198 protein-coding genes, 4 tRNA genes, 4 pseudogenes and 2 riboswitches are annotated in these 216,370 nt (G+C 65.6%); of the genes and pseudogenes, 110 read left to right on the top strand and 96 right to left on the bottom strand.

What is annotated here, in order from left to right:
• The 7 genes and pseudogenes from IE00_RS19500 to IE00_RS10530 form a co-directional block, all read right to left on the bottom strand.
• Window positions 1-645, bottom strand: a pseudogene (locus IE00_RS19500) (transposase); the annotation flags it as partial.
• A gap of 466 nt (window positions 646-1,111) precedes the next feature.
• Complete coding sequence (locus IE00_RS20870; protein ID WP_170864125.1) at window positions 1,112-1,408, bottom strand: hypothetical protein; 297 nt, start codon at window positions 1,406-1,408, stop codon at window positions 1,112-1,114.
• A gap of 207 nt (window positions 1,409-1,615) precedes the next feature.
• Window positions 1,616-1,882, bottom strand: a complete 267-nt coding sequence (locus IE00_RS20865; protein WP_170864124.1) for a hypothetical protein — start codon at window positions 1,880-1,882, stop codon at window positions 1,616-1,618.
• 153 nt (window positions 1,883-2,035) lie between these two features.
• Window positions 2,036-2,112 (bottom strand) — tRNA-Arg (locus IE00_RS10545).
• 51 nt (window positions 2,113-2,163) lie between these two features.
• A complete protein-coding gene (gene tpiA / locus IE00_RS10540) occupies window positions 2,164-2,904 on the bottom strand; it encodes a triose-phosphate isomerase (RefSeq protein ID WP_072297070.1) in 741 nt (246 codons plus the stop codon).
• Between the two features lie 67 nt (window positions 2,905-2,971).
• The gene (locus tag IE00_RS10535; RefSeq protein ID WP_072297069.1) at window positions 2,972-3,343 is read right to left on the bottom strand and encodes an iron-sulfur cluster assembly accessory protein; all 372 of its coding nucleotides are present in this window, start codon (window positions 3,341-3,343) and stop codon (window positions 2,972-2,974) included.
• Between the two features lie 73 nt (window positions 3,344-3,416).
• A complete protein-coding gene (locus IE00_RS10530) occupies window positions 3,417-3,773 on the bottom strand; it encodes an SUF system Fe-S cluster assembly protein (protein WP_072297068.1) in 357 nt (118 codons plus the stop codon).
• 140 nt (window positions 3,774-3,913) lie between these two features.
• Between IE00_RS10530 and tgt the strand changes: the two genes are divergently transcribed.
• Window positions 3,914-5,044: a tRNA guanosine(34) transglycosylase Tgt gene (tgt, locus tag IE00_RS10525; RefSeq protein WP_072297067.1), complete on the top strand. Its 1,131-nt coding sequence runs from the start codon at window positions 3,914-3,916 to the stop codon at window positions 5,042-5,044.
• 53 nt (window positions 5,045-5,097) lie between these two features.
• Window positions 5,098-5,227: riboswitch (FMN riboswitch) on the top strand.
• Between the two features lie 74 nt (window positions 5,228-5,301).
• Entirely contained in the window at window positions 5,302-5,775 is a 474-nt protein-coding gene (locus tag IE00_RS10520; RefSeq protein ID WP_072297066.1) for a 6,7-dimethyl-8-ribityllumazine synthase, read from the top strand.
• Here the strand turns inward: IE00_RS10520 and IE00_RS10515 are convergent.
• From IE00_RS10515 to IE00_RS10490, 6 genes are all read right to left on the bottom strand, one after another.
• On the bottom strand, window positions 5,757-7,415 hold the full coding sequence (locus IE00_RS10515) for a glycerol-3-phosphate dehydrogenase/oxidase (protein ID WP_072297065.1): 1,659 nt from the start codon (window positions 7,413-7,415) through the stop codon (window positions 5,757-5,759). The genes IE00_RS10520 and IE00_RS10515 overlap by 19 nt on opposite strands.
• On the bottom strand, window positions 7,412-8,923 hold the full coding sequence (locus IE00_RS10510) for an FGGY-family carbohydrate kinase (protein ID WP_072297064.1): 1,512 nt from the start codon (window positions 8,921-8,923) through the stop codon (window positions 7,412-7,414). The genes IE00_RS10515 and IE00_RS10510 overlap by 4 nt, the downstream gene beginning before the upstream one ends.
• A gap of 57 nt (window positions 8,924-8,980) precedes the next feature.
• A complete protein-coding gene (locus IE00_RS10505; RefSeq protein ID WP_139291395.1) occupies window positions 8,981-9,928 on the bottom strand; it encodes a D-ribose ABC transporter substrate-binding protein in 948 nt (315 codons plus the stop codon).
• A gap of 94 nt (window positions 9,929-10,022) precedes the next feature.
• Complete coding sequence (locus IE00_RS10500) at window positions 10,023-11,060, bottom strand: ABC transporter permease (RefSeq protein WP_072297062.1); 1,038 nt, start codon at window positions 11,058-11,060, stop codon at window positions 10,023-10,025.
• Between the two features lie 17 nt (window positions 11,061-11,077).
• Window positions 11,078-12,583: a sugar ABC transporter ATP-binding protein gene (locus IE00_RS10495; RefSeq protein WP_072297061.1), complete on the bottom strand. Its 1,506-nt coding sequence runs from the start codon at window positions 12,581-12,583 to the stop codon at window positions 11,078-11,080.
• Complete coding sequence (locus tag IE00_RS10490) at window positions 12,580-13,233, bottom strand: DUF2291 domain-containing protein (protein ID WP_072297060.1); 654 nt, start codon at window positions 13,231-13,233, stop codon at window positions 12,580-12,582. The genes IE00_RS10495 and IE00_RS10490 overlap by 4 nt, the downstream gene beginning before the upstream one ends.
• A 340-nt stretch (window positions 13,234-13,573) precedes the next feature.
• Here IE00_RS10490 and IE00_RS10485 point away from each other — a divergent pair, with 340 nt between their 5' ends.
• From IE00_RS10485 to IE00_RS10465, 5 genes are read left to right on the top strand one after another with little or no spacing between them, the layout of a single operon-like run.
• Window positions 13,574-15,157: an FGGY-family carbohydrate kinase gene (locus IE00_RS10485; protein WP_072297059.1), complete on the top strand. Its 1,584-nt coding sequence runs from the start codon at window positions 13,574-13,576 to the stop codon at window positions 15,155-15,157.
• Entirely contained in the window at window positions 15,141-16,661 is a 1,521-nt protein-coding gene (locus tag IE00_RS10480) for a glycerol-3-phosphate dehydrogenase (RefSeq protein ID WP_072297058.1), read from the top strand. Before IE00_RS10485 ends, IE00_RS10480 begins: the two co-directional genes overlap by 17 nt.
• A 4-nt stretch (window positions 16,662-16,665) precedes the next feature.
• Window positions 16,666-17,598 carry a TIM barrel protein gene (locus tag IE00_RS10475; protein ID WP_072297057.1) on the top strand — a complete coding sequence of 311 codons (933 nt, stop codon included), beginning with the start codon at window positions 16,666-16,668 and terminating at the stop codon, window positions 17,596-17,598.
• Window positions 17,599-17,624: 26 nt separating this feature from the next.
• Window positions 17,625-18,773, top strand: coding sequence for an iron-containing alcohol dehydrogenase (locus tag IE00_RS10470; RefSeq protein WP_072297056.1), 1,149 nt, complete (start codon window positions 17,625-17,627; stop codon window positions 18,771-18,773).
• Complete coding sequence (locus IE00_RS10465) at window positions 18,773-19,723, top strand: sugar-binding transcriptional regulator (RefSeq protein ID WP_072297055.1); 951 nt, start codon at window positions 18,773-18,775, stop codon at window positions 19,721-19,723. Before IE00_RS10470 ends, IE00_RS10465 begins: the two co-directional genes overlap by 1 nt.
• 33 nt (window positions 19,724-19,756) lie before the next feature.
• On the opposite strand, the gene IE00_RS10460 is transcribed toward IE00_RS10465, so the two are convergent.
• The gene (locus tag IE00_RS10460; protein ID WP_072297054.1) at window positions 19,757-20,872 is read right to left on the bottom strand and encodes an alkene reductase; all 1,116 of its coding nucleotides are present in this window, start codon (window positions 20,870-20,872) and stop codon (window positions 19,757-19,759) included.
• On the opposite strand from IE00_RS10460, the gene IE00_RS19765 reads away from it, so the two are divergent.
• From IE00_RS19765 to thiC, 15 genes are all read left to right on the top strand, one after another.
• On the top strand, window positions 20,861-21,073 hold the full coding sequence (locus tag IE00_RS19765) for a hypothetical protein (protein WP_139291394.1): 213 nt from the start codon (window positions 20,861-20,863) through the stop codon (window positions 21,071-21,073). The genes IE00_RS10460 and IE00_RS19765 overlap by 12 nt on opposite strands.
• The gene (locus tag IE00_RS10455; RefSeq protein ID WP_072297053.1) at window positions 21,070-21,834 is read left to right on the top strand and encodes a DeoR/GlpR family DNA-binding transcription regulator; all 765 of its coding nucleotides are present in this window, start codon (window positions 21,070-21,072) and stop codon (window positions 21,832-21,834) included. Before IE00_RS19765 ends, IE00_RS10455 begins: the two co-directional genes overlap by 4 nt.
• Window positions 21,835-21,838: 4 nt before the next feature.
• Entirely contained in the window at window positions 21,839-22,600 is a 762-nt protein-coding gene (locus IE00_RS10450) for a triose-phosphate isomerase (protein ID WP_072297052.1), read from the top strand.
• A 16-nt stretch (window positions 22,601-22,616) separates the two neighbouring features.
• Window positions 22,617-23,078, top strand: a complete 462-nt coding sequence (locus IE00_RS10445) for an RpiB/LacA/LacB family sugar-phosphate isomerase (protein ID WP_072297051.1) — start codon at window positions 22,617-22,619, stop codon at window positions 23,076-23,078.
• Window positions 23,079-23,080: 2 nt separating this feature from the next.
• A complete protein-coding gene (locus IE00_RS10440; protein ID WP_072297050.1) occupies window positions 23,081-24,058 on the top strand; it encodes a class 1 fructose-bisphosphatase in 978 nt (325 codons plus the stop codon).
• A 6-nt stretch (window positions 24,059-24,064) separates the two neighbouring features.
• On the top strand, window positions 24,065-25,099 hold the full coding sequence (gene fba / locus IE00_RS10435) for a class II fructose-bisphosphate aldolase (RefSeq protein ID WP_072297049.1): 1,035 nt from the start codon (window positions 24,065-24,067) through the stop codon (window positions 25,097-25,099).
• A 118-nt stretch (window positions 25,100-25,217) separates the two neighbouring features.
• The gene (locus IE00_RS10430; RefSeq protein ID WP_072297048.1) at window positions 25,218-26,225 is read left to right on the top strand and encodes an ArsJ-associated glyceraldehyde-3-phosphate dehydrogenase; all 1,008 of its coding nucleotides are present in this window, start codon (window positions 25,218-25,220) and stop codon (window positions 26,223-26,225) included.
• Entirely contained in the window at window positions 26,222-27,460 is a 1,239-nt protein-coding gene (gene arsJ, locus IE00_RS10425; protein ID WP_139291393.1) for an organoarsenical effux MFS transporter ArsJ, read from the top strand. The genes IE00_RS10430 and arsJ overlap by 4 nt, the downstream gene beginning before the upstream one ends.
• Before the next feature lie 115 nt (window positions 27,461-27,575).
• Window positions 27,576-28,154: a TetR/AcrR family transcriptional regulator gene (locus tag IE00_RS10420; RefSeq protein WP_072297046.1), complete on the top strand. Its 579-nt coding sequence runs from the start codon at window positions 27,576-27,578 to the stop codon at window positions 28,152-28,154.
• A gap of 44 nt (window positions 28,155-28,198) precedes the next feature.
• On the top strand, window positions 28,199-29,230 hold the full coding sequence (locus IE00_RS10415; RefSeq protein ID WP_072297045.1) for an NADP-dependent oxidoreductase: 1,032 nt from the start codon (window positions 28,199-28,201) through the stop codon (window positions 29,228-29,230).
• 28 nt (window positions 29,231-29,258) lie between these two features.
• Entirely contained in the window at window positions 29,259-29,933 is a 675-nt protein-coding gene (locus tag IE00_RS10410) for a type 1 glutamine amidotransferase domain-containing protein (RefSeq protein ID WP_072297044.1), read from the top strand.
• Window positions 29,934-30,048: 115 nt separating this feature from the next.
• A complete protein-coding gene (locus IE00_RS10405; RefSeq protein WP_072297043.1) occupies window positions 30,049-31,350 on the top strand; it encodes a cytochrome c in 1,302 nt (433 codons plus the stop codon).
• A gap of 20 nt (window positions 31,351-31,370) precedes the next feature.
• Window positions 31,371-31,844 carry a (2Fe-2S)-binding protein gene (locus tag IE00_RS10400; protein WP_072297042.1) on the top strand — a complete coding sequence of 158 codons (474 nt, stop codon included), beginning with the start codon at window positions 31,371-31,373 and terminating at the stop codon, window positions 31,842-31,844.
• Complete coding sequence (locus IE00_RS10395; protein WP_072297041.1) at window positions 31,837-34,161, top strand: xanthine dehydrogenase family protein molybdopterin-binding subunit; 2,325 nt, start codon at window positions 31,837-31,839, stop codon at window positions 34,159-34,161. The genes IE00_RS10400 and IE00_RS10395 overlap by 8 nt, the downstream gene beginning before the upstream one ends.
• A gap of 75 nt (window positions 34,162-34,236) precedes the next feature.
• A riboswitch (TPP riboswitch) is annotated at window positions 34,237-34,358 on the top strand.
• Window positions 34,359-34,462: 104 nt separating this feature from the next.
• Entirely contained in the window at window positions 34,463-36,235 is a 1,773-nt protein-coding gene (gene thiC, locus IE00_RS10390) for a phosphomethylpyrimidine synthase ThiC (RefSeq protein WP_072297091.1), read from the top strand.
• Between the two features lie 30 nt (window positions 36,236-36,265).
• Here the strand turns inward: thiC and IE00_RS10385 are convergent, their stop codons facing one another.
• Window positions 36,266-36,988 (bottom strand): GntR family transcriptional regulator, encoded by a 723-nt coding sequence (locus tag IE00_RS10385; protein WP_240493851.1) that lies wholly within the window; start codon window positions 36,986-36,988, stop codon window positions 36,266-36,268.
• An 85-nt stretch (window positions 36,989-37,073) separates the two neighbouring features.
• Here IE00_RS10385 and IE00_RS10380 point away from each other — a divergent pair, with 85 nt between their 5' ends.
• Window positions 37,074-37,772, top strand: coding sequence for an aspartate/glutamate racemase family protein (locus IE00_RS10380; RefSeq protein ID WP_072297040.1), 699 nt, complete (start codon window positions 37,074-37,076; stop codon window positions 37,770-37,772).
• A gap of 32 nt (window positions 37,773-37,804) precedes the next feature.
• Window positions 37,805-39,175, top strand: coding sequence for an NCS1 family transporter (locus IE00_RS10375; protein WP_240493850.1), 1,371 nt, complete (start codon window positions 37,805-37,807; stop codon window positions 39,173-39,175).
• 39 nt (window positions 39,176-39,214) lie between these two features.
• Here IE00_RS10375 and IE00_RS10370 read toward each other — a convergent pair whose 3' ends face one another.
• Window positions 39,215-40,693: an aldehyde dehydrogenase family protein gene (locus IE00_RS10370; protein WP_240493853.1), complete on the bottom strand. Its 1,479-nt coding sequence runs from the start codon at window positions 40,691-40,693 to the stop codon at window positions 39,215-39,217.
• A gap of 485 nt (window positions 40,694-41,178) precedes the next feature.
• On the opposite strand from IE00_RS10370, the gene IE00_RS10365 reads away from it, so the two are divergent.
• Window positions 41,179-41,508, top strand: coding sequence for a hypothetical protein (locus IE00_RS10365; protein ID WP_072297038.1), 330 nt, complete (start codon window positions 41,179-41,181; stop codon window positions 41,506-41,508).
• Between the two features lie 305 nt (window positions 41,509-41,813).
• On the opposite strand, the gene IE00_RS10360 is transcribed toward IE00_RS10365, so the two are convergent.
• Together IE00_RS10360 and IE00_RS10355 are read right to left on the bottom strand one after the other, a co-directional pair.
• Window positions 41,814-41,888 (bottom strand) — tRNA-Asn (locus IE00_RS10360).
• A gap of 59 nt (window positions 41,889-41,947) precedes the next feature.
• Entirely contained in the window at window positions 41,948-42,811 is an 864-nt protein-coding gene (locus IE00_RS10355) for an MBL fold metallo-hydrolase (RefSeq protein WP_072297037.1), read from the bottom strand.
• A gap of 35 nt (window positions 42,812-42,846) precedes the next feature.
• On the opposite strand from IE00_RS10355, the gene IE00_RS10350 reads away from it, so the two are divergent.
• From IE00_RS10350 to dusA, 5 genes are all read left to right on the top strand, one after another.
• Window positions 42,847-44,202, top strand: coding sequence for an ATP-binding protein (locus IE00_RS10350; protein ID WP_072297036.1), 1,356 nt, complete (start codon window positions 42,847-42,849; stop codon window positions 44,200-44,202).
• 146 nt (window positions 44,203-44,348) lie between these two features.
• Window positions 44,349-46,766 carry an endopeptidase La gene (lon, locus tag IE00_RS10345; protein ID WP_072297035.1) on the top strand — a complete coding sequence of 806 codons (2,418 nt, stop codon included), beginning with the start codon at window positions 44,349-44,351 and terminating at the stop codon, window positions 46,764-46,766.
• 126 nt (window positions 46,767-46,892) lie between these two features.
• Entirely contained in the window at window positions 46,893-47,198 is a 306-nt protein-coding gene (locus IE00_RS10340) for a hypothetical protein (RefSeq protein ID WP_072297034.1), read from the top strand.
• A 71-nt stretch (window positions 47,199-47,269) separates the two neighbouring features.
• Window positions 47,270-47,344, top strand: a tRNA-Val gene (locus tag IE00_RS10335).
• Between the two features lie 93 nt (window positions 47,345-47,437).
• Complete coding sequence (gene dusA, locus IE00_RS10330; RefSeq protein WP_072297033.1) at window positions 47,438-48,439, top strand: tRNA dihydrouridine(20/20a) synthase DusA; 1,002 nt, start codon at window positions 47,438-47,440, stop codon at window positions 48,437-48,439.
• 37 nt (window positions 48,440-48,476) lie between these two features.
• Here dusA and mazG read toward each other — a convergent pair whose 3' ends face one another.
• Entirely contained in the window at window positions 48,477-49,322 is an 846-nt protein-coding gene (gene mazG, locus IE00_RS10325; RefSeq protein WP_072297032.1) for a nucleoside triphosphate pyrophosphohydrolase, read from the bottom strand.
• A 64-nt stretch (window positions 49,323-49,386) separates the two neighbouring features.
• Between mazG and IE00_RS10320 the strand changes: the two genes are divergently transcribed.
• The 11 genes from IE00_RS10320 to ggt all read left to right on the top strand — a co-directional run bounded on the left by IE00_RS10320 (window position 49,387) and on the right by ggt (window position 58,665).
• Entirely contained in the window at window positions 49,387-50,553 is a 1,167-nt protein-coding gene (locus IE00_RS10320) for a M20 aminoacylase family protein (protein ID WP_072297031.1), read from the top strand.
• A 145-nt stretch (window positions 50,554-50,698) separates the two neighbouring features.
• The gene (yajC, locus tag IE00_RS10315) at window positions 50,699-51,031 is read left to right on the top strand and encodes a preprotein translocase subunit YajC (protein WP_072297030.1); all 333 of its coding nucleotides are present in this window, start codon (window positions 50,699-50,701) and stop codon (window positions 51,029-51,031) included.
• 15 nt (window positions 51,032-51,046) lie between these two features.
• Entirely contained in the window at window positions 51,047-52,711 is a 1,665-nt protein-coding gene (gene secD / locus IE00_RS10310; protein WP_072297029.1) for a protein translocase subunit SecD, read from the top strand.
• Between the two features lies 1 nt (window position 52,712).
• Entirely contained in the window at window positions 52,713-53,714 is a 1,002-nt protein-coding gene (gene secF, locus IE00_RS10305; protein WP_072297028.1) for a protein translocase subunit SecF, read from the top strand.
• The gene (locus IE00_RS10300; RefSeq protein ID WP_072297027.1) at window positions 53,714-54,067 is read left to right on the top strand and encodes an Mth938-like domain-containing protein; all 354 of its coding nucleotides are present in this window, start codon (window positions 53,714-53,716) and stop codon (window positions 54,065-54,067) included. The genes secF and IE00_RS10300 overlap by 1 nt, the downstream gene beginning before the upstream one ends.
• Window positions 54,064-54,693: a heme ABC exporter ATP-binding protein CcmA gene (gene ccmA, locus IE00_RS10295; protein WP_072297026.1), complete on the top strand. Its 630-nt coding sequence runs from the start codon at window positions 54,064-54,066 to the stop codon at window positions 54,691-54,693. The genes IE00_RS10300 and ccmA overlap by 4 nt, the downstream gene beginning before the upstream one ends.
• Window positions 54,690-55,346, top strand: a complete 657-nt coding sequence (gene ccmB / locus IE00_RS10290; RefSeq protein WP_072297025.1) for a heme exporter protein CcmB — start codon at window positions 54,690-54,692, stop codon at window positions 55,344-55,346. The genes ccmA and ccmB overlap by 4 nt, the downstream gene beginning before the upstream one ends.
• Window positions 55,347-55,398: 52 nt before the next feature.
• Window positions 55,399-56,124, top strand: a complete 726-nt coding sequence (locus IE00_RS10285) for a heme ABC transporter permease (protein WP_072297024.1) — start codon at window positions 55,399-55,401, stop codon at window positions 56,122-56,124.
• Window positions 56,121-56,264 (top strand): heme exporter protein CcmD, encoded by a 144-nt coding sequence (ccmD, locus tag IE00_RS10280; protein ID WP_072297023.1) that lies wholly within the window; start codon window positions 56,121-56,123, stop codon window positions 56,262-56,264. Before IE00_RS10285 ends, ccmD begins: the two co-directional genes overlap by 4 nt.
• Complete coding sequence (locus IE00_RS10275) at window positions 56,257-56,799, top strand: DsbE family thiol:disulfide interchange protein (RefSeq protein WP_240493849.1); 543 nt, start codon at window positions 56,257-56,259, stop codon at window positions 56,797-56,799. Before ccmD ends, IE00_RS10275 begins: the two co-directional genes overlap by 8 nt.
• A gap of 63 nt (window positions 56,800-56,862) precedes the next feature.
• Entirely contained in the window at window positions 56,863-58,665 is a 1,803-nt protein-coding gene (ggt, locus tag IE00_RS10270) for a gamma-glutamyltransferase (RefSeq protein WP_072297021.1), read from the top strand.
• Between the two features lie 138 nt (window positions 58,666-58,803).
• Here ggt and acnA read toward each other — a convergent pair whose 3' ends face one another.
• Window positions 58,804-61,578 carry an aconitate hydratase AcnA gene (gene acnA / locus IE00_RS10265; RefSeq protein WP_072297020.1) on the bottom strand — a complete coding sequence of 925 codons (2,775 nt, stop codon included), beginning with the start codon at window positions 61,576-61,578 and terminating at the stop codon, window positions 58,804-58,806.
• 239 nt (window positions 61,579-61,817) lie between these two features.
• Here acnA and IE00_RS10260 point away from each other — a divergent pair, with 239 nt between their 5' ends.
• Complete coding sequence (locus tag IE00_RS10260; protein ID WP_139291392.1) at window positions 61,818-62,720, top strand: thioredoxin family protein; 903 nt, start codon at window positions 61,818-61,820, stop codon at window positions 62,718-62,720.
• A gap of 116 nt (window positions 62,721-62,836) precedes the next feature.
• Window positions 62,837-63,433: an inner membrane-spanning protein YciB gene (locus IE00_RS10255; RefSeq protein WP_072297018.1), complete on the top strand. Its 597-nt coding sequence runs from the start codon at window positions 62,837-62,839 to the stop codon at window positions 63,431-63,433.
• On the opposite strand, the gene IE00_RS10250 is transcribed toward IE00_RS10255, so the two are convergent.
• Both IE00_RS10250 and IE00_RS10245 read right to left on the bottom strand, forming a co-directional pair.
• Window positions 63,430-64,314: a DUF726 domain-containing protein gene (locus tag IE00_RS10250; protein ID WP_072297017.1), complete on the bottom strand. Its 885-nt coding sequence runs from the start codon at window positions 64,312-64,314 to the stop codon at window positions 63,430-63,432. The genes IE00_RS10255 and IE00_RS10250 overlap by 4 nt on opposite strands.
• 96 nt (window positions 64,315-64,410) lie before the next feature.
• A complete protein-coding gene (locus IE00_RS10245) occupies window positions 64,411-65,118 on the bottom strand; it encodes an SOS response-associated peptidase (RefSeq protein ID WP_072297016.1) in 708 nt (235 codons plus the stop codon).
• A gap of 468 nt (window positions 65,119-65,586) precedes the next feature.
• Here IE00_RS10245 and IE00_RS10240 point away from each other — a divergent pair, with 468 nt between their 5' ends.
• The 16 genes from IE00_RS10240 (at window position 65,587) to recN (ending at window position 84,205) form a co-directional block, all read left to right on the top strand.
• Window positions 65,587-67,956: a ribonuclease E/G gene (locus tag IE00_RS10240; RefSeq protein WP_072297015.1), complete on the top strand. Its 2,370-nt coding sequence runs from the start codon at window positions 65,587-65,589 to the stop codon at window positions 67,954-67,956.
• A gap of 135 nt (window positions 67,957-68,091) precedes the next feature.
• Window positions 68,092-68,835, top strand: coding sequence for a cytochrome c biogenesis CcdA family protein (locus IE00_RS10235; protein ID WP_072297014.1), 744 nt, complete (start codon window positions 68,092-68,094; stop codon window positions 68,833-68,835).
• An 18-nt stretch (window positions 68,836-68,853) separates the two neighbouring features.
• Window positions 68,854-69,717 (top strand): DUF1989 domain-containing protein, encoded by an 864-nt coding sequence (locus IE00_RS10230; RefSeq protein WP_072297013.1) that lies wholly within the window; start codon window positions 68,854-68,856, stop codon window positions 69,715-69,717.
• A gap of 115 nt (window positions 69,718-69,832) precedes the next feature.
• On the top strand, window positions 69,833-70,996 hold the full coding sequence (gene ftsW, locus IE00_RS10225) for a putative lipid II flippase FtsW (protein WP_072297012.1): 1,164 nt from the start codon (window positions 69,833-69,835) through the stop codon (window positions 70,994-70,996).
• A complete protein-coding gene (locus tag IE00_RS10220; protein ID WP_072297011.1) occupies window positions 70,996-72,081 on the top strand; it encodes a glycosyltransferase in 1,086 nt (361 codons plus the stop codon). Before ftsW ends, IE00_RS10220 begins: the two co-directional genes overlap by 1 nt.
• Window positions 72,078-73,505, top strand: coding sequence for a UDP-N-acetylmuramate--L-alanine ligase (gene murC, locus IE00_RS10215; RefSeq protein ID WP_072297010.1), 1,428 nt, complete (start codon window positions 72,078-72,080; stop codon window positions 73,503-73,505). The genes IE00_RS10220 and murC overlap by 4 nt, the downstream gene beginning before the upstream one ends.
• The gene (locus tag IE00_RS10210) at window positions 73,502-73,789 is read left to right on the top strand and encodes a DUF2484 family protein (RefSeq protein WP_072297009.1); all 288 of its coding nucleotides are present in this window, start codon (window positions 73,502-73,504) and stop codon (window positions 73,787-73,789) included. The genes murC and IE00_RS10210 overlap by 4 nt, the downstream gene beginning before the upstream one ends.
• Complete coding sequence (locus IE00_RS10205) at window positions 73,786-74,133, top strand: hypothetical protein (protein ID WP_072297008.1); 348 nt, start codon at window positions 73,786-73,788, stop codon at window positions 74,131-74,133. Before IE00_RS10210 ends, IE00_RS10205 begins: the two co-directional genes overlap by 4 nt.
• A gap of 49 nt (window positions 74,134-74,182) precedes the next feature.
• Window positions 74,183-75,118 (top strand): UDP-N-acetylmuramate dehydrogenase, encoded by a 936-nt coding sequence (gene murB, locus IE00_RS10200; RefSeq protein WP_072297007.1) that lies wholly within the window; start codon window positions 74,183-74,185, stop codon window positions 75,116-75,118.
• A 195-nt stretch (window positions 75,119-75,313) separates the two neighbouring features.
• Window positions 75,314-76,204, top strand: a complete 891-nt coding sequence (locus IE00_RS10195; protein ID WP_240493852.1) for a D-alanine--D-alanine ligase — start codon at window positions 75,314-75,316, stop codon at window positions 76,202-76,204.
• The gene (locus tag IE00_RS10190; protein ID WP_240493848.1) at window positions 76,192-77,139 is read left to right on the top strand and encodes a cell division protein FtsQ/DivIB; all 948 of its coding nucleotides are present in this window, start codon (window positions 76,192-76,194) and stop codon (window positions 77,137-77,139) included. The genes IE00_RS10195 and IE00_RS10190 overlap by 13 nt, the downstream gene beginning before the upstream one ends.
• A gap of 28 nt (window positions 77,140-77,167) precedes the next feature.
• Window positions 77,168-78,502, top strand: coding sequence for a cell division protein FtsA (gene ftsA / locus IE00_RS10185; RefSeq protein ID WP_072297005.1), 1,335 nt, complete (start codon window positions 77,168-77,170; stop codon window positions 78,500-78,502).
• Between the two features lie 226 nt (window positions 78,503-78,728).
• Entirely contained in the window at window positions 78,729-80,330 is a 1,602-nt protein-coding gene (gene ftsZ, locus IE00_RS10180; protein WP_072297004.1) for a cell division protein FtsZ, read from the top strand.
• A 227-nt stretch (window positions 80,331-80,557) separates the two neighbouring features.
• A complete protein-coding gene (gene lpxC, locus IE00_RS10175; RefSeq protein WP_072297003.1) occupies window positions 80,558-81,502 on the top strand; it encodes a UDP-3-O-acyl-N-acetylglucosamine deacetylase in 945 nt (314 codons plus the stop codon).
• 168 nt (window positions 81,503-81,670) lie between these two features.
• Window positions 81,671-82,519, top strand: a complete 849-nt coding sequence (locus tag IE00_RS10170) for an outer membrane protein assembly factor BamD (protein ID WP_072297002.1) — start codon at window positions 81,671-81,673, stop codon at window positions 82,517-82,519.
• 39 nt (window positions 82,520-82,558) lie between these two features.
• Window positions 82,559-84,205, top strand: coding sequence for a DNA repair protein RecN (gene recN, locus IE00_RS10165; protein ID WP_072297001.1), 1,647 nt, complete (start codon window positions 82,559-82,561; stop codon window positions 84,203-84,205).
• On the opposite strand, the gene IE00_RS10160 is transcribed toward recN, so the two are convergent.
• The 6 genes from IE00_RS10160 to IE00_RS10135 all read right to left on the bottom strand — a co-directional run bounded on the left by IE00_RS10160 (window position 84,202) and on the right by IE00_RS10135 (window position 90,425).
• Complete coding sequence (locus IE00_RS10160) at window positions 84,202-84,510, bottom strand: hypothetical protein (protein ID WP_139291391.1); 309 nt, start codon at window positions 84,508-84,510, stop codon at window positions 84,202-84,204. The genes recN and IE00_RS10160 overlap by 4 nt on opposite strands.
• 86 nt (window positions 84,511-84,596) lie before the next feature.
• Complete coding sequence (gene mmsB, locus IE00_RS10155) at window positions 84,597-85,466, bottom strand: 3-hydroxyisobutyrate dehydrogenase (RefSeq protein WP_072296999.1); 870 nt, start codon at window positions 85,464-85,466, stop codon at window positions 84,597-84,599.
• Window positions 85,463-86,470: an enoyl-CoA hydratase/isomerase family protein gene (locus IE00_RS10150; protein ID WP_072296998.1), complete on the bottom strand. Its 1,008-nt coding sequence runs from the start codon at window positions 86,468-86,470 to the stop codon at window positions 85,463-85,465. Before IE00_RS10150 ends, mmsB begins: the two co-directional genes overlap by 4 nt.
• A gap of 4 nt (window positions 86,471-86,474) precedes the next feature.
• Window positions 86,475-87,620 carry an acyl-CoA dehydrogenase family protein gene (locus tag IE00_RS10145; protein ID WP_072296997.1) on the bottom strand — a complete coding sequence of 382 codons (1,146 nt, stop codon included), beginning with the start codon at window positions 87,618-87,620 and terminating at the stop codon, window positions 86,475-86,477.
• Between the two features lie 80 nt (window positions 87,621-87,700).
• The gene (locus tag IE00_RS10140) at window positions 87,701-88,831 is read right to left on the bottom strand and encodes a carboxylate-amine ligase (RefSeq protein WP_072296996.1); all 1,131 of its coding nucleotides are present in this window, start codon (window positions 88,829-88,831) and stop codon (window positions 87,701-87,703) included.
• Window positions 88,832-88,925: 94 nt separating this feature from the next.
• The gene (locus IE00_RS10135; protein ID WP_072296995.1) at window positions 88,926-90,425 is read right to left on the bottom strand and encodes a CoA-acylating methylmalonate-semialdehyde dehydrogenase; all 1,500 of its coding nucleotides are present in this window, start codon (window positions 90,423-90,425) and stop codon (window positions 88,926-88,928) included.
• Between the two features lie 102 nt (window positions 90,426-90,527).
• Between IE00_RS10135 and IE00_RS10130 the strand changes: the two genes are divergently transcribed.
• The 3 genes from IE00_RS10130 to coaD all read left to right on the top strand — a co-directional run bounded on the left by IE00_RS10130 (window position 90,528) and on the right by coaD (window position 92,543).
• Entirely contained in the window at window positions 90,528-91,439 is a 912-nt protein-coding gene (locus tag IE00_RS10130; protein ID WP_072296994.1) for a LysR family transcriptional regulator, read from the top strand.
• A 56-nt stretch (window positions 91,440-91,495) separates the two neighbouring features.
• On the top strand, window positions 91,496-91,957 hold the full coding sequence (locus IE00_RS10125) for a CBS domain-containing protein (protein WP_072296993.1): 462 nt from the start codon (window positions 91,496-91,498) through the stop codon (window positions 91,955-91,957).
• An 88-nt stretch (window positions 91,958-92,045) separates the two neighbouring features.
• Entirely contained in the window at window positions 92,046-92,543 is a 498-nt protein-coding gene (gene coaD / locus IE00_RS10120; protein ID WP_072296992.1) for a pantetheine-phosphate adenylyltransferase, read from the top strand.
• Here the strand turns inward: coaD and IE00_RS10115 are convergent.
• The 9 genes from IE00_RS10115 to pyrC all read right to left on the bottom strand — a co-directional run bounded on the left by IE00_RS10115 (window position 92,540) and on the right by pyrC (window position 102,241).
• Window positions 92,540-93,382, bottom strand: coding sequence for a fumarylacetoacetate hydrolase family protein (locus IE00_RS10115; RefSeq protein ID WP_072296991.1), 843 nt, complete (start codon window positions 93,380-93,382; stop codon window positions 92,540-92,542). The two genes, coaD and IE00_RS10115, sit on opposite strands and share 4 nt — an antisense overlap.
• A 116-nt stretch (window positions 93,383-93,498) precedes the next feature.
• Window positions 93,499-93,999, bottom strand: a complete 501-nt coding sequence (locus IE00_RS10110; RefSeq protein WP_072296990.1) for a polymer-forming cytoskeletal protein — start codon at window positions 93,997-93,999, stop codon at window positions 93,499-93,501.
• Window positions 93,989-95,284 (bottom strand): M23 family metallopeptidase, encoded by a 1,296-nt coding sequence (locus IE00_RS10105; protein ID WP_072296989.1) that lies wholly within the window; start codon window positions 95,282-95,284, stop codon window positions 93,989-93,991. The genes IE00_RS10110 and IE00_RS10105 overlap by 11 nt, the downstream gene beginning before the upstream one ends.
• 187 nt (window positions 95,285-95,471) lie before the next feature.
• The gene (locus tag IE00_RS10100) at window positions 95,472-96,869 is read right to left on the bottom strand and encodes a short-chain fatty acyl-CoA regulator family protein (RefSeq protein ID WP_072296988.1); all 1,398 of its coding nucleotides are present in this window, start codon (window positions 96,867-96,869) and stop codon (window positions 95,472-95,474) included.
• Between the two features lie 70 nt (window positions 96,870-96,939).
• Window positions 96,940-98,136, bottom strand: coding sequence for a multidrug effflux MFS transporter (locus tag IE00_RS10095; protein WP_072296987.1), 1,197 nt, complete (start codon window positions 98,134-98,136; stop codon window positions 96,940-96,942).
• A 64-nt stretch (window positions 98,137-98,200) separates the two neighbouring features.
• Window positions 98,201-98,848: a peptide-methionine (S)-S-oxide reductase MsrA gene (msrA, locus tag IE00_RS10090; protein WP_072296986.1), complete on the bottom strand. Its 648-nt coding sequence runs from the start codon at window positions 98,846-98,848 to the stop codon at window positions 98,201-98,203.
• A 72-nt stretch (window positions 98,849-98,920) separates the two neighbouring features.
• A complete protein-coding gene (locus IE00_RS10085) occupies window positions 98,921-100,408 on the bottom strand; it encodes a replicative DNA helicase (RefSeq protein WP_072297087.1) in 1,488 nt (495 codons plus the stop codon).
• 121 nt (window positions 100,409-100,529) lie between these two features.
• The gene (locus IE00_RS10080) at window positions 100,530-101,201 is read right to left on the bottom strand and encodes an orotate phosphoribosyltransferase (RefSeq protein WP_072296985.1); all 672 of its coding nucleotides are present in this window, start codon (window positions 101,199-101,201) and stop codon (window positions 100,530-100,532) included.
• Window positions 101,198-102,241, bottom strand: a complete 1,044-nt coding sequence (gene pyrC / locus IE00_RS10075) for a dihydroorotase (protein WP_072296984.1) — start codon at window positions 102,239-102,241, stop codon at window positions 101,198-101,200. The genes IE00_RS10080 and pyrC overlap by 4 nt, the downstream gene beginning before the upstream one ends.
• Before the next feature lie 157 nt (window positions 102,242-102,398).
• On the opposite strand from pyrC, the gene IE00_RS10070 reads away from it, so the two are divergent.
• Entirely contained in the window at window positions 102,399-102,713 is a 315-nt protein-coding gene (locus IE00_RS10070; RefSeq protein WP_240493847.1) for an antibiotic ABC transporter, read from the top strand.
• A 60-nt stretch (window positions 102,714-102,773) separates the two neighbouring features.
• Window positions 102,774-103,526, top strand: a complete 753-nt coding sequence (locus tag IE00_RS10065; protein ID WP_072296983.1) for an SDR family oxidoreductase — start codon at window positions 102,774-102,776, stop codon at window positions 103,524-103,526.
• Window positions 103,527-103,577: 51 nt separating this feature from the next.
• On the opposite strand, the gene gap is transcribed toward IE00_RS10065, so the two are convergent.
• The 4 genes from gap to purB all read right to left on the bottom strand — a co-directional run bounded on the left by gap (window position 103,578) and on the right by purB (window position 107,280).
• The gene (gene gap, locus IE00_RS10060; RefSeq protein ID WP_072296982.1) at window positions 103,578-104,579 is read right to left on the bottom strand and encodes a type I glyceraldehyde-3-phosphate dehydrogenase; all 1,002 of its coding nucleotides are present in this window, start codon (window positions 104,577-104,579) and stop codon (window positions 103,578-103,580) included.
• Window positions 104,580-104,667: 88 nt separating this feature from the next.
• The gene (locus IE00_RS20110; RefSeq protein ID WP_170864123.1) at window positions 104,668-104,811 is read right to left on the bottom strand and encodes a hypothetical protein; all 144 of its coding nucleotides are present in this window, start codon (window positions 104,809-104,811) and stop codon (window positions 104,668-104,670) included.
• Between the two features lie 65 nt (window positions 104,812-104,876).
• Window positions 104,877-105,887, bottom strand: a complete 1,011-nt coding sequence (locus IE00_RS10050; RefSeq protein WP_170864122.1) for a FliG C-terminal domain-containing protein — start codon at window positions 105,885-105,887, stop codon at window positions 104,877-104,879.
• 79 nt (window positions 105,888-105,966) lie between these two features.
• Window positions 105,967-107,280, bottom strand: coding sequence for an adenylosuccinate lyase (purB, locus tag IE00_RS10045; protein ID WP_072296980.1), 1,314 nt, complete (start codon window positions 107,278-107,280; stop codon window positions 105,967-105,969).
• Window positions 107,281-107,424: 144 nt separating this feature from the next.
• Between purB and IE00_RS10040 the strand changes: the two genes are divergently transcribed.
• From IE00_RS10040 to IE00_RS10030, 3 genes are read left to right on the top strand one after another with little or no spacing between them, the layout of a single operon-like run.
• Window positions 107,425-108,180, top strand: a complete 756-nt coding sequence (locus IE00_RS10040; RefSeq protein WP_072296979.1) for a hypothetical protein — start codon at window positions 107,425-107,427, stop codon at window positions 108,178-108,180.
• Between the two features lie 14 nt (window positions 108,181-108,194).
• Entirely contained in the window at window positions 108,195-109,235 is a 1,041-nt protein-coding gene (locus tag IE00_RS10035; RefSeq protein ID WP_072296978.1) for a YihY/virulence factor BrkB family protein, read from the top strand.
• Window positions 109,235-109,570 (top strand): SMR family transporter, encoded by a 336-nt coding sequence (locus IE00_RS10030; protein WP_072296977.1) that lies wholly within the window; start codon window positions 109,235-109,237, stop codon window positions 109,568-109,570. The genes IE00_RS10035 and IE00_RS10030 overlap by 1 nt, the downstream gene beginning before the upstream one ends.
• Here the strand turns inward: IE00_RS10030 and IE00_RS10025 are convergent.
• From IE00_RS10025 to IE00_RS10015, 3 genes are all read right to left on the bottom strand, one after another.
• Complete coding sequence (locus IE00_RS10025; RefSeq protein WP_072296976.1) at window positions 109,567-111,234, bottom strand: peptidoglycan -binding protein; 1,668 nt, start codon at window positions 111,232-111,234, stop codon at window positions 109,567-109,569. The genes IE00_RS10030 and IE00_RS10025 overlap by 4 nt on opposite strands.
• 3 nt (window positions 111,235-111,237) lie before the next feature.
• Window positions 111,238-112,449 carry a hypothetical protein gene (locus IE00_RS10020; protein ID WP_072297084.1) on the bottom strand — a complete coding sequence of 404 codons (1,212 nt, stop codon included), beginning with the start codon at window positions 112,447-112,449 and terminating at the stop codon, window positions 111,238-111,240.
• Between the two features lie 173 nt (window positions 112,450-112,622).
• Entirely contained in the window at window positions 112,623-113,189 is a 567-nt protein-coding gene (locus tag IE00_RS10015) for a gamma-glutamylcyclotransferase (RefSeq protein ID WP_072296975.1), read from the bottom strand.
• Window positions 113,190-113,238: 49 nt separating this feature from the next.
• Here IE00_RS10015 and IE00_RS10010 point away from each other — a divergent pair, with 49 nt between their 5' ends.
• Window positions 113,239-114,255: a DUF2125 domain-containing protein gene (locus IE00_RS10010; RefSeq protein WP_072296974.1), complete on the top strand. Its 1,017-nt coding sequence runs from the start codon at window positions 113,239-113,241 to the stop codon at window positions 114,253-114,255.
• 3 nt (window positions 114,256-114,258) lie between these two features.
• Here the strand turns inward: IE00_RS10010 and IE00_RS10005 are convergent, their stop codons facing one another.
• From IE00_RS10005 to IE00_RS09990, 4 genes are all read right to left on the bottom strand, one after another.
• Complete coding sequence (locus IE00_RS10005; RefSeq protein ID WP_072296973.1) at window positions 114,259-115,188, bottom strand: prephenate/arogenate dehydrogenase family protein; 930 nt, start codon at window positions 115,186-115,188, stop codon at window positions 114,259-114,261.
• Window positions 115,185-116,276 (bottom strand): histidinol-phosphate transaminase, encoded by a 1,092-nt coding sequence (hisC, locus tag IE00_RS10000; protein ID WP_072296972.1) that lies wholly within the window; start codon window positions 116,274-116,276, stop codon window positions 115,185-115,187. Before hisC ends, IE00_RS10005 begins: the two co-directional genes overlap by 4 nt.
• Before the next feature lie 128 nt (window positions 116,277-116,404).
• Window positions 116,405-117,025, bottom strand: coding sequence for a 30S ribosomal protein S4 (gene rpsD, locus IE00_RS09995; RefSeq protein WP_072296971.1), 621 nt, complete (start codon window positions 117,023-117,025; stop codon window positions 116,405-116,407).
• A gap of 143 nt (window positions 117,026-117,168) precedes the next feature.
• Entirely contained in the window at window positions 117,169-118,281 is a 1,113-nt protein-coding gene (locus tag IE00_RS09990) for an ROK family transcriptional regulator (RefSeq protein ID WP_072296970.1), read from the bottom strand.
• Between the two features lie 125 nt (window positions 118,282-118,406).
• Here IE00_RS09990 and IE00_RS09985 point away from each other — a divergent pair, with 125 nt between their 5' ends.
• The 3 genes from IE00_RS09985 (at window position 118,407) to IE00_RS09975 (ending at window position 121,352) form a co-directional block, all read left to right on the top strand.
• Window positions 118,407-119,429, top strand: coding sequence for a sugar ABC transporter substrate-binding protein (locus IE00_RS09985; protein ID WP_170864126.1), 1,023 nt, complete (start codon window positions 118,407-118,409; stop codon window positions 119,427-119,429).
• A 97-nt stretch (window positions 119,430-119,526) separates the two neighbouring features.
• Complete coding sequence (locus IE00_RS09980) at window positions 119,527-120,582, top strand: ABC transporter permease (protein ID WP_072296968.1); 1,056 nt, start codon at window positions 119,527-119,529, stop codon at window positions 120,580-120,582.
• Window positions 120,579-121,352 carry an ATP-binding cassette domain-containing protein gene (locus IE00_RS09975; protein ID WP_072296967.1) on the top strand — a complete coding sequence of 258 codons (774 nt, stop codon included), beginning with the start codon at window positions 120,579-120,581 and terminating at the stop codon, window positions 121,350-121,352. The genes IE00_RS09980 and IE00_RS09975 overlap by 4 nt, the downstream gene beginning before the upstream one ends.
• Before the next feature lie 59 nt (window positions 121,353-121,411).
• Here IE00_RS09975 and IE00_RS09970 read toward each other — a convergent pair whose 3' ends face one another.
• The 5 genes from IE00_RS09970 to thrS form a co-directional block, all read right to left on the bottom strand.
• The gene (locus tag IE00_RS09970) at window positions 121,412-122,632 is read right to left on the bottom strand and encodes a multidrug effflux MFS transporter (protein ID WP_072296966.1); all 1,221 of its coding nucleotides are present in this window, start codon (window positions 122,630-122,632) and stop codon (window positions 121,412-121,414) included.
• 58 nt (window positions 122,633-122,690) lie between these two features.
• Window positions 122,691-123,317 (bottom strand): DsbA family oxidoreductase, encoded by a 627-nt coding sequence (locus IE00_RS09965; protein WP_072296965.1) that lies wholly within the window; start codon window positions 123,315-123,317, stop codon window positions 122,691-122,693.
• Window positions 123,314-124,765 (bottom strand): class I adenylate-forming enzyme family protein, encoded by a 1,452-nt coding sequence (locus tag IE00_RS09960; RefSeq protein ID WP_072296964.1) that lies wholly within the window; start codon window positions 124,763-124,765, stop codon window positions 123,314-123,316. Before IE00_RS09960 ends, IE00_RS09965 begins: the two co-directional genes overlap by 4 nt.
• A 90-nt stretch (window positions 124,766-124,855) precedes the next feature.
• Window positions 124,856-125,062: a cold-shock protein gene (locus IE00_RS09955; RefSeq protein WP_072296963.1), complete on the bottom strand. Its 207-nt coding sequence runs from the start codon at window positions 125,060-125,062 to the stop codon at window positions 124,856-124,858.
• 205 nt (window positions 125,063-125,267) lie between these two features.
• Entirely contained in the window at window positions 125,268-127,214 is a 1,947-nt protein-coding gene (gene thrS, locus IE00_RS09950; protein WP_072296962.1) for a threonine--tRNA ligase, read from the bottom strand.
• Between the two features lie 121 nt (window positions 127,215-127,335).
• Here thrS and IE00_RS09945 point away from each other — a divergent pair, with 121 nt between their 5' ends.
• On the top strand, window positions 127,336-128,616 hold the full coding sequence (locus IE00_RS09945) for an MFS transporter (RefSeq protein WP_072296961.1): 1,281 nt from the start codon (window positions 127,336-127,338) through the stop codon (window positions 128,614-128,616).
• On the top strand, window positions 128,616-129,356 hold the full coding sequence (locus tag IE00_RS09940; protein WP_072297083.1) for a carboxylesterase: 741 nt from the start codon (window positions 128,616-128,618) through the stop codon (window positions 129,354-129,356). Before IE00_RS09945 ends, IE00_RS09940 begins: the two co-directional genes overlap by 1 nt.
• A 6-nt stretch (window positions 129,357-129,362) precedes the next feature.
• Here the strand turns inward: IE00_RS09940 and IE00_RS09935 are convergent, their stop codons facing one another.
• The gene (locus tag IE00_RS09935; protein WP_072296960.1) at window positions 129,363-129,845 is read right to left on the bottom strand and encodes a pyridoxamine 5'-phosphate oxidase family protein; all 483 of its coding nucleotides are present in this window, start codon (window positions 129,843-129,845) and stop codon (window positions 129,363-129,365) included.
• A gap of 75 nt (window positions 129,846-129,920) precedes the next feature.
• Window positions 129,921-131,267, bottom strand: coding sequence for a polyhydroxyalkanoate depolymerase (gene phaZ, locus IE00_RS09930; RefSeq protein WP_072297082.1), 1,347 nt, complete (start codon window positions 131,265-131,267; stop codon window positions 129,921-129,923).
• 449 nt (window positions 131,268-131,716) lie between these two features.
• Between phaZ and phaC the strand changes: the two genes are divergently transcribed.
• From phaC to IE00_RS09890, 7 genes are all read left to right on the top strand, one after another.
• A complete protein-coding gene (phaC, locus tag IE00_RS09920) occupies window positions 131,717-133,501 on the top strand; it encodes a class I poly(R)-hydroxyalkanoic acid synthase (protein ID WP_072296958.1) in 1,785 nt (594 codons plus the stop codon).
• Window positions 133,502-133,687: 186 nt separating this feature from the next.
• Window positions 133,688-134,146, top strand: coding sequence for a Phasin (locus tag IE00_RS09915; RefSeq protein ID WP_072296957.1), 459 nt, complete (start codon window positions 133,688-133,690; stop codon window positions 134,144-134,146).
• Window positions 134,147-134,281: 135 nt separating this feature from the next.
• A complete protein-coding gene (gene phaR / locus IE00_RS09910; protein WP_072297081.1) occupies window positions 134,282-134,854 on the top strand; it encodes a polyhydroxyalkanoate synthesis repressor PhaR in 573 nt (190 codons plus the stop codon).
• Between the two features lie 46 nt (window positions 134,855-134,900).
• Window positions 134,901-134,990 (top strand) — tRNA-Ser (locus IE00_RS09905).
• 217 nt (window positions 134,991-135,207) lie between these two features.
• Window positions 135,208-135,453, top strand: a complete 246-nt coding sequence (locus IE00_RS09900) for an AlpA family transcriptional regulator (protein WP_072296956.1) — start codon at window positions 135,208-135,210, stop codon at window positions 135,451-135,453.
• A gap of 469 nt (window positions 135,454-135,922) precedes the next feature.
• The gene (locus IE00_RS09895; protein ID WP_072296955.1) at window positions 135,923-136,354 is read left to right on the top strand and encodes a DUF2231 domain-containing protein; all 432 of its coding nucleotides are present in this window, start codon (window positions 135,923-135,925) and stop codon (window positions 136,352-136,354) included.
• A 25-nt stretch (window positions 136,355-136,379) separates the two neighbouring features.
• Window positions 136,380-137,927, top strand: a complete 1,548-nt coding sequence (locus tag IE00_RS09890; RefSeq protein WP_083554264.1) for a sorbosone dehydrogenase family protein — start codon at window positions 136,380-136,382, stop codon at window positions 137,925-137,927.
• 184 nt (window positions 137,928-138,111) lie between these two features.
• Here the strand turns inward: IE00_RS09890 and IE00_RS09885 are convergent, their stop codons facing one another.
• The 6 genes and pseudogenes from IE00_RS09885 to IE00_RS09860 form a co-directional block, all read right to left on the bottom strand.
• Complete coding sequence (locus IE00_RS09885; RefSeq protein WP_083554262.1) at window positions 138,112-138,675, bottom strand: hypothetical protein; 564 nt, start codon at window positions 138,673-138,675, stop codon at window positions 138,112-138,114.
• A gap of 366 nt (window positions 138,676-139,041) precedes the next feature.
• Window positions 139,042-139,250 (bottom strand): annotated as a pseudogene (locus tag IE00_RS20540) (integrase core domain-containing protein); the annotation flags it as partial.
• A 985-nt stretch (window positions 139,251-140,235) separates the two neighbouring features.
• Complete coding sequence (locus IE00_RS09870; protein WP_256374814.1) at window positions 140,236-140,787, bottom strand: DUF1349 domain-containing protein; 552 nt, start codon at window positions 140,785-140,787, stop codon at window positions 140,236-140,238.
• Between the two features lie 97 nt (window positions 140,788-140,884).
• Window positions 140,885-141,286, bottom strand: coding sequence for a sugar O-acetyltransferase (locus IE00_RS09865; protein ID WP_240493845.1), 402 nt, complete (start codon window positions 141,284-141,286; stop codon window positions 140,885-140,887).
• A 62-nt stretch (window positions 141,287-141,348) separates the two neighbouring features.
• Window positions 141,349-141,465, bottom strand: a complete 117-nt coding sequence (locus tag IE00_RS20535) for a maltose acetyltransferase domain-containing protein (RefSeq protein WP_240493844.1) — start codon at window positions 141,463-141,465, stop codon at window positions 141,349-141,351.
• Between the two features lie 217 nt (window positions 141,466-141,682).
• Window positions 141,683-142,717, bottom strand: a complete 1,035-nt coding sequence (locus tag IE00_RS09860) for a fatty acid desaturase (RefSeq protein WP_072297080.1) — start codon at window positions 142,715-142,717, stop codon at window positions 141,683-141,685.
• Window positions 142,718-143,200: 483 nt separating this feature from the next.
• Between IE00_RS09860 and rsgA the strand changes: the two genes are divergently transcribed.
• The 4 genes from rsgA (at window position 143,201) to IE00_RS09840 (ending at window position 146,692) form a co-directional block, all read left to right on the top strand.
• Window positions 143,201-143,458, top strand: coding sequence for a GTPase RsgA (gene rsgA, locus IE00_RS19760; RefSeq protein ID WP_139291388.1), 258 nt, complete (start codon window positions 143,201-143,203; stop codon window positions 143,456-143,458).
• Window positions 143,459-143,829: 371 nt separating this feature from the next.
• On the top strand, window positions 143,830-144,816 hold the full coding sequence (locus tag IE00_RS20860; RefSeq protein WP_371328436.1) for a hypothetical protein: 987 nt from the start codon (window positions 143,830-143,832) through the stop codon (window positions 144,814-144,816).
• 214 nt (window positions 144,817-145,030) lie between these two features.
• Window positions 145,031-146,161, top strand: a complete 1,131-nt coding sequence (locus IE00_RS20520) for a Hint domain-containing protein (protein ID WP_240493843.1) — start codon at window positions 145,031-145,033, stop codon at window positions 146,159-146,161.
• Between the two features lie 153 nt (window positions 146,162-146,314).
• Complete coding sequence (locus tag IE00_RS09840; RefSeq protein ID WP_083554261.1) at window positions 146,315-146,692, top strand: DUF1622 domain-containing protein; 378 nt, start codon at window positions 146,315-146,317, stop codon at window positions 146,690-146,692.
• A gap of 429 nt (window positions 146,693-147,121) precedes the next feature.
• Here the strand turns inward: IE00_RS09840 and IE00_RS09835 are convergent.
• Window positions 147,122-147,406, bottom strand: a pseudogene (locus tag IE00_RS09835) (transposase); the annotation flags it as partial.
• Between IE00_RS09835 and IE00_RS19480 the strand changes: the two are divergent.
• Window positions 147,406-147,991: pseudogene (locus IE00_RS19480) on the top strand (transposase); the annotation flags it as partial. The pseudogenes IE00_RS09835 and IE00_RS19480 overlap by 1 nt on opposite strands.
• On the opposite strand, the gene IE00_RS20105 reads toward IE00_RS19480, so the two are convergent.
• The 4 genes from IE00_RS20105 to IE00_RS09815 form a co-directional block, all read right to left on the bottom strand.
• Window positions 147,909-148,268, bottom strand: coding sequence for a hypothetical protein (locus IE00_RS20105; protein ID WP_170864119.1), 360 nt, complete (start codon window positions 148,266-148,268; stop codon window positions 147,909-147,911). The pseudogene IE00_RS19480 and the gene IE00_RS20105 sit on opposite strands and share 83 nt — an antisense overlap.
• Window positions 148,269-148,907: 639 nt before the next feature.
• Window positions 148,908-149,777, bottom strand: a complete 870-nt coding sequence (locus IE00_RS09825; RefSeq protein WP_072296950.1) for an NAD(P)-dependent oxidoreductase — start codon at window positions 149,775-149,777, stop codon at window positions 148,908-148,910.
• On the bottom strand, window positions 149,774-150,601 hold the full coding sequence (locus tag IE00_RS09820) for a glycosyltransferase (RefSeq protein WP_072296949.1): 828 nt from the start codon (window positions 150,599-150,601) through the stop codon (window positions 149,774-149,776). Before IE00_RS09820 ends, IE00_RS09825 begins: the two co-directional genes overlap by 4 nt.
• Entirely contained in the window at window positions 150,598-151,818 is a 1,221-nt protein-coding gene (locus tag IE00_RS09815) for an NAD-dependent epimerase/dehydratase family protein (protein WP_072296948.1), read from the bottom strand. Before IE00_RS09815 ends, IE00_RS09820 begins: the two co-directional genes overlap by 4 nt.
• Window positions 151,819-152,222: 404 nt before the next feature.
• On the opposite strand from IE00_RS09815, the gene IE00_RS09810 reads away from it, so the two are divergent.
• Window positions 152,223-152,528, top strand: a complete 306-nt coding sequence (locus IE00_RS09810; RefSeq protein WP_240493842.1) for a DUF4112 domain-containing protein — start codon at window positions 152,223-152,225, stop codon at window positions 152,526-152,528.
• Window positions 152,529-152,592: 64 nt separating this feature from the next.
• On the opposite strand, the gene IE00_RS09805 is transcribed toward IE00_RS09810, so the two are convergent.
• The 7 genes from IE00_RS09805 to IE00_RS09775 all read right to left on the bottom strand — a co-directional run bounded on the left by IE00_RS09805 (window position 152,593) and on the right by IE00_RS09775 (window position 159,600).
• The gene (locus IE00_RS09805; protein ID WP_170864120.1) at window positions 152,593-153,870 is read right to left on the bottom strand and encodes an amidase family protein; all 1,278 of its coding nucleotides are present in this window, start codon (window positions 153,868-153,870) and stop codon (window positions 152,593-152,595) included.
• Window positions 153,871-153,872: 2 nt separating this feature from the next.
• Window positions 153,873-154,541, bottom strand: a complete 669-nt coding sequence (locus IE00_RS09800; protein WP_072296945.1) for a DUF2848 domain-containing protein — start codon at window positions 154,539-154,541, stop codon at window positions 153,873-153,875.
• 12 nt (window positions 154,542-154,553) lie between these two features.
• A complete protein-coding gene (locus IE00_RS09795) occupies window positions 154,554-155,834 on the bottom strand; it encodes a TRAP transporter large permease (protein WP_072296944.1) in 1,281 nt (426 codons plus the stop codon).
• Window positions 155,831-156,376 carry a TRAP transporter small permease subunit gene (locus IE00_RS09790; protein WP_072296943.1) on the bottom strand — a complete coding sequence of 182 codons (546 nt, stop codon included), beginning with the start codon at window positions 156,374-156,376 and terminating at the stop codon, window positions 155,831-155,833. Before IE00_RS09790 ends, IE00_RS09795 begins: the two co-directional genes overlap by 4 nt.
• Before the next feature lie 12 nt (window positions 156,377-156,388).
• Window positions 156,389-157,423 (bottom strand): TRAP transporter substrate-binding protein, encoded by a 1,035-nt coding sequence (locus IE00_RS09785; RefSeq protein WP_072296942.1) that lies wholly within the window; start codon window positions 157,421-157,423, stop codon window positions 156,389-156,391.
• A 343-nt stretch (window positions 157,424-157,766) separates the two neighbouring features.
• Window positions 157,767-158,648: a LysR family transcriptional regulator gene (locus tag IE00_RS09780; protein ID WP_072296941.1), complete on the bottom strand. Its 882-nt coding sequence runs from the start codon at window positions 158,646-158,648 to the stop codon at window positions 157,767-157,769.
• Window positions 158,649-158,931: 283 nt separating this feature from the next.
• On the bottom strand, window positions 158,932-159,600 hold the full coding sequence (locus tag IE00_RS09775) for a GntR family transcriptional regulator (RefSeq protein WP_072297077.1): 669 nt from the start codon (window positions 159,598-159,600) through the stop codon (window positions 158,932-158,934).
• Between the two features lie 155 nt (window positions 159,601-159,755).
• On the opposite strand from IE00_RS09775, the gene IE00_RS09770 reads away from it, so the two are divergent.
• From IE00_RS09770 to IE00_RS09735, 8 genes are all read left to right on the top strand, one after another.
• Window positions 159,756-160,682 carry a sugar phosphate isomerase/epimerase gene (locus IE00_RS09770; RefSeq protein ID WP_139291387.1) on the top strand — a complete coding sequence of 309 codons (927 nt, stop codon included), beginning with the start codon at window positions 159,756-159,758 and terminating at the stop codon, window positions 160,680-160,682.
• Window positions 160,679-162,385, top strand: a complete 1,707-nt coding sequence (locus tag IE00_RS09765) for a dihydroxyacetone kinase family protein (protein ID WP_072296940.1) — start codon at window positions 160,679-160,681, stop codon at window positions 162,383-162,385. Before IE00_RS09770 ends, IE00_RS09765 begins: the two co-directional genes overlap by 4 nt.
• Window positions 162,386-162,442: 57 nt before the next feature.
• Entirely contained in the window at window positions 162,443-163,501 is a 1,059-nt protein-coding gene (locus IE00_RS09760; RefSeq protein WP_072296939.1) for a 4-hydroxythreonine-4-phosphate dehydrogenase PdxA, read from the top strand.
• Between the two features lie 58 nt (window positions 163,502-163,559).
• Window positions 163,560-164,561 carry a tripartite tricarboxylate transporter substrate binding protein gene (locus IE00_RS09755; RefSeq protein WP_072296938.1) on the top strand — a complete coding sequence of 334 codons (1,002 nt, stop codon included), beginning with the start codon at window positions 163,560-163,562 and terminating at the stop codon, window positions 164,559-164,561.
• A 61-nt stretch (window positions 164,562-164,622) separates the two neighbouring features.
• Entirely contained in the window at window positions 164,623-165,138 is a 516-nt protein-coding gene (locus IE00_RS09750; RefSeq protein ID WP_072296937.1) for a tripartite tricarboxylate transporter TctB family protein, read from the top strand.
• Window positions 165,139-165,150: 12 nt separating this feature from the next.
• Entirely contained in the window at window positions 165,151-166,659 is a 1,509-nt protein-coding gene (locus tag IE00_RS09745; RefSeq protein WP_072296936.1) for a tripartite tricarboxylate transporter permease, read from the top strand.
• Window positions 166,656-168,056, top strand: coding sequence for an NAD(P)H-dependent oxidoreductase (locus tag IE00_RS09740; protein ID WP_072296935.1), 1,401 nt, complete (start codon window positions 166,656-166,658; stop codon window positions 168,054-168,056). Before IE00_RS09745 ends, IE00_RS09740 begins: the two co-directional genes overlap by 4 nt.
• A 303-nt stretch (window positions 168,057-168,359) precedes the next feature.
• Entirely contained in the window at window positions 168,360-168,992 is a 633-nt protein-coding gene (locus IE00_RS09735) for a hemolysin III family protein (RefSeq protein ID WP_240493841.1), read from the top strand.
• Between the two features lie 21 nt (window positions 168,993-169,013).
• On the opposite strand, the gene IE00_RS09730 is transcribed toward IE00_RS09735, so the two are convergent.
• Window positions 169,014-169,466 carry a DUF1810 domain-containing protein gene (locus tag IE00_RS09730; protein WP_072296933.1) on the bottom strand — a complete coding sequence of 151 codons (453 nt, stop codon included), beginning with the start codon at window positions 169,464-169,466 and terminating at the stop codon, window positions 169,014-169,016.
• Between the two features lie 184 nt (window positions 169,467-169,650).
• Between IE00_RS09730 and IE00_RS09725 the strand changes: the two genes are divergently transcribed.
• Window positions 169,651-170,403 (top strand): SDR family oxidoreductase, encoded by a 753-nt coding sequence (locus IE00_RS09725; RefSeq protein WP_240493840.1) that lies wholly within the window; start codon window positions 169,651-169,653, stop codon window positions 170,401-170,403.
• A gap of 204 nt (window positions 170,404-170,607) precedes the next feature.
• Here IE00_RS09725 and IE00_RS09720 read toward each other — a convergent pair whose 3' ends face one another.
• The 9 genes from IE00_RS09720 to IE00_RS09680 form a co-directional block, all read right to left on the bottom strand.
• Window positions 170,608-171,099 carry a RidA family protein gene (locus IE00_RS09720; protein WP_072296931.1) on the bottom strand — a complete coding sequence of 164 codons (492 nt, stop codon included), beginning with the start codon at window positions 171,097-171,099 and terminating at the stop codon, window positions 170,608-170,610.
• Window positions 171,096-171,545 (bottom strand): cytochrome c, encoded by a 450-nt coding sequence (locus IE00_RS09715; protein ID WP_072296930.1) that lies wholly within the window; start codon window positions 171,543-171,545, stop codon window positions 171,096-171,098. Before IE00_RS09715 ends, IE00_RS09720 begins: the two co-directional genes overlap by 4 nt.
• Window positions 171,546-171,549: 4 nt before the next feature.
• Window positions 171,550-173,127: a flavin monoamine oxidase family protein gene (locus IE00_RS09710; protein WP_072296929.1), complete on the bottom strand. Its 1,578-nt coding sequence runs from the start codon at window positions 173,125-173,127 to the stop codon at window positions 171,550-171,552.
• Between the two features lie 269 nt (window positions 173,128-173,396).
• Complete coding sequence (locus IE00_RS09705; RefSeq protein WP_240493839.1) at window positions 173,397-174,311, bottom strand: DMT family transporter; 915 nt, start codon at window positions 174,309-174,311, stop codon at window positions 173,397-173,399.
• 3 nt (window positions 174,312-174,314) lie between these two features.
• A complete protein-coding gene (locus tag IE00_RS09700) occupies window positions 174,315-175,079 on the bottom strand; it encodes an ABC transporter ATP-binding protein (protein ID WP_072296928.1) in 765 nt (254 codons plus the stop codon).
• Window positions 175,076-176,110 carry an iron ABC transporter permease gene (locus tag IE00_RS09695; RefSeq protein ID WP_072296927.1) on the bottom strand — a complete coding sequence of 345 codons (1,035 nt, stop codon included), beginning with the start codon at window positions 176,108-176,110 and terminating at the stop codon, window positions 175,076-175,078. Before IE00_RS09695 ends, IE00_RS09700 begins: the two co-directional genes overlap by 4 nt.
• Window positions 176,107-177,144: an ABC transporter substrate-binding protein gene (locus tag IE00_RS09690; protein ID WP_072296926.1), complete on the bottom strand. Its 1,038-nt coding sequence runs from the start codon at window positions 177,142-177,144 to the stop codon at window positions 176,107-176,109. Before IE00_RS09690 ends, IE00_RS09695 begins: the two co-directional genes overlap by 4 nt.
• Window positions 177,145-177,334: 190 nt before the next feature.
• On the bottom strand, window positions 177,335-179,374 hold the full coding sequence (locus IE00_RS09685; RefSeq protein WP_072296925.1) for an OmpA family protein: 2,040 nt from the start codon (window positions 179,372-179,374) through the stop codon (window positions 177,335-177,337).
• A 203-nt stretch (window positions 179,375-179,577) separates the two neighbouring features.
• On the bottom strand, window positions 179,578-180,900 hold the full coding sequence (locus IE00_RS09680; protein ID WP_083554255.1) for an MFS transporter: 1,323 nt from the start codon (window positions 180,898-180,900) through the stop codon (window positions 179,578-179,580).
• A 469-nt stretch (window positions 180,901-181,369) separates the two neighbouring features.
• Between IE00_RS09680 and IE00_RS09675 the strand changes: the two genes are divergently transcribed.
• Window positions 181,370-182,539, top strand: coding sequence for a GTP-binding protein (locus IE00_RS09675; protein WP_072296924.1), 1,170 nt, complete (start codon window positions 181,370-181,372; stop codon window positions 182,537-182,539).
• 73 nt (window positions 182,540-182,612) lie between these two features.
• On the top strand, window positions 182,613-186,833 hold the full coding sequence (locus IE00_RS09670; RefSeq protein WP_072296923.1) for a DUF4082 domain-containing protein: 4,221 nt from the start codon (window positions 182,613-182,615) through the stop codon (window positions 186,831-186,833).
• A 10-nt stretch (window positions 186,834-186,843) separates the two neighbouring features.
• Here the strand turns inward: IE00_RS09670 and IE00_RS09665 are convergent, their stop codons facing one another.
• Window positions 186,844-188,169, bottom strand: a complete 1,326-nt coding sequence (locus tag IE00_RS09665; RefSeq protein ID WP_072297073.1) for a mechanosensitive ion channel family protein — start codon at window positions 188,167-188,169, stop codon at window positions 186,844-186,846.
• 269 nt (window positions 188,170-188,438) lie between these two features.
• Here IE00_RS09665 and IE00_RS09660 point away from each other — a divergent pair, with 269 nt between their 5' ends.
• Window positions 188,439-189,974 (top strand): alkaline phosphatase, encoded by a 1,536-nt coding sequence (locus IE00_RS09660; RefSeq protein ID WP_072296922.1) that lies wholly within the window; start codon window positions 188,439-188,441, stop codon window positions 189,972-189,974.
• Between the two features lie 47 nt (window positions 189,975-190,021).
• Here the strand turns inward: IE00_RS09660 and ccoS are convergent, their stop codons facing one another.
• The 9 genes from ccoS to fnrL form a co-directional block, all read right to left on the bottom strand.
• Window positions 190,022-190,165, bottom strand: coding sequence for a cbb3-type cytochrome oxidase assembly protein CcoS (gene ccoS / locus IE00_RS09655; protein WP_072296921.1), 144 nt, complete (start codon window positions 190,163-190,165; stop codon window positions 190,022-190,024).
• The gene (locus tag IE00_RS09650) at window positions 190,162-192,306 is read right to left on the bottom strand and encodes a heavy metal translocating P-type ATPase (RefSeq protein ID WP_072296920.1); all 2,145 of its coding nucleotides are present in this window, start codon (window positions 192,304-192,306) and stop codon (window positions 190,162-190,164) included. Before IE00_RS09650 ends, ccoS begins: the two co-directional genes overlap by 4 nt.
• Entirely contained in the window at window positions 192,300-192,749 is a 450-nt protein-coding gene (locus IE00_RS09645; RefSeq protein WP_072296919.1) for a FixH family protein, read from the bottom strand. Before IE00_RS09645 ends, IE00_RS09650 begins: the two co-directional genes overlap by 7 nt.
• Window positions 192,746-194,257: a cytochrome c oxidase accessory protein CcoG gene (locus IE00_RS09640; RefSeq protein ID WP_072297072.1), complete on the bottom strand. Its 1,512-nt coding sequence runs from the start codon at window positions 194,255-194,257 to the stop codon at window positions 192,746-192,748. The genes IE00_RS09645 and IE00_RS09640 overlap by 4 nt, the downstream gene beginning before the upstream one ends.
• A gap of 109 nt (window positions 194,258-194,366) precedes the next feature.
• Window positions 194,367-195,245 carry a cytochrome-c oxidase, cbb3-type subunit III gene (gene ccoP, locus IE00_RS09635; protein ID WP_072296918.1) on the bottom strand — a complete coding sequence of 293 codons (879 nt, stop codon included), beginning with the start codon at window positions 195,243-195,245 and terminating at the stop codon, window positions 194,367-194,369.
• Window positions 195,242-195,463, bottom strand: coding sequence for a CcoQ/FixQ family Cbb3-type cytochrome c oxidase assembly chaperone (locus IE00_RS09630; RefSeq protein ID WP_072296917.1), 222 nt, complete (start codon window positions 195,461-195,463; stop codon window positions 195,242-195,244). Before IE00_RS09630 ends, ccoP begins: the two co-directional genes overlap by 4 nt.
• 15 nt (window positions 195,464-195,478) lie before the next feature.
• Window positions 195,479-196,258 carry a cytochrome-c oxidase, cbb3-type subunit II gene (ccoO, locus tag IE00_RS09625; RefSeq protein ID WP_072296916.1) on the bottom strand — a complete coding sequence of 260 codons (780 nt, stop codon included), beginning with the start codon at window positions 196,256-196,258 and terminating at the stop codon, window positions 195,479-195,481.
• 4 nt (window positions 196,259-196,262) lie between these two features.
• Window positions 196,263-197,858 (bottom strand): cytochrome-c oxidase, cbb3-type subunit I, encoded by a 1,596-nt coding sequence (ccoN, locus tag IE00_RS09620; RefSeq protein ID WP_072296915.1) that lies wholly within the window; start codon window positions 197,856-197,858, stop codon window positions 196,263-196,265.
• A gap of 130 nt (window positions 197,859-197,988) precedes the next feature.
• Window positions 197,989-198,729 carry a transcriptional regulator FnrL gene (gene fnrL, locus IE00_RS09615; protein WP_072296914.1) on the bottom strand — a complete coding sequence of 247 codons (741 nt, stop codon included), beginning with the start codon at window positions 198,727-198,729 and terminating at the stop codon, window positions 197,989-197,991.
• A gap of 71 nt (window positions 198,730-198,800) precedes the next feature.
• Here fnrL and hemN point away from each other — a divergent pair, with 71 nt between their 5' ends.
• Both hemN and IE00_RS09605 read left to right on the top strand, forming a co-directional pair.
• Window positions 198,801-200,141, top strand: coding sequence for an oxygen-independent coproporphyrinogen III oxidase (gene hemN / locus IE00_RS09610; protein WP_072296913.1), 1,341 nt, complete (start codon window positions 198,801-198,803; stop codon window positions 200,139-200,141).
• A 118-nt stretch (window positions 200,142-200,259) separates the two neighbouring features.
• Window positions 200,260-201,384: a DNA repair exonuclease gene (locus IE00_RS09605; protein ID WP_072297071.1), complete on the top strand. Its 1,125-nt coding sequence runs from the start codon at window positions 200,260-200,262 to the stop codon at window positions 201,382-201,384.
• 2,740 nt (window positions 201,385-204,124) lie between these two features.
• On the opposite strand, the gene IE00_RS09595 is transcribed toward IE00_RS09605, so the two are convergent.
• Window positions 204,125-205,516 (bottom strand): M20 family metallopeptidase, encoded by a 1,392-nt coding sequence (locus IE00_RS09595; RefSeq protein ID WP_072296911.1) that lies wholly within the window; start codon window positions 205,514-205,516, stop codon window positions 204,125-204,127.
• 40 nt (window positions 205,517-205,556) lie between these two features.
• A complete protein-coding gene (locus IE00_RS09590) occupies window positions 205,557-206,423 on the bottom strand; it encodes a sulfotransferase (protein ID WP_240493838.1) in 867 nt (288 codons plus the stop codon).
• 156 nt (window positions 206,424-206,579) lie between these two features.
• On the opposite strand from IE00_RS09590, the gene IE00_RS09585 reads away from it, so the two are divergent.
• Genes IE00_RS09585 through IE00_RS09570 form a run of 4 tightly spaced genes read left to right on the top strand, consistent with a single transcriptional unit; the run spans window position 206,580 to window position 211,923 of the window.
• Window positions 206,580-208,622 carry an HAD family hydrolase gene (locus IE00_RS09585; protein WP_072296909.1) on the top strand — a complete coding sequence of 681 codons (2,043 nt, stop codon included), beginning with the start codon at window positions 206,580-206,582 and terminating at the stop codon, window positions 208,620-208,622.
• Window positions 208,615-209,754, top strand: coding sequence for a glycosyltransferase (locus IE00_RS09580; RefSeq protein ID WP_072296908.1), 1,140 nt, complete (start codon window positions 208,615-208,617; stop codon window positions 209,752-209,754). Before IE00_RS09585 ends, IE00_RS09580 begins: the two co-directional genes overlap by 8 nt.
• Before the next feature lie 4 nt (window positions 209,755-209,758).
• Window positions 209,759-210,727: a glycosyltransferase family 2 protein gene (locus tag IE00_RS09575; protein WP_072296907.1), complete on the top strand. Its 969-nt coding sequence runs from the start codon at window positions 209,759-209,761 to the stop codon at window positions 210,725-210,727.
• Complete coding sequence (locus IE00_RS09570; protein WP_205949666.1) at window positions 210,724-211,923, top strand: glycosyltransferase; 1,200 nt, start codon at window positions 210,724-210,726, stop codon at window positions 211,921-211,923. The genes IE00_RS09575 and IE00_RS09570 overlap by 4 nt, the downstream gene beginning before the upstream one ends.
• Here IE00_RS09570 and IE00_RS09565 read toward each other — a convergent pair.
• Window positions 211,864-212,778: a LysR substrate-binding domain-containing protein gene (locus IE00_RS09565; RefSeq protein WP_083554249.1), complete on the bottom strand. Its 915-nt coding sequence runs from the start codon at window positions 212,776-212,778 to the stop codon at window positions 211,864-211,866. The two genes, IE00_RS09570 and IE00_RS09565, sit on opposite strands and share 60 nt — an antisense overlap.
• A 77-nt stretch (window positions 212,779-212,855) precedes the next feature.
• Here IE00_RS09565 and pcaD point away from each other — a divergent pair, with 77 nt between their 5' ends.
• The 6 genes from pcaD to IE00_RS09535 form a co-directional block, all read left to right on the top strand.
• Window positions 212,856-213,638: a 3-oxoadipate enol-lactonase gene (gene pcaD / locus IE00_RS09560; RefSeq protein WP_072296904.1), complete on the top strand. Its 783-nt coding sequence runs from the start codon at window positions 212,856-212,858 to the stop codon at window positions 213,636-213,638.
• The gene (pcaC, locus tag IE00_RS09555; protein ID WP_072296903.1) at window positions 213,635-214,027 is read left to right on the top strand and encodes a 4-carboxymuconolactone decarboxylase; all 393 of its coding nucleotides are present in this window, start codon (window positions 213,635-213,637) and stop codon (window positions 214,025-214,027) included. The genes pcaD and pcaC overlap by 4 nt, the downstream gene beginning before the upstream one ends.
• Window positions 214,024-214,743 (top strand): protocatechuate 3,4-dioxygenase subunit beta, encoded by a 720-nt coding sequence (pcaH, locus tag IE00_RS09550; RefSeq protein WP_072296902.1) that lies wholly within the window; start codon window positions 214,024-214,026, stop codon window positions 214,741-214,743. Before pcaC ends, pcaH begins: the two co-directional genes overlap by 4 nt.
• A 1-nt stretch (window position 214,744) precedes the next feature.
• Window positions 214,745-215,356 (top strand): protocatechuate 3,4-dioxygenase subunit alpha, encoded by a 612-nt coding sequence (gene pcaG / locus IE00_RS09545; RefSeq protein ID WP_072296901.1) that lies wholly within the window; start codon window positions 214,745-214,747, stop codon window positions 215,354-215,356.
• Window positions 215,349-216,194, top strand: a complete 846-nt coding sequence (locus IE00_RS09540) for a 3-keto-5-aminohexanoate cleavage protein (protein WP_072296900.1) — start codon at window positions 215,349-215,351, stop codon at window positions 216,192-216,194. The genes pcaG and IE00_RS09540 overlap by 8 nt, the downstream gene beginning before the upstream one ends.
• The coding region (locus tag IE00_RS09535) for a CoA-transferase (protein WP_305790321.1) at window positions 216,191-216,370 on the top strand (180 nt) is incomplete at its 3' end. The genes IE00_RS09540 and IE00_RS09535, both read left to right, overlap by 4 nt.

The raw sequence follows: 216,370 nt of genomic DNA, 5'->3' as shown, positions 1-216,370 counted from the left end.
TGGGACTGCATGATCCTGTAGATCCTTTTGTGATTGACCGGTGCCAGGCCCTCTGACCGCAGCTGGCGGTTCAGGATCGCGGTGATGCGCCGGCAGCCATAGGTGGGCCGGGCCGTCACCAGCGTAACGATCCGCGGCATCAGCTCCGCGTCTTGCGCCTTATGGTAGCGCCGGCGCGGCTTCGTCCTACCCTTCAGTCGATCGATCAGGTTCGGGCGGGCCACACCAAGGATATCTGCCACGACCGTCACCGGAAACCGCCTGTCAGCGGCGACCGCGCATCCAAGGTCGGTTTTTCTGAGCGTGACTTGTCCAAGGCCTCGCGCAGGATCCCGGCCTCAAGCGTCTTGCGGCCGAGATGCCGTTCAAGTTCGCGGATGCGATCCTCGAGCTGCCGCACGACCTTGTTGCTGGTGACATCATCATCCTCGGTCACGGCGACACTCCCCCCTTCGAGCATGAGCCTTCGCCAACGATACGAGCCAGGTTGGGTGCGACGCCATTGCGCCGCGCAACGATGGAAATGCCGGCGTGATCCTCCAGCGTCTCCTCCACGATCCGCAGCTTCTCGGCAGCCGTCCAGCGGCGCCGACGACCGCCATCGGTGATGATCTCAATCTCAGACACAAGCACGTCCTCAGGCATATGCCTGAGCCTCCATGGCTATGCACAAGTGTCCGGCCGAAACGGGGGCCAGTTCAGGTTGATAAAGCCCGTCCGGCCATCCTCGCCCTTCCCAAGCAAGGGCATGTAGCTATGACACCCTCATTTGATGAGGAGCGCGCGGTGTACTACACAAACGTTCTAGCCGATCTGGCCGCTCTCTGTGTGCATCACGGCGTGTGCGTGGAGTGGATCGGATCTTGTAATGAAGATGGATGGGCACCAGGAAATGACATTCTGCGTCGAATAAACCCGACGCAGGAAATTTGGATGCAGGATGGTGCCACTGGGGCCGTCGTGATGTTCAACGACGGCGAAATTCGCTTTGAGCCTGAGTTGCGGGACCCCGAGGATGTCTTGGCGCAGGCACCATTACCCACCACCGCGCATGCCCGCCTAGCCGCTGCGAAAAGGGTAGCGTCCCTCAGAGGAAAGTAAGACTGCCTCCCTAGATCCTCCGAAGACCGCTGAAACGTGGCTTCAGTTGCTCGATCAGGTCCTTTCGACCTTCGGCGTTGTTCAGGTAAGAAACATGGCGATGATGACGAAGATCGAAGGGAATGTCGGCCGGCGACTGCGTTATTGGGACGACGCTCTTGCCCAAGGTGTGGGCAATCCCGGCCTCGTAGAAGATGTTCGGATTCTCATCGGTGAAATCGCAAACGACAATGTGGGCTTTGAAAATCAAGCTGAACACATCTTGGATGACCGTGGAATGCTCCCGAATGTCTTTCGCCCGCAGCACCCGATATCCGGAAGCTTGCGCCGCCTCTTGGATGGCGCTGAAAACAGGCTCGAAGCCTCATGCGAACGGGGTCATCACTCCAATGAGGCCTTTCTCGACGCAGCCTTCGGGGATTTCAAAGACGCTCGGGGTGAAGGTAATAGCCCGGCCTTTTCCGACACGGGTCGACAGGCTCCCACCCTCTTCACCGTAATTCTCGGCGATGTATTAAGCAATGATGTCGAGGTTTGTGCGGTCGATCTCAACCAATCGGAACAGAACAGCATTAGCATTGCCGGCGTAGTCTGGAACGTTGAAGCTGAGGCTGCGCAAGAGACGGTCATGCCGGGTGATAACATCCAGCTGACCTGCATGTACTCCAAGCGCCTGCCAGTCTTCCGAATTGAAACATTCGACAGCAACTTTCGCCAAGGCGACGACGCGCTTGCGAACCTCGCCATCTAGACCCGCTTTGTTCAGGATAAGCGTCCTCACCTTATGAGCAAGCAATCTAGCTAGATGCGCGAACAGTGGAACCCCCGCTGCGCACCTATCTTTGAGAGAATCGTCGTATAGGGGTTTCTGTGCGCGTTTCTGGGCCAGCGGAGATATGGAGCCAACCCGGTATCACGCAAATGCGGTGTGTATTGGTGCACCCGAAGGGATTCGAACCCCTGGCCTCTGCCTTCGGAGGGCAGCGCTCTATCCAGCTGAGCTACGGGTGCCTTGCCGCCTGATTACCGATCCCGGTCAGGCGACGCAATGGTGAAAATGCCTCAGGCGGCAGCCAGCGCCGCGACGATGGGGGCGAAATCCTCGGCCTTCAGGCTGGCTCCGCCCACAAGCGCGCCGTTCACGTCGGCGATGGCAAAGATCTGCGCCGCATTGCCGGCCTTGACGCTGCCGCCATACAGCAGGGCCATGTCGGCCCCGTCGGAAAAGCGTTCGGACAGGTCGGCGCGGATGCGGGCGTGGACTTCGGCGATCTGGTCGTCGGTGGGGGTGCGGCCGGTGCCGATGGCCCAGACGGGTTCATAGGCGATCACGGTGTTGTCCGCCGTCGCGCAGTCGGGCACCGATCCGGCCAGCTGCCGCGAGATGACTTGCAGGGTATCTCCGCCGTCGCGCTGGCCTTCGGTTTCACCCACGCAGATGATGGTGATCAGTCCTGCCTGATGGGCAGCCACCGCCTTGGCGCTGACAACCGCATCGGTTTCGCCGTGATCGGCGCGGCGTTCGGAATGGCCCAGGATCACATGGGTCGCGCCCGCGTCGCGCAGCTGTGCAGCCGCCAGATCGCCGGTATGGGCGCCGCTGGCCTTGGCATGGCAATCCTGCCCGCCGACCTGGATGCCGGGCGCGGATTTCGACGACATCGGATGGATCAGCAGGGCAGGGGGGCAGATGACGACCTGGCAATTGCCGTCGACCGAATCTGCCAGGGCGTCCAGCTGCGCCAAGGCTGCCAGATCGCCATTCATCTTCCAATTGCCTGCAGCGATTTTGCGCGGTGGCATGTATGTCTCCTTCTCCTGCCGGGGAAGCTAGTCACGGGGCGGCACCGGCGCAATATGCAAAGGGGCGTCAGCTTTGGGCGCGGCTGCCTCCCAGCGGCTCGAACCGGACGGATTCGCCACAACCGCAGGCATCGGTCACGTTCGGGTTGCGGAAGCGGAAACCCGATTCAAGCAGGCCCGTCTCGTAATCGATCTCGGTCCCGAACAGGAACATCTGCGCCATCGGCGCGATGATGACGCGGGCGCCGTCCTTTTCGACGACCTCCTCGTTGGCATCGGGGGTCTGGGCCAGTTCCATGGTGTATTCCATGCCCGCGCAGCCGCCCTTCTTCAGGCCGATCCGCAGGCCAAAGGCGTCCTTGCCGGCCATCAGGCGCGCGATCTGCGCGGCGGCCTGGGCGGTGATGGTGACGGGGGCGGTGCCGGGTATGGCGAACATGGCGGGATCCTTATGCTGACCCTCAAGATAGTGATCCGGCCCGCGACGCTTCAACCCCGCAGGCCGTGAAAGCTTACATGAAGCCCAGTTCCAGCCGGGCCTCGTCGGACATCATGTCCATGCCCCATTGTGGCTGGAAGGTCATTTCGACATCGACCTGCTTGACGCCGGGCAGGGGTTCGATCGCATCCGCGACCCAGCCGGGCATCTCGCCGGCGACGGGACAGCCGGGGGCCGTCAGGGTCATGGTCACGCGCACCTCGTTCTGCTCGTTCGCCTCGATCGTGTAGATCAGGCCCAGATCATAGATGTTGACCGGAATTTCCGGGTCATACACCGTCTTGCACGCCTCGACGATCGCCTCGTAGAGCGGATGGTCCGTGGTCGAGGGCGCGATCAGCGGCGCGCCTTCCATCAGGGGTTCGGTCATCACATCATCCTTCAATTCCGACCAATTATATAGGGCACCCCATGCCCGCGGTCCAGTGCTGCCCCGGCATTGCGCATAAACGACGCTGCGGTTAGATACGCCCGGTTCCAGCGACCCGGGTTCCAGCGACAGGCGGCATGATGACCAAACGCATCTCCTTCACACTCGACGCCACCGACGGCGCAGCCCGCACGGGCGTCATCGACACGCCGCGCGGCGAAATCCGCACCCCGGCCTTCATGCCGGTGGGGACGGCCGCGACCGTCAAGGCGATGCTGCCTGGATCGGTGCGCGAAACGGGGGCCGACATCCTGCTGGGCAACACCTATCACCTGATGCTGCGCCCCGGCGCCGAACGCGTCGCGCGTCTTGGCGGTTTGCACAGGTTCATGAACTGGGACCGGCCCATCCTGACGGATTCGGGCGGCTTTCAGGTCATGTCGCTGGCCGGCCTGCGCAAGCTGACCGAAGAGGGCGTGACATTCTCCAGCCATGTCGACGGGTCCAAGCATCACCTGACCCCCGAACGCAGCATGGAGATCCAGCGCCTGCTGGGGTCCGACATCGTCATGGCCTTCGACGAATGCCCGGCGCTGCCCGCGACCGAGGACGAGGTCGCCAAATCCATGCGCCTGTCGATGCGGTGGGCACAGCGGTCGCGCGATGCCTTCGGCGACCGTCCGGGCTATGCGCTGTTTGGCATCATGCAGGGCGGCGTGACCCGCGACCTGCGCGAGGAATCGGCGAAAGCCCTGACCGATATCGGCTTTGACGGATATGCCGTCGGCGGCCTGGCCGTGGGCGAGGGGCAGGAGGCGATGTTCGGCGTGCTGGATTACGCCCCCGGTTTCCTGCCCGAAGACAAGCCACGCTATCTGATGGGGGTGGGCAAACCCGACGACATCGTGGGCGCGGTGCAGCGCGGCATCGACATGATGGATTGCGTGCTGCCCTCCCGGTCGGGCCGCACGGGGCAGGCCTGGACGCATCGCGGACAGGTCAACATCAAGAACGCGCGCCACCAGGACGATCCGCGCCCGCTGGACGAAACCTGCAGCTGTCCGGCCTGCACCGGCTACAGCCGCGCCTATCTGCACCATGTCTTCCGGTCGGGCGAAATGATCAGCGGCATGCTGCTGACATGGCACAACCTGCATTATTATCAACAGCTGATGGCCGGTCTGCGTGACGCCATTGCGGCCGGCCGGCTGGATGCCTTCGTGGCCCGCTTCCACGCCGATCGCGCGCAGGGTGATATCGAACCGCTTTGATGCGTTTTTGCGCCGCGTCACCCTTGCGCGGCGCAAACGGGACGTTATGTTCGGATTGTTCTCAGGGCGGGGCGAAATTCCCCACCGGCGGTGACAGCCCGCGAGCGCCTCTTTTCGGAGGGGGTCAGCAGATCCGGTGAAATTCCGGGGCCGACGGTATAGTCCGGATGGAAGAGAACCGTGTCAGACCCTGTCCCGGGGTCCGTCATGGCTCGTGCTCTGGGACCTGACGCAAGCAACGTAAGGTTCCTGATAAGATGACCAACCAATCCCCCCGTATCGCCTTCATCAAGGCACGCTGGCACGCCGATGTCGTGGACCGCGCCCATGACGGTTTCGTCGATGCCGCCGAAGGCCTGATCCCCAACGCCCGCATCGACGCCTATGACGTTCCCGGCGCGTTCGAGATGCCGCTCTTGGCCAAGAAGCTGGCTCAGACCGGCAAATACGACGCCGTCGTCGCCGCGGCGCTGGTCGTCGATGGCGGCATCTATCGCCACGATTTCGTCGCGCAGGCCGTGGTGTCGGGCCTGATGCAGGCCGGCATGGAAACGGGCGTGCCCTGTTTCTCGGTCTCTCTGACGCCGCATAACTATCAGGAAACCGAACTGCACACGGCCTTCTTCACCGACCATTTCGTCAAGAAGGGCGCCGAGGCCGCCGAAGCCGTCCGCCAGGTCCTGGCGCTGGACGGTCAGCTGGCCGCCTTGGATCAGGCCTCGGCCGCCTGATCCAGCCTCAGGCGATGCCGGGACACCAGCATCGCCCGGGTCTGTTCCAATTCCGATGCGGTTCGGTCGGGGGACCATCCCAAGGCCGCGCCGCAAATCCCTGCAATGCAATCCAGATCGCGCGCCGACAGCTGGCCCGTGACGGCCAGCGCGGTCCGCCGCATCACCAGATCGGGCAGGTGGACCACCTGTTCATGGGTGATCAGCCAGATCAGTTCGGCATGGCTGTAATCGGCATCCCGCAGCATCTGAGGGTCGGACCCTTCGATCTGCAAGATCCCGGCCGCCGTCGTGCCGTATCGCGCCAGCAAGGTCGCGGCCCGCGCAGGGGATGTGCCACTGGCCCCCGCCGCATCGCGCGCCCACGCCGCCGCGTCGGCGGGATAATCCCGACCGCCCCCGATCGGCGCGTCTTGGGTGTCGCGCAGGCGTGTCCGTTCCAGACGCGACAGCACCGTGTCGGCAACCTCGGCGGCAAAGCCGCGAAAGGTCGTCCATTTGCCGCCCACCAGACAGATCACCGGCCAGCGGCGGTCGCCCGCGGGCTCCAGCACCGGGGCGGAATGATCGCGGCTGATCAGCCCCGGATTGTCGGCATCCGACGCGGGCAGCGGCCTGATGCCGGAATAGGCATAGACGATCTGCTCGCGATCAAAATCCAGCCCCGGCAGCAGTCCGCGCAGGGCCGACAGGAAATAGTCGATCTCGGGGTCTTCGCAGGCGACGGTGTCGGGGTCGTCGGCGCGGATGTCGGTCGACCCGACCAGCGCCCGCCCCAGATAGTCGAAGACCAGGCAGATGCGCCCGTCATCGGCTTCGAAATAGATCATGCGCCCGTTTAGCGCCCGCAGCAGCGCGGGATGATCCAGCAGGATATGCGACCCCTTGGTGCCGCCGATCATCGCGGTCGTCATCCCCAGCTGTTCGTTGACCCTGTCGATCCAGGGCCCCGCGGCGTTGACGACGATGCGCGGGCGCAGCGTCAGCGGCCCATCCGCAGTAGTCAGCGTGACCCCATCGCCGTCGCTGTCCGTCAGGGCGGCATGGTTCAGCGCGCGGGACAGCGGCTGCGCCTGTATTCCGTCGGCCAGCAATTCCCAGACCAGCCGTTCGGGCATGCTGACCGTGGCATCATAGTAATGACCGGCGGCCACGATGCGCGGCGTCAGCGGCGGGATTTCCCGCAGCGCGCGCGCCTTGGACCACATCTGGTGGCGCGGCATCACCCGGTGGCGGCGGCCATAGAAATCATACATCGCCAGCCCGACCTTCATCAGGGCGGCACCGCGATTGCGCGGCGCGGTGGTCGATCCCATCAGCGTGCGCAGGGCCGCGCCCACACCCTTGAACCAGGAAAAGATCGGGATGACGGTCGCAAGCGGCTTGACCAGATGCGGCGCGTTCTTCAGCAGCAGGTTGCGTTCCAGCGTCGATTGCGCGACCAAGCCCAGCTCGGCCGTTTCCAGGTACTTGATGCCGCCATGGATCAGCCGCGATGGCGCGGCCGATGTGCCGCCCCCGAAATCGCCCTTGTCGGCGATGACGCAGGTCAGGCCCTGTTCGCACAGGTCGCGGAACAGGCCCGCCCCGTTGATCCCGGCGCCCAGGATCAGCACGTCGATGTCTTGCGGTCGGGTCATCTTGGGCCTTGCAGCGCCTCGAGGCGCGGCCAGATCGGCCGCAGGGCGTCGTTCAATTCGGTGAAGACCGCATAGCGTTCAGCCATCTGCGCGCTGCGGTCGGGGTCGGGCGAAAAGCGGGTCGTGACCGCGTCCAGATCGCGCGGATCATGGCGGGGGGATGCAAACAGCCCCACGCCCGACCCGGCACAGAGGGCGGCACCCCAGGCGGCGGCCTCGTCGGTGGCGGTGACGGTGACGGGCATGGCCAGCACATCCGCAAACAGCTGGGCAAAGACCGGGCTGCGCGAAATGCCCCCGGTCAGCCGCGCCGCCTGCGGCTGGAAACCCTCGCGCAAGGCATCGACATGGTGGCGGTGATTGAAGGCGATGCCCTCGATCACGGCGCGCAGCATGTGGCCGCGATCCTGCCAGCCGCGCAAGCCGAAGAACGCGCCGCTGGCGGTCGGACCATGCGGCGATCCGAACAGGTAGGGGTGGAAGATGGCGGATGACGGCTGGGCCAGGGCGGCCTCGATCTCGGGGATGATATCGGCATGCAGCGCGCCGCCCCGGTCCTGCGCCTGCCGTCCTTCGACCGCGCAGAGCGTGTCGAGGAACCAGTCGTAATTCGCCGCCGATGCGGGCGAAATCGACATGGCGTTCCATTCCCCCATGCTGATGCCATTGCGGCAGAACCAGCGCGGATCGGACAGCGGCTGGGCCGTCACCGTTTCATTGATGGAATAGGTGCCCGCCACGATCGCGACGGTGCCCGCACCATAGCCGCCGGACCCAAGCGCCGAGGCCGTCACATCATGCAACCCGGCCACGACCGGCGTGCCCGCCGCCAGCCCCGTCAGCTGGGCGGCGGCCTTGGTCACATGCCCCACCACCTGATCGGGCAGGGCAATCTCGGGCAGGGGGATGGTCAGGCCGAAGATGGCGGGGATGTCGGGCGCAAAGCCTTGGGTCCGGACGTCGGTGCACGAGGTGCTGGCCTCGGTCAGGTCGGTGCCGATGCGGCCCGACAGGCAGAATGTCAGCCAGTCCTTGCAGGCCAGCACATGGCCGATGCGGGCAAAGCGTTCGGGTTCATGGTCGCGGATCCAGGCCAGGATGGCCGATGGCGCGGATGCATGCGGCATCTGCCCCGTGCGATCCAGCGCCCGCTGCGCGGTGCCGTCATCCTGCCAGCCCTGGGCGATGTCGCCCGCGCGGCTGTCCAGCGACAGGATGCCCGGCCCCAGCGGACGCGCATCGCCGTCCAGCAGATAGAGACCGTCGCCATGGGCCGTCGCGGCCACGGCGGCGATGTCGCCTGCGGGCCTGCCGCATCCGGCGACGGCTTCGGCAATGGCGGCGGCGGTCTGCGTCCACAGGTCGTCCATGTCGCGTTCGACATGGCGGGGCCGGGGCATGGATTGCGCCACCCGCCGGCGCGCCGTCGACAGGACGCGGCCCCCTTCGTCAAAGACCACCGCCTTGGTGACGGTCAGGCCGTTATCGATGCCAAGGATCAGCGCCATGGAAGGGAACTTTCGGAGTGGAAAGGGGCGCGCGGTCAGGCGCGCCCCGATGCGGTGTCACTGGTCCAGAACGAAGGGCGCGCTGTAGCTGTCGACATTGTCGGCGGTGATCAGCAGGCAATCGAACAGCTGCTTTTCGACATCGACGCCGGTTTCGCCGGTCTTGATGAAGTTGTCGGCCTGGCGCACGGCCTCTTCGGCGAAGATGGCGACGGGCTGCAGGACGGTATAGGCCATTTCACCCGCCTTGACGGCGTCGACCGCATCGGGCGATCCGTCGAAACCGCCCACGATGACGCCGTCCAGCTTGCCGGCCTCTTTCAGGGCGGCGATGGCGCCCAAGGCCATTTCGTCATTCCCCGAGATCACGCCGTTCATGTCCGGGTTCGCCTGCAGCAGCGACTGCATGCGCTGATAACCTTGGGTGCGGTCCCAGTTGGCGACTTCCTGGCCGACCTTCTCGAATTCGGGATACTGGCTCAGCACGGTCTCGAAGCCGTTGGACCGGGTCTGGGCGTTGTTGTCCGAAGGCGCGCCGAACAGTTCGACATAGGTGCCGCCATCCTCGCCCATCGCCTCGACCCAGGCCTGCGCGCCAAGGGCCGCGCCTTGGGCGTTGTTCGACACCAGCTGCGCCTTGGCCAGACCTTCCTGGTTGATTTCGGCATTGACCAGGAAGACGGGGATGCCCGCGTCGACGGCCTTCTGGACGGCACCGACCGAACCGTCGGCATTGGCCGGGTCCAGCACGATCGCCACCGACTTGTTGGTGATGGCGGTGTCGATCAGCGTGCTTTCGGTGTTGGTGTCGCCGCGATGGGCGGCCACGTTGGCGGTATAGCCCAGCTCCTCGGCGGTGGCCTTGGCGACCTCGCCCTCGGTGAACCAATAGGGGTTGGCCGGATCGTTCACGATCACGGTGATCAGCCCTTCGGCCCAGGCCGATCCGGCCATCAGCGGCACCGTGGCCACGGCGGCCATCAGCATGCGGCGTGTCATCTTCATCATCTCTACTCTCCCTGTAAAAAACACTGTTTGCCGTGAGTGGCGATCTTTCCGCCCGCATGTCTCCTCTGCGGGCGGGGAAGGGGGACGGGGGTCAGCCCTTGCGGGCGCCGCTGCCGTATTGAAGCGAGTTCATCAGGACGGCCAGCACGATGACCGCGCCGGTAAAGACCGTCTGCCAATAGGAACTGACGCCGATGATCACCAGGCCTGCCGACAGGAAGCCGATGACGAAGGCGCCCAGCATCGTGCCGCGCACATTGCCGCGCCCGCCGGTCAGGGCCGCGCCGCCGATGACGACCGCGGCGATGGCGGTCAGCTCATAGGTCGTGCCCGCCGTGGGACCGGCCGATGTCAGCTGCGATGCCAGGACCAGCCCCGCGACGGCCGCCAGCATGCCCGACACCATATAGACGGTGATCTTGACCCGCTTGACGGGGACGCCCGACAGTTCTGCGGCGCGTTCGTTGCCGCCCGATGCGTAAAGCCAGCGCCCGAAGGCCGACCGGCCCAGCATCAGCCCCGCCAGGATGGCGATGGTGCCCAGCACGATGACCGAGATGGGGATGCCCGCCAGCCGGTTGAAGCCCAGCCAGTTGAAGCCCGTGTTTCCCAGGGCTTCGGACCCGCGAAGGTTGTTGTAGGTCAGGCCGTTCGTCATCAAGAGCGCGACGCCGCGGGCGACATACATGACGCCAAGCGTGGCGACGAAGGGCGGGACCTTGAAGACGGCGATCAGCACGCCGTTGACCGCGCCCACGGCGGCGCCCACGCACAAGGTCAGCACCACCACCGCCCAGACCGGCGGATAGAGGATGACCCCCAGGCTGTCCAGTTCGACGCCTTGCATCATGGCGCCCGCCACGACCCCCGACAGCGCCAGGATCGACCCCACCGACAGGTCGATTCCGCCGTTCAGGATCACCAGCAGCATGCCGATGGACAGGATGCCATAGATGGCCACCTGGCTGGACATGATCAGGAAGTTTCCGACCGAGAAATAGTTGGGCGACATCAGCGAAAAGACCACGATGATGGCGATCAGCGCGAAGAAGGCGCGGCCCTCCAGCAGCAGGCGGCCGATATTCATCTGGCGGCCTTTCGCGGGGGTGGCGGTGGTGGTTGCGGACATGGTTTCCTCCCTCGCGCTCAGGCAGCCACGGACTCGCCCGAGGCGGCCATGATCTTTTCCTTCGAGACGCTGCTGTCGAATTCGGCCGTGATGCGGCCCTTGTGCATGACGATGATCCGATGCGCGATGGACAGGCATTCGCTGACCTCGGATGTCGAATAGATCACGGCCAGGCCGCTTTTCGCGCCCTCGGCCAGCAGGCGAAAGACCTCGGCCTTGGCGCCGATGTCGATGCCGCGCGAGGGTTCGTCCAGCATGATGACGCGCGGCCGGGTGGCCAGCATCTTGCCGATGACGACCTTCTGCTGGTTGCCGCCCGACAGCGACCCGATGCCGGCATTGCCGCCCGATGTCTTGACCGTCACCTGACGGATGCTGTCATCGACCAGCTTGCGTTCGTCGCGGCTGCTGGTGAACAGCCCGCGCGTGAACCGCGCGATGGATGCCAGGGACAGGTTCTGGCCCACGGTCATGGTCTGGACCAAGCCGTCGCGCTGGCGGTCCTCGGGGACCAGGGCCAGGCCGCGGGCGATGCGTTCCGCGATGGACAGATGAGAGATTTCCTGACCTTCCAGCACCACCTGGCCACCGGACGCCTTCAGCCGACCCGCCACCGTTTCCAGCAGCTCGGTCCGGCCCGCGCCCATCAGGCCATAGATGCAGACGATCTCTCCGGCGCGGATATCCAGTGACAGCTGGTCCACCAGGTCAAAGCCCGCGGGGTCGGGGACCGACAGGTCGCGGATCGACAGGGCGACCTCGCCCTTGTCGCTGTCGGGCGGGCTGCCCAGGTCGTAATTCTCGCCGACCATGTTGCGCACGATCCATTCCAGGTCGATTTCGGCGCGGGGGGCATAGGCGGTCATGGTGCCGTCGCGCAGCACGACCGCATGATCGGTGATGGTCAGCGCCTCTTCCAGGTGGTGCGAGATATAGACGATGCTGACGCCCTTGGCGGTCAGGTCGCGGATGACCTTGAACAGCACCTCGACCTCGGTGGCCGACAGCGCGCTGGTCGGTTCGTCCATGATCAGGATGCGGCTGTCCACCGACAGGGCGCGGGCGATTTCCACGATCTGCTGCTGGCCAAGGCGCAGTTCCTCGACCGGCGTGGAGGGGTCGATCTCCTCCTCCAGCTCGGCCATCAGGGCGCGGACCTGGCGATCTTCTTCGGCGAAATTGACGCCGGTCGGGCCCTTGATCTCGCGGCCCATGAAGATGTTGTCGCGCACCGACAGGTTGGGGGCCAGCGACAATTCCTGGTGGATGATGGAAATGCCGCGGTCGCGCGCATCGTTGGCATTGGCAAAGCTGACCGGCTGGCCGTCCAGCACGATCTCCCCGGATGTGGGCTGGATGACGCCCGACAGGATCTTCATCAGCGTCGATTTCCCGGCGCCGTTTTCCCCGAACAGCGTCGTCACCTGACCCCGGCTGATGTCGAAGTTCACGCCCTTCAGGGCATGGACCTGGCCATAGGACTTGGCGACGTTGCGGGCGGCCAGAACCGTTTCCTCGGTCATTGGACCTCCAGCGCGACGGGGGTGATCAGCCAGTTGGCGGGGTTGATCAGGCGGAAGGCACCGGTGACGGTGACGGTCTTGCCGGTCAGGTTCGCGGTGTCGACGGGTTCCAGCACCTGGGCTGCCATGGCACGGTTGATGCCCGCGCCCGCGTCCTGATATTCGATCTGGTTCTTGAAGCCGCCGAAGGCGATGTCGCCCGGTGCGTCGCGCAGATCGGTGCCGTTGATGGCTGGGCCGGTCTGGACGCGGACCTTCTGGTCTTCGGATAGGCCTTCGACGCTTAGGGGATAGACGCCTGCGCGCGGTTCGCCCGCCACGCCGGTGACGGTGACCATCATGATCGCGCCGGTGGATGCGGGGGTGCCGTATTCGGCGATGGCCGCATCCTTGTCGGCGGCGATGGCCTGGGCCAGCGTCACCGCATCGACCGCGCGTTGCTGGACGACGGACTGGATGCGCGGGAATTCTGTGGTGCCATAGGTATCGGCGGAAAAGGCCTGCTGGCGGGCGTCGGCCTCGAACCCGACCTGCACGACGGTCGTGTCCAGCGCGATGGCCGCCAGAACGGCGACGCCAAGCGCCAGCGACAGGTAAAGGCCGCGGCGCGGGGCGGCGGGCGCCTTGGGTGCGGTGGATGTGCTGGTCATGTCATGGCCCCGGTCTGATCAAGAAAGCGGCCGCGGAACGCTGTGCGGCCCTGGCGGGGGCGTGGACGGATCTGTGGCGATGAATGCATGCGACCGGCCTCCCCTCCGGTGGTTTGCTGTTGCGGGGTCAGGGTGACCCGGCGATTCCATCCTGTCACCGTGGCTTTTGGCACAGGATGACTGGGACCTTATATGAAAAAAATTACGCTGTCCGTAAAAAAATACGTTTCGTGAAAGATGGCATTCCTATAAGACTGGGGCAAGCCGCGCCGACAGGTCCGAACCCGTCCCCGCGGAGGGAGAGTGATTATGACCACCATCAGCAGCATCGCCGGGTCCCATGTCCGGGCCTGACATCCTTGTCGGAATCGACGCGGGAACCTCGGTCATCAAGGCCGTGGCCTTCGACTTGGCGGGGCGCCAGCTTGGCGCGTCGTCGGTTCCCAACACCTATCTGACGGGGCAGGGCGGGTCCGCGACGCAGGCGATGGGGCGCACATGGGATGATTGCGCGACCGCCCTGCGCGGCCTGGGCGACCGCATTCCCGACCTGGCGCGCCGCACGGCCGCGCTGTCGGTGACGGCGCAGGGGGATGGCACCTGGCTGGTCGGGCAGGACGGCCCGGTGGGGGATGCGTGGCTGTGGCTGGATGCCCGCGCCGCGCCCACCGTCGACCGCCTTGCCGCCGGCCCGATGAACCGCCGACGGTTCAAGGCGACGGGCACCGGCCTGAACACCTGCCAGCAGGGCGCACAGATGGCGCATATGGATGCCCACGCACCCGACCTGCTGGACCGCGCCCAGGTCGCGCTGCATTGCAAGGACTGGCTTTACCTGAACCTGACCGGCATCCGCGCCACCGACCCGTCCGAGGCCAGCTTCACCTTCGGCAATTTCCGTACCCGCGCCTATGACGATGACGTCATCGCGGCGCTGGGGCTGGAACGCCGCCGCCATTTGCTGCCGCCGATCATCGACGGCACGCAGGTCACCCACCCGCTGACGGCCGAGGCCGCGCGCCGCACCGGCCTGCTGGCAGGGACGCCGGTGTCGCTGGGCTATGTGGACATGGTGATGACGGCGCTGGGCGCCGGCGTGCGGGGCGGGGCGGGCGATGTGGCCTGTTCGACGGTCGGCTCGACCGGGGTGCATCTGCGCGCGGTCGATGCGGGGCAGGTGGTCCTGAACGATCAGGGCACCGGCTATGTCATCTGCCTGCCGATCCCGGGTGTCGTCACGCAGGTCCAGACCAACATGGCCGCGACGCTGAACCTGGACTGGGTGCTGTCCGTCGCGGCGGGGATCATGTCGGACCTGGGGCAATCGGTCAGCCACCGCGACCTGGTCGCCCATCTGGAGGGCTGGCTGGCGCGGTCGCAGCCGGGACAGATCCTGTACCACCCCTATATTTCCGATGCCGGGGAACGCGGGCCCTTCGTCAGCGCCGATGCGCGGGCGGGCTTCGTCGGGCTGTCGGCAGGGCATCGGTATCCGGACCTGGTGCGGGCCGTGGCCGAAGGGCTGGGGATGGCCATGCGCGACTGCTATGCGGCGATGGGGCCGTTGCCGTCCGAACTGCGGCTGACGGGCGGAGCCTCGCGCTCGGCCAGCCTGCGCGCGATCCTCTCGGCCTCTCTGAACGCCCCGGTGCGCGTGTCCCAACGCGACGAGGCGGGCGCCGCCGGGGCCGCGATGATGGCCGCCGTCGCCATCGGCGCCTATCCCGACATGGATGCCTGCATCGCCGAATGGGTCACGCCGCTGCTCGATGCGCCCGAGGCCCCCGATCCGGCCCTGGCGCAAACCTATGACCGGCTGTTCCCGGCCTTTGCCGCCGCCCGTGCGGCGCTGCCGCCGACATGGACCGCCCTTGCCGCCAACCGCGCGGCCCAGACAGGAGTTTCCGATGACCAGCACCAGTGACATGATCGATCTTTTTGTGATCGGCGGCGGCATCAACGGGGCCGGCGTCGCGCGCGATGCCGCGGGCCGCGGCCTGTCTGTGGTCCTGTGCGAAAAGGACGACCTGGCGCAGGGAACGTCGTCACGGTCGGGCAAGCTGGTCCATGGCGGGCTGCGCTATCTGGAATATTACGAATTCCGCCTGGTCCGCGAGGCCCTGATCGAGCGCGAGGTCCTGCTGGCCGCCGCCCCGCACATCATCTGGCCGATGCGCTTCGTGCTGCCCCACAGCCCCGATGACCGCCCCGCCTGGCTGGTCCGGCTGGGGCTGTTCCTGTACGACAATCTGGGCGGGCGCAGGAAATTGCCCGGCACCCGCACGCTGGATCTGCGCCGCGCACCCGAAGGCGCACCCTTGCTGGACAGTTATCACAAGGGTTTCGAATACAGCGACTGCTGGGTCGATGACGCGCGTCTGGTGGTGCTGAACGCGGTGGGTGCCGCCGAAAAGGGCGCGACTGTGCTGACCCGCACCGCCGTCACCCAGGTCCGCCGCGAGGATGGCGCATGGACCGTCACCACCACCGATGCCGCCAGCGGCGAAACCCGCAGCTTCCGCGCCCGCTGCCTGGTCAATTGCGCGGGCCCCTGGGTCAGCGATTTCATCACCCGTGTCGCGGGGTCGAATTCGGCCCGCAACGTGCGGCTGGTCAAGGGCAGCCATATCATCGTGCCGAAATGGTGGGCGGGCAGCCATGCCTATCTGGTCCAGAACCACGACAAGCGGGTGATCTTCATCAACCCATACGAAGGCGACAAGGCGCTGATCGGCACGACCGACATCGCCTATGACGGTCGCGCCGAGGACGTGACCGCCGACGCGTCCGAGATCGACTATCTGCTGGCCGCCGTGAACCGGTACTTCAAGGAAAAGCTGCGCCCCGATGACGTGCTGCACAGCTTTTCGGGCGTGCGGCCGCTGTTCGACGATGGGCAGGGCAACCCGTCCGCCGTCACCCGCGATTACGTGTTCGACCTGGACCAGACGGGCGGCGCGCCGATCCTGAACGTGTTCGGCGGCAAGATCACCACCTTCCGCGAACTGGCCGAACGCGGCATGCACAAGCTGCGCGACATCTTTCCCGACATGGGCGGCGACTGGACCGAAACCGCGCCCCTGCCCGGCGGGGACATGGCCAATGCCGATTACGAAAGCTATGCCAACCTGCTGCGCGAACTGAACCCGTGGATGCCGCGCGTCCTGGTCCACCACTATGGCCGCCTTTACGGCACGCGCACCCGCGATGTCGTGGCGGGGGCGACCAGCCTGGCCGATCTGGGCACCCATTTCGGCGGGAATCTGTACGAAGCCGAGGCGCGATACCTGGTCGCCCATGAATGGGCGCAAACGCCCGAAGACATCCTGACCCGCCGCACCAAGCATTACCTGCACCTGACGCCCGACCAGCAGGCGGCGTTCAAGGACTGGTTCGCGGCATCCGATCTGGCCCGGAAGGGGGACTGACGCCATGGCGCTGACGCTGTCGCTGAACACCAATCCGCTGGTCAACCGCTTTGCCGAAGCCGATGACCTGATCGACACCGTGGCGCGCGACCTGCGCATCCGCGATCTGCAACTAACGCATGAATTCATCAACCCATCCTGGCCCGCGCCGCTGATCCGCCGCCTGACCCGGCAGATGCGGGCCGCGCTGGACCGGACCGGGGTGCGGGTGACCAGCGGCATGACCGGCCCTTACGGGCGGCTGAACCATTTCGGCCATCCCGATGCCGATGTGCGGCGATATTACGTCGATTGGTTCAAGACCTTTGCCGACATCACCGCCGATCTGGGCGGCACCAGCATGGGCACGCAATTCGCCATCATGACCTATCGCGATTTCGACGATGCCGCGCGGCGCGAGGATCTGATCCGCATCGCGCTGGATTGCTGGGCCGAGGTTGCCGAACATGCCAGGGCGGCAGGCCTGGACTATCTGTTCTGGGAACCCATGAGCGTGGGCCGCGAATTCGGCGACACCATCGCCAGCGCCATGGCCCTGCAGGACCGCATCACCGATCGCGGCATGGCGATCCCGATGTGGATGATGGCCGATATCGATCATGGCGATGTCACCAGCGACAATCCCGACGATTTCGACCCCTATGCCTGGGCGCGCGCCGTGCCGCGGGTCAGCCCCATCATCCATATCAAGCAGTCGCTGATGGACAAGGGCGGCCACCGGCCCTTCACCGCCGAATTCAACGCCCGGGGCCGCATCCAGCCTGCGGCCCTGCTGCGCGCCTTCGACCAGGGCGGCGCGGTCGACAACGAGATCTGCCTGGAGCTGAGCTTCAAGGAACGCGACCCCAATGACCGGCAGGTGATCGCCCAGATCGCCGAAAGCGTCGCATTCTGGGCGCCGCATATCGACACCGGCGCCGATAAGCTGAATATCTGAGAGCCTTTTCACCACAGGACCCGTCGATGCCCCAGCCCTTCGCCTTTGCCACCGCCACGGAAATCCTGTTCGGACGGGGGCAGGCGGCCCATGCGGCAGGTCGCGCGGCGGCACTGGGTCGGGATGTCCTGCTGGTCCATGGACGCGATGCGGCGCGCAGCGCCTGGCTGGCCGATGCCCTTTGCGCGAAGGGATGCCGCGTCACGGGTTTCGCCGTGGGCCGCGAACCCGACATGGCGCTGGTCCAGGCCGGGGTCGATGCGGCCCGGACCGCGCAGGTGATGATCGCCATCGGCGGCGGCGCGGTCATCGATGCGGGCAAGGCCATCGCGGCGCTGGTGCCTGCCACCCGTCCCATGCTGGATCACCTGGAGGTCGTGGGCCGGGGCCTACCTCTGGACCGCCCGCCCTTGCCCTTCATCGCCATGCCCACCACCGCCGGCACCGGGGCCGAGGTGACGCGCAACGCCGTCATCGGTGTGCCCGAACACGCCCGCAAGGTCAGCCTGCGCGACCCCATGATGCTGCCCCGCCTGGCCATCGTCGATCCGGCGCTGACGGATGGATGCCCGCGCGCGGTGACGCTGGCATCCGGGCTGGACGCCATCACGCAGGTGATCGAGCCCTTTGTCTGCACCCGCGCCAATCCGCTGACCGATGCGCTCTGCCGCGACGCCATCCCGCGCGGTCTGGCGGCCCTGATGCGTTTGATGCAGGCCGAAGACCCCGCCGCCCGCGATGACATGGCATGGGTCAGCCTGTCGGGCGGGCTGGCGCTGGCGAATGCGGGCCTGGGCGCGGTTCACGGGCTGGCGGGACCGCTTGGCGGGCTGACGGGCGCGACGCATGGCGCGATCTGCGGGGCGCTGCTGCCGCATGTGCTGCGGGCCAATCGCCGTGCGGTCCGGGACGATGGACTGGCCGCCCGTCTGGATCAGGTGGGGGCGTGGATCGGCGCGGCCTTTGGCGAAGCGGATGCCGATGTCGATCGCGCCGCAGACCTGCTGGCGGATTGGGCGCGCGATGCCGGGCTGCCCGGTTTGACGGCGCAGGGCGTGGGTGCCGATGCCATGGCGCAGGCGGCGACGGCGGCCGCCAGTTCGTCGTCGATGAAGGCGAACCCGGCGATGCTGGATGCGGACGCCTTGGGCGCGATCATGCGGGCGGCGGGCTGATGGCGCGGCGCGACCCCTCGGACCCCGATCAGAGCCTGGCGATCCGCGCGGCCTGGCTGCATTACGCGGGCGGGCTGACGCAGGCGGCGGTGGCCAAGCGGCTTGGCGTGCCGGGCGTCAAGGCGCATCGCCTGATCGCGCGCGCGGTGGCCGACGGCGTGGTCAAGGTCAGCATCGATGGCGAGATCGTCGAATGCGTCCAGCTGGAGGACCAGCTTTGCTCCCGCTTTGGCCTGGCCCATTGCGAGGTGGCCCCCGATCTGGGCGAGGAGGGGATCCCCTTTCGCGCCCTGGGTCTTGCCGGTGCCGCGTTCCTGCGGCGCGAGATCGAACGCGGCGACCATCCCGTCATCGGGCTGGGCCATGGCCGGACCCTCTCGGCGGCCGTCGCCCAACTGCCGCGGTTCGAGGCGAAGGGCGTCGATTTCGTGTCATTGCTGGGTGGCTTGACCCGCAACTATGCCGCCAACCCGCATGACGTGATGCACAGCCTGGCCGAAAAGACCGGCTCCAGCGCCTATGTGCTGCCGGTGCCGTTCTTTGCCAATTCCGAAAGCGACCGCGCGATCCTGCTGGCCCAGCCCGGCGTGCGCGAGATCTTCGACCTGTCCAGCCGCGCGACGCTGAAGCTGGTGGGGATGGGCACGGTTACCGCGGGCGCGCAGCTTGTCGCATCGGGCATGATCGAGCCGCATGAGATCGCCGAGATCCATGCGGGCGGCGCCATCGGCGAGATGATGGGACATTTCTTCGACGAAAGCGGCAGCGTGCTGGAAACGACGCTGAGCGCGCGCACCCTGTCGGTCGATCTGTCGGGCACCGGCAATGACGGCATCGTCGTCATCGCGGGGGGGGCGGAAAAGGTGCGGGCCATCCGCGCCGTCCTGAACAGCGGCCGCCTGACCGGGCTGATCACGGACGAGGCGACGGCCCGCCATCTGGTGGAGTGAAGCGCGCCCGGCCGGGACCGGACGCGCCGAAAATCAGGACTGATCCAGCGTCGGATAGTCGGTGTAACCCTTGGCGCTGCCACCATAGAAGGTGTCGGGATCGGGTTCGTTATAGGGACCGTCCTGCGCGATGCGGGCGGGCAGGTCCGGGTTGGCGATGAAGTCGCGGCCAAAGGTGATGGCGTCGGCCTTGCCGTTCTTGACCCATTCCTCGGCCTCGGCGGCGCTGAATTCGCCATTGGCGATGAAGACCCCGCCAAAGGCCGCCTTCATCTTGGTCATCAGGTCGGCGGCCTGATCCTTGCCCTTGCCGTCGCCGGTATGGTTGTTCGGGCGGATGACGTGCAGATAGGCCAGACCCTTGCCCGACAGCGCCTCGGCGGCGGCGGTGTAGAGCGTTTCGGGATCGTCGTCATGGCTGCCGCCGGGGCCGCCCTGGGGCGACAGGCGGACGCCGACCTGGCCCGGACCCCAGGCTTCGGCGGCGGCATCGACGGCCTCGACCAGCAGGCGGATGCGGTTTTCGACCGAGCCGCCATAGGCGTCGGTGCGCTTGTTCACCGACGACCGCAGGAACTGGTCGATCAGGTATCCGTTCGCGCCATGGACCTCGACCCCGTCAAAGCCCGCGCGACGGGCGCATTCCGAGGCGTGGCGGTAATCGTTCAGCAGGCGCGGGATCTCATCCGTTTCCAGCGCGCGGGCCTGGGGGTGGGGCACGGTCGGGCCGTCGGGCAGCAGGTCGCCCACGAAAGCCTCGCCCTTGGGGGTCCATTCGCTGGCCGAGACGGGCGCCGCGCCGTCATGGAAGACGTTGTGGCTGATGGCACCCACATGCCACAGCTGGCAGACGATCTTGCCGCCCTTGGCATGGACCGCGTCGGTGACCTTCTTCCAGCTTTCGACCTGCGCCTCGGAATAGATGCCGGGGGTCCAGGCATAGCCCTGGCCTTCGGTGCTGATCTGCGTGGCTTCGCTGACGATCAGCCCGGCACCGGCGCGCTGGCTGTAATAGGTGGCGTGCAGGTCGGTCTGTGCCAATTCGTCCGGCGTCGACCGCGACCGGGTCAGCGGGGCCATCAGAATGCGGTTCGCGGCGTTGATGTCGCCGATGGCCAGCGGTTCGAAAAGAGGGTCGTGAGCGGGCATGTGTCATCCTTCGATATCGATTGGATTGTCGGCTTCGTAACGACAGCCGTGGTCGAAGGTTCCAGCCCGAAGAACGGGCAGATGCCCGCCCATGCGGCTTTTGTAACATTTTTAAATCACAAAATAACATTTTGGGTCATTGATAGTCCCAATCTTGATGTTATGAAGCATCCGACGGCTTCCGGAGGATTCGGCTTTTGAAACGCGACGAACGCAGACAGGCGATCATGGATCTGCTGGTGGAAACGCGCGCCGTGGACCTGGATGACCTGGCCGAACGCTTTGCCGTGTCCAAGATGACGATCCATCGCGACCTGGATGATCTGGATCAGGCGGGGCTGCTGCGGAAGGTGCGCGGCGGGGCGACCATCGACGCGGGCACCCAGTTCGAAAGCGATTTCCGCATCCGCGAGACCCAGGACGCCGAGGCCAAGGCCCGCATGTCCCGTGCCGCGCTGGAGCTGGTGGAACCGGGCATGACCGTGATGGTCAATGACGGTTCGATGGCGGCGCTGCTGGGTGGCAGCCTGGTGGAGAAGGGGCCGCTGACGGTCATCACCAACAATGCCGCCGTGATCGACCGCCTGAAGGGGGCGCCGCGGATCACGCTGATCGCGCTTGGCGGCGTCTTCAGCCCCAAGTTCAACGGCTTCTTCGGCATGGTGACCGAGGATTCGCTGTCGCGGCTGCGCGCCGATATCGCCTTCATCTCGGCCCCCGCGGTGCTGGGACTGCAGGCGTTCCACATGGACGACAACGCCGTGCGGACCAAGCGGGCGATGATGGCGGTTGCGGACCGCCGGGTCCTGCTGGTCAACCATCAGCGGTTTGGCCGGTCTGCGCTGCAATCGCTGGCCCGCCTGACCGATTTCGACACGATCATCACCGATGCCATGCCCGCATCCGATGCCCTGGTGCATCTGGACCGCGCGGGCATCGGCCTGACCATTGCCAAGGACTGAGGACATGACGGATTTCTGGATCGGCACCAGCTGGAAGATGAACAAGACCCTGGCCGAGGCGCGCGAATTCGCCACCGCCCTTGCCGCGGCGGACGCGGACCGCGACCCGCGCATCCAGCGCTTTGTGATCCCGCCCTTCACCGCCTGCCGCGAGGTCGCGCAGATCCTGTCGGAAACCAGCGTCAAGGTTGGCGCCCAGAACATGCACTGGGCCGACCAGGGCGCCTGGACCGGAGAGATCAGCGCCCCCATGCTGACCGATTGCGGGCTGGACATCGTCGAGCTGGGCCACAGCGAACGGCGCGAACATTTCGGCGAAACGGACCGGACCGTCGGCCTGAAGGTCGAGGCGGCCGTCCGTCACGGGCTGATCCCGCTGATCTGCATCGGCGAGACGCTCGAGGAACGCCAGGCGGGCCGCGCGACCGAGGTGCTGTCGGCGCAGGTGCGCGGCGCCCTGGGGCGGCTGTCGGACGACCAGAAGTCCGCGACGATCCTGCTGGCCTATGAGCCGGTCTGGGCGATCGGGGAAAACGGGATTCCCGCCACCTCGGATTACGCCGATGCCCGCCAGGCCGAAATCATCGCCACCGCGCAGGATGTGCTGGGGCGACGGGTGCCTTGTCTCTATGGCGGCTCGGTCAATCCCGACAATTGCCAGGAACTGATCGCCTGCCCGCATATCGACGGGCTGTTCATCGGCCGGTCGGCCTGGGCGGTCGAAGGTTACCTGGATATTCTGGCGCGCTGCGCCGCAACCGTTTGAGAAAAGGGGAAACAGGATGAAACTGGCAATTGCAGGCGACAGCGCGGGCGAGGGACTGGCCCTGATCCTGGCCGAACATCTGAAGGACAAGCACGAGGTGTCCCAGGTCAGCCGCACCGATGCGGGGGCGGACGCCTTTTATGCGGACCTGTCGGACCGCGTGGCGTCGGGCGTGCTGGACGGCACCTATGACCGCGCCATTCTGGTCTGCGGCACGGGGATCGGGGTCTGCATCTCGGCCAACAAGGTGCCGGGCATTCGCGCGGCCCTGACCCATGACACCTATTCCGCCGAACGCGCTGCTCTGTCCAACAACGCGCAGATCATCACCATGGGCGCCCGCGTCATCGGGCCCGAACTGGCCAAGGCCATCGCCGATGCCTGGCTGGCCGAAACCATGAATTTCGACGCCGAGGGGCGTTCGGCCGGCAATGTGAACGCCATCGACGCGGTCGATGCCAAGTACAACAAGGGCTGATCATGCTGCATCTTCCCAATGACAGCGCGCCGACCGGCCCCCTGTTGTCCGACATGCTGTCGGGCACGGGGGCCGAAGGCGTGGTGCTGGCCATCGCCCAGGCCCTGCCGCCCCTGGCGCAGCGGCTGGCGGCGGGGCGTCTGCATGGCGACCCCGATGCGATCGTCGGCACGAATGACAGCGGCGACAAGCAGAAGGCGCTGGACGTCGCGGCCCATGACCACATGATCGCGGCCCTGCGCGCCGCAGGCATCCGTCAGGTCCTGTCCGAGGAAGCCGAGCAGATCGTCGCCCTGAACCCCGACGGCGCCTTCGACGTCGCCATCGACCCCATCGACGGGTCGGGCAGCATCGGCATCGGCGCGCCCCTTGGCCTGCTGTTCACCGTGTTGCCTGCAGCCCCCGAGGGCTTTTTGCGCCGCGGCCGCGACATCGTGGCGGCGGGCTATGCGTCCTTCGGGCATTCGGTCGATTTCGGCTGGTCGGTGGGGCAGGGCGTCCATGTCGCCACCTTCGATGCCGAAGTGGACGCCTTCCGCATCGCGCGCCAGAACCTGCGCCTGCCCGCCAAGGCCAAGACCTTTGCCTGGAATGCCTCGAACGAACGCCACTGGTCGGCGCCGCTGCAGAAATGGATCGCCGACCTGCGTTTGGGCCGCGACGGCCCGCAGGGGCGCGACGTCAACATGCGTTGGCTGGCGGCGGCGGTGGGCGACATGCACCGCATCCTGATGCAGGGCGGCGTCTTCCTGTATCCCGCCGATGCACGCCCCGGATATGAAAACGGCCGCCTGCGGCTGATCTATGAATGCGTGCCCATGGCCTATCTGGCCGAACAGGCGGGCGGGCGCGCCACCAATGGCGAAACCGACATCCTGGACCTGGTGCCCGACGAATTGCACCAGATGTCCGCCATCTTCTTCGGGACCGGTTCCGAGATCGACCTGATCCATTCCTATCTGTCAGCCAACAAGGACTAAGCCCACATGGCGATGATCACCCTGCGTCAGCTTCTGGACCACGCAGCCGAGAATGGCTATGCCGTGCCGGCCTTCAACATCAACAACATGGAACAGGGCCTGTCGGTCATGCAGGCGGCGCAGGCGACCCGGTCGCCCGTGATCCTGCAGGCCAGCCGCGGCGCGCGCGCCTATGCCAACGACCTGGTGCTGGCCGGCCTGATCGGCGGCCTGTCGCGCGCCTTCCCCGACATTCCGATCTGCATGCATCTGGACCACGGCAACGGGCTGGAAACCTGCGCGACCGCGATCCAGAACGGTTTCACCAGCGTCATGATGGACGGGTCGCTGAAGGCGGATGGCACGACGCCCGCCGATTACGCCTATAACGCCGACATCACCCGCCGCGTGACCCAGATGGCCCATGCCTGCGGCGTGTCCGTCGAGGGCGAACTGGGCGTCCTGGGCAGCCTGGAGACCGGCATGGGCGACCAGGAGGACGGCCACGGCGCCACCGAAAAGCTGTCCCACGACCAGCTGCTGACCGACCCCGACGAGGCCGTGCGCTTTGTCCAGGATACCGGCGTCGACGCGCTGGCCATCGCCATGGGCACCAGCCACGGCGCCTACAAGTTCACGAGAAAGCCCGATGGCGACATCCTGGCCATGAACGTGATCGAGGAGATCCACCGCCGCCTGCCCAACACCCATCTGGTGATGCACGGGTCGTCCTCGGTCCCCGAGGACCTGCAGGAGATCATCAACAGCTATGGCGGCGATATCCGCCCGACCTGGGGCGTGCCCGTCGAGGAGATCCAGCGCGGCATCAAGCATGGCGTGCGCAAGGTCAACATCGACACCGACAACCGCCTGGCGATGACCGCCGCGATCCGCAAGACCTTTGCCGAAGACCCGGCCGAGTTCGATCCGCGCAAATACCTCAAGCCCGCGATGGCGATGATGGCGCAGGTCTGCAAGGACCGCTTCGAGGCCTTCGGCACCGCCGGCAATGCCGACAAGCTGCAGCCGCTGCCGCTGGCGGCGATGGCCGCGCGTTACTGATCTGTGACGCCTTGATGACGGGTGCGGGGAATTGGTCCCCGCACCCGTTTCCATGTCTTGCCCCGGCCTATCAATTCCAATATGCATGAAATATGGATTTGACAGGAAAGGTTCCGACATGACCCGCATCGCCCTGAACGGACTTGGCCGCATCGGCAAGCTGGTGCTGCGCGACCTGATGGCATCGGGGGCTGGGGGCGACCTGGTCCTGCTGAACGATGCGCAGGGCACGCCCGAACAGCATGCGACATGGCTGGAATTCGACAGCGTCCATGGCCGCTGGCGGGCCGACATCACCCATGCCGCCGACAGCCTGACCATCGATCGCCGGCAGATGGCCCTGACCCGCGCAGCCCGGATCGAGGATCTGCCGCTGGCGGCGATGGGCATCGATGTGGTCATCGACTGCACGGGGGTCTTCAAGACCGCCGCCGCGCTGCAGCCCTATTTCGATGCGGGGGTCAGGCGGGTGGTCGTATCCGCACCCGTCAAGGATGGCGGCGCGCTGAACCTGGTCTATGGCATCAATCACGGCGATTACGATCCCGCGCAGCACCGGCTGGTGACGGCGGCCAGCTGCACGACCAACTGCCTGGCCCCGGTGGTCAAGGTCATCCACGAAGCCCTGGGCGTCCGTCACGGGGCCATCACCACCATCCATGACGTGACGAACACCCAGACCATCGTCGATCGCCCCGCCAAGGATGCCCGCCGCGCCCGGTCGGCGCTGGCGAACCTGATCCCCACCACGACCGGTTCGGCCACGGCCATCACGCTGATCTATCCCGAACTGGCCGGTCGCCTGAACGGCCACGCCGTGCGGGTGCCGCTGCTGAACGCCTCGCTGACCGATTGCGTCTTCGAGGTCGAGCGCCCCACCACCGCCGCCGAGGTCAACGCCCTCTTCGCCGCCGCCGCCCGCGGCCCCCTCAAGGGCATCCTGGGATACGAGGAACGGCCGCTGGTGTCGTCGGACTACCTGAACGATCCGCGTTCGGCGATCATAGACGCGGGCTCGACGATGGTCGTCGACGGGACGCAGGTCAAGATCTATGCCTGGTACGACAACGAATGGGGCTATGCCTGCCGCCTGGCCGATATCGTGCGCATGGTGTCGGTGTCATGAACGCGATGCGCGCCTATATGGCGGTGACGGCGGCCTATTGGGCCTTCATGCTGTCGGATGGGGCCTTGCGGATGCTGGTCCTGTTGCATTTCAACGGGCTTGGCTTTTCACCGGTGCAGCTGGCCTATCTGTTCCTCCTCTATGAGGTGGCGGGCATCGTGACCAATATGGCGGCGGGCTGGATCGCGGCCCGGTTCGGGCTGGCCAGCACGCTCTATGCGGGGCTGGGGGTGCAGATCGCGGCCCTTGCGGCGCTGGCGCAGCTGGACCCGGCCTGGAGCGTGGGATCTTCGGTCGTCTTCGTCATGGCGGTGCAGGGGGCCAGCGGCGTCGCCAAGGATCTGGCCAAGATGTCGTCGAAATCGGCGGTGAAGGTGCTGGCGCCCGAAGGCGACGGGACGCTGTTCCGGTGGGTCGCCGCGCTGACCGGCTCCAAGAACGCGGTCAAGGGGCTGGGCTTCTTTCTGGGGGCGGCGATGCTGGGGCTGGCGGGGTTCCAGGCCGCCGTCTGGCTGATGGCGGCGGTGCTGGCGGCGATCCTGCTGGCCATCATCCTGTTCCTGCCCGCGGGTCTGCCCAAGGGGCGCAAGGACAGCAAGCTGGCCGCCATCTGGTCGCGCGATCCCCAGATCAACCGGCTGTCGCTGGCGCGGATGTTCCTGTTCGGGGCACGCGATGTCTGGTTCGTGGTGGGCATCCCCATCTACTTCCAGTCGGTGCTGTCGGATGGCACGCCGGACGGCCGCCGTGCGGCATTCTTCCTGATCGGCGCCTTCATGGCGGCCTGGATCATCGGCTATGGCGCGGTCCAGGCGGCGGCTCCGCGCCTGCTGGCTGCGCGGGGCAGGCCGCTGGAGGCGATCACCGACAAGGCCATCACCTGGGCCGGCCGGCTTGTGCCGATCCCCTTTCTGCTGGCCGGGCTGGTGCTGTTGTCGGATGGGCCCGCGGCCTGGCTGACGGCATCGCTTGTCGCGGGGCTGCTGCTGTTCGGGGTGGTCTTCGCGCTGAATTCGGCCGTGCATTCCTATCTGATTCTGGCCTTTTCCAAGGCCGAGCGTGTGACCATGGATGTCGGTTTCTATTACATGGCGAATGCGGCGGGGCGGTTGCTGGGAACGTTGCTGTCGGGACTCAGTTATCAGATCGGGGGGCTGGCCCTGTGCCTGGCGACGGCGGGGCTGATGGCGCTGGCATCCTGGCTGTGCGCGGGGCGCCTGCGCCGACCCCTGTGACGCAGTCGAGGGTCCGGCGGTTGCGCCGACCTGTCCGGGGTGCGGTGCCGGATCGGAAATAATTATTTGCGACAGGGGGGTAGACAATCGGTCTAGCGACATTACCTGTCCTGCCATGACAGACGCACGCACCCATATCTTGGACACCGGACGCCGCCTTGTGGCGCAGCGGGGCTATACCGCCGTCGGTCTTGGCCAGCTGCTGGCCGAGGCGCAGGTGCCCAAGGGATCGTTCTATCACTACTTCACCTCGAAGGAGGGATATGGCTGCGCGCTGCTGGACCGATATGTCCGGACCTATGAATGCGACCTTGCGGCGACGTTGGACAACGACGCCTTGGCCGGACGCGACAAGGTGCTGGCCTATTTCGCGGATTGGCAGGCCCGCCAAGGCGGCAGCGACGCCGAGAGCAAATGCCTCATCGTCAAGCTGGCCGCCGAAATCAGCGACCTGTCACCCGACATGCGCACCATCCTGCAGGACGGCGTCACCGCCATCATCGGCAAGCTGTCGCGGGCGCTGGACGTCGCGGGCAGGGACGGTTCGATGCGGGCGCTGGACGATCCGGATGCCATGGCCACGTCACTGTACCAGCTGTGGCTGGGGGCCAGCCTGATGGCGCATCTGTCCCATGACGGGGCGCCTTTGGGCGACGCCATGACCCGGACCCGTGCCCTGCTGCCGCAATCCTGAAAAAACATTCCAATATTCGATCAACCGATCGGGAAAGGGACATCATGACCCAATCACAGACCCAGAACCGCCGCCACATCCTGGCCGAACGCCCTAAGGGCGAGCCGACCGAAAACACGCTGCGCCTGGAAACCGCCGAGGTGCCGACCTCCGGCAAGGGGAAGATGCTGCTACGCAACGAATATTTGTCGCTGGACCCCTATATGCGCGGCCGGATGAGCGATGCGCCCTCCTATGCCGCGCCGGTCGAGGTCGGCCAGGTGATGGTCGGGGGGACCGTGTCGCAGGTCGTGTCGTCGGATGTCGCCGGCTTTGCCGAAGGGGATTGGGTCGTGGCCTTTGGCGGCTGGCAGGATTACGCCCTGTCGGACGGCACGGGCGTCATCAACATGGGCAAGAACCCCGAAAACCCGTCCTGGGCGCTTGGCGTTCTTGGCATGCCCGGCCTGACCGCATGGGCGGGCCTGACCCAGATCGGCCAGCCCAAGGCGGGCGAAACGCTGGTCGTCGCCGGTGCCAGCGGCCCGGTGGGCGCGACGGTGGGCCAGATCGGCAAGATCCTGGGCCTGCGCGTGATCGGCATCGCCGGTGGTGCCGACAAGTGCAGCCATGTGGTCGACACCTTGGGCTTTGACGCCTGCGTCGATTACAAGGCCGACAGCTTTGCCGATGATCTGAAGGCCGCGGCCACGGACGGCATCGATATCTATTTCGAAAACGTGGGCGGCGCGGTCTTCGACGCGGTGCTGCCACTGCTGAACCCTTCGGCCCGGATTCCGGTCTGCGGGCTGATTTCCCAGTATAACGCGACCGCGCTGCCCGACGGCCCGGACCGCATGAATTACCTGATGGGCCAGATCCTGCGCAAGCGGATGACCATGCGCGGCTTCATCGTCTTCGACGATTTCGGCCATCTTTATTCCGAGTTTGCCCAGCAGGTCGGCGGCTGGGTCAAGGACGGCAAGATCAAGTACCGCGAGGAAATGATCGAAGGGCTGGAACAAGCCCCCCGCGCGTTCATTGGACTGCTGCGCGGCGAAGCCTTCGGCAAGCGCGTCATCCACCTGTCCGCCTGATCCCACATCACCCCAAGGAGATATCGACATGAAAATCCTCATGGTTCTGACTTCGCACGACAAGCTGGGCGATACCGGCAACAAGACCGGCTTCTGGCTGGAGGAGTTCGCCGCCCCCTATTACGTCTTCAAGGATGCGGGGGCCGAGGTCGTCCTGGCCTCGCCCAAGGGTGGCCAGCCGCCGCTGGACCCCAGCAGCGATGCCCCCGACGCCCAGACCGAGGCGACCGAGCGTTTCAAGGGTGACGATGACGCGCAGGCCGCCCTGGCCGATACCAGGGTGCTGGCAGACATCCAGACCGACGGTTTCGACGCCATCTTCTATCCCGGCGGCCACGGCCCCCTGTGGGATCTGGCCGAAGATGCCGACAGCCGCCGCCTGATCGAGGGCTTTGCCGCCAAGGATCTGCCGGTCGGGGCCGTCTGCCACGCGCCGGGCGTTTTCCGCCACACCAAGGGTGCCGATGGCAAGCCCCTGGTCGAGGGCAAGCGCGTCACCGGCTTTACCAACACCGAGGAAGAGGCCGTCGGCCTGACCAAGGTCGTTCCCTTCCTGGTCGAGGACATGCTGAAGGCCAATGGCGGCCAGTATGACAAGGGCGAGGATTGGGGCGTCTTCGTCCTGGTCGATGGCAAGCTGGTGACGGGTCAGAACCCCGCCTCCTCGGAAGAGGCCGCCCGGAAATTGCTGTCCCTGATCTGAGGGGACGGCCACGCGGAATGATTGGGAACCCGGCCGGCAGCGGCCGGGTTAACATTTGTGAATCATCGGCGGGACTTCGCCGATCTTGCCATAAGATACCCAGGGAAACGGATCGATGTTCAAGAAGATCTGCCTAGGCATTCTGGCCATCGCAGCGATCGGCGCTGTGGGCTTTGGTGTCTATGCGTATAAACCCGCGATGCAGCCGATCACGGCGGCAGATCACGCGACCTTCCCGCCTGAACAGGTGGAAAAGGGCAGGGTGCTGGCCGGTGCCGGTTATTGCGCCACCTGCCATACCGCCAAGGACGGAGAGCCCTATGCCGGCAATTACGCGATGGAGACGGGCTTTGGCACCATCTATGCCACAAACCTGACCCCGGACGTCGAAACCGGCATCGGCGCCTATTCGCAGGACGCCTTCCGCCGGGCCATGCATGAGGGCGTGGGGCGCGACGGGCGCCACCTGTTCCCGGCCTTCCCTTATGACCATTTCACCAAGATGAGCGACGAGGACGTGGACGCGATCTATGCCTTCATCATGTCCGAGGTGGCGCCGGTCCGCAGCGTCCAGAAGGAAAACGAGCTGCCCTTCCCGTTGAACCTGCGCTTCCTTCAGGCAGGTTGGAAGATGCTGTTCGTCGATTTCGGCCAGTATGAAACCGTTGCCGACAAGTCGCCCGAATGGAACCGCGGCGCCTATCTGGCCGAGGGCGTGACCCATTGCGGCGCCTGCCACACCCCGCGCAACATCCTGGGCGCCGAAAAGTCCGGCGAGCAATATGCGGGCGCCGAGATCGACCGCTGGCAGGCCCCGGCGCTGACCGCGGCCAATGCTTCGGCCGTGCCGTGGAACGCGGCCGAGTTCCGCGAATACCTGATCGAAGGGTCCTCGACATATCATGGCATCGCGGCCGGTCCGATGGGGCCCGTCGTGCATGAAGGCGTGCGCGAACTGCCCGACAGCGACCTGACCGCCATCAGCGTCTATCTGGCCGACAAGGTCGGTGGCGACGGCCTGGACCCGGCCGACAGCGATATCGTCCGGGCCAGCCTTGAGCGCAACGCGCCCGACCGCCGCTATCGCCAGGCCGAGGGCGAGCGGCTTTACACCACCGCCTGCGCGGCCTGCCATTACAACGCCAAAGCGATCCGGGCAAGTCGCCCCGACCTGGGGATCAACTCCTCGGTCAACCAGGATGATCCCAGCAACCTGATCCAGGTGATCCTCTATGGCGTCACCAGCCATCAGGGCACCAAGGGCGTGGTCATGCCCGGCTTTCGCCAAGCGCTGAGCGACGATCAGGTGGCCCAGATCGCCGCCTATCTGCGCGCCGATCGCGCCCAGAAGCCCGCGTGGGAAAACCTGCGCGACGAGGTCACCCAGCTGCGCGCCCGCGGCCCCGGATCCCACTGAATTCACGAAGGAAACACCTGATGGTAAATCTCAAGATCAACGGGCGCGAGGTCAGCGTCGACGCCGATCCCGACACGCCCCTTCTGTGGGCCATCCGCGACGAGATCGGCCTGACCGGCACCAAGTTCGGTTGCGGCATCGGCATGTGCGGGGCCTGCACCGTCCATGTCGGCGGACAGGCCACGCGGTCCTGCATCACCCTGTTGGGCGATGTCGAAGGTGCCGATGTCACCACGATCGAGGGGCTGGATGCCAATGACAACCACCCCGTCCAGGAGGCATGGCGCAACCTGCGCGTCCCGCAATGCGGCTATTGCCAGTCCGGCCAGATCATGCAGGCAGCCGCCCTGCTGACCGACATCCCGGACCCGAGCGACGAAGACATCGACGCGGTCATGACCGGCAATCTGTGCCGCTGCATGACCTATCCGCGCATCCGCCAGGCGGTCCGCGACGCCGCGTTGGCAAACAGGGGGCAGACCCGGAATGGCTAAGAACAAGATCCTATCCCGCCTTGGTGTGGGCAGCCCGGCAACGGCGCTCAGCCGTCGCGGATTCCTGATCTCGATGACGGCGGCGGGGGTGGCCTTCGGCTTTCCACGCGATGCCATGGCCGCGATGGACCCGCAGGCCGCGGACGGCATGCCGATCGAGACCATGGGCGAGCGGTTCGAACCGACCATGTGGTACTGGATCGACACCGAGGGCCGCGTCAACGTCAACATCATCCGCGCCGAGATGGGCCAGCATGTCGGCACCGCCATCGCCCGCATCCTGGCCGACGAACTGGACGTGTCATGGGACGATGTGCGCATCACCCATGTCGACACGGCCGAGAAATGGGGCACCATGGTCACCGGCGGCAGCTGGTCGGTCTGGCAAAGCTGGCCCGTCTATCGCCAGGCGGGCGCCGCAGGCCGCACCGCGCTGATCGAGGCCGCCGCTGCGCAATGGGGCGTCGATCCCGCCACCTGCACCGCACGCGACGGCACCGTCACCGGAGATGGCAAGTCGATCACCTATGCCGAACTGGTCAAGGCGGGCATCGACCGCAGCTTTACCGAGGAAGAGCTGGCCGCCCTGCCGCTGAAGGCGCATTCCGACCTGCGCCTGGTCGGCAAGGACGTCACCGCGCTGGATATCGGCAACAAGACCAACGGCAAGACCATCTATGGACTGGATGCCAAGATCGACGGCATGGTCTATGGCATCCCGATGCTGCCGCCGACGCGGCTGGGGTCCTCGGTCGCATCGGTCGATGACAGTGCCGCCAAGGACATCAAGGGCTATCTGCAGACGCTGACGCTGGACGATCCTTCCGGCACGGTGCCGGGCTGGGTCGTGGTCCTGGGAGAGACGCTGTTTGCGGCGAAATCGGCAGCCGACCTGATCACCGTCGAATGGAACGCCGGCGAAACCGCAGGCGTTTCCGAGGCCAACATCCAGGCGCGGTCGCGCGAACTGATCGCGGATGCGGCCAGCGGCGCGATCCTGCCCACGGAAACGCCCGACACCACCCAGGCCTTCCAGGATGCGGCCGACACGCTGGAGGCGGAATACACCACCGCGACCGTGCTGCATTTCCAGATGGAGCCGCTGAACGCCACCGTCTTCCGCAATGCGGACGGTGTCTGGGAAACCCATGCGGGCAACCAGTGGCAATCGCTGATCCTGCCGACCCTGTCGGCAGCGCTGGAGGTCGAGCCCGACAAGATCGTCATGCGCAGCTATATGCTGGGCGGTGGTTTCGGGCGTCGCCTGAACGGCGATTACATCGTGCCCGCCGCGCTGGCGTCGAAACAGCTGGACGGCAAGCCGGTCAAGCTGGTCTTCATGCGCGAACATGACGTCCAGTTCGACAGCGTCCGGTCGCCCAGTGTGCAGCGCCTGCGCATGGCCTTCGATGCCGAGAACCAGGTGATCGGGATGGATCATGATGCCGCCGCCGGCTGGCCCACGGGCGTCATGGCGCCGTCCTTCATGCCCAAGGGCGTGAACGGTCAGCCCTTCGACGTCTTTGCCATCGACGGGGCCGATCACTGGTATTCGGTCGGCGCGCACAAGGTCCGCGCGATCGAGAACGAGCTGGCCAACCAGACCTTCCGCCCCGGCTGGTTGCGGTCCGTCGGTCCGGGCTGGACCAATTTCGCGGTCGAAAGCTTCATGGACGAAGCCGCGGCCAAGATCGGGGTCGATCCGCTGGAATTCCGGCTGAAGCACCTGATCGCCGAAGGCTATAACGCCGGCACCGCACCGGATTCGATCGGCGGCGCGTCGCGTCAGGCGGCGGTTCTGGAACGCGTGGCGCAGATGTCGGGCTATGGCACGGCTGATTTGCCCGCCGATACGGCCATCGGCATCGCCACCACCTTTGGTCAAAGCCGCCAGATGCCCACCTGGACCGCAGGGGCCGTCCAGGTTCATGTGGACCGCGAAACCGGCACGGTCGAGGTTCAGAAGATGTGGCTGGCCTTCGATTGCGGCACCGTCGTCGATCCCGACAGTGCCCGCGCGCAATGCGAAGGCGCAGCACTTTGGGGTCTGTCCATGGCGCTTTACGAAGGCACCGAGTTCGAGAACGGCAATGTCCGCGACCTGAACCTGGGCGGCTATACCCCCCTGCGGATGATCGACACGCCGCCGATGGAGATCGAATTCATCGACAGCACCGAGGTTCCGGTGGGCTTGGGCGAACCCGGCACCACGGTCGTGGCCCCGGCCATCGCCAATGCCATCCAGGCGGCGGTCGGCGTGCGTCTGCGCCACCTGCCGATGCGCCCCGACGACGTCCTGGCCGCGCTGAAGGCCTGAAACCCCGCGGGCGCCCCGACATCCGGGGCGCCCGCATCACGGCTGTTGACACCGTCCCCCGAAATCGCGAACCTGCCCGCACGTCAGGGGAGTCCCGCCACAGGGGACTGAGAGGCTGAGTGGGGGCGACCCCGGTGAAGCGACCCTTTGAACCTGACCCAGTTGACACTGGCGTAGGAAGACCAAAGGCAGCTTCCCCATCGACGGGGCGGTCCTTTGGACCGCAAGGTCCGTCACCGGGCCGCGTGGCCCCTTCATCGCTTGTCTCATCCGGGTCGCCCATTTCGCACGGGAGACACTGATGAAACCGAACCCCCAGATCACCACCGGCCCCATGCCTGCATCCAGCAAGCTGTATGTGCCAGGTGCGCTGCACGACATTCGCGTGCCGATGCGCCGGATCGCCCTGACGGGCGAAGACCCTTTGACGGTCTATGACAGTTCCGGCCCCTATACCGACCCTGCCGCACGGATCGACATCCGGGGCGGGTTGCCCGCGGTGCGCGGGGCGTGGCTGACGGGCAGGGGCGATGCCGAACCCTATGCCGGGCGTCCGCTGACCGCCGCCGATAACGGCTTTGTCGATGGCAAGCGCCTGACCCCCGCCTTTCCGCATCAGCGCGATCCGCTGCGCGCCACGAAAGGGGCCGTGACCCAGTTGGCCTATGCCCGCGCCGGGATCATCACGCCCGAAATGGAATATGTCGCGATCCGGGAAAATGAAGGCCGCATTGCCGCCTATACCCGCGACGGAGAGGATTTCGGGGCCGCGATCCCCGATCTGGTGACGCCGGAATTCGTGCGGTCGGAAATTGCGCGGGGCCGGGCGGTGATCCCCGCCAACATCAACCACCCCGAACTGGAACCGATGATCATCGGCCGCAATTTCCTGGTCAAGATCAACGCCAATATCGGCAATTCCGCCGTGACCTCCTCGATGGAGGAGGAGGTCGACAAGATGGTCTGGGCAATCCGCTGGGGGGCCGACACCGTCATGGACCTGTCGACGGGTCGCAACATCCACAATATCCGCGACTGGATCATCCGCAATGCGCCCGTGCCCATCGGAACGGTGCCACTGTATCAGGCGCTGGAAAAGGTCGGCGGCATCGCCGAGGACCTGACATGGGAGATCTATCGCGACACGCTGATCGAACAGGCCGAGCAGGGCGTCGATTACTTCACCATCCACGCGGGCGTGCGGTTGCACATGATCCCGATGACGGCCAGGCGGGTGACGGGCATCGTCAGCCGCGGTGGGTCGATCATGGCGAAATGGTGCCTGCACCACCACCGAGAGAGTTTCCTATACGACCGCTTCGACGAGATCTGCGAGATCATGCGCGCCTATGACGTGACCTTCAGCCTGGGCGACGGCTTGCGGCCCGGGTCCATCGCCGATGCCAATGATCAGGCGCAATTCGCGGAACTGGAGACCCTGGGGGAACTGACCAGGCGTGCCTGGGCGCGCGACTGCCAGGTCTTCATCGAAGGGCCGGGCCATGTGCCGATGCACAAGCTGAAGGCCAACATGGACAAGCAGCTGGAGCATTGCCACGAGGCGCCCTTCTATACCCTGGGGCCGCTGACCACCGATATCGCGCCGGGTTACGACCACATCACCAGCGCCATCGGAGCGGCGATGATCGGTTGGTTCGGAACGGCGATGCTGTGCTATGTCACGCCAAAGGAACATCTGGGCCTGCCCGACCGGGACGACGTGAAAACCGGCGTCATCACCTACAAGCTGGCCGCCCATGCGGCCGACCTGGCCAAGGGGCATCCGGGTGCGCAGATGCGCGATGACGCCCTGTCGCGGGCGCGCTTCGATTTCCGCTGGCAGGACCAGTTCAACCTGGGTCTGGACCCCGACACCGCGCGCGAGATGCACGACGAAACCATGCCCGCCGATGCCCACAAGGTCGCGCATTTCTGTTCGATGTGCGGTCCGAAATTCTGCTCTATGAAGATCTCGCACGATATTCGCGCGACGGCTGAAAAGCAGCAGGGGATGGAGCGGATGGCCGATCTGTTCCGCGAAAAGGGGCAGCTTTACGTCCCTGCCGACGGCTGATCGGGCCGGATCACGCAGCGGCGCCCGCGTTCAGCGGGCGTCGCGGCGCAAGGCCATCGACAGGGCGCCCGTGACGGGGGCGTCATCGCCAAAGCGGATGCCCGCTTCGATATGGCGCAGGTGCTGGTCCAGCAGGTCCTGGGCCGCATCCATGTCCCGCGCCTCGATAGCGTCGGTGATGCGGGTGTGTTCGTCATCGGCGCAAAGCGTGCCGTGGCCGGTCGCGTAAAGCCCGATGATCAGCGAACTGCGCATGGTCAGTTCCTCCAGATAGCGCAGCAGGACGGGATTGCGCCCGACCCGCCCCAGCAGCAGATGGAACCCCCGTGACAGGCGCACGGCGGCCGACCGGTCGCCGCTGCCGCGTGCCAGGGCCTCCTGCGCCAGATGGACGCGCAGGGCGGCGATGTCTTCGGATGTGGCCTGTCGCACGGCATTGCGGCAGATCACCGTCTCGATGGCGCGACGCGCCTGAAAGACGTCACGGGCATCCTGGGGCGTCGGCGTGGCGACATAGGCGCCGCGGTTCGGCAGGTGATCGACCACATGATAGGCGGTCAACGTCCCAAGCGCGCGCCGGACATGGGCGCGATTGCAGCCGAACAGGTCCGACAGCGCCTGTTCGCCCAGCTTGGTGCCCGCATGCAGGCGCTGATCGGCGATCGCATCAAGGATGCTGTCCACGATGATGGTTTCAAGCGGCTTTTCCATCGTCGACAGATTGCACAGCCAACGGTCACGCGCAAGAAACATGCGCCCGAATTGCAGGCAGATAAAATATTATCTGATTGTTAACAATTCGTGTTATCAATCTTGCGACTCGGAAGAAGGAAGATCCATGAAACTGGTTGTCATCAACCCCAACTCGACCAGCTCGATGACGGACAAGATCATCGCATCGGCCCGCGCGGTGGCGGGACCGCAGGTCGATGTGATCGGGCGCACCGCCCATGGCGCCCCCGCCAGCATCGAGGGCCATCACGACGAGGTCATGGCCGCCCCCCATCTGTTGCGCGAGGTCGCGCAGGCCGAGGCCGAGGGCGCGGATGCCATCGTCATCGCCTGTTTCGACGACCCCGCGATCGGCGCCTGCCGCGAGATCGCGACCGGCCCCGTCATCGCCATCTGCGAGGCGGGAATGATGGCGGCCAGCATGGTCGCGACCTCGTTTTCCATCGTCACGACGCTGCCCCGCTCGGTCCCGGTGATCGAGGAGTTGGTCCGCAAATACGGCCAGGACCACAAATGCCGCCGCGTCCGTTCCGCCGCGATCCCGGTCCTGGCGCTGGAAGAACCGGGATCGGACGCCCGCGACCGCGTCCGCGCCGAGATCATGCGCGCCATCGAAGAGGACGGCTGCGAGGCCGTGCTGCTGGGCTGCGCGGGCATGTCCGACCTGACCGCGTGGCTGACCACGGAAACCGGCATCCCGGTCATCGACGGCGTGACCGTGGCCACGAAACTGGCCGAGGCGCTTGTGGGCGCCGGGCTGAAGACCAGCAAGATCGGCGCCTATGCGGTGCCCAACAAGAAATAAGACGACCTCAACCTCCGACAGGGAAACATCACATGACTCAGATCGACATGGCGGGCGTCGCACCGCCCGACGCACATGACGGCACACGCGCGACCGACAAGGGCGTGGGCCAGGAAAGCCTGGCCCCGCAGCAGACGCGCATCATGGGGTCCTGGTCCTATCTGTTCGCCTGGCTGGGCGGCTGCGTGTCCATCGGCACCTTCACCATCGGGTCGGGGCTGGTGGGCACGCTGAACCTGCTGCAGACGGTCGTGGCCATCGCGATCGGCTGCACCGTCATCGGCATCGCGCTGATGATCAACGGGCAGGCGGGGCACAGATACGGCATCCCCTTCATGGTGCAGGCGCGCCCGGCCTTCGGGTTTGCGGGAACGCGGCTGCCGGCGCTGGTGCGGTCGGTGCCCGCCCTGGTCTGGTTCGGCTTTCAAAGCTGGATCGGCGCCGGCGCGCTGAACCTGGTGTCCGAAACGATGTTCGGCTTTTCCAACATCTGGGTCTTCTTCATCGGCTTTCAGGCCCTGCAGATCGGCCTGTCGGTCCTGGGCTTTCACGGCATCAAATGGCTGGAAAACATCGGATCGGTCTTCATCATCGGGGCGCTGATCTATATGTTCTTCAGCGTCATCGACAAATACGGCAGCCAGATCAGTGCCAACCTTGTCAATGTCGAAGGCACCTGGGGGGCACCGTTCTGGGGCGCCACGATGCTGTTTCTGGGCATCTATTCGACGATGATGCTGAACGTGTCCGACTACAGCCGAGAGCTGGACGGACAGGTGGGACGCGGGCGGCAGGTGGCGATCTATGCCAATTCGATCCTGCCCGCGACCCTGTTCATGGGGCTGATCGGGCTGATGGTGTCGGGCGCCACCGGCGAGGTCGATCCGATCAAGGTCTTTGCCAGCGCCGTGGACAACAAGCTGCTGTTGGTGACGACGCTGCTGTTCATCGCCTTTGCGCAGGTGACGACGAACATCCTCAACAATGTCGTGCCGCCCGCCTATGCGCTGATGGATGTCTTCAAGCTGCGCTTCAAGACGGCGGCGGTGCTGGTCGGTCTTCTGGCCTTCGCGACCTTCCCCTGGCTGCTGGTCAAGGATGAAAGCGCTGCCGGGCTGAACCTGTTCATCCAGACCTACAGCGCCTTCCTGGGCCCGATCTTCGCCATCCTGGTGGTCGATTACTATGTGATCCGCAAGCAGCGGCTGAACATGGATTATCTTTACGATCCCGCGGGGCCTTATCGCGGCATGAACCCTGCCGCGCTGGCCGCGACGGTCATCGGGGCGGTCTTTGCGCTGATCTTTTCGGGCGTCAGCTGGTATGCCAGCCTGCTGCCGGCGGGGGTCAGCTATTACCTGCTGATGAAGACGCTGCCCGCCGCCCGCCGCTTTGCCCAATAAAGGACGCCCACGCGCGGGCAGGGTGCCTTGCCCGCGCGTTCAGATGTCGAAGACCACCCCCTGTGCCAGGGGCAGGTCGCGCGAATAGTTGATGGTGTTGGTGGCGCGGCGCATATAGGCCTTCCACGCGTCCGACCCGCTTTCGCGACCCCCGCCGGTTTCCTTTTCGCCCCCGAAGGCCCCGCCGATCTCGGCACCCGAAGTGCCGATATTGACGTTGGCGATGCCGCAATCGGAACCGCGCGACGACAGGAAGATCTCCATCTCGCGCAGGTCGGTGGTGAAGATGGCCGATGACAGGCCCGCGCCGACGGCATTGTGGTCCTCCAGCATGGCATCGAAATCGTCATAGGTCATGACATAGAGGATGGGCGCGAAGGTCTCGGTCATGACCGGGCCGGTCTGGGACGGCATCAGGACCAGCGCGGGACGGACATAAAAGGCATCCGCGTCGCCCGTATCCTGGCGGGCGCCGCCATGCACGATGCCGCCCGCATCGCGCGCAGCGGCCAGCGCCTGCTGCATCGTGTCATAGGCGGCCTTGTCGATCAGCGGCCCGACCAGCGCGTCGGTGGTCAGCGGGTTGCCGATGGTGACGGTTTCAAAGGCCTTGATCAGGCGCGGCATCAGGTCGTCATGAACGTCCCTGTGCACGAACAGCCGCCGCATCGTCGTGCAGCGCTGGCCCGCCGTGCCCATCGCGCCGAAGGCCACCGCCCGCAGCGCCATGTCCAGATCGGCCGACGGGCAGACGATGCCCGCATTGTTGCCGCCCAGTTCCAGGATGGAACGCCCGAACCGTTCCGCCACCTTGGGGCCGACCATGCGGCCCATCCGGGTCGATCCGGTGGCTGAAACCAGCGCCACCTTGGGGTTTTCGACCAGCGCCGCGCCCACCTCCGCACCGCCGATCAGCACCTGCGACAGGTCCGCGGGCGCGTCTCCGAAGCGGGCGATGGCGCGGTTCAGGATGGCCTGGCAGGCAAGGGCCGTCAGCGGCGTCTTTTCCGACGGCTTCCAGACGACGCTGTCACCGCAGACCAGTGCCAGCGCGGTGTTCCAGGACCAGACGGCGACGGGAAAGTTGAAGGCGCTGATCACGCCCACGACGCCAAGCGGGTGCCATGTTTCCATCATGCGGTGGCCGGGGCGTTCGGTGGCGATGGTCAGGCCGTAAAGCTGGCGCGACAGGCCGACGGCGAAATCGCAGATGTCGATCATCTCCTGCACCTCGCCCAGGCCCTCGGACGTGACCTTGCCCGCCTCGATCGAGACCAGCCTGCCAAGCGCGTCCTTGTGGCTGCGCAGTTCCTCGCCCAGCAGGCGGACCAGCTCGCCGCGCCGGGGGGCGGGCACCATGCGCCACGCGCGGAAGGCGGCCTCTGCGCGGTCGATGGCTGCGGCGGTCGTGGCGGCATCATGGGACGCAAGGGACGCGATCTGCTGGCCGTCCAGCGGACTGCGGCAGGGCAGGTCGCCCGCGTCCAGCAGGGCGGCATCGACGCCCAGATCGGTCATCAGGGATTGCACATCGGCTTTCAGGTCCATCGGGGTTCGGCCTTTCGTTCATCTGTTTTGGAACTGCTGAGGGCAGGCGCGGGATTTGTCGGCCATGTCGCCTGAGCCCGCGGAGGGCATGCCAGCGACCGGCCCATCGGCGCATCATCGCCCTCGCCGCCCTGATGGGGCTTCCGTCTGGAAGGGGCCCTTTGCCATGCTATGTCGGGAAGAGGCGTATCGGTGGCAACCCGGGCACGGGAAGGCACGGAGGGCGACCGTCTGCCGATGTCGTCAGGATGCGCGAAATCTGAACTGGCGGTCGACATCGCGCCTCTTTTTGTTGATCCGGACCGGAATGGTCGCACCATCAGGAAAAGAGTTTTGGGCTTTGGCCGCAACCCCTGTATATGTTTTTCAGGGTTCAGCGCCATTCCGCGGAATGGTCGCGTACATCAACAGCCGCGCCCGGAACAGGGCCGGGCCGATCAGGGGTTCGTCGTCCTATGCGTCATGTCTTTCTGCTGATTGGCACCTGCCTGTGGGTGACGGTGGCGGCCGGTGCGGCGGGGGCGCAGGTTCTTTGCCGGCAGTCGGCAGGCGTCGATCCCGCCCATGCCGAGGCGCTGTGCAAGGCCCTGCGGGGGACCGACGCGCCGGATGGGCTGCAGCTGCGGGTGCTGGCGACGACGCCTGTGTCGGTGACCGCAATGGTGGTCCGGCCCGACGGACGCGCGCGTCGCCCCATGCGGCTGAATGTCAGCGACCGCGACCTGACCGATGCCGATTTCGCGGGCTTCGCGCGTGATCTGCTGCGATCCGGCCTTGCCGACTGACAGGCGCCGCTGTCCCGCCATGCGTCGTTGCGACGGGCCGTCCCCATTCCTGATTCAGAAAGCGGCAAATGCGGTTTTCCCCCGGGCGAACCATGCGCTGCGCGGGTTCGCAGGCGCGTTCAGCCGGATCATGGCCTGTGAAGCGTGGGCCATTGGCGAAAGCGAACAGTGCTGATGCAAGAATTGGGAAAACTCACTGGCGTCCTGTGCCGAACATTGCTGTCGCAAATGTCATGCGGATGCCCTAAACGACAAAATCCGCCAGAGGCGGATTGTCGTAGCTTTGTAATCTCAATTGAGATTTATGGCTCCGGCGGTAGGGATCGAACCTACGACCAATTGATTAACAGTCAACTGCTCTACCGCTGAGCTACGCCGGAACACGAGGCGGATATAGCAACGTGTTCCGGGGGCGTCCAGAGCCTTTTTCCACTTTTCGTCATGAAATCGAAAAAAAGCTGTTGGCGGTCAAATCTCCTTGGAAATCAATGGCGCCAAGCTGAGAGAGCGCGATCAGGTGGGACAGGACGTTGCGTTGGGCGGCGGGGAAAAGCGGTTCGGGAATGTCATAGAGGCGCCGTGCCAGGCCCGCCGCATTGTCTGGCGAGTGGCGCAGCGCGGCCATGATCTGGGCCGTCCGGTCGCGCCTGTGACGCGCCAGTTCGGCGAGACGGGGCAGGGGGTCTGCGATGGCGTCGCCATGCGCGGGCAGCAGGCGCACGGGGGCCAGATGCGTCAGCCGGTCCAGCGACCGGAAGTAATCGGCCAGATCCCCATCGGGGGGCGAGATCAGCGTCGAGGACCAGCCCATCACCAGATCGCCGCAAAAGATCGTGTCGCCCCATTCAAGGCACAGATGCCCCGCCGCGTGACCGGGGGTGTGCAGGGCGCGAAGGCTCCAATCCGGGGTCGTGACCTGCTGGCCGTCATGCAGGCGGATATCGGGGGTGAAATCCATGTCCAGCCCCTCGCCGCCATGGATCAGACCAGAGGCGGAGAGGCGACTGTTGATGGCCGACCGGCCTTCGGTCGCGGTGCCGAAGGCCAGGACCGGGGCGCCCGTCAGGCGCGACAGGCGGGGCGCGCCCTGGCTGTGGTCCAGATGCGCGTGGGTGACGAAGATATGGCTGATCCGGCCGCGTCCCACGTCGATGATGGCGCCAAGATGGGCATCGTCATCGGGGCCGGGGTCGATGACGGCGACATGATCCTGCCCGATCAGGAAGGTCGTCGTGCCCGGGCCCGTCAGGGGCGAGGGATTGGGCGCCAGGATGCGCAGCGGCTCTTTCGCGGGGGCATGCATGGGGATAGCCTTGCAGGGAAGAGGAAGGGGTGTCCATGTCAAACCATAACCAGGGGCCCATCGCCAGAACGCTGGTCCCGCGCGGGCTTTACGCACGGGCGGCGCTGATCCTGTTCCTGCCGATCGTGACGGTCACGCTGGTCGTGGGGGTCATGTTCCTGCAACGCCATTTCGAGGGCGTGACGCGGCAGATGACGTCCAGCATGGCGCATGAGCTGGATTTCGTCGCCCGCCGGATCGAGCTGGCCCGCGATGCCGAGGATGCCCGCGCCCAGGCCGAGGCCATTGCCGGACCGCTTGAACTGGATTTCCGCATGCCGGTCACGCCCGCGCCCCAGGATCGGCGGGTCTGGTACGATTTTTCCGGACGGGTCGTCACCGAGGTGCTGCGTGATACCGTTCCGCGCGTGGTGTCGATCGACCTGGCCAGCGACGAAAAACGCGTGGACGTGGCGCTGATGGGGCCGTTCGGGCCCTATGGCCTGGGCTTTGACCGGCGGCGGGTCAGTGCCTCGAACCCGCATCAGTTGTTGGTGCTGATGGTCTTCACCTCGCTGTTGATGAGCGGGATCGCCACGGTCTTTCTGCGCAACCAGCTGCGGCCCATTCGTCGCCTGGCCTTTGCCGCCGAGGAATACGGCAAGGGCCGCATGGTGCCCTATCGTCCCTCGGGCGCGGTCGAGGTGCGCAGCGCCGGCACGGCATTCCTGGACATGCGCAACCGGCTGGAACGCCAGAACGAACAGCGCAAGCTGATGATGTCGGGCATCAGCCACGACCTGCGCACGCCGTTGACCCGCCTGCGCCTTGGCCTGTCGATGATCGGGCCCGACATGCCCCCCGATACCGAGGATGTCACCGCCATGGAGGCCGACATCGCCGAGATGAACCGCATGGTCGACGGCTTTCTGGACTATGCGCGTGACGAGGCGCAGGACCGCCCCCCGGAAACCCTGGCCGCCAGTTCCTTTCTGGAAACCGTCGTGGCGGATGCACAGCGCGCCGGGCAGGCGGTGCAGCTGACGGGGTTCGGGGGCGATCCGGAGGGTCTGGCGACCTTCCGCCCCGACATGCTGCGCCGCGCGTTGGAGAACCTGATCGGCAATGCGGTGCGCTATGGCTCGCGCGCCGAAATGGACGCGGCGCTTGGGCCCCGCAGCCTGCGCATCGGCATCGAGGATGACGGGCCCGGCATCCCCGAAGACAGCCTGGAGGCCGCGATGCGCCCCTTCACCCGCCTTGATCCCGCCCGCAGGCGCAACAGCGCGCAGGGGGCCGGGTTGGGTCTGGCGATCGTCAACGACGTGGTGCGCGCGCATGGCGGGCAGCTGCGCCTGGGACGGGGGGACAGGCTGGGCGGATTGCGTGCCGAAATCGTGATCCCGCGCTGAGCCGGTTTGCCGCCAGGATAAGGCCAAAAATAGGTCGTATTCTTCGGGTCATATTGAACGGCGGGTGTGCTGGCCCTAGATTGACGCGATGCAGGGGCCGTGCGTCGCCATGACGGGGCCACGGCTTCGGGCAGAAAGGACAAGACATGACGGAATTCGCCAAAACTACCTACCCGGTGCTGCCCTTGCGGGATATCGTCGTATTCCCGCACATGATCGTGCCGCTGTTCGTCGGCCGGGAAAAATCGGTGCGCGCACTGGAAGCGGTGATGGAATCGGACAGCCCGATCCTGCTGGCCGCGCAGATCGACGCCTCGGTCGATGAACCGACCGAAGAGGGGATCTATCGCACCGGCGTGCTGGCCAACGTCCTGCAGCTGCTGAAATTGCCGGACGGGACCGTCAAGGTCCTGGTCGAAGGCCGCGAGCGCGTGCGCATCACCGATTTCGTCCCCAATGACGACCATTTCCAGGCCTCGGCCAGCCAGCTGGAGGAGACGCCCGGCGATGCCGACACCGTCACCGCGCTGGTCCGCACCGTGACCGAGGAGTTCGAGCGTTACGTCAAGGTGCGCAAGAACATCCCCGAAGAGGTCGTGACCGCGGTGTCCGAGGCCGAAGAGCCCGGCAAGCTGGCCGATCTGGTCGCGGGTCACATGGGAATCGAACTGGACCGCAAGCAGGACCTGCTAGACACGCTGGAAGTGTCCGAGCGGCTTGAGAAGGTCTATGGCCACATGCAGGGCGAGATGTCTGTCCTGCAGGTCGAGAAGAAGATCAAGTCGCGCGTCAAGACCCAGATGGAGAAGACGCAGCGAGAATACTATCTGAATGAGCAGATGAAGGCCATTCAGAAGGAGCTTGGCGACGGAGAGGACGGCCAGAACGAGCTGGACGAACTGGAAGCCAAGATCGCCAAGACCAAGTTCAGCAAGGAGGCCCGCGAAAAGGCCGATTCCGAGCTGAAGAAGCTGAAATCCATGTCGCCCATGTCGGCAGAGGCGACGGTCAGCCGCAACTATCTGGACTGGCTTCTGGCACTGCCATGGGGCGTGAAGTCGCGCACCAAGAAGGACCTGGGCAAGGCCGAGGCGGTTCTGGACGCGGACCACTATGGTCTGGACAAGGTCAAGGAACGCATCGTCGAATATCTGGCCGTGCAGGCCCGCAGCCAGAAGCTGAAGGGTCCGATCCTGACGCTGGTCGGTCCTCCGGGCGTGGGCAAGACCTCGCTGGGGCGCTCGATCGCCAAGGCGACGGGGCGTGAATTCATCCGCATTAGCCTGGGCGGCGTGCGCGACGAGTCCGAGATCCGCGGTCACCGCCGGACCTATATCGGGTCGATGCCGGGCAAGATCATCCAGGCGCTGAAGAAGGCCAAGACGACGAACCCGCTGATCCTGCTGGATGAGATCGACAAGATGGGCCAGGATTTCCGGGGCGACCCGGCATCCGCCATGCTGGAGGTGCTGGACCCGGAACAGAACTCGACTTTCGTGGACCACTATCTTGAGGTGGAATACGATCTGTCGAACGTGATGTTCGTGACCACGGCCAACAGCTATAACATGCCGGGTCCGCTTCTGGACCGGATGGAGATCATCAGCCTGTCGGGCTATACCGAGGATGAAAAGCTCGAGATCGCCAAGGGCCATCTGCTGTCCAAGCAGATCGCAGCCAACGGTCTGCGCAAGGGTGAGTTCAGCGTCACGGACGCGGCGCTGACCCACATGATCCGGTATTACACCCGCGAAGCCGGTGTCCGTTCGCTGGAGCGCGAGATCGCCAAGCTGGCCCGCAAGGCCGTGACCGAGATCATGAAGACCAAGGTCAAGTCGATCGAGGTCACGCCCGAAAAGGTCGAGGAATATCTGGGCGTCCGGCGCCACCGTTATGGTCTGGCCGAGAAAGAGGATCAGGTCGGTGTCGTCACCGGTCTTGCCTGGACTTCGGTCGGGGGCGACCTGTTGCAGATCGAGGCGCTTCGCCTGCCCGGCAAGGGTCGGATGAAGACCACGGGCAAGCTGGGCGACGTGATGAAGGAATCGATCGACGCGGCATCCAGCTTCGTACGCTCGGTTTCGCCCGAGATCGGGGTCAAGCCGCCGGAATTCGACAAGCGTGACATCCACGTCCACGTTCCCGAAGGCGCGACGCCCAAGGACGGGCCGTCGGCTGGCATCGCGATGGTGACGTCGGTCGTGTCGGTGATGACGGGCATTCCCGTCCGCAAGGATGTCGCCATGACCGGTGAGGTGACCCTGCGCGGCAACGTGCTGGCCATCGGCGGGCTGAAGGAGAAGCTGCTGGCAGCCCTTCGCGGCGGCATCACCACGGTGATGATCCCGCAGGACAATGAAAAGGATCTGATCGAGATCCCGGACAACGTCAAAGAGGGGCTGACCATCATCCCGGTCAGCAATGTCCGCGAGGTCCTGCGCCACGCCCTGGTGCGTCAGCCGGTCCCCGTCGAATGGGACGAGGCCGCGGAAGAAGCGGCCGAGGCTGCCCGCCTTGACGCCCGCCGGGGCGATGACGGCAAGGGCAGCGCTGTCGCCCACTAAGGGCCGGTGGTCGATCTTTGGCCGGGGGCGTTTCGCGTCCCCGGCCTTTTCATGTCTTGAAAAGATTGACGCAACGTCACAACGCGTTAGGCTGAACCTCGACTTTCATCGGTTGGGGGGCCAGACATGCCAGAGACCTCTGTCGAGCAGGCGGGTGAACCCCCTGCCATCATCCTGCAGGATCCACGCAATGCCGCCGTGGTGCAAAAGCGCGACTTCATAGACCGCGTCATTGCCGCCACCGGTGCCCGCAAGGCCGATGCCCGGCCCGTGATCGAGGCGACCCTGGCCGAACTGGGCCGCGTGCTTGCCGCCGGGCAGACCCTTGCCGTGCCACCCCTTGGGCGGGCCAGGATCAGTTGCGAAAAGGATGCGCGTGGCGGCGATGTCATCACCCTGCGCCTGCGCCGGCGTCCTGCCAAACCGAACTGATCGGGCCAGGCGCAGAAATGCGCCAAGACCTCTTGCATGCGGGAACGACTGGCGCTAGAAGCCAGCGCGACGGGTGATTAGCTCAGTGGTAGAGCGCTTCGTTCACATCGAAGATGTCAGGGGTTCAAATCCCTTATCACCCACCATTTCCCTTCTTGCGGATCTGAACGCGGCGCCTGCGCCACGATGTCCGCATCGCCTGCCACGCATGACCGGCGCCAGCAGAACAAGAGGTCCCGATGGAAACCCCGAACGACGCAGGCCAGACCCGGACACGCCGCGCCGCCCGCCTTTCGGTCGCCCCGATGATGGATTGGACGGACCGCAACTGTCGCCGTTTCCACCGGATGATGTCGCGCAATGCGTTGCTGTACACCGAAATGGTGACGGCCCCCGCCGTCATCCACGGCGATCGCGCGCGGTTGCTGGATTACGATGCCGCCGAACACCCCGTGGCGTTGCAGCTGGGCGGATCGGACCCGCAGGAGCTGCGTCAGGCCGCCCGCATCGCCGAGGATTGGGGCTATGACGAGATCAACCTGAATGTGGGCTGCCCCAGTGACCGCGTGCAGTCGGGTGCCTTTGGCGCGGTGCTGATGAAATCACCGGACCTTGTGGCCGAATGCGTGCAGGCCATGCAGGCCGAAACCGCGACCGAGGTGACGGTGAAATGCCGCATCGGCGTCGATGATCAGGTCGCCGCCGACATCCTGCCCGATTTCCTGAACCGCATGCGGCAGGCGGGCGTCCGACGCATCACGATCCACGCGCGCAAGGCCTGGCTGCAGGGCCTCAGCCCGCGCGAGAACCGCGAGATCCCGCCGCTGGACTATCCCCTGGTCCACGCGATGAAGGCGCAGTTCCCCGACCTGCATTTGTCGATCAACGGGGGCATCGCGGATGCGGATGCCATTCGCGAACAGTTGACGGTCATGGATGGGGTGATGGTGGGGCGCGCGGCCTATCACGAACCGTGGAAGGTCCTGGGGCAGGCGGATCGGCTGTGGGGCGGGGAACCGCCATTTGCCTCGCCGCTGGATGTCGCTGCCGAAATGCGCCCGATCATCGTCGATCACATCGCGCAGGGGGGTCGGCTGCATCAGTTCACGCGCCACATGCTGGGGCTGTTTCACGGCATGCCCGGCGCGCGCGCCTGGAAGCGGACCTTGTCCGAGGGCGCATCCAAGGGCGGGATCGAAGTCTATGACGCCGCCCTGATGCAGGTGGCCGAACCGGCCTGAACCCCAGGCTCAGGCCAAAAAGCGCCGCCTACAAGGGTCAGACGCCTTGTGCCGATGCCTTTTCCGCGGCCTTGGCCTTGTCCCACAGGCGGTCCATTTCAGTCAGGTCGCTGTCTTCGGGGCGACGGCCATCGGCGGCAAGGTCGGTTTCGATGCTGGCAAAACGGCGGGTGAACTTGGCGTTCGCGCGACGCAGCGCCAGTTCCGGGTCGATCTTCAGATGTCGCGCCAGATTGGCCATCACGAACATCAGGTCGCCGAATTCTTCCTCCAGCGCGTCCTGGCCAAGCGTGTCGCGGGCCTCGACCAGTTCGGCGGTTTCCTCGGTGATCTTGTCCAGAACGCCCCCTACGCCGGGCCAGTCGAAACCCACGCGGGCAGCGCGGTTCTGCAACTTGACCGCCCGCGTCAGGGCGGGAAGGCCAAGCGCCACGCCGTCCAGCGTGCCGCGTTCCGCCTTGCCCGCCCGTTCGACGGCCTTGATCGCCTCCCAGTCCTTGACCTGCTGTTCGGCAGATTTGTCGCGGCTTTCATCGCCGAAGACATGGGGGTGGCGGAAGATCAGCTTGTCGCTGATGGCGGCGGCGCAATCGGCGAAATCGAACATGCGGGCCTCGGAGGCCATCTGCGCGTGGAAGACCACCTGCAACAGCAGATCGCCCAGTTCCCCCGGCAATTCATCCCAGGCCTGACGCTGAATGGCGTCCTCGACCTCGTGGGCTTCCTCGATGGTATAGGGCGCGATCGAGGCGAAATTCTGTTCGATGTCCCAGGGACAGCCGGTCCTGGGGTCGCGCAGCGCCGCCATGATGCCCAGAAGGCGCTGGATTTCCGCCGCCGGATCGCGCGGTGCGGCATCGTCGGTCGGGTTCTGGTCGGCCATTGCAATTCCCCTTGGGACACGGAAGATGCCCCCTCGACTGCCACAGCCAAAGGCCCAAGTCCACATGCCCGTCCTGAACCGCATCGCCGATTTCGCCGACCAGATGACCGCATGGCGCCGCCACCTGCACCAGCATCCCGAACTGGGCTTCGACTGCCACCAGACGGCGGCCTTCGTCGCCGACCGCCTGCGCGATTTCGGGATCGACCAGATCCATGAATGCATCGGGCGGACGGGCATCGTCGCCATCATCGACGGTCAGGGCGATGGCCCCACCATCGGGCTGCGCGCCGACATGGACGCGCTGCCGCTGGACGAGGTGACAGGGGCGGAATGGGCCTCGACGGTGCCGGGGCGGATGCATGCCTGCGGACATGACGGCCATACCACCATGCTGCTGGGTGCGGCGAAATACCTGGCCGAGACGCGCAATTTCGCCGGCCGCGTCGCGCTGATCTTTCAGCCTGCCGAGGAAAACGGCGGCGGCGCGGATGTCATGGTGCGCGAAGACATCATGGGTCGGTTCGACATCGCGCGGGTCTTTGCCATGCACAACAATCCCGGCCAGCCGGTCGGCAGCCTGTGGACCACGCCCGGCCCCATCATGGCCGCCGTCGACACCTTCGAGATCCACGTCCAGGGTCGCGGCGGTCATGGTGCCATGCCGCATCTGACGACCGATCCCATCGTCGCGGCGGTGGGCATCGTCGGCGCCATCCAGACGATCAGCAGCCGCAACCATGACACGGCCGAGGATCTGGCGATTTCCGTCACCCAGATCCATTCCGGCAGCGCCGACAACATCGTGCCCGACACGGCCTATATCTGCGGCACGGTCCGGACCTTTGCCCCCCATGTGCGTCAGATGGTCCGCGACCGGATGACGCGGATCTGCGAGGGGCAGGGGGCCAGCTATGAGGTCAAGGTCGCGTTGGATTACCAGGAGGGCTATCCGGCGACCGTCAACGATCCCGACCAGACCGCCTTCGCCGCCGCCACCGCGCGCGAGATCGTGGGCGCCGCCAATGTCGCCGATGACAAGGGCCGCGAGATGGGAGCCGAGGATTTCAGCTATATGCTGAACGAACGCCCCGGCTGCTATCTGTTCCTGGGGCAGGGCGAAGGGCCGGGGCTGCACAATCCCGGTTATGATTTCAACGACGAGATCGCCCCCATCGGCGCCAGCTTCCTTGCGCGGCTGGTCGAGCGCGCCCAACCCCGCGGGGCCTGAGACGCGTTCACGCAGCCGTTTGCCGCCCGGCCCCGCGCAGGGCGGGCGCTTTCTTGCCAAGCGTCGGTCGCGCCGCTAGGTTGCGCGCCAATCAAGCCACGGTTTGCGGGCTTTTCCGCGGCCCCGTTTCTCGAAAGGACCATGAATGTTCGTGACCCCAGCTTATGCCCAGGCCGCCGGTGGCGCAGGCGGCGGTGCAGCCTTTGCACAGTTCATCCCGCTGATCCTGATCTTCCTGATCATGTATTTCCTGATGATCCGCCCCCAGCAGAAGCGTGCCAAGCAGCACCGCGAGATGGTCTCGAACGTCAAGAAGGGCGATACCGTCATCACCCAGGGCGGCATCCTGGCCAAGGTCGCCTCGGTCCGCGACGACGAGCTGGAAGTCGAGATTGCCCAGGGCGTGCGCATCCGCGTCGTGCGCAGCACCATCGCGCAGGTCGTCAACAAGACCGAACCTGTCGCCGCCAACAACTGAAAGGCGTAAGCCAAAATGCTGCAGATTGACCGCTGGAAGCGCGTCCTGATCATCGGGATCTGCCTTCTCGGGCTGCTCTTCGCGTTGCCCAATGCCTTCTACAAGCGGGTCGAGGCGCATAACGACGCCGTGGCCCAGATCGAGGCCACCGGCGTCGAGACGCCCGAACTGATCGCGGCCCGCGACGCCTGGCCGTCCTGGCTGCCAAGCAACCTGGTCAATCTGGGCCTGGACCTGCGCGGAGGCGCCCATCTGCTGGGCGAAGTGCAGGTCGAGCAGGTTTACAAAAGCCGTATGGACGCCATCTGGCCGGAACTGCGCCGGGCCATGGCCGCCGAACGCGACACCATCGGCGCCATCCGCCGCGTGCAGTCCCCCGACGGTCAGCTGGCCGTCGAGATCGGCAATGCCGACCAGATGGCCCGCGCCGTGGAAATCGCCCGCGGGTTTTCCGACCCGGTCACGACCCTGACCGGCGCGGGCCAGCAATCGCTGGCCATCAGCGCCCAGGGGTCCCGGCTGACCATCCAGCTGTCGGATGCCGAAAAATCCGTCACCGATGACCGCACCATCCAGCAATCGCTGGAGATCGTGCGCCGCCGCGTGGACGAGGTCGGCACCCGTGAACCCACCATCATGCGCCAGGGCGAGGATCGCATCCTGATCCAGGTTCCCGGCATCGGCTCGGCCGCCGAGCTGAAGGAGCTGATCGGCACGACCGCCCAGCTGACCTTCAACCCGGTCGTCGGCACCACCGGCGACGGCGAATCCGATCCCGGCAGCGGCCAGTTCACCGCGCCTTCGGTCGATCAGGAAGGGGTCTTCTATATCCTCGAGGACACGCCCGTCGTCACCGGCGAGGATCTGGTCGACGCCATGACCGCCAGCGATGAAAACGGCCTGCCTTCGGTCAATTTCCGCTTCAACCCGTCGGGTGCGCGCGCCTTCGGGGCCTATACCTCGGCCAATATCGGCCAGCCCTTCGCGATCGTCCTGGACAATGAGGTCATCTCGGCCCCGGTCATCCGTTCGGCCATCACCACCGGTTCGGGCCAGATCTCGGGCTCGATGGGCTTCGAGGAGGCGAACCGCCTGGCCGTCCTGCTGCGCGCCGGTGCGCTGCCTGCGGAGATGACCTTCCTGGAGGAACGCACCGTCGGTCCCGAACTGGGACAGGACAGCATCGATGCGGGCAAGATCGCGGCAGGCGTGGGCTTTACGGCCGTCGTCGCGCTGATGATCCTGTCCTATGGCCGCTTCGGCGTCTTCGCCACCGTGGCCCTGGGCTTCAACATGCTGCTGCTGTTCGCGGTGCTGTCGGTGATCGGCGCGACGCTGACCTTGCCGGGCATCGCCGGGATCGTGCTGACCATCGGCATGGCGGTCGATGCCAACGTGCTGGTCTTTGAACGCATCCGCGAGGAACTGAAGACCGCGCGCGGCCCCGCCCGCGCCATCGAGACGGGCTATGAAAAGGCGATGTCGGCCATCGTGGACGCCAACATCACCACCCTGATCGTGGCCGCCATCCTGTTCGTGCTGGGCTCGGGCCCGGTCAAGGGGTTCGCGGTGACGCTGACCATCGGGATCGTGACTTCGGTCTTTACCGCGCTGTTCGTGACACGCCTGATTACCGTCATGTGGTTCGAGCGTGCGCGCCCCAAGCAGATCGAGGTGTGATATGGCCTTTCGTTTGAAACTTGTCCCCGACGACACCAAGATCGACTTCTTCCGCCTGCAGAAGGCGACCTTCGGGCTGTCGGCGCTGCTGATGGTGCTGTCGGTCGTGGTCCTTCTGGTGAATGGCCTGAACTTCGGCATCGATTTCCGGGGCGGGACGACCATCCGCACGGAATCCTCGCAGCCGGTCGATATCGGCGCCTATCGCGATGCGCTGCAGCCCCTGGATCTGGGGGATGTGGCCATCACGCAGGTCTTCGACCCCAGTTTCCGCGACGATCAGCATGTCGCGCAGGTGCGCATCAGCGCGCAGGACGGCGTCGAGGCCGTCACCCCCGAGTTGATCACCGCCGTCGAGGGGGCGCTGCAGACGGTCGATCCCTCGATCAGCTTCCCGTCGGTGGAATCGGTCGGACCCAAGGTCTCGGGCGAATTGATCCAGACCGCCATCTATTCGGTTCTGGCGGCCTTGGCGGCGATTTCGGTCTATATCTGGCTGCGGTTCGAATGGCAGTTCGCCGTGGGCGCGATCGTGTCGCTGTTCCATGACGTGCTTCTGACCATGGGGCTGTTCGCGGCCTTCCAGATCCGCTTCGACCTGACCACCATCGCGGCGCTGCTGACCATCGTCGGCTATTCGATCAACGACACGGTCGTGGTCTTTGACCGGCTTCGCGAGAACCTGATGAAGTTCAAGCAGAAGCCCCTGCGCGACCTGATGAACCTGTCGGTGAACGAGACGCTGTCGCGGACCATCATGACCTCGGGGACGACGCTGGTGGCGCTGATCGCGCTGCTGGTGCTGGGTGGCGACGTGATCCGGGGCTTTGTCTTCGCGATCACCTTCGGTATCTTCGTGGGGACCTATTCGTCGATCTATGTGGCGAAGAACTTCGTTCTGTGGCTGGGCGTCCGGCGGGACTGGGGCAAGCCCGATCCCAAGGACCCGAACGCCAAGCCGCGCAAACCCGTGTCGCCCTTCGAGGGCGCCGAGGAGGGCTGATGATCCTGAACCCCACCGATTTCGAAGGCGCGAATGCCGTGGACAGCTATGGCCCCGGCTTCTTCCGGGTGGCGGGCAAGGTGCACCAGGGGGCCATCGTCGTGGAAAGCGACCGCGTGGCATCCTGGGGCGGCCTGTCGGATCTGGCCGCGCTGACGGAATTGGCGGGGCGGATCGACGTCCTGTTCCTGGGCATGGGCGACCAGATCGCCTATGCCCCCCGCGACATCGTCGCCGCGATGGAGGCCGCCGGCATCCGCGTCGAGGCGATGAATTCGCCCACTGCGGCGCGCACCTATAACGTGACCCTGTCGGAAGGTCGCCGCGTCGCCTGCGCCCTTCTGCCCCTGTGAGCCTGCTGACGGTCCATGACCTGACCGTCGCGCGCGGCGGGCTGCGGGCCGTCGAGGGCGTCGGCTTTTTCCTGAACCCCGGACAGGCGCTGATCCTGAAAGGCCCGAACGGCATCGGCAAGACCACCTTGCTGCGCACCGTTGCGGGCCTGCAGCGCCCCGTGACGGGACAGGTCAGCATCGCCGACGATGCCGTCGCCTATGCCGCCCATTCCGACGGGTTGAAGCCGTCGCTGACCGCCCGCGAAAATCTTGGCTTCTGGGCGCGTGTCTTTGGTGGTGGCGGCATCGACGCCGCGCTGGCCGCCATGGATCTGATGGCCTTGGCGGACCGGCCCGCAGGCGCGCTGTCGGCGGGGCAAAAGCGGCGTCTGGGGCTGGCGCGCCTGATCGTCAGCGGTCGGCCGCTTTGGGTGCTGGACGAACCGACGGTGTCGCTGGATGCGGCATCGGTCGCGCGTTTCGCGCAGGTGGTCGGCACGCATCTGACGGCGGGCGGGGCGGCGCTGATGGCCACCCATATCGACCTTGGCCTGCCCGACGCGCAGATGCTGGACCTGACGCCCTTTCGTGCCCGTCCCGGCCCCGTCGCCCGCCCGTCCGGCTTCAACGAGGCTTTCGCATGATCGCGCTCTTGCAGCGCGATCTGCGCCTTGCCACGCGGGCAGGGGGCGGCTTCGGCCTGGGCGTCGCGTTCTTCCTGATCCTCTCGGCGCTGGTGCCCTTTGGGATCGGTCCCGACCGGGCGGCGCTGGCGCCGGTCGCGCCGGGCATCCTGTGGGTGGGGGCGCTTCTGGCCTGCCTGCTGTCGCTGGACCGCATCTTTGCGCTGGACCACGAAGACGGCAGCCTGGATCTGCTGGCCACCGCCCCGATGCCGCTGGAAGGCGCCGTCGCGGTCAAGGCGCTGGCCCATTGGATCACCACCGGCCTGCCGCTGATCCTGGCGGCCCCGGTCTTTGCCATCCTGCTGCAATTGCCCGTCCGGGCCATGCCGATGCTGATCCTGTCGCTGCTGATCGGCACGCCCGCGCTGTCGATGCTGGGCGCGTTCGGCGCGGCGGTCACCGTCGGGCTGCGGCGCGGCGGCTTGCTGCTGTCGCTTCTGGTGCTGCCGCTTTATATCCCCACCCTGATCTTCGGGGCCGAGATCACCCGCAGGGGGGCGGAAAACCTGGCCGTCACCACGCCCCTTGTGTTCCTGGGCGCTGTGACGCTGATGGTGCTGGCGCTGATCCCCTTCGCCGCGGCGGCGGCCTTGCGGGTCAATCTGCGGTGAACCCGTCCCAAAGGGCTTGAGCGGCCCGCCACAGGACAGATAAGGAAGAGCCATGTCGATCTGGGAATATGCAAATCCGGCCAAGTTCATGCGCACCACCGACAGGGTCCTGCCCTGGCTGGTGGTCGGTGCCGCGATCTGCGTGACAGGCGGCCTTGTCTGGGGCTTTCTGACGCCCGACGATTACCGCCAGGGATCGACGGTCAAGATCGTCTTCCTGCATGTGCCCGCCGCGCTGATGGCCATCAACATCTGGGTGATGATGCTGGTCGCCTCGCTGATCTGGATCATCCGCCGCCACCATGTCAGCGCGCTGGCCGCCAAGGCCGCGGCGCCCATCGGCGCGGTGATGACCCTGATCGCGCTGATCACCGGCGCGATCTGGGGCCAGCCGATGTGGGGGACGTGGTGGGAATGGGACCCGCGGCTGACATCCTTCCTGATCCTGTTCCTGTTCTATGTCGGCTATATCGCGCTCTGGTCCGCGATCGAGGATCCTGACAGCGCCGCCGACCTGACCGGCGTCGTCTGCTTGGTGGGGTCGGTCTTTGCCCTTCTGTCACGCTATGCGGTGCTGTTCTGGAACCAGGGCCTGCACCAGGGCGCGTCCCTGTCGGTTCAGTCCGGCGAAAGGATGAGCGCGGTCTATCGCCACCCCCTCTATCTGTCGATGATCGGCTTCGCGCTTTTGTTCCTGGCGCTGGTCGTGATCCGCACCCGTACCGAAATCCGCAAGCGGCGTCTGGCCGCATTGCAAGCCCAAGAGGCCCGTGCATGATCGATCTTGGACGATACGCAGGCACCGTCCTGGCCGCCTATGGCGTGTCGTTGCTGCTGTTGGCCGGTCTGGTCTGGCACAGCGTCGCCGCCAATGCCCGCGCCCGCCGCAACCTGGAAAAGCACAAGACCGATGCCTAGGATTTCCCCCCTGATGCTGCTGCCCCCGGCGATCTTCGTGGCTTTGGCCGCGACCTTCCTGTGGGGGATGAACCGCGAAGATCCCGGCAACCTGCCCTCGACCATGATCGGCCGGCAGGCCCCCGCCATTCCCCAGACGACCCTGCCGGGCAAACAGCAGCTGACCGATGCCATGCTGCGCGAACCGGGCGTCAAGCTGGTCAATTTCTGGGCCAGCTGGTGCCCACCCTGCCGCGCCGAACACCCGACCCTGACCGAATTGTCGGCCCGCCTGCCGGTCTATGGCGTCGACCTGAAGGACCCCGAGGGCGCGGCGCTGTCTTTCCTGAACGACGACGGCGATCCCTTTGCGGCCATCGCGACCGATCCCCGCGGGCGCACAGCCATCGACTGGGGCGTCACCGCCCCGCCCGAGACCTTCATCATCGATGGCGAGGGTAACATCCTCTATCGCCACGCCGGCCCCCTGATCCGCGAGGATTACACCAACCGGTTTCTGCCCCAGCTTGAAAAGGCCCTAGCCGCACAAGACTAGGTTGCGCCCCTGCGTCAACTTGACCACACTGACCTGATCAAGCCGATATCAGGGAGAAGTGCGATGACGCGAACAGGTCTGGCCCTTGCATTGCTGCTGGGCAGTGCATCCTTGGCGGGGGCCCAGCAGGCCACCGATGCGATTTCCCCCGAAGCCGCATCCGCCACCGACATCACGACCGAAGGGTTCGGCGATCTGGATCAGCCTGCCCGCGACGGCCTGGCCGCCAAATCCGAAGGACGCCCGGTCACATCGCAGAACTGGATGGTCACCGCCGCCCACCCGCTGGCCGTCCAGGCCGGCGCCCGCGTGCTGCAGGCCGGGGGCAGCGCCGCCGATGCCATGGTCGCCGTGCAATCCGTCCTGGGGCTGGTCGAACCGCAAAGCTCGGGCCTTGGGGGCGGTGCCTTCCTAGTCTGGTATGACGCCGAAAGCGGTGAACTGACCACGCTGGACGGCCGCGAAACCGCACCCATGGATGTGACGCCGACCCTGTTCCAGGATGAGAACGGCGAACCTGTGGAATTCATGGATGCCGTCATCGGCGGGCGTTCCGTCGGCACGCCCGGCACGCCGCGTCTTCTGGAAACCGCCCATCGCAAATGGGGCAAGTCGAACTGGTCCACCCTGTTCCAAGACGCGATCACTCTGGCGGATCAAGGCTTTACCGTGTCGCCCCGTCTGGCCGAACTGGTCGCGGGCGAAGGCGATGACTTGGCCCGCTATCCCGCGACCAAGGATTATTTCTTTCCCGACGGCCAACCCATCGCCCAGGGCAGCACGCTGAAGAACCCGGCCTATGCCGACACCCTGCGCGCCATCGCCAAGGACGGCGCCGATGCCTTCTATCAGGGGCCGATCGCCGAACAGATCACCGCGGCCGTGCGGGGGGCGACCGACAACCCGGGCCATCTGACGGCATCCGACCTGGAACATTACCAGGTCATCGAACGCCCCGCCGTCTGCGCCGAATATCGCGACCATGACGTCTGCGGCATGGGGCCGCCATCGTCAGGGGGGCTGACCCTGGGGCAGATCCTGGGCATGCTGGACAATCACGACCTCTCCGCGGGACCCGAGGATGCCGACAACTGGCGCATGATCGGCGATGCGTCGCGGCTGGCCTTCGCGGATCGCGGCCGCTACATGGCCGACAGCGATTTCGTGCCCATGCCCACCGAAGGGCTGATCGACCCGGAATACCTGGCCAAGCGGGCCGAATTGCTGGCCGGCGATGACAGCCTGCCCGAGGTTTCACCCGGCAGCCCCGGTTGGTCGCATGCGATGCTGTGGGGACAGGACAGCGCGCTGGAACTGCCCTCGACCTCGCATATCTCGATCGTCGATGCGGATGGCAATGCCCTGTCGATGACCACCACGATCGAGAACGGCTTCGGGTCACGCCTGATGGCGGGCGGCTTCCTTCTGAACAACGAGTTGACGGATTTCAGCTTCGAAACCCATGACGAGGCCGGCTATCCCATCGCCAATGCCATCGCACCGGGCAAAAGGCCGCGTTCGTCCATGGCACCGACCATCGTGATGAAGGATGACGCACCCGTCATGGTCATCGGATCGCCGGGCGGCAGCCGCATCATCGGCTATGTCGCCAAGGCGATCATCGCGCATCTGGATTGGGGCATGGACATCCAACAGGCCGTGGCGACGCCCAACATCCTGAACCGCTTCGGCACGATGGACGTGGAGGCCGGCCTGCCTGCCGCCCTGACCGAAGGCCTGACCGCGATGGGGTTCGAATTGTCCGAAACGGACCTGACTTCGGGCCTGCAGGGCATCGTCCTGTCGCCTGACGGGCTGGAGGGTGGCGTCGATCCTCGGCGCGAAGGGGTTGCGATCGGCGGCTGACAGGGGGCAACGCCCGCTCCGACAGGCCCGCTACGAAGCTGTCCGGCTTCTTCTTTGTCCAAATACCCATTGGACGACCGCGCAGCAAAAAGCCCCCGACCGATGGCCGGGGGCTTTCGCATTCTTCACGTGGCGCGATCAGGACGCGGCAAGGTCGCGCAGCACATAATGCAGCACGCCGCCGTTCTTCAGATAGTCGATCTCGACCTCCGTATCGACGCGGGCCTTCAACTGGATCGTCTTCTGGGTGCCGTCCTTGTAGGTGATGGTGCAGGGCACCAGCGACAGCGGCTTGAAGTCGCCCGACAACCCGTCGATCGTGATGGTCTCGTCACCGGTCAGCTTCAGCGAATGGCGGGTGTCGCCTTCGGTGAACTCGAACGGGATGACGCCCATGCCGACCAGGTTCGAACGGTGGATACGTTCGAAGCTTTCGGCGATGACCGCCTTGACGCCCAAGAGGTTGGTGCCCTTGGCCGCCCAGTCACGCGACGAACCCGCACCGTATTCGATGCCGCCGATCACGACCAGGGGCGTGCCCTGTTCGACATAGGACATGGCGGCGTCATAGATCGCGGCCTCGTTGCCATTGGCATCCTTCGAGAAACCACCCTCGACGCCGTCCAGCATCTCGTTCTTGATACGGATGTTGGCAAAGGTGCCGCGCATCATGATCTCGTGGTTGCCGCGACGCGAGCCATAGCTGTTGAAGTCGCGGACCGGAACCTGACGCTCGGTCAGGTACTGGCCGGCGGGCGTCGTCGGCTTGAAGGAACCGGCCGGGCTGATGTGGTCGGTCGTGATCATGTCGCCCAGCAGCGCCAGGATGCGGGCACCCTTTACGTCGCTGATCGTGCCCGGTTCCTGGGACATGCCCTGGAAATAGGGCGGGTTCTGAATGTAGGTCGAGTTCGCCGGCCAGTCATAGGTCTCGCTGTCGGTGACCTCGACGCCCTGCCAGCGTTCGTCGCCCTTGAAGACGTCGGCGTATTTCGCCTGGAACATCTCGCGGGTGACGACGCTGTCGACCAGGTCCGACACTTCCTTCGAGGTCGGCCAGACGTCCTTCAGATACACGTCCTGCCCATCCTTGCCCTTGCCCAGAGGTTGGGTGGTCAGGTCGATGTTCATGTCGCCGGCCAGCGCATAGGCCACGACCAGCGGGGGCGATGCCAGATAGTTGGCACGGACATCGGGGCTGATGCGGCCCTCGAAGTTGCGGTTGCCCGACAGGACCGAGACGGCGACCAGGTCGTTGTCGTTGACCGATTTCGAGATCTCGGGCTGCAGCGGCCCCGAGTTGCCGATGCAGGTGGTGCAGCCGTAGCCGACCAGGTCGAAACCGATGGCGTCCAGGTCTTCCTGCAGACCGGCCGATTCCAGATATTCCGACACGACCTGCGAACCGGGTGCCAGCGAGGTCTTGACCCAGGGCTTGCGGGTCAGGCCCAGTTCGCGCGCCTTGCGGGCGACCAGACCGGCGGCCATCATCACATAGGGGTTCGAGGTGTTCGTGCACGACGTGATCGAGGCGATCACGATCGAGCCGTCGCGCAGGGTGTAATCCTCGCCCTCGACGCTGCCGGATTTCAGGTGGCCGTGGCTGTCGCCCGGGATATCGTTCGGCGCGGGTTGGCCGCCTTCTTCCGCCCAGTCACCCTTTTCTTCGGCGGGAACCGAAGGAGCGTTGCGCAGGCCCTTGATATAATCGCTGAAGGCGGTCGCGGATTCGGTCAGGGCGACGTGGTCCTGCGGACGCTTCGGCCCCGAAATGGCCGGAACGACGGTCGACTGGTCCAGCTTCAGCGTCGAGGAATAGACCGGCGCGTAATCGGCGGTGCGCCAGAAGCCGTTCTCCTTGGCATAGGCTTCGACCAGGGCGATGCGGTCCTCGTCGCGGCCGGTCTGACGCAGATAGCGCAGGGTCTCGTCGTCGATGGGGAAGAAGCCGCAGGTGGCGCCGTATTCGGGGGCCATGTTGGCAATCGTCGCGCGATCGGCCAGCGGCATGTTGTCCAGGCCTTCGCCATAGAATTCGACGAACTTGCCGACGACGCCATGCTTGCGCAGCATCTGGACGACGCGCAGCACCAGGTCGGTGGCGGTCACGCCCTCGGCCAGGGCACCGGTGACCTCGAAGCCCACGACCTCGGGGATCAGCATCGAGATCGGCTGGCCCAGCATCGCGGCCTCGGCTTCGATGCCGCCCACGCCCCAGCCCAGCACGGCCAGGCCGTTGACCATGGTGGTATGGCTGTCGGTGCCGACCAGCGTGTCGGGATAGGCAACCTGCTTGCCGTCCTGATCCGTATCGGTCCAGACGGTCTGCGCCAGGTATTCCAGGTTCACCTGGTGGCAAATGCCGGTTCCGGGGGGAACCACGCGGAAGTTGTTGAAGGCTTTCTGGCCCCATTTCAGGAACGTATAACGCTCCATGTTGCGCTCGTATTCCAGCTCGACATTGCGCTGGAAGGCGCGGGGGGTGCCGAATTCGTCGATCATGACCGAATGGTCGATGACTAGGTCGACCGGGTTCAGCGGGTTGATCTTCTGGGCGTCGCCGCCCAGGGCCTTGATGCCGTCGCGCATGGCGGCCAGATCGACCACGGCGGGAACGCCGGTGAAGTCCTGCATCAGCACGCGGGCAGGGCGATAGGCGATCTCGCGCGGGTTCTTGCCGCCAAGGGTCGCCCATTCGGCAAAGGCCTTGATGTCGTCGACCGACACGGTGTGGCCGCCATCCTCGAAGCGGAGCATGTTTTCCAGCACGACCTTCAGCGCGGCCGGCAGTTTCGAGAAATCGCCAAGGCCGGCCTCGGTGGCGGCGGCGATCGAGTAATAGTCGACCTTGCTGTCGCCGACCGCAAGCGTGCGGCGGGTCTTGGCGGTATCGGTTCCGGTGGTGATCGGCATCAGGGCCTCCCTGTCTGGAAGTATGGATGGGTCTGGCATGCGTATCCCTGCTTTGCCCCATCGGGGATCGTATCGCAAGGGCGCTGTCGCAAGATTGTATGCAATCGCATACCATACCCGGCGCTGTTGCTCAAGGGGCACGCCGTGGAAAGCTGCGCCCCGCTGACGAAGCCTTGATTTGGCCTTTGCGGGTCGGGGTCGCTATCACTGTTGCCAAGATGAAGATCAAGGAACTGCAGATGTTGTCTGTGTCGGGCTGGTGCCGGACCGAAAACCGCCACTGGCTGGCGGGTGTCTTCGTGGCTGCTGTCCTGTCGGGGGGCGGGCCTGCCGTCGCGCAGCCGATCATCCTGGCGCCCGACGATCCCGGCCGCATCGTCCCGTCGCTGTCCGAGGCGTTGGAAAGCGGGGGGTTCAGCAATTTCTCGGCGTCGGACGTCGCGCCTCCGACCGCGGACCTGCCGGATGCCACGCAGCCGGTGGTGGTCGAGCTGTTCACCTCTCAGGGCTGTTCGTCCTGTCCGCCGGCCGATGCGATGCTGTCGCGGCTGGCGCGGCAGAACGACGTCCTGCCGCTGTCCTATCATGTCGATTACTGGGATTATCTTGGCTGGGCCGACAGCTTTGCCCGGCCCGAATTCACCGAACGGCAGGAAGCCTATGCCAGGGCCGCGGGTGAAAGGTCGGTCTATACGCCGCAGATGATCGTGGGCGGCAGCGAAACCGCCGTGGCACCGGGTCCCACACAGCTGATGGGCCTGATCGACGGTCGCCGCTTTGCCGCCACCACCGTCAGCGTCATGCGCGAACCGACCGACACCGGCGAGACGATCGAGCTGTCCCCCCTGTCCGACCTGGGCGACCAGATCGACATCGTCCTGGTCCGCTATGCCCCCCAACGCCAGGTCGACCTGACCGAGGGAGAGAACCGCGGGCGCAGCATCACCTATACCAACGTGGTGCTGGGGATGCAGCAGCTGACGACCTGGGACGGCACGACGACGCTGCGGCTGAACGTGCATCCCGAACAGTTCAGCGACGAACGCTTCGGCCCCGATACCCGCCATGTGGTGCTGGTCCAGCAGATGATCGGCAAGCATCGCCTGCCGGGAAGCATCCTGACCGCGATCCGCCTGGACTGAGTGTGCGTGCGGATCGGGGCGGCAAGGCCCTTGCGGCGGATTGCGGCGCGGGCGACAAGATCGCCAAATGGAACGGGTCATGCGCAGGATGACCAAGGAAACAAGCGGATAGCCCGATGACGAACAACAAAGCCTGGATCAAGCCCGTGCTGGAATTTGGTCCCCTGATCCTGTTTTTCGGGGTCTTCATGCTGTACCGGGGCCGCGAGGTGACGCTGTGGGGTGAAACCTACAGCGGTTTCATCGTGGCCACGCTGGCCTTCATCCCCGCGATGATCCTGTCGACGCTGATCCAGTGGCGCATCACCGGCAAGCTGGCACCGATGCAGGTGGCGACGCTGGTCCTTGTCATCGTTTTCGGGGGCATGTCGGTCTGGCTGAACGATCCGGCCTTCTTCAAGTTCAAGCCGACGCTGATCTATCTGCTGTTCGCGGCGATCCTTGGGACGGGGCTGGTGCTGCGGCGCAACTGGCTGGGTGCCGTCATGTCCGAGGCCCTGCCCATGGACGAGGCCGGATGGCGCAAGCTGACCTTCCGCATGGCGCTGTTCTTCCTGGCGCTGGCCCTGGCCAATGAGCTGATCTGGCGCAACATGTCGGAAACCACCTGGGTCTATTTCAAGACCTTCGGCCTGCCGGTGCTGATCTTCGTCTTCCTGCTGGGCAATGCGCGGCTTTATCGCGATCACGCCTTGCCTGAAAAGGACGTCTAGGCCCGCATCGCACCCAAGGCCGCCGGTGCCGCCAGCAGGCGCGACCAGCGCGGATGCGGGCGCACCGGCAGGTGGTGGCGCAGCAGCCCAAGCGGCAGCGCCCAGGGGTGGCACAGCGCCGCACGATAGAAATCGAACAGCCCGCCCCGCAGATAGGGCGTCCAATGCGACAGGCGGCGGGCGCCCCGTTCGGTGGGAAAGCCCAGATCGGCCAGCGCGTCCAGCGTCGCGCCATCGTCGATCTGCAGGTCGACCCAGTTGGTCCTGCTCCGCTCCAGCCCGAAGCCCAGGGCACGGCGCCGGCCACGCGCCAGCAATTGTTCCAGGACGAAATCGAACGGATCATTTTCGCGGGCGGTGACATTGATGATTTCGGCCTGTCGCCCCGCCGGATGCGACAGGGCGGCGTCGGCGGTGTCGCGGAATTCGGCCGCGTTCAGCAGGATGACGCGGCCCACGCTGCCTGCATCCGACCCCTGCAGGCTTTGCAGCGCCACCCGCCCGCCAAGCGAATGTCCGATCAGCCCCACCGACCGCCCCGACAGCTGCGCAAGCTGGGACAGGATGTCGGCCAGAGCCTGGCCTGCCGCCCCGGCGCGGTCATAGGCGGCGCGCAGGGTGCCGCGCGCCTCCCACCCGAAACCGATGGCCAACCCGTGATCGGGGCTGCCATTCAGTCCCAGGGCACAGGGCCAGGACGTCGTGTGGCGCAGGGGCACGGGGGACAGGATATGGCGATGCGGATCGTGGGCGGGATGGGCGGGGGAATAGCGATAGCCGTGCAGCATGACCAGGATCGGTGCGCCATCGGGCAGGGCGCGTGCCGCCCGTTGCAGGTCCGGTGTCATTCCCTGTTCGGCATTCAGCTGGATCACCGCCATCCCGACCTCCGATGCTGCCCTGACAGGGACAGTTTCTGGGCCAAGGGTGCGACAAAGGCGTGAACAAGGCGTTAAACCTGCGTGACGCCCGTTGCGTCAGAACAACGGCATCTGCGGGTCCGCAGGAGAGGGCTGATCGCCGTCATGGTTCAGGCCGACGCCCTGCTGGTGGATGGTCATCTCGTCGGCGGGATAGGGTTCCAGCAGCTGAAAGGCCTCGTCCTCGGACCCCAGCAGCCATTGGTCATAGGCGCCGGGATGCAGTATGACGGGCATGCGGTCGGGGTGGATCGGTGCCACCAGCGCATTCGGCCGGGTGGTGATCATCGAACTGGTCAGCAGCGCCCGCCGTTCATCGCCGTAGCGGCCGTCATAATCCTGCCAGATCCCCGCCAGCGCAAAGGGTGTGCGGTCCTGGGGGCCGGTCACGCCGAACCACACATGGGTGGCAGGGTTGCGTCCTGTCATCTCGCAGAAGCTGCTGGCGGGGATCAGGCAACGCCTGTGACGGAATGCACCGCGCCAGAAGGGCGACACGCGCAGCTTGTCGTCGCGGGCATTGTTGACGGCCTTGGGCTGGATCGGCCTGCCGGTGCGGGTCGAGGTTTGCGGCAGCACAAAGCCCCAATGGCTGTAATCCAGCCGCCGCGCGCCTTGCGCGTCCAGCCGGACGATGGCCGCATCGCCCTTGGGAAAGATTGCCGCTTGCGGGGCCGCATTGCCCAGATGGTCGTTTTCCGGCGCGACCGAAAAGACCCGGCGCATCGCCTCGACCGCCGTCGTGTTCGAGAAAAGGTTGCACATCGCGCCAGCCTAGCACCGCCGCCGCGGGCCGGAAATCGCCTTAGGGCGGGGTATCGCGTTTTCTGCATTGAATTTTCCCTGCCTCAGCCTCTATGGTGGGGCCATGTGCAATGCGGCCTCAACCAGGGGTTGCCAGGCACCGACAGTTTCGCAGCGGGGCACCTCTGGATCCGATCAAGACGACGGAACAGCCATGTACCCCGCGGAAAACCCGCCCTCCGGTCGCGCCAACCGCGCACGGGGGTGATGAACACAGTGGCCCGGTCGGCCTGACAAGCACCGGGTCTTTCGAAGGAACAGACGCGATGACGCGCGCTTTGGACGGCAGATTTCAGGATGGGCGGGCCGCTGGCCGCGCCGGTCCGAACGCCGTCGCCGAAGACGCCCCCGTGTCCTCATCACACCGCAGCCGCATTCCGGGGATGCCACTGGCACCGCCCGTCAGGCGCCTGCGCGAAAGACATATCAATGGCAAACAAGATGCTGATAGACGCGACCCACGCCGAGGAAACTCGGGTGGTCGTGGTGGATGGAACCAAGGTTGAGGAATTCGATTTCGAGACCGTCAACAAGCGTCAGCTGTCGGGTAACATCTACCTGGCAAAGGTGACGCGGGTCGAGCCTTCGCTGCAGGCGGCCTTCGTGGATTACGGCGGAAACCGCCACGGCTTCCTGGCCTTCGCGGAAATTCATCCCGATTATTACCAGATCCCGGCGGCCGATCGCGACGCCCTCCTGGCCGAAGAAAACGACCAGGCCGACGACGAGCCCGAGGAGGCCCCCCGCAAGACGCGGTCGGCATCCCAGGATGACGACGCGACCTCGGAGGAGGATGGCGACGACGGCATCGAATCCGTCGCCGAGGAGGACGTGACCGAGGAGGTCCGCGCCCCCCGCAAGCCCCGCGCCCGCCGCTACAAGATCCAGGAAGTGGTCAAGGTCCGCCAGATCATGCTGGTGCAGGTGGTCAAGGAGGAACGCGGCAACAAGGGCGCCGCGCTGACCACCTATCTGTCGCTGCCGGGGCGTTATTGCGTCCTGATGCCGAACACGGCGCGTGGTGGCGGCATCAGCCGCAAGATCACCAATGCCGCCGACCGCAAGAAGCTGAAGGACATCGCGGCCGATCTGGACGTGCCGCAGGGCGCGGGCCTGATCATCCGCACCGCCGGCAGCCAACGCACCCGGACCGAGATCCACCGCGATTACGAATACCTGCTGCGTCTGTGGGAACAGATCCGCGACCTGACCTTCAAATCGGCGGCCCCCGCCGCGATCTATGAGGAAGGCGACATCATCAAGCGCAACATCCGCGACCTCTACAGCGCGGATATCGACGAGGTGCTGGTCGAGGGCGAGCGCGGTTACCGCCTGGCCAAGGATTTCATGAACATGATCATGCCGTCGCATGCCGACAGCGTGAAGCATTATACCGATCAGATGCCGCTGTTCGCGCGCTATCAGGTCGAAAGCTATCTGGCGGGGATGTTCAACCCGGTCGTGCAGCTGAAATCGGGCGGTTACATCGTCATCGGCGTCACCGAGGCGCTGGTTGCCATCGACGTCAACTCGGGTCGGGCCACCAAGGAAGGCTCGATCGAGGATACGGCCGTCAAGACCAACCTGGAGGCCGCCGACGAGGTCGCCCGCCAGCTGCGCCTGCGCGACCTGGCCGGTCTGATCGTCATCGACTTCATCGACATGGACGAGCGCAAGAACAACGCCGCCGTCGAGAAGCGGATGAAGGACAAGCTGAAATCCGATCGCGCCCGCATCCAGGTGGGCCGCATCTCGGGCTTTGGCCTGATGGAGATGTCGCGACAGCGTCTGCGTCCGGGCATGCTGGAAAGCACGACCCAGCCTTGCGCCCATTGCCACGGCACCGGTCTGATCCGCAGCGATGACAGCCTGGCGCTGACCATTCTGCGCGCCATCGAGGAAGAAGGTACCCGCAAGCGGTCGCGCGAGGTTCTGGTCAAGGCACCTATCGCGGTCGCCAACTTCCTGATGAACCAGAAGCGCGAACATATCGCGGGCATCGAGGCGCGTTACGGCATGTCCGTGCGGGTCGAGGCAGATCCGGCGATCACCTCGCCCGATTTCGCCATCGAGAAGTTCAAGACCGCCACCCGCGTGGTTCCCGAACCCTCGCAGGTGCCACTGGGCGTGAATGCCGACCTGATGGCCAGCATCGACCACGAGGAGATCGAGGCCCCCGAGCGCGAGCCCGAGCCCGAGATCGTCCCGGTCGTGGAAATCGCGCAGGTTCCCGTCGCCGCCGAGGCTGAAAAGCCCGAAGAGGCATCCGCCGAGGATGAGGGCGAGGGCGGGCGCTCCCGTCGTCGCCGCCGTCGCCGTCGTCGCAAGACGGGCGACCGCCCCGAAGGTGAGAACGACGACAGCGCCGAAGCCGCGAATGACGCCGAACCCGAGGTCGAGGCTCCTGCCATGACGGCCGAAACCGAAGAAGCGGACGCGCCCGAAGCGGAGGCCGAAACCGAGGCAGCCTCGTCGGGTCGTCGCCGGTCGCGCTCGCGGTCGCGCACCCGCAAGTCCGTCGAGAGCGACGCCCTGCCCGAGGTGGTGGACCTGTCGGGCGAGGCCGATGACGGTCGCGCCGCAGCCTTCCCGACCGCGGTCGAAGCCCCCGCGGAAGCGGCTCAGGCCCAGCCCCCCGCACCCGAGGCGATCCCCGCCGAGGCCGTGGCCGAAGCACTGGTCGAAACCGCATCCGAACCTGCCGCCGCACCGGCCCAGGCCCCGGTGGCGGCCAACCAGCCCGAACCCGCGTCCGACGATGCACCCCGCAAGCGTCGCGGTTGGTGGTCGGGCCGCTAAGCGCGGCAACAGCCGACAGGACAGGGGCGCGGCAGCCATGTCGCGCCCCTTTTCCGTGCCGGTCACGGGTCTTCCCACGAAGCCGTGACGCAATGCCCTCTGTCCTTCTGCGCAATGACCGCTAAGGTGCCGGACATGTTGGGAATCGAACTCGCCTCTGCCGCCTTCCTGCCTGCCGCCTTCGTGGCGCTGCTGGCGGGTATCCTCTCCTTCCTGTCGCCCTGCGTGCTGCCCATCGTGCCGCCATACCTGGCCTATATGACCGGGGTCGGGGTGAACGGGCTCAGGACGCGCGAACGTAGTGCCGTGGTCCCGGCGCTGTTCTTCGTGATGGGACTGTCGACGGTCTTTCTGATCATGGGTTTCGCGGCTTCGGCCTTTGGCCGGGCTTTCCTGCAATATCAGGATCTTCTGGCACGAATTGCAGGTGTCATGGTGATCATCATGGGCCTGCATTTCCTGCATGTCTTCCGCATCCCCCTGCTGGATCAGGAAGCGCGGATGAATGCCGGCAAGCAGGATGGTGGGGCCTTGGGGGCCTATGCCCTGGGCCTTGCCTTCGCTTTTGGCTGGACGCCCTGCATCGGTCCGCAGCTGGGCATGATCCTGTCTCTGGCCGCCACGGGGGGGGAACTGTCGCGCGGCACGGCGCTGCTGGCGGTCTACGCCTTGGGGTTGGGCATTCCCTTCCTGCTGGCGGCGATCTTCATCAACCGCGCCATCGGCCTGATGAACCGGATCAAGCCCTATCTGAAGACGATCGAGCGGATCATGGGCGCGCTGCTGGTCGTGGTCGGGGTGATGTTGCTGACCGGGGCCTTCTCGGCCTTCAGCTTCTGGCTGCTGGAGGCATTCCCCGCGCTGGCGATGCTTGGCTGACACGAAAAGGGGATCGCCTTGAAACATGACCATCCCGAACATGCCGCGCCGGCCGATGCCGACGCCCGCCGCGCAGTGGAACCTGTGATCTGCTATCCGGTCGATGCCCTGCCGCGGCCTGATCTGTCAGCCTATCGCGCCGCCCGGACCGGCTGGCGGCAGACGGCCCAGATCGTGGTGCCGCCGCGCGATGCTGCCTGTTTCGAGGTGCCGGCCGGGCATTTCTTCCGCATCCTCAGCGTCGAGGGACCGCAGGTCGGCGATCTGAACCTGTGGACGGCAGACCTGTCGGCGCGCTTCTATTCGGGCAAGACGCGGGCGCTGCATGGGACGCATCTGTCCACGGGCGACCGGCTGTGGTCGAACCTGCCCGACCTGCGCCCCCTGGCCACCATCACAGATGACACGCTGGACTGGTACGGCTTCGACCGCTTCGGCGGCAGCGTCCATGACGTGATCGGGACGCGTTGCGATCCCTATACCCACAACCTGCTGTCGGGCGGGGGGCAGTATCACCATTGCTGCCATTCCAACCTGACGCGGGCCCTGGCGGATGCGCGCGGCATGACGCTGGACCAGGCCGAAGCGCATGTCCATGACGTGTTGAACGTATTCATGTGCACGGGCATTACCCGCGACACCGGCCAGTATTTCATGAAGGCCAGCCCCGTCCGTCCCGGCGACTATCTGGAATTCATGGCCGAGACCGATCTGCTGGGCGCGCTGTCGGCCTGTCCGGGCGGCGATTGCGGCGGAGAGCATTCGTCCGATACCGCGCAGTGCCATCCGCTGGTCGTGCAGGTCTTTGCCCCCGTGCGGCCCCCCGAAGGCTGGGCGCCGTCGCAATCGGGCGGTTATGATCGCAGCCACGGTCGGCGATAAGATCACGATCCCGCGCCCCCACAATCTATAGTAGCGCGGCCCCCGCAATCGCGCTATCCTTCTGCGCAGATCCGGGAAAACCGGACAGGACAGAGGCAGTGACGGCGGTATTCCCATGACCGATATGGTTTTTGGCACGACGCCCGCACGGGCGGGTGATCCCATTCTTCCGCGTTGGTGGCGGACTGTGGACAGGTGGGCGTTGTTCTGCGTGCTGTCCCTGTTCGCGATCGGGCTTTTGCTGGGGCTTGCGGCCTCGGTTCCGCTGGCGGAAAAGAACAACCTGCCACGGTTCTATTACGTCCAGCGGCAGGCGGTCTTCGGCGGCCTGGCCCTGGGGGTGATGCTGGTGATCTCGATGATGTCGCCACGTCAGATCCGCCGGATCGGGGTGCTGGGCTTTGCGGTGGCCTTCGCGGCCATCCTGATGCTGCCCTTCATCGGCACCGATTTCGGCAAGGGGGCGACGCGCTGGCTCAGCCTCGGCTTCGTGTCGATCCAGCCCTCGGAATTCCTCAAGCCCGGCTTCGTGGCGCTCTGCGCCTGGTTCATGGCCGCCTCGATGGAGATCGGCGGCCCGCCGGGCAAACTCTATTCCTTCATCGCGGCGGCGACGGTGGTCGTTCTGCTGGCCCTGCAGCCCGATTTCGGGCAGGCATCGCTGGTGCTGTTTTCCTGGCTGGTGATGTATTTCGTCGCCGGCGCGCCCATGGTCCTGCTGCTGGCCGTGGCGGGCATGGCGCTGATGGGCGGGGTCTTCGCCTATGGCGCATCCGAACACTTCGCCCGGCGCATCAACGGCTTTCTGTCGCCGGACATCGATCCGCGCACCCAGATCGGCTATGCCACCAATGCCATCCAGGAGGGCGGCTTCTTCGGCGTCGGCGTGGGCGAGGGGACGGTGAAATGGTCGCTGCCCGATGCCCATACCGATTTCATCATCGCCGTCGCCGCCGAGGAATACGGCCTGATCATGGTTCTGACGGTGATCACGCTTTACATGACCATCGTCGTTCGGTCGCTGCTGCGCCTTTTGAAGGAACGCGATCCCTTTGCCCGGATCGCCGGCACGGGGCTGGCCTGCGCCTTTGGCGTTCAGGCACTGATCAACATGGGGGTTGCCGTCCGGCTGCTGCCCGCCAAGGGCATGACCTTGCCCTTCGTCAGCTATGGCGGTTCCTCGGTGATCGCCTCGGGGATCGCGGCGGGGATGCTGCTGGCGCTGACCCGCACCCGCCCCCAGGGCGAGATCGCCGAAATCCTGCGCCGAGGCCGCTGATGTCCGAACCCCTTGCCCTGATCGCTGCCGGTGGGACCGGCGGCCATATGTTCCCCGCCCAATCCCTGGCCGAGATGCTGCTGGCCAATGGCTGGCGGGTCCGCCTGTCCACCGACGAACGCGGCGCGCGCTATGCGGGTGGCTTTCCCGACGCGGTCGAACGCCAGATCGTCCGGTCTGCCACCACCGCGCGCGGCGGTGCCGCGGGCAAGCTGGCGGCGCCCTTCAAGATCGCGTCCGGCATATGGGCCGCGCGCCGTGCATTCCGTCGCGACCGTCCCGACGTGGTGGTCGGGTTCGGCGGCTATCCGACCATCCCCGCGCTGTCGGCGGCCTGGTCCTTGGGCCTGCCGCGGATGATCCATGAACAGAACGGCGTCATGGGGCGGGTGAACCGGCTGTTCGCGGCGCGCGTCCACCGGGTCGCCTGCGGCATCTGGCCGACCGATCTGCCACCGGGCATCAGCGGGCTGCATGTGGGCAACCCGGTCCGCGCCGCGGTGCTGGAGCGTTCCGCCGCGCCTTATGTCGCGCCGGGGCAGGGGGATCTGCACCTGCTGGTGATCGGCGGCAGCCAGGGCGCGCGCGTGCTGTCGGACCTGGTGCCTGCGGCGCTGGCTGCCCTGCCCCCGGACATGCGCGCCCGCCTGATCGTCAGCCACCAGGCCCGCGCCGAAGATGCCGACCGCGTGACCGCCACCTATGCCGATGCGGGCATCCGGGCCGAGGTTCAGGCCTTCTTTGCTGACGTTCCGGAACGTCTGGCGCAGGCGCAGCTGGTGATCAGCCGTTCGGGCGCATCGTCGCTGGCCGACATCACGGTCATCGGGCGGCCTTCGATCCTGATCCCCTTCGCGGCGGCGACGGGTGATCATCAGACCGCCAATGCGCAGGCTTTGGCCGAAAGCGGTGCCGCGCTGGTCCATCCGGAATCGGTGCTTGACGTCGAAAGCCTCACGCGCGACATCCGCGCGATCCTGAATGATCCCGCGCAGGCCACGGCCATGGCCCAGGCTGCGCTGTCCCTTGCCCGTCCCGATGCGGCGCGGCGCCTTTACGACCTCGTCACGGAGATTGTGCGATGAATGCGGCGACGAAACTGCCCGGCGAACTTGGGCCCATCCATTTTGTGGGAATCGGCGGTATCGGCATGTCCGGCATTGCCGAGGTGCTGCTGACCCTTGGCTATCGCGTGCAGGGCAGCGATCTGAAGACGTCCAAGATCACCGACCGGCTGGTCAGCCTGGGTGCGCAGGTCTTCGAAGGCCAGCGTGCCGAGAACGTGGAAGGGGTGGGCGTCATCGTCGTCTCGACCGCGATCAAGAAGGGCAACCCCGAGCTGGAGGAAGCCCGCCGCCGCGGTCTGCCCATCGTGCGCCGCGCCGAGATGCTAGCCGAGCTGATGCGGATGAAGTCGAACATCGCCATCGCCGGCACCCACGGCAAGACCACGACCACGACGATGGTCGCCACGCTGCTGGATGCGGGCGGCGTCGATCCGACCGTCATCAATGGCGGCGTGATCCATGCCTATGGGTCGAACGCCCGCGCCGGGGCCGGCGAATGGATGGTCGTCGAGGCCGACGAATCCGACGGCAGCTTCAACCGCCTGCCGGCCGATATCGCCATCATCACCAATATCGACCCCGAGCATATGGAACATTGGGGCAGCTTCGACGCGCTGCGCCAGGGCTTCTACAATTTCGCGTCCGGCATTCCCTTTTATGGTCTGGCCGTCTGCTGCACCGACCACCCCGAGGTTCAGTCCCTGGTCGGCAAGCTGACCGACCGCCGTGTCGTCACCTTTGGCTTCAACGCGCAGGCGGATGTCCGGGCCGTGAACCTGCGCTATGACAAGGGGATCGCGCATTTCGACATCGCCTTGCAGGGCGAAACCCCCGACGATGCGCTGACCCCCGTCATGATCGAAGGCTGCACCCTGCCAATGCCGGGCGATCACAACGTCTCGAACTGCCTGGCGGCGGTGGCCGTCGCCCGTCACCTTGGCATCAAGAAGTCCGAAATCCGCGAGGCCCTGGCCAAGTTCGGTGGCGTCGGTCGGCGTTTCACCCGAGTTGGAGAGATCGGCGGCGTGACCATCATCGACGATTACGGCCACCACCCGGTCGAAATCGCCGCCGTCCTGAAGGCCGCGCGCCAGGCGACCACGGGCCGGGTCATCGCCGTCCATCAGCCGCACCGTTATTCCCGCCTGTCGACGCTGTTCGACGATTTCTGCACCTGCTTCAACGAAGCCGATGTCGTGGCCATCGCCGATGTCTATGCCGCCGGAGAGGACCCGATCCCCGGTGCCGGGCGCGACGACCTGGTCGCGGGCCTGATCGCCCATGGCCACCGCCACGCCCGCGCCATCCTGTCCGAAGATGACCTGGAACGGCTGGTCCGCGAACAGGCACGACCGGGCGACATGGTCGTTTGCCTTGGGGCGGGGACGATCTCGGCCTGGGCCAACAACCTGCCGGCACGGCTGCAGGGACAGGCTGCATGACGGGCATCGCGCTGCCGCCATTCCCGGTGATCGCCCTTGCGCTGACCGGGATATGGCTGCTGGCCGCCTGTCTGGTGCCCCTTTTGCCAACCCGGCTGCGGCCGGCTGCGATCGTGACCCTGATCGTGCTGGGCGTTCCCAGCCTGGGTTGGCTGACGCTGCTTTGGGGGCCGGGGATCGGCGTGGCCAGCCTGGCGCTTGGGCTGCTGGCGCTGATCGTGCGTCCCCTGGGGCGCCGCCGCGTCGCGATACCGCCCGCGATCGATGGCGGGCAGCATCCGTGAACCCCTGGATCATCGCCGCGCTTTGCCTGGCCGGATCTGGCTTCATCGCCTGGGGCAGCGCAAGACTGAGGCTGCGCTGGCCGCTGGCGGTGCTGGCCTTGCTGCTGATGGCCATCGCCTTTCAGCTGCTTCATGCCGCGCGGGGGCGCGACGGGTTCCGCGATCTGGCGGCCATCGTGGCGCAGGCCTTCACCGTTCTGCCCGCCCTGCTGGGGATGGCGGTCGGTCTGGCCATCGCCCATATCCGGCACCACAAGGTCAGATGGCGCCGGGGCGCGGGTCTGGTCACGGCGGGCGCATCCTTGACGGCGCTAGGCGCCGCGGTGGCGACTTTCCTGATCTGACCTTCGGGCGCTGTTGACGCGCCGCGCGCCGCTGGCTACCACCTGACGCATGAGCTTTGACCTTCCCACGCCGCGCGGCACCCTGATCCCCGACCGTCCCCTGAACAGCCTGACATGGCTTCGCGTCGGAGGACCGGCCGATTGGCTGTTCCAGCCCGCCGATGCCGATGATCTGGCCGAATTCCTGGCGGCGCTGGACCCCGCGATCCCGGTTTTCCCGATGGGCGTGGGCAGCAACCTGATCGTGCGGGACGGTGGCATCCGTGGTGTGGTCGTGCGTCTTGGCCGGGCCTTCAACGCGGTCTCGGTCGAGGATGGCGTGATCACCGCAGGGGCCGCCGCACTGGATGCGCAGGTCGCGCGTCGCGCCGCCGAAGCGGGGCTGGACCTGACCTTCCTGCGCACCATTCCCGGCAGCATCGGCGGCGCGGTGCGGATGAATGCCGGTTGTTATGGCAGCTATGTTTCGGATCATCTGATCGAAATTCAGGTCGTGACGCGGCAGGGTGAACAGATCACCATGCCTGCCGCCGAACTGGGTTTTAGTTACCGCCATTCCGACATTCCCGCCGACTGGATCATCACGCAGGCGGTCTTTTCGGCCACGCCGGGCGATCCCGACGCGCTGCATGTCAAGATGGCCGACCAGCTGGCCCGTCGCGACGAAAGCCAGCCCACCGGCGAACGCAGCGCCGGATCGACCTTCCGCAACCCGGCGGGGTTCAGCTCGACCGGGCAGGCCGATGACACGCATGACCTGAAGGCATGGTCGCTGATCGACCGGGCGGGCTTGCGCGGTCACAGCTGGGGTGGGGCGCAGATGTCGGAAAAGCATCCCAATTTCCTGCTGAATACCGGTGCCGCCACCGCGGCAGAGCTGGAAGCCCTGGGCGAGTTGGTGCGTCGCCGCGTCATGGAAGACAGCGGGCATGACCTGCAATGGGAAGTCATCCGCATCGGCGACCCCCTGCCCGACGGCGAATAGGCGCGCAGCGTCGCCCAAGGCGCGTTAACGGAAAATTCAGTCTTTTGCGATACCCGCTTTGCATGTAACCTTGGGGGGCACGCGACACCCGGAACGGGTGCGACGTGGTGAATCTCAAGCCCGGATCAACCGGGCGCGAAAGGCGATAACGTGACGGGCAGGTCGAGCAGGACAGCCCACTCGGTCGCGATCCTGATGGGTGGCCCCTCGGCCGAGCGAGAGGTGTCGCTGTCATCGGGTCGCGAATGCGCGGCTGCGCTGCGGGTGGCAGGATATCAGGTAACCGAAATCGTGCTGGACGATGCCTTGGGCGACCAGGTCGTCCGGGCGCTGACCGAATGCCGGCCCGATGTCGTCTTCAACGCCCTGCACGGCAAATGGGGCGAAGATGGCTGCGTGCAGGGCCTTCTGGAATGGCTGGGGCTGCCCTATACCCATTCGGGCGTGCTGGCCTCGGCCTTGGCGATGGACAAGACGCGCGCCAAGGACGCCTTTCGCGCCGCAAACCTGCCCATCGTCGAAAGCGTGATCGCCGACGCCGATGAGGTCCGGCGCCGCCATGTGATTCCCGCCCCCTATGTGGTCAAGCCCAATGACGAAGGCTCCTCGGTGGGGGTCTATATCGTTCATGACGGCGCCAACCAGCCGCCGCAGCTGTCCGAAGACATGCCCGCGCGGGTGATGGTGGAAACCTATGCACCCGGTCGCGAACTGACGACCACGGTGATGGGCGATCGCGCGCTGGAGGTGACCGAGATCATCACCGACGGCTGGTACGACTATGCCGCGAAATACACCGTCGGCGGATCGCGCCACGTGATCCCCGCCCAGATCCCCGACGACATCCGCGATGCCTGCCTGTCGCTGGCGCGCCGGGCCCATGACGCCCTTGGTTGCACCGGCCTGACGCGGACCGATTTCCGGTGGGACGACACGCGCGGCGTCGACGGTCTGATCATCCTGGAAGTGAACACCCAGCCCGGAATGACGCCGACCTCGCTGGCGCCCGAACAGGCGGCCCATATCGGCATGGATTTCCCCGCCCTGATGCGGTGGATGGTGGAGGATGCGATGTGCCGGTCGTGATCGATCACCGCCCCGGAAAGCAGATCACCCCCGAACCCCCGCGCCAGCGGCGCGATCCTGCGCCATCGCGCCTGAAATATCGCCTTGAACGGATGTGGCTGACGCCGCTTTACCGTCGGATGGTCCGGGTGGGCGTGCCCGCCTTCCTGATCGCCATGATCGCGGGGCTATGGCTGGCCGACGAGGATCGGCGCGCGCTGCTGAAGGGCGGCATCGCCTCGGTTGTCGACACGATTCAGAGCCGCGAGGAATTCCAGGTCCGCACCATGACGATCGAGGGTGCGTCCCCGGTCGTCGAACGCGCCTTGCGGGCAATGCTGCCGGTCGACCTGCCGGCCTCCAGCTTCGATATCGACCTGCCTGCGCTGCGCATCCAGGTGATGCAGCTGGACGCGGTCGAAAGCATCGACCTGCGCGTCAAGCCGGGCGGCATCCTGTCGGCGGTGGTCAAGGAACGCGAACCCGCCATCCTGTGGCGGCGCGCCCGCGGGATCGAGATCCTGGATCGTGGCGGCCACCGCGTCGCCAGCGTCACCTCGCGCGAGGTGCGCCCCGAACTGCCGCTGATCTCGGGCGAGGGGGCGGATGTGGTGACCGCCGAGGCGCTGAACCTGTTCGACGCGGCCGGACCGATCCTGCCGCGGGTGCGCGGATTGGTGCGCCGGGGCGAACGTCGGTGGGACCTGGTGCTGGATCACGGCCAGCGGATCATGCTGCCCGCGCATGGCGCGGTCGTCGCGCTCGAGGCCGCCATCGCCCTTGACCGGGCCGAGGATCTGCTGGCGCGCGATGTCACGATCGTGGATCTGCGCGACCCGCAGCGTCCGGTCCTGCGTCTTGGTCTTGATGCCCGCAACACCATCCGCGGCGCGCGCGGCCTGACCCTGCTGGGGCCGGACGGGGCGCCGCTGCAAGAAGACGAACAGAAGAGCTGAAAATCGGCACGAAGGGGGGACGAAGCGAATGGCGGAATTGTACCAGACACAGCGCGCGATGCGGAACATGCGCCGGGCAGCCCTTCAAAGGGGCGTGATCGGCATCCTGGATATCGGCACATCGAAGATCGCCTGCCTGGTGCTGCGTTTCGACGGCACCGGCACCTTCCGCGAAACCGACGGCGTCGGGCCGATGGCGGGGCAGGTGAATTTTCGCGTCATCGGTGCGGCTTCGACCCGGTCGCGCGGCATGCGTCGCGGCCAGATCGAGACCATGGCCGAAACCGAGCGTGCCATCCGCACCGTCGTCGCCGCCGCGCAGAAGCTGGCCGGCGTGCGCATCGACCATGTGATCGCCTGCCTGTCGGGCGGCTCGCCTGCTTCATACGGATTGGCGGGAGAGATCACCCTGGCGGCGGGCAAGGTTGCCGAACATGACGTCGCCTCGGTCATGGCCGCCTGCGAGGTGCCCGATTTCGGTCGCGGCCGCGAGGTTCTGCACGCGCAACCGGTGAATTTCGCCGTCGATAACCGCTCCAGCCTGGCCGACCCGCGCGATCATGTCGGCAACAAGCTGTTCTGCGATATGCATGTGCTGACGCTGGACGGCGACGTGATGGGCAATCTGGTGCAGTGCATTCGCCGCTGCGACCTGGAACTGGCGGGCATCGCTTCGGCGCCCTATGCCTCGGCCCGGGCCAGCCTGGTCGAGGATGAACAGGAACTGGGCGCCGCCTGCATCGATTTCGGGGGCGGCGGAACGGGCGTTTCGATCTTCATCAAGAAGCACATGATCTTTTCCGATCACGTGCCGATCGGGGGCAACCTGATCACCCAGGACATCGCGCAGGGTCTGCGCGTGCCGCTGCCCGTGGCCGAACGTCTGAAGACGCTGGATGGCGGGGTCGAGGCGACCGGTCAGGACGACCGCGAGATGATCGATGTCGGCGGCAATACCGGCGATTGGGAAACCGACCGCCGCACCGTCAGCCGGGCCGATGTGATCGGCGTCATGCGCCCGCGTGTCGAGGAAATTCTGGAAAACGTGCGCGGCGTCCTGGATGCGGCAGGGTTCGACTACATGCCCAGCCAGCAGATCGTCCTGACGGGCGGCGGCAGCCAGATTCCGGGGTTGGACGGGCTGGCGGCCCGCATCCTGGGGCCGAACATCCGCTGCGGACGACCGCTGCGGATCGACGGTCTTGCGCATGAATTGACCGATCCCAGCTTTTCCAGCGCGGTGGGACTGGCCCTGTTTGCGGCCCATCCGCAGGATGAATGGTGGGACTTTGAAATGCCCGCCGACAATTACCCCGGACGCAGTTTCCGGCGCGCCTATCGCTGGTTCAAGAACAACTGGTAAGGCCTGCGAGACACAGAAAATATGGAGGTCGCATGATGTGGCCACCATATTCAGGCATTGTGGCAAGATACCGCCGAAACCATCCCTGAACATGGCCATATTTTGAATGGCGACTGTGTTTTTTGGGTGACGCTTGGCGAGGGAATGTTTACGATAGTCAGTAAATACGGGGATTCGAGCGGGCAGCCCGCGCCCGATAACGAAGCAGCGATTACAGGCGGACAGCATGAACCTCAATCTGATGATGAATGACGAAGAAGAGCTGAAGCCTCGCATCACCGTGTTCGGTGTGGGCGGGGCAGGCGGCAACGCGGTCAACAACATGATCCAGAAGCAGCTTGATGGTGTCGAGTTCGTGGTCGCGAATACCGATGCGCAGGCGCTGCAGCAGTCGCTGGCCACCAGCCGCGTGCAGATGGGTCCGAAGGTGACCGAAGGTCTGGGCGCTGGCGCCAAGCCGTCGATCGGCGCCAAGGCCGCCGAAGAGACGATCGAGGATATCGTCGATCACCTGATGGGCGCGCATATGTGCTTCATCACCGCCGGCATGGGCGGCGGCACCGGCACCGGTGCGGCCCCGATCATCGCCCAGGCCGCGCGCGAGATGGGCATCCTTACCGTTGGCGTCGTGACCAAGCCCTTCCAGTTCGAAGGCACCAAGCGGATGCGCCAGGCCGAGGAGGGCGTCGAGGCCCTGCAGAAGGTCGTGGACACGCTGATCATCATTCCGAACCAGAACCTGTTCCGCCTGGCCAACGAAAAAACCACCTTCACCGAGGCCTTCGCGATGGCCGACGACGTGCTGTACCAGGGCGTCAAGGGCGTGACCGACCTGATGGTCCGTCCCGGCTTGATCAACCTGGACTTTGCCGACGTTCGCGCCGTGATGGACGAGATGGGCAAGGCCATGATGGGCACCGGCGAAGCGACGGGCGAAAACCGTGCGCAGGAAGCCGCCGAACGTGCCATCGCCAACCCGCTGCTGGACGAGATCAGCCTGAACGGCGCCCGCGGCGTGCTGATCAACATCACCGGCGGCTATGACATGACCCTGTTCGAGCTGGACGAGGCCGCCAATGTCATCCGCGACAAGGTCGACAGCGACGCCAACATCATCGTCGGTTCGACCCTGGACCCGGACATGGACGGCAACATTCGCGTGTCGGTCGTGGCGACCGGTATCGATGCCGCTGCTGTCGTGGCCGAAGTTCCCTCGCCCCGCCGCAGCATGGCTGCTCCGCTGACGCAGAACCCTGTCGTGGGTTCGCAGGCGGAAGCCGAGCCCCAGATGCCGCAGCGCCGCGTGACACCCCCCGTCGCTCAGCAGCCCGAGCAGGCAGCCCCGCAGGCCCCCGCTGCCCGGACCGAGGAAGATATGCCGCAGCCGGCCTATCAGCCCAAGGATAACGCGCGTCAGGCCCCGGCGGCCCGCATCGACGACGATGCCTCGGCCTTCGTGGCACCCCGTGCGCCCCAGCCCGCGCGCGCCGGTCAACCCGCCCCCGAGGTGATGGACCGCCTGCGTCGCGCCGTCGACAACCACAACCAGACGGGCAGCGCCTCCGGCGCCCCCAAGCAGCAGCCCGCGCAGGGCACCGCCGCCCAAAGCCGGATGAGCGGCCTTGGCCGGATGCTGGAGCGGATGGCCGGTCATGGCGACCAGCCGATTGCGCAAAAGCCGTCCTCGTCTTCCATCGCCGAGCGTGTGAATGAACGCGTGGCGACCCGTGCCCGTCAGCAGGAGGCCGATTTCGACGATCTGGCCAGCCCCGACAGCGGGCAGGACAATGTCGAAATCCCGGCTTTCCTGCGTCGTCAGGCCAACTGAGCCCGATCACGAAACTGACATATGTTGAATGGACAGGGCCGCATCATGCGGCCCTTTTCCATTGCATATCCAGGCATTTGACACGATAGCTCCCCCAGACGCCGCAGGGCGGGGCGCAAGTGTTTCACTCCGTTACAATTCGTTAATTGAATGCTTTGACGTCTGATCCTAGCTGAACTGACACGGGCCGCGATGGCCGTGACCACAAGAACGAAGGCAGGCATGTCATGCAGGCGACATTGAAAGACAAGGTGGCATTTTCGGGCGTCGGGCTTCACTCGGGCGCCTCGGCGCAGCTGGTGATCCATCCGGCACCGGTCGGTCACGGCATCGTCTTTCGCCGGATCGACCTGACGCCTGCCGTCGATATTCCCGCCATCTGGAGCCAGGTGACCCCGTCGCCGTTGTGCACGCTGATGGATAATGGCGCGGGTGTCACCCTGTCGACCGTCGAACACGTGATGGCCGCCCTTGCCGGGACCGGCATTCATAACGCCTTGGTCACGGTGGACGGACCCGAGGTTCCGATTTTGGATGGATCTTCCGCCTTGTTCGTCGATGCGATTCTGGAAACCGGCATCGAACGCCAGAACGCCCCCTTGCGGGCGATCCGCGTCCTGCGTACCGTCGAGGTTCGTCGCGGCGACGCCTTTGCCCGTCTGAGCCCGGCCGATCATCTGGAGATCGATTTTCAGATCGATTTCGATGATGCCGCCATTGGGCATCAGGAAAAGCGGCTGGACATGGCCAATGGGGCCTTTCTGCGCGAGTTGGCCGACAGCCGGACCTTTTGTCGCGCCTCCGATGTCGAGACGATGCGTCAAAACGGTCTGGCCCTTGGCGGCACCTATCTGAACGCCGTCGTCGTCGATGGTGCGCAGGTTCTGTCGCCCGGCGGTCTGCGTCATCAGGACGAAGCCGTGCGCCACAAGATGTTGGATGCGACCGGCGATCTGGCATTGGCCGGTGCACCGTTGCTGGCACGCTATACCGGTCATCGTGCCGGTCATGCGATGACGAACCACCTGCTGCGCGCGCTGTTCGCCGATCCGACGGCTTGGACCTGGGAAACCTGTTCGGCCGATCTGGAAGATCGTCTTCCGGGTGCCCGGATCACGGAACATGCCGCGCTTCAGGCAGACATGGCCGCCTTTTCTTTTGCGGCCGAATGAAAGCGCCCGCGTGGCGGGGTCCGGGGCTGTCGTCATCGACGCCGCGCGAAAGCCACGCGGAATTCAACGGATTGCCATTTTGCGCCCCCTGATGTTCTGTGCTAGGAGGTGCCGGCAGCGCAGCCTTTCAAGGGCGGCCGCACGGCAGAATCGTAGGGCAGGGTGAAGATGGCGGGCTCGAAAATTTCGGCTTCGGTGATGGCTGTATTGCTGTCGGGCTTGGTTCTTGCGGGTTGCGCCGACAGTCGCGACACGGCGCGCAAGGAAAATCTTGACCGATTCACCGCGGAAGAAATCTATAAGCGGGGTGAGTTCGAGCTGGAGAACAGCGGCGAACCCGAAGAGGCCGTCTTCTATTTCAGCGAGATCGAACGTCTTTACCCCTATTCCGAATGGGCCAAGCGCGCCCTGATCATGCAGGCCTATGGCAACCACAAGGCCAAGAATTACGAAGAGGCGCGCGGCGCGGCACAGCGTTTCCTGGACACCTATCCTGGCGATGAGGATGCGGCCTATGCGCAGTATCTGCTGGCCTTGTCCTATTATGACCAGATCGACGACGTGGGCCGCGACCAGGGGCTGACCTTCCAGGCGCTGCAGGGGCTGCGCACCGTGATCGAGCAATATCCCGACAGCGAATATGCCCGCAGCGCCATCCTGAAATTCGACCTGGCCTTCGATCACCTTGCCGCCAAGGAAATGGAGATCGGTCGTTATTATCTGAAGCGCGGGCACTACGCGGCTGCGGTCAACCGTTTCCGCGTCGTGGTCGAGGAATTCCAGACGACGACCCAGACCCCCGAAGCGCTGCTGCGCTTGGTCGAGGCCTATATCGCCCTTGGCCTGCTGGACGAGGCGCAGACCGCCGGCGCCATCCTGGGCCACAACTTCCAGTCCTCGCCCTTCTACGAAGACGCCTTCCGCCAGCTGCGCGGTCGCGGCCTGTCGGCCGAGGCGAAGGGGGACAGCTGGCTGACCAACGTTTATCGCCAAACCATTGAAGGAAGATGGCTGTAGCCTTCCGCCCCACAGGCCGAGGTCGCGGTCCGACATCGCATGCTCCGATCGCTTGATATCCGCGACATGCTGCTGATCGAGCGGCTGGATCTGGGGTTCGGCCCCGGATTGAACGTCCTGACGGGTGAAACCGGCGCGGGCAAGTCGATCCTGCTGGATTGTCTGGGCTTTGTGCTAGGCTGGCGCAGCCGTGCCGACCTGGTCCGTCAGGGGGCGCAACAGGGCGAGGTCCAAGCCGTCTTCGATCTTCCCCCCGACCACCCCGCCCGCGCGGTCCTGTCCGATGCGGGCATCAGCGTCGAGGAAGACGAGCTGATCCTGCGCCGGGTCAACGGCCTTGATGGCCGCAAGACGGGCTGGGTCAACGACCGCCGCGTCTCGGGCGAAGTGTTGCGCAAGCTGTCGGAAACCCTGGTCGAACTGCATGGCCAGCATGATGACCGGGGGCTGTTGAACCCGCGCGGTCACCGCGCCTTGCTGGATGCTTTCGGTCTCATCGACACCAGGACCGTCCGGACCGCCTGGAATGCCCGCCGCGAGGCTGCACAACTACTGGCGCAGGCCGAAGCCGGGCTGGAAGCAGCCCGCCAGGAAGAGGAATTCCTGCGCCACGCCGTCGAAGAGATCGACAAACTGGCCCCCGAGCCCGGCGAGGAGCAAAGCCTGGACATTGCCCGGCGGCAGATGCAGGGGGCTGAACGCATCCGCGACGACGTCGCCCGAGCTTTGCAGTTGCTGGGGGGCGACGGGGCGGAAAAGGCGATGGTCGATGCCGGGCGCTGGCTTGAAGGCGTTTCGGATCAGGCCGAAGGTCGGCTCGATCCGCCCCTGGCTGCCTTGTCGCGCGCCTTGATCGAATTGGGCGAAGCGACCCGCGGTGTCGAGGACACGCTGAGTGCTCTTGATTTCGATCCCTATGCTCTTGAATCGACGGAAGAACGGCTGTTCGCCCTGCGCGCCTTGGCGCGCAAGCATGGCGTGATGGCCGATGACCTGGCGGCTTTGGGTCATGAATTGCGCGAAAGGCTGGGCCGTATCGACGCCGGAGAGGCGCAGATCGGCACCTTGCGCGCCGAAGCTGTGGCCGCCCAGCAAGCCTATGACGATGCCGCCGCGACTTTGACAGCCGAACGCACGCGCCATGCTCAGCAGCTGGACCGCGCCGTCACTGCCGAACTGGTCCCTTTGAAGATGGATCGTGCCGTCTTCGAAACGCGCATCAGCGAAGGTGAACCGGGACCCGAAGGGCGCGACATCGTGGCCTTCACGGTGGCCACCAACCCCGGCGCGCCCTCGGGGCCGTTGGACAAGATCGCGTCGGGCGGGGAATTGTCACGGTTCCTGCTGGCGTTGAAGGTCTGTCTGGCGCGGGGCAATGACGCCTTGGTGATGATCTTCGACGAGATTGACCGAGGTGTCGGCGGGGCAACCGCCGATGCGGTTGGCCGCAGGCTGCAGGCGCTGGCGCAGGGGTCGCAGGTCTTGGTGATCACGCATTCGCCGCAGGTCGCGGCTTTGGGCGCGGTGCATTTCCGGGTGGCCAAATCGGTGACGGATGGAATGACGACATCGAACGTGGTGGCCCTGGATCAACAGGAACGCACCGCGGAGATTGCGCGCATGCTGTCGGGGGATCGGATTACCGATGCAGCGACGGACGCCGCCAAGGCTCTGCTGGCAGGTTAGTCGCGCGATTTCGGCAGCGGCCGCAGGATCGAGATGATGCGCCCCGACCGGGCATCAAGCCGAACCAGATGCCCGGAGACGATCGCATATTTGCTGCCGGCGATATCGTTGCCCAAGCCGTAATTGCCGGGATTGCGGATGCGCTGGACCTGCCCCTTGTCGGGAACGGTGCCCATGGTCGGGCGTTCGGCCGGCTGCTTGGCTGCCACACTGGCCACGCGCAGGGAATCGGGCGCATAAGGCGTCAAAGAGCCGAGGCCTAGCCCCGTCATCAAAGTTGCCACTATGATCGTCTGCGCGTTCATCGATTGCGGTTCCTGCGTCCAAGTCTGATATCCCAACCAGCCTTTTGACGCAGAGTTCCGCCCTGTCCATCACGCAAATGCCGGATTCAGCGCCCTCGGGACGTGAATCTGGGCAACATGGCAGAAAAGTCACGGCCGCGGCCGTCCTCATCCTCGACAAACCGCTGATAGAGCTGTTGGGCCAGCTGGCCCATCGGAGTGTCGGCATCGGCGGATGTGGCAGCCTGCTGGGACAGGTTCAGATCCTTCAGCATCAGTTCGGCGGCAAAGCCGGGCTTGTAATCGTTGTCGGCAGGCGAGTTCGGCCCGATCCCCGGCGCGGGGCAATAGCTGTTCATCGACCAGCTGCTGCCCGAGCTGGTCGAGACGACGTCGAACATCTTGCCGCGATCAAGGCCCAGCTTGTCGGCAAGGGCAAAGGCCTCGCAGGTGGCGATCATCGTGACGCCCAGGATCATGTTGTTGCAGATCTTGGCGGATTGGCCCGCGCCGCTGTCGCCGCAGTGGACGGTTTTCTGGCCCATGATCGCCAGCAGCGGTTCGACCGTGTCGAAGGCGGTCTGTTCGCCGCCCACCATGAAGGTCAGCGTGCCGTTCTGCGCACCGCCGATGCCGCCCGAGACCGGCGCATCCAATGCGGCCAGTCCGGCTGCGCGCGCCTGTTCGGCCACCGCCCTGGCGCTGTCCACGTCGACGGTGGAACAATCGCAAAGCACCGCACCGGCCTGCATGACGGGGATGACGCTGTCGGCCACGGCCCGCAGGATCTGTCCGTTGGGCAGCATGGTGATGACGACTTCGGCGCCTTGGGCTGCGGCTTGGGCGCTGTCTGCGGCCGTGACGCCTGACGGCATGGGGGCTGCGGTGTCAAAGCCCGTCACCTGATGGCCGGCCTTGGCCAGGTTTGCGGCCATGGGCGCGCCCATGTTGCCCAATCCGATGAAACCGATCTTCATTCAGCATTCTCCCATGTCATGTCGTTGCCGCCCAAGGGGGCAAGCAGGGCCTGCACGGCCCCCGGCGATGCGTCTGCGGCCCATTTCGGGCTGCGGTCCTTGTCGATGATCTGGGCACGTATGCCCTCCAGAAAATCGGTGCTTTCGGTCGCGCGGGCGGTGAAGCGGTATTCCCGGCCAAGCGATTCCTGGATGCGCCGATCACCCCGTGCCGCCCGCACCATGGCAAGCCCCGCAGCCATCGACAGGGGCGAGTTGCGCCGCATCGCCTTCAGGCTCTCATCGTCGCCCGCCGCCGTGACGGCATTCAGGATATCGGCGACATGACGCCCGCCAAAGGCGGACAGATCGCGATCGGCCAACGGGGCCGCAGGGGGCTTTGCGCCCTTGATCCGATGAATGTCGCCGGTGTCCTCCAGCGCTGCGATCAGGTCGGGCCATTCGGCTTCGGGCAGATAGGTGTCGGCAAAGCCCGCGTGGATGGCATCGCCCGGACCCATCCGCGCCCCCGTCAGCGCCAGATATTCGCCGATCCGCCCCGGCGCGCGACCCAAGAGCCAGGTGCCGCCGACATCCGGGATCAGCCCGATGCCGCTTTCGGGCATGGCGATGCGGGTCGTGTCCCCGACGATGCGGTGGCTGGCATGCCCGCCCAAGCCCACGCCGCCGCCCATGACGAAGCCCTGCATGAAGGCCACCACCGGCTTGGGAAAATCCGCGATGGCCGCGTTCATCAGGTATTCGTCGCGAAAGAAATTGCGCCCGACCTGATGATCTCCCGCCCGTCCGGCGTGATAGACTGCGGCGATGTCGCCCCCCGCGCAAAAGGCCCGGTCGCCGGCAGCGTCCATGATGACCAGATCGACCGACGGATCGTCGCGCCAGTCGCTCAGCGCGGCAAGCACCGCCAGCGCCATGTCATGGTTCAGCGCGTTCAGCGCCCTTTCCCGCGTCAGGGTGATGCGCCCCGCGCGCCCTTGGATGCGAATGTTCAGGTCTTCCAAAGCCTTACCCCCGTTCGGCCAGCAGCGCCCGAGAGATGATCAGGCGCATGATCTCGTTCGTGCCCTCCAGGATCTGATGCACGCGCAGGTCGCGAACGATCTTCTCGATCCCGTAGTCGGCCAGATAACCATAGCCACCATGCAGTTGCAGGCACTGGTTGGCCACCTCGAATGCGCGGTCGGTCACGTGCAGCTTGGCCATGGCGCAGAATTTGCTGGCGTCAGGCGTGCCGTGATCCAGCTTCCATGCGGCCTGGCGCAGGAAGATGCGGCTGGATTGCAGGGCGGTCTCCATTTCCGCCAGCCGGAATTGCAGGGCCTGGAACTGGTCCAGCGATTTGCCGAAGGCGTGGCGTTCGCCCATATAGGCTAGCGTCGCGTCCAGCGCCGATTGAGCACCGCCCAGGGCCGCCGCCGCGATGTTCAGGCGCCCCCCGTCCAGACCCGCCATGGCATAGCTGAAGCCGCGCCCTTCCTGACCCAGCAGGTTGTCGGCCGGGATGGCACAATCGTCGAACTGGACCTGCGCGGTGGGCTGGGACCGCCAGCCCATCTTGTCTTCCAATGCCCCGAAGGAAAGGCCGGGCGTGCCGTTTTCAACCAGGACCGTGCTGATCCCCTTGGGTCCGCTGTCGCCGGTGCGGACCATGGCGATATAGACGTCGGAATAGCCGCCGCCAGAGATGAAGGCCTTGGTGCCGTTCAGCACCCAGCCATCATCGGCTGCCTTGGCCGTCGTGCGCAGGGCTGCCGCATCTGATCCGCTGCCCGGTTCGGTCAGGCAATAGCTGAAGATCCGCTTCATCGCACAAAGGTCCGGCAGCCAGCGGCTCTTGGCCTCATCGCTGCCAAACTTGTCGATCATGCCGCCGCACATGTTGTGGATCGACAGGAACGAGGCAACCGAAGGGCAGGCCATAGACAGCGCCTCGAAGACCAGTGTCCCGTCCAGGCGCGACAGGCCCGTCCCGCCATGATCGTCCGACACATAGAGCCCCCCCAGGCCCAGTTCGGCGACATCGGCCCACAGGTCGCGGGGAATGGTCCCTTGGGCCTCCCATTCGCGGGCAAAGGGGGCGATCCGGGATTGGCCGAAATCCCGTGCCATGTCGAAGATGGCCTGCTGTTCCTCGGTCAAAGCGAAATCCATGCGGCATCCCTCCCCAGATGTGCTGAATTGAACGAATGTTTAATTGCCAGATGTTGCCAGAATATTGCAAGGCCCGGCGGTCACAGGTCGCATGTGAACTGATCCATCAGGTGGCGGGTGACGGCTCGCATCGTTTCGGACGGGGTGGCACCGGCGTTGCGGGCGCGGGCGGCGACATCGCGCTGTGCCTGTGCCGCCGTGCCCTTGGCCACCATGTCGCGCAGCCGGGCCACCTGGGGCTGGCTGTCCAGCGCGTCGGCATCCTGCGCGATCAGGGCCAGCCAATCCTCGGCGATCGTTTCGAAGGGGACGATCTGACGGGCGCCGAAATCGATCAGCCCCTCGGACGTGCCATAGCGCATGGCCCGCCAGCGGTTTTCGCCCAGCAGGAAATTGTCGTATTCCCGCCAGCGGATGTTGCTGCGCGACAGCCGCCACAGCATTCGCAGCGTCGCCTGGATCAGGGCTGCCAGCGTCACGGCATCATCGATCCGGGGGCATGCGTCGCAGATGCGGGTTTCCAGCGTCGGGAACTTGTTGCTGGGGCGCAGGTCCCACCAGATCTTGCTGCTGTCCTCGATCACGCCAAGGTCGGTCAGTGCCGCGATCGAGCGTTCATATTCGTCCCAGCTGCGCATCAGCGGCGGCAGGCCGGTGCGCGGCATCCCCCCGAAAACCGTCGTGCGATAGGATGCCAGCCCCGTATCCTGCCCCTGCCAGAACGGGCTGGAGGCCGACAGCGCCAGCAGATGCGGCAGGAAATAGGACAGCTGGTTCATCAGGTCGATGCGCTGCGCCTTGTCGGGAATGCCCACATGGACATGCATCCCGCAGATCACCATCCGCTGCGCCACGCCGCCCAGGTCGCGCGACAGCTGGTTGTAGCGGTCCTTGTCGGTGTGGTCCTGATCGCGCCAATCGGCAAGCGGATGGCAGGAGGCCGAGATCGGTGCCAGCCCGTGATCGGCGGCGTGACGGGCCACGCTGGCGCGCAGGCGGCGCAGGTGGTCGCGCGCATCAGACACGGTGGCGCAGACGGGCGTCCCGATCTCGATCTGGCAGCGCAGGAACTCCGGGCTGACCTGATCGCCCAGATCGGCGGTGCAGGCGTCCATCAGGGCCTGCGGGGCAGGGGCCAGGTCGCCGCTATCGGCATCGACCAGAAGATATTCTTCCTCGATGCCCAGGGTAAAGTCGGGTTCGGTGGTCATGGGGCGGTTTTCCGTTCGTAGAAAAGCCCGTGGTCGCAACGGACCGGGGGTGCGTGCCCCCGGTCCATCCGGATCGTTCGGATCGGGCCGCGGATCAGTCCATGGCCTTGAAGTTGAACTCTCCGCCTTCCTTGATGCCCGAGGGCCAGCGTGCGGTCACGGTCTTGGTGCGCGTGTAAAAGCGGAACGCGTCCGGGCCGTGCTGGTTCAGGTCGCCAAAGCCGGATTTCTTCCAGCCGCCGAAGGTGTGATAGGCCAGCGGAACCGGGATCGGGACGTTGATGCCGACCATGCCGATATTGATGCGGCTGGCGAAATCGCGGGCCGTGTCGCCGTCGCGGGTATAGATGGCCGTGCCATTGCCGTATTCGTGGTCCATGGCCAGCTTGATCGCCTCTTCATAGCTGCCGGCGCGGACGGTCGACAGGACGGGGCCGAAGATCTCCTGGGTGTAGATGTCCATGTCGGGGGTGACGCGGTCGAACAGGTGCGGGCCGACGAAGAAGCCGTCCTCGTATCCCTGCAGGCTGAAATCGCGGCCATCGACGACCAGCTCGGCACCCTGATCGACGCCGGATTGGACCAGCCGCAGGATGTTTTCCTTGGCGGCCTTGGTGACGACCGGGCCGTAATCGACATCGTCGCCCGCGGTCCAGGGACCGACCTTCAGCTTCTCGATGCGCGGGACCAGCTTTTCGATCAGCGCATCGGCGGTCTTTTCACCCACCGGCACCGCGACCGAGATTGCCATGCAGCGTTCGCCCGCCGCGCCGTAACCGGCCCCGATCAGCGCGTCGGCGGCCTGATCCAGATCGGCGTCGGGCATGATGATCATGTGGTTCTTGGCGCCGCCAAAGCACTGCGCGCGCTTGCCGTTGGCCGAGGCGCGTTCATAGATGTATTGCGCGATCGGGGTCGATCCGACAAAGCCCACGGCCTGGATGGTCTCGTTGTCCAGGATCGCGTCGACGGTTTCCTTGTCGCCGTTGACGACCTGCAGGACGCCGTCGGGCAGGCCCGCCTCCTGCAGCAGCTTGGCCAGCATCAGCGGCACCGACGGGTCGCGTTCGGACGGCTTCAGGATCATCGCGTTGCCGCAGACCAGCGCCGGACCCATCTTCCACAGCGGGATCATGGCGGGAAAGTTGAAGGGCGTGATGCCCGCCACGACGCCAAGCGGCTGACGCATGGAATACATGTCGATGCCGGGGCCGGCGCTGTCGGTGAAATCGCCCTTCAGCAGATGCGGCGCGCCGATGCAGAATTCGATCACTTCCAGGCCGCGCTGGACGTCGCCCTTGGCGTCGGGGAAGGTCTTGCCGTGTTCGGCCGACAAGGCCTCGGCCAGCTTGTCCATGTCGCGGTTGATCAGGTCGACGAATTTCATCATCACGCGGGCGCGGCGCTGCGGGTTGGTGGCACCCCATGCGACCTGCGCCTTGGCGGCGCTTGCGACGGCGTCGTCCAGCTCGGCCTTGGTGGCCAGCGACAGGCGGGCCTGAACCTCGCCGGTGGCGGGGTTGAAGACGTCGGAAAAGCGGCCCGAGCCGCCCTTGGTTTCCTTGCCGTCGATCCAGTGATGAATCTCTTTCATGCTGTCCTCCTGTCTGATGTTGCGGGGACGATAGCCTTGCGGAAATGCCGGATAAAGGGGAATGGTGGCAAAAGGGTTTTGCGTTTTTGCAAAGGTATCGGCATGGATTGGGATGATCTGCGGATATTTCTGGCCGTGGCGCGGACGGAAAGCCTATCCTCGGCGGGGCGGCGGCTGGCCATGGATGCATCGACCGTCGGGCGCCGCATCGCGCGGCTGGAGGCGGCGGTGGGCGCGGCGCTGTTCCTGAAGACGCCCCAAGGTTACGCCCTGACCGCCGAAGGCGCGCGCCTGATCGCCCCCGCCGAGGCCGCCGAACAGGCCGCCGCCGCCGCGGTCGAGGGCGTGCGCCGCGACGCGGGTCTGACCGGGCAGCTGCGCATCGGTGCGCCCGACGGTTGTGCAAATTACCTGCTGCCGCAGGTGGCGCGCGATCTCTGCGACGCCCATCCGGGGCTGGAGATCCAGATCGTGGCCCTGCCGCGCGTGGTGAACCTGACAAAGCGAGAGGCCGACATGGCCATCGCCGTGTCACCCCCCGATACCGGCCGTCTGGTCGTGCAGCGGCTGACCGATTACCATCTGCACCTGGCCGCCCATCGCGATTATCTGGACCGCCACGCCCCGGTGCGCACGCTTCAGGATCTGCGCGGCCACCGGATCATCAGCTATATCCCCGACATGATCTTCGATCGCGAACTGGACTACCTCTCCGCGACGGGGCTTGAGACGGCGCAGATCAGCTCGAACTCGGTCGCGGTGCAGATGCAGGCGGTCAGGGCGGGGGCGGGGCTGGGGATCGTGCATGATTTCGCCATCCCCTTCGCGCCGGGCGTGACGCGGGTGCTGACGGGACACATCAGCCTGCGCCGCAGCTTCTGGCTGATCCGCCACGCCGATGACCGCGCCTCGCGTCGCCTGACCCTTCTGGCCGAGGCGTTGGCAGCGGGCCTGCGGGCCGAGGTTGCGCGCCTGGAAGGGCAGTTGACCGCCGGCGGCGATGGTCCCACTTGACGCGGGGCGATTGTGCGATTTTGATAAGGATAACCAAGCCGAAAAGGGGGCGTCTGATGCTGGTCAAGCAACTGCTGTCGATGAAATCGGATACGGACAAGCCGTGGATCGAAGCCGGGTTGATCGTGACGATCAAGCCCGATGCCACCCTGGCCGAGGCTGCCACCCTGCTGGCCGAACAGCGGATCGGGGCCGTCGTCGTGTCATCGAACGGGCGAACGCCCGAAGGCATCCTGTCGGAACGCGACATCGTGCGGCAATTGGGCAAGCACGGCCCCTCGGTGCTGTCCACCCCCATCAGCGGGGTGATGACCAAGGCCGTCCAGACCTGCAAGCCGGGCGACGAAGGCATGGCCGTCCTGCAAAGGATGAGCGAGGGCCGCTTCCGTCACATGCCGGTGGTCGATGCCGATGGCGACATGCTGGGCGTGGTGTCCATCGGGGATGCGGTCAGCGGCCGCCTGAAGGAACTGGCGGCCGAAAAGGACGCGCTGACCGGGATGATCATGGGCAGCTGACGCAACGCCCCCGGCATCACGAACTTGCAATCCGGGGGCAAATGCGGTTTGCCTGAAGGCCGATACCTTGAAACAGGACGTCAGCCTCATGCGCATCGGCCTCTATCCCGGCACTTTCGATCCGATCACATTGGGTCATATCGACATCATGCAACGTGCCATGGTGATGGTCGACCGCCTTGTGATCGGCGTCGCCATCAACCGTGACAAGGGGCCGCTGTTCAACCTGGAGGAACGGGTCGCGATGGTGCAGGCGGAATGCGATGCCATCGCCGCCAAGACGGGCGGCGAAATCATCGTGCATCCGTTCGAGAACCTGCTGATCGATTGCGCCCGCGATGTCGGCGCGACCATGATCGTGCGCGGGCTGCGCGCGGTGGCCGATTTCGAATATGAATTCCAGATGGTCGGCATGAACCGTGCCCTGGACCATGAAATCGAGACCGTCTTCCTGATGGCCGATGCCCGCAGGCAGGCGATCGCCTCGAAACTGGTCAAGGAGATTGCCCGGCTTGGCGGCGACGTGTCGAAATTCGTCACGCCGCCGGTCTGTCAGGCGCTGATGGCGCGGTTTGACCAGGGTTAGCCGCGAACCCGCTGGCGCTGTTCACCCAAGCCTTCGATCCCCAGACGCATGACCTGCCCGTCGCGCAGATAGACGGGCGGCTTCTGCCCCATCCCGACGCCCGGCGGCGTTCCCGTGGTGATGATGTCGCCCGGATGCAGCGTCGCCAGGCGCGAGCAATAGGCGACCAGCTCGGCCACGCCGAAGACCATGGTGCGGGTATTGCCGTCCTGCTGCATGGCGCCGTCGATTTCCAGCCAAAGGCGCAGGGCCTGCGGGTCGGGGACCTCGTCGCGGGTGACCATCCAGGGGCCGATGGGGCCAAAGCCGTCATAGCCCTTGCCCTTGTCCCAGGTCGGGCCGTGGTTGATCTGCCAATCGCGTTCGCTGATGTCGTTGACCACGCAATAGCCGGCGACATGGTCCAGCGCGTCTTCCACCCGGATGTCGCGGCCCGCATCGCCGATGACGACGCCCAGCTCGACCTCCCAATCGGTATGCTGCGAGCCTTTGGGCAAATGCAGGTCGTCATCGGGGCCGGCGATGCAGCTGTTCCACTTGGTGAAGACGATGGGTTCCGAGGGCACCTCCATCCCGGATTCGGCGGCGTGATCGGCATAGTTCAGCCCGATGGCGATGAACTTGCCCACGCCCGCCACGCAGGCACCCATGCGCAGGTCCTGCCCATCGACCAACGGCAGGCTGGCAGGGTCCAGATCGCGCAACCGCTGCAGCGACGCCGCCGTCAGAACGGACCCCGAAATATCGTCGACATGGCCCGACAGGTCGCGGACCCTTCCCGCATCGTCCAGCATTCCCGGCTTTTCGGCCCCGCCTGGCCCGTAACGCAGCAGTTTCATGTGATCGTCCCCCCATTGTTCGCGTTGTGACGGGACTGTGGCACCACGGGGCGCAATGTGGAATAGCGCATGAAAAAGACCCGCCGAAGCGGGCCTTGATGGTCATGTCGGGGCAATCACTCGGCCGGCGGGGCCAGCTTCTTGGTGCCGCCATTGGCCAGCGGGTCTTCCTGTCGCTGGACCGACCCTTCGAAATGGGCGCCCGATTCGATCGCGATGGTCTTGTGGATGATGTCGCCCTCGACGCGGGCCGAGGCGGTCAGACGCACCTTCAGGCCGCGAACGCGACCGATGACGCGACCATGCACGATGACGTCGTCGCCCACGATCTCGCCCTTGATGGTGGCGGATTCGCCGACCGTCAGCTGATGGGCGCGGATGTCGCCTTCGACCGTGCCCTCGATCTGGATGTCGCCCTGGGTCTTGATGTTGCCGACGACGGTCAGGTCCGATGACAGGACCGAGGGCGTCGTGCGCGCGCGGGGGGCAGCTGCCGGGGCGGCAGCGGCCTCGGGGCTGCGTTCGGGCGCGGCGGGTGCTGCAGCCTCGGGGGTGGGCTGCGGGCCCGACGATTGCTGCGGGCGGGTATTTTCGGTTACGCGGGTCTTAGAAAACATTGTCTGCTGCCTTGATGAAGCTCATCGGGTCCACGGCACGACCTTTCATGCGCACTTCGTAATGAAGATGCGGGCCGGTCGAACGTCCAGTATTTCCCATATCACCGATGAGGTCGCCTTGCGACACCTTATCGCCGACCTTGACGCGGATGCGGTTCAGGTGGCCATAGCGGGTTTCGGTGCCCAGTTCGTGCTGGATCTTGATCAGGTTGCCGTAACCGCTGGCACGACCGGCCTGGATCACGACGCCGTCGCCCGTGGCATAGATGGGCGTGCCCACGGGGCCCGCCATGTCGATGCCTTCATGCATCCGGCCCCACCGTCGCCCGAAGCCCGAGGTATAGCGGAAGCTGTCGCGCACGGGCATGGCCAACGGCAGCTTTTCGATCGCGATGCGATAGGTGTTCATCTGGTCCAGCGTGACGATGATCTGCCGGGCCTTGGTTTCCCCCTGGCTCAGCGCCGCGTTGCCGCGGGTCGAATAGGACATCGGCGTCAGCGGGCCGCCCTGACCGGAATAGCCGCGGCGAATTGTGTTCAGAACGTCGTCGGGGTTCATGCCCACCGACCGGAAGACATCGTCCAGCGGCTTGACCGACACGGAAACGGCGTCCTCCAGCTGGGCCAGGATCTCGTCGTTGCGGGCCAGGATCTGGTCGCGTTCGACGGCCAGTTCATGCGCGGTCAGCTGGGCCTCGGCGGCTTCCAGTTCGGCCGAGGCGCGCTGGTCGGCGGCGCTGCGCAATTCGTTCGACAGAATGTCCAGCGCGACCGAGAATTCGCCACTGCGATCCGGTGCGGCCTGGTCGTTCGCCTCGGCGGTGACGATGGCCTTGGCCTCGTCGCGTTCGCTGATCGCGTCGCGCAGCGTGGTCTGGACGGCATCAAGCCCGGTCTCGACCTCGCGGCGCTGCTGTTCGGATGTCAGCAGCTGGCTTTGCATCTTCGAGACCTGGTCCAGCGCGACCGTGAAACGGTTCTGCGCGGCCAGCGCCTCGGCGGCGCGGGCGTCGCGCTCGGCGGACAACTGGTCCAGACGCTCCTCGAAGGCCGATTGCGCGCGCAGCATCTGGTCGCGCGAATTGCCCGAACTGACCGCATCGATCACCAGGAAGGAACTGGCGACCAGCGTCCAGCCGAAGACCACGGTGATGCCGCTGATGCCGACAAGCTGGGTCACGGGGCGCAGGCGGACGAAACGCGTGGTGTCATCGGACCGCAGGAACAGACGCTGCTCGGGCAGCCATTTTTCCAGCGACGCGTTCAGTCGATCCATAACTGCCATTGTCTGACACTGTCCCTCGAATGCGCGCCTTCGATGAAGCATCTGACGCGTCGGTTCCGTTCAGCGTCGGGTAAACAGTACCTGTGCCTTCTTGGCAACAGGGTCGCGCCCTTGGGTTCCCTGAATTGGCGGATCTCTGCTGCTGTCGGCGGTAAATTGCCCAAAACCCACGGGGGCTATTGATTCTTCACGCTATTTCATAGGGCAGCGGTCCGTCGCGATCGGCCGGGATGCGCAGGGGGCGGTCCATCGGCGGCACGGAACGCTGATGACAATCGCGGCGGGGACAGATGCGGCACGAAATGCCGATCGGATCGAAGACCCGCGGCTTGGTCAGGTCCAGCCCGTCGGCATAGACCATCCCCTCGGCCTGGGTGACCTCGCATCCCAGACCGATGGCGAAACGGCGCACGGGCGCGTTGAAGGCGCCGGCATGTTTCGACACATCGCGCGACAGCAGCAGATAGCGGACCCCGTCCGGCGTCTCGGCCAGCTGGCGCAGAAAGCGGCCCGGCTGTTCGAACGCCTGATGCACGTTCCACAAGGGGCAGGCCCCGCCGAAGCGGGCGAATTGCAGGCGGGTCGCGGAATGGCGCTTGGTGATGGTGCCGGCCTGATCGACGCGGACAAAGAAGAAGGGCACCCCCTTGGCGCCGGGACGCTGCAGCGTCGACAGCCGATGGGCCACCTGCTCCAGCGACCCGCCGAACAGGTGGGACAGGCGTTCCAGGTCGTGACGCTCGGCCTTGGCGGCGGCCATGAAGGCGCGATAAGGCATCAGCGCGGCCCCCGCGAAGTAATTGGCCATGCCGACCCGCGCGATTTCGCGGGCTGTCTCGCTGCGGAAACGGGCCAGGTCCAGCGTCGCCTCCAGAAGGTCGTTCTGGCGTTCCAGGGCCACCAGGTGCAACAGCTGGAACAGGCGGGTCGCGGGTTCGGATGCGGCATTCACCAGGATCTGGTCGCCCTGCCTGCGAAAGACGGAATTGGCGGGCATTTCAGCCAGTTGGACCTGAATGTTGCGCTTGGCCAAGGCCGTGACGGCCAGCTGCCAGGGGTCCTGTCGCACGCCATCGGGACAGGCGAAATGTTCGGCGGCGCGGTCCACGGCATCGATATAGTTGTCGCAGTAATGGAAGAAGTCGCGGACCTCCTCCCACGGTGTGGACAGGCTGTTGCGGCCGTCGGCCCCAATCGCCTGATCCATCGCCGCCAGCCGTTCCTGTCCCTGCCGATGCGCGCGATAAAGGTCCAGGAAGGCGCGCGCCAGCACCGGCGCATTCGTTGCGGCCAGCCGCAGATCGGCCAGGGGTGGCGTGGCGTCGAACAGCGGATCGGCCAGCGCTTCCTGCATGTCGATGACCATGCGTTCGGCGTCGCCTGCCGCCAGCGTCGTCAGGTCCATGCCGAATTCCTGCGCCAGCCGCAGCAGCGCCCCCGCCGAGATCGGCCTGTGGTTGTTCTCCATCTGGGACAGATAGGGCAGCGAGACGCCAAGCGTCTCGGCAAAGCGCTTCTGGGTCAGGCCGGCACGGGCGCGCGTTTCGCGTAGCGCGCTGCCGGCATAGATCTTTTGCGTGGCCATGCTGTCCCCACCGTTGCAAAGCCAGTGTTAGCCTTTGCAAAGGCGCCGCGGCAAGTCCCCCGTGGCGGGGTCAGGCGGGCTGCATGATGCGGCGTTCGCGGTGAAAGACCCAGGCTATGGCCAGAAGCGATCCGAAGGCCGAACAGCACATGATCGTCAGCAGGGGCGTCGCCCCGCTGCCCGGTTGCAGCAGCGCCCCGGCCAGCGCCGAGAGCGCCGCCCCCCCCGCCACGGCCAGCGCGCCCCCCAGTCCCGACGCGGTTCCGGCCAGTTCGGGGCGGATGCTCATCATCCCGGCATTGGCATTGGGCAGGACCATGCCGTTGCCAAGGCCCATCGTGGCGATGGCCCCGAAGAAGATCAGCGGACGCACATGGCCCGCCAGATCGGCCAGCAGGCCCACGGTCAGCGCGACAAGGCAGGTGATCGCGCCGATCAGGATCATCCGGTTCAGCCCCAGCCGGGTCGAATTGCGGGCCGAGATGAAGTTGCCGGTGATATAGCCGATGCTGGGCGCGGCGAACCAATATCCCACCTGTGCCGGCGTCAGCCCGAAGACCTGGTCGCCCACGAACGGCGCCCCGCCCAGATAGGCGAAGAACGCCCCCGAGGACAGCGTCGCCGCGAGGCAATAGCCCCAGAACCGGTGCGATCGAAACAGGATCGGGTAATTCGCCATCTGCCGGCGCAGCGACATGCCGCCGTCGCGGACCGTTTCGCCCATGTCGCGCCAGGCGATGGCCAGGACGATCAGCGCCAGCAGCCCCATCACGGCGAAATTGGCCTGCCAGCCGAACAGTTCGTCCAGGACGCCGCCGAAGACCGGGGCCATCATCGGCACGACCGCCATGCCCATGGTGACATAGCCCAGCATCGAGGCCGCCCGATCCCCGTCATACAGATCGCGCACCACCGCGCGGGGCACCAGCATGCAGACGGTGATGACCGATTGCAGCAGCCGAAAGATCAGGAAGGTGGTGATGTCGCCCGCCAGCATGGTGCCGATCGTGGCCAGCAGGAACAGCACCAGCGACCACAGCACCACCGGCCTGCGCCCGAAGCGGTCGCTGATCGGCCCGCCCAGCAGCTGCAGCACCGCGCTGGCCCCGATATAGGCCGAGACCGACAGCTGCATGACCCCGTAATCCACGTCGAAATCCCGTGCCATGCCGGGCAGGGACGGCAGGAAGACGTTCATCGACAGTGCCGAGACGCCCGACAGGACGACAAGGGTCAGCAGGTGGGGGGCGGTTCGCGTTCGTGACATCGGCTTTCCTGGTCGCTCCGGTGCGGGCGCGACAGCTTCCACCGAATATGCAGATCGTGCAAGACTAGTGATCGACGAAAGGTGCGGCATTCCCCCACAGGTCCCTGACCCGCTGATCGCGCCCGCAGGACTCGCGATAGAGCTTGTAGGCCGAGGCCTTGGACCGGGGGCCGAAGCGCGTCAGGATCAGGTCGCCCTGCTTGTAGTAATCCTGGTGATAGGCATCGGCGTCATAGAAGGGCCCGGCATCCAGGATCGGGGTCACGATCTTCTGGCCCAGATCGGCGGCCGCCTGCGCCTTGGCGCGTTCGGCCGAACGGCGTTCGGCGGCATTGCGCACGAAGATGGCGGTGCGATAGCTGTCGCCCCTGTCGCAGAACTGCCCGCCGGGATCGGTGGGGTTCACCGATCGGAAGAACGCATACATCAGCTGGTCATAGCTGACCTTGGCGGGGTCATAGATAATGCGGGCGGCTTCGTAATGGCCGGTGCCGCCGTCGGTCACCTGTTCATAGCTGGGATTGGCCACGGCGCCGCCGGTAAAGCCGGAATAGACCTCGGCGACGCCGGCCATCTTTTCGAAATCGGCCTCGACGCACCAGAAGCAGCCCCCCGCCACGATGGCGGTTTCCTGCGCCTGGCTGAGCGCGGGGCCGGCGGCGAAACCAAGGGCGGCGGACGCCGCCAGCGCAAGGCGAAGGGAATGGGTCATGGGGCCTCCTGTGGTTCCCGCCATCGTGCGGGCAGGGGGCCTGTCGATCAAGTCAAGCGCGCGTGATGGCGGTCAATCCCACTGTGTCTGGCGGTCGCGGGCCAGGTTGCCAAAGCGGGTGAACTGGCCTTCGAAGGACAGTTCGACCGTGCCGATGGGACCGTGGCGCTGCTTGCCCAGAATGACCTCGGCTTTGCCATGGACGTTTTCCATGATCTGCTGCCACTTGGCCATCGCGTCCAGATCGGCATCCGAGGGCTTTTCGCGTTCTTTGTAATATTCCTCGCGGAAGACGAACATCACGATGTCGGCGTCCTGTTCGATCGAACCGGATTCGCGAAGGTCGCTCAGCTGCGGACGCTTGTCCTCGCGGTTTTCGACCTGGCGCGACAGCTGCGACAGGGCGATGACGGGGATATTCAGTTCCTTGGCGACGGCCTTCAGCCCTTGGGTGATTTCCGACACCTCGTTCACGCGGCTGTCCTTGGCCGATGCGGCCTTCAGCAGCTGAAGATAGTCGACCATCAGGACGTCCAGCCCATGCGTCCGCTTCAGCTTGCGGGCGCGGGCGGCCAGCTGGTTGATGGGCAAGGCGGGCGTGTCGTCGATGAACAGCGGGCAGTTCTGCAGCGCATGGGCCGCCTCGACGAAACGCCGGAACTCGGCCTCGTCCATGTTGCCTGAACGGATGCGTTCGCTTGGTACCTCGGCGGCCTCGGAGAGGATGCGTGCGGCCAGCTGTTCGGCCGACATCTCCAGGCTGAAAAAGCCCACGACCCCGCCTTCGACCGTGCCATGGGTGCCGTCGGGCTTTTCGCCCATCTTGTGGGCCTTGGCGATGTTGAAGGCGATGTTCGTGGCCAGCGATGTCTTGCCCATCGACGGGCGGCCCGCCAGGATGATCAGGTCCGAATTGTTCAGACCGCCCATCTTGCCGTCCAGATCGACCAGCCCGGTCGAGATGCCCGACAGTTTCCCGTCGCGCTGATAGGCGGCGTTGGCGACCTGCACGGCACCGGTGACGGCCTTGAGGAAGCTTTGGAAGCCGCGTTCCGCGACGCCCTGTTCACCCAGCTTGTAGAGCGTCTGTTCGGCGGCCTTGATCTGTTCCTCGGCCTCGTCGCCGACCTCGACCATGGAGGCGCGGGCGGTGATGTCCTGGCCCAACTGCATCAGTTCGCGGCGCAGGGCGAATTCGCGGATCATCTGGGCGTAGTCGCGCGCGGCATAGGCGCTGATCGCGGCGCTGGCCATGCGCGCCAGATAGGCCGGGCCGCCCAGTTCCTTCAGGCCCTCGTCGTTTTCCAGAAAGGCCTTGATGGTGACGGGGCTGGCCAAGGCGTTCTTGCGGATGCGTTCGCCGCAGATGTCGAAGATGCGGGCATGGACGGGGTGATAGAAATGGTCGCCCTTGATGATCTGGCTGACCCGGTCGAACACGTCGTTATTGGTCAGCAGCGCGCCCAGCAGCTGCTGCTCCGCCTCGAGCGAATAGGGGATCGATGTCTTTTCGCCCTCGTCGCTGTCCTGACCCGGGGTGATGACGCGTAGTCCGGTCATGTCCATGCCGCCTTCCTGATGTTCGAAGCTGCGAGTCTAACGCAAGACGGGGGCCGATGACACGACCCCCGCAAAAATTCCGGTTGATGGTTCTGTGGATAGCCTGTGGACAAATGGGCCCTCAGGCGTTCGCTTCCTGCCATTGACGGGGATTGGTCAGGAAGGTCTGGACCTCGGCCAGGGTGGCCTCGTCGAAGGATTGCTGTTCGCGGGCTTCGGCCAGCACGTCCCACCAGGTGCACAGGTGATGCAGCTGCACCCCGTGATCGGCCAGGCGTTGCGTGGTTTCCGGGAAGATGCCGTAATAGAAGATCACCGCCGTATGCGCGCAGGTCGCGCCGGTTTCGCGGATCGCATCCACGAAGGACAGCTTGGACCCGCCATCGGTGGTCAGATCCTCGACCAGCAGCACGCGCTGGCCTTCGGTCATCACGCCTTCGATGCGGGCGTTGCGGCCATAGCCCTTGGGCTTCTTTCGCACATAGGTCATGGGCAGCGACAGGCGTTCGGCCACCATGGCACCGAAGGGGATGCCCGCGGTTTCACCGCCCGCAACATTGTCAAAAGCCTCGAAGCCCGCGTCGCGCATGACGGTGGCGGCCATGAAATCCATCAACGTGGCGCGGACGCGCGGAAAGCTGATGATGCGGCGGCAATCGACATAGGTCGGCCCCTTCAGGCCGGACGCATAGGTGAAGGGCGTTTCGGCATTGAAGTCGACGGCCTTGATTTCCAGCAGCATCCGGGCGGTCAGGCGGGCGATCTCGTCGCGCGTGGGGAAAGTCAGGCTCATGCGGTCTCCGGGTGCCAAAAGAGGGGGAAGCCGGGGTCGAAGACGGTCACGACCTCGTCCCCGGCGGAAATGGTGGCGGGATAGGGGGCGGGCGTGTCGCGGCGCACCAGCGTGATGCGATCCTCGGACGGCGCCATGCGATAGAAGGCCGCCCCGTTCAGGCTGGTGAAGGCCTCCAGCCGGTCCAGCGCGTCTTCATCTTGGAAGACCTGCGCCAAGATCGACATGGTGTTCGGTGCGGTGAAGCAACCCGCGCAGCCGCAGGGCTGCAGCTTGGCCCTGTCGGGATGGGGCGCGCTGTCGGTGCCCAGGAAAAAACGACCCTCGCCGCTGGTGGCGGCCTGGCGCAGCGCCAGACGGTGGCTTTCGCGCTTGGCCACAGGCAGGCAATAGTAATGTGGCCGGATGCCGCCTGCCAGAATGGCGTTGCGGTTGATGACCAGATGGTGCGTCGTGATCGTCGCGGCCAGATCATCCCCGCCCGAACGCGCGTAATCCACCCCGTCCGAGGTGGTGATATGCTCCATCACCACCCGCAGCCCCGGCACCTTGCGGCGGATCGGATCCAGCACGCGGTCAATGAACACGGCCTCGCGGTCGAAGATGTCGACGGCCGCGTCGGTGACCTCTCCGTGGACGCACAGGGTGATGCCATGTTCGGCCATCGCCTCCAGCACCGGGCGGACGCGGTCCATGTCGGTCACGCCGCTGTCGGAATTGGTCGTGGCACCGGCGGGATACAGCTTGACCGCGCGGATGATGCCGGCCTGGAAGGCGGCAACGACATCGGCAGGATCGGTCGCATCGGTCAGATACAGCGTCATCTGCGGCTGCAACGCCGCGCCCGCGGGCAGGGCCGCCATGATCCGGTCGCGATAGGCCGCGGCCTGCGCGCCCGTCACCACCGGGGGCACCAGGTTCGGCATGATGATCGCGCGGCCGAAGCCTGCGGAATGGGGGGCCACGGCCTTCAGCATCGCGCCATCGCGCAGATGCAGGTGCCAGTCGTCGGGGCGGCGAAGCGTCAGCGTCTGTGTCATGGATGTGCCTTTTACATTGTCATGGCGTCTTGCCAAGCGTCAGCTGCATGTTTCTTGGAACCTTGCGCCCTTGGTCGCGGTTGCCCATGACGATCTGAGCAGGCACCCTGGGTCATCCGATCCCGCCGGTGCCGTCGCAACACAGAAAGATCCGTACATGAACATGATGATGCCCATGGTGCTGCCAGCCGCGCAAATGCGCCTTGTCACCCAGTTTTCCCGCATGGCGATCGAATCCCAGCTGATCATCGGCATGCGGATGGCTGGCATGATGGGGCTGATGCCCCAGGCCCCGGGCGAGAATTTCCGCATGATCGCCGAAAAGCAGGCCGCCGCGTCCGAGGCGATGTTCGCCGTCGCCAAGGCGGGCATGATCGGTGCCAGCCCCGAACGCATGATGTCGGCCGCGCTTCGCCCCTATGGCAAGCGCACCCGCGCCAACAGCCGCCGCCTGACCGCCAAGAAGGACTGAGGGGGAACGGTCTTCGCCCCCCATGGTTGTCTTGATGACAACGAACCAAAGGGGGGCGGGATGAAGACGGCATTGATCACGGGCGGTGCGCAGGGCATCGGCAAAGGCATCGTCGCAAGGTTGCGCCAGGACGGCTGGCGCGTCGCGGCGATGGATCTGGACGGACAGGCCCTGTCCGAACTGGCCGAGGAAGACAGCCACATCCTGACCCTGTCAGCCGATGTCGGCGACGAAAGTCAGGTCGCGTCGGCGTTTGATCAGATGCAGGATTGGCTGGACGGTCAGGGTCTGGACCTGCTGGTCTGCAACGCCGGCATAGCCGACCCTGTCGGCGGACCCATCGAGAACTTGTCACTGGTTGATTGGCGGCGTTGGCAGGACAGCCATGTGACGGGGGCATTTCTGTGCACGCGCGCCGCCGTGCCGCTGCTGCGCAAGGCGGGGGGCTGCATCGTGATGATGTCATCGACCCGCGCCCAGCAGTCCGAACCGCAGACCGAGGCCTATTCCGCCGCCAAGGGGGCGCTGACGGCGTTCACCCGGGCGCTGTCGGTCAGCCTGGGTCCCGATATTCGCGCCAATTGCATCCTGCCCGGCTGGATTGAAACCGCGCCATGGCAAAAGCGCGCGAACCGCAAATGCCCCGAACATTCGCATACCGACATGGCGCAGCATCCGGCAGGGCGGGTGGGCAGACCGGCGGACGTGGCGGCATTGGTCGCCTGGCTTGCCTCGGACGAAGCCGGCTTCATCACGGGGCAGGATTTCGTGGTCGATGGCGGCATGAGCGTCAAAATGATCTATGCCGAATGAAAAGGGCGGCGGGTTGAACCCGTCGCCCTTTCGCCGTCAGATTGGGATCGTTCAAATCAGCTTGCCCATCGCGACCGCGGTGTCGGACATGCGGTTCGAGAAGCCCCATTCATTGTCGTACCAGGTCAGGATGCGGACCATTCGGCCTTCCATGACCTTGGTCTGATCCATGTGGAAGATCGACGAATGCGGGTCATGGTTGAAGTCGGACGACACCAGCGGCTCTTCGGTATAGCCCAGAATGCCCTTCAGCGGACCGTCGGCCGCGGCCTTGATGGCGGCGTTGATTTCTTCGACGGTGGTGTCGCGGCTGGCTTCGAAGGTCAGGTCGACGACGGAAACGTTCGGCGTCGGCACGCGGATGGCGACGCCGTCCAGCTTGCCCTTCAGCTCCGGCAGCACCAGGCCCACGGCCTTGGCGGCCCCGGTCGAGGTCGGGATCATCGACAGCGCCGCGGCGCGGGCGCGGTACAGGTCCTTGTGCATCGTGTCCAGCGTCGGCTGGTCGCCGGTATAGCTGTGGATGGTGGTCATGAAACCGCGATCGATGCCGATCGTGTCGTTCAGGACCTTGACCACCGGAGACAGGCAGTTGGTGGTGCAGCTGGCGTTCGAGACGACGATGTCGTCGGCGGTCAGCGTGTCGTCGTTGACGCCGAAGACGATGGTCTTGTCGGCATTTTCGCCGGGTGCCGAGATCAGGACGCGCTTGGCACCGGTCTGCAGGTGCGGCTGGACCTTTTCCTTCGAGGTGAAGATGCCGGTGCATTCCATGATCACATCGACATCGCCCCAAGGCAGTTCGGCCGGGTTGCGGATGGCGGTCACCTTGATCGGGCCGCGGCCCACGTCGATCGAGGAACCATCCACGGTGACCGTTGCCGGAAAGCGGCCATGCACGCTGTCATAGCGCAGCAGGTGGGCGTTCGTTTCGACCGGGCCCAGATCGTTGATGGCGACAACCTCGATATCGGTGCGTCCCGATTCGATGATTGCGCGCAGGACGTTGCGACCGATACGGCCGAAGCCATTGATGGCGACCTTGACTGCCATGGGTACCCCTCTTGAGCAGGTGACGGTTGCACATCCTCTAACGTGACGGCAACCCTGATGCAAACGCGACAATGGCGCAGATGACGACCTAGCGCCAGAAGGCGCAATATTCGATGAACCGATCCATCGTCTTGCCGACGAACAGCGGCAGATCACCCCCCAGCCAGACCTGATCGACAAGAAAGGCGGCGGCGATCAGCAGCAGCAGGGCGATTGCGATTTGATTGGTCATCTGCGCCTCCGATCGGTGGTTTATCACGCGGCGCGCCTTCGGGGGCAAGACGCTTTCACGCCGTCCTATTCATCGTCCTGCGGCATGCGCAGCGTGATCTGGCCCTCCTCCTGCAGGCGGCGGATGGTGGCGACGACTTCGGTCTTGGCGTCTTCGACATCCTTGGCGCGGGGCTTGCCAAGCGCCTCGCGTTCCTCGCGCAGGCCGTCGGCCATGCGCTGCGACAGGTTCGACAGGATGAACTCCGCCGCCGCCTGATCGGCGGGTTCGGTTGCCGCCAGCGCCCGGATCAGGGCCGCCTGATCGACATCGCGCACGATGCGCGGCACCTCGCGCGGTTCGACGCGGGTGGGGATATGGCCAAAGATGAAGATCGCCTTGCGCACCCCTTCGGCAAAGCTCGTGTCGCGTTCCTCCAGCACCTGCAGCACGTCATCGCGCAGATCGGCGGTGGCAAAGTTCAGGATGGCGCCCATGCGGTCGGCGGCTGGCGTGGCGATGGCGGGTTTGGGCAGGGCGTCGGCGGCCTGCAACAAAACCAGCCCCACGCGTTTCAGCGCATCAGGCGTGACCGCGGCCGTCATCGACATGGCCTGGGCCACGGACCGCGCCCGGTCCCGCGACAAGGCCAGAAAGGTGGCCGAGGCCGCTTCGACCGGCAGCTTGGACATCATCAGGGCAACCAGTTCGACAGATTCCGCCTGGGCCAGCTTGATCAGCACGTCATTGGGCAGCGCGCAGATGCGCCCCCACGGGTCACCACGCCCCGAAATGGCATCCGCCTGGCGCACCCGGTCGCTGCTGGCATCGGAAATGCGTGCGCCCAGCATTGCCAGCGTGCCGTCCATGTCGCCCGGGAAGGTGACGCCCACCGATTCAAGCCGGTCGCAGAATTCGGTGATCACGGCATCGCGCGTCTGCCGGTCGATCAGCTGCATCCCGGCCATTTCCTGCGCCAGAAGCGTCTGCGCGTCGCTGTTCAGCCGGTCCAGCCCCGCGACCTGATCGTCGTCCAGCAGAAGGCGCACGATAACCGCCGCCTTCTGCCTCTGGCTAAGCCCGATCTGCGTCGTCATCACTGCCCCCATGGTGGTCATCATCCTGACCGCCACATTGGCAGAACAACCCTAACGCAAGGTTATCAGGCGGGCGCTTTTACAGGGGCGCCTGTTCGAAAACCCGCTTGAAGATCGTGTCGACATGCTTGGTGTGATAGCCAAGGTCGAACTTCTCCTCGATCTGGGCGGGCGACAGGGCGGCGGTGACTTCGGCATCACCCAGCAGCTCGGTCTTGAAGTCGGCGCCCTTTTCCCAGACCTTCATCGCGTTGCGCTGAACCAGGCGATAGCTGTCCTCGCGGCTGACACCGGCTTGCGTCAGGGCCAGCAGCACCCGCTGCGACATGACCAACCCCTTGAACTGGTTCATGTTGCGCAGCATGTTTTCGGGATAGATGACCAGCTTGTCGACGACGCCCGCCAGACGGTTCAGCGCGAAATCCAGCGTGATGGTCGCATCGGGGGCGATGCCGCGTTCGACCGAGGAATGGCTGATGTCGCGTTCATGCCACAGCGCCACGTTCTCCATCGCGGGGATGACGGCCATGCGGATCAGGCGCGCCAGACCGGTCAGGTTTTCCGTCAGCACCGGGTTGCGCTTGTGGGGCATCGCGGACGATCCCTTCTGGCCGGCGCTGAAGAATTCCTCGGCTTCCAGAACCTCGGTCCGCTGCATGTGGCGGATCTCGATGGCGACGTTCTCGATGCTGCTGGCGATGACGCCCAGCACGGCAAAGAACATCGCGTGGCGGTCGCGCGGAATGACCTGGGTGCTGATGGGTTCGGGGCGCAGGCCCAGTTTCGCGCAGACATGCTCCTCGACCGCGGGGTCGATATTGGCGAAGGTGCCGACGGCGCCGCTGATCGCGCCGGTCGCGATTTCATCGCGCGCGGCCAGCAGGCGGGCGCGGCCCCGGGCCATTTCGGCATAGAAGCGCGCGAAGGTCAGGCCCATCGTGGTCGGTTCGGCATGGATGCCATGGCTGCGGCCGATGCGGACCGTGTCCTTGTGTTCATAGGCGCGGCGCTTCAGCGCCTCCAGCAGCTTGTCCATGTCGGCCAGCAGGATGTCGGCGGCGCGCACCAGCTGGACGTTCAGCGTCGTGTCCAGCACATCGCTGCTGGTCATGCCCTGGTGCACGAAACGCGCCTGGTCGCTGCCCACATGTTCGGCCAGATGGGTCAGGAAGGCGATGACGTCATGCTTGGTGACGGCTTCGATCTCATCGATGCGGGCGACGTCGAATTCGACATCCTTGGCCTTCCACACCGCATCCGCGTTTTCGCGCGGGATCACGCCCAGATCGGCTTGGGCATCGCAGGCATGGGCCTCGATCTCGTACCAGATGCGGAACTTGGTTTCGGGGGACCAGATGGCGACCATTTCGGGGCGGGAATAACGCGGGATCATGGGGGCTCCTTTCGGTTGTCGTGGGCATAGCCTCGACGTGCCGCAGGGGCAAGTTTTCATCACGCCCGCGTGCATTCGCGCGGAACATTCCGCCCCGATGGCGGGTTCGGTCCACAAGAACCGACATTCAAGACGAGGTACGCCATGCGCCGCCCCCACGACCCCCATCCCGAGCTGACCGAAGCCGATCACACCAGCCAGACGCGCTTTGGCCCCCGCCCCGTTCCCGAAGGCCACAAGACGGGCAGCCCCTATCCCCATCGCCCGATGCGTTCCACCAAGGTGCCGCCTTCGGGACGGGTGTCGCCCGACGGGCGCCAGGCGTGGCCCGAACCGTCGCTGACCGCCAAGATCATCGTCTGGGGCGGCATGGCGTTGGGCGTGGCCGGCATCACGGCAGCCACCTCGATCGCGGCGCGCAAGCTGGTCGCCAGCGACCGCCCCGAACCGCCGCGCCTGACAGGTCCCGCGCCGGTCGCCCCCCGCTTTGCCCAGCTGGAGGAAGACGACCGCGAGGCCATGCGCCGTCGCGTCCGTGCCCAGGCCCGCGACGATGCCGCCCAAAAGGCGCGTCTGCGGTCCAAGGCAGGGCAGGGTCGCGACCGGGGCAATTTCGCCAAGGACCTGACGCGCACCGCGACCGAGCTGACCGATGGTCTGAACGGGGTCGCCCAATCGCTGGTCACGGCCTTTGACAGCTTCCGTGGCGTGTCCCGTCAGGCGACCACGATCGTGGCCGATTTCGTGGCTGCCGCCGATCAACTGAAATCCATGGTGAATGGCGCACCGGGCCCGGCACCGGCACCGCGCAGTGCGCCCGCAGAACGTGCGGCCGCTGCCCCGCAGGCACCTTCGGATCGTGCGCGGGATGCGGATGAAAACCGGATCAACCGGTTGTAAGGCTGGCACAAAGCATGAAGGAACAGATGATGCAGGACAGGCCGGGCGTACTCAGCGCGATCTTCGACCCCTTGGACGATCAGACCCGCAGCCGGTTCGGCCTGGCCGAAAGCAAGGCGGATAAACCCGCCTTGCAACCCGATTCCCTGCCCAAAGGCCGTCCGCCGCGCCTGCGCGACCTTGGCTTTCGCGATATCGTGGCCTTGTGCAAATCCATCTTCACCCAGATCGGAGAGGATCGCGTCACCTCGGTCGCGGGGGGCGTGACCTTCTTTGGCTTGTTGTCGCTGTTCCCCGCCATCACCGCTTTCGTGTCGCTCTATGGTCTTCTGGCGGACCCTGCGACCATCCAGTCGCATCTGGAAATGCTGCAGAGCTTTCTGCCCTCCAGTTCGCTGGACATCATCCGCGAACAGGTCTCGTCGATCACCTCGGCATCCTCGGGGGCCTTGTCGCTGGCGGGGATCGTCGCGCTGCTGGTGGCCTTCTGGTCGGCAAATGGCGGGATGAAGGCACTGTTGTCGGCACTGAACGTCGCCTTCTTTCAGCATGAAACGCGCAGCTTCCTGCGCCTGAACATCGTCGCGATGGCCTTCACCATCGGGGGCCTGCTGCTGATCGCCCTGATGCTGGTCGTGATTGCGGTGGTTCCCATCGTCCTTGGGTATTTGCCCCTTGGCCTGGGCAGCGAAACCTTCGTCGCCCTGATCCGCTGGCCCATCATGTTCAGCGTGCTGGTCCTGGCGCTGGCTGCGATCTATCGCTGGGGCCCGGCATTGCCCGACGCGCGCTGGCGCTGGATTTCGCCCGGTGCCTTGTTCGCCGCGGTGGCGCTGGTGGTCACCTCGATGCTGTTTTCCTGGTATGCGGCCAATTTCGCCGATTACAACGAAACCTACGGTTCCTTGGGGGCGGTCGTCGCGCTGATGACATGGCTGTGGCTGAACGCGACCATCGTGCTGGTCGGCGCCGAGATCAATTCCGAGCTGGATCGCCATCTGCGCAAGATGGCCGGTCTGAAACCCTTGGCATCGACTGGTCAGAACGCATCCTGATGGCTTCACCCTATATCCCGCTGATCACCGCCATCGTGCTCGAGGTGCTGGGCACCTCGATGCTGCAACGATCGGAACAGTTCACCCGGCTGTGGCCGACATTGGCGATGACGCTGTGCTATCTGGCCAGCTTCTATCTGCTGTCGGTCAGCCTGAAGGTCCTGCCTCTTGGCGTCGCCTATGCCATCTGGAGCGCCTGTGGCGTCGCCTTGGTCGCCGTCATCGGTCTGGTCGTCTTCGGCCAAAGGCTGGATATGCCCGCCGTGCTGGGGCTGACGCTGATTGTGGCCGGGGTGGTGGTGATCAACGTCTTTTCCAACACCGTCGGGCATTAACGCTCGGTCAGCTTCAATTCGATGCGGCGGTTCAAGGCGCGGTCCTCGGGGGTGTCCTGCGGCGCGATGGGGCGCGTGTCGGCAAATCCCGTAGGGGCCAGACGGTTCGCGGGAAAGCCCAGTTCGTCCGTCAGATAGCGAACCACCGCCAGGGCGCGACCCTGGCTCAGTTCCCAGTTGTCACGATACCGCCCGGTGCCCGACAGGGGCAGACTGTCGGTATGACCATCAACGCGGATGATCCAATCGATCTCGGCGGGGATCTCATCCGAGATCTCGGTCAGCAGCACGGCCAGCTCCGCAATCTGGTCGCGACCCGCGGGCGAGAGCGTCGCCTCACCCGGGTCGAACAGCACTTCCGACTGAAACACGAAGCGGTCGCCCACCACCTTGACGCCGTCGCGTCCCGACAGGATCTGCGACAGCCGGCCAAAGAATTCCGACCGATAGCGGGCAAGGTCCTGCGCCTCGGCCTCGGCGGCCTGGCGGGCCTCCTCCTCCAGCGCCAGCCGCCTGCGCGATTCGTCGGCGGCCCGCAGCAGGGCGGCATTCAGCTGCTGGCCCAGTTCGGCGACCTGCAATTCGGCCTGATCCTGTTCCTCTCCGGCGGTTTGCAGCAGGGCTTGCAGCGACCCCAACTGCGCCGTCAATTGGGCGACCTGTTCGTTCAGCAGGGCGACGCGGCGCTGGCTATCCTCGGTCAGGTCGTCCTGCTTGGCCAGTTCCTGGCGCGCGGTGGCCAGCAATGCGGCCTGGCGTTCGGCCTCATCCATCCGGCGCGCGGCCTGAAGGTCGGCCTCGTCCTTGGCGGCATTCGCGGCGGCCAGCAGGGTCAGCGTGTCTTCGGCCTGCCGGCGCTGCTCCTCCAGTGCCAGGGTCATGGCGGTCAACTCGCTGTCGGCGGTCTCCAACCGGTCCCGCAACAGACGCGCGGCCTCGGCCTCGGCCAGGCGGTCCTGTTCGGCCCGGCTCAGGTCGTTCCGGGCCGTGTCCAGCGCCTGATCGGCTTCGGCGTTGCGGGCGCGCAGGTCAGCGACCAGCGCCTGCAGCGCATCACGCCGGGCTGCGGCCAGTCGGGCGGTTTCCGCCGCCGCATCCGTTTCCTGACGCGCGGCCGCCACGGCCATCTGCGCCGCCGAGGCGCGTTCTTCGGCGGCGCTCACCTCCAACTGCAGCTGTTCCACACGCGCCGCATCGGTCGCGCGGGCGGCCAGCAGGGTGGCGACCTCGGCTTCGAAATCGGTCAGCCGTGACTGTGCGGTGGCCAGCTCTTGCCGGCCCTGGTCCAGCTGGCTGCGCAGGCGGGTGATGCGGGCGGCGCGTTCGCGGGCGGCGGCTTCGGCATCGGCGGCACGTTCGGTCTGGGCCTGCAGATCGCTGGCCAGCGTGTCGCGTTCGTCATTGGCCGCACCAAGCGCGCGGTTCAGGGATGCCACCTGCTGGCCCAGCCCCTCCAGCTGCTGCTGCTGATCCGAGATGACCTGTCCCTGGTCGCTGATCGTGCTGTCCTGTGTCGTGATCTGTTCACGCAGGACCGATTGCACCACCATGAAGATGGTCAGCACGAACATCAGCACCATCAACAGCGCCGTCATCGCATCCACGAAGCCCGGCCAGATCGTGGCCGAGAAGCGCTGTGCCGAAGAACCCCGGGCCAGACGCATCACCTAGGCCCCCCGATGCGGGATCAGCGGATCATCCGGCAGCCGGTCGTCCCGGAAGGGATCGCTGAAGCGCGCGGCCCGCACGGCGCGGGTCAGGACCAGGATGTCCGAGCGCAGTTCGGCCACCATTTCATCGCGGCCTTCGTTCAGCTGGGCCGTCATGCTGGCCAGCGCATCCTCCAGCCGCGACAGGTCGGGGGCGGTCTGGGGGCGACTGGCCAGGGCCGTCAGCAGCCTGTCCTGCCCGTCCGCCAGCCGGTTCAGGCTGTCGATCAGCGTGGCGTTGCCATCATCGGGGCGCTGGACCAGCGCCTCGATCGCCTGCGCCATGACGACGACGCGTTCATCGGCCATCAGGGCGGCTTCCTCGCGCATGGTGTCGCGGTCGGCGTGATAGCTTTGCAGGCGGTCCATCTGCCCGGCCATCTGTTCTAGGAAACCCGCCAGGGCGGCCTGATCGACGCCGTCGCCTTCGCTTCCTGCCAGGCTGATGCGGGTAAAGCCCGACATCCACTCCTCCAGCTCGCGATAGAAGCGGTTCTGGCCATGGGTCACGAACAGCTCCAGCAGCCCCACCACCAGCGACCCCGCCAAACCCAGCAAGGATGACGAAAACGCCGTCGCCATGCCGCCCAGCTGCGCCTCAAGGCCGGTCATCAGCTTGTCGAAGACATCAAGCCCGGTTTCGCCATCCTGCGGCGCCAGCGCCCGGATCGTTTCCACGACGGCGGGCACGGTGGTCGCCAGACCATAGAACGTGCCCAGAAGGCCAAGAAAGATCAGCAGGTTGGCCAGGTATCGCGTGATGTCGCGCAATTCGTCGATGCGCGTCGCCACCGAATCCAGGATCGACCGCGCCGATCCCGTCGAGATCACGCCGCCCGCGGGACCCCGCGCACCCAGCAGGGCCGCCAGCGGTGCCAGCAGACGCGGTGCCTGGGCATCGGGCGCGGCGGTTTCCGCGCCACGGCGGCGTGCGGCAAAGCCTTCGATCCAGCTGACCGACCGGACCAGCTGCGCCAGCTGCCAGAAACAGGCCAGCACGCCCACCCCGAAGACCGCCAGGATCAGCCCGTTCAGCCAGGTGTTCGCCATGAAGATCGGCAGGATGCGCCCATAGGTCAGCCACCCCCCGATCATCACCAGCGCCAGCACGCTGAGCATCAGCAGGATCTGGCGCACCGGCTGCGAAAAGCGCGGCGCACCGGCGCCCATCAGGGCCTGGTCGCGCGTCGCGGTGATGCGGCGTTCGCCAAGGGTCAGCCGCCCGGGGGCGCGGGGGTCGCCAGATGTCGGATCGCTCACGTAAATACCCGTCCCTTCGATGCTTTTCGGCCAAGTGTAGGGAAGCCCCCGTCACTTGCCAAGCATTCCGAAGGGCAGGGCGCTCAGGGCCGGGGCATGGACGCCTGAAGGTCACGCACCGCTTGGGAGAGGCGGTCCAGTTCGTCATCGGCCATGCCGATATCGGCCAGATGGGATGCGGTGTTGTGCAGGTAATCGGCGTTCGGGCCACGCCCGCCATGCGCGGCGGCGATGATGCGCGCCTGTTCGTCATGGGGCAATCCGCCCGCATATTGCCAATGATCGCGCCGCATCACATAGGCCAGCGCGTGGATGTGACGCCCGTCCTCCAGTTCCAGCGGCAGGATTTCCTCGCGATAGGCTTCGGTGACCAGTTCGCGGGCGCGCAGATAGGCCAGGACGCTGTCATGGTCCTGGGGGGCGATGCGCAGGGCCACGCCGCGGCAGGCGGCCTGCGGGTCTTCGTCCAGGCCCAGCACCAGGCCCGGCAATTCACGCGTGCCACGATGCTCGATCGAACGCAGGCAGAAGCTGCGCGCAAAGCCTGCCAGCCGCGCGGGGGCGATTTCGACGGGCGTGAAGCCGGGGTTCCAGATCAGCGAACCATAGCCGAAGACCCATTCGATCTTATGCGTTGTCGTTTGTTCCATTGTCGGCAAAGGTAAGCCACCAGACGGGCGGAAAAAAGAGGCGGGTCGCATGTTCAGGGCTTTCATCGGCATCGGGCTTGCTGCCGCGGCGGTCGTGGGCCTGTGGGCGGGGGGCGAGACCCTGGCCAGCCGGCGCGTGGCCGAACTGATCGCGGGCGATCCGGCGTTGCAGGCGACCTTGGTCCGGCCGCTGCGCCAGCCGCCGCAATTCGGCATGCGGATCGAACAGCCGGCCTTCGCCGATCCGGCAGGCGGGATCGCCCTGCCATGGGCCGAGCTGCAGATATCGCCGCAATCGCCCACCACTGCGCGGCTGATCCTGCCCGAAGAAGGGCAGGTGACCATCACCGGTCAGGCCCATATGCTTGGGCTGGATGAGCCGCACGCGACGGTCCGGCTGGCGCCGCTGAAGCGCCTGGCGCCCGACCACATTGCGGTGACGGCTGAACAGGTGACCCTGGACAGCCAGCCGGTGATCGAAGGCCTGGACCTGGACATGCAGATGACGCGCCTTGGGCCGGACGCGCCCTTGGCGGCCCGCGCGGCCTATCAGGCGCGCGTGGGGGTGGGGGCGGTCCAGACGCGGCTGCTGTCGCAGATGGGCCTTGATCTGCACGGCATTCCCGACCCGGTCAGCCTTGGCGGCGACGTGCTGCTGTGGCTGGACGGGACGCCTTCGGTCCGGGGGCAGGCGACGCCTTCTGTGGTGGGCTGGCAGACCGAAGGGCTGACCATCGGCGCAGGTCCGATGTCGCTGCGCGTCGTGGGGCGGATCGTGCGCGATCCGAACGGTCTGGCCGAAGGGCAGGTCGCCCTCTATACCGCCGACGCCCGGCAGATGATCGATCAGGCATCGCAGATGGGGCTGATCCCAGGACCGGCCCGCATGCTGCTGAGCGCGGGGTTGGAGCAGCTGGCCAAGACCCCGATCGACGCCGACCTGCCCGGTCCCGATTTTCCCGAACCCGCCCAAGGCCAGGTCCGCCTGCCCGTGCAGCTGAGCGGCGGCCAGATCCTGCTGGGCGGCATTCCCATCGGCGCCGCCCCGCCCTTCGGTGCGATCTGACCCTTACTGCGAGGGTTTGGCGCCCGGCGTGCGTCCGAAATCGGGCGCGCCCGTGTCCTGGCCCGCGTCGATGATGCTGCGACGGATCGCCCGCGTGCGGGTGAAGTAATCGTGCAGCTGCTGGCCGTCGCCCATGCGGATGGCGCGTTGCAGGACGAACAGCTCCTCGGTGAAGCGGCCCAGGATGTCCAGCGTGGCGTCCTTGTTGTGCAGAAAGACATCGCGCCACATGGTCGGGTCGCTGGCGGCGATGCGGGTGAAGTCGCGGAAACCGGCGGCGGAATACTGGATGACCTCCTCGCCGGAAACGCGGCGCAGGTGATCGGCGACGCCGACCATCGTATAGGCGATCAGGTGGGGGGCATGGCTGGTCACGGCCAGCACCAGGTCGTGATGGGCCGCGTCCATCACATCGGTCTTGGCCCCCATGGCGGTGATCAGCCGGTCCAGCCGCGCCGTCGCGTCCGGATCGCTGTCGGGCAGGGGGGTCAGCAGCCACCAGCGATTCGCGAACAGCGTCGCAAAGCCCGAGGTCGGCCCCGAATGTTCGGTCCCCGCCAGCGGGTGCCCCGGCACAAAATGGACGCCTTGGGGCAGATGCGGCAGGACGGCCTCGATCACGGATTGCTTGACCGAACCGACATCGGTCACCGTCGCGCCCGGTGCCAGATGCGGGGCGATCTGCGCCATCACCTCGCCCATGGCACCCACCGGAACGGCCAGAACCACCAGATCGGCGCCGCGCACGGCCCCCGCGATGTCGTCATGAACGCTGTCGCAAAGATCGATCTCGCGCGCGGTCTGGCGGGTCTTTTCGCTGCGTGCATAGCCCGCGACGTGGCCGGCAAGCCCGCCCGCGCGGATGGCATGCGACATCGACCCCGCGATCAGCCCCAACCCGATCAGCGCGACGCGGTCATAGATGCGAGTCATGCGGGCCTCCGCGCGGCCATGAAGCTGCCAAGGGTGGCGATGACGCGACGGCAGCCGTCCTCGTCGCCGACCGTGATGCGCAGGGCGGCGGGCAGGCCATAGCCGCCGACGCGGCGGACCAGGATGCCGTCCTGGCGCAGGGCGGCATCGGCAGCGGCGGCGGTGTCCGCGCTGTCAAAGCGGGCCAGCACGAAATTCGCAAAGCTTTCGTCGCAATCGATGCCCATCTGGATCATCGACTGGCGCATCCAGTCGCGCATCCGGCCGTTCAGATCCGCGCAGGTCGCGGTGAAGCCGGTGTCGCGGATCGCGGCCTCGGCGGCGGCCATCTGCGCGTTGGACAGGTTGAAGGGCTGGCGCACGCGGTTCAGCACGTCGATGATCTGGCGCGCGGCATAGCCCCAACCGATCCGCAGGCCGCCCAGCCCGTGGATCTTGGAGAAGGTGCGCGTCATGATGACATTCGGGTGGCGATCCACCAGCGACGCACCCCCGTCGAAGCCCGCGGCGAATTCCGTATAGGCGCCGTCATGGACCAGGATGACATGGGCGGGCAGGCCGTCGACCAGCTGTTGCAGTTCGTCCGCGTCCAGCATCGTGCCGGTGGGGTTTGCGGGGTTCGCGATGAAGACGATCCGCGTGCGGTCGGTGACGGCATCCAAGATCGCCTGGATATCGACGCGCCGGTCGCGTTCGGGAACCGTCACCGGCACCGCCCCGACCATGCGGGCCAGGATCGGGTACATGGAAAAGCCGTGCTCGGTCGTGATGACCTCGTCGCCATTGCCGGCATAGGCATGGGTGATGAACTGCAGGACCTCGTCCGAGCCGACGCCGCAGATGATGCGGTCGGGGTCCAGGTCGCAGATCTGGCCGATGGCCGCGCGCAGCGATTTGTGATCGGTGTTGGGATATCGATGCAGATCCGCCGAGGCCGCCGCAAAGGCCGCCTGCGCCGCCGGGCTGCAGCCCAACGGGTTTTCGTTCGAGGACAGTTTCAACACGTCCGCGCGCCCCTGCAGCGTGCTTTCGCCGCTGACATAAAGCGCGATGTCCATGATGCCGGGCTGCACGGGTATCTGGGTCATGGGTCCATCCTTTGTCCCGCCCCGTCTAATCCGCCGATCCGCGTTATGAAAGACCCCAACAGGGCTGATATGAAAAAGGGCCGCATCCCGAGGATGCGACCCTTTGCGGCAGTCGAGATCGGCGAAGATCAGTTCTTCGCGTAGAATTCGACGACCAGGTTCGGTTCCATCTGCACGGCATAGGGGATGTCGCCCAGGGCCGGGGTGCGCACGAAGGTCGCGGTCATCTTGTTGTGGTCGGCTTCGATATAGTCGGGAACGTCACGCTCGGTCAGGGCGACGGCTTCCAGCACGACGGCCAGCTGGCGCGAACGCTCGCGGATCGAGATGACATCGCCTTCCTTGACGCGATAGGACGGGATGTTGACGCGCTGGCCGTTCACTTCCACGTGGCCGTGGTTCACGAACTGCCGTGCGGCAAAGATCGTGGCGACGAACTTGGCGCGATAGACGATCGCGTCCAGGCGGCGCTCCAGCAGACCCACCAGGTTCTCACCGGTGTCGCCCTTGACGCGTTCGGCTTCGCCGAAGATGCGACGGAATTGCTTTTCGGTCAGATCGCCGTAATAGCCCTTGAGCTTCTGCTTGGCGCGCAGCTGGGTGCCGAAGTCCGACAGCTTGTTCTTGCGGCGCTGACCGTGCTGGCCGGGGCCGTATTCGCGACGGTTGACGGGCGACTTGGCGCGGCCCCAGATGTTTTCGCCCATGCGGCGGTCGATCTTGTACTTGGCAGACGTGCGTTTGGTCACGGCTGATCTCCTTCTGGTCGTTACGAAGGGCGTTGTCCTCTGGCTTGCGCCTGACAGGGTTCCCCTTGCAGGGTCCACCAACACCAATGAAGTCGCGGCTTATACAGGGGTTCGCGGCCGCGTCAACCGCAAAGCCCCGCAATTCAGGCCAGGGTGCCGTCGGGCTGGAAGAAATGCGACAGGGGCAGGGCCGCCGCCCCCAGAATCCGGGCGCTGCGGCCCAAAGTGCCCTCGATCACCTGGGGCAGGTCGATGCCGGCGGCGGGTTCCTGCAACAGCGCATGGCGGGTGGCCTGGGCCAGGCGTGTCCGCGTGGCAGCCGGCAGCGCGCCGTCGATCACCACCAGCGGCAGATCGGCCAGCGCGACCGCCGACAGGGCGACGAAGGCCAGCGCCTTGCCGGCCCGTTCGGCCCATTCGATCTCTTGCTGCAAGGGGACGTTCCAGCCCGAATCGTCGGGGGGCAGCACATGGCCGATATCGCGTTCCAGCGCCGCGACCGAGGCGACGTCCAGCAGCTGGCCACCGCCCGGAATGGGCATCGATCCCAAGGCTCCGGCATTTCGCTGCGGCCCATGGCGCAGGGCACCGTCCAGCACGATGCCGCCGCCCGCGAAATGGGCGACATAGGCGTGCAGGAAATCGGGGGGCAGCGGCTGACCGCCAAAGATCAGCTGCGCCGCGCAGGCGGTGGTGGCGTCGTTTTCCAGAAAGACCGGGAAAGGCATCTCGGCTTCCAGGATGCGGTGCAGATCGACATCCAGCCAGGTTTCCATGTCGCTGCCCCAATCCCAGAGCCGATAGGGCGCGGCGATACCCAGGCCCATCAGGCGGCGCATCTCATCGGGGCGCAGCGAGTTCAGGATGGTGGCCAGCCCGTGGCGGGCAAAGGCCAGGACGCGTTCGGGATCGGGAAAGGCATAGACCTCCTGGCGGTGCATGCGGACCTGGCCGGTGAAATCCACCAGGGCCAGTTCCGCCAGCCGGCGCCCGATCTTGAGGCCCAGGAACAGGGCACCGCCGGGCGCCAGCGCCAGGGGGGTCGAGGGCTGGCCGACCTTGCCCCTGACGGCGGCCTCGGCCTCCAGCAGGCCCGCCTGGATCAGCTTGCGCGTCAGGTTGGTGACCGACTGCGCCGACAGGTCGATATGCTGCGACAGGGCGGCACGCGACAGGGGGCCGTGGCGTCGTATCAGCGACAGCACGAGCCTTTCGTTCCGGCTGATCCGGCCGGGGTCGACACGATCAGTTGGCATGCGGTTCTCCTCCGAAATCGCATTAATCAACATGATTGATTTATTGACAAGTGCTATTTCTTGATGCTTTCTATCTTCAAGGCGGCCGAGGAACCGCCATGCTGGAGGAGATTTGTAAAGTGACCATGAAGACCGTTTTCCGCGCGTCCGTCGCCTTGTCGGCGCTTGCCTTTTCGGCAGGTTTTGCCCAAGCGCAGGACACCACCAAAGCCTGTCTGATCACCAAGACCGACATCAACCCGTTCTTCGTCAAGATGAAGGAAGGCGCGACCGAGAAGGCCAATGAGCTTGGGATCGAGCTGATGACCTTTGCCGGCAAGGTCGATGGTGACCACGAAACCCAGCAGCAGGCCGTCGAAAGCTGCATCGCGGCGGGTGCCAAGGGCATCCTGATCGCCGCATCCGACACCAAGGCCATCGTCGATTCGCTGAGCCAGGCCCGTGACAACGGCATGCTGGTCATCGCGCTGGACACGCCGCTGGACCCGATCGACGCGGCCGACGCGACCTTTGCCACCGACAACCGCGAGGCGGGCCGCCTGATCGGTGCCTGGGCCAAGGGCAAGATGGGCGACGCCGCCGCCGATGCCAAGATCGCCATGCTGGACCTGTCGGCCGCATCGCCGTCGGTTGACGTGCTGCGCGACCAGGGCTTCCTGGAAGGCTTCGGCATCGACGTCAAGGACGAGAACCAGATCGGCGACGAGGATGACGCGCGCATCGTCGGCCACGACGTGACCTCGGGCAACGAGGAAGGCGGCCGCGAGGCGATGGAGGCCCTGCTGCAGAAGGACCCGGGCATCAACCTGGTCTATACCATCAACGAACCCGCCGCGGCCGGTGCCTATGAGGCGCTGAAGTCCTTCGGCAAGGAAAGCGACGTGCTGATCGTGTCGGTCGATGGTGGTTGCCCGGGCGTGACCAACGTCCAGGAAGGCGTCATCGGGGCCACCTCGCAGCAATATCCGCTGCTGATGGCATCCATGGGCGTCGAGGCCATCGCGGCCTTCGCCAAGGACGGCACCAAACCCGAGACCACCGAGGGCTTGGACTTCACCAATACCGGCGTCAACCTGGTCACGGACGAAACCGTCGAGGGCGTCGAGTCGATCAGCGTCGAAGAAGGCCTGGAGCGTTGCTGGGGCTGATCCCCGGCCGAGCCTGATCCCGACCATGACAATGTGACCGCACGGCGGCGACCCCTGTCGCCGCCGTGCCCCTTCGGTCAAACCCACGGAGACATTGATGTCCGATTCCCCAGATCCCGTGGTCCAGCGAAATGCCGGCGAGACGGTTGCCCAGTTCGATCACCACTCGCGCAGCCTTCTGGACCGGACGCAGCATTTCCTGCACCAATATCCCACCATGGTACCGGTCATCGTGCTGGTGCTGTCGCTGGTCGCCTTCGGGCTGATCTCTCCCAATTTCTTCTCGGCGTTCAACCTGTCGCTGATCCTGCAGCAGGTGGCGGTCGTCGGCACGCTGGCGGCGGCGCAGTCGCTGGTGATCCTGACGGCGGGGATCGACCTGTCGGTCGGCGCGGTCATGGTGCTGATCTCGGTGATCATGGGCAATCTGGCGGTGAATTTCGGCATTCCGGTGCCGATCGCCATCGTCATCGGCCTGGCCTGCGGGGCGGGCACCGGTGCGCTGAACGGCCTGCTGATCACGCGGCTGAAGCTGCCGCCCTTCATCACCACGCTTGGCACCTGGAACATCTTCCTGGCGCTGAACTATTACCTGTCGGGCCGGGAAACGATCCGCAGTCAGACCCTGGACGCCGAAGCGCCGCTGCTGAAATTCTTCGGCACCCGCTTCAACCTGGGCGGCGCGGTGCTGACCTATGGCGTGATCCTGATGATCATCGTCTTCGCGGTGCTCTACTATGCGCTCTACAAGACCGCATGGGGTCGCCGGGTCTATGCTGTGGGTGACGATCCGGAATCGGCGGCGCTGGCGGGTATCCAGACCAAGAAGATCCTGATGTCGGTCTATGTCGTCGCCGGCGTGATCTGCGGTCTGGCCGCATGGTCGTCCATCGGCCGCGTCGGTTCGATCAGCCCGACCTCGTTCTTCGAGGCCAACCTGGAATCCATCACGGCCGTGGTGATCGGGGGCATTTCCCTCTTCGGTGGACGCGGATCGATCCTGGGGCCGCTGATCGGTGCGCTGATCGTGGGCGTCTTCAACTCGGGGCTGCGCCTGGCGGGTGTGGACGTGCTGTGGCAGCTGTTCGCGACCGGCTGGCTGATCATCTTCGCCGTCGCCATCGACCAATGGATCAGAAAGGTGTCGTCATGACCGAGCCGCTTCTTTCCGCCCGCAACCTGGTCAAGCGCTATGGTCGCGTGACCGCCATGGACCATGCGGATTTCGACCTCTATCCCGGCGAGATCCTGGCCGTGATCGGCGATAACGGCGCCGGCAAGTCCAGTCTGATCAAGGCCATGTCCGGCGCCGTGCGTCCCGACGAGGGCGAGATCCGGCTGAACGGCAAGCCGATCAGCTTCGACAGCCCGCTGGATGCCCGCAAGGCCGGCATCGAGACAGTCTATCAGACGCTGGCGCTGTCGCCTGCGCTGTCCATCTCGGATAACATGTTCATGGGCCGCGAGATCGTGCGCAAGGATTTCATGGGCAAGTATTTCGGCATGCTGGACAAGCCGGCCATGGACAAATTCGCCCGCGAGAAGCTGTCCGAATTGGGGCTGATGACCATCCAGAACATCAGCCAGCCCGTCGAGACCCTGTCGGGCGGTCAGCGGCAGGGTGTTGCCGTGGCTCGTGCAGCAGCCTTCGGCAGCCGCGTCATCATCCTGGACGAACCGACCGCAGCGCTTGGCGTCAAGGAAAGCCGTCGCGTGCTGGACCTGATCCAGGACGTCCGGTCGCGTGGCATTCCGATCGTCCTGATCAGCCACAACATGCCCCATGTCTTCGAGGTGGCCGACCGCATCCACATCCACCGTCTTGGCAAGCGCTTGTGCGTCATCAACCCCAAGGACCATTCGATGTCGGATGCTGTGGCCTACATGACCGGCGCCAAGGTCCCCGAGGAAGCAGCCGCCTGAAGCAGGGCGCAGGGGCGGAACTGAAAAGGGCGGGACGCGATGTCCCGCCCTTTGTCCTGTCAGTCGCCCAAGCGGCGGATCAGAAGCCATGCCAGGCCAGAACAGATCAGCGTCGTGGTGATCGCGGGCATCGCCGTCCCGTCGTAAAGCAGGCCGACCGGCGCCGCGATCAGCACCGCCGACAGTGTCGAGATCGCCGCCACGATCGAGGCCGCCATCCCCGCGATATGGCCCATATGCTGCAGCGCCAGCGCGTTCAGGTTGCCGAAGGTGACGCCGGCCATGAAGAAGACGCTGGTCGCCCAGAAGAAGAAGGCCGGGAATTGCAGCGCCGCGGGGATGACGTCGGCCAGCATCAGGACCATCATCGTCCCCGACACGACGGTCTGCATGACATAGGCCCATTTCGCCATCCGTCGCATCCCGAAGCGCATCACGAAACTGGCGTTCAGCACCGTGCCCGATCCCGACAGCAGCGCCATCAGGGCGAACCACACGTGGAAATTCTCGCCCTTGTCATAGGTTTCGCCGAACAGCTGCTGCGCCGAGGAAAGGAGCCCGAACATCTGCCCGAAGCCCAGGGTCAGGATGATGGTGGCCAGCATGACCTGGCGGTTGGACAGGACCTCGCGCGCGGCCGACATCAGGGTGGCGATGCGCAGGGGGCGGCGTTCGGGCGGGGGCAGGGTCTCGGCCTGGCGGATGTTCAGCCAGCTGGCGCCGATCAGCGCAAAGACGATGAAGGCGATGAAGACCCCGTGCCAGTCCGACAGGCTGATGATGCCCGCGCCCAGGGTCGGCGCGATGGCCGGCACCGTGATGAAGATCATCATGACAAAGCTGGTGATGCGGGCCATCTCGCGGCCCTGATAAAGGTCGCGGACCAGCGCCAGCCCCACGATCCGCGGACCGGCCGCGCCGATGCCCTGAACGAAGCGCGCGACCAGCAGCAGTTCCAGCGAGTCGGCGTAAAGCGCCGCGATGGTCGCCAGAATATAGATGCCAAAGCCAAGCGTGATGGTCCGCTTGCGTCCAAGCGCATCCGACAGCGGACCTGCAAACAGCGTCCCCAGCCCCATGCCCGCCACGAAGCTGGTCAGGATCAGCTGGGCGCGGTTGACATTGTCCGGGGTCAGGTCGGCCGCGATCCGGGGCAGGGCCGGCAGCATGGCGTCCATCGAAAAGGCGATGGTGGCGAAGAGAAACGCCAGCATCGCGATGAATTCGGGCAAGGGCAGGCGACGCTGCTGCGTCGTGCCGGTCATGGTCGTGTCGGTCATGGGGGTCACCTGTCGGTTCAGACCCGGCAGATAGCCCCTTTTTGCAGACTATGCAATATTATTGAGGCGTCTGGCCGGTCAATTCATCGATGACCCCTTCCCACAGCGCCGCAGGCTGGGCACCGCTGACCGCATGCGTGTCGGCGACGATGAAGGTCGGGACCGAATTGATGCCGCGCTGGCGGGCATGGGATTCGCGGCTGGCGACCTCGTCGCGATCGGCGTCGCCGGCCAGCAGCCGGGCCGTCGTCGCGATGTCCATGCCCGCGGCGGCGGCGATGCGGGTCAGGGTTTCATGGTCGCCGATATCGGCGGCCTCCAGCCAATGGGCGCGCAGAAGTCCGGTCATCACCGCATCCTGAAAACCCTCAAGTCCCGCCCAATGCATCAGGCGGTGGGCGTCCGTGGTGTCGGGTTCGCGCGGGGAGGGGTTCAGCGTCACGCCCAGATCGGCAGCGCGTTTGGCGACGGCTTCTTCGGCGGCCTGCGCGTCTTCGCCCAGCTTGGCGGTCAGGTATTCGGCCCGGTCCATGCCCTGGGGCGGCATCTGTGGGTTCAGGCGAAAGGGGTGCCAGGTGATTGCGAAGGGATGGTCGGGGCGGTTGACCAGCGCGGCATCCAGTTCCAGCTTGCCGATCAGGCACCAGGGGCAGACGGGGTCGGCGAAGATATCAAGGCGTGTCATGATCGGTCCTTGCGGTAGGCCTCGCGCAGGGCGCGGCGGTTGATCTTGCCGGTCGGCGTGCGGAGCAGGTCCGGCAGGGCGATGAAATTGCGGGGCTGCTTGTAGCGTGCCAACCCTTCGGCGGCCAGAGCCTGCAATTCATCGGCCGTGGCCGTGCCCGTCCAGAAGGCCGCGATGACGGATGCGCCCCCCGCCACGGGCAGTTCGGTCACCGCGACATCGCCCGCGCGTGGATGGGCGGCCAGCACGTCCTCGACCTCGGCGGGGCTGACGCGGAAACCGCCCGCGTTCATCACATCGTCGTTGCGGCCCAGAAGCGTGACCGCGCCCTGATCGTCGATGCGGGCCTGATCGCCCGTGGCATACCAGTCGCCGCTGTCGCGGGGCTGATCCAGATAGCCCAGGAACAGCCCCGGATCGTCGCGCCGGATCGCCAATGCGCCGGGTTGCCCCACGGGCAGGGGGCGGCCCATGTCGTCCAGAACGGCGACGTGGCGTCCGGGCTGGGGGAAACCCGCCGTGCCTTCGGGCGCCGGACGGCCGGGACTGCCCGAGATGAAGGTCGATATCTCGGATGCGCCCATGGCTTCGTGCAGGTCCGTCCCGGTGCGGGCCTGCCAGGCGCGGCGCAATGCGGGATCAAGCCGTTCCCCCGCCGCCAGCCCATGTCGCAGGCTTGGGATGGGCTGCAAGGCTGTACGCAGAAGACGGCGAAAGACGCCCGGCGCCGCCGCCAGCAGGGTCGCGCCGTGGCGCAAGGCCAGTTGCGGGATCTGTTCGATCGGGATGCCTTGGGCGGGGATGATTGCCGTCGCGCCCACCGTCCACGGGTCCAGCAGGCCCGTCCCAAGTGTGAAGCTCCAGTTGAAGGCCCCGGCATGCAGCATCCGGTCCGTGGGGTGCAGGTCGTACCAGCCCTGAAACATCATCCGGCGGGCCAGGATGGCGCGATGGGCATGCATCACGGCGCGCGGACTGCCCGAGCTGCCCGAGGTGAAGATGATATAGGCCAGCCGGTCCGGATCGCCCTGCACGAAATCGGCGGGCGGCAGGTCGGCCATGGCGGTCAGCTGCGCCTCGGACAGGACCGGCGCGGGGTGGTCGGGCAGGGCGATGTCGGGCCCGGCCACGACCATCGCGGGGCTGATCTGCGCGGCCATGCGGGTGATTTCGGGACCGGTCAGCTGGGCGAATGTCGGCACCGGAACGATGCCCGCCGCGATCGCCCCCAGATAGGCGATGGGAAAGGACGGCCGGTTCCCCAGCCGCATCAGCAGCCGGTCGCCGGGACGCAGACCCGCCCGTTGCAATCCGGTGGCCGTGCCGCGCACCGCCTGCGACAGGCGCGAAAACGACCAGTGATCAGCGTCCGACAGGCCCACCACCGAAAGGGCCGATTTGTCGGGCACAATGTCGGCCGCGGTCAGAACATGTTGGGCAAGGTTCATGGCAGGGCGTTCCGCAAGGATCGGAAGACCTTACTGACAAAGGAAAACGGCCCGCGCAAACGGGCCGTCACGACACGCGGAAAGCGCGTCTTAAAGCAGTTGCAGATCGCTGGCCGATGCACGGCCATCACGGCCCGACTGCAATTCGTAGCTGATCTTCTGGTTGTCCTGCAGACCCGTCAGTCCGGCGCGTTCCACGGCCGAAATATGGACGAAGACATCCTTGTCGCCATCATCGGGTGCAATAAAGCCAAAGCCCTTGGTGGCGTTGAACCACTTTACCGTTCCGGTCGCCATAACCGTTCTCTCCTTCAAGTCATCCCGGCGCAGGGATTGCGCCAGGCCGTGCAGCCCGCTTTCGGTCTTCCGGCTGCCCGTAAAGGGAGCGGTAGAAAGTCTTTGCTCACGCAAGTCAAAGGATGACCGAATCGCGTTAAAAGGCAAGCCTGTTTTACGCGCAGGCCGTGGCCTGCGCGTGAAGCTTGTGTGACAGCGCGTCGATTCAGCGCAGGTCCGGGGCGGTCGCCTCGGTGGTCAGCATGTCGATGGCCTCGGACAGGGTCAGGGTGCGGCTGCCTTGTGCATCCAGGCGGCGCAGCGACACGGTGCGGTCCTCGACCTCCTTCATGCCGATGGCCATGATCGCGGGGACCTTGGCCACGGAATGTTCGCGGACCTTGTAGTTGATCTTTTCATTGCGCGTGTCGGCCTCGGCGCGGATGCCGGCGGCGCGCAGGGCGGCGACGACCTCGTGGACGTAATCATCGGCGTCCGACACGATCGATGCGACCACGACCTGGCGCGGGGCCAGCCACAGCGGCAGCTTGCCCGCATGGCTTTCGATCAGGATGCCGATGAACCGCTCGAAGCTGCCCAGCACGGCGCGGTGCAGCATGATGGGGCGGTGCTTGTGACCGTCGGCGCCGACATATTCCGCGTCCAGCCGTTCCGGCAGGTTCGGGTCCACCTGCAGCGTGCCGCATTGCCAGTCGCGCCCGATCGCGTCGGTCAGCACGAATTCCAGCTTGGGACCATAGAAGGCGCCTTCGCCGGGGAAGATCGTGAAGTCATAACCGGCGGCCTGGCAGGCATTGCCCAGGGCCGCTTCGACCCGATCCCAGCTTTCGTCCGACCCGATGCGCTTTTCGGGGCGCGTCGACAGCTTGATGCGCCAGCCGGTAAAGCCCAGATCGGCGTAGATGCCCGCCAGGAAATCGATGAACTTCTTGGTCTCGACCTCGATCTGGTCCTCGGTGCAGAAGATATGCGCGTCGTCCTGGGTAAAGCCGCGCACCCGCATGATGCCATGCAGCGCCCCCGAGGGTTCATAGCGGTTGCAGGACCCGAACTCGGCCATGCGCAGCGGCAGGTCGCGATAGGATTTCAGACCGTGGTTGAAGATCTGCACGTGGCAGGGGCAGTTCATCGGCTTCAACGCGTTGATGGTCTTGGTCTTGGCATGTTCCTCGTCGACCTCGACGATGAACATGTTGTCCTGGTAATTCTCCCAGTGGCCGGATTCCTCCCACAGCTTGCGGCTGACGACCTGAGGGGTGTTGACCTCGACATAGCCGTCGGCGCGCTGCTTGCGGCGCATGTAATCCTGCAGCGTGGTATAGATGTTCCAGCCGTTCGGATGCCAGAAGATCTGGCCCGGCGCCTCCTCCTGCATGTGGAACAGATCCATCTCGCGGCCCAGCTTGCGGTGGTCGCGTTTGGCGGCCTCCTCCAGCATCGTCATGTGCGCCTTGAGATCGTCTCGGTTGCGGAAGGCCACGCCATAGATGCGCTGCAGCTGCGGGCGCGTCGCATCGCCCAGCCAATAGGCCCCGGCGATATGGGTCAGCTTGAAGGCGTCCGCGGGCAGCTGGCCCGTGTTCTGCAGATGCGGGCCGCGGCACAGGTCCTGCCAGTCGCCGTGCCAATACATCCGCAGATCCTCGCCCTCGGGGATGCGGTCGATCAGCTCCAGCTTGAAGGGTTCGTTCGCGGCCTTGTAATGCGCGATGGCGCGGTCGCGGTCCCAGACCTCGGTGCGGACGGGGTCGCGGGCGGCGATGATCTTCTTCATCTCGACTTCGATCACCGCCAGGTCTTCGGGCGTGAAGGGCTCGGCCCGGTCGAAGTCATAGAACCAGCCGTAATCGCGGACCGGGCCGATGGTGACCTTGACGTCGGGCCAGATGGACTGGACGGCGCGGGCCATGACATGGGCGAAATCGTGGCGGATCAATTCCAGCGCCTGATCCTCGTCCTTCATCGAATGGATGGCGATCTGGCCGCTGGTCGTGATGGGCCATGCCAGGTCGATGTGGCGACCGTCCAGGCTGGCGCTGATGGCGCGCTTGGCCAGGCTGGGGGCGATGCTTTCGGCCACTTCGGCGGCGGTGACGCCGGCATCGTAGTCGCGCGAATTGCCATCGGGGAAGGTGAGGGAAATCTGGGACATAGGTCCTCCTCGTCGGTTTGGCGCCCACGGAACGCCCGGTTGCGGGTTATGGTCGGCGGCAGGAATGGACCCCCGCGCAAAAACTGTCAAGATAAGTGGTCGCAGCAATCAGGATGACCCGATGAAAGACATAGAGGAACAGCTGTTCGAGGCCCTGGTCGATGACCCCGAACCTGATGGCGGGCTGGATGGCGACCAGAAACAGGCCGAGCCGCGCAATTTCCTGCGCCATGTCGCGGCGCTGTCGGGGTCCAAGCTGGGCGACGGGCTGGTCGATGCGAAATTGGTGCTGTCCTGGCTGCTGACGCATCTGGGCGCGGGGTCGGTCTTCATCGGCCTTCTGGTCCCGGTGCGCGAGGCGGGGTCCCTGCTGCCGCAGCTGTTCACGGCGGGTGCCATCGGCGCGCTGCCGCGGCGCAAATGGGTCTGGGCGGTGGGCAGCATCGTGCAGGGGCTGGCCGCACTTGGGATCGCCCTGGCCGCGATGGTGATGCAGCGGGCAGCGGCTGGCCTTGCCATCGTCGGGCTGCTGGCAGTGCTGGCGCTGGCACGGTCGGCCTGTTCGGCCAGCTACAAGGATGTGCTGGGCAAGACGGTGGGCAAGTCCCGGCGCGGATCGGCCACCGGTCTTGCCAGCAGCATCGGGGCGGCAGGCGTCATCATCTTTGCCTTGCTGCTGCTGTGGGGGCCGGTGGACCGGGCGCCGCTGGTCATCGGGGCGATCCTGCTGGCGGGGGCGGCTTGGATTCTGGGCGGCGCAGTCTTCGCCACCCTGGCCGAAAAGCCTCAACCGCGCGAGGACATGCTGAGCCTGCGGCAATCGCTGGCCCAGCTGTCGCTGCTGCGCCGGGACGGACAGCTGTCGCGTTTCGTCGTGGCGCGGTCGCTGCTGGTCGGGACGGCCCTTGCGCCGCCCTATCTGCTGGTGCTGGCGGCGGGGCAGGACACGGATGATCGTCAGCTGGGCCTGCTGGTGCTGGCATCGGCGCTGGCATCGCTGCTGTCATCCTGGGTCTGGGGGCGGATGTCGGATCGTTCGGCGCGCCGGGTGCTGATCTGGTCGGGGGCGGCTGCCTCGGTCGCGCTGGCATTGGCCATCGGGCTGAAGGTCGCGGGACTGGCGGGGCATGCCGCAGCGATCGCGGTGGTTTTGTTCGGGCTGATGATCGCCTATCACGGTGTCAGGCAGGGGCGGTCGACTTATCTGGTGGATATGGCACCCGACGATCAGCGGGCGGCCTATACGGCCGTGTCGAACCTGGTCGTCGGCGTGGTGATCCTGGTGGCGGGCGCGGCATCGGCGGCGCTGGCGGCCTTGGGCGCCCCTTGGGTCATCGCGGTCTTTGCCGTGGCATCCGTTGCCGGCGCATGGGTCGCCTATGGATTGGACGAGGTTGGATGATGAACGATTATCTGGAGACGCCTTCGGGGCGGCGCATCGCCTATCGGCGGACCAAGGGGCAGGGGCCGGGCATCGTGTTCTTGGGCGGGTTCAAATCCGACATGACCGGCACCAAGGCCGTGCATCTGGAAGAATGGGCCCGCACGCAGGGCCGCGCCTTCCTGCGTTTCGACTATTCCGGTCATGGTGACAGCAGCGAGGCCTTCGAGGATGGCTGCATCGGCGATTGGGCCGAGGACGCGTTTCAGGCGATCACCGCCCTGACCCAAGGACCGCAGGTGCTGGTCGGGTCATCCATGGGCGGTTGGATCAGCCTGCTGGTGGCGCGCCGTATGCCCGAGCGCGTGGCGGGTCTGGTGACGATCGCCGCCGCCCCCGATTTCACCGAACGCGGCTTCTGGCCCGGCTTTTCCGAGGATCAGCGCCGGACGCTGATGCGCGACGGAAGGCTGGAACTGCCAAGCGATTATGCCGATCAGCCCTATGTCATCACCCGCCGCCTGATCGAGGATGGGCGCGATCAGCAGGTCATGAACCAGCCATTGGACCTGCCATTCCCCGTCCGCCTGCTGCAGGGGACCGCCGACACGGATGTGCCGATGCAATGGGCGCTGGATCTGATGGCGCATGCCACGTCGCCCGACCTGCGGTTGACGATGGTCAAGGGCGCCGATCATCGCTTCTCGACGCCCGAATGTCTGGATCTGGTGACCGGCACGATCGCGGTTTTGCCGGTCTGATGGCCCTTACAGCGGCAGGGTGTAATGTTCGCCCATGTCGGGCTTGTCGCCGGTCACCTTGGACTTGGCGATCTGGAACAGGAAGCTGACGCTGCCGCCGGTGGCCCAGACTTCGGCCTCGGACAGGGTCATGCGCATCAGCTGGACATCGGGGTCGTCCTTGCCGCCCTCGAACCAGCTGGAGGCGACGGCATTCCAGATCTCGTCCAGTTTGGCGCGGTCATCGGACAGCGACAGGCTGCCATGGATGCGGGTGTAAAGACCTTCGCCCGCATCGGTGACCACATGGATGGCATCCTTGGGACCACCGGCCAGCGTTTCGGCAAGGTCGGTGCCCTTGGCGCCGATGAACCACAGGGTGGACTGGTCGCGATCTGCGTAATGCGACATGGGCACCAGCCGAGGGTCCTCGGTGGTGCCCAGCATGCCTGCATTCACGTCATCCAGACGGTTCCAGAACTGGTCGGCGCGCTTGTCGTGATCGGTCATATGCATTCCCCTTGGGCCGCGCCATGCGGCCGTTCGGGACTATAACGATGCCGCGAAGCGCGGGTTCCGATGCCCTCAGACGGCCATCTTGCCGTTGTCCATCGTGTCGACGGCACCGCAATCGGGGTTCTTGGCGCCTTCCTTGCGGCGGCGTTTGGGCTTGATCGAATCCGGCAGGGCCGCATTGTCGTCGATGAAGTCCAGAACCAGCGGACGGATGTTCAGCCGCCAGGACTTGCCCGCAAAGATGCCGTAATGGCCCGCGCCCGGTTCCAGATGCTGGACCTTCTTTTCGGCGGGAACGCCGCTGCACAGGTCCAGCGCGGCCACGCATTGACCGGGGGCGGAGATGTCGTCGTTTCCGCCTTCGACGGTCATGACGGCCACGTCGGTGATCTTGCTGATGTCGACGGGGGTTCCGTTCACGGTAAAGCGGTTCTGGGCGATCTCCAGGTTCTTGAAGATCCGTTCGACCGTCGAGAGATAGAATTCCGCCGTCATGTCCATCACGGCCAGGTATTCATCATAGAACTTGTTGTGCTTGTCGGCGTCCGATGCGGTGCCGCGCGCCTCGGCGAAGATCTGGTTGATGAAGGCGCGGGTGTGCGATTCCGCGTTCATCGCGATGAAGCTGCCCAGCTGGGCCAGACCCGGATAGACCATCCGGCCCGCGCCGCGATATTTGAAGCCCACCGACTGGATGACCAGATGCTCCAGCTCGCCCATGGTGATGCGGTTGCCGAAATCGGTCACCTCGGTCGCGGCGGCGTCGGGATCGACGGGGCCGCCGATCAGGGTCAGCGTGCGGGGCTGGGCATTGGGGTCTTCGGCAGCCAGGATCGCCGTCGCGGCCAAGGCCAGCGGGGCGGGTTGGCAAACGGCGATGACATTGGTGTCGGGACCCAGATGCCGGATGAAATCGACCAGATAGCTGGTGTAATCCTCGATATCGAACTTGCCCTCGCTGACGGGAATGTCGCGGGCATTGTGCCAATCGGTGACGTAGACCTCGCAATCGGGCAGAAGCGAGATCACGGTGGACCTCATCAGCGTCGCGTAATGGCCCGACATGGGCGCGACCAGCAAGACCTTGCGTGGCATCGGTTCGCGGCGTGCCACGCGGAAATGGATCAGGTCGCCGAAGGGCTTGCGCAGTTCGGGTTCGACATAGACGATGTGGTCCTGGCCTTCCTCTCCGACGATGCTGGGGATTTCCCAATCGGGCTTCAGGACCATGCGGCCAAAGCTGCGTTCCGTGACGCGGCCCCAGGCGCTGAGCAGGTGGAAGGCCGGGTTCGGCACCAGCGCGAAGGCGGGATAGGACCCCATGGCCCGCGCCGTGGCGCCCAGCCATTCGTTCGTGTTCCTGATCGTTTCCATCGCGTCATAGGACACGACGCCCTTGAGACCCTTGACCGGCATGTCGTCCACCATTTTGCTGCGCTGCGGCATCAGTTGTTTCGCGGTAGAGGCGTGCCGAATTTTCGGTCACAAGCCGGGTTTACGCCTTGCCTGCCCTGCGCGTATCATTCCAATATTATTAGGGGGGAATGTTTCACATGGCAAGCCAGCCAAGGAAAACGGATAAAGAAGTTACCGCGGCGGGGCGCAGCAGGTCGTCCAAGGGCAAATCGCGCGCCACCCCCCCGGCGACCGAGGTCAGGCAAAGCGATGCTGCGGTGCAGCAAGAGAAGGCCCCAGCCGAGGCTTCGGCGAAGACCACGTCGAGGCCTGCCCGGAGAACGCCGCGAAAGCCCGCCACCAAACCCGCCGCCAAAGCCACCGAAGCCACGACCGGTCCCGCACCCGACGGCCCCCGCCCAAGTGATCCGGCCCAGGACATCAAGGAGAGCCAGCAGGAGGCTGCCCGGATGCTGTCGCGCATGGCCGGTCACGGGCATGGGCCGACCGCGAAGAAGCTGGCGCAGAACATCGAGCGGATCGAGGATCTGGGCCAGCGCCTGATGCAGGCCTTCAGTGCCCGCAGCCTGCCCAATCCCGGCGTCGAGGGGCCGGGTCCGGATCTGTTCATGACCGCCACAGGCGCCTTCATGAAGACGCTGACCGAACATCCCGCGCGCATGATGGAAACCCAGGTCGCCTATTGGGCGGAAACGCTGACGAATTATTCCCGCGCGCAGCAGGCCTTGGCCAAGGGTCAGCTTTCCGCCCCCGAAGGCGATGAACCCGGCGACAAGCGTTTCGCCAACCCCCTTTGGCAGAGCCATCCCTATTTCAACCTGATCAAGAAGCAGTACCTGACCAATGCCCGCGCGCTGCGCGAGGCGGCCAGCGAGCTGGAGCTGCCCGATCAGGTGGCCCGCCGGCGCGTCGACTGGCTGACCAATCAGATCGTCGACATGATGGCGCCCACGAATTTCTTGGCAACGAACCCGGACGCGCTGGAAAAAGCCATCGAGACCGAGGGTGAAAGCCTGGTGCGCGGGCTGGAGAACCTGGTCCGCGACGTCGAGCTGAACGGCGGCGAGATGGTGGTCTCGCTGGCTGATCGCAATGCCTTTGCGGTGGGCGACAATATCGGCACCGCCCCCGGTTCGGTGGTCCATCGCGCGCCCTTGTACGAACTGATCCAGTACGGCCCCGCCACAGGCAAGGTCCATGCCCTTCCGCTGATGATCTTTCCGCCTTGGATCAACAAGTTCTATATCCTTGATCTGAAACCGCAGAACAGCATGATCCGCTGGCTGCTGGATCAGGGCCATACCCTGTTCATCGTCAGCTGGAAGAACCCCGGTCCCGAACTGTCGGAAACCGGGATGGAGGATTACATCGCCGCTTATCTGGAGGCCATGGACAGGGTTCGCGACCTGACCGACCAGAAACAGCTGAATGCCGTCGGTTACTGCATCGCCGGCACGACGCTGGCGCTGACGCTGGCATTGCTGGAAAAGCGCGGCGACAGTCGCGTCAATTCGGCGACATTCTTTACCACCCTGACCGATTTTTCCGATCAGGGCGAATTCACCAGTTTCCTGCAGGATGATTTCGTGTCCGGCATCGCCGAGGAGGTCAAGCGCCATGGCCTGCTGCGCGCCCATCTGATGTCGCGCACCATGAGCTTCCTGCGCGCCAATGACCTTGTCTGGGGTCCGGCGATCCGCAGTTACATGATGGGCGAAGCGCCACCCGCCTTTGATCTTCTGTTCTGGAACGGCGACAGCACGAACCTGCCCGGGCGCATGGCGTTGCAATATCTGCATGGGCTGTGCCAGCAGAATGCCTTTGCGCGCGATGGGTTTCAGGTCATGGGCCACCGCCTGCATCTGTCGGACGTCAAGGTGCCGCTGTGCGCCATTGCCTGCGAAACCGACCACATCGCGCCCTGGAAGGACAGCTGGCGCGGCGTGGCCGGGATGGGCGCCAAGGAGAAGACCTTCATCCTGTCCCAATCCGGCCATATCGCGGGCATCGTGAACCCGCCGTCCAAGAAGAAATACGGCCACTATGTCAGCGACGACGATTTCGCCAACGGTCACGAAACCTGGAAGGAATCGGCCAGCTTCCATGATGGCAGCTGGTGGCCCCGCTGGGGCGAATGGCTGGCGGAACGGGCAGGGGCGATGGTTGATGCCCGAACCCCCGAGGACGGGCTGGAACCCGCTCCGGGCAGCTATGTCCACGAGCGTGCAGGCTGATCCGGAAATGGGGCGCAAGGCGGATCAAGGGGTTGGCGCGAAGTGTCGATCTGGGCATGATTTTGCTGCGCTGCAGAACAAACCCCTTGAAATGCTGCACTGCAGCATGCATATTGGGGCCATGGAATAGAAGCGACGATTGTTCCTTTCAGTCTCTCTGTCGTCGCAGTTACAGGAGTTTATGTTATGGCCAAGACCCCCGATTTTGCGAAGACGATGCAGGACATGATGGCGAACTTTCCGATCGACACCAGCTCGATGCAGGAAGCCATGAAGTCCCAGAGCATGCTGGGTGAAAAGCTGGCAAAGGTCGCTTTGACCGCTGCCGAACGCTCGACCGAGATCTCGGCCCAGTGGGCCAAGGATTCGATCGCCCGCATGGGTGAGATGGCCTCCAAGAAGGAAGAGCCTGCCGATTACGCCAAGGCCATGAGCGATTTCGCATCCTCGTCGGCCGAGATGGCTGCCGAGCACATGGCCGCTTATGCCGAAGTCGCCAAGAAGGTGCAGATGGATACCGTCGACCTGATGCTGACCGCCGGCAAGGACATGGCATCGGACGCCCAGAAAGTCGCCGAAAAGGCGACCCGCGACACGCAGGCTGCCGCCAAGAAGGCCGCCAGCGCCACCGCAACCGCCAAGTAATCAGTTCGACCGACGTGGTCACGAAAGGGCAGCTTCGGCTGCCCTTTTTCATGCGCGCCATGGCAGGGGTCTTTTTCCTTTGCCTTTTGGATGTGCAGCTTTCATCATGGCCGAAACGACCCCAAGGAAGCCCTGATGGCCGCATCATCTGCGCCCCTGCTGATTAAGCGTTACGCAAGCCGCCGCCTGTACAACACCGAGACCAGCGATTACGTGACCCTCGAAGACATTGCCGCGTTCATCCGTGAAGGCCGCGAGGTGAAGATTGTCGATCTGAAATCGGGCGACGATCTGACCCGTCAATATATGCTGCAGATCATTGCCGAACATGAAAGCCGCGGCGAAAGCGTGCTGCCGCTGGACGTGCTGACCGACCTGGTGCGCAGTTATACGACCAATGCCCAATCCGTCGTCCCCCAGTTCCTGGCCGCCAGCTTCGAAATGCTGCGCGACGGCCAGTCGAAGGTGATGGAGAACATGGCATCGATGTCGAACCCCATGTCCTCGATGCCCGGCTTCGAGGCGCTTCAGCGCCAACAGCAGATGTTCTTGAAGACCATGATGGGTGGCTGGCGTGGCGGCGCATCGGGCCCCGAACCCGAAGACGACGCCCCCGATGCACCGTCGCAATCCCGCGATGATGCCAAGGACATGGCCGAGATCAGACGCCAATTGGCCGAGCTGCAAAACCGTGTCTCCAAGCTCTGACATCGGGCTTGCAGATCCCTGCGTCACAGGCTAGACCCCATCCCACGGAGCGGTGGCCGAGTGGTCGAAGGCGCACGCCTGGAAAGTGTGTAGGCGGGGAACCGTCTCGAGGGTTCGAATCCCTCTCGCTCCGCCAGACATCTTTGTAAGTCGTTGATATTTATATTGATACTTCTAGGCTGTGGTTGTCTACCAACTTCATTACCAACAACGTTTTGGCGGTGTATTTCAGCGAGGTCTTCTTTGGATTGGTGAGAAAAAAATTCGAAGTTCCAAGCGACGATATCCAACTTGCAGCCTATAGCTCCTGGTGAAGGCAATTTTGCCTGAGTTCCTAATGGAGAAATAGCAAGATGAACGTTCAATTGCCTACCAAGAACCTCTTCCTGACCGTCGAACAAGGTGCAGCGCGCTACAACGTCTCGAAAGACAGCATCTGGCGCTGGAAACGAGAAGGCCGGTTCCCCGCAGCAGTCGTAGTCGGGCCCAATTCGACACGCTGGCGTCTTTCCAACCTAATCGAGCATGAGAGCAAGATGATGGTCTGCTTCGCTACGACATTGGAATGGAAGTGCCAGCCTTCCTTCTCGGCGTCATGATGTTCATCGCCGTGGCTCCCTGGCATTGCGGTCAGTTCATCACGTGGTGATGTCGAGATTGCATGGTTGATCCACGCATTTTTTTTGGAACGGGCAGGGACCGACCGCAAGTCGCCCGAGCGCCTGAGGCGCGCCAGGAACAGGCCGTGTCCGACCCGTACCGTCTTTATGGCTCGTTGCTACTTGCCGGAAATTGCCCGCAGCGCCGTCCGGGAGCGGGCGGTCGGTTTGGGTCGGCATCGCCGGAAGCGTCGCGGATCTCGCCCGACCACAGCCTTTTGTTCGCACTGGTTGGGGTCCCGAAGACCTTGAGGACCGATAGGGCGGCCGTCTTCCCCCAATACCTTGATCACCCAGATCGCTTAGCGCGAAAGTTGATCCGGACCGTTACGCGATGTCCAGAAAATCCGGAACAATCATCTGCAAGGCATCGTTGGCCCTCTATACGCAACTTGAGGAAGCATGACAGATGGCCGCCATTTATACGCATGAGCGCGAGGCCGGCGCGTATGCCGCCATGCCCGGACTGACAACGCTGACGCATTTTTCCGCAGCGTTCTTCACACTGACGCTGCTGACGGATTTCTTCTACACGCAGACGATGCTGGTGATGTGGCAGGATTTTTCATCCTGGCTGCTGTTCTTCGGTCTGATCGCCGGAGGTCTGGCGGTGGTCTTGTGGCTGATTGGTCTGGTGATGCGGCGCATTCGCCCAGCATGGGGCGGCGTGGCGTTGCAGGCGATCGTGCTTGTGATGGCCTTCGTCAATAGCCTGATTCATGCGGGCGACGGCTGGACGGCCATCGTCCCGTGGGGGATCGGAGTGTCGGCGGTGACCTGCCTGCTGATGCTGATCGCCGCCTTTCTCAATCGCCGCGCGACCCGCGTCGCTTCCTATTGATGCCCCTGACAAGGATGATCTTCACATGACGAATTCGACCTGTTCCTTGCAGCGAGTGGCACTTCTGGGAAGTGCCGCAGTGATCTTCGCAACCATGGGTGCGCCGACGACTGCCCAAGCACAGGATGACCAGTCCGGCGACTTCGATGTCAGCAGTCAGATCGGCCCCGATCCCGTTCTGCCCGAGCCGGACTTCCTGAACCTTCTGCCAAGCGTCAAGGTGGCCGAGGTTGTCGGTTGGTCCGAGGGGCAGACGCCGGTCGTGCCCGAAGGCTTGACCGTCAGCGCCTATGCCACCGATCTGGCCCATCCCCGCACCGTGCATACCTTGCCGAACGGTGATGTGCTGGTCGTCCAGGGGCAAGCCCCCGAAGGCAAGCCGAAATACCGTCCCAAGGATTACATCCGCGGCTGGATCATGTCGATCGCCGCCGGGGGCGGGGGCGGCGAACAGCCCGAAAGCAACGTCATCACTCTGCTGCGCGACACTGACCGCGATGGGGTGGTCGATGAACGGCACGACCTGCTGACCGACCTGCATTCGCCCTTTGGCGTGGCATGGGTGGATGACACGCTCTATGTGGCCGAGGCGGACGAGGTCGTCTCCTATCCTTATGCCTTGGGCGAAACCCAGATCAACGCCGAACCGACCACGCTGGCCCCGCTGCCCGGTGGACCGCTGAACCATCACTGGACCAAGGATCTGGCGCTGAGCCCCGACGGGACCATGCTTTACGCATCGGTCGGGTCGAACTCGAACGCCGCGGAAAACGGGATGGAGGCCGAAAAAGGTCGCGCCGCGATCTGGGAGATCGATCGCAGCACCGGTGCGTCCCGGATCTATGCTTCCGGCCTGCGCAATCCGAACGGTCTGACCTTCAATCCCGAGTCAGGCGAGCTTTGGGCTGTCATCAATGAACGTGACGAATTGGGGCCGAATCTGGTCCCGGATTACATGACCTCGGTTCAGGATGGCGCCTTTTATGGTTGGCCTTACAGCTATTTTGGCGACCATGTGGATGAACGCGTCCGTCCGGCGCGCCCCGACATGGTCGCCAAGGCCATTTCCCCCGATTATGCGCTGTCCAGCCATGTTGCTGCACTGGGGCTGATCTTCAGCAACGGCTCGGCCATGCCGGACGATTATGCGAACGGGGCATTCATCGGTCAGCATGGCAGCTGGAACCGCGACGCCTTCAACGGGTACAAGGTTTCCTATGTGCCGTTCACCGATGGCAAGCCATCGGGCATGGCGCAGGACGTCGTGACCGGTTTCATCGAGGGCGATAAGGCGTATGGTCGTCCCGTAGGCGTCGGCATTGATGGTACCGGTGCTTTGCTGGTGGCCGACGATGCGGGCAATACGGTCTGGCGCGTTGCGGCGGCGGACGGCTCGGTCACGGAGAGCCCGATGGGCAGTGATCGCGTTGGCACGTCGCAAGCGGACCCATCGCAGGATCAGGCAACGTCCGATCAAGCCGTTTCCCCGGCGGAGAACGCCGCTGACAATACATCTGAAGTAATGGAACCTGCCGAAGCTGAAGAGACCCCGTCTTCCGCACCCGCGGAATAGCAATCCAAGGCCCGGGGGGCAGATGCCTTTCCCTGGGCCCGGCTTGGTGCAATGAAGGCTAGTAGTAGTCTGCACTGGGTTTAGAATGCCAAGCTGCCATCGATTCAAGATGCGTTTGGGTTTAAAAAGTCTTGCTGTTTTCGGATGATCTCTTCTCAAACTGTCGCCTAAAGGACTTCGGCAGTCAGTAGAACGAGTAAGCCTTTAGATTGCTCATTGATTTGGTCTCCTTGCTGAACCCGAAGTATACAATAAGAACGAAATCATGGGCTCTGAAGCCTAGGGGACGAACCAAAACAGAGATACGATTAGCCGATTTGTATCGCTGTTCAGTCCCAGGATCAGGTGGATCAAGTTCAGGATGAATCTGTCGCGCCGGATTGTTCAGGTTTCGCAGATGTATTCGTATAGGGTGAGGCTTCCTAAGCGTCTTGAGTCGGGGCGCAAAATTGTAAGCGGCCATGAAGCCCTCCAAGTAGGTGTGGAGCAGATAGCGGTCGTGGAGGCGTTTCGCGGTCGCGTTCCTGATCGTTCGGTTCATCCACTCCACTTTGCTATTCGTCCAAGGATGCTTTGCCTTTGTGAGTTTGTGCTCAATTGCATGCTCACGGCACACGCGGTCAGCGATATGTCCGAAGGCACTTGTAACGCAGGTTTGGTTTGCAAGCTGGATGCCGCCGGCGTTCAGCACCGCGTGCAGCCTGTAAGGAACAGTAATCAGGTCACGCAAGAACTGGGTTGCGGCCATCTTGCCCGACCTTTGAACGAGTCGGATCACGGGAACTTGCTCGTCCGGTCAATGCCGATGAATATGTGGAGCTTGCGTTCGGCGGTCTGCACCTCTGCGATGTCGATATGGAAACAGCCAATCGCAGAGGTGCGGGCCGCTGCCGTTTTTGGTTGTGGCTCTCAACGTTTGGCAAACGTGAGATCTCTTGCCTTTGCAGACAACGGTGCAAGGCCAACCGCGTCAAATTCGGGATCTTCGGTTGCAGTGCATAGAGGCAATCGACAAGCAGCAGGAATGTGTGCTGCCTGAACGTAACCTGCCCCCATTGGCCCCACGTTTATAACGAAAGTTTGCCGGTTTGAGATTGGTAGTGGGTGGGTTCAGAGAAAGCGCGCCGAGCGCGGCGCCCTCGGTTAGTGCAAGTGCCCGCAACGCTTCAAGCGATGTCAGATTTTGGAGCGAGGAATCCGGCCTGACGGCATTGGAGTCGTAGCGCCAAAGGGCGATCTTGCGGCGGGCATCGTTTAGGGTGTCGAATATCTCTTCGTCCAGCAGCTCATGGTGCAGATGCCGTTGAGCGACTCGGTGAAGGCCCTCGCCATAGCCCTCGGATCCGTGGCAGACAGCCCGAAGGTTACCCGTTTTCTTGTAGATCTGGGCCACTTTGGTGCACCTCATCGAATGTGTGCCGCAAGTGCTCGGCTCCAGACCAAGCGACATGACCTGCCCCCGGACAATCCGGGCATACTGCATTGTCGATAGGTGGCGGCTGCCATGGATCCGGCTTGGCCACAGGCCTCTAAGCCGTTCATCTGGGGGCTCCGTATCCAGTGGTTCAAGGATTGACCGGTCGTATCGGCAATCGGCAACGGACAGGTTTTTTCGTCTTGCTCTGGATCATCGAGGCACGTTCCTTCATGTACCCCGCCGCGAAAACGACTCGAAATCTCGGGGCCACGAGGTCGGACCCGCGAAGCTTGCTGTCGACCGCCATGTTGATTGGCGCCAGGTCAAAGGCGTTGCCTTCCATTTCAAGCCGGACCCGTATTGACCAAACGTGCCGCGGCAGGAGCAGGCGTTTTTGACCAACGATGCGGCCCTTTTTCCAGCTGATGCGGGAAGGCCTGACGGCGGGAAGAAGACCGATGGAAATGATGAAATCTCCTGTCCTCCATGCCCGCCCTTATTTGATGATGCCGCCCGAGCAAACATATCACCCTGCAGCCTCGGTGTCTCCGACCGGCCCAGGGTCACGGGCTGATCAGGTTAGGCGTTTCCTGTCACAAACCGCTGCATTATCGACGCGAGGAGCCCCACCGAAATTCATGCAGGCCGTGGCATCTTGCGGCCCTGCGCAACTGCAGCGGAAGGCGCGGCCCACAGTGGTCGGTCGACCATCGGCAATCGGCGTGACGCCAGTTCCCGGGACCGAAGGTTCGTTCTTGGTATGGCGAGATCGACCACACTATGTCCGCTATCCCGAACAGAACTGTCGTATGCCTGATGCGCATCCCTTGTTCAGAAAAGCGGGAGGAGGACTGTCTTGCAGGGTAAGACCTGACGATTGATCCAGAACGGTCAAGCGTGCAGGTCGCGTGATGTAACCTCTCCAACGCGGAAACCTTTGAAGGTCGCCTCGAACCCGGAGCGCTGAGGCGAACAGCACATCATCCCGGCATCGACCGCAGCGGTTGGAGGAAAGTAGGCCAGCCGGACAGGCACGAACGTTTCTTCGAGCGGGTTGTAATACTGAACCCGGATGGCTTCAGCATGGCGCGTCAAGCGGATGCGAACGTCGGTCGCGCCACTAGGAACCTCGACAAGCGACCAATCCGACATGTTGTTGGTCACCACGAGCGAGAAATAGTTCTTTCCGTCCGTATGTTCGATGCCTGCCTTGATCCAGTAGCTTTCGCTCAGCCGGACCATCAGCCCTGCCTGATCATAGAACACCCTATAATCGCCGCTCACACTCACCTCTACCGTGAAGTCGCCCTCGACGTGCTGATGGAGGAAATGGCCGTTGTCACGATAAAAGCCGTAGAACGTTCCGCGCCAGAAGTCGGTGTTGGCACCGGTGGTGACCCGCAGCACATCGCCGTCCCGCGCTACGTTCTCGGGTGGGTTCAGCTATTTGAGATCAGTCATCTTGGGTTCTGCTACGCCAGAGGTTTCCAATGAAAAGCATGCCGGCTGGTCAGGGGCCAGTCACGGTTCCTTCAATCCATCAGCGATACCGCGACGCGTCCTGCTCTCCGATCTCGCGGATGATGCGGGCAGGGTTGCCACCGCAAATCACGCGCTCGGGGATCGTGCCGCGGACAACCGAGCCGGCAGCGATGACCGTGCCCGACCCGATCACGGCGCCAGGCAGGATCGAGACTCCGGCTCCGATCCAGATATCGTCTCCAATCGTCACGGGACGCGCGTATTCCAGCCCTTGGTTCCGCCGTCGGGCGTCCGACGGGTGGCCCGCTGTGTAGATCCCCGCGTTGGGAGCGATGAAGCAGTTTCGGCCGATCGTCACCTTGGCGCCGTCCAGGATCACCAGATTGACGTTCGCATAGAAGTCCTCGCCAAGCTCAGTGTCGAACCCGTAGTCACAGTGAAAATGGCCGTCGAAGGTCATACGTTCGCCCGCCTTTCCCAACAGGCCCCGGAGGGCGCCTCTCGCCGATCAGTATCGTCCGGCTACAGCCCGTTCAGCTCATGAAGGATGCGCTTGGCGGCAAGGCGCTTCTGAAGAACGGCGGGGTCGTAGTTGGCTGCGTAGAGCAGGCCCGCTGCGGCTTTCTCGAGTTCGGTCATATCCTGGCCCAGTCGTCAGGTTCAGATTGCGGGTCTCGGCACTTCGCTCCGATGCCACCATAGCACTGGCAGTGGTTGCTGAGCACATATCAGGTTCGGGATCACCAACGAACAATAGGACCGGCTACTCTGGGCACTTCACGTCGATCTTCTGTCCCTGAGGACGTGACGGCCGCCCGATCCCCAACGAAGCACCATTCTCTCTGCCCGACGACCACTACGCGGTGCTGCAGCGCCGACGGGCCTCGCTGAACGAGATCAGTCGTTTCAGCTTGTCGTCCCACAGATGCAGGTTCACCGATCGCAGGCTCTCGCCGAGCGTCAATCTTTGCGCGACCGCCAGATCAGCGTGATCACGCAGGATTTCGGGCAGTCGATAGAACGGGATGCGACTGTAGAGATGGTGGACATGGTGGATGCCGATATTGGCGGAAAGCCAGCGCAAGGGGCGGGGCAGGACATAGTGAGACGAGCCCGCCAGTGCCGCGTGGTGCAGTTGCCAGGTCTCTGCCTGGGCCCAATGCGTCTCCTCGAACTGGTGCTGCACGTAGAACAGCCACACGCCAAGCGTGGCCGCGACGATGACAGTGGGCAGATAGATGAGAAGCACGGATTGCAGCCCGCCCAGCCAGATCATCACGGCCAGAATGAGAACGATCATTGCGTTCGTCCCCATCGCGGAAATCCAATAGCGCTTTCCCGAGCGCATCAGTCCAAGTGGAAAACGGTTCTGCAGCAGGAACAGATAGCTTGGCCCCAGCCCGAAGAGCACGAGCGGGTGACGGTAAAGGCGATACATCAGCCGACCGACCCGGCTCCGACCGTGATATTCTTCTACCGTCAGCGTCAGCACGTCTCCGATACCGCGCTCATCAAGGTTGCCGTGCTGCGCATGGTGGATGGAATGGGTGCGGCGCCAGACATCATAGGGCGTCAAAGTGAGGACGCCCAGGCAGCGCCCGACCCAGTTCTGGGCCTTGCGGCTGTGGAAGAATGACGCATGGCCGCAGTCATGCTGAATGCAGAATAGCCGCACAAGGAAGAAGCCGTTCAGGATCGCGATCCCAAGCGCCAGCCACGGGCTGAACGACAAGGCTGCCAAGGCCAGCCCCCAAAGCAACGTGAAGGGCACGATTGTAACAAGAAGCTCGAAGATACTGCGCCGCGTCGAGGGTTCGCGATACTTCGCAAGTATCCGAACCCAATGCTTGGCCGAGCGGACCTGCGCCGCAGAAATGTCGGAAGATGTCATGATCACCGCCTCGGAGTTGGAGCCACGTATGCCCCTCGGCCCCCACGGCATTGACTTGTGCCATATCATCTAGTGCAGCGCCGCTTCCCTAGCAAGGCAAGCCGGGCGGCGACAGATCAGCGCATCACGCGTATGGGTGCGCTCGTTCCTCTCCATCAACATGAAGCCTCGCCTTCAACTTCGGCCTTGCATCACCCCCGACGTCCGCTCCGGTGAGCAGCTGCCGCAGAGACCTCTGATCAGAAATTGCAGCCGCTGGCGCAGTTCGGCCGGGCGACCTTCCTCCAGGGCAGCTGAAGCCGACTGAAGCGGATGTGCGTCTGGTCCGTGCATCGGGCCTCGCTGACCGCAGAATCCCGACCGGCCCGGTAAAGCTGACGCTTCCTGTCTTTGCCAAACCGGCTAACTCGATGGGAAACTGGTTCTTGGTAGAACCGGAGAGCCGGTCGCTCCTCCGGCGACTGGAGGGCAGAGCATTGCTGAATGCGACGCAGCAAAGTCCGCCGGGCACCACGGTTGATCGCGGCGAACGTGGACACGCAATTCATCATCACCGCGTCCAGCGACAGCGTCGATGCGGCGCGGCGCGAGCGCTATATCGTCCTGACAAATGAAGGCGGCACAACGCCGGTGCTTTTTCTGACGAAGGTAGAAGAAGCCGCAGATGTCAGAGCTCACTTGGATCAGGTAAGATGCCCGCAGAATGCGGCTTGTCGTGGAATGACTCGACGCAACATCTAAAGATGCGGCGCTGGTGCAGACCCAATGGTCCGGCCCAGGCCAGACTGCTGTCCTCTTCGGCTTCTCGTCTGTAGGAAGATCCTCACTGCTGATCGCACTTGGGGAAAAGCATCCAAGGATGCGCGACTGACCGTTGGCATCCGCGAGGCAGACAGCACGGGCCGATACGACGACGTCGCGCTCGCTTTATATCATTGCCGTCGGTAGCTGGGTGATCGAGACGCCCGGCATCTGCTTCATGGGCTACAAGGCATGCAGGCGCGTCCAGAGCGAGCCTGCCAGAACGCCCAGTACCTTTGCGATATGTACGGGAGAACCGTGTCGAACTGCGATCCTTCGCTCATCTTCGGCCTGCCGGCCGGGCCCCTAGAGTGACATCGTGCCGCGATGCTGGCCCGACGCGACCAGTTGACGGTGTGCATCACCCAGATCAGACCCATGATGCATTTTCGACCCCTCCTTTCGCACCGCCCTTCCTCTCCAGCCCTCAGCCGGGAAGCCTGGGATGCACTGTTTTCTCGTTCATCGGCCTCGCCGGCCTGTTCCTTGGCGGCGAGGCGCTGGTGCACGGTTCTGTTGGCGTCGCGCGGCGGCTTGCGAGACTGCCACTGCTGATCAGGTTGACGGTGGTGGGCTTCGGCACGTCCACCTCTGAACTTTTTGTGTCGGTGGTTGCCGCGCTGCGGGGCTCGCCCGATAACGGCATCGGCAATATCGTCGGCTCAAACATTGGCAACATCCTGTTGATCGTCGGCATGGCGGCTCTGGTATGGCCGATTCAGATCATGGGCGGTACCCTGTGCCGCGACACTGCCGTGACGATACCGGCTGCGCTCGCGCTGGTGCCCATACTCTGGATGGGCGTCATGGTGCTGGGACATCACCTACCTGCCGATGCGGCGTGGGTTGCTCTACCTTGGGGCCAGTTTGGACCGGTTCACGCGCAAGGTGCTGGCCTGGCGCATCTCGAACACGCTGGAAGCCGAGTTCTGCAAGCGGCCCTGAACCAGGCCATCCATACGTTCGCCCCGCCCGAGATCTTGAACACCGACCAGGACAGCCAGTCCACGTCCTCTGACTGGACCGATCGGTTGAAGAGAGCAAAAACCAAGGTCTCGATGAACGGCAAGGCCCGGTATCTGGACAAGATCTTCATCGAGCGTCTCTGGCGATCCCCGACATGGGAATGCGTCTCTCTGCACGCTTGGGAAACCAGATCACAGGCTCGCGCAGGCGTCGGACGCTGGTTCACCCTCTGCAACCATCTGCGGCAACACACCGCCAATGGTGGTCGAGCGCCTGCCATGGTCCACGTCAGCAGCAATGCAACCGGTCAGCAGCCGCAGGCAGTCGCTTAAATCAAACGGAAAACCGTCAAAAGAGCGGCGCGTGGATCAGGCGAGCGAACGTCGATCGATTCAACGTTTCTTCTTAGGCACTCAAAGTTGCCGCGGAACAGCTCAAGTCGACCTGACTATGGGAAATTTTTAGACATATTGCCTGTACATATTATCAACCAGGTAAGGTGATCCCTGCTAAGCCGACGGTAAGAGATAGACCAGAGGCGCTAAAATGACCGAAGTCACGTGGATGTGGTTTGGACGGCAGGCACAAATCAATGGGGATTACCGAACCGCAGTCACGAATGCTGAAGCGGACAAGATCGAAGGTTACACGGCAACGGGTCCAAGTCAGATGCACGCGACTTCCTTGGATGGAACTCTGCGCAACATCAGGACTGGCAACGGAGACACTCAAGGATTTGCAACGACTTACAATAGGCATTCCGACGGATTCAGCACGTTTGACTATGTTTCGCCAGCGACCGGCGAAGCGGCCAAAGCGGCGATCACCGGTTTTCTTTCGGTCAAATATGAACTGACGCTCCCCGACGGCACACCGTGGCAGGGAAACGGCGTCCTGATCCAGATGCACAACGGAGACATGTTTTTCCGACCGGCGAAGACTGAAATGGAAAACTGGGAAGGCGTTCCGGAAATCAAGTCCGTCTCCATTCTGGAGGCAGACCCCCTTCCCCCGACAACCTATGTTGCACCGGTATCCTTCTCCAGAGGCATCTTCGATGTTCAGGTCGTCTGCTTCGCTTCGGGAACGCTGATCCTGACGCCGGCGGGACAGGTTCCAATCGACGACCTGGAAGAAGGCGACCTGGTGCAGACAAAGGACAATGGGCCTCAGCCGATCCGATGGCACGGTTCTCGGTCTGTCAGCCATGCCGAAATCTTGGCCTATCCCAAGCTCAAACCCATCCGCATCTCGGCCGGCTCCTTGGGAAAGGACAATCCGGATACGGACCTGATCGTGTCGAGGCAGCATCGGATCCTGGTTCGATCCGCTATTGCGCAAAGAATGTTCGATACCGATGAATTGCTGGTTGCAGCGATACAACTGACCACGATGCCGGGCATTCATGAGATCGAACCCGACGACGCTGTTACCTACCATCACCTGCTCTTGGACGCTCATCAGATCATCTACGCAAACGGGGCTGAGGCAGAGTCACTCTACAACGGACCTCAGGCCCTGAAGGTGATGGGGAAGGACGCGGTCGAGGAGATCACCTTCTTATGGCCAGACATATTGTCCGAGGATGCAAACGGGCCCGCAAGGCCCTTTGCGCGAGGGAAGAAACTCCAGCAGATGCTGTCCCGACATATCGCGAATGGCCGGCCCCTGACCTGATGCCCTTCCCGCGCGACCGCATCGCCGGGCACAGACAAGGTAAGGGGCAACGCACTCCTCACGTCATCGCCATCGCAGCCTGATTGGCGGTCTTGCCATCTGTCCAGGAGGGTGACAAATCCCGAAGAACGGCCAATGATCAAGGACAGGCTTATGGAGGATACGACATTGCTGTCCATGGCGGACCACTTGGGATTTGTCGCGGTCGCGCTGGAATGGGTTGTCGTCCTGATCGAGCTGTTCGCGATTGCGATTCTGCTGCTGGGCATCGTGCGGTTCACGGGGTGGTTTGTCTCTGGCGAGGTCATGCGGCGCGATGCGCATGAGCGCAATCATCAACTCAATCGCGGTCGGCTGGCGCTTGGCAGGCACATTCTGGCCAGCCTCGAGGTCCTGATCGTCGCCGACCTGATCCGGACCGTGCTGCACCTGACGCTTGCCAATATCGTGCTGCTGGGGGGGCTGGTGCTGATCCGGACCTTCATCTCCTTCTCGCTCGAATATGAAATGAGGGCGCTGGAGAAGGAATGACCGTTCAGACGGGATGGAGGGCGCTGTCTGCCTTGCCGGCAAGCATCACGGGTCGCCAACCTTCGGGCATGAGGTGATAACTGTCACAGGAACCGGCTCTATGGGACATGGCCCAATTCCCGAAACGCCTGGTCCGGGCCGTAATATCATCTGCGTTGATGAGCAGCTTTGTCCTGCAATGGGGGAGCTGGCTGGTTGAATTTACTGCGGCGACCACGAACGTCCGGCCTAAGAAGGCCGCACTGCAACACCTGGCGAGGGTAACTGGCAGCTAAGGGCCGAGGCTGTGTGAAAATTGGCCGGCAGGGGCTGTCGGTTTGCCCGGTTGCTGGCTTTCAGCCGCCTTCGACACCCTTTTCGCGCGTGACGGCATGGGGATCCCGTTCAGGCAAGGCGTGACGTCTGCGCTTGGGCCACGGCAGCCCCCGGTCAGGCGACAATGGCCCGCACCAGGCCTCGAATGTCAATCAATGCGACCACCCGCTTGATGTTGTAGGCCAGGACATTCACCGCCATCTCGGTGCGGACGTTGTTCAGCCTCCGCGTCAGGAAATGGGTGTGCCCCATCCAGGCCTTGAGGGTGCCGAACGGGTGTTCGACCGTGCATCGGCGCAGGATCATCGGATCCGCCTTCCCACCGATTGTTTCACGCATCGCATCGACGAGGTTCTCATGGTCCCACCGGGTGATCCGGCGTTCCTTGCCGGTGGCGCATGCTGAGGGGCTCCAGCGTCGCCATTGACGGGAGCAAGTTGCGGGCCGTCAGCAGCCGGGATCGCAACTTTGCCAAGAACAAGATCGCCAGCCGCATCGCCCACTTGAAGGCGGACGTCGAGCGCTACATCGCGGAGATGGTGCAGGTCGATCGACAGGAGAAGGGCGAGGTTCGGGCTGAAGAGGTCGCGCACTTGGCCACGCGTTGCGGGCGCGTCCGGCGGCATATCCAACACCTGCAAGCCATGGGTCGGGCCTTGGCCGATGCGCCGGATGGGCAGATATATTGGACAGACCCCGATGCCCGCGCCATGGCGACCAGCGCCCGGAACAGCGGCATGGTCGGCTGCAATGTTCAGACTACGGTCGACACCGAGACCTATCTGATCGTCGCGCATGAAGTCACCAACCAGGGTCATGACCGTGATCGTCTAGTGCCGATGGCAAGAGCGGCCAAGGATGCGCTCCGTCGCGATGAGATGCATGTGCTGGCCGACAAGGGCTACTTCAGCGGGCGGCAGATCCTGGCCTGCCATAAGGCTGGCATCACTATGACCATCCCGCGCCCCGAGACGTCGGGTAGCGCGTCCAGGAACCATGCCCAGCCTTTCGGGCGCGCGCGGTGCGCCACGTCCGATGCGACAAGCTGGTTCAGGTGGCGTCCTTGCCCCAGGTCCATCACCGCGCGCGTCGCAAGATGGGTTTCGCCCGGGATGGAGGTCAGATCTTGCCCGTCGTGCTCGACCAGGTCGCGGACGAGGCGCAGCGTCCGTCGCCATTCGTCGCGATTCACCCGGCTATGCCACTGGTCGCGCAGGTCGTCTTCGTATTTCTGCATGCTGGGGATGGCAATCATCAGCATTCCCATAACCGAGAGGGGCGGACCAAGCAGAGGAACTTCGGATATGAGCAACGTATGCCCTGCCGAGGTGCGCGCAGCTTTGGCCTTCATCATCGCCCACCCGGTCCGGACCGATGATCGCCCGTCGGGTGCGTTTCGACCGCAGATTCGGCGCAAGGATGTGCAGGAAGACCCCGATAGGTCGGACCTCAGAGCCGATGACAACGTGCACCTTTGTGTTCATGCCGACTTTCATTCGACTGGTATGGCGACTTTGTCCCCTTTTTGGTCCGCAGGCTTTAAGTAGCTCGGTGTGCTCGCAGATAGATTGCATCGATCATGGGTAACTGTGCCTCTGTCCCCTTGTGCTGTCAGACCGACTATCATCCGGGTAAAGGTTCTGTGAGCGCTCGTTCCTTTCCAACGAATAGGGAGAGCTTTGGCCGATCCATACTTCGTTGCCGTAGCGCATCATCACAGTCCAGCGCATGTGATGACGATGATGCCGTGCAACATTCGCAGATCATCAAGGTGTGGGCGGCTATAGCCATTGGAAGGCAGGGGCCAAGCTGCGCCATCTGCGCATGGCTCTGTTTTCTTGTGAAAGGCTGAATTAGATCCGGGTTTGGGAACAATCGGTTTCGAACCCGGACCGGCTTCTCACTTGGGCAATAACGCCGACAGGATATCGTGCAGTTGGGGCGTTCCGGAGGCTTGCCAGCCAAGGCGTTGCAGACGCCCGGTCTCCATCACGCTCACTTTGCCGGGGTCCGCGCGGAGGGGGAGAGGATGACTGATCCCGCAAAGCCGAGCGAATTGCGCCAGCATGTCGCGTCGGTCCAGCACCATGCCCGAGATGTTGAACACCATCGGCGCCAGTGCCTCCGGCGGGGCGAGGGCGATGATGCGGACGGCTTCGGCAAGGTCATGCGAATGGACCTCGGTGGCCACGCGGGGGGCGATGTGTCGCCCCTGCGCGTAGTCCTGCAAAAGCTGCGCCCATTTATGCTCAAGGCCCGGAACCGGCAGGCCGCAGACGCCGGTCGCACGCAGGATTGCCACCGCCAGATCAGCCGAAGCCATCCGGCCCAGCGCGATCTCTGCGCGACGCTTGACCTTGCCATAGAGGGTGTCCGGGCGGGGCGGCAGGTCCTCGTGCAGAATTGTTCCGGGCGGATAGTCGCCATAGACCGCGCGCGACGACAGGAACAGGATACGCGGGACACCGGCATCGCGGGCTGCAGCGAACAGGCGGATCGTGCCGTCCAGGTTGCGACGCAGGAACGCCTCCGGCGCGTCGCCCTCACCGCCGCGATAGTGGCCGGGGACATGTGACAGGGCAGCGTGGACCAGGACATCCTGGCCGCGCAGGTCCGGTGCGCCCCGGTCAAGATCGAAGGGCATGAAAACGGCCTTGTCGTGCCGGGATGGGCGGCGCCCAAGCGTCAGGACATCGTGGCCCGACCGGATCAGGTGATCGACAATGTGGTGGCCGACGAAGCCGGTCGCTCCGGTGACGGCGAATCTCATCGCGGCAATGGCAGGTCTTGGACAGCGGGGACCGGACCGTCGCCCGCAAAGGCGGCCCACAGGTCGATCAGCGGCTTCAGCGCCTTCGCCTGCGGATGCGGCGTCATCCACGGCTTTTCGTATTGAAAGTGCAGAACGCGGATCGACGACCAGTTCCAGAGGTCCGGCAGGTTCAGCCAGGCATATTGCAGCATGTTGTCAAAGACCGGCAGCCCATGCCAATCGGGAAAGAAGCTTTCAAGGAAGGTCTGGTCGGTACGACGCCAGAATGCGCCCGGCGCGTCCAGACGGGCAAGCATCCGATCGAAGGTCGCCGGGTTGGGCCTGGCCGTGAAGACCCCCGAATTCAGACGGTGAAAATCGGCCAGCGATTCATACACATTGGGCGCCGCCGAGAATTCGGGATAGTCGAACAGGCGGTCTATGTTCTGCAGGACCAGCGTGTCCGCGTCCAGGAACACGGCCCGCGCATAGTCCAACTGCCACAGGCGAAGCTTGGCGAAATTGTCCAGCGGCGTGTGGAACGGGGGTTTTTGCCCCTTGGTGAAGGGCGCCCGGTCGTGAAGCGCGGATTTCGCATGGGCATGGTTGAAGGCGTCCGAGGTCGGCAGCAGGTCGACCGGGACAAGACGCACGTCGAATGCCGCAAGCGGCGCCAGCGCGCTGGTGGGCACGCCTGCGGTGTGCATCACGACAATATCCGCCGTCGTCCCACTGAGGCGGAGCGAGCGCACAAGCGCGCGCGCGCCCAAGGCAAAATCCGCGTTCGTCACCAGGGTGACGAAGGCCGCGTCCCCCTGCGCCCGGCCGGACGGTCCCGTCACGAGACCGACTTCAGCTTGCGCCCTTCGGGATCACGTTCGACCTTTGCGGCCAGGTCCCGCGTCCAGGCGGACACGGCCGGCACGCGGCTGCGATCGATGCGGTGAGAGAACTTGCGCGCGACCTCCACGACCTCGCCCAGCAGACCCTCGGCCAGCGTCGTGGGCGTCAGCCCCAGGGCAAGGAACTTGCGGTTGTCGACGACAAGGTCGTTCTCGGCGGCCTCGGCGCGGGGGTTTGGCAGATGGGCCACGCGGGCACCCGTGACCTTGGCGACCAGGCCCGCCAGATCGCGGACGCGATGCGTTTCGGTCATCTGGTTGAAGATTTCCACCCGCTGGCCCGCTTGGGGCGGTGCCGCAAGTGCCAGCTCGATGCAGCGCACGCTGTCCTGGATGTGGATGAAGGCGCGGGTCTGTCCGCCGGTGCCGTGGACGGTCAGCGGATAGTCGATGGCCGCCTGGATCAGGAAGCGGTTCAGCACCGTGCCGTAATCGCCGTCATAATCGAACCGGTTGATCAGCTGCGGATGACGGCGGGTCTGGTCGGTATGGGTGCCCCAGACGATGCCCTGGTGCAGATCGGTGATCCGAAGCCCGTCGTTCTGGGCATAGAACTGGAACAGGATCTGATCGAGGCTCTTGGTCATGTGATAGACCGAACCCGGCCGCGTCGGATAGAGGATCTGCTGCGGCACCTTCGCCCCGTCGGGCCGCGTGATGTCCACGTCCAGATAACCTTCGGGAATCGTCGCCCCGACGCTTGAATAGCCATAGACACCCATCGTGCCCAGGTGGACGACATGGGCGTCGACGCCGCTTTCCACCAGCGCCGCCAGCAGGTTATGCGTGGCGTTGACGTTGTTGTTGACGGTATAGACCTTGTGCCGGTCGGATTTCATCGAATAGGGCGCGGCGCGCTGTTCGGCGAAATGGATGATGGCATCGGGCCGGTGTTCGATCAGCCAGGCCTTCACGCGCTCATACTCGCCGGCAAGGTCCAGCAGGTGAAAGTGCAGGCGGCGGCCGGTCAGGTCGTGCCAGATGCGGCAGCGTTCCTGGATGGAATCCATCGGGGTCAGCGACTGCACGCCCAGTTCCGTGTCGATCCAGCGTCGCGACAGATTGTCGATGATGTGAACCTCATGTCCAAGGTTCGACAGGTGCAGCGTCGTGGGCCAGCCGACAAAGCCGTCCCCGCCAAGAATCGCAATCTTCATAGGGCGGTTCTCCTTCGTATGCGGGCCAACGGGTTCAGCCTGGCGGACAGCCAAGACCGTATGCCTGGTGGCGCTGTTACCAGGGATTGATATCCGCTTTCGTTCCACGGGTGAAGTCTCTGCGAATGCATGCACGCCACGGCGATCTGAATAGCCGGCGTGCAAGACAGATCGGTGACAGGACATGGGCGCTCGACAGCAAGGTCCGGGATTGCACCAGCCCGGCGTTGGACACAGCGGCGGAATGGCCCAGCATCAGGTCGACGCGAAAGGCATGAAAACCATGGGTTCGACCCGGTGTCAGGGAACTGGGGCCGAAGGTTCGCGCTTTAGGAGGGATGAAAGATCATGTGCATAAGTCTCGGTTCGATCGGCTTGATCGGCTTTCCAAACGTCTGGATTCGGTGTTCCGAATTCCCGGCACCCGCTTTCGGGTGGGCTATGACGCCATTGCGGGTTTGCTGCCCGGGATCGGCGACGCCGCGGCGATGGTGCCGGCGGTGGTGATCATCGTGGAAAGCTATCGCATGGGACTGCCGGGTCACAAGCTGGCCAGACAGGCAATCAACGTCGCGGTGGACACGACAATCGGCAGCATCCCCGTCCTGGGCAGTTTCTTCGACGCGTGGTACAAATCCAATCTTCGCAATGTCGACATCCTGCGAAGCCATCTTGAAGGCGTCAGCACGGATGTGATCGACGCGCGCTAAGGGGATTGCCGGACCTGCCATGGGTTTGACAGGCCCGGGACCGGCTGATCAGGCCTTCCACGGCTTACCGATCGGCACCGGCCGCGGATTGCAGGCCAACGGTTTTCGCCGCCGATAGAATCGCCGTGTCCGTCCCTTTCGGGCCGACCAGCATCGTCAGCGCCCAAGGCTTTCCACCCCAGCGCGAGGGAAGGCTGATCGCGCATCCATCCACCAGATTGACCAAGGACGTGTTGCGCAGCATCGCGGCATTGATGCGGTCGAAATCCGCCTCGGTTTCGTCTATGCGGGGCGGCATCATCTGCAGGGTCGGCGCCAGCATGGCGTCAAAGCCGTCCATCAACGCCCCGAAATGCGCGACGATCCGGGCGCGTTCGGCATAGGCATCCGCGATCTGGCTGTCCGAAAGCGTTTCGGCAAAGCGGATGCGCGACAGGACGCGCGGATCGCCGATGCTGCCCAATGTTTCCAGATCATCCGCGTAAAGCCCGTGCGCTTCGACCGCGACGATGATCCGGTTCAGACCCACCGATGCGCCGATCAGGGTCGCGTCGACGGGCACCAGGCGGTGGCCTGCTGCCCTCAGGCGGTCCTGTTCGGCGGCAAACCAGGCGGCGATTTCGGGTGAGAGGTCGTTGACGAAACCGCCATGGGGCAGGGCCAGAGTCAGGGGGCCGTCGGACGTGGGGGGCAGGGGCGATCCTGCCATGACCTCCAGCATCTTGTGCAATGTCGCATGATCGCGCGCCATCGGTCCGGGCGTGTCATAGCTGGGCGCCAGGGGATGGACGCCGGTGTCGGGGATCAGGCCCTGACTGGGCTTCATGCCCCAGATGCCATTGGCCGCGGCCGGAATGCGCAGGGACCCGCCCGTATCCGTGCCGATGGCGGCATCGGTCAGCCCCAGGGCGACGCCCACCGCGCCCCCCGAGGACGAACCGCCCGGAATGACACCGTCCGCCAGCGCGCTGGAGGGGGTGCCGTGATGGGGGTTCAACCCCACCCCCGAATAGGCGAATTCCGACATCGACGTGCGCCCGAACATCACGGCCCCGGACTTGCGCAGCCGTTCGACGGCGGCCGCGTCGCTTGCGGCCGGCGCGCGCCGGGCCAGCAGGCGCGACCCGGCGCTGGTGACCTGACCCACCTCGTCGAACAGGTCCTTGACCGAGATCAGCGTCCCCAACAGGGGCAGTTCCTCGCCCGCATCGTGACGGGCCTGCTGGCGGCGTGCCTCGGCGCGGATGCGGTCGGGGTCGAAAGACACGAAGATCGCGCGCCTTTGCGCATCGGGCATGTCGGCGACGCGGGCGATCGCGGCGTCGACCTTATCGGCCAGCATGCTCATGCGACCTCGGCCAGGGTCACGGTGGCATAGTCATGGCTGATGCGGCGGCCCGTGGCGGGATCGGACATGGCCATGCGGAAGCTGCCGGCAGGACGGACCCCGCCCTTCGCGCCAAAGGTGCCGCACATCATCGCGACGGCCCCGTCGCGCGCCAGGTCATCCAACCCGGCCGACGCGATCAGATCCGTCAGGGGCCGGATCGCGGACAGGCTGCCTTGCTGATAGGGGACCCATTCACCATCCTCATGGACCCAGCTTTCCAGCACGATCTCGTCCAGGCGGTCCGCGACGCTGTCCCAGTCCCACAGCTGATCCGCACAGGGCTTGGCGCAGATCTGCTTGGACAGCGCCACCGAATGCGCCTCGAGCGCGCGGTCGGTGTGGTCAGATCCCAGCCCCAGCCAGCGCCGTCCCCCGGCCTGCACGACCAGCGGTTCGACCTCGCCCGAGCTGTCGCCGCCCACCACCTGGATGCGGGGCGATTGGGTCAGAAGCCCGGACGACGCGCGATAGAACAGCGGCGTGGCCGAAGGCGGCGTGACGCCGATCGCGGCCAGTTCGTCGATATGATGCTGGATGGCCGCCTGGTCGCGTCCGGTCCACCCGGCGACGACCAGATGGGCAAGTTCGATGTCCAGCCATTGGCCGTTGCAATTGAAACGCATGGTTCAGTCCTTTCAGAACGCAGAAGGCAGCCACAGCGCCAATCCGGGCACCGCGATCAGCGCGGCGACCATCAGCGCCATGACGGCGACATAGGGGATGACGCCCATGATGACGTCGTTGATGGACCCGCTTTTGCGGGCGCCCTGAACCACGAACAGGTTCAGGCCGACGGGCGGCGTGATCAGGGCCATCTCGACCAGCACGATCATCAGGATGCCGAACCAGACCTTGTCATAGCCAAGGCCGGCCATGATCGGCACGACGATGGGAATGGTGGCGACCATCAGGGCCAGAGTCTCGTTGAAGAAACCCAGCACCACATAGAGGGCGATGACCAGCAGCAGGGTGCCGAAGGGCGACAGGCCGGACCCGCCGATCAGCGCCGTCAACTGGCGTCCCAGACCCGCCGATGTCATGGCGAAGTTCAGGAAATAGGCCCCGACGATGACCAGCATGATCATGGCCGAGATGCGGATCGTGCCCTCCAGCGCCTCGGCCACCGATTTCAGGGTCAGCCCGTCGCCAAAGGCCGCGATGACGACCGCCATGGCGACCCCGATGGCCGCCGATTCCGTCGGCGTCGCCCAGCCTGCATAGATCGAGCCGATGACGACCCCGAACAGCACGATGATCGGCAGCAGCTGTTTCAGGCTGATCAGCCGCTCGGACCAGCGGAAGCTGCGCGACGGACCGCCAAGCGCGGGCCGCATCATGCAGATCGCCACCGTCACCAGGATGAAGAACAGCGCCAGCAGCAGGCCCGGAACCAGGCCGGCCAGGAACAGCTGCGGGATCGATGTTTCGGTCAGGAACCCATAGACGATCAGGTTGATCGAAGGCGGGATCATGATGCCCAGAGTGCCGCCCGCCGCGATGGCGCCGGAAAACAGGCGCGGGTCGTAATTCAGCCGCTCGGCCTGCGGCATGGCGACGGTCGCGACGGTCGCCGCGGTGGCCACCGAGGAACCGGAGGTGGCCGAGAACATCGTTGCCGTGGCGATATTGGCATGGACCAACCCACCAGGCAGCCATGACAGCCACTTGTCCAGCGCCGCATAGGTGCGTTCCGCCACCCCGCCGCGCACCAGGATCTCGCCCAGAAGCACGAAGAGGGGGATCGCGATCAGCGTGCTGGATGCCGATGAGGACCAGACCATCTGCCCCATTCCGCGCAGCAGCGGAAAGGCGGAATAGAACTGGCTGACGCCCACGCCCAGCAGGAACAGCACGATCCCGACCGGGATCGACAGGGCCATCAGCCCCAGCAGAGAGATTGCGACGGTCCAGATCATAGCTCGACCTCCGTGCCGATCCCGATGGCGGCATCCATCTCCTCGCGGCGCTTGGCGACCAGATAGGTCAGGGCGATCAGGGTCAGCGCCGTGGCGGTCACGGCGAACCACAGCCAACCGGCGAACCAGATGCCCTGGGGGATCCACAAGGGCGTTTCCAGGGGCGTGTTGGCGCGCGACCCTTGGGTCAGGGTGCGCGACAGGACGGGCCAGCTTTGAAACGCGACCAGCAGGACGATCGCGTTCGTGACGACCATCGCGAAGATGTCCATCACCGCGCGTCCGGTCTGGGCCAGTTTCAGCCGGATCACGTCGATGCGGACATGCGCGCGCTGGATCAGCGCGCATGCCAGGCCCCAGCTGGCCACGGCGGCCATGACATAGCCCGAAATCTCGTCCGAGCCCCCGAGCGAGGCGCGGCCGAACCCGCGCAGGGCGACATCCGTCAGGATGAACAGCACCGTCAGCACCAGGGCCAGACCCAGCACCAGCGCCACGAAACGGTTGGCGCGCCGAAGCGCGCCATAGAGGTGATCGACCATCCGCATGATCCCTTACTGCGGGATGGACAGGCCGACCGTCTGGCCGACCGTCTGGTTCCAGCGCGCGGCCCAGTCACCGCCTGCACGCGACGCCCAATCGGGCAGGACCTCGTCGGTCAGGATCTGGCGGGCGCGGGCGATGTCGTCCTCGCTGGCCTCGACCACCGTCATCGAGGCATCGCTGCCCCCCTCGCAGGCGTCGCTGCCGGTCAGGCAGGCCAGGTCATTGTCCAGGCCACCCTGGGCTGCCTGCCACGCCGGGGCTTCCAGCCCCTCGGCCACGGCGGCCAAGAGCGCGGTCCGGTTTTCCTCGGTCATGCCGTCGAAGCGATCCGCGTTCATGGCGATGACCACCGGGTCCCATCCGCCAAGCGGCAGGGTCAGCAGATGGTCCGACACCTCCCACCAGCCGGCCGAAAAGCCGGAACCGGCACCGGTCACGGCGCAGTCGATCACGCCCCGTTCCAGCGAACCGGGAACCTCGGAAAAGGCGATGTTGATCCCTTCGGCGCCCAGGGCCTCCAGGAACATGGTGGTCATGCGCCCCGAACCCCTGACCTTCTTGCCCTCAAGATCGTTCAGAGAGGTGATCTCGCCCCGGCAGAACACCATCTGCGGCGGATAGGGCGCGATGCCCAGCACCTGCGCGCCAAAGCGTTCGCGCATGATGTCCTCGACCATCGGACGGGCCGCCTGGACCATCGCCTGGGCACTATCCGCGTCGCTGGCCACCAACGGCACGTCCAGACCTTCCAGTTCCGGCGCATCGCCCACGGTATAATCGGCCACGGTCGCGCCGATATCGAAGACGCCGTCGCCCAGCATCCGATAGACATCCGCGCCCGCGATGCCCATCTGGTCAAAGCTGGTCAATTGCGCCGTCAGGGCGCCGTCGGTCATCTCGGGCAGGCGCTCCGTCCAGAACGGCGTCTCGAAATCCTGATAGAGGGGCAGGTTCGACCAGCTGCCCACGACGGCCAGTTCCTCGGCCAGGGCAGGGGTGGCGATCAGCGTTCCGGTCATCAGCAGTGCCAAAGTGGTTTTCATCGTTCTCTCCTGTCGGTTTCTTGTTCTGATTGGGTTCAGATCCTTGGTTTTCTTGACGCCATGGCGGCGCGCGGTCGCGGCCTGGTCAGGGCATGGGGACCCTATGGCGGGCGCCCTTGGCCGGGCGGATCCTTGCGGCAGCCGGCGCCGTGACCCTGTCGTCCTGTCGATGCCTGCCGTCTTGCGAATGTCCGAAGCCTTTCGCAGGGTGCGCGAAATCTTGCGGACAGGGAGGGACAAGAAGCGACATCGACAATTCTCTCGCGGGTCACGAAAGAGTGTGCAGCCAAGGAAAAGCACGAACAACAGTTCAGATATTGTCAGTAATGATCTTCTTTGGCGATCAGTTTCGCGCTGCAGCCACCGCGGCGCGGGTCACTTCCCGACCGATCTTCTCATTGCGTTCCGGAGAGTAGCAGATGGCGAAATCCAGATCCGGCAGGCGCGCCTCGGGCCGGACTTGGATCTCCTCCAGCCCCGCATGAGGCCAGGACCGGACGATGTCATGGGGTATGGTGCCGATGCCGAAACCTTGCCCCACCAGATGCAGCGCTGTCGCAAGGGATGCCGAACCGTGGACGGCCGCCACCTGTCGGCGCCCCGGCGACAGCAGCTGGACGACCTGTCGATGCGGCAGGCTCGATTTCGGGAAGGACACGATGGGCAGGCTGGACAGATCGTCGATGCCGGCGGGGTTCGGCAGGGTGAAATGGGCGGGTGATCCGAACCAGCCAAGCGTGACCGGCGGCAAGGCGGTCAGGATGATCCCGCGCGGCGCCTGATCGCGCAGCATGATGACCACGTCCAGCCCGTCCTGCGCCAGCAGCGTGCCCATCTGGTCCGAGGTATCGACCGATATCTCGAACCGCAGCAGGGGGTGGCGGGCGCGCAGATCCGTCAGCATCCGGGGCAGGACCGTGTGGGTCATCGTCTCGGCGACGCCAAGACGCACGACCCCGGCCATGACGTTCTGGGTCAGCTCCTCCAGAATGCGGTCGCGCTGGGCCACCAGGACCTCGGCCTCGTCGCACAGGCGCCGCCCCGCGGCCGTCAACCGAACGCCGCGCCCGTCGCGTTCGAAGATCGCGATCTTCATGCGGTCCTCAAGATGGCGCACGCGTCTTGAAATCGCCGATTGCGCCAATCCCAAATCGTCGGACGCCGCCCGAAAGCCGCCCTGCCGCACGATGGCGCGGATGATCTCTATATCTCGAAAACCGAACATGGCGCGATCAGACGGGGATGCCGCGCGGTGGTCAAGCGGATCTTTCGGCGCGACGATTCAGGGCGGGAAGGGTCGACTGGCGGGCGTCCTGCCGATGACCCTGATGCCGGCCGGAAGCGAAGGCCGCAAACCCTTCACAGGTCGCCGGGCCGACCATCGGCTTCAATTTCGGCATCATGATGGCCGAACGGCTGAACCGCCCACCGTAAGATTGCGCCGACTGTCGGGCAAAGGGCCTATGGGCCTGCGGGACCGCACCTTCGGGTCTTTTTCGCGACCGCTGTCACGACGGGGCATCGAACTCGGCGCGCACCCGATCCCACGCCAATGTCAGGTGGCGCCCCAGAATTTCCGACAGCCCCTCCGCGTCGCGCGCCTCCAGGGCCAGGATCATCTGTTCGTGTTCGGCCACGGCGCTGGCCCATTTGTCGGCGCCTTCATGCCCGATAAAACGGATGCGTTTCAGCCGGGTCTGCAGCCGGGCGTGGACCTCGCAAAGCGCCCCGTTGTCGGCCAGTGCCACGATGGCCGTGTGGATCGCCTGGTTCAGCTTGTAATAGGCCATGCGGTCGCGGCGGGCATAGCAGTCCAGCATCTGGTCATGCAGGGCGCGTACCTCGGCGATGCCCGCATCCGTCGCCTGCGCGCAGGCGATGATGCCGGCCTGTTGTTCCAGGATGCGGATCACCTCCAGCATGTCGCGAACCTCGCGCGCGCCGAACTGCTTGACCACCGCGCCGCGTGACGGGACCAGCTCGACCAATCCTTCGGAGGCCAGGTACTTGATCGCCTCGCGCAGCGGCGTACGGGACACGCCCAACTGCTGGCCGATCTGGCCCTCGTTCAGGCGGGTGCCGGGGGGCAGCTGCCCTTCGATGATCATGTCGCGCAGCCGCGACAGGATCGCGTCCAGCAAGGGCAGGCGTTCGATGCGGGCATCTGTATCAGGCATGTCGGTCACCGGCGTCTCCGTTGGCGCGTCTTCTTCTGGCTATGACGGGGACGGGGGCAAGTCAACATTGCGTTCTGTGTGCTGTATACAGAATTATTGATACGGTTCGGCGACCGTGCTAGCAAGAACCGAGGACGTGATTCGGGGGGGGATCGATGTCGGGGAACATGCTGCACTGGACGCCGCAGGACTGGCCCATCGCCTGTGCGATGATCCCGTTCGCCACGGTGCACGACGCCGGGCCGGATGCCTGGGCGCACGATCTGGGTCAGGTGGCCGCGGCGGGCTTCGACGCGGTCGATCCGACCGACAGCTGGCTGCGGCTGGCCGATCTGGACGATGCTGAACGGGCGCGGTTCATGGCGATCTGCCGTGATCTGGGGCTGTCGGTGCCTGCCATCTCGACATCGCGGCGCAGCGTGATTGACCCTGCCCACGGCGACGACCACCTGGCCTATTGCCACCGCGTCATCGACTGCGCCGCTGATCTGGGCGCGGGACATGTCAGCTTTGGCCTGTTTGGCCCGCTGAGTGACGCGCAGCGCGCCGCCCTGTGGTTCTGGACCGAACCGGGGGTCACGAACCCCGACGACCCCGCCACCCGCGCACTGGCCGTCGCCCGCATCCGCGAACTGGGCCGCCACGCCGCCGATCGCGGCATCCAGGTCGCGCTGGAGATGTACGAGGACACCTATCTGGGCACCGCCCCAAACGCGGTCGCCTTTGTCACCGACGTGGACCACCCGTCGGTTCGGCTGAACATCGACATCGGCAACCTGATCCGCCTGCATCGGCCCGTCCAGCCCTGGGCGGAGATGATCGCGCTGTGCGCGCCCTTTGCGGGCTACTGGCACGTCAAGAATTACTACCGGATGACCGACCCGTCGGGGGTCATCCTGTCCCACCCCGCACCCATGATGGGCGGCACCATCAACTGGCGCGCGGCGATCAACACTGCGCTGGACCAGGGTTTCGCCAGCCCGTTTCTGGTCGAGCATTACGGCGGCGACGGACTTGGGGTCTGCGCCGAGAACCGCGACTATATTCGCCGCATCCTGGCGCAAAGAAGGACCCTGCCATGACCAAGATCGTGGACCGCCCCGAGGATTTCGCCGCGACCGCGCTGGCGGGGTTCTGTGCCGCCCATGCCGACCGCGTCGCTCCCATCCCGCACGGCGCGTTGCGCGCCTATGCCGGGGCGCCGGGAAAGGTGGCCCTGGTCGTCGGTGGCGGGTCGGGGCATTACCCGGCATTCCTGGGCTATGTCGGTCCGGGCCTGGCCGACGGGGCGGTGGCGGGGGACGTGTTCGCCTCGCCATCGACCAGCGCGGTGGCCGGGGTGGCCCGGGCGGCCGATCTGGGCGGAGGCGTGATCCTGGGGTTCGGCAATTATGCGGGTGACGTGCTGAACTTTGGCGCCGCCGCCGAGCGTCTGCGGGCCGAGGGCATCGACACCCGCATTCTGGCAGTGACCGACGACGTCGCCAGTGCGCCCGGGACCGACGCGGCGCGCAGGCGGGGCGTGGCGGGCGACCTGCTGGTCTTCAAGATCGCCGGTGCCGCGGCCGAGGCGGGCTTGGATCTCGACACGGTGATGGATCTGGCCGGACGCGCCAATGTGCGGACCGTGTCCTTCGGGCTGGCCTTCGACGGTTGCACCCTGCCGGGACAGGCGGCACCCCTGTTCAGCGTGCCCGAGGGGCAGGTCGCCCTTGGCCTGGGCATCCACGGAGAGCCGGGGATCGCGACGCGGGACCTGATGCCCGCCACAGATCTGGCGCGGATGCTGCTGGACCCGCTGCTGGCCGAACGGCCCACGGGCCATGACGGCCGCGTGGCCGTGGTCCTGAACGGCCTTGGCCGCACGAAATACGAGGAACTGTTCGTCCTGTGGCATCACCTGAGCGGGCTGATGACCGACGCCGGCCTGACCGTCATCGACCCCGAAGTCGGCGAGTTCGTGACCAGCCTGGACATGGAGGGATGCTCTCTGTCGATCCTGTGGCTGGACGAAGCGCTGGCCGATCTGTGGCGGGCGCCCGCCGACACGCCCGCCTTCCGCAAGGGGGCCGTGGCCGCCCAGGGTGCACGGCAGGTGGCCCGCGAAGGGGCAGCCATCGCAGCGGTTCCGCGCGGCGAACCCGCCAGCGCGGCGCAGGCCGGCTGCGTGGCCGATATCGTGGCGCGGCTGGCCGAGGCGCTGGCCGAGGCAGAGCCTGAACTGGGCCGCATCGATGCCATCGCGGGCGACGGCGATCACGGCCAGGGCATGGCGCGCGGGTCTGCGGCGGCCGCCGCTGCGGCGCGCGATGCGGCGGCGCAGGGCGCGGGAGCGGGCTCCGTGCTGTCGCTGGCGGGCGACGCTTGGGCGGATCGCGCCGGTGGCACGTCGGGCGCGCTGTGGGGGGTGGCCCTGCGTGCCTGGGGGCAGGCGCTGGGCGATACGGACGCGCCCGACGCGGCCCGCGTGGCCGCAGGGGCGCGGGCGGGGATCGACGCAGTGACCCGCCTGGGCGGCGCGCGGCCCGGCGACAAGACGCTGGTCGATGCCTTTGCGCCCTTCGTCGACACGCTGCAGGGGCAGGTTGCCCAAGGCGCGGCGCTGGCCGATGCCTGGGATGCCGCCGCCCGTGCGGCGACCGCCGCCGCTGACGCCACGGCTGACCTGACGCCGCGGCTTGGCCGGGCACGCCCGCTGGCGGAACGCAGCATCGGGCATCCCGATGCGGGCGCGATCTCGCTGGCGCTGTGCGCAAGGGTCGTGGCCGGGGCGCTGGCCCGCTGAATTCGGGCGGCGCGACATCGCGCCATCCACGAAACTTCATTCCAGACGGAGAGAGACATGCGCATTGCTTTGGCCTTGGGGGATGCCGGGGGCGTCGGCCCGGAACTGGCGGCGAAACTGCTGACCCATGACGACATGAAGGCCATGGACGTGATCGTCGTCGGCGATGCGCGCGTGCTGGAGATGGGCGCGCGCCATGCGGGCGTCACGCTGGACCTGCCGCGGATCGGTGCGGATCAGGTCGGTCCCGACATGGCGCCGGGCCATGTGCTGCTGGATCTGGCGAATTGCGCGGTGGACGGCATGACCCCGGGCCAGTCCAGCGCCCATGCCGGCGCGGCCAGCCTGCAGAATTTCGGCTGCGTGCTGCAGCTGGCAGGGGCGGGCATCGCGGATGCGGCCATGTTCACGCCCTTTAATAAGCATTCCATGCGCCTGGCGCGGCCGAGCTATGTCGATGAGATCGGCTTCATCGACGCGGTGCTGAACGCCGATCGCAGCGGGCGCGAGTTCAACGTCCTGGAGGAGGTCTGGAACGCCCGCGTGACCAGCCACATCCCGCTGCGCAAGGTGGCCGAGACGCTGAGCACCGAACGCATCCTGGACAGCCTGCGCCTGACGGCCGAGGTGATGGCCGGTGCGGGCAAGCCCGGCGCGCGGATCGGCGTCGCGGCGCTGAACCCCCATGCGGGCGACGGCGGCAATTTCGGCCACGAGGATGACGAGATCCTGGCCCCCGCCGTGGCGCAGGCCGTGGCCTTGGGCATCGACGCCAAGGGGCCGATTCCGTCGGACACCGTCTTCGTACGCGCCATCCGCGGCGAATTCGACGCGGTGCTGACCATGTATCACGACCAGGGCCAGATCGCGATGAAGCTGATGGGCTTTGACCGCGGCGTGACGCTGATCGCGGGTTACGGCTTTCCGATCGTGACGCCCGCGCATGGTACGGCCTTCGACATTGCGGGGCAGGGGCGCGCCGATCTGGGCGCGACGCTGACCGCCGCACGCCTTGGCCGCGACCTGGCCGCGCTGAACCCTGCCCGTACGCCGCGCGCGCTGCCCGCAGGCTGGGCGCAGGCAGAGATCGCCCCGACATTTCTGGTCGCCGAATAGGCGCCCGGTCTTCTTCCCGCCGCAAGCGGGTCGCATCATCTTTGGGAGGAGAGATAGAATGACCATCAAGACCGCATTGATCGCAGGCACCGCCCTGCTGGCCGTCGCCGTCCCGGCGCTGGCCGAATGGACCCCCGAACGCCCGGTGGAATTCATCGTGGCATCGGGTGCCGGCGGCGGGACCGACAATTTCGCCCGCACCATCCAGGCCGCGCTGACGCGCAACGACATCCTGGACCAGAACATGGTCGTGCTGAACAAGGGCGGTGGCTCGGGCGCCGAGGCGTTCCTCTATGCCCGCCAGAACGCCGCCGATCCGCACAAGCTGATCTTCGGGACGAACAACGTCTATCTGCTGCCCCATGTGGCCCAGCTGGCCTATTCGGCCGAGGACCTGCAGCCCGTCGCCGCCCTGGCGTTGGACGAGTTCCTGATCTGGGTCAAGGCCGACGCCCCCTGGCAGACCTCGATGGAGCTGATCGAGGCGGCCAAGGCGGAACCCGGCACCATCGTCTTTGGCGGCAGCCAGTCCAAGGACACCGACGAGACGCTGGTCGCGTTGATCGAACAGACCACCGGGGCCGATTTCAAATACGTCCCCTTCAACGGCGGCGGCGAGGTCGGCGTGCAGCTGGCCGGCGGCCATATTGCCGCGAACGTCAACAACCCGAACGAGAATATCGGCCAGTGGCAGGCCGGCGCGATCCGTCCGCTTTGCGTGTTCTCGCCCGAGCGGATGGCGGAATCCGAGCCGGTCAGCGGCGACATGGGCTGGCACGACATCCCGACCTGCGCCGAGCAGGGGCTGGATATCGAGCGGTACCAGATGCCGCGGACGGTCTGGCTGCCCGCGGGCACCGACCCCGAGGTGCTGGCCTATTACCAGGACGCCCTGAGCCGCGTGGCCGAGACCCAGGAATGGAAGGACTACCTTGCCAAGACCTCGCAGACCGCGGCGGTACTGACCGGGGACGACCTGACCGCCTTCATCGAGGAGAACGAGGCCGCGACCGTGACCGTCTTCGAGGCCGAGGGCTGGGTCACCGCCGCCGCGCAGTAAGCGCATCGGGGCATCCGGGATCGTCCGGGCGCCCCTTTTGCCCATGGGGAAAGGGAGGGTCATGACCGTCAGACGTTTTCATGCCGAAATCGGCACGGCAATCACCACCGGTGCATTGGGCGTGGCGGCCATTATCGGCGCCGCCGAACTGGGCACCGGGTGGAGCGATCATGGCCCGCAGCCGGGCTATTTCCCCTTCTGGGTGGCGATCGTGCTGATCGGGGCCAGCCTGTGGAACCTGGGCGGCGCCATCGCCGCGCATCGCAAGGCACAGCGCACGCCCCCCGACCCCTTGGACGACCCCGAGGAGCCGTTCCTGCCGCGCCAGAACCTGATCCGCATCGCGACCTTCCTGGGCGCGATGACGGCGTTCGTCATCGGCATGCTGACGGTCGGCTTTTACGTCGCGGCGACCTTCTATATCGGGCTGACCGCCTGGCGTCAGGGCGGCTTCCGCCTGTGGAAAGGCCTGGCGATCGGCGCGGGCTTTGCCGTCAGCCTGTACCTGATCTTCGAGACGATCTTTCAGATTCCGCTGTTGAAGGGGCCGTTGGAGCCGCTTCTGGGCATCTATTAAGGGGCCGCGACAATGGGCAATTTCGATCTGCTGATGCACGGGTTCTCCGTGGCCATCACCCCGATGCACCTGATGCTGATGGTCGCGGGCGTGCTGATGGGACTGGTCGTGGGCGTGCTGCCGGGGCTGGGGGCGCCCAGCGGGGTATCGCTGCTGATCCCGCTGACCTTTGCGCTGGACCCGACATCGGCCATCATCCTGCTGACATCGATGTATTGGGGGGCGCTGTTCGGCGGGTCCACCACGTCGATCCTGTTCAACATCCCGGGGGAACCGTCATCGGTCGCCACCACCTTCGACGGCTATCCGATGGCGCGAAACGGTGAATCGACGCGTGCGCTGACGCTGGCCTTCGTGTCGGCCGGGGTGGGCGCGCTGATGGGCATTCTGGTCATCACCCTGCTGGCGGGCTGGGCGTCGCAATTCGCGCTGCGCTTTGGCGCGCCCGAATATTTCGCGGTCTATTTCCTGGCCTTCGCCGCCTTCATCGGCATGGGCAGCGCCGCCCCCATGAAGACGCTGGTGTCGCTGACCACCGGCCTGATCCTGGCATCGGTCGGCATGGACAGCGTCACCGGGTCGATCCGCCTGACCTACGGGTTCTCGGACCTGCTGGGGGGCGTCAGCTTCCTAGTGGTGGTGATCGGCCTCTTTGGCATCGGGGAATTGCTGGCCACCGTGCAGGAGGGGCTGCGGTTCCGCGGCGTGTCGTCCAAGATCGACCTGCGCGATGTGCTGAAGACCTTGGCCGAGCTGCCGAAATACTGGGCCACGACCCTGCGGTCGGGCCTGATCGGCATCTGGATGGGCATCACGCCGGGCGGACCCACGGCGGCCAGCTTCATGTCCTATGGCGTGGCCCGCCAGGCGTCGCGCAAGGGCGCGGCCTTCGGGTCGGGTCGCCCCGAGGGGATCGTGGCACCCGAAACCGCCGACCACAGCGCGGGCACCTGCGCGATGCTGCCGATGCTGGCCCTGGGCGTGCCGTCATCGGCCACGGCTGCGGTGATGATGGGCGGTCTGATGATCTGGGGCCTGACGCCGGGGCCGATGCTGTTCGCCACCAAGCCCGATTTTGTCTGGGGCCTGATCGCCAGCATGTATGTGTCGAACCTGCTGGGGGTAATCCTGGTGCTGGCCACCGTACCGATGTTCGCGGCGCTGCTGCGCATTCCGTTCACCATCATCGGGCCGATGATCGTCGCGATCTGTTTCGTCGGCGCTTACACGGTGTCCGGGGCGACGTTCGACCTGTGGCTGGTGCTGGTCTTTGGCCTGGTGGGCTTTCTGTTCACCAAGCTGGACTATCCGTTGGCGCCGATGATCCTGGCGATGGTTCTGGGTCACAAGGCCGAGAATGCGTTCCACCAATCGATGCTGCTGTCGGACGGATCGCTCGGCATCTTCTTTGCCAACCCGTTGGTGACAGGGATCATGATCGTGGCGCTGGCGCTGCTGATCCTGCCCAAGACGCTTGGCCTGGCGCTCAGCCTGCGCCGCAACCGCAAGGTGGTCGCATGAACCTGATTGGCCATTTCGCTGCCCGACAGGGGCGCACCGTTCAGACCGCCATCATCGGGACCGGCGGGTTCGGGCGCAGCTTTCTGGCGCAGGCGCGCCGCGTGGATGGGCTGGCCTGCCGCGTCGCGGTGGACCGCGATGCCGCCACGGCGGCGGCGGCGCTGGCATCTGTCGGCGTGGACCCCGCGCGGATCGCGGTCTGCGCCGATGCCGCCAGCGCGCGGACGGCCTGGGAGGCGGGCCACTGGATCGCCGCGGGCGATCTGGCCGTTCTGGTGGCCCTGCCGCTGGACGTCGTGCTGGAGGCCACCGGCGACCCCGAGGCCGGTGCCCGCCATGCGGACATGGCCATCGCGGCCGGGCATCACGTCGTCATGGTCACCAAGGAAACCGACAGCGTGGTGGGCCCGATCCTGTCGCGCATGGCCCGCGACCGGGGCGTGGTCGTCGCACCGGTCGATGGCGACCAGCCCAGTCTGCTGATCGGGCTTGCGACCTGGGCGCAGGTCATCGGCCTGCGGATCATCGCGGCGGGAAAATCCAGCGAATATGATTTCGTCTTCGACCCCGCCACGGGGCAGGTGGTCAGCAATGGCATGGCGGTCGCGGCACCGGGCCTGGCGGACTGGCTGGACCCGGCGGATCGGCCCTGGGCCGATGTGGCCGCGGGTCGGGCGCACGCCCTGCGTGCCCTGCCGCAGCGAGCCGTGCCGGACCTGTGCGAAATGACGCTGGTCGCGAATGCCCTGGGGTTCGTTCCCGACCGTGCCGACCTGCACGCCCCCATCGCCCGCATCCCCGAGGTCGCGGACCTGATGACCGACCAGGGCGGGCTTCTGTCGGGGCAGGGGCGGCTGGACGTGTTCCATTGCCTGCGTCTGCCGGGCGAGGTCAGCTTTGCCGGCGGCGTCTTCGTCACCGTCGCCTGTGACGATGCCGCCACATGGGACATGCTGCGCGACAAGGGTCATGTCGTGTCCCGTGACGGGCGCACGGCGATGATCGGTCTGCCGCGCCACCTGCTGGGGCTTGAGGCCGCGACAACGGTCTTCGAGGCCGCGCTGCATGGCGTGTCGTCGGGGGCGCGCAACCCGCGCCCGGTTGTGGACCTGACCGCCTTCGCCGATGCAGATCTGCCCGCCGGCACCGTCCTGCGGGCCGAGGGGCATCACCATACCATCGCCCATGTCTCGGGGCGGATGACGCCCGCGGCGCGGATCGCCGATGATGCGCCTGTGCCCTATTACCTGGCGGCCGGGCGCGCGCTGCGCCGTGACGTCGCGGCAGGGCAACCAATCCTCTGCGCCGACGTGGCGCTGGACGAAGGCTCGGCCCTGCTGCGCCTGCGCCGACAGCAGGACGCCATCACCGATTGGGGTACGGGTTCGGGGGCGTGACGCCGACCCCGGCAGGGACGGACGCAAGGTCAGGTCAAGCCATTGACCGTGAAGGATAATCCCGAAAAATGACGTAAACGGGTTCCCGACCAGCACCCAACTGACCGCCCCCGTCAGGGCATTCTGGTGCGTCCTTGCCAAAGGCGGGGATAAGACCGCTGGCCCACTGCCCGCTTTCCCGGCACGACGGTTGATCGCAACGACCGGCCCGCCTGTCCCGGTGTTTCAACCGGCTGCGCCTTGATGTAACCTAAGCGGTCTCAACCACAGGATTCCGCGACGATGCTTCTGATGCCGCAACGCATGGCCTATAGCAGGGCCGAAACCCTTTCGGATTTCCTGGTCCACGCGGTCGGCCTGACCGCCGCCCTGCTGGCGGTTCCGATTCTGGTCACCTTCACTTGGGCGCAGGGCAGCGATGCGCTGTCGCTGCTGGGCGTGTCGATCTATGGCTGCACGCTGGTCGCGATGATCCTGTGTTCGGCGCTTTACAACATGGCCCATCCCGAACACCTGACCAACATCCTGCGGCGGATGGATCATTCGGCCATCTATCTCAAGATCGCGGGCACCTATACGGCCTTTGCACTGGCCGCGCCGCAACCGGCGGCCTGGTTCCTGGTGTGGATCTGGGGCTGTGCGCTGACCGGTGCGGGACTGCGCAGTTTCGCGCCCGACTGGTGGCGGGCACCTGCCATCGCGCTTTATCTCGTGATGGGATGGTCGGGCGCGGTCGCGGGCGGCGCGTTGTTCGGCGACATGTCGTCCCGCGCCTTCACGCTGATCCTGATCGGCGGCAGCCTCTATACGGCGGGCTTTGCCTTCTACCTGTTTTCGCGGCTTCGCTATCACCGGACGATCTGGCATCTCTTCGTGGTCACGGCCAGTGCGGTCTTTTTCGCGGCCGTTGTCGTGCATGTGCTGGGGCAGGGTTGACGCGCTGACCGCCCGCAGGCTCTACCGGCTGCGGGCTTCCAGGATCGCCCTTGACCGGGGGCAGGGGACGCCATCGAAGAACCGCGTGATCAGCCGGTCCCAGATGTCGTCGCCCCCCGAAACCGCTGCAAAAAGCGTCGCCGAGGATCGCAGCTTCATGGCGTCCACCGGTCCCAGGATGGCCTGTGCATCAAGGTCGGGATGGGTCGTCATCGCCTCGGCGCAGGCTGCCAGGCGCGGTCCCAGAACCGGATGGGCCAGATAGCGGCGCGCTTCGTCGCCGTCCGCGATGCCGTAGAAATGCGCGGTCGTCGATTGACCCAGCCCCCGCAGCTGGGGAAAGACGAACCACATCCAATGCCCCGCTTTGCGCCCACGCCGCAGTTCGGCCAGCGCGGCGTCATAGGTTCGATCCTGCGCCGCCAGAAACCGATCCAGGGATTGGGGGTCGTCGGGTGCTGAAAGCGGTGCCATGCCGGTTCCTCCTGCTGTCCTTGGCAACGTTCATGGCGCCTGCCGGGTTCAGGGCCTTGCCTATCCGGGGCGCGGCATGGCCGGCGGGCAGCCCATGGTGGAACGATCGCAAATGGGCGGATAGGATGCCGGGCGAGGCATATTCACGCAGGGCAGGGATGACGCAGGGATGACAATGACAGGCATGACGAACGATCTGACGGGAAAGGTGGTTCTGGTCACCGGGGCAAGCCGCGGCATCGGTGCGGCGACGGCGCGGGCATTCGCCGGTGCGGGGGCGGTCGTCGGTCTGATGGCCCGCAATTCAAAGGCTGTCACCAAGCTTGCGGATGAAATCGGGGGCATTGCGCTGACAGGCGACGTGGCGCGGGCGCGGGACATGGAAAAGGCCGTCGCCACCCTGCGTGACAAGGCCGGGCGGCTGGACGTGCTGGTGAACAATGCCGGCCTGATCGGTCCCATCGCGGGGCTTCGGGATGCCGATCCGGAGGAATGGGGACAGGCCATCGACGTCAATCTGAAGGGTGTCTTTCACGGCATGCGCGCAGCGCTGCCGGTGATGCGCGCGCAGGGCGGGGGCACGATCCTGACGGTCGGATCGGGCGCGGCCCATGCCCCGAAGGAAGGCTGGAGCGCCTATTGCGCCAGCAAGGCCGGGGCGCTGATGCTGACGCGATCCCTACACCTGGAGGCGCGGGCCGAAGGCATCCGCGCCATCAGCCTGTCGCCCGGCACGGTGGCCACCGACATGCAGGCCGCCATCCGGGACAGCGGCGTGAATTCGGTCAGCCAGCTGGACTGGTCCGTGCATGTGCCGCCCGAATGGCCCGCCAGAACCCTGGTCTGGATGTGCGGGTCCGAGGCTGACGGTTTTCTGGGCGAGGAGGTCTCGCTGCGCGATCAGGATATCCGGCGGCGTGTGGGGTTGATCGACTGAGGGGATTTGGATCGGCGCTGCCGCCTTTGGCCAAGGCCATGCGTGGCGCGGAAAACAAAAGGCGCATCGGCCCCCGACACCGCCGCAGCGGGCGTGATGACGGTGGTTGACGCGCATTTCCCCGGCCCTGGGGCAGGGGGACATTGAAAGGGCGTCCTGCCGCTGCCTGTCCGGCATGGCAGGACGCTTTGGCCGGGGACCGTGTCAGGGTCGGACGGCGACCACTTCGATCTCGACCAGCCAGGCCGGGTTCGCCAGTCCGGCCACTTCAAAGACCGATCGGGTGGGCAGGTTCGGCTGATCTTCGGTGCCGAAATACTGGGTGTATCCGGTCATGAAGCCGCTGAAATCCATCTCCTCGCTGCCCTCGGGGGCGACCAGATAGGCCTGCATCTTGACGACATCGCCCATGGTCAGGTCCAACGCGGTCAGCTTTTCCTCGATCGATGCCAGGGTGCTTTCGGTCTGGGCGGCGGTATCGCCGAACTGTTCGGGCGCACCGTCTTCGGCCTCGGCGTCGATGACCTGCGGGACGGTGCCGCTCAGATAGACCAGGGTCGCATCGGCGGGGATCTCGACTGCCTGCAGGATGGGAAAATCCGAATTGGGGATCGGATGTCGCGTGACATCGGCAAAGGCCGCGCCTGTGCCCAGAAGAAGGGCCGTGGATGCGATGGCGATCAGGGACTGTTTCATTCGTGCTCCGCTCGGTTGGGGTCTGCTGGGGATGCCGGACGCGTGATCGCGACGTCCTCGACGGTGGCATCGGGTTCGAAATCATTGCCAAGGTCGGTTTGCAAGTAGGTCACCAGGGCAACGATCTGTTCATCGTTCAGGAAGGTTCCAAAGGCCGGCATTCCAGCCTGTCCGTTCACGATCAGCGTGACGGGATAGGCCGAATATTCCAGGTTCGGATTGTCCGACAGGGCCGGATACTGCCCGGCACCCACCGCGCCGGACCCGTCGGGCATGTGACAGCCCGCGCAGAGGGTCTGGTACAGCTCCTCTCCGTCGGTCGAGGTATAGCCATCCGATCCGAACACCGTATCCTCGGCATAGGCCGACATCTGGGCGGGTTGGGCATATGCCGGAACGGCACATAGCGGCAAAAGGGCGGCGATTGCGAAGACGATCATTTTCATGGCTTCACCCGTTGATGACTTTGTCATGGAGACGCGTGATCGCGTCCAGCGAGGACAGGATCGCGCCTTCCTGCCAGGCGGGGATGTAGGACAGGTGTTCGCCCGCGCAGACGACGCGGTTGTCGACCTTGATGGCCTCCTGATAGCCTTGGGCCTCGCGGTCTTCCCAGACGCCCGAACATCCCAAGACCCAAGGCACCTTGTGCCAGGACACCGCGACGCCCGTCTTGAATTCGTCGCGATATTGCGGATGGATCTTTTCGCCCTGACGCAGGGCCCATTCGATGCGTTCGGCCGGCTGCATGGCGTTCAACTTGAACGTGTCGGCACCGCGCCAGGTATAGCCCCCCAGCAGCACGGCAGGCCCATCCGACTGATAGCCGGTGGAAGGATAGCTGATCTGGGTGATCGCCTGGTCGGTATAGCTGATGCCGCCATAGATCTGTTCGTCCTGTTCCCAGAACCGGCGCTTGAATTCCAGCCCGACCTTGGTCGAGCCGTTGTAGAACATCGAGCTGATGACGTTCGACAGGCCCGCCGACAGGTTGTGATCGATCTGCCCCAGGATCGAGAAGGGGATCGTGCAGACGCAGTAATCGGCGGTGCTGGTCTTGGTGCCGCCACCGGCCGTGTCTTCCCAGGTCACGGTGACGCCGCTGTCATCCTGCTGCAGCGACACGACCTTGGCGTTATAGGTGATCAGGTCGCCCACCTCGCGTTCGAAGCCCTGGGCGATGGCATCCATGCCGCCCACCGGCTGGAACATCGGCGCCCAGTGTTCCAGCGATTCATGCTGGGCCAGCGAACGCCACAGCTGCGACTGGATGACCTGGCTGGGATCATAAAGATCCGAGGTGACGGGTGCTGCATCCGCGCCACCGCCGGGCTGCTTGTCATAGCCGCGATAGCCGCTGGTGCCCAGGCTTTTGACATAGGCGTTCTGTTCGTCCAACACGCCGAAGCTGCGCAGGCTTTCGATCAGCATCTCGCGGTCGTCTTCGGTGACCATCTCGTCCAGCTTGCCCTGATCGACCGCCTTGGCCAGCAGTTCCGAGACATGGCCGCGATAATCGGTCTTGATCTTGCCCATCCGCTGCGGCTTGCCCTCGAAAGCGTCGCTGCTGTGGACATAGGCGTTGTAGTCGGTCTGGATGAAGGGCTCCAGCGGGACCTTCAGGCGCTTGCAGTAATCCATGACCGCATAATGGTGATGCGGCAGGCGCCACGGGCCGGGGTTGATGTAATTGCCCGGGGCGAAATCGACCTTCTGCGTGGCGCCGCCCAGTTCGGTGTATTCATCGCCCGACCGCAGGGTCCAGCAGCGGCCACCGGCCTTTTCGCGATATTCCAGCACCTCGACCTGATATCCTGCGGCCCGCATCTCCAGCGCGGCGGTCATGCCCGCCAGGCCCGCGCCCAGGATCAGGACCTTGGCCCCCTTCGGGTCGCCATCCAGCTTGATCGGGCCGGTATAGTTCGAGGCGGCCGCGTGCCCCATCGATGCCATGGCATAGTACATCGCGGAACTGCCTGCGGCCGTTCCGATCATGCCCAGCAGGTTTCGCCTGGTGAATTGGGTCATGTGACAACTCCCTCTTTACGCATGCCTTGGGGGACAATCGATCGCGCCTTGGCGCCTTGGTGAAGGTCCCACGGACATGGCTTCTGCCGTGTCTCTCATGCCGGAGTTCACCTTCGCGCGGCGGTTGTAAATGCCACGCGGTCCTTCGAGCCTCCCGTAACTTCAGGCTGCACCAGATTTGCTCATCATGCAAAAGATTAATGCAAATGCCGGTTGTGGACCCGCCGGGCGACGCTACCGGGGATCGATTTCGGGGCCCTGGAAAGGCGTCAGCGGGCCCTGCGCAACCGCCGAACGGGCAGGGCTGCGATCGCGCCCGACAGGATCAGGGGCGCGGCCAAAAGGAAGGCCCAACCGGGGCTTTCGCCGAAGACCGCCAAGCCCAGGATGACGGCCCACAGGATCGACAGGTATTCATAGGGGGCCAGGGCAGCGGCCTCGGCGTGGCGAAAGGACAGGGTCATCAGGATATGGGCGATGCCACCCGACAGGCCCGCGCCCAGCAGCAGCATCAGCTGTGACCCGTCGGGCACCGTCCACCCCAGGGGCAGCGTCGCCGCCCCCGCCAGCGCCGAAACGGCGGCAAACCAGAAGGCGATGGCACCCGCCTGTTCGCCCATCACCGTCAAGCGCCTGACCTGGATCAGCGCCGCCGCCGTCAGCAGGGCGGTCGTCACGCCCAGCACCAGACCCGCGAAGGCGGCCGCCGGCAGATCGCCTGTCATCGACGGCAGGCTGATCACCGCGCAGCCCGAAAGGCCCAGGGCGACGCCCATGATCCGCCGCCGGTGCAGGTTCTCGCCAAGGAAGGCCCAGCCCATCAGCGCCATAAAGGCCGGGGCCAGGTATGACAGCATCGTCGCCTCGGCCAGGGGCAACAGCCGGATTGTCGCGAAGGAGGTGAACATCGCCGCCGCCCCCATCAGGCAGCGCGCCGCATGGCCCAAGGGGCGCGTGGTCGCCAGACCCTTGGGAAAGCTGCCCGTCAGCCACAGGAAGGCCACAAGCGGCAGCAGCGCGAAGGCCGAACGGAAAAAGACGACCTGTCCCAGCGGAACCGTGGTCCCAAGGGCCTTGATGCAGCCCCCCATCGCCGCAAAGGCCAGCGTCGCCGCAACGCGCAGCAGGATGCCGAAAGCCTCGGTGCGGATGGCGGTGGCGGGGACGGGGGCGGCGGGGTGCAAGGGTCAGGCCGTCACAAAGCGGATATGGGGGTGGTCGGCATGGGCGCCGGCGGTGATCTCGGCCTCGACGCGGAAGACGTCGCGCAGCAGCGTCCGGGTCAGCACCTCGGCAGGCGTGCCGAAGGCCACCACCCGTCCCGATTGCAGAACGATGATCTTGTCGCAGAACATGGCCGCCAGGTTCAGGTCGTGCAACGCGACGACGCTGGTCAGGTCCAATGCGCGCACCATGCGCAGGATCTCGATCTGGTGGTGGATGTCCAGGTGGTTGGTGGGTTCGTCCAGGAACATCACGCGGGGGTTCTGTGCCAGGGCGCGCGCGATGATCACACGCTGACGTTCGCCGCCCGACAGGGTCTGCCAGGGCTGGCTGCGCCGCTTGGCCATGTCCACCTGCCGCAGGGCGGTCATCACGGCATCCTCATCGGCGGCGGTCCAGCCCGACAGCGCCGACCGGTGCGGCGTGCGCCCCAGCCGAACCACGTCGCAGACCGAGACATTGGTGTCGGTCGAGGCGTTCTGCTGGACAAAGGCCACCTGACGCGCCAGCGCACGGCGCGACACGCGGGCAATGTCCTGATCCATGATCCGGACGCTGCCCGATTGCGGCGTCTTCAGGCCCGACAACAGCCGCAGCAGCGACGACTTGCCCGACCCGTTGGGACCGATCAGGCCCAGTGTCTCGCCCTTGGCGACGCGCAGCGACACGTCCTGCACGATGGTGCGGCGTTTGACGCCCCAGACAAGGTTCTTGGCGATGACGGTCATGTCTGCGGCCTGGCGCGATAGAGGATGATGGCAAAGAACGGCACGCCGACAAGGGCCGTCACCACGCCGATGGGAATGGTCTGCTGTTCGGCCACCACGCGCGAGGCGATGTCGGCCAGGACCATGAAGACCGCACCCACCGAAGCGCAGGCCGGCAACAGCCGCAGATGCAGCGGACCCACGACATAGCGGGCGGCATGGGGCACGACCAGGCCCACAAAGCCGATGGCGCCGACCATGCTGACGATCGTGGCCGTCATCAGGGCGGTGATCCCAAACAGGATCAGCCGGATGCGCCCGACCGGGACGCCCAGGGCGGCGGCGTCTTCGTCCCCGAAGGTGAAGGCATCCAGCGACCGCGCCATCAGCAGACAGACCCCCAGGCCGATGACCACCACGATCAGCAGCAGGTGGAAATCCGGCCAGCGCACGCCGCCAAAGCTGCCCAGCAGCCAGAACATCACGTCGCGCGCCTGCTGGGCATTGCCCGAAGTGGTGACGACATAGGAGGTCAGCGCGTTGAACAGCTGCGATGCCGCGACACCCGCAAGGATGGTGTGGTTCGGCCCGCTGGTCGCGCCGTTCGACAGGATCGCCACCAGCGCGAAGGCGGCAAAGGCCCCCGCGAAGGCCCCCATCGACAAGGACAGGCTGCCCGCCCCGATGCCCAGCACGATCACCGCGACCGCCCCGGTCGATGCCCCCGCGGAAACGCCCAGCACGAAAGGCTCGGCCAGGGCGTTGCGCAGCAGCGCCTGCAGGATCGCCCCGCACAGCGCCAGCCCCGCGCCGGCCAGCGCCGCCACCAACGCCCGGCTGAGCCGCAGGTCCCAGACCACGCTCTGCTCGATGGGGGGGATGTCGGCGGCGGTCAGGCCCAGCCCGTTGGTCACGGCCAGAAAGACGGTGCCCAGCCCGATGCTGTAATCGCCGATGGCCGAGGCGACGGCGATGGCAAAGCCAAGCACCACCAGGACCAGCGGCAACAGCAGCAGCAGAGCAGCGCCGCCCTTTTCGTCGGCATCCGTCATTTCAGGTCAAACGACCGCAGCTGCTGGGCCAGTTGTTCGGCCCCGTAAAGGGTATGGACCGAGGGGTTCATGGCCGAACCGCTGATCACGGCGATGCGTCCGGCCTTGACGGCCTCCATCTGGCTGACCGCCGGGTCGCTGGTCAGAAAATCGATCTTGGTCTGGGCCTCGTCCAGCGCCCACCGTTCCCGGTCGACCTGCGCCGCGACGATCACGGTCGGCTCCGCCGCCATGATGCCTTCCCAGCCCAGGGCAGGCCATTCGGCTTCGGTCTTCAGCGCGTTCGAGCCGCCCAGAAGATCGGCGACATAGCCCGAAGGTCCGTTGCCGCCCGCCAGATAGGCGTCATCCGACGGCGAGGAGGACGAGAACCAGAACAGGAAGGTCAGGTCGTCGCGCCGGGCGAATTCATCCCGCAAACGGGCCTCGCGCGCCTTCAGGTCGTCGATCAGCGCCTGTCCGCGATCCTGGACGTCATAGATGCGGGCCAGATCGTCGATTTCCTGATAGAGCATATCCATGTTCCACAGGCTTTCGCGCAGGCCATAGATCCCGGTATCCTTGCTGCCCGTGGCGTTCTGGGCATCGGTCACGGTGCTGCAGGCGCTGGGGGACAGATAGGTGGGAATGCCCAGCTTTTCGAAATCTTCGCGCTTGGCGACCTTGCTGTCGGGTCCCAGAAGCGTCACCAGCATGGCGGGCACAAAGTCGGGCTGCTTGGCCAGGATCGCCTCCAGCGTGGGGAACTCGACGGTCAGCACGTCGACCTTGGCGTTCGCCTTCTCCAGCTCGGGCAGGACCTTGTTCGGCCAGAAGGCGGTGCCGGCCATGCGATCCTCCAGCCCCAGCAGGAACAGGATCTCGGCGCTGTTATGCCCCAGGGCCACCGCGCGTTCGGGGGCCTTTTCAAAGGTCACCTGCTGCCCGCAGTTTTCGATGGTCAGGGGATATTGGGTGGGTTCGGCGGCCACCGCGCTGGCCAAAAGGGCTGCGGCCAGGGCGCCTGATGCCGCGAGGCAGGGGATGCGCATCATGTCAATCCGTTCCTGATATAAACAGTCGGATTCCGAGTAGTGGATTGGTGGCCAGACCTCAATAGCGGTTTTGCCGCCTGCGCCTGAGGTCGCGACAAGGTGTCTTCGGCGAAATCGACCGGCGCGGACCCCGGACATGCCGAGGGCGGCTTCGTCATGAAGCCGCCCTCCCTTCTCTCAGGCCGATCGATCAGTTCGAAGCGGTCTGCAGCAGCCCGGTGATGCGGCGGACGGCCACGCGGCGGTTCTCACGGACGTCACCTTCCTGCTGGACCTTCGGCGTTTGTTCGCCATAGCCCTGGACGACCATGTTTTCGGGGGCGACCTCGAAATATTCGCTCAGCGCCAGCGCCACAGATTCCGCGCGGCGGTCCGACAGGGCAAGGTTCGCAGCCTCCTCACCGACCGTGTCGGTGTGACCTTCGATCAGGAAGATCTCGTTGGGATTTTCCGCAATGGCTTCGCGGATCACATTGCCCAAGGCCGTCAGCTTCTTGGCCTGATCGGCATCGATCGCGGCCGAGTTCGTCTCGAAGGTGATGCCGTTCACGTCGATCGGCGCCACCAGCGAACGGACCTCGGAAATGTCGCGGATCTGGCTGAGGCTGAAGCGGCGGTCCACGTCGGCTTCCCGCATCAGGGCCTCGCGCAGCGATGCCTCATCCATGTCGCCGCCCGAATTTTCGATGGCTGCGGCGGGTTGCGGCAGCGTCGCGATGTCGACGGGTTCGACGGCGGCGGTTTCGTCGATCAGACGCGTCTGGGTGCCGTCCGCCGACACCAAGGTGCGGCGCAGGACGCGCAGATCGGCATCGCGGATGGTCACAACGCGGCTGCCATCCGAACGCGTCACGACGGTGCGCGACGACCCATCGTCGAAATTCTCGGTGGCGACGGTCGATCCGGGCTGGCGCAGCAGGGCGACGTCATCCTTGATCAGCTGTTGGGTGCCATCCGGGCGGGTCACGACGACACGGTCGGGGGATGACAGCTGAACCTGGCGGTTGTTGCTGAGCATGGCGCCCACGGCAACGCCACCCAGACCCAGCAGCAGGGCCTTGGTCAGGTCGTTGTCATCGTCGGACGCGTCCTTGGCTTCGCCGGTGTTGCCTTCGGCGGAGGCCGCCTCCTGCATGGTCGTCGCGAAGTCCTCGCTGGAGGAACGGCTGTTCTCTTCGGTCACTTCCTCTTCGGTCACCTCCGAGGTCGCCTCATCGTCAAGCGCGGCGACATCGGGCGCCTGGGTCTCGGCGGCGGCATCGGCCGACGCGCTGCCCTGTGCATTGCCTTCGGCGGGCGTGGACTGGCCGGCCTCGGCCTCGGCTTCTGCCTCGGCTGAGGGTTGATTCGAAGCTGTGTCAGTGCCAGTGTCGGTGGCCTCCGTCTCGGATGCCGCCTCGCCTTCCTGCTCGGCGGCCATGGCCGCATCCAGGTCGCTGGCTTCTTCGGCGCCGGTATCGGCAGCGGCGTCGGTCTCGGCTTCAGCTTGCGGCTGCTTGGTGGCGGCCGGTTCAGCCATCCCGGCCTCGGCCTCGGTGCCTTCCTGGTCTTCGACGGCATCGGTTCCGGTCGCCTGCTCTCGGGCGGCGTCAACTGCGTCGGATGCCTCGGTTTCCTCCGCCGATGCTTCGGGGGCGGCGTCGGCTTCACCGGCGGCTGCGGGCTGGCCCTCCTGTTCGGCCTTCATGGCCGCATCCAGATCGGTGTCTTCCATTGGGGCGGCGTCATCGGCGGCTTCTGCGGGCGCGGCGGCGCTGTCCTCGGCTTGATCGGCGGCGGGCATTGCGGCTGCTTCAGCCTCGGGCGCCGTGGCCTCGTCGGATGTCGCCTCGGCTGGCGACGCTTCGCCCTCAGTGGCGGTTTCGGCCGCCGGTTCGGACTTGGCGTCAGCTGCAGGGGCTTCGCTGGCGGCTTCGGGCGCGCTGTCTTCCGGCGCGGCGGCATCCTCGGCGGGCATCTCTGCCGCCGGTGCTTCGGCCTCGGCGCCTTCGCCCGTCTCCGCTGCCGACGCGGCAGGCGTCTGGGCATCGGTCATGGCGTCGTCTGCGGTTTCGGATGCGGCATCGGCCTCAGGGACCACGGTTTCGGGCGTGGTTTCCGGTGCGGTCTCGGCTGCGGGCGGTACGATCTGGGCCTCGGGGTCCGTTGCGACCTGGGCGGCGGCCATATGGGGGGCCAGCAGGGTCAGGCAAGCGGCGATGGCGGTCGTATTCTTGAAAATGCGTCGCATGTTTGCTCCTTGAAGGAATGGCGATCATCCTGCCCAGATAACAAGCACCGCGCTGCCGGGTTCCCGATCAGGCCCCCGGCCTACAGAAGGGTGATCGGGTCCAGAGCCTTGCCATCCGCCCCTTCGGCGCCATCCCGCCAGTCATGCAAAGACCCCCGCGCATCCCTGCGCGGGGGTCCAGAGGCCTTACATATACGGCGCGATCAGATCTTTTTCGGGCCCGTGGCCAGGATGCAGAGCAGAGAGATCGCCGCCGCCGCCAGCAGGTAATAGCCGACATAAGCCATGCCATAGTTCATCTGCAGCCAGGTTGCCGCATAGGGCGCCAGCGATGCGCCGAAGATCCCTGCGAAGTTGAACGTCAGCGACGACCCCGTATAGCGGACCTGCGCCGGGAAGGGCGCCGCCAGTGCCGCCCCGATGACGCCATAGGTCAGGCCCATCAGCATCAGGCTGATCGTGACGAACAGATAGATGCTGGCCTCGTTTTCGGCACTGCCCTGCATCAGGGGGCCGAAGGACAGGGCGAACGCCCCGATCAGGACGGTGACGATCAGCAGGAAGCCATAGCGCCCCGTGCGATCCGCGATCTTGCCCGCGAAGGGGATGGTCAGGCCGAAGACGACCGAGCCGTAGATCTGGATCAGCAGTGCATCCTTGAACGGGATCTGCAGCACCTTGACGTTGTAGGACAGAAGCCACGCCGTCGCCAGATAGAAGAGGACGAAGGTCGCCAGCGCCGCGAAGGTGCCCAGAAACACGCTCAGCTTGTGATTGCGGAACAGTTCGGCCACGGGGACCGAAACGCGCTTGTCCTTCTTGATGGCCTCGGCGAATTCCGGCGTCTCGGTGATCGACAGGCGGATCCACAGCCCGATCCCGACCAGCAGGATCGAGGACAGGAACGGCAGACGCCAACCCCAGGCCAGCAGTTCCTCCTGGGTGATGAAATGCAGCAGGATCCAGAACAGGCCCGACGAGAGCAGCAGCCCTAATGGCGCGCCCAGCTGCGGGAACATGCCATACCAGCTGCGCTTGCCCTCGGGGGCGTTTTCGGTGGCCAGCAGGACCGCACCGCCCCATTCGCCGCCCAACCCGAAGCCCTGGCCAAAGCGGCACAGCGCCAGCATCAGGGGCGCCCAGATGCCGATCTGGTCATAGGTGGGCAGAAGGCCGATGGTCACCGTGGAGATGCCCATGGTCAGCAGGGCGGCGACCAGCGTCGTCTTGCGTCCGATGCGGTCGCCATAGTGGCCAAAGACGATCGCCCCCAGGGGACGCGCAAAGAACGCGATCGAGAAGGTCGCGAATGACGCCAGCAGCGCCGTGGTGGGGTCCGATCCCGGAAAGAACAGCGACGGGAAAATCAGGACCGCGGCGGTGGCGTAAATGTAGAAGTCGAAGAATTCGATCGTCGTGCCGATGACGCTGGCGGTCAGGATCTGGGCCGGCGTGTTGGTGGGTTTGGGACGGTCGGATGCAATCGATGCCCCTGCGGATGGGGAATTGCTTTGGTTGAATTTCATGGCTGGTCCATAGGGCCCGTGATTTGAAAGGAATTCGTCCCGTGCAATCATGGCCGGTGCTGATCGTGCAGCCCTTGCGCGCCGGCCTGAACTCGTGAGGGGGCGAATGGCCATTCCATCGTGAACGGCAGCTGCCCCCTGAACCCGTCGCCTGCCGATGTCAAGTTCCGGCGGGCCGGGTTCCGGGCGATGCGCCGGGATGCGGGGCCCCTTGCGGGATGGTCGGGACCACGTCACGGGCGGGTGGCCACGCGCCCACCGGCGCAACCGACGGTTTCCGACGCTCGACCTGCGGATGAGGGGCGGGGCGGTGATCCTGCCCGAAATGGGGAAGCGCGCCGGTCGATTTGCCAAGGGTGCATGCGAATGGCCGAGGGCCCAGTCCTTCCGAAACCTTGGCGCAATTTCGCTTGCGCCGGATACTGCGCAGGACGTTCGATCCGCGGTTCTGGTCAGGGTGGGTATTGCGATGGATGCGAAGACACGGCTTCCGGTCACGGTCCTTTCGGGCTTTCTGGGCGCCGGCAAGACCAGCCTTCTGGGCCACATCCTGAACAATCGCGGCGGGTTGCGGGCGGCGGTGATCGTCAACGACATGGCGCAGGTGAACATCGATGCCGACCTGATCCGCAACAGCGGCGCGGATCTGAGCGTGACCGAGGAGACCCTGGTCGAACTGTCGAACGGCTGCATCTGCTGCACCCTGCGCGAGGACCTGCTGACCGAGGTCAGGCGCATCGCATCGCAGAACCGCTTCGACTGCCTGCTGATCGAATCCACCGGCATCTCGGAGCCGCTGCCGGTGGCCGCGACCTTTGAATATTGCGACGAAAACATGGTGGGGCTGGCCGACCTGACCCGGCTGGACGCCATGGTGACGGTGGTCGACGCGACGACCCTGGCCGATGATTTCGCAAGCGACGACCTGTTGCGGATGCGCGGCCAGTCCCGCGACACCCAGGACCCGCGTGCTATCGTCGAGCTGCTGGTCGACCAGATCGAATTCGCCGACATCATCGTCCTGAACAAGGTCACGACGGCGGGTCCGGCGCGCGTGGCCCAGGCGCGCCGCATCATCGGTGCGCTGAATGCGCAGGCGCGCATCATCGAGGCCGATCACGGAAAGGTCCCCCTGGGGGACATTCTGGCGACGGGGCTGTTTTCCGCCGCCAAGGCCCGCAGCCATCCCCTGTGGTTCCAGGAACTGAACGGCTTTGCCAAGCATGTGCCCGAAACCGACGAATACGGTATCACCTCGTTCGTCTATCGCGCGCGACGACCCTTCGATGCGGCGCGGATCAGGGCGGTCCTGACCGGGCCGCTGCGGGGGGTGATGCGGGCCAAGGGGCATTTCTGGACCACCGCGGACCCGGCGCGCGTGATGGATTACAGCCTTGCGGGCAATCTGGCCGCCATCGGCACCGCGGGTCGATGGTGGGCGGCCATGCCCCGGTCCGAATGGCCCCGCGACAGCGCGACCATCGCCCGCATCGCCGACCGCTGGCAGCCGCCCTTCGGGGACCGCCGGCAGGAGCTGGTCTTCATCGGTTCGGGTTACGACCAGGCCCGCATCACCGCCGACCTGGATGCGGCACTGATCGGCCAAGGGTCCGGGCTGGTGCGCATGCGCAGCGCCTGATCGTCTTTACCAGTCCCAGGGCCGGCGGTGTGCCGGCCCGCCCAGTCACCAGTTCTTCCCCGGAGGTCAGGCCATGCCCGACAATGCGATCACCTTGGAAAATGCCCGGACGGACGGGCGTGCGCCCCAAAGTTACTGGGATGTCGACCATTCGTCCCAGATCGAGGGCTTTGCCACCGATATCAGCGTGAACGCCGGCGATCAGATCGATTTCAAGATCAACATCAACGGCAATGCCGGCAGCGATTACCAGGTCGAGATCTTTCGCCTGGGCTATTACGGCGGCGACGGGGCGCGTCAGGTCGCGGAATGGGTCAACACCGATGGCGTGGTGCAGCCCGATGCCGAATATGACGCCACGCGCGCCCTGGTCGATGCGGGCAACTGGTCGGTCACCGACAGCTGGGACATTCCGGCCGATGCGGTGTCGGGCGTCTATCTGGCCCGCGTGCAGCGGCTGGATGCCAATGGCGACCCGATCGAGGGGGCCACCAACCAGATCCCCTTCATCGTGCGCGAGGATGACCGCCCCGCAGACATCGTTCTGCAGACATCGGACACGACATGGCATGCCTATAACGGCTGGTTCGGCAACAATGGCCAGATCGGCGCGAATTTCTATGGCGATGCCAGCGGCACGGTCGATCACCCGGATGTCCCCGATCCGGCGGGAACCGCACAGGACCGCGCCTATGCCGTCAGCTACAACCGGCCCCTGATCACGCGCGGGATCGAAGGTCAGCAGGGCGGCCCCGCCGCAGGCGCGCAGGATTACCTGTTCGGCGCCGATTACGCCGCGATCCATTGGCTGGAACAGAACGGCTATGACGTCGCCTATCTCTCGGGGATGGATACCGAAAGGCTGGGGGCGGATTACCTGAAGAAATACCAGTCCTTCATCTCGGTGGGACATGACGAATACTGGTCGGGCGATCAGCGGCTGAATGTCGAGGAGGCCCGCGACGCCGGCGTCAACCTGCTGTTCTGGGGCGGCAACGACATCTATTGGAAGACCCGTTGGGATGTCAGCATCGTGGACGGCCAGGAATACCGCACGCTGGTCTGCTACAAGGAGACATGGGCGCATGGCGACCCCAATGCCACCGGCGCGGATTACTATAACCTCGACCCCTCCGACATCTGGACGGGCACCTGGCGCGACATCCGGTTCCAGGACAACCCGCTGGCGGGTGGCGCGCTGATCGATGATCCGCTGACCGGCCAGCCCCATACCTGCAACTGCGCCGAGAATTCGCTGACGGGGCAGCTGTTCGGGCCGGATGGCACGGGGGAATTCGGCGGGGCGCTGGATGTGCCCGAAAGCTATTCGGTGCTGCGGGTCTGGCGCGACACGACCATTGCCGATGGCGGCCAGCTGGACATTGCCGAAGGCATCCTGGGCTATGAATGGAACACCTCGCCCAATGACGTGAACCGGCCGGCGGGGCTGATCAAGCTGTCGGAAACCACCATTCCCTGGTCCGGCATCCTGATCGACCAGGGCAACACCATCGCGCCGGGCGTCGCCACCCACAACCTGACCATCTATCGCGCCGAAAGCGGGGCCATCGTCTTTGGCGCGGGCACGGTCTTCTGGACCTGGGCGCTGAGCGACCGCCACGATTCCGAACCCTATGGCGCGCAGATCGAGAATACCGACCTCAAGCAGTTCACCATCAATCTCTTCGCCGATATGGGCATCCAGCCCGGTGTCACGGATGCGGTTCTGGCGTCGCAGGGGCTGGTTCGGGCGCTGGCCTCGGATGACGACGTGGCGGCGACGGTCCAGATCGATGCCCTGCCCACGGAAATCGACGCCTATCAGACGATCCGCATTTCGGGGACGGCGAGCGATGACGACGGCAATCCGCTGACCGAGGACGGCGTCGTCGCCGGGGTCGAGGTGTCGCTGGATGGCGGCGCGACATGGATCGCGGCGCAGGGCACGACCAGCTGGCAGCTGGATTGGCGCCCATCGGTCCAAGGCAGCTATGACATCCGGGTGCGGGCCATCGACGATTCCCTGAACACGCCCGCCGCCGTGACGTTGCCGTCGCAGATCATCACGGTCAACGCGCCGGTGCCGCCGGGACAGGTGAACCTGCTTGCGCCGCTGATCGCCTTCGACGGCATCTTGGTGAACGACAACACCCCCCTGACCATCGGCCAGCAATTCGTCACCACCGAAGGCGGCACCGTGACGGAACTGCGCTATTACCGCGCAGAGGGCGATGCCAATGACACCGACCTGCGCCAGGGTCATCTGTGGGGGCCGGACGGTCAGCTGATCGGAACCGTGTCCTTCGTGTCCGATCCCGGCCAGGTCGGCTGGCAGACCGCCACCTTGGAGACCCCGGTCCAGATCCAGGCGGGTGTGACCTATACGGTGTCCTATGACACGCTGAACAATTACGTCACCACCGCCGGCTTCTTTGACAGCGCCTATTCCGAACCCTATGGCATCATGTCGGCGGGGGCGGGCAGCGGGGTCTATGACTATGGCAGCGACCTGGCGCGGCCGACCGCCAGCTTCAACGGATCGAATTATTGGGTCGACGTAACCTTTGCGCGCGGCAGCGTCGGCAATGACGCGCCGGTCTTTGCCAGCGCGAACACCTTCACCGCCCCCGAAAACGGCGTCCTGGCGGGGCTTGTCACCGCCACCGATGCCGAAGGCGCGCCGATCCGCTATGCCATCGCCGGCGGTGCGGATGCGGACAAATTCTGGATCGATACGCAGACGGGGCAGCTGGCCTTCCTGTTCGCCCCGGATTTCGAATCCCCCTTCGATGCCGGCGCGAACAACATCTATGATCTGGTGGTCAGTGCGTCGGACGGGATCAACACCCCGACCGGACAGGCCATCAGCGTCACCGTGACGGATGTGGCGACCGAAACCCAGCCCGGGCCCTCGAACCTCTTCGGTCCTGCGGACGGGCCGGCGGGGGTCGCGACCGACGATCCCTCGACCTATGAACTGGGCGTCCGGTTCACGGCCTCGGCCGATGGGGTCGTGGACAGCCTGCGATATTATCGGGGTGCCGCGGATGCGGGCGATACCGATATCCGGACACTGAATATCTGGACCGATCAGGGGGTCAGGCTGGGATCGGTTCAGGTCCGATCGGAGGCGGGCGACAGCGGCTGGCAGGTCGGCACCCTTGCCAGCGGCGTCGCGCTGGAGGCGGGGCAGACCTATGTCGTGTCCTATGGCACGCAACAGAACTATGCCTATAGCGGCGGGTTCTTCGCATCCCCGTGGACGGGCCCGGATGGCACGCTGTCGGCGGGCACCGGCGTCTTTGCCGCGGGCGGGACGGGCCTGTTTCCGACCCAAAGCTACAACAACACGAATTACTGGGTCGATCTCAGCTTTACCCCCGACGCGACGATGGCGAACGAGGCGCCCGTCTTTTCATCCGCCCCCCTGGTGGCGGTGGCCGAAGAACAGACCCGCGCCGCCCAACTGACCGCCACGGATGCCAATGGCGACAACCTGACCTATGCCATCATCGGCGGTGCGGATGCGGACTTCTTTGCGCTGGATCCCCAGACCGGCCTTTTGACCTTCGTCGATGCGCCCGACCACGAGACGCCCCTGGATGCCGGGGGTGACAACATCTATGACGTGACGGTCGCGGTGGGGGACGGGCAGGGTGCCCTGGTCCAGCAGGCGCTGACGGTCACGCTGATCGATATCGGCAACGAACCCGACCCCGATGCATCGCGGCTGTTTGCGGGCACCGACCGGCCCGCCGCGACATCGGTCGCCGACCCGACCGACTACGAACTGGGGGTCCGCTTCACCGCGTCCGAAAATGGCAGCATCACGCATCTGACCTATTATCGCGGGGCGGGGGATGCGGGCGACACCGACACGCGGACCCTGAACCTGTGGTCGGAAAGCGGGGTGAACCTGGGTTCGGTCACCGTGACGTCGCTGCCCGGCCAGACGGGCTGGCAGACGGCGGCGCTGCCCGACCCGATCGCCGTGCAGGCGGGGCAGACCTATGTGGCCTCCTATGGGACGGAACAGAACTATGCCTACAGCTCGGGCTATTTCAACAGCGGTCACGTCGGTCCGGATCAGGTCCTGAGCGCATCGGCGGGCAATGGCGTCTTTTCGGCGGGCGGAACGGGCGGGTTTCCGACCCAAAGCTACAACAACACCAATTACTGGGTCGATGTCACCTTCACCCCCGACACCCAGCTTGAGCCCATCCTGGCCGAAGCCGTCCAGGCGCCTGAAAACGTCTTCTATCAGCCGCCCGATGACTTCTTCATCTTCACCTGAGCGCGTGGTCTCAGTCCTGGACCTGCCGCGGGTTCAGGATGCGCACCTCGCGTTGGGGGAAGGGGATCGTGACGCCATGCGCCTTGAAGACGTCCCACAGCGCCAGAAAGACCTTGCCGCGAATATTGGTCAGCCCGCCCGTCGGGTCCTTGATCCAGAAGCGCAGCACGTAATCGACGCTGGAATCGCCAAAGCCCACGATGTGGCAGACCGGCGGGCGTGATGCCAGCACCCGGTCGTCGGTCAGGGACGCCTCGACCGCGATGCGGCGCACCAGATGCGGATCGTCGTCGTAGGACGTGCCGAAATGGATATCCAGGCGCACGAATTCGTCTGAATGGGACCAGTTGACGACCTGGCCGGTGATCAGATCCTCGTTCGGGATCAGGTATTCCCGCCCGTCCCGCGTCGAGATCGAGGCATAGCGCGCCCCCAGCTGGTTGATCCAGCCGAAGGTCTCCCCGATGGAGATCACGTCGCCGGGCTTGATCGACTTGTCCATCAGGATGATGACCCCCGACACCAGGTTCGACACCACCTTCTGCAACCCGAAGCCGATGCCAAGGCCGATCGCGCCCGACAGGAAGGCCAGCGCCGTCAGGTCGACCCCGATGGCCCGCAGCCCGATGATGAAGGCCGCCAGGAACAGCACCGTCTGCATCAGCTTGACCGTCAGCACCCGCATGGAGGGCGACAGGTCCTCGCTGGTGGCGATGCGCGCCGACAGCCAGCGCGACAGGAACTTGGCGATCAGGAAGAACACCGTCAGGATGGCCAGCATCTGCAACAGCATCAGGACCGAGATGCGCACCTCGCCCATTTCAATGGCCATCCGGTCCAGCAGGCGGGCAGTGGCATGGGTCAGGTCCAGCGCATTCAGCGTGACCCAGATCAGCGCCCCCCACCGCACCGCCTTGCGCAGCAGCGGGTTCGTGATCAGCCGCGTGGTGAAGACGATGATCAGCCAGGCCAGGGTCAGGTTCGCCAGCAGCACCAGCAGATAGGATCTGCTGGGCCATGTCACCTCGCGCATGACGGTGACGACCAGCCAGATCAGGGCGACGAAGATGATGCCGCGCAGGCGGCGGCGGATCAGCACCAAGAGCCGCAGCCGCCATTTCGGCCAATCCTCGCGGCTGCGCATCCAGACCTGCAGTCGGGGCGTGAACATCCGCGCCAGCAGATGCGCCAACACGAACAGCGCCAGGGCGATGACCAGCTGATAGGTATTCCAGGGGCGCAGCAGCCCCGCCAGCAGAAAGCCGATCTGATCCAGCATCAGCTGTCCCAGGGCGGCGGCCCTGTCGATCAGCCCGGTCGTGGTCTGAGGCTCCATTCTGTCGTCCATCCCGACCCCGACGCGGGGCATGCGATCAGCGTGGCGCACAGGGCCGGGTCTTGGCAAGCCCAGGGCGCGCGCATCATCCGATCGACGGCGGATGACCCGTGCCTGTCATCCGAAGACGGGCCAATGTCGCGTCCGGCGTCCGACAGGGGCCGGCGTCACGCCCCCGGCGTCACCACAATGTCACCAGCCCGTCGCCGTATTGTCGGACGGGGCTGGCAGGTCTGCGTCATCCGCGCCGCAGGAACAGGAGACATGCGATGCCCCGTATCACCTTCACCCGACGCCAGGCCCTGATGGGGACCGCCGCCCTTGCCGGTGGGCTGGCGATGCCGGGGCTGGTCCGTGCCGCATCCCGCCCGATGCTGACCCACGGCGTGCAGTCGGGCGATGTCGCCCATGACGGCGCCGTCATCTGGGGCCGCGCCGACCGCGAGGCCGAGATGTGGGTCGAATGGTCCACATCCGACAGCTTTCGCGACGCGCATCTGATGCCGCGGTTGCCGGTCGGTGCGCCCACCGACAACACGGGCAAGATGGCGCTGACCGGGCTGCCCTCGGATCAGGAGATCTTCTATCGCGTCACCATGGCCGATCTGTCGGACGGCACGAAATCCGAACCCGTCACGGGCCATTTCCGCACCGCGCCGAATGCCGCGCGCGATGTCAGCTTTGTCTGGTCGGGCGACGTGGCGGGGCAGGGCTGGGGCATCGACGAGGACCGCGGCGGCATGAAGACCTATGCCACGATGCTGAACCATAACCCTGATTTCTTCCTGCATTCGGGCGACACCGTCTATGCCGACGGACCCTTGCAGGAACGCGTCGATCTGGCCGACGGCACGGTCTGGAAAAACATCGTCACCGAGGCGAAGATGAAGGTGGCCGAGACGCTGGACGAATTCCGCGGCCAGCACCTGTACAACCTGATGGACGCCAATGTCCGCGCCTTCAACGCGCAGGTGCCCGTCATCGCACAATGGGACGACCACGAGGTCACCAACAACTGGTACCCGAACGAGATGCTGGATGCCGACGACCGCTATGCGGTCAAATCCGCGCGCCTGCTGGCCGCCCGGGCCGGTCAGGCCTTCCATGAAATGCTGCCCACGCGCCAGAGCCTGTCTGAGCCGCGCCGCATCTATCGCAAGGTCGCCTATGGCCCGCTGCTGGATGTCTTTGTCATCGACATGCGCACCTATCGCGGCGACAACACGGCCAATGACGAAGACGGCGGCACGCCGTTTCTGGGGGCGGAACAGATGGCATGGCTGAAGCGGGAACTGACCAATTCCACCGCCGTCTGGAAGGTGATCGCCGCCGACATGCCCATCGGCATGATGGTCCGCGACGGCGACACGGCCATGGAGAACGGTGCGAATGGCGACGGCCCCGTGCGCGGCCGCGAGGCCGACATCGCGGCGATGCTGTCCTTCATCAAGCATGGCGGGATCAGGAACACGGTCTGGCTGACCGCCGACGTGCATTACACCGCCGCCCATCACTACAGCCCCGACCGCGCGGTGTTTCAGGATTTCGAACCCTTCTGGGAATTCGTGTCGGGGCCCCTGCATGCGGGGACCTTCGGTCCGTCGGATTATGACAACACCTTCGGCCCCGAGGTCCGCTTTGCCAAGCATCCCGACGAGGGCCAGGCGAACCTGCCGCCCTCGGACGGGATGCAGTTCTTTGGCAAGGTTGATATCAGCGCCGCCACCAAGGTGATGACCGTCAGCCTGATGGACCGCGAGGACGTCACGCTGTGGTCCACCGAACTGGAACCGGCGCTGGCCTGATCTGCCGGGCCGCGGACTGGCCCCCGTGGACTGGCCCCCGTGGGGGGTCAGTCCTCCATCAGGTCCAGCGCGCGGGCCTGATCGCCGGCGGGGTCGTCATATTGGCCCGACCGCAGCGACCAGACGAAACCCGCCAGCCCCGCCAGCCCAAGGGTGACCGAGATCGGGATCAGGACGGCCAGAACGTTCATCGAAACCTCCGCAGGGCATTCAGCGTCACGGTCAGCGACGACAGCGACATGGCCAGCGCCGCGATCAACGGCGAGGCATGTCCCGACATCGCCAGCGGCACCGAGACGACATTGTAAAGCACCGCCAGCCCGATGTTCTGGCGCATCCGGCCCATCGCGGCCCGTGCGGTGGTCAGCGCGCGCGGCACGCCCATCAGCCCGCCGCCGATCAGCACCACGTCGGATGCCGACCGCGCCGCATCCAGCGCCGAACCCGGCGAGATCCCGGCATGGGCGCTGGCAAGGCAGCCCGTATCGTTCAACCCGTCCCCCACCATCAGCACATGCAGCCCGCGCGTGGTTTCCCCGCGCACCCAGTCTACCTTTTCGGCGGGTGTCAGCCGGGCCAGCGCCGTGTCGATGCCGGTTTCCCCGGCCATGCGGGCCACGGGTTCGGGGGCATCGCCCGACAGCAGCGCCAGATGATAACCCTGACGGCGCAGCGCCTGGATGGTGGGCAGGGCATCGTCGCGCAGGGCTTCGGATGTGGTCAGCGGGACGGGTGGCCGTCCCGCGACCGACAGCCAGACGGCGGCACCCGTTCCCTCGGCACCTGCGATCCAGCCGGCCCGGCCAAGGCGGACGGTCCGGCCATCCAGCGCCCCCTGAACACCGCAGCCCGGATGTTCGGTGGTGTCGGTGACGGCGGCGGGTGCGATGCCGCGCGCCTCTGCGGCCGCCACGATGGCCCGCGACACCGGGTGGCGTGATGCCCGCGCCAGCCCCGCCGCGATGGACAGCGTGTCCGCATCGGGGGTGCCGCCAAGCGTCACGAGCCCCGTCGTCAGCGTGCCCGTCTTGTCGAAGGCCACGGTGTCGATCTGGGACAGACGTTCCAGCGCGGTGGCGGATTTCACCAAGATGCCCGCGCGGAACAGCCGCGCCGTCGCCACCGTCGATACCGCAGGCACCGCCAGCCCCAGGGCACAGGGGCAGGTGATCACCAGGACCGATATCGCGATGTCCAGCGCCCGCCATCCGTCGCCCGACAGCATCACCCAGCCGACGAATGTGGCGGCGGCCAGCACATGGACCAGCGGCGCATAGATGCGGGCGGCGCGGTCAGCGATGCCGGTGTGACGGGTGCGCTGCGCCTCGGCGGTGGCGACCAGATCGGCCATGCGCGCCAGCGCGGTGTCGCGCCCGGCGCGGTCCACGCGGACGGTCAGCGCGCCGGTCAGACAGGTCTCTCCGGCGGTGACCGCATCGCCCGGACCTGCGGCTTGCGGGACAGATTCACCGGTCAGGGCGGACCGGTCCAGATCGGTCCGCCCCGTGATGATGGTGCCGTCGGCGGGCAGCCGGTCGCCCGGACGCACGCGGATCAGCGCGCCGGGGTGCAGGGCCCGGGCATCGACGATGCGGTCCACCCCGTTCTCGATCAGCACCGCCTGCGGGGATTCCAGCGCCGCCAGTTCGGCCGCGGCGGACCGGGCGGCGGCGCGCCCCGCGCGGTCCAGATAGCGCCCGATCAGTAGGAAAAAGGTCAGGGCCAACGCCGCGTCGAACCAGTTGGCGCGGTCGCTGAAGCCGAAGGCATTGGCCAGCGATGCCGCCGAGGCCAGGACGATCGCAAGCGAGATCGGCACATCCATGTTCATCCGCCCGTGGCGCAGCGCGCCCATGGCCGAGGCGAAGAAGGGCTGGGCCGCATAGCCTACCGCCGGAATGGCGATCGCCGCCGAGATCAGGTGAAAGACCTGCGCGGTGGCCCCGGCGGCGCCGCTCCAGACGGCGACCGACAGCAGCATGACGTTCATCATCGCGAAACCCGACACGCCGATGCGGGTCAGAAGGTCGCGGGCGGTCACGTCGCGCGGCCCAAGGCGGCCCGCATCCAGCCGTTGGGCGCGGTGTCCGGCGGCGGCCAGGGCCTCGATCAGCGCGGCATCATCGGTGCCGGGCGCCACCACCATCACGCGCCGCAGGGTCAGGTTCACGCGGGCCTGCCGAACCACGGGCAGTGCCATCAGCGCGCGTTCGACCGTCGCGATGCAGGCGCCGCAATGGATGTCGGGCAGGTGCAGCACATGGGTCGGCTGATCCACCGCAGGGGCCTGGGGCAGCGAAACCGACGAACAGGCGGGGCAGGCGGTCACCATGACGGGTCCACCGTCAGCGAAATGGCGCGCTGATAGGCGGTGCCGTCATCGGCACGGCCCGATACATCCAGCCGCCACAGGCCCCGCGCCAGATCGACGGCGGCGCGTCCCTTGGCATCCAGCGCCAGGGCGACGTCGTCGCGGGCCTCGGTCGGGCGCCCGACATGGGCGGTCAGGTCGCGGATGGGGACGGGGTTTCCGTCACGGTCCAGCACGCGCAGCTGCAGGACGCCGCCCCGATATTGCGCCCGGGCCGTCCAGCCAAGCGCCTGCTGGGCCTTGCGGCGCGCATCGAAGGACTGGCTGGCGACATAGGAATTGGCGACCTCCAGCCCCGGAAAGGTGCCGACGGCCTTGACGGCCAGCAGGATGTTGACGGCAATGATGATGCCAAAGCCCGCGACGAACATCGCGCCGACATGACGGCCCCTCAGTTCGGTCATGTGTCGTCCTTTCCGTTGAATGTGCTGTCCACATGGGCCCTTTCGCCGCTGACCGTATCGCTGACCCACAGGCGGACGGGGCTGTGATCGCGGGTGGCGGGGTCCGATCCCGCCGGCGCGGTCAGATAGACGCGGACCTTGACCTGGGCATCGGCGGGCACGGTCACCTGACCGCCCTGATGGCCCTCGACCTGCAGTTGGGCCGCGCTGTCGGCGCCGGGGGCCAGTGCAAAGACGCGGGCATCGTGATGCTTGTTGCGCAGCCGCACGTCATAGGCGTTGCGCACGCTGCCATCGGACAGGGTGACGAAGGTCGGGTTGCGCACCGGGGCCACCGTCAGTTCGATCTGGGGGCGCATGAACAGGGCAAAGACCAGCGCCGCCCCGATGGCCAGCCAGATCGCCAGATAAGCCATGTTGCGCAGCTTCAGCGCATGTTTCCACGCCGGGATATGGGTGCCGCCCGCCGCTTCGCGCGGGGCGTCGGACAGGGCCAGGTAATCGATCAGGCCGCGCGGGCGCCCGATTTTCTCCATCACCTGGTCGCAGGCATCGATGCACAGCGCGCAGGTGATGCAGGCCATCTGCTGGCCGTCGCGGATGTCGATGCCCATCGGGCAGACATTGACGCAGGCGTTGCAATCGACGCAGTCGCCGGGGCCCTGCACATGGGTCGTGGTGTCGGGCACGCCGGGCATGGGGATGACGGGCGCCCGCCCGCCGATCTGCGGTCCCGTCACCCGCAGGCCGGCGGCCTGCTGGCGGCGCAGGCCACGGCCGCGCGGTTCGCCCCGCCAGTCGCGATAGGCGACGGTCAGCGTGCCGGGGTCCATCATCGCCCCCTGGATGCGCGGCCAGGGGCACATGTAGATGCAGACCTGTTCGCGCATGAAGCCGCCGAAGACGAAGGTCGTGGCCGTCAGGATGGCGATGGTGGCATAGGCGATGGGTGGCGCCGACAGCGTCACCAGCCGGCGGGCCAGGTCGGGCGCATCGGTGAAATAGAACACCCAGGCCCCGCCCGTCGCCAGCGCGACCAGCAGCCACAGCGCCCATGTCGTGGATTTCAGGCGGATCTTGCGGCCCGTCCAATGCGACTGGTGCAGGCGCATGCGGGCATTGCGGTCGCCTTGGACCCATCGTTCGATCACCAGGAACAGGTCGGTCCAGACCGTCTGGGGGCAGGCATATCCGCACCAGACCCGTCCCAGCATCGCGGTGAACAGGAACAGCCCCACCCCCGCCATGACCAGCAACCCCGCGACGAAATAGAATTCATGCGGCCAGATCTCGATCCAGAAGAAATAGAAGCGGCGGTTCGCCATGTCGACCAGCACCGCCTGGTCGGGCAGGTTCGGCCCACGATCCCACCGCAGCCAGGGCGTCAGGTAATAGATGGCCAGCGTCACGGCCATGATCCACCATTTCAGGCGGCGGAAATGCCCCTGCACGCGGCGCGGAAAGATCGGGACCCGCGCGGCATAGAGGGTCTGGGGGGTATCGGACATCATGCTGCCTTTTCTGTGCGCGCCCTTCGTGGCCGAGGGGCGCGCAGGATGCATTGACGTGGATCAAACGGCGATCAATCGGCGATCGATTGGGGATCAAGCCGGGCGGTCAGTTCGCGGCCATCGGCCCTTCGCCCCCGCCAAGGGCGTGGACATAGGCGGCCACGGCCCGGATCTCGGCCTCGGAGAGGCGGGCGTTCCAGGGCGGCATCACGCCGTAAGGGCCGCGGGTGATGACGCGGGTGACCTGTTCGGGACTGTCGCCGTAAAGCCAGATCGCGTCCGTCAGGTTCGGCGCGCCCTGGGTGCGGTCGCCACGCGCATCTTCGCCATGGCAGGACGTGCAGTTGTCGGCGAACAGTTGGCCACCTGCGCCCGCCAGGGGATCGGCACCGCCGGGCAGGGCCCGCACATGGTCGACCAGCGTGGCGATCTGGTCGGGGGCCAGCACCTCGCCAAAGGCGGGCATCTGGGAAAAGCGGGCGTCGGGGTCGTCCTCGTTCCGGATGCCGTGGCGGACGGTGACGGCGATATCCTCGACCATGCCGCCCCACAGCCAGTCGTCATCCAGAAGGTTGGGATAGCCGATCGCGCCGCCCGCCCCCGATCCGTGACACTGAGAGCAGTTGGTCCGAAAGACCGCCGCCCCCGCATTCATCGCGAAATCCATCAGTTCGGGATTGCGGTCCAGCAGGTCCAGGTCGGTCGTGGTCAGCGATTGCCGCATGGCGGCCTGGCTGTCATCGACCTGTCGGATATGGGTCTGCACGTCTGCCCGCGTGGACCAGCCCAATATCCCTTCGGTCGCGCCGTTGATCAGCGGCCAGGCCGGATACAGCACCACATAGATCGCCGCAAAGACGATCGTGGCATAGAAGGTCCACAGCCACCAGCGGGGCAGGGGGTTGTTCAGCTCCTCGATGCCGTCCCAGTTGTGGCCGGTGGTGTCGACGCGTGCGGGGTCATCCTGCTTTCGATGCTTGGTCATGTCGGGTCCTTGGGCTGGCAGTTGCAGCCGGGGCAGCCCTTGCCGCAGCCGGCCACCGGCGGGGGGCTGTCGCGGAAGATGGCGCGGGCCGCCTCGTCATGGGTGTCGCGGGCGCCGGGGCGGAAGGCCCAAAGGCAGGCGCCCAGAAAGAACAGCGTCATGGCCAGCAGCATCCAGCTGTCGGCGAAATGGCGCAGGATCGAATAGGTGTCGTGCATGCTGCGTCCCCCGGCCTAGCGGCTGCCATCGGCCACGAAGGTCGAAAAATCGACCAGCGTGCCCAGCATCTGCAGATAGGCGATCAGCGCATCCATTTCGGTCAGCGCCGGATCGCGGTCGAAATTGCGCACCTGGGCGCCGGGATAGCGGTCCAGCAGCCCGTCCGTGTCGCCCCAAGGATCAACCTGCACGCGCATGTCGGCGCCTGCGTTCGCGATCATGTCGGGGGTATAGGGCACCCCGACCATGGCGTGGGTTTCCAGCAGGTCGCCGATATGGGTGACCTCCAGCCGGGTGCGCGCCAGATAATCGTATTTCGGCATGACGCTTTCGGGCACGACCGATTGCGGGTCCGACAGGTGGTCGTAATGCCATTCGTCGGAATAGCGGCCGCCGACGCGGGCCACATCCGGGCCGGTGCGTTTCGACCCCCACTGGAAGGGGTGGTCGTACATCGACTCCGCCGCCAGCGAATAATGGCCATAGCGTTCGACCTCGTCCCGCATGGGTCGGATCATCTGGCTGTGGCAGACATAGCAACCCTCGCGGACATAGATGTCGCGGCCCGCCAGCTCCAGGGGCGTGTAGGGGCGCATCCCCTCGACCTTCTCGATGGTGTTCTCCAGCCAGAACAGCGGCGCGATTTCCACGATGCCGCCGATGGTGACGACCAGGAAGGACCCGACCAGCAGCAGCGTGGCGTTGCGTTCCAGCGTGGCATGCCGGTCCAGGATGCCGCGGCGGCGCCGGGGTTCGGAAGCGTTCGGTTCGGGGGTGTTGTGGTCTTGGGTCATGGGGTCACCTTGCCGGAACGGTCGCGATGGCGGGATGGGCCTGGGGCGCGCGGATGGTCATCCACATGTTCCAGACCATCACCAGGCCACCTGCCAGGTAGAGGATGCCGCCCGCACCGCGCACCACGTACATGGGAAACTTGGCGGCCACGGTGTCGGCGAAGGAATTGACCAGGAAGCCGTTGGCATCGACCTCGCGCCACATCAGGCCCTCCATGATGCCGGTCACCCACATCGACGAGGCGTAGAGGACGATGCCCAACGTCGCCAACCAGAAATGCAGGTTGATGGCCGCCATGGAATGCATCTGCGGACGCCCCCACAGGCGCGGCGTCAGGAAATAGAGGCAGCCGAAGGTGATCATCCCGTTCCAGCCAAGCGCGCCGGAATGGACATGGCCGATGGTCCAGTCGGTATAGTGGCTGAGGCTGTTGACCGCGCGGATCGACATCATCGGCCCTTCGAAGGTGGACATGCCATAGAAGGCAAGGCTGGCCACGAACATGCGGATGATCGGATCGGTGCGGATCTTGTCCCAGGCACCCTCCAGCGTCATCAGCCCGTTGATCATGCCGCCCCAGCTGGGCATCCACAGCATGATGGAAAAGACCATGCCAAGCGTCGCCGCCCAATCGGGCAGGGCGGTATAGTGCAGGTGGTGCGGTCCCGCCCAGATATAGAGGAAGATCAGCGCCCAGAAATGGATGATCGACAGCTTGTAGCTGTAGACGGGGCGACCCGCCTGCTTGGGGACGAAGTAATACATCATCCCCAGGAAACCCGCCGTCAGAAAGAAGCCGACCGCGTTGTGGCCGTACCACCATTGGGTCATGGCATCCTGGACGCCGGCAAAGACCTGGACCGATTTCGACCCCAGGATCGACACGGGGATCGACAGGTTGTTGACCACATGCAGCATCGCGACCGTGACGATGAAGGCCAGGTAGAACCAGTTCGCGACATAGATGTGGCGTTCGCGCCGCCGCAGGATGGTGCCCATGAAGACCGCCAGATAGGTCAGCCAGACGATGGTCAGCCAGATGTCGACATACCATTCCGGTTCGGCATATTCCTTGGACTGGGTCGATCCCAGCAGGTATCCCGTCGCGGCCAGCACGATGAACAGCTGGTATCCCCAGAAGACGAACCACGCCGCATTGCCGCCCCACAGCCGCGCCGCGCTGGTGCGCTGCACGACATAGAAGGACGTCGCGATCAGGGCATTGCCCCCGAAGGCAAAGATCACCGCGCTGGTATGCAGCGGGCGCAGGCGGCCGAAATTGGCGTATCCTTCCGACCAGTCGAAGTTCAGCGCCGGAAAGGCCAGCTGGAAGGCGATGAAGGTGCCGACCAAAAAACCCGCGATGCCCCAGAAGGCGGTGGCGATGACGCCCGCGCGGATGGGGCCGTCCATATAGGTTCCGGGCAGGGGCAGGGCGCGGGGTTCATCGACCCGGCGCAACTGCCACAGGCACAATCCACCCGCGACCAGCATGACGATGGTCGCATGCACCGAATAGGCCAGATCGCGCCCAAGGTCTGCTGCCATCGCCGCCAGCAGGGTGATCAGCGCCAGCGTGGCGATCCTTGTAAACTGCATGTCGTCCTCTTGTCGTGGCGCGCCCAAATGGGGGACGCGCCCCGGCAGTCGCACGGGGGACAAGGTCGCTTCCTTGACATGGATCAAACTGGGTTACGAACCCGCCGTCATGGCGGGTCGGTGGAAGGCGTCAGACGATGGGACCGCCATCCCCGTCTTCGCCCGCCTCGGCCGAGAGGGCCTCGAAATCGGGGATCAGGATCTCGCGCGTCTGGCGCAGTTCGATCAGGCCGTCCTTGCGCAGGGCGGTCATCTGACGGCTGGTGGTCTCGATGGTCAGGCCCAGGTGATCGGCCAGCTCCTCGCGCGTCAGGGGCAGGTTCAGCGTGACGCCGCCCCCCGATACGCGCCCGCCCATCCCCTGCGCCTGCCGCCGGGCCAGGCTGACCAGAAATGCGGCCAGCTTTTCGCGCGCCGTCATGCGGCCCAGAACCACCGCCCAGTCCCGCGCCGCATCCAGTTCGTCCAGCGACATGGTCAGCAGGCGGGTGGCGATATGGGGCGTGTCGCGGACCATGCGTTCGAAGGCGCGCCGTTCAAAGCGGCAGATCGTCACCTCGCCCAGGGCCTGCACGTCGAAGGCCGATTGCGCGCGTCCGGGTCGCCCGATGAAATCCGACGGCAGCAGCAGGCCCACGGTCTGTCGGCGGCCATCCTCCAGCGTGCGCGACATGGTGGCGCAGCCCGACACGATGGATGCGAAATGGTCCAGCGTCTCGCCCGCCGAGGCCAGATGCGCGCCGGCCTGAACCGTCTGATAGGTCTTGACCCGCTCCAGCATCGCCAGTTCGTCGGCGTCGCAATCGGCGCAGACCGCGCGATAGCGGATGGGACAATCATTGCATGCGATGCTGGGGGTCAAACGTGCCATGGGACCGTTTTACAGGGCGCTTTGATCTCGATCAATGTCCGACGGGGGCCGGGGCCGTTAATGCGGGGGACATGAGACATGATCCGCTTCATCAGGCCCTGCTGACGGCACGGGCGCCCCGCTATACCAGTTATCCCACCGCGGATCGGTTCACCGACGCGGTGGGACCCGCGCTGCACCGTGACTGGCTGCGGGCGATTCCCCCGGGCAGCACGGTGTCGCTTTACGTGCATGTGCCGTTTTGCCGGCGCCTGTGCTGGTTCTGCGCCTGCCGCACCCAAGGGGCGCGCGGCGACGGGCCGCTGGACCGATACCTGGATTATCTGCACCGCGAGATCGCCATGATCCGCGGCCTGCTGCCGGACCGTGTCAGGGTAGGGGCGCTGCATCTGGGTGGCGGGACGCCCACGATCCTGTCAGCCGACCGGCTGGACCGGCTTGGCACGATGCTGGGCGATGCCTTCGCCCCCGATGGCGCCCGCGTCTCGGTCGAGATCGACCCCTGCGATTGCGACGATGCGCGGCTGGACGCGCTGATGCGGCTGGGGATGAACCGCGCCTCGATCGGGGTGCAGGATTTCGACGCTTCGGTGCAGGCGGCGATCGGGCGCAGGCAATCGGCCGAACGCACGGCGCAGATCGTCGCGGATCTGCGCGCGCGCGGCATCGGCAGCATCAACATGGACCTGCTTTACGGTCTGCCGCACCAGACGGGGCGGCGGCTGGCGCGCACGCTGCAGGCGGTGCTGCGGATGCGGCCCGACCGGATCGCGCTTTACGGCTATGCCCACGTGCCCTGGATGGCCCGCAGGCAGGCGCTGATCCCCGAAAATGCCCTTCCCACCGCCCAGGAACGGCTGGACCTGTCCGATCTGGCGCGCGAGATCCTGCTGGCCAGCGACTATGCCTCCGTGGGCATCGATCATTTCGCCCTGCCCGACGACAGCCTGGCGCAGGCGGCGCGGGACGGCTATCTGCGGCGGAACTTTCAGGGATACACGACCGATCCCGACACCGTTCTGCTGGGGATCGGACCCTCGGCGATCTCTCGCTTTGCCCAGGGCTATGTCCAGAACGCGACCGCCACCGCGGACTGGCAGAAGGCGCTGGACCAGGGTGGACTGGCCACCGCCCGCGGCGTGCAGATGACCGCGCGCGACCATGTCATCGCCGACGTGATCGAGGCGCTGATGTGCCACGGCCAAGCCGATCTTTTCGCCATCGCGTCGGGGGCGGGGCTGACGGATCATTGCCTGGAACGGGCCGAGGCGGCGCTGGCGCGCTATCCGGGGGCGGGGCAGATGCGGGACGCGGTGCTGGTCCTGTCGGATCTGCGCGTGGCCCGGCTGGTGGCGCAGGTCTTCGACGATGGGGCCGCCGGCGGGGAACGCCGATACAGCCAGGCCAGCTGACGGGGACCGGAACGCCCCTGCCTGCGCCGTTCGATGCCCGGGACAATTTTAGCGGCCATGCCCTTGCCAACGCGCCCCTGCCACGCGATCCATGGCACCTGCGCACAGGGGTTTCATGATGCTTCGCTTTCTTCATTCTTCGGACCTGCACCTGGGCAAGGCCTTTGGTGGCTATCCCGAAGGCATCCGCAACCGCCTGCGCGAGGCGCGCCATGGGGCCATCGCCCGGCTGGCGCAGGCGGCCCGCGACGGCGGTGCCGACACGGTGCTGCTGGCGGGCGATACATTCGACGCCGAAACCCCCGCGCCCGATACCCTGCGCCATGCGCTGCGGGTGATGGCCGCCCAGACCGACATCCGCTGGATCATGCTGCCCGGCAACCATGACAGCCTGGCTGCGACCGAATTGTGGCGGCGCATCCTGTCGGAGGATCTGCCCAACCTGCAGGTCGTGACCAACGACACGCCCGTGGCGCTTGGCCCCGACGCGATGCTGCTGCCCGCGCCCTGCACGCAGCGCCGTCCCGGCCGCGACCTGACCGCCGCGATGTCGGCACCGACGCCCGAAGGCTGCCTGCGCATCGGGCTGGGCCACGGCGCCATCACCGATTTCACCGCCGAGGAGGGGGCGGCGGGCATCATCCCCCCCGATCGCGCGCGCCAGTCGGGTCTGGATTATCTGGCGCTGGGCGACTGGCACGGACGGATGCAGGTCAGCCCAGACACCTGGTATTGCGGGTCCCCCGAGGCCGACGGCTTCAAGCATGACATGGCCGCAGGCGCGCTGATGGTCACGTTCGACGGGGCGGCAGGGGTCGGTGCGCAGGTGGATGTCGTTCAGACCGGCACCTTGCAGTGGCGCATGCTGCAGCTGGACCTGTTGCCGGGCGACGACCCCGTGGCCCGGCTGGAGGCCGAACTGCCCGCCGCGCATCTGCGTCGCGACCTGCTGCTGCGGTTGCATGTCTCGGGGCGTCTGCCCCTGGCCGATCGCAGCGCGCTGGAGGCCGGGGCCTTGGCCATCGCCCCCGATTTCGGCTGGTTCGACCATGACCTGACGCAGCTGGCCACCGACACGCGCCCCGACGATCTGGACCAGATCGACCATGCGGGCGCGCTGCGCCAGGCGGCAGAAACTCTGCTGGCCGAGGCCCATGATCCTGCCCTGTCCCTGTCCGAGCGCGAGATCTCGGGCAATGCGCTGGCGCGGCTCTATGCCCTTGCGTTGAAGGTGCAATCATGAAGATCCGCGCGATCGAGTTGACCAACATCCGCCGCTTTGCCGGCCAGACCGCCCGGATTGACGATATCGGCGACGGCGTCACCGTCCTGTCGGAACCCAACGAATTCGGCAAATCGACATTCTTCGACGCCCTGCACGCGCTGTTCTTTGAACGCCATCGCGGTGCCAAGGCGGCGGTCAAGGCGCTGCAGCCCCATTCCGGCGGCGCCCCCGAGGTCGCGGTCGAGATCGACCTGCCGGACGGTCGCTTCCGCATCGAAAAGCGCTGGCTGTCGCGCGCCACCGCCCGCATCCTGCGCGACGGTCGCCTGATCGCCCAGGATGACGAGGCCGAGGCCTGGATCGAGGCGATGATCGGGGGCGGTCTTGCCGGCCCTTCGGGACTGCTTTGGGTGCGCCAGGGCATTCTGGGGCTGGAGCCCGAGGGAAGTTCCGCCAGCGACAGGAACGAACGCGAAAAGGCGTTGGGTGCGCGGCGCGACCTGCTGTCTTCGGTGGCGGGCGAGATCGACATGATGACCGGCGGGCGACGGTTGGACAGCGTGGTGGCCCAGGTGGGCGATGCCCTGTCCCGCCTGGCCACAGCGACCGGAAAGCCCAAGGCGGGCGGTGAATGGCAGCGCGCCGAGGCCGAGGCCGAGGCGCTGCGCCAGTCGCAGGTGGACCTGTCGGACAAGGCCGCCCGCCTGTCGGGCGACCTGGCCCGCCGTGCCGAGGTTCAGCGCGACCTGCGCGACCTGGACGACCCGCAGGCCGACAGGCAACGCCGCCAGGCGCTGGACCAGGCCCGNCCTGGCCCGCCGTGCCGAGGTTCAGCGCGACCTGCGCGACCTGGACGACCCGCAGGCCGACAGGCAACGCCGCCAGGCGCTGGACCAGGCCCGCCAGGCGCAGGCCGCCGCCACCGCCCATGCCGAAAAACTGGCCGAGGCGCAGCGCGCGCTGAAACTGGCCGCGATGACCGAGGAAAACACCCAGGCCCAGATCCGACGGTTGCAGGACCTGTCCGAACGCGTCGCCCGTGCGCAGGCCGACATGGCGCAGGCAGGCGAAGCGGCCACCCGCCACGAAACCCGCGCCGAGGATCTGGCATCGGCCGATGCCGCCGCCACCGCCGCCCTGACCAGGGCGCAGGCCGAAAGCCGCGCCGTCGCCGCGCGGATGGCCCTGGCCCAACGTGCGCAGCTGGCGCAGGCCGCGTGCAGGCAGGCCGATCAGCTGGCCCGCAGCCTGACGCGCGCCGAGGCCCTGCGCGCCACGCTTGAAAGCGATCGCGCCGCGCGCGGGCTGCTGATCGTGACCCCCAAGGCGCTGGCCGCCGCCGAGGAAGCCCGCGACCGGCATGAACAGCTGAACGCACAGCTGGCGGCCGCCAATGTCAGCATCACCCTGACCTATGATGGCCCGGCGCGGGTTGGCGATGCCTCGGGTCCGCTGCCGGCGGGGCAGCATGTGTTGACCCGGACGCGCGATTTCGATCTGCCGGGTATCGGCACCATGCGCATCCAGCCCGGTCGGGGCGCAGGCGGGGATCAGGAGGGCGTCACCAAGGCCGCGCGCCATCTGGATGCCTGCCTGTCCGCCTGCGGGGCCCGGACCCTGAACGAGGCCCGCCACAAGCTGACCGAGGCGCAGCGCCTGGACCAGGCGGTGCAGGGCGCGACCCGCATGTTGGCGGAACTGGCCCCAGACGGGCTGGACGCGCTGCGGCAGGCCCATGCGCAGGCCAGCGCCGATGCCCAGGACGGTGCCGATGCCGACGCGCCCGTTCAGGATCAGGCCGCGCTGGATGCGCAGATGGCCGCCGCCACGCAGGCCGAAGGCGCGGCGCGCGATGCGGCCACGCAGGCCCATGCCGCCTTTCGCACCGCATCCGAGGCGCGGGCCGTGGCGCGTGCGACCTTGGCCTCGGCCAGCCGCATTCTGGAGGCCGCCCTGGCCGAGGCGGGCGACATGGCGGCCCTGTCCAGCGGCCTGCACGACTTGCGTCAGCAGCTGACCGCCCATCAGGCCCGCAAGGCCGAGGCGCAGGCCCATTGCCAGGCACTGGAACGGTCCGCACCCGATCAGGGCATGGCCGTGGCCCAGTTGAAGCGCATGGAATCGGTGGTGGCGCAGGCGCAGGAACGCCGCACCGCGCTGCGCGAGGAACTGGCGACGCTGAACGGTTCGATCGGGACGATGGCCGAACAGGGCATCGAGGAACAGCTGGACGAGGTGCAGGGCAGGCTGGCCGCAGCCCAGGCACGCGCAGCGCGTTACGAAACCGAGGTGAAGGCCCTGATCCGCCTGCGCACCGCGCTGGAGGATGCCCGCCGCAGCGCCCGCGAGACCTATTTCGGCCCCGTCATGCGGGAATTGGAACCGTTGCTGGCGGTGCTGCATGCGGGGGCGTCGGTCCGGATCGACGACCAGACGCTGCTGCCGGTGGCGCTGACCCGCGACGGCCAGTCCGAGCCGCTGGATATCCTGTCGGGCGGCACGCGCGAACAAATCGCCATCCTGACGCGGCTGGCCTTCGCACGGCTGTTCGCGCGCACGGGCATGGCGGTTCCGGTGATCCTGGATGATGCGCTGGTCCACAGCGACGATGACCGGATCGAGGCGATGTTCACCGCCCTGCACCATGTCGCCCGCGATCAGCAGATCATCGTGCTGACCTGTCGCCAGCGGGCCTTCGCGGCGCTTGGCGGCGACAAGGCGCGGGTCAGGATCGCCGCGACATGACGCCGTGCCCGCGTCACGATGCGGGGCAATCCGTGCCGATATCCCAGTAAAGCCCGGCCATGACCTGCATGGCCTCGCGGCAGACCGGCTTCAGGACATGTTCGTTCGGTGCATGCTGGTTGCAGCCCAGATAGCTGTGCGGGATCCAGATCGTGGGCAGGCCCAGCACGTCGGCAAAGCAGTCGTTGGGCAGCGACCCGGCCAGGTTCGGCAGGACATGGGGGTCCTCGCCGGTGGTCCGTTTCAACGAGGCCCGCACATAGGCGACCCATGGATGGTCGGGGTTCAGCCGGGTGGCGCCGAAGATGCCCCGATCGGTCGGCTGGATGCGGACCTTGTCGAAGCCGCGATCATCCAGATGCTGCCGCAGTGCGGGCAGGATGCGGTCGACATCCGTGCCCACCACATAGCGCAGCTGGCAGCGCGCCGTGGCACTGGGGGCGATGGCGTTCACGGGGGCCTCGGGGATGCCGGCCTTCATGGCCAGGATCGCAAAGCTGTTCCAGCCATAGGCGCGTTCGGCGGGGGTCAGGTCCTCCTCGCTCCAATCGGCATCGATCTGCAATGCGCCGTCGGTGCCGATGGGCAGGTCGCGCAGCGCCTCGCGGATGTCGGGGGTCAGGCTGTCGGGTCGCCATTCGGGGATCTGCAGCCTGCCGCGCGCATCGGTGATGGTGGCCAGCGCCTGCGTCAGGATGATCGCCGGATCGGCCAGAAGCCCGCCCCAGTTGCCCGAATGGCGCGCCCCTTCGCGCAGCGACACGACCAGATCGAAGGACACCCCGCCGCGCGACCCCATGAACATGGTCGGGCGTTCCGCGCTGAGCCGCGGCCCGTCCGAGGCGATCAGCACGTCGGCCTTCAGCGCGTCGCGGTGGATCTGCATCATCCGCGACAGGCCGGGGGACCCGATCTCCTCGCTCATCTCGATCACGATCTTGACGTTGAAGCCCAGCCTGCCGCGCACCGCCAGAACGGATTCCAGTGCGGCAATGTTGACCAGATGCTGCACCTTGTTATCCGCCGCGCCGCGCCCGTAAAGCCGGTCTCCGCGTTCGGTCAGGGCGAAGGGGTCAAGGTCGTCCAGCCATTGCCCCGCTTGCCCCCAGATGACGTCGCCATGGCCATAGGTCAGGATGGTGGGCAGGGACGGCTCCTCGATCCTGGTGCCCAGCAGGATGGGGCCGCCCTTGGCGGGACCGTCGGGATTGTCGTGGATGGCGCAGTCGAAACCCGCAGCGGTCAGGCGCGGCAGGATGGCCTGGGCCAGATAGTCCTGCAGCACGTCCCTGCGATCGGGGTTCTGGCTTTCGCTGCGATATCCGACCAGATGCGCCAGTTCCGATTGCAGCCGTCCGCTGTCGACGTGATCGGTGGCATGCGAGACGGCGGCTTCACGGGTCATGGTATCTTGTCCTGTCTTGATGGTCCGGCGGGCGGTGCCGTCAGGATGGCACCTGGCCGGGCGACAGTCGAGCCGTGGCGTCATCGGGTTCCGGCCAGCACTGCCGCGCGGCCTCGGCCACGGCGCGCAGGGGGTGGGTCAGGTGGGGCGATGCCGTCATCACCCGCATGTCCGGCCCATAGCCCCATTCAGCCGCGCGTGCGACCTGGGCGGGGGTCATGGGCGGGACACCGGGATAATCGGCATTGCCATCGCGCATCGCGCCCGCAGGTGGCACGGGCGGCAGATCAAGAAAGCGGAAGATGCCTTGGGAGACCCGCGTGGGCTGCGCCACCAGATCCTCGTACCGGATGACGGCGGCGGCATGCAGCCAGGTCAGATCCTGGCGCAGCCGGTCATGGGCATCCAGCCAGTGGTCGATCAGCGTTTCGGGCGGGTCGGGCAGCCATTTCGCCACGGCCGCCGCGACGGCCTGGGGATGGCGGATGACGATGATGAATTGCGACAAGGGAAACAGCTGCTGGTAAAGGCGCATCCGCGTCATGTTCACGGGCGATTTCTCCACCCGCCATGGCCGGCCCTTGTCGAACCACGGGTCCCAGTCCGCCTGCAGCCGCAGCCGCGTTTCCAGCCGGTTCAACGGGCTTTCCTCGGTCAGGTGCTGGGCGAGATCGGTGGCGAAATGCATGGGCGCGCCGTGGCGGGCGGTATGGGGAATGGCGCCCTGCAGATAGCAGCCCTCGTTTTCGGGGACCGGCGCGTCGCGGATCGCGGCGACCCGGGGATGGTCCGCGATCAGCCGCGCGACCAGCGACGTGCCCGACCGGTGCAGCCCGCCGACGAAGACATATCTGTGATCCGGTCCCATCATCCATCCCCCCGCCATGCGCCGCCCATGGATAGACATGCCCGTTTGCCGTGCAAGCCTGAAGGCCTGACCCGTGGATTAACTTTTATCATCGACAATGTCGTGAACCATGCCAGCCCCCGGGGGTTCAAGCAGCAGAGGGTCGCGACCGACCCGTTTTCAATCATGAGCAGTTCTGCCAAAGGGGGGCCCCGCATGCGGATTCTTCATGTCGCCTTGGGCGGATGCCTGAAGGCTCCGCCCGTCGAATACGGCATTACCGAAGATACCGGCGGGCATATCGCCTATGTTCTGGGGGCGGCGATGGCGCAGGCGCGCGATCCGCGTGTGCGGTCCGTCGATATCGTCACCCGCGCCTTTGGCGACCCGGCGCTGGACCCCGTCCATGCCGACCCCGTCCAGTCCGTCGCGCCCGGCTGTACCATCCGCCGTCTGGTTACCCATGACATGCGTTACCTGAGCAAGGAGTCGCTGCAGGCGCATCTGCCTGCGCTGTCGCGCGCGTTTTGCGACCTGCTGCGCGGCATGGCGGAACGGCCCGACATCATCCACGCGCATTTTGCCGATGCCGCTGTTCTGGCGCGCGCCGCGCAGGCGGAATTCGGGATCGAATGGACCTATACGCCCCATTCGCTGGCCCTGCAAAAGGCGGGCGCCGCTGATTGTCCACAATTGCAGGACCGCATCCGGGCGGAACGCGCGGCCGTCGCGGGCGCGGGGGCGATCATCGTGTCGTCGCGTGACGAGGCGGAACGCCAGCTGCTGCCCTATGGCGCGGACAGCGAGGGGCGGACCCATCGCATCAATCCCGGCGTCTCGCTGGATCGCGACCGGGGGCCGGGTGCCGCGCGCGATCTGATCGCGCCCTTCCTGCGCGATGCGGCCAAGCCGATCCTGCTGGCCATCGCGCGGCCTGTCCGAAAGAAGAACCTTGGCGCCCTGGTCGATGCCTATGCCGCCAGCCCGGCCTTGCAGGACAGGGCCAACCTGGTGATCGTGGCGGGCCTGCGCCACGGCATCAATGCGGGACCCGAGGAACAGGCAGGCGTGATCCGCGACCTGTTCGACCGCGTGGACCGATATGGTCTGTGGGGCAAGGTTGCGTTGCCGGCGCGCCATGACGGGGCGCAGATCCGGTCGCTTTATGCCTTGGCCGCCGAGGGCGGGGTGTTCGTCAATCCGGCGCTGCACGAACCTTTCGGCCTGACCCTGATCGAGGCGGCGCAGGCCGGCGTTCCGGTGGTGGCCACCTGCGACGGGGGTCCCGTGGACATCCTGCAGCAGCTGGAGGCTGGCATGCTGGTCGATCCGACCAACCCCCAGGACATCGCCGCCGCCTGTTTGCAGATGCTGGACCACCCGCGCCGCGACTGGCTGGCGCAAAAGGCCCGGCACAAGGCTCGGGCGGCGTTCAACTGGGACCGTTGGGCAGCGGCATCGATACAGGTCTATGCCGGCCTTCGCCCGATCCGGTCGCGACAGGACGGCCCCGTCATGCGCATCCTGGCCAGCGATATCGACGGCACCCTGACCGGCTGTGTCCAGTCGGCAGGCCGCTTTGGCGCCTGGCACGAGATGCGCCCGCGTGGTCTGATGTTTGCCGTGGCCACCGGCCGGTCCGCCCCCGAGGCGCGGCGCGTGCTGCGCGAATGGCAATTGCCGGAACCCGACCTGTTCATCACCTCGGTCGGCAGCGAGATCTGGCGCCGCGACGGGCAGGGGGGGCTGACGCTGTGCGGCGACTACGCCGATCATCTGTCCGGGGACTGGGACCGCGACGCCGTGACGGCCACCCTGCAGGGCACGGGCATCGCATGGCAGCCCCATTACGAACAGCGGCGCTGGAAGCTGAGCCTGTTCGGCGATGCCGGGGATGCCACCGCCGTCACGCGGGCCTTGGCGGATGCGGGCTTGGCGGCCCATGTCATCGCCTCGCACGGGCGGTTCATCGACGTGCTGCCGGTCCGGGCGGGCAAAGCCGCAGCCCTGCGCTTCGAGGCCGAGCGTCACGGCCTGTCGCTGGCCCAATGCATCACCGCGGGCGACAGCGGCAATGACCGTGACATGCTGATCGCCAGCGGCGCATCGATCCTGCCCGCCAATGCCTTTGACGAGCTGGCGGGCATCACCGGCGTCGGCATCTTCCGCAGCCGCGACCGTCATGCGGCGGGCGTGCTGGATGGCCTGGCGCGGCTTGGCCTGACCGTGACGCCCAAACCCAAGGTTCAGCATGCGTGACCTGCCTATCCAGCCGCAGCGCCCGTTCGGCTATTTCGTCCATCACCAGGGGCGTGGCCACGCCGAACGCTGCGCCGCCATCGTCAACGCCTTGCCGCGGTCGCGGCCCGTGACGGTGTTTTGCGCCGACCCCAAGGTGCTGGGGCCGATGCCCGCCAATGTCACCGTGCAGGCGATCCCGTCCCTGTTCGAACGCACAGGCGCTGAACGGGACATGGACCAGCTGCAGACCCCAAACACGTTGCATTGCGCGCCGGTCGGTTGGCCCGGCATCAGGCAGGCCATGGGCCGGATCGCGGGGTGGTTCGCCAGCGACGATCCCGCCCTGATGATCTGCGATGTCAGCGCCGAGATCGCGCAGCTGTCGCGCATCTGTTCGGTTCCGCATGTGGCGGTTCTGCAGCATGGCGACCGCAGCGATCCCGGCCACCGCGCGGCCTATGACGGTGCGGCGGGGATCCTTGCGCCCTTTTCGGCAGGGCTGGCACAGGATGACTGGGCCCCGTTCCGCCACAAGATGCATTTCGCCGCAGGTCTGGGCGTGTCGGGCGATTTGCCCGACCGGCAGGCCGCGCGGGCGGCATTGGGGTTGGAGCCGGGGCGCAGGATGGCGCTGGTGCTGTCGGGTGGCGGCGGGACCGGGTTCACCGCAGCCCCGCTTGGCGTCGCGGCGCGGGCCTTTCCGGACTGGCAATGGATCAGCATCGGCAAGCTGCAGGGCGACTGGCACGCGACCCAAGGGGCCAACCTGCACCACAAGGGCTGGGTCGATGACGTCGCCACCCATGTCGCCGCCGCCGATCTGGTGATTTCCTCGACCGGAAACACCACCTGCGCGCAGGTTCTGGGGGCGGGGCTGCCTTGGATCGTCGTTCCCGAATGGCGCTATTTCGACGAACAGCTGTGCAAGGCGCAGGCGCTGGCCAAGGCCGGTGCGGCGCAGCACCTGCCGCATCTGCCCTCCAGCGCGCATGCCTGGCGGGCGGCCGTCGACCGGGCGTTGACGGATCATGACGCAGCAGCCCAAGGCCGCCTGCTGGCCCCCGATCCGGCCAAGGCCACGGCCGCATGGCTGGAAACTCTCTCCGAAGGGCTGTGGGGCACGACCCTGACCCTTGAAACCACAGGATGACCTGATGACGACCGTATCTGCACTGACCATCGCCGGAGGGCGCGACCAGCATCTGAAGAATGTCATTCGCGGCTTTGCCGGACAGACCCACCGGATCGACGAACTGATCATCGGCGTGATGCAGGACAGCGATTACGCCGATCTGCCCGAAACGGACTTTCCCATCCGCCAGATCCGCATGTCGGGGCCCGACCTGTGCATGGCGGCGGCCCGGAATGCGGTGGCCGACGCGGCCCGTGGGGATGTGCTGGTTTTTGTCGATGTCGATTGCATCCCCGCGCCCGATTTCGTCCAGACCTATGTCGAACGCATGCAGGGCCGCACCGGCCTGTTCATGGGCGAGGTGCAATACCTGCCGGCAGGCGCCACCGATGGCGGCTTGGATTTCGACCATTTCGCGACGGTCTCGGTCAAGCATTCCGACCGCCAGGGACCGCCTGCAAAGGGGATCGCGCGGTGCGAGGATTATCGCTGCTTCTGGTCGCTGAATTTCGCGATGCATCGCGGTTGCTGGCAGCAGGGGCCGCGTTTCGACGAACGCTTCACCGGCTATGGCGGCGAGGATACCGATTTCGGGCGCGCCCTGTCCGAGGCAGGCACCCCCATCTGGTGGATCGCCGGCGGGCGGGTCTTTCACCAGTATCACCCCCATTGCATGCCACCGGTCCATCACATGGAATCAGTGATGCGCAATGCCGATCTGTTCGCCCTGAAATGGGGGCATCGCACGATGGAGCATTGGCTCTATGCCTTCCAGCTGATGGGGCTGATCCGCAACGACCCCGATGGGCTGGTGGTCCTGCGCCAGCCCGATCAGGCGGATTTCGACCTGTGCAAGCAGCAATCCGACATGCCCTATGCCAATACCCGCCGGGTGATCGATCACCTGCAGGCCCGTGGCGATTGGACCGTCGAACGCACCCGGCAGGTCGAAGGCGCGCAGGCCGCCATGCTGATGCCCGCCGCCGAATGACCGCGCCGTTGCGGATCGCCCTGCTGGCGCATCCGCGCCATGCCATCGCGCCCCCCTTCATGGGCGGGATGGAGGCGCATGCCTGGCACCTGGCCCAGGGTCTGCAAGCGCGCGGCCATGACGTCACCCTGATTGCGGCAGGCGACAGCCGAACCCGCACTGCGCTGCATCCGTTGATGGACCGTCATTACGATGCCGACCTGCCGTGGCACCGGTTTCACGGCACTGCGCGGCTGAACGCCTATCTGGACGACAGCCATGACCGTGCGCTGCAGTGGATCATGGGGCAGGGGTTCGACGTGATCCACAACAACGGACTGCATCGGTTTCCGCCGCGCATGGCGCGACGGCATCGGATGCCCATGGTCACGTCGTTGCATGTGCCGCCCTTTGACACCCTGCTGCGGGCGATGCGCGACAGCGTGGCGCCGTGGCATCAGGTCACGGCCTGTTCGCGGACACATCTGGCGGAATACTGGCCGCATGGCGCGCCGACGTCGTGCCATGTCGTACCGAACGGGATCGATATGGCCGACTGGCCCTTTGCGCCGCAGGGACAGGGGCATGCCATCTGGGCAGGTCGCATCACGCCCAACAAGGGAACCCATCTGGCCATTCGCGCCGCCAGGCGGGCCGGGGTGCCCCTGACGATCTTCGGCACGATCGAGGATCGCGACTATTTCGACAGCCATATCCGGTCCGAACTGGGTGGCGACATCCGGTTCGGCGGCCATCTGTCGGGGCGGGATCTGGCGGTCGAATACGGGCGCGCCTCGGTCATGCTGTTCACCCCGCAATGGAACGAACCCTTCGGCCTGACCGCGCTGGAGGCGATGGCCTGCGGCACGCCCGTCGCCGCCATCCGCATGGGGGCCGTGGCCGAGGTGATCGGTCCTGCCGGCAGCTATGCCGCGCCCGACGGGCATGATCTGGATCTTGCGATGCTGCGCGCCATGGCGGTGCCGCGCGCCGCCGTTAGGGACCGCGCCGCGCGGCTGTTCGGGATGGACGCGATGCTGGACCGCTATGACGCGTTGTACCGGACTGCCATCGCCAACCGGAACGCCCCCGCGCCGCCGGTCGATTACGCGGCCATCGAACTGCCGCCCCTTTGCGGACATGCGGGGCGGGTGGCGTCAGATGATGTGGCCGTCCAGGACCGTCTCGTGCGTCAGGCGCGCCAGCAATTCCAGTGACGGCTGACCCGGCGCCGCCTGTCTGCGGGTCATGCCGACCGCGCCGGACAGGAAACCCGCCCCGGTTTCCCATTGCACCAGGTCGCCGCGGTCCAGCTCATCCTCGACCACCCCGCCAGAGATGAACCACAGCGCATCCGACCCCGCCAGGATGCCGCGCCCGACGGCCAGCGCGGCGGTTTCGAATGCCGGCTGGACCGAGGCCAGGTTGCGGGCCAGCAGATATTCGTCCACCGCCCGCCGGATCAGCGCATCCGCAGGCGGCAGGATCAGCGGACAGCGTGCCAGGACCTGCGCCACCGGCTGCCCCCGCATCGGATGATGCGCCGCCGAGACAAGCGCGATCCGGTCTTCGTACAGATGTTCGAAGCGCAGCCCCGCCATGTCGCTGGCCGCGGGCATCCGCCCGATCATCAGGTCGATCCCGCCATCGCGCAGCAGGCGGACCAGATGCGAATGCGGTCCCGTCTCGACCGACAGCGTCACCCGCGGTGCCGCGTGCCGGAACCGCAGCGCGACGCGCGGGAACAGCCGCGTCGCCGCCGTCGGCAGCACGCCGACCCGCAGCCGACCCCCATGGCCCGACGGATGCAGCGCCTCGGCCCCGGCCTCCAGCATCTGCAACGCGGCGGCGGCGTGGCGGCGGAACAGCACGCCGTTGTCGGTCAGGACCAGCCGCCGCTTTTCGCGCAAAAACAGCGTCGCCCCCAGAAGATCCTCCAGCTCGGCCAGGGTGCGCGACAGGGCGGGCTGGGTGATGCCCTGCGCCCGGGCGACGGCGGACAGCGTGCCATTGGCGGCGATGTCCAGAAAGGCACGAATATGGCGCAGCTTGATGGCGGGATGCATAATCATACAGGCATGAACCAAGGCGTATTTGGCATTATCTGCGGGTTTTTCTTTGTGCCACGTTATGGACAGGAGGAGCCCCTATGCAAGTCTTGAACCGCGCCGATGGTGCGTTGCATTACCTTATTGACGGCCCCGATGGGGCGCCGGTGGTGATCTTTGCCAATTCCCTGGGGACGGACCTGCGGCTGTGGGATGCGCTTTTGCCGCTGCTGCCGCAGGGATTGCGCTATCTGCGCTATGACAAGCAGGGGCACGGGCTGTCCGATCTGTGGCAGGCGGACCGGCTGCAGGATCATGCCGACGATGCCATCGCCCTGATCCGCGACGTGGCGCAGGGGCCGGTGGTCTTCGTGGGCCTGTCGATCGGCGGGCTGATCGGCCAGCGGGTCGCCAGCCAGCATCCCGAGCTGGTCCGCGCGCTGGTCCTGTCGAACACCGCCGCTAGGCTGGGCACGCCCGACAGCTGGCAGGACCGCATCGCCGCCATCCGCCGCGACGGCCTGCCCGCCATGGCCGATGGCATCCTGCAGCGCTGGTTCGGCTCGGATTTCCGCGCCACCCCCCAGGTGGCACCCTGGCGCAACATGCTGGCCCGTACCGCACCCGAAGCCTATGTCGCGGCCTGCCATGCGCTGGCGGGGGCCGATCAGACGCAGGCGACCGCCGCGCTGGACCTGCCCACCGCCGTCATCGCGGGGGCCGCGGACGGCGCATCGCCCCCCGACCTGGTGGCGGCGACCGCGGCCCTGATCCGGGGCGCCAGCTTCGACGTCATTACCGGCGCGGGCCACCTGCCATGCGTGGAAACCCCCGCCGCCCATGCCGCGATCATTGCCCCGTTTCTGGAAAGGCACGCCCGATGACCGAACTGACCGACAAGGGGATGGCGATCCGCCGCCGCGTCCTGGGCGACGATCACGTCGCCCGCACCGAGGCGCGCAAGACCGCCTTCGACGCACCCTTCCAATCGTTGATCGCGGATGCCGCATGGGGCCATGTCTGGGCGCGCGACACGATCACCCTGCGCGAACGGTCGATGATGACCATCGCGTTGCTGGCGGGCCTTGGCAATGACGGCGAACTGGCGCTGCATCTGCGGTCCATCCCGAACACCGGCGCCAGCCGCGACGACGTGATCGAGGTGTTGCTGCATGTCGCCATCTATGCCGGCGTTCCGCGCGCCAACCACGCGATCGCGATGGCCCGGGACATCTTTGCCCAGCAGGACGCCGAACAGGAGGACGCCCGATGACCGGCCCGCTTTACCAACGCGACCGCCAATGGCATCCGCCCGCGCTGACGCCCGACTACAAGACCTCGGTCGCGCGATCGCCCCGGCTGGCGCAGCTGTCGCTGGAGGGCGGGGTCTGCGCGTTGACCGGCCCGACTTTCGGGCATGGCGATATCGACGCCCATGACAACAACCTGATCGTGAACTATGCCAAGACCGGCGATGCGATCGGCGAACGCATCCTGGTTCACGGCCGGGTCCTGGACGAGGACGCACGCCCCGTCCCGAATACCCTGGTCGAGATCTGGCAGGCCAATGCGGGCGGGCGCTATCGTCACAAGAAGGACCATTACCTGGCGCCCATCGATCCGAATTTCGGCGGCTGCGGGCGGACCCTGACCGACGATCAGGGGCGGTACCATTTCCTGACGATCAAGCCCGGCGCCTATCCCTGGCGCAACTGGGTCAACAACTGGCGGCCCGCGCATATCCATGTGTCGGTCTTCGGGACATCCTTCGCGCAGCGCCTGATCACCCAGATGTATTTCGAGGGCGACCCGCTGATCGCGCATTGCCCCATCGTGAAATCCATCCCCGATCCGCGTGCCATCGACAGCCTGATCGCGCCGCTGGATCTGAACGCGGCAGCGCCCCTGGATCACCTGGCCTACAAGTTCGACATCGTGCTGCGGGGTCGCCGTTCGACCCCCTTCGAAAACCGACCCGAGGGGAACTGAGATGCCGCAACCCTTGCATTACCTGAAGGAAACCCCATCGCAGACGGCGGGACCCTATGTCCATATCGGGTTGGCGCCCGCCGCCGCCGGTTTCGACATCTATCGCCGGGAACTGGGCACGCAGATCGCCGCGGACGACACCCCCGGCCCGCGCGTGCGGATCACGGGCCGCGTCATCGACGGCATGGGCGCACCGGTCAAGGACGCCCTGATCGAGATCTGGCAGGCGGATGCCAACGGCATCTATCCTCATCCCGGGGATCCCCGCCACGCCGATGCCGCCCCCGGCTTTCGCGGCTTTGCCCGCGTCATCCCCGATTTCGACAGCGGCGAATTCACCATCGACACGATCAAGCCCGGTCCGGTGCCGATGACGGGCGGGGCCGTGGCCGCGCCGCATCTGAACCTGTGGCTGGTCGCGCGGGGGATCAACCTTGGCCTCTCGACCCGGCTCTATTTCGGGGACGAGAACAATGCGGCCGATCCGGTGCTGAACCTGATCGAACAGGCTGACCGCCGCCAGACGCTGATCGCGGAACGGACCGCCGATGGCCTCTATCGCTTTGACATTCGCCTGCAGGGCGACAACGAGACGGTGTTTCTGGATGTCTGACAATGCTTGCATCATCTGCGTGGCCATCACCGGGTCCTTGCCCGGCAAGGACAACAACCCGGCCGTCCCCATCACCATCGATGAACAGATCGAATCCACCCACGAGGCCTTCGAGGCCGGCGCGACCATCGCCCATTGCCATATCCGCGACGACGCGGGAAAACCCACCAGCGACCCCGACCGCTTTGCCCGCCTGCTGGAGGGGTTGCGCCGCCATTGCCCCGGCATGATCGTGCAGCTGTCCACCGGCGGTCGGTCCGGGGCGGGGCGCGACCGCGGGGGCATGCTGCGGCTGTCGCCGGACATGGCATCCCTTGCGGTGGGGTCGAACAATTTCCCCAATCGCGTCTATGAGAACAGCCCCGAACTGGTCGACTGGCTGGCAGCCGAGATGGCCGCGCATGGCGTGATGCCCGAAATCGAGGCCTTCGATCTGTCCCACATCCTGCAGGCCGCGATCATGCACAGGGACGGTCGCCTGCCGACCCGCCCCTATGTGCAGTTCGTGATGGGCGTCAAGAACGCGATGCCGGTCGACCGCGATGTCTTCGATTATTACATCCACACCGTCAAACGGCTGTTCGGCCAGGACGTGCCCTGGTGCGCCGCGGGCATCGGTCCCAACCAGATCGTGCTGAACGAATGGGCGATTTCGTCGGGTGGCCATGCGCGAACGGGTCTGGAAGACAATGTCCGCATTGACCGCGACACGCTGGCACCGTCGAATGCGGCCTTGGTGCATCGTGCGGTGGATCTGTGCGACAGATACGTACGCCCCGTCGCGACCTGGCAGCAGGCGCGCGGCATCCTGGGCCTGACTGCAAGGGGATCGGCATGAAGAAGGTTTACGGGACGGCGTCGGAGGCGCTTGAAGGTGTCTTGCATGACGGGATGTTCATCGCGGCGGGGGGCTTTGGCCTTTGCGGCATTCCCGAGCTGCTGATCGCGGCGATCCGGGACGCGGGCACGAAGGATCTGACCGTCGCCAGCAACAATTGCGGCATCGACGATTTC

The organism is Paracoccus sp. SM22M-07 (assembly GCF_001887735.1).
GTDB lineage: Bacteria > Pseudomonadota > Alphaproteobacteria > Rhodobacterales > Rhodobacteraceae > Paracoccus.
The sequence above is the reverse complement of the archived record's forward strand: the minus strand, read 5'-3'. Positions and strand labels throughout refer to the sequence as shown.

Coding starts and splice junctions, on each gene's coding strand:
- tpiA (WP_072297070.1), bottom strand. CDS start 2,904: ATGCCACCGCGCAAAATCGCTGCAGGCAATTGGAAGATGAATGGCGAT.
- IE00_RS10535 (WP_072297069.1), bottom strand. CDS start 3,343: ATGTTCGCCATACCCGGCACCGCCCCCGTCACCATCACCGCCCAGGCC.
- IE00_RS10530 (WP_072297068.1), bottom strand. CDS start 3,773: ATGACCGAACCCCTGATGGAAGGCGCGCCGCTGATCGCGCCCTCGACC.
- tgt (WP_072297067.1), top strand. CDS start 3,914: ATGACCAAACGCATCTCCTTCACACTCGACGCCACCGACGGCGCAGCC.
- IE00_RS10520 (WP_072297066.1), top strand. CDS start 5,302: ATGACCAACCAATCCCCCCGTATCGCCTTCATCAAGGCACGCTGGCAC.
- IE00_RS10515 (WP_072297065.1), bottom strand. CDS start 7,415: ATGACCCGACCGCAAGACATCGACGTGCTGATCCTGGGCGCCGGGATC.
- IE00_RS10510 (WP_072297064.1), bottom strand. CDS start 8,923: ATGGCGCTGATCCTTGGCATCGATAACGGCCTGACCGTCACCAAGGCG.
- IE00_RS10505 (WP_139291395.1), bottom strand. CDS start 9,928: ATGAAGATGACACGCCGCATGCTGATGGCCGCCGTGGCCACGGTGCCG.
- IE00_RS10500 (WP_072297062.1), bottom strand. CDS start 11,060: ATGTCCGCAACCACCACCGCCACCCCCGCGAAAGGCCGCCAGATGAAT.
- IE00_RS10495 (WP_072297061.1), bottom strand. CDS start 12,583: ATGACCGAGGAAACGGTTCTGGCCGCCCGCAACGTCGCCAAGTCCTAT.
- IE00_RS10490 (WP_072297060.1), bottom strand. CDS start 13,233: ATGACCAGCACATCCACCGCACCCAAGGCGCCCGCCGCCCCGCGCCGC.
- IE00_RS10485 (WP_072297059.1), top strand. CDS start 13,574: ATGTCCGGGCCTGACATCCTTGTCGGAATCGACGCGGGAACCTCGGTC.
- IE00_RS10480 (WP_072297058.1), top strand. CDS start 15,141: ATGACCAGCACCAGTGACATGATCGATCTTTTTGTGATCGGCGGCGGC.
- IE00_RS10475 (WP_072297057.1), top strand. CDS start 16,666: ATGGCGCTGACGCTGTCGCTGAACACCAATCCGCTGGTCAACCGCTTT.
- IE00_RS10470 (WP_072297056.1), top strand. CDS start 17,625: ATGCCCCAGCCCTTCGCCTTTGCCACCGCCACGGAAATCCTGTTCGGA.
- IE00_RS10465 (WP_072297055.1), top strand. CDS start 18,773: ATGGCGCGGCGCGACCCCTCGGACCCCGATCAGAGCCTGGCGATCCGC.
- IE00_RS10460 (WP_072297054.1), bottom strand. CDS start 20,872: ATGCCCGCTCACGACCCTCTTTTCGAACCGCTGGCCATCGGCGACATC.
- IE00_RS10450 (WP_072297052.1), top strand. CDS start 21,839: ATGACGGATTTCTGGATCGGCACCAGCTGGAAGATGAACAAGACCCTG.
- IE00_RS10445 (WP_072297051.1), top strand. CDS start 22,617: ATGAAACTGGCAATTGCAGGCGACAGCGCGGGCGAGGGACTGGCCCTG.
- IE00_RS10440 (WP_072297050.1), top strand. CDS start 23,081: ATGCTGCATCTTCCCAATGACAGCGCGCCGACCGGCCCCCTGTTGTCC.
- fba (WP_072297049.1), top strand. CDS start 24,065: ATGGCGATGATCACCCTGCGTCAGCTTCTGGACCACGCAGCCGAGAAT.
- IE00_RS10430 (WP_072297048.1), top strand. CDS start 25,218: ATGACCCGCATCGCCCTGAACGGACTTGGCCGCATCGGCAAGCTGGTG.
- arsJ (WP_139291393.1), top strand. CDS start 26,222: ATGAACGCGATGCGCGCCTATATGGCGGTGACGGCGGCCTATTGGGCC.
- IE00_RS10420 (WP_072297046.1), top strand. CDS start 27,576: ATGACAGACGCACGCACCCATATCTTGGACACCGGACGCCGCCTTGTG.
- IE00_RS10415 (WP_072297045.1), top strand. CDS start 28,199: ATGACCCAATCACAGACCCAGAACCGCCGCCACATCCTGGCCGAACGC.
- IE00_RS10410 (WP_072297044.1), top strand. CDS start 29,259: ATGAAAATCCTCATGGTTCTGACTTCGCACGACAAGCTGGGCGATACC.
- IE00_RS10405 (WP_072297043.1), top strand. CDS start 30,049: ATGTTCAAGAAGATCTGCCTAGGCATTCTGGCCATCGCAGCGATCGGC.
- IE00_RS10400 (WP_072297042.1), top strand. CDS start 31,371: ATGGTAAATCTCAAGATCAACGGGCGCGAGGTCAGCGTCGACGCCGAT.
- IE00_RS10395 (WP_072297041.1), top strand. CDS start 31,837: ATGGCTAAGAACAAGATCCTATCCCGCCTTGGTGTGGGCAGCCCGGCA.
- thiC (WP_072297091.1), top strand. CDS start 34,463: ATGAAACCGAACCCCCAGATCACCACCGGCCCCATGCCTGCATCCAGC.
- IE00_RS10385 (WP_240493851.1), bottom strand. CDS start 36,988: ATGTTTCTTGCGCGTGACCGTTGGCTGTGCAATCTGTCGACGATGGAA.
- IE00_RS10380 (WP_072297040.1), top strand. CDS start 37,074: ATGAAACTGGTTGTCATCAACCCCAACTCGACCAGCTCGATGACGGAC.
- IE00_RS10375 (WP_240493850.1), top strand. CDS start 37,805: ATGACTCAGATCGACATGGCGGGCGTCGCACCGCCCGACGCACATGAC.
- IE00_RS10370 (WP_240493853.1), bottom strand. CDS start 40,693: ATGACCGATCTGGGCGTCGATGCCGCCCTGCTGGACGCGGGCGACCTG.
- IE00_RS10365 (WP_072297038.1), top strand. CDS start 41,179: ATGCGTCATGTCTTTCTGCTGATTGGCACCTGCCTGTGGGTGACGGTG.
- IE00_RS10355 (WP_072297037.1), bottom strand. CDS start 42,811: ATGCATGCCCCCGCGAAAGAGCCGCTGCGCATCCTGGCGCCCAATCCC.
- IE00_RS10350 (WP_072297036.1), top strand. CDS start 42,847: ATGTCAAACCATAACCAGGGGCCCATCGCCAGAACGCTGGTCCCGCGC.
- lon (WP_072297035.1), top strand. CDS start 44,349: ATGACGGAATTCGCCAAAACTACCTACCCGGTGCTGCCCTTGCGGGAT.
- IE00_RS10340 (WP_072297034.1), top strand. CDS start 46,893: ATGCCAGAGACCTCTGTCGAGCAGGCGGGTGAACCCCCTGCCATCATC.
- dusA (WP_072297033.1), top strand. CDS start 47,438: ATGGAAACCCCGAACGACGCAGGCCAGACCCGGACACGCCGCGCCGCC.
- mazG (WP_072297032.1), bottom strand. CDS start 49,322: ATGGCCGACCAGAACCCGACCGACGATGCCGCACCGCGCGATCCGGCG.
- IE00_RS10320 (WP_072297031.1), top strand. CDS start 49,387: ATGCCCGTCCTGAACCGCATCGCCGATTTCGCCGACCAGATGACCGCA.
- yajC (WP_072297030.1), top strand. CDS start 50,699: ATGTTCGTGACCCCAGCTTATGCCCAGGCCGCCGGTGGCGCAGGCGGC.
- secD (WP_072297029.1), top strand. CDS start 51,047: ATGCTGCAGATTGACCGCTGGAAGCGCGTCCTGATCATCGGGATCTGC.
- secF (WP_072297028.1), top strand. CDS start 52,713: ATGGCCTTTCGTTTGAAACTTGTCCCCGACGACACCAAGATCGACTTC.
- IE00_RS10300 (WP_072297027.1), top strand. CDS start 53,714: ATGATCCTGAACCCCACCGATTTCGAAGGCGCGAATGCCGTGGACAGC.
- ccmB (WP_072297025.1), top strand. CDS start 54,690: ATGATCGCGCTCTTGCAGCGCGATCTGCGCCTTGCCACGCGGGCAGGG.
- IE00_RS10285 (WP_072297024.1), top strand. CDS start 55,399: ATGTCGATCTGGGAATATGCAAATCCGGCCAAGTTCATGCGCACCACC.
- ccmD (WP_072297023.1), top strand. CDS start 56,121: ATGATCGATCTTGGACGATACGCAGGCACCGTCCTGGCCGCCTATGGC.
- IE00_RS10275 (WP_240493849.1), top strand. CDS start 56,257: ATGCCTAGGATTTCCCCCCTGATGCTGCTGCCCCCGGCGATCTTCGTG.
- ggt (WP_072297021.1), top strand. CDS start 56,863: ATGACGCGAACAGGTCTGGCCCTTGCATTGCTGCTGGGCAGTGCATCC.
- acnA (WP_072297020.1), bottom strand. CDS start 61,578: ATGCCGATCACCACCGGAACCGATACCGCCAAGACCCGCCGCACGCTT.
- IE00_RS10260 (WP_139291392.1), top strand. CDS start 61,818: ATGTTGTCTGTGTCGGGCTGGTGCCGGACCGAAAACCGCCACTGGCTG.
- IE00_RS10255 (WP_072297018.1), top strand. CDS start 62,837: ATGACGAACAACAAAGCCTGGATCAAGCCCGTGCTGGAATTTGGTCCC.
- IE00_RS10250 (WP_072297017.1), bottom strand. CDS start 64,314: ATGGCGGTGATCCAGCTGAATGCCGAACAGGGAATGACACCGGACCTG.
- IE00_RS10245 (WP_072297016.1), bottom strand. CDS start 65,118: ATGTGCAACCTTTTCTCGAACACGACGGCGGTCGAGGCGATGCGCCGG.
- IE00_RS10240 (WP_072297015.1), top strand. CDS start 65,587: ATGGCAAACAAGATGCTGATAGACGCGACCCACGCCGAGGAAACTCGG.
- IE00_RS10235 (WP_072297014.1), top strand. CDS start 68,092: ATGTTGGGAATCGAACTCGCCTCTGCCGCCTTCCTGCCTGCCGCCTTC.
- ftsW (WP_072297012.1), top strand. CDS start 69,833: ATGACCGATATGGTTTTTGGCACGACGCCCGCACGGGCGGGTGATCCC.
- IE00_RS10220 (WP_072297011.1), top strand. CDS start 70,996: ATGTCCGAACCCCTTGCCCTGATCGCTGCCGGTGGGACCGGCGGCCAT.
- murC (WP_072297010.1), top strand. CDS start 72,078: ATGAATGCGGCGACGAAACTGCCCGGCGAACTTGGGCCCATCCATTTT.
- IE00_RS10210 (WP_072297009.1), top strand. CDS start 73,502: ATGACGGGCATCGCGCTGCCGCCATTCCCGGTGATCGCCCTTGCGCTG.
- murB (WP_072297007.1), top strand. CDS start 74,183: ATGAGCTTTGACCTTCCCACGCCGCGCGGCACCCTGATCCCCGACCGT.
- IE00_RS10195 (WP_240493852.1), top strand. CDS start 75,314: ATGGGTGGCCCCTCGGCCGAGCGAGAGGTGTCGCTGTCATCGGGTCGC.
- ftsA (WP_072297005.1), top strand. CDS start 77,168: ATGGCGGAATTGTACCAGACACAGCGCGCGATGCGGAACATGCGCCGG.
- ftsZ (WP_072297004.1), top strand. CDS start 78,729: ATGAACCTCAATCTGATGATGAATGACGAAGAAGAGCTGAAGCCTCGC.
- lpxC (WP_072297003.1), top strand. CDS start 80,558: ATGCAGGCGACATTGAAAGACAAGGTGGCATTTTCGGGCGTCGGGCTT.
- IE00_RS10170 (WP_072297002.1), top strand. CDS start 81,671: ATGGCGGGCTCGAAAATTTCGGCTTCGGTGATGGCTGTATTGCTGTCG.
- recN (WP_072297001.1), top strand. CDS start 82,559: ATGCTCCGATCGCTTGATATCCGCGACATGCTGCTGATCGAGCGGCTG.
- IE00_RS10160 (WP_139291391.1), bottom strand. CDS start 84,510: ATGAACGCGCAGACGATCATAGTGGCAACTTTGATGACGGGGCTAGGC.
- mmsB (WP_072296999.1), bottom strand. CDS start 85,466: ATGAAGATCGGTTTCATCGGATTGGGCAACATGGGCGCGCCCATGGCC.
- IE00_RS10145 (WP_072296997.1), bottom strand. CDS start 87,620: ATGGATTTCGCTTTGACCGAGGAACAGCAGGCCATCTTCGACATGGCA.
- IE00_RS10140 (WP_072296996.1), bottom strand. CDS start 88,831: ATGACCACCGAACCCGACTTTACCCTGGGCATCGAGGAAGAATATCTT.
- IE00_RS10135 (WP_072296995.1), bottom strand. CDS start 90,425: ATGAAAGAGATTCATCACTGGATCGACGGCAAGGAAACCAAGGGCGGC.
- IE00_RS10130 (WP_072296994.1), top strand. CDS start 90,528: ATGGATTGGGATGATCTGCGGATATTTCTGGCCGTGGCGCGGACGGAA.
- IE00_RS10125 (WP_072296993.1), top strand. CDS start 91,496: ATGCTGGTCAAGCAACTGCTGTCGATGAAATCGGATACGGACAAGCCG.
- coaD (WP_072296992.1), top strand. CDS start 92,046: ATGCGCATCGGCCTCTATCCCGGCACTTTCGATCCGATCACATTGGGT.
- IE00_RS10115 (WP_072296991.1), bottom strand. CDS start 93,382: ATGAAACTGCTGCGTTACGGGCCAGGCGGGGCCGAAAAGCCGGGAATG.
- IE00_RS10110 (WP_072296990.1), bottom strand. CDS start 93,999: ATGTTTTCTAAGACCCGCGTAACCGAAAATACCCGCCCGCAGCAATCG.
- IE00_RS10105 (WP_072296989.1), bottom strand. CDS start 95,284: ATGGCAGTTATGGATCGACTGAACGCGTCGCTGGAAAAATGGCTGCCC.
- IE00_RS10100 (WP_072296988.1), bottom strand. CDS start 96,869: ATGGCCACGCAAAAGATCTATGCCGGCAGCGCGCTACGCGAAACGCGC.
- IE00_RS10095 (WP_072296987.1), bottom strand. CDS start 98,136: ATGTCACGAACGCGAACCGCCCCCCACCTGCTGACCCTTGTCGTCCTG.
- msrA (WP_072296986.1), bottom strand. CDS start 98,848: ATGACCCATTCCCTTCGCCTTGCGCTGGCGGCGTCCGCCGCCCTTGGT.
- IE00_RS10085 (WP_072297087.1), bottom strand. CDS start 100,408: ATGACCGGACTACGCGTCATCACCCCGGGTCAGGACAGCGACGAGGGC.
- IE00_RS10080 (WP_072296985.1), bottom strand. CDS start 101,201: ATGAGCCTGACTTTCCCCACGCGCGACGAGATCGCCCGCCTGACCGCC.
- pyrC (WP_072296984.1), bottom strand. CDS start 102,241: ATGACACAGACGCTGACGCTTCGCCGCCCCGACGACTGGCACCTGCAT.
- IE00_RS10070 (WP_240493847.1), top strand. CDS start 102,399: ATGAACATGATGATGCCCATGGTGCTGCCAGCCGCGCAAATGCGCCTT.
- IE00_RS10065 (WP_072296983.1), top strand. CDS start 102,774: ATGAAGACGGCATTGATCACGGGCGGTGCGCAGGGCATCGGCAAAGGC.
- gap (WP_072296982.1), bottom strand. CDS start 104,579: ATGGCAGTCAAGGTCGCCATCAATGGCTTCGGCCGTATCGGTCGCAAC.
- IE00_RS20110 (WP_170864123.1), bottom strand. CDS start 104,811: ATGACCAATCAAATCGCAATCGCCCTGCTGCTGCTGATCGCCGCCGCC.
- IE00_RS10050 (WP_170864122.1), bottom strand. CDS start 105,887: ATGACGACGCAGATCGGGCTTAGCCAGAGGCAGAAGGCGGCGGTTATC.
- purB (WP_072296980.1), bottom strand. CDS start 107,280: ATGATCCCGCGTTATTCCCGCCCCGAAATGGTCGCCATCTGGTCCCCC.
- IE00_RS10040 (WP_072296979.1), top strand. CDS start 107,425: ATGCGCCGCCCCCACGACCCCCATCCCGAGCTGACCGAAGCCGATCAC.
- IE00_RS10035 (WP_072296978.1), top strand. CDS start 108,195: ATGAAGGAACAGATGATGCAGGACAGGCCGGGCGTACTCAGCGCGATC.
- IE00_RS10030 (WP_072296977.1), top strand. CDS start 109,235: ATGGCTTCACCCTATATCCCGCTGATCACCGCCATCGTGCTCGAGGTG.
- IE00_RS10025 (WP_072296976.1), bottom strand. CDS start 111,234: ATGCGTCTGGCCCGGGGTTCTTCGGCACAGCGCTTCTCGGCCACGATC.
- IE00_RS10020 (WP_072297084.1), bottom strand. CDS start 112,449: ATGGGCGCCGGTGCGCCGCGCTTTTCGCAGCCGGTGCGCCAGATCCTG.
- IE00_RS10015 (WP_072296975.1), bottom strand. CDS start 113,189: ATGGAACAAACGACAACGCATAAGATCGAATGGGTCTTCGGCTATGGT.
- IE00_RS10010 (WP_072296974.1), top strand. CDS start 113,239: ATGTTCAGGGCTTTCATCGGCATCGGGCTTGCTGCCGCGGCGGTCGTG.
- IE00_RS10005 (WP_072296973.1), bottom strand. CDS start 115,188: ATGACTCGCATCTATGACCGCGTCGCGCTGATCGGGTTGGGGCTGATC.
- hisC (WP_072296972.1), bottom strand. CDS start 116,276: ATGACCCAGATACCCGTGCAGCCCGGCATCATGGACATCGCGCTTTAT.
- IE00_RS09990 (WP_072296970.1), bottom strand. CDS start 118,281: ATGCCAACTGATCGTGTCGACCCCGGCCGGATCAGCCGGAACGAAAGG.
- IE00_RS09985 (WP_170864126.1), top strand. CDS start 118,407: ATGAAGACCGTTTTCCGCGCGTCCGTCGCCTTGTCGGCGCTTGCCTTT.
- IE00_RS09980 (WP_072296968.1), top strand. CDS start 119,527: ATGTCCGATTCCCCAGATCCCGTGGTCCAGCGAAATGCCGGCGAGACG.
- IE00_RS09975 (WP_072296967.1), top strand. CDS start 120,579: ATGACCGAGCCGCTTCTTTCCGCCCGCAACCTGGTCAAGCGCTATGGT.
- IE00_RS09970 (WP_072296966.1), bottom strand. CDS start 122,632: ATGACCGACACGACCATGACCGGCACGACGCAGCAGCGTCGCCTGCCC.
- IE00_RS09965 (WP_072296965.1), bottom strand. CDS start 123,317: ATGACACGCCTTGATATCTTCGCCGACCCCGTCTGCCCCTGGTGCCTG.
- IE00_RS09960 (WP_072296964.1), bottom strand. CDS start 124,765: ATGAACCTTGCCCAACATGTTCTGACCGCGGCCGACATTGTGCCCGAC.
- IE00_RS09955 (WP_072296963.1), bottom strand. CDS start 125,062: ATGGCGACCGGAACGGTAAAGTGGTTCAACGCCACCAAGGGCTTTGGC.
- thrS (WP_072296962.1), bottom strand. CDS start 127,214: ATGTCCCAGATTTCCCTCACCTTCCCCGATGGCAATTCGCGCGACTAC.
- IE00_RS09945 (WP_072296961.1), top strand. CDS start 127,336: ATGAAAGACATAGAGGAACAGCTGTTCGAGGCCCTGGTCGATGACCCC.
- IE00_RS09940 (WP_072297083.1), top strand. CDS start 128,616: ATGAACGATTATCTGGAGACGCCTTCGGGGCGGCGCATCGCCTATCGG.
- IE00_RS09935 (WP_072296960.1), bottom strand. CDS start 129,845: ATGACCGATCACGACAAGCGCGCCGACCAGTTCTGGAACCGTCTGGAT.
- phaZ (WP_072297082.1), bottom strand. CDS start 131,267: ATGCCGGTCAAGGGTCTCAAGGGCGTCGTGTCCTATGACGCGATGGAA.
- phaC (WP_072296958.1), top strand. CDS start 131,717: ATGCTGTCGCGCATGGCCGGTCACGGGCATGGGCCGACCGCGAAGAAG.
- IE00_RS09915 (WP_072296957.1), top strand. CDS start 133,688: ATGGCCAAGACCCCCGATTTTGCGAAGACGATGCAGGACATGATGGCG.
- phaR (WP_072297081.1), top strand. CDS start 134,282: ATGGCCGCATCATCTGCGCCCCTGCTGATTAAGCGTTACGCAAGCCGC.
- IE00_RS09900 (WP_072296956.1), top strand. CDS start 135,208: ATGAACGTTCAATTGCCTACCAAGAACCTCTTCCTGACCGTCGAACAA.
- IE00_RS09895 (WP_072296955.1), top strand. CDS start 135,923: ATGGCCGCCATTTATACGCATGAGCGCGAGGCCGGCGCGTATGCCGCC.
- IE00_RS09890 (WP_083554264.1), top strand. CDS start 136,380: ATGACGAATTCGACCTGTTCCTTGCAGCGAGTGGCACTTCTGGGAAGT.
- IE00_RS09885 (WP_083554262.1), bottom strand. CDS start 138,675: ATGGCCGCAACCCAGTTCTTGCGTGACCTGATTACTGTTCCTTACAGG.
- IE00_RS09865 (WP_240493845.1), bottom strand. CDS start 141,286: ATGACCTTCGACGGCCATTTTCACTGTGACTACGGGTTCGACACTGAG.
- IE00_RS20535 (WP_240493844.1), bottom strand. CDS start 141,465: ATGACCGAACTCGAGAAAGCCGCAGCGGGCCTGCTCTACGCAGCCAAC.
- IE00_RS09860 (WP_072297080.1), bottom strand. CDS start 142,717: ATGACATCTTCCGACATTTCTGCGGCGCAGGTCCGCTCGGCCAAGCAT.
- rsgA (WP_139291388.1), top strand. CDS start 143,201: ATGCGACGCAGCAAAGTCCGCCGGGCACCACGGTTGATCGCGGCGAAC.
- IE00_RS20520 (WP_240493843.1), top strand. CDS start 145,031: ATGACCGAAGTCACGTGGATGTGGTTTGGACGGCAGGCACAAATCAAT.
- IE00_RS09840 (WP_083554261.1), top strand. CDS start 146,315: ATGGAGGATACGACATTGCTGTCCATGGCGGACCACTTGGGATTTGTC.
- IE00_RS20105 (WP_170864119.1), bottom strand. CDS start 148,268: ATGCTGATGATTGCCATCCCCAGCATGCAGAAATACGAAGACGACCTG.
- IE00_RS09825 (WP_072296950.1), bottom strand. CDS start 149,777: ATGAGATTCGCCGTCACCGGAGCGACCGGCTTCGTCGGCCACCACATT.
- IE00_RS09815 (WP_072296948.1), bottom strand. CDS start 151,818: ATGAAGATTGCGATTCTTGGCGGGGACGGCTTTGTCGGCTGGCCCACG.
- IE00_RS09805 (WP_170864120.1), bottom strand. CDS start 153,870: ATGCTGGCCGATAAGGTCGACGCCGCGATCGCCCGCGTCGCCGACATG.
- IE00_RS09800 (WP_072296945.1), bottom strand. CDS start 154,541: ATGCGTTTCAATTGCAACGGCCAATGGCTGGACATCGAACTTGCCCAT.
- IE00_RS09795 (WP_072296944.1), bottom strand. CDS start 155,834: ATGATCTGGACCGTCGCAATCTCTCTGCTGGGGCTGATGGCCCTGTCG.
- IE00_RS09790 (WP_072296943.1), bottom strand. CDS start 156,376: ATGGTCGATCACCTCTATGGCGCGCTTCGGCGCGCCAACCGTTTCGTG.
- IE00_RS09785 (WP_072296942.1), bottom strand. CDS start 157,423: ATGAAAACCACTTTGGCACTGCTGATGACCGGAACGCTGATCGCCACC.
- IE00_RS09780 (WP_072296941.1), bottom strand. CDS start 158,648: ATGTTCGGTTTTCGAGATATAGAGATCATCCGCGCCATCGTGCGGCAG.
- IE00_RS09775 (WP_072297077.1), bottom strand. CDS start 159,600: ATGCCTGATACAGATGCCCGCATCGAACGCCTGCCCTTGCTGGACGCG.
- IE00_RS09770 (WP_139291387.1), top strand. CDS start 159,756: ATGTCGGGGAACATGCTGCACTGGACGCCGCAGGACTGGCCCATCGCC.
- IE00_RS09765 (WP_072296940.1), top strand. CDS start 160,679: ATGACCAAGATCGTGGACCGCCCCGAGGATTTCGCCGCGACCGCGCTG.
- IE00_RS09760 (WP_072296939.1), top strand. CDS start 162,443: ATGCGCATTGCTTTGGCCTTGGGGGATGCCGGGGGCGTCGGCCCGGAA.
- IE00_RS09755 (WP_072296938.1), top strand. CDS start 163,560: ATGACCATCAAGACCGCATTGATCGCAGGCACCGCCCTGCTGGCCGTC.
- IE00_RS09750 (WP_072296937.1), top strand. CDS start 164,623: ATGACCGTCAGACGTTTTCATGCCGAAATCGGCACGGCAATCACCACC.
- IE00_RS09745 (WP_072296936.1), top strand. CDS start 165,151: ATGGGCAATTTCGATCTGCTGATGCACGGGTTCTCCGTGGCCATCACC.
- IE00_RS09740 (WP_072296935.1), top strand. CDS start 166,656: ATGAACCTGATTGGCCATTTCGCTGCCCGACAGGGGCGCACCGTTCAG.
- IE00_RS09735 (WP_240493841.1), top strand. CDS start 168,360: ATGGCCTATAGCAGGGCCGAAACCCTTTCGGATTTCCTGGTCCACGCG.
- IE00_RS09730 (WP_072296933.1), bottom strand. CDS start 169,466: ATGGCACCGCTTTCAGCACCCGACGACCCCCAATCCCTGGATCGGTTT.
- IE00_RS09725 (WP_240493840.1), top strand. CDS start 169,651: ATGACGAACGATCTGACGGGAAAGGTGGTTCTGGTCACCGGGGCAAGC.
- IE00_RS09720 (WP_072296931.1), bottom strand. CDS start 171,099: ATGAAACAGTCCCTGATCGCCATCGCATCCACGGCCCTTCTTCTGGGC.
- IE00_RS09715 (WP_072296930.1), bottom strand. CDS start 171,545: ATGAAAATGATCGTCTTCGCAATCGCCGCCCTTTTGCCGCTATGTGCC.
- IE00_RS09710 (WP_072296929.1), bottom strand. CDS start 173,127: ATGACCCAATTCACCAGGCGAAACCTGCTGGGCATGATCGGAACGGCC.
- IE00_RS09700 (WP_072296928.1), bottom strand. CDS start 175,079: ATGACCGTCATCGCCAAGAACCTTGTCTGGGGCGTCAAACGCCGCACC.
- IE00_RS09695 (WP_072296927.1), bottom strand. CDS start 176,110: ATGACGGATGCCGACGAAAAGGGCGGCGCTGCTCTGCTGCTGCTGTTG.
- IE00_RS09690 (WP_072296926.1), bottom strand. CDS start 177,144: ATGATGCGCATCCCCTGCCTCGCGGCATCAGGCGCCCTGGCCGCAGCC.
- IE00_RS09685 (WP_072296925.1), bottom strand. CDS start 179,374: ATGCGACGCATTTTCAAGAATACGACCGCCATCGCCGCTTGCCTGACC.
- IE00_RS09680 (WP_083554255.1), bottom strand. CDS start 180,900: ATGAAATTCAACCAAAGCAATTCCCCATCCGCAGGGGCATCGATTGCA.
- IE00_RS09675 (WP_072296924.1), top strand. CDS start 181,370: ATGGATGCGAAGACACGGCTTCCGGTCACGGTCCTTTCGGGCTTTCTG.
- IE00_RS09670 (WP_072296923.1), top strand. CDS start 182,613: ATGCCCGACAATGCGATCACCTTGGAAAATGCCCGGACGGACGGGCGT.
- IE00_RS09665 (WP_072297073.1), bottom strand. CDS start 188,169: ATGGAGCCTCAGACCACGACCGGGCTGATCGACAGGGCCGCCGCCCTG.
- IE00_RS09660 (WP_072296922.1), top strand. CDS start 188,439: ATGCCCCGTATCACCTTCACCCGACGCCAGGCCCTGATGGGGACCGCC.
- ccoS (WP_072296921.1), bottom strand. CDS start 190,165: ATGAACGTTCTGGCCGTCCTGATCCCGATCTCGGTCACCCTTGGGCTG.
- IE00_RS09650 (WP_072296920.1), bottom strand. CDS start 192,306: ATGGTGACCGCCTGCCCCGCCTGTTCGTCGGTTTCGCTGCCCCAGGCC.
- IE00_RS09645 (WP_072296919.1), bottom strand. CDS start 192,749: ATGACCGAACTGAGGGGCCGTCATGTCGGCGCGATGTTCGTCGCGGGC.
- IE00_RS09640 (WP_072297072.1), bottom strand. CDS start 194,257: ATGTCCGATACCCCCCAGACCCTCTATGCCGCGCGGGTCCCGATCTTT.
- ccoP (WP_072296918.1), bottom strand. CDS start 195,245: ATGACCAAGCATCGAAAGCAGGATGACCCCGCACGCGTCGACACCACC.
- IE00_RS09630 (WP_072296917.1), bottom strand. CDS start 195,463: ATGCACGACACCTATTCGATCCTGCGCCATTTCGCCGACAGCTGGATG.
- ccoO (WP_072296916.1), bottom strand. CDS start 196,258: ATGACCCAAGACCACAACACCCCCGAACCGAACGCTTCCGAACCCCGG.
- ccoN (WP_072296915.1), bottom strand. CDS start 197,858: ATGCAGTTTACAAGGATCGCCACGCTGGCGCTGATCACCCTGCTGGCG.
- fnrL (WP_072296914.1), bottom strand. CDS start 198,729: ATGGCACGTTTGACCCCCAGCATCGCATGCAATGATTGTCCCATCCGC.
- hemN (WP_072296913.1), top strand. CDS start 198,801: ATGAGACATGATCCGCTTCATCAGGCCCTGCTGACGGCACGGGCGCCC.
- IE00_RS09605 (WP_072297071.1), top strand. CDS start 200,260: ATGCTTCGCTTTCTTCATTCTTCGGACCTGCACCTGGGCAAGGCCTTT.
- IE00_RS09595 (WP_072296911.1), bottom strand. CDS start 205,516: ATGACCCGTGAAGCCGCCGTCTCGCATGCCACCGATCACGTCGACAGC.
- IE00_RS09590 (WP_240493838.1), bottom strand. CDS start 206,423: ATGTCTATCCATGGGCGGCGCATGGCGGGGGGATGGATGATGGGACCG.
- IE00_RS09585 (WP_072296909.1), top strand. CDS start 206,580: ATGCGGATTCTTCATGTCGCCTTGGGCGGATGCCTGAAGGCTCCGCCC.
- IE00_RS09580 (WP_072296908.1), top strand. CDS start 208,615: ATGCGTGACCTGCCTATCCAGCCGCAGCGCCCGTTCGGCTATTTCGTC.
- IE00_RS09575 (WP_072296907.1), top strand. CDS start 209,759: ATGACGACCGTATCTGCACTGACCATCGCCGGAGGGCGCGACCAGCAT.
- IE00_RS09570 (WP_205949666.1), top strand. CDS start 210,724: ATGACCGCGCCGTTGCGGATCGCCCTGCTGGCGCATCCGCGCCATGCC.
- IE00_RS09565 (WP_083554249.1), bottom strand. CDS start 212,778: ATGATTATGCATCCCGCCATCAAGCTGCGCCATATTCGTGCCTTTCTG.
- pcaD (WP_072296904.1), top strand. CDS start 212,856: ATGCAAGTCTTGAACCGCGCCGATGGTGCGTTGCATTACCTTATTGAC.
- pcaC (WP_072296903.1), top strand. CDS start 213,635: ATGACCGAACTGACCGACAAGGGGATGGCGATCCGCCGCCGCGTCCTG.
- pcaH (WP_072296902.1), top strand. CDS start 214,024: ATGACCGGCCCGCTTTACCAACGCGACCGCCAATGGCATCCGCCCGCG.
- pcaG (WP_072296901.1), top strand. CDS start 214,745: ATGCCGCAACCCTTGCATTACCTGAAGGAAACCCCATCGCAGACGGCG.
- IE00_RS09540 (WP_072296900.1), top strand. CDS start 215,349: ATGTCTGACAATGCTTGCATCATCTGCGTGGCCATCACCGGGTCCTTG.